We start from the raw sequence: 230,127 nt of genomic DNA, 5'->3' as shown, positions 1-230,127 counted from the left end.
AAAAAATGCCCCGCCGTGAAAACGGCGGGGCATTTTTTTGTGCAGGAAAGATCTTTCCATTTTGCGGTGTGCGAAGTTGCCGGACATCGAGACCAGTGCTAGGTTTAGCCCACAGCCCGTGTAGCTCAGCCGGTAGAGCAGCGCACTCGTAACGCGAAGGTCGCAGGTTCGATTCCTGTCTCGGGCACCATTTCCCCCCCCCCCCCCGCTTACTTCACCTTTCTGCTCAGCTCCTCGACGGTGCGCTTGAGCTGATCCGTCGCGCGATCCTGGTCGTTGATCTTCTGTTTCAGGCTGGAGATCTCGCTGTTGTTCGAGCTGGAGCTGGAACCGCTGTTGCGATTGAGCTCTTCCACTTGTTTGGTGAGAGTGTTCAGGTCGCGTTCCTGTTCATTGACCGTGCGCTTGAGATCATCAATCTCCTTGCTGCTGGAGCTGGTGCTGGAACCACTGTTGCGTTTGAGCTCTTCAATCTGACGGGCCTGTTCGCTGATGGTGCGCTTCTGGCTTTCCAGTTCGCTGGCATTGGCCTTCACGGTTTTTTGCAGGTTTTCCAGATCATCGATGCTGACACTGGTTCTGACGAGCGTGTCCTTGCCGTATGAATTGTGCAGGGCGGAGATTTTGTCGGAATACAGCGCAGGGTCAGAGGCGACTTCGACAGCCGCTTGAGCTGCGCTGGCCAATGCCAGGCTGCCGAGCAGCAGGGTAGCAGCGGCAAGACGGGTAGACGAAAGCTTCGAAAAACTGCGCATCACTGGGGTTCCTTGTGAAGTGCCTATATGGCACATCGCTATGACTTGGGATTTGAATTTATGTTCCCCGAGGTCTCCAGCATCTATTGCACACAGCTTTTTGCGGGATAGATGTAAAGAGCCGTGTAAATCGTCGGCAAAACGTCCTATATTCGTTGCCTGCATGAGCATCGCCCAGCAGTTTTCAGATGATCCCGAATGGTTCTGAAGGCCAGACAAACCGGGTTTCAAACGGTTTTTTTGCGTCAGAGAGATCCTTGATGATCCAGATCCATCTTCCATTCCCCAGATCAGCGAGAACGCCATGACCGTTAAAGAATTGACCCAAGAAGCCAGACACGAAGAAGCCCTGAAAAAGTACGTACTGGATGCACCCCAGTTACTGGAAGAGATCAAGGACTTGCCTGCCGACGATCAGAAGGACCAGATCCAGTGGGCGTTCGAGGATGAGGCAGAAGCCCAGGGTTTGCAGCCTTGGGAACTGACGCTCAAGTACACATCAAGCCCCGAAGAGTTCGAGGCCGCGCGCCTGGCACTGCACAAGGAGGCGGCCGAGGTGTTGGGCGTCGAGTGGGAAGAGTACTGCGAGATGAACAATCTGGTGGTCTGAAAAAAACGCCAGCCTTCATGAGGCTGGCGTTTTTCATTATCAGGGGTGTGATCAGAGACTCAGTCGCATCGACAGGTCTACGGCCTTCACATCCTTGGTCATCGCACCAATCGAAATGTAATCCACCCCGGTTTGCGCAATCGGCAGCAACGTACTTTCGTTGATGCCGCCACTGGCCTCCAGTTTTGCCTTGCCGGCGTTCAGGCGCACGGCTTCGCGCATGTCATCCAGGCTCAGTTCATCGAGCATGATGATGTCGGCTCCCGCTGCCAGGGCTTCTTTGAGCTCCGTCAGGTTCTCCACTTCGATCTCCACTGGTTTGCCCGGAGCGATCTTGTGCGCGGCAGCAATAGCCTCAGGGATGCCACCGCAGGCGGCGATATGGTTTTCCTTGATCAGGAAGGCGTCATACAGGCCGATGCGGTGGTTGTAGCAACCGCCGCAGGTCACGGCGTATTTCTGGGCCAGACGCAGCCCCGGCAGGGTTTTGCGGGTATCGAGCAACTTCACTTGGGTTTGGGCGACGAAATCCGCCAGGTACTGCGCGCGAGTGGCCACGCCCGAGAGCAGTTGCAGGAAGTTCAGTGCGCTGCGTTCGCCGGTGAGCAGCGAGCGTGCCGGGCCTTCGAGGTGGAACAGCGCCTGATTGGGTTTCACCCGTTCGCCATCGCTCACCTGCCAGTGCACGGCGACCCGCGGATCCAGCTGCCGAAACACGGCATCGACCCATGCAGTGCCGCTGATGACGGCAGCGTCGCGGGTGATGATGGTGGCTTTGGCCAGACGTTCGGCCGGGATCAGTTGCGCGGTGATGTCGCCGCTGCCGATGTCCTCGAGCAACGCACGGCGCACGTTGGCTTCGATTTCGGCGGTCAAATCGGCGAGACGTAGATTCGGCATAACGGGCTCCACAAACAAAGTGGCCCGATTATAGGGCCATGGCGCGAGGCAACCCAAGGCATCAACAACCATCCCGTCGTTCGCAAACCTGCATTTGGTCGATTCGCGTGAGCAATTGACTCTAAGCAAGGGTCTTTCATAAACGTCTGTTTCTTTGGGAGCGCAGAGTCTGCTGGCACAAGAGAGGTCTTTTGCAGATAATTCTGCCTTGCATTTGACGTCATAGCTTTGACGTACCTTTGGATTCCCGATTATTGAATGACAGCGGGTGTGCGATGTACTCCGCTGAACGCCGGCTGTGTGGCCAGCGTGCTCGATCTTTCTTACCGAACCGAAGAATCACCGTTTCAGGAGGCTTGGATGCACAACGACGGGAATGTAGTGCCTTTGCACAAGGCGACTACCGATCAGGCGACTCATTCGCTGCTCGCCCGCCTGCCCGTGATTCTGCTTCAGGTTCGCGACAAAGCTGCCCAACAGCTCAAGCAGGGTTTGCAGGAGCTGTTCGATAACGCCGACGACACCTTGTTCGAAATGGCCGACCGGGCCCGGAATGATGTCGAGCAAAACATCTTCTTCGAAGCTATGCGCGATTTGCGCCTCAAGCGCAAAAATATCGAGCGCGGTTTTCTCGAGCAGTTCGTCGAGGCTTTCCTCAGGCTCACGCAGTGCGACACCTCACAGGCTGCCTTGCCCCGGGCATTGGCTTTCGATACCTCGGTGTCGCTATCCCATGACGACATGGAGCGTAATGTGGCGGTGGAGGTTATGGTCGGCAAAGTGCTGAACCGCGATGGCTTCGCCCTCGACCAGCTCACCGCCCGACTGAGCACCTTGCTGGGCAAGAAACTGGTCGAACAGCACAACCCCTTGGGGCCGACGCTGCTCTGTGAGTATTTCCTGCAGGCGGGGCGCAACCTGGGGATGGAGATCAAGGTCAAGCTGATCATCCTCAAGCTGTTCGAGCGCTACGTGCTCAGCAACGCCGATCAGCTCTACGCCGAAGCCAATCAACTGCTGATCGCCACCGGTGTGCTGCCGGACCTCAAGCCCGCCCCGGCGCGACGTGCCACCGATCGAGCGGCTGCCAGTGCTCACGCCGACCCTGTCGAGGCAGGGAGTCGCAGCGGCAATCCACAGGTTGACGAGGGCGTTCAGGAAGTCTTCGCCGCCTTGCAGGAGTTGCTGCTCCATGTGCGCGGCAGCGTTGCGCCGACCCTGGAGGTCAGTGCCCGGACCCAGCCCATTTCTACCCGCGATCTGCTGCGACTGCTCTCGCACTTGCAGCAATATGTGCCGGCGCTGGCGGTTCAGGACGACTTCGACCTGCGCAACCAGCTCGAACTGCTGCTGACCCGGGTCAGCGTCAAAAGCGGCAGGTTGCGGGTGGTCGGAGTGGCCGATGAAGACGTGATCAACCTGATCGCCATGCTCTTCGAATGCATTCTCGATGACCGCAACCTGCCGGACTCCCTCAAGGCGCTGATTGGCCGCTTGCAGATTCCGATGCTGAAAGTCGCGGTGCTCGACAAGAGTTTTTTCAGCCGCAGCAGCCATCCCGCCCGGCGCTTGCTCAACGAAATCGCCGCGGCGGCCATGGGCTGGGGCGAGTGCGATGACCATCAGCGCGACAGTCTGTACCTGCGCATTGAGCAGGTGGTGCAACGCTTGTTGAACGACTTTGTCGATGATCCGGCGATCTTTTCCGAACTGCTGGCGGATTTCCTCGCCTTCACCAATGACGAGCGTCGTCGCAGTGAATTGCTGGAGCAGCGCACCCGAGACGCCGAAGAAGGCCGTGCCAGGACCGAACTGGCCCGTCAGCGCGTCGAGCAGGCGTTGAATCAGGTGTTGGTGGGCAAGGTTTTGCCGCACAGCGTGGTGGTGTTTGTTCAGGAGGCCTGGAGCAAAGTGCTGTTGCTGACCGGCCTCAAGCACGGTGATCAGTCCGCCGAATGGCACGCCGATGTGCAGACCATGGAGCAGTTGATCTGGAGCGTGCAACGCCATGACGAACCCGATGCGAGCCTGCGCTTGTTGGCGCTGGTGCCAGGGTTGCTCAAGTCGTTGCGCGATGGGCTGAACAGCTCGGCATTCGACCCGTTCGCTACCAGCGAGTTTTTCAGCGAGCTGGAAGGCCTGCACGTTCAACTGTTTGAACGTCCGAGCCAGAACAGCACGCCTGTCGAGGGGCCGATGATGGTCGAGGTGCAGGAGGAAATCGTGCTTCGCACTGCTGACGAAGGCCCGGTCGAAACGGCCTCGGTGCGTTTGCCGGAGGATGATGCCGCGCTACTGCAAGTCGATCAACTGCGCCCGGGGTGCTGGGTCGAGTTTCAGGAAGACGAGGAAAACACCCTGCGTTGTAAATTGACGGCAATCATTGAATCCACCGGCAAGTACATCTTTGTCGACCGTACCGGAATGAAAGTGCTGGAGCACAACCGTACCGGCCTGGCCCTGGAGTTTCGGCGTGGCGCGGTGCGCACGCTGGACGACACCTTGCTGTTCGATCGGGCGCTGGAATCGGTGCTGGGCAACCTGCGGCGTCTCAATCGCGGCAAGTGATCGCGCGCCGAGGGCCTATCGCGGCATACTGGGCGCCAACACAGTCGTCGTTGAAGGAGCCTGTATGCAGTTGGACCCCGCGAGTGGTTGGTGTCAGGGTGTGCGTTTATGCCCTTCGCCCAACTTCAATGCGCGCCCCGAGGGCGAGATTTCCCTGCTGGTGATCCACAACATCAGTCTGCCGCCCGCGCAGTTTCTGACCGGCAAGGTGCAGGAATTTTTCCAGAATCGTCTGGATGTCACGGAACATCCCTACTTTGCAGGGATCGCCGACCTGCGGGTGTCTGCGCACTTTCTGATTGAACGTGACGGCACCGTCACTCAGTTTGTCTCTTGTCTTGAGCGCGCCTGGCACGCCGGCGTTTCGTGTTTCGAGGGGCGGGAAACCTGTAACGATTTTTCCGTGGGCATCGAGCTTGAAGGCACGGATGATCTACCGTTTACCGATGCGCAATATCAGGCGTTGACGACTCTGACCCGACAGCTGCAAAGCGCCTTCACGGGTATCACCGCACAACGTATCTGCGGGCATAGCGACATTGCACCCGGGCGCAAGACTGATCCGGGACCGGCGTTTGACTGGGCACGCTATCGTGCGGCCCTGGCAAAAGCCGCTCAGGAAGAAGAGGAGCAACAATGAGTTTTCTGGTGCTGCTGTTAGCGGTATGGATCGAGAAATTCTCGGCCCTGCGCCATCGGGTTCAACGTGATGCGGGTTGGGTACGCGAGCTGAACAAGCTTGAAGTGAGCCCACGCATGACCAGCCGTCCGTGGCTGATACTGGTGGTGCTGGTGTTGTTGCCGGTGGCGCTGCTGGGGTTGCTGTTGGTGGTGCTGGACCCGGTGGCCTATGGCTTGCTGGCGTTGCCCGTGCACCTGTTGGTGGTGATTTACAGTCTGGGGCGTGGCGATCTGCTGGCCGGCCTGGGGCCGTTTCGCGATGCCTGGCGCCGGGAAGACCTGCAGGCTGCCGCCCATGTGGCCAAACGCGACCTGGATATCTGCGCCGACAGTGGCGAGCAACTGCTGGAGCGGGTGCAAGGGCATTTGCTGTGGGAGGCCTATCAGAGCTTTTTCGCGGTGATCTTCTGGTACTTCCTGCTGGGCCCGGTCGCGGCCCTGAGCTATCGACTGCTGGCGCTGGCCGAAGAGCATGGGCAAAACCCGGCCGTGGTCGAGCGCGCGACACAACTGCGCCACGCGTTCGATTGGGTGCCGGTGCGGTTGCTGGCAGCGAGCTTCGCGCTGGTCGGCAACTTTGTCGCGGTCAGCCGGGTGATGCTGCATGAGCTGCTGAACTGGAACATCAGCGCCGCCCAACTGATAGAGAAGGTCGGACTGGTTGCCGGTGAAATTCCGGCGCCGGTGGTCGGCCCGGATGGCATCAACAGCCTGGACCGGATCTGGGAACTGCTGCTGCGCGCGGCGGTGCTTTGGTATGCCGGTTTTGCGTTGTGGACTGTTTTGTCCTGACTCCACTCTACGGCGAACGCTTTTGTGGCGAGGGGGCTTGCCCCCGTTGGGTCGCGAAGCGTCCCCAGCGTCAGTCCAGACAATCGTGTTGTCTGGATTTACGACTGCTTCGCAGCCGAACGGGGGCAAGCCCCCTCGCCACAGGGATATCACTTGCCTGAAAGGGCATCTTCTGTCCGAAGAAAAGGCACCCCGCCGTTAACCTTAAGTTACAAAACCTCCCTCCGATTTAGGCTATACAGAGGCAGCGCCAATAGTGGCTATCTGCTGTCTCTGCGCGCCTGCCAATAAAAATAAGAAATCAAAGGGAGACTTCACAGTGAAGAGCTTGCTCTATCCCGCCGTCGCGCTGATGAACCGCTTGAGCTTCGGCATGAAGTTCAGCCTGATCAGCGTGCTGTTCCTCGTCCCGATGCTGGTGACCAACTTCTATCTGGTGCGCGACTCCTATCGCGAATTCCAGGGCACTCGAGTCGAACTGCAGAGCCTCGACCTGCTGGGCAGCGGCCTGAACCTGCGTCGGGACCTGGAGACCCTGAACAACCTGGTGCAGATCAACGTCATCCTCGGCCAGTCCGGCAAGGCCAATCATGTCGAATCGACGATCAGTGCCCTGGAGCAAAGCGTCCTGAGCCGTTTGCAAGGGCTGGCGGCGATGACCACTGACCCGGAACAAATCACGTTTTTCGACGGCAAGCGCGACGAGATGATTGCCGCGTTCAAGGCCCAGCAAGCGGAAAACTCCCTGCAAAGCAAAAGTGCGCTGATCGGCAAGTTGCTCGGTAACGCGCAGATTTTCAGCCAGATCATCGCCAGTCAGGCCGGCCTGAGCCGCGACAGCCAGAGCGACATGCGTCAGCTGAGCGAACTCATTACCAACGTCACGCCGGCCGTCACCCAGACACTCGGCGAGGGCCGGGCGATGGGGTCTTACTCGCTGGGGCAGGGTTTTCTCAATTCGGCCTCGAGTACCCGATTCGATGAGTTGCTGGCGCAGATCGAAAAACTTCAGGCCGAATACGGCCTGAAGTTGAAGGATGCACTGGGCTCCAGTAAAGCCGCGCACGAAACCCTGGCGGCTCAGGCAGAAAGCAGCAAGGCCTCCCTGAAAAAGGCCAGTGAGCTGTTCGAAGAACAGGTGGTGATGGCCGATACCCTCGATGCGCCGTGGCAGGCCTTTTTCGATCAGGTCGCGGGCCTGATGGACCAGACCTATCAACTCAACGAAGCCACCCTGAAGTTTCTCGGTACCCAGTTGCAGCAGCGGCTGGAGCAGCACCGTACCCACATGGTGTTGCAGGTGGTGGCGCTGGCACTGGTGTTCGTGTTGATTTTTTACCTCTATGGCGGGTTCTACGCCTCGACCCGCACCACCCTCAAGCGTCTGGGCGCAGTGATGGACAAGGTGGCGGCTGGTGACATGACCGTGACCTTCAGCGCCAACAGCCGCGACGAACTGGGCGAGTTGGGCGAGGTGTTCACCGGTACCGTGAAGAAAATCCATGACCTGATCGAGCGAGTGGGGCAGACCGTCAGCGAGGTCGAGCGCCAGGCCGGGCAGGTCGAACACGTGTCCGCCCAGAGCAACCAGGCGGTGGCGGGGCAGCGTACACAGATCGAACAGGTCGCCACCGCGATGAACCAGATGTCGGCCACTTCCCTGGAGGTGGCGCGCAGTGCCTCCGCGGCCGTCAGTAGTGCCCACAGCGTCAATGACGAGACCATCAGCGGTCGCGGATTGGTGGAGTCCCAGCAGGGCAGCATCGCGGCACTGGCCAGCGAGATCGATCAGTCGGTGCGGGTGATCAATCAACTGGCCAGCGACAGTCAGTCCATCAGCCGTGTGCTGGAAGTGATCAAAAGCATTGCCGAACAGACCAACCTGCTGGCCCTCAATGCTGCGATCGAAGCCGCGCGAGCGGGTGAGCAGGGCCGTGGTTTTGCGGTGGTGGCGGATGAGGTGCGGACCCTGGCCAAGCGCACCCAGCAATCGACCGAAGAAATCGAGCAGATGATCACCAAACTGCACAGCGGTGTCGGTGCGGCGGTCAAGGCAATGGGCACCAGCCATCAGATGGCCAACGGCACCGTCGGGCAGTCGGAAAAGGTTCAGCAGGCGCTGGAAAACATCCTCGGCGCCGTCGGCATGATCGTCGACCAGAATCAGCAGATCGCCGCTGCGGTAGAGCAGCAGACCGCTGTGGCTCACGACATCGACCAGAACATCGTCGAGATCAACCGCGCCGGGGAGCGGACCGCCGAAGGTGCGCACCAGACCGAGAATGCGAGCCGAGCACTGTCGGCGCAGGTGGTGGAGCTCAAGCAGTTGATCAGTGCGTTCCGGGTTTGATGCCACGAAGCAGTTCAAATGTGGGAATCAACGGATTACCAGTTGAACAACTCACAGGCATTGGCCGTGCTGGCAGCGGCCAGTTGTTCCGGGCTGATCGTCATGAGGGCGGCCAGTGCCTCACAGATCGCCGGCAAATGGGCCGGGCTGTTGCGTTGGCCGGGGAACATGGCGGGGGCCATGTCCGGTGAGTCGGTTTCCAGTACCACCGATTCAAGGGGCAAACCGGCAATCACCCGGTGCATGCGCAAGGCCTGCGGCCAGGTCGCGGCGCCGCCGAGGCCGAGTTTGAAACCGAGCTTGATGTATTCGCGAGCCTCTTCCTGACTGCCGGCGAAGGCATGAATGATCCCCGCCCGTTTCAAGCGAAACCGTTTGAGTGTGGCGATCACCGCTGCGTGGCTGCGTCGCACATGAATCAATGCTGGAAGATTGAAGTCCGCCGCCAGTTGCAGTTGGGCGTCGAACAGCGTTTGCTGACGTTCACGATCCAGAGTTTCGATGAAGTAATCCAGACCGATCTCGCCCACCGCGCATAGCTGGCGATGGCCCGCTAACCTCGTCAGCCAGTCACCGAGCTCGGTCAAATCTTCAGGGCGATGCTCATCCAGATACACCGGGTGCAAACCAAACGCCGCGTGCAGATCGGGATCGCTTTGCACCAGCTCCCAGACCCGCTGCCAATTGGCCTGATACACCCCCAGCACCACCATCCGCCGCACGCCGAGGGCGCGGCTCTCGGCCAGCAGCGCCTGACGATCCGGGTCGAAGTCCGGAAAGTCCAGGTGAGTGTGGGTGTCGATCAGTTCCATGGTTCAGTCCTGAAGAATACGCTGCTTGAACGTCCGCGCGATGGCCTGCACGCCGGGCTGGTAATCGGCCTGTTCGATGGCGGTCACTGCCAGTTCCAGGGCTTTGTCGGCGATCAGTTGATGCTGCTGGGCCATGGCGTTGACCGGCAGCGGCAGGAAGTCCAGCAACTGCGTATCACCAAAGGTGCCCAGGCGCAGCGGGCGGCTTTTCAGCGGGAAATCGTGCAAGGCATCGAACACGCCCTGAAGCAGCACGTAGGAGGTGGTCACCAGCGCATCCGGCAAATGGCCCAGGCGTTGGATCAATTCTTCCATCAGTTGTTTGCCGCACTCACGGCTGAACGACTCGCCGTGCTCGATCAGCGCCTCGCCTTTGAAACCGTTCAGCGCCTCCTTGAAGCCCGCTGCCCGCTCCTGGCTGATACTCAATTCGGGGCGTGCGCCGAGCAGCGCGATCTGTTTTGGCAGCGGGGTCAGCAGGCTGCGGGTCAGGTGCAGGCTGGCTTCGCGATCATCGCTGATCACCGAGCAGAAATGCTCGGGCTCCATCACCCGGTCGATGGCGATGATCGGAATGCCTTTGGCCTGTAACTGGCGATAGCTGTCGTCACCGGCCGGCAGGCAACTGGCGACGATCAGCGCATCGCAGCGGCGGGCGCGGAACAGTTGCAGCAATTGCCGTTCGCTGTCCGGCGCATCGTCGGAGCTGGCGATCAGCAGCTGATAGCCGCGCGCCCGGGCGCCTTGTTCCAGCAGTTTGGCGATTCGCGCGTAACTGGGGTTTTCCAGGTCCGGCAGAATGAAGCCCAGGGTGCGGGTGTGCCGACTGCGCAGCCCGGCGGCCTGTGGGTTGGGCGTGAAGCCATGTTGTTCGACCACTGCCCGCACGCGCTCGACAGTGGCGCTGCTGATGCGTTGCTGTTCGGCCTTGCCATTGATGACGTAACTGGCGGTGGTCACGGAGACACCGGCCAATTGTGCAATATCACTGAGTTTCAACCCGGTATTCCTTGTTTTTAGAGCGTGCCCCGACATTTTCGCCAATCCTACCCGATTGAGGCAGGCGACCATTGTCGCAGCACATCCGATAATTGGACTTCAAGGATGAGACATTATCGAGTAACGTGCCTAAGATTCTAGATTAAACGTTTCAGCAGGCGTATTTTCTACGTTATAGGTCGCTTTGGCCGGTTCTGCCGCGAAACCGCCAAAACTGCGTCTGAAAAGGTGTTCTCAAAACGCCTAAGCTGAATCAATCAAAACAATACCTGGCGTCACACGGCGCCAAAAAGGAGAAAGCATGCTCGAGCTCACCATAGAGCAGATATCCATGGGCCAGTCGGCTGTGGATAAAGCCACCGCCTTGCAATTGCTCGCTGACCGACTCGTGACCGATGGCCTGGTGGCCGACGGTTACCTCGCAGGCTTGCAGGCCCGGGAAGCCCAGGGCTCGACCTTTCTCGGCCAAGGTATTGCCATCCCCCATGGCACTCCCGAAACCCGCGATCAGGTATTCGCCACTGGCGTGCGGCTGATGCAGTTTCCTGACGGCGTGGACTGGGGCAATGGCCAGATCGTTTATCTGGCCATTGGTATCGCCGCCAAATCCGATGAACACCTGCGCCTGCTGCAACTGCTGACCCGTGCCCTCGGTGAAACCGACCTGGGCCAGGCCCTGCGTCGCGCCAGTTCCGCCGAAGCCTTGTTGAAATTGCTGCAAGGCGCGCCACAAGAGCTGGCACTGGACGCACAGATGATCGGCCTCGGTGTGTCCGCCGATGACTTCGAAGAGCTGGTTTGGCGCGGTGCCCGTTTGCTGCGTCAGGCCGATTGCGTGAGCAATGGTTTTGCCGGCGTCTTGCAGCAGGTCGAAGCGTTGCCGCTGGGCGATGGCTTGTGGTGGCTGCACAGCGAACAAACAGTGAAGCGTCCCGGCCTGGCGTTCGTTACCCCGGACAAACCCATCCGCTACCTCGGTCAGCCGCTGAGCGGGCTGTTCTGCCTGGCCAGCCTCGGTGAAGCCCATCAGGCGCTGCTCGAACGTCTTTGCGCGTTGCTGATTGAAGGTCGCGGCCATGAATTGGGCCGTGCCACCAGTAGCCGCGCGGTGCTGGAAGTCCTTGGCGGTGAAGTGCCGGCGGACTGGCCGAGCGCACGCATTGCCCTGGCCAACGCCCACGGTTTGCATGCGCGCCCGGCGAAGATCCTCGCGCAACTGGCGAAAAGTTTTGAAGGCGAGATCCGTATACGCATCGTCGATGGTCACGACAGCGCGGTGTCGGTGAAGAGTTTGAGCAAACTGCTCAGCCTTGGCGCCCGTCGCGGTCAGGTGCTGGAACTGATCGCCGAACCGGTCATCGCCGCCGACGCCTTGCCGGCCTTGCTGGCGGCCATCGAAGAAGGCCTCGGTGAAGAAGTCGAGCCGCTGCCCGTGGTGAGCCAGCAGCGCGAAGTGCTCGTTGAGGTGGAGGTCGCCGAAACACTGCTCGCGCCAGAGTCCGGCAGCCTGATTCAGGCGATTGCCGCGGCACCGGGGATCGCCATCGGCCCGGCGCATATTCAAGTGCTGCAAGTCATCGATTACCCGCTGCGCGGTGAGTCTGCGGCCATCGAGCGCGAGCGTCTCAAGCAAGCGCTGGCCGATGTGCGTCGTGACATCGAAGGCCTGATCGAGCGCAGCAAGGCCAAAGCGATTCGCGAGATTTTCATCACCCATCAGGAAATGCTCGACGACCCGGAATTGACCGACGAAGTCGAAACCCGCCTCAAGCAAGGTGAAAGCGCCGAAGCGGCGTGGATGACGGTGATCGAAGCCGCCGCCAAACAACAGGAAGCGCTGCAGGACGCGTTGCTCGCCGAACGTGCCGCCGACTTGCGCGACATTGGCCGTCGGGTGCTGGCGCATTTGTGTGGCGTCGAAACGCCTGCGGAGCCTGCGCAACCGTACATTCTGGTGATGGACGAAGTCGGCCCGTCGGATGTGGCGCGTCTTGATCCGACGCGCGTCGCCGGCATTCTCACCGCTCGCGGTGGTGCCACGGCCCACAGTGCGATTGTCGCCCGGGCCCTGGGTATTCCAGCACTGGTGGGCGCCGGCGCCGCCGTGTTGCTGCTGAAACCGGGCACGCCGCTGTTGATCGATGGCCAACGCGGCCGCCTGCACGTGGACGCCGATGCCGCGACCTTGCAGCGCGCCACCGAAGAGCGCGACACCCGCGAACTGCGCCTCAAAGCCGCCGCCGAACAACGCCATCAACCGGCGCTGACCACCGACGGCCACCCCGTGGAAGTGTTCGCCAATATCGGTGAAAGCGCTGGCGTCACCAGCGCGGTGGAGCAGGGCGCCGAAGGCATTGGCCTGTTGCGCACCGAACTGATTTTCATGGCTCATTCACAAGCACCGGACGAGGCCACCCAGGAAGTCGAATACCGTCGTGTACTCGATGGCCTGGCCGGGCGACCGCTGGTGGTGCGCACCCTCGACGTCGGTGGCGACAAACCGCTGCCGTACTGGCCGATCGCCAAAGAAGAGAACCCGTTCCTCGGTGTGCGTGGCATTCGCCTGACCCTGCAACGTCCGCAGGTCATGGAAGCGCAATTGCGCGCCTTGCTGCGTGCGGCGGATAACCGTCCCTTGCGGATCATGTTCCCGATGGTCGGCAGCGTCGATGAGTGGCGCCAGGCTCGGGACATGACCGAACGTCTGCGTCTGGAAATCCCGGTCGCCGATCTGCAACTGGGGATCATGATCGAAGTGCCGTCGGCCGCCTTGCTGGCGCCGGTATTGGCCAAGGAAGTGGACTTCTTCAGCGTCGGCACCAACGACCTGACCCAGTACACCCTGGCCATCGACCGTGGTCACCCGACTTTGTCGGCCCAGGCTGACGGCTTGCACCCGGCGGTGCTGCAACTGATCGACATCACCGTGCGTGCGGCTCATGCTCATGGCAAGTGGGTCGGCGTGTGCGGTGAACTGGCGGCCGATCCGCTGGCGGTGCCGGTGCTGGTGGGCCTGGGTGTGGATGAGTTGAGCGTGTCGGGCCGCAGCATTGCCGAGGTCAAGGCGCGCATTCGCGAACTCAGCCTGACCCAGACTCAAACCCTTGCCCAACAGGCCCTGGCCGTGGGCAGCGCGAACGAAGTCCGCGCATTAGTGGAGGCGCTGTAATGGCCAAGATCTTAACCCTGACCCTCAACCCGGCGCTGGACCTTACCGTTCAATTGCCGATGCTTGTGCCCGGTCAGGTCAATCGCAGCGACGAAATGCACACCCACGCCGCCGGCAAAGGGGTGAACGTGGCGCAGGTGCTGGCCGACCTCGGGCATCAGCTGACCGTCAGCGGATTTCTCGGGGAAGACAACCTTCAGGCGTTCGAAACCCTGTTCGCCAAACGCGGCTTCACCGACGCGTTTATCCGCGTCCCCGGTGAGACCCGCAGCAATATCAAGCTGGCGGAAAACGATGGGCGCATCACCGACATCAACGGCCCGGGGCCGCGGGTCAGTGAAGCGGCGCAGCAGGCTTTGCTCGATCGGCTCGACCAGATTGCACCAGGGCATGACGCCGTCGTGGTGGCCGGTAGTTTGCCCCGTGGCGTGAGTGCCCAATGGTTGCGAGAGTTGATCCAGCGCTTGAAAAAACGCGGCTTGAACGTTGCGCTCGACACCAGCGGTGAAGCCTTGCGCGTCTGCCTGTCGGCTGGCCCGTGGCTGATCAAGCCCAACACCGAAGAGCTGGCTGAAGCACTGGATTGCGAAGTGGTTTCCGTGGGCGCCCAAGCCGAGGCCGCGAGCCGTTTGCATGCTCATGGCATCGAGCACGTGGTGATTTCCCACGGTGCCGACGGGGTGAACTGGTTCAGTGTCGGCTCGGCGATGCATGCCACACCGCCCAAGGTCAGCGTGGTCAGCACCGTCGGTGCGGGGGATTCGCTGCTGGCGGGCATGCTGCACGGTTTGCTCAGTGCCGATACGCCTGAACAGACCTTGCGCACCGCCACCGCGATTGCCGCCATGGCCGTCACCCAGATCGGTTTTGGCATCGGCGACGCCGCGCAACTGGCGCAGCTCGAACAGGGCGTGCGCGTGCGCCCCCTGACAGAACAATAAGAGGGTTTGCAATGAAATTAGCCATTGTTACGGCCTGCCCGAACGGCATGGTCACCAGTGTGCTGTGCGCTCGTCTGCTCGATGCAGCGGCCCAGCGTCAGGGCTGGAGCACCAGTGTCGAAGTCGTGGATGCAGCCCATCCGGAACGTCAATTGTCGGCGGCGATCATCGAGGCTGCCGAGTGGGTGTTGCTGGTCACCAGCGCGCCGGTGGATATGTCGCGCTTTGTCGGTAAACGTGTGTTCCAGAGCACCCCGGCCCAGGCCCTGCAAGATGTCGAAGCGGTGCTGCGCCGTGGGGTAGAGGAAGCCGAGGTTTACGTAGCGCCCGCAGCCACCGCTGAACCTGCCGCGGTTGCTAAACAGGCGCCACGCCTGGTGGCTGTCACCGCGTGCCCGACCGGCGTCGCCCACACCTTCATGGCCGCCGAAGCCTTGCAGCAAGCGGCCAAGCGCCTGGGTTACGACCTGCAAGTGGAAACCCAAGGCTCGGTCGGCGCACGAAATCCACTCAGCGCAGCGGCGATTGCCGATGCTGATGTGGTGCTGCTGGCGGCCGACATCGAAGTCGCCACCGAGCGTTTCGCCGGCAAGAAAATCTACCGCTGCGGCACAGGCATCGCCCTGAAACAGGCCGAAGCGACGCTGAACAAAGCCCTGGCCGAAGGCAAGCAGGAAAGCGCTGCGACCGGCGCCAAAGGCCCGGCCAAGCAAGAGAAGACGGGTATCTACAAACACCTGCTGACCGGTGTCTCGTACATGTTGCCGATGGTGGTGGCGGGCGGTCTGATGATTGCCTTGTCCTTCGTGTTCGGCATCACCGCGTTCAAGGAGCAAGGCACGCTCGCAGCGGCGCTGATGCAGATCGGCGGCGAGAGCGCGTTCAAACTGATGGTGCCGCTGCTGGCGGGTTACATCGCCTACTCGATCGCTGACCGTCCGGGCCTGGCGCCGGGGATGATCGGTGGTTTGCTGGCGAGCACGCTCGGTGCCGGTTTCATCGGCGGTATCATCGCCGGTTTCATCGCTGGCTATGCGGCCCAGGCGATCAACCGTTATGCGCGCTTGCCGCAAAGTCTTGAGGCGCTGAAACCGATCCTGATCATTCCGTTGCTGGCGAGCCTGTTCACCGGTCTGGTGATGATCTACGTGGTTGGCAAACCGGTGGCCGGGATGCTCGCGGGGCTCACCCACTTCCTCGACAGCATGGGCACCACCAACGCGATACTGCTCGGTGTGCTGCTGGGCGGGATGATGTGCGTCGACCTCGGTGGGCCAATCAACAAGGCGGCTTACGCGTTTTCGGTGGGGTTGCTGGCATCGCAGAGTTATGCACCGATGGCCGCGACCATGGCCGCCGGCATGGTGCCGCCGATTGGCCTGGGCATCGCCACGTTGATTGCCCGGCGCAAGTTCGCCCAGACGGAACGCGAGGCCGGTAAAGCGGCGCTGGTGCTGGGGCTGTGCTTTATCTCCGAAGGGGCGATTCCGTTCGCGGCCAAAGATCCGCTGCGGGTGATTCCGGCGAGCATCGCCGGCGGCGCGCTGACCGGCGCGTTGTCGATGTACTTCGGCTGCAAACTCATGGCGCCGCACGGTGGATTGTTCGTGATGCTGATTCCGAATGCGATCAACCATGCGCTGTTGTATCTGCTGGCGATTGTGGCAGGGAGTCTGCTGACGGCGGTGGTGTATTCGGTGCTCAAGCGACCGGAAACAGTGGAACTGGCGCTGGAGCCGGCTAACGCTTAACAGCCAAAGATCGCAGCCTTTGGCAGCTCCGCTCAGAACAGTGTTCGACCGCGATATGGCGGCGTACATCGAGCCTGGAGCTGCTGGAGGCTCGGGCCGCGTTCGGACGATCTTTTCTGTGTCATACCTGATTCATGCGGCCATGCTTTAGTTTTCCTTTTTCAGGGAGAGCACCATGAGCGAATTCGACCTCGGCCGCCGTCGTGTCATACAAGCTGTCGGAGCCGGGCTGTTGCTGCCCGGCCTGGCGCCAGCGGTGATTGCATCGGTCAAGGATCGGCCGCAACTCACCGATGGTGTGCAGTCCGGCGACCTGTTGGGCGACCGGGCGATGATCTGGAGCCGTAGCGATCGTGCGGCGCGGATGGTGGTGGAATGGGACACGCGCAGCCTGTTCAGCAACCCTCGTCGATTCGTCTCGCCATTGGCCGATGCCGGCACCGATTTCACCGCTCGGGTCGAACTCACCGGCCTGCCTGCCGATCAGGCAATTTTCTACCGCGTGACGTTCGAAGACGCCCAGAGCGGTGTCGCCAGCGAACCCTGGTTCGGCCATCTGCGCAGTGTGCCCAGCGCTCGGCGGAATATTCGCTTCGTCTGGAGCGGCGACACGGTTGGCCAAGGCTTCGGCATCAACCCGGACATCGGCGGCATGCGCATCTACGAAGCCATGCGTTTGCGCCTGCCGGACTTTTTTATCCACAGCGGCGACACCATCTACGCCGACGGCCCGGTGCCGGTGCAACTGACCACCGAAAGCGGCCGGGTGTGGCGCAACATCACCAGCGAAGCCAAGAGCAAAGTCGCCGAAACCCTCGACGAGTATCGCGGCAACTACCGCTACAACCTGATGGACGAAAACGTCCGTCGCTTCAACGCCGAAGTGCCGCAGATCTGGCAGTGGGACGACCACGAAGTGGTGAACAACTGGTCGCCGGGCAAGCAACTGGATGATCGCTACAAGAGCAAAGATATCCACAGCCTGGTGGGCCGCGCACGGCAGGCCTGGCTGGAATATGCGCCGATGCGTTTGCAGAGCGCCGACGGTGGCGGGCGGATTTATCGCAAGCTGAGTTATGGGCCGATGCTCGATGTGTTCGTGCTCGACATGCGCAGCTACCGGGGTGCCAATGACGACAACCTCGGTGCCGCCAAACCGTTCCTCGGTCGAGAGCAATTGGATTGGCTCAAACGTGAATTGAAAGGCTCCCAGGCTCAATGGAAAGTCATCGCCGCCGACATGCCCATCGGCCTCGGCGTCCCGGACGGCGAAGTCAGCCCCGGTGTGGCGCGTTGGGAAGCAGTGGCCAACGGTGATCCAGGCCCGGCTCAGGGTCGTGAACTGGAGATCGCTGAATTGCTCGGTTTTCTGCGGGCGCAGCAGGTGCGCAATTTTGTCTGGCTGACGGCGGATGTGCATTATTGCGCGGCGCACCATTACCATCCTGATCGCGCGGCGTTCCAGGACTTCGAACCGTTCTGGGAATTTGTCGCGGGGCCGCTGAATGCGGGCAGCTTCGGGCCGAATGCGCTGGATAAAACCTTCGGCCCCGAGGTGGTGTTCCAGAAGGCTCCAGCGGCGCAGAACACCTCGCCGTTTGCCGGGTTTCAGTTTTTTGGCGAGGTGAACATCGATGGGCAGTCGGGGGAGTTGAGTGTCGTGCTGCGGGATCTGGATGGGGTGGGGGTGTTTGAGCGCACGTTGCAGCCGGTTTGAGCGCCTGATCGATACGAAATCCTGTCGATGCGACCTGTGGCGAGGGGGCTTGTCGGAACGCCGCACCGTCCCGTTTGAGTGCGTAGCACTCACAAGATCGTTGATACATCAGAGATTTTGGGGCCGCTTCGCAGCCCAACGGGGGCAAGCCCCCTCGCCACAGGTCCTGCAGGGATCAACGGTGTCAGTAAACGTCGCGGCGGTAGCGGCCTTGTTCGATCAGGCGCTCGACTTCATCCGCGCCGAGGACTTCATTGAGCACTTGGTCCACTCCAGAAGCCATCCCCTGCAAACTGCCGCAGATGTAAATCACGGCGCCATCGGCCAACCATTTCTTCAGCTCGCCGGCAGACTCGCGCAGGCGATCCTGCACATAGATTTTCTCGGCCTGATCTCGGGAAAACGCCAGGTCCAGACGTGCCAGATCACCATTGATCAACCACTCTTCCAACTCAGCACGGCACAGAAAATCGTGCTCGCGATTACGCTCGCCAAACAGCAACCAGTGACGCTGCTGTCCGTCGGCAATCCGTGCCTTGAGCAAGCTGCGCAACCCGGCCAACCCGGTGCCGTTGCCCAGCAAGATCATCGGTACCGCCTCGTTCGGCAGATGGAAACCACTGTTGCGCCGCACCCGCAGGCTGATGTGGCCACCCACAGGGACGTGTTCGGTCAACCAGCCGGAACCGATGCCCAGGCTGCCGTTTGGGTGCAGTTCCTGACGCACGATCAATTCCAGCACGCCGTCGGCGGCGATCGAGGCGATGGAGTATTCGCGCAGGGCCAGTGGCACCAACGCATTCACCAGCGCTTGCGCATGCAGGCCGACCAGATGAGCGCGGTTCTCGGGCAGTTGGCGGCTGGCCAGGGCTTGTTCCAGAGACTGCGCCAGGCCATCGAGTTCAACCGCGGCCCGACCGTCAATTCCCAGGCCATCGAGGAAATGCTCGATCGCCCACGCACCATTGCGCGGCAGCACTTCCACCAGATCACCGGCCAGCCAACTGCTGGTGCTGGGAGCGGTGAGGCCGAGCAAGTACACGGGAGCACCGCTGCTGTCCGGGTTCATCAGCTCACGACGGGTCAGGGTCCAGTTGTCGTAGCTGGGCGCTTGCCAGGTGTCGACCGGCGCCTGACCCGTCAGCAGGCCGAGTTGCTGTTGCCAGTGACGCAGGGCGTAAGGGTCGCCACCGTCGACTTCAACCGGGGCGAACAAGGTCTTGCCGCCGTGCTCGCCCAGCCAGGTGTGCAAGCGACGGGCGAAGCCGCAGAAGTGTTGATACTGGCGGTCACCGAGGCCGAGCACGGCATAGTTCAGGCTTTCGAGGCTCGGTGCACGCCCCAGTACTTTGCGTTCGAAACCGCGGGCGCTGTCCGGCGCTTCGCCGTCGCCGAAGGTGCTGACCACAAACAGTGCGTTGCTGGAATCTCGCAGGTCCTGTTCGCTGACATCGGCCAACGGTTGAACCTTCACCGGTAATCCGGCGGCCTGCAATTGCCCGGCAGTCTGCCAGGCGAGCTGCTCGGCAAACCCGCTCTGGCTGGCGAAGCCGATCAGCCATGCTGGTGCGTCGCTACCCGGTTGCTCAAGGCCTTTACGGGCATCCTTGATCTGACGTTTCTTGCGTCGACGGTCCAGGTATAGCAACCAGCCTGTGACGAAAAACAGCGGCATGCTCAGCGCGGCGATGGTCAGGATGATCCGCCCGAGCAACCCGAAATAACTGCCGACGTGCAGTGCATAAATACTGGTCAGCAACTGCGCCTTGAGGCTCTTGTCGCTGTAACGGTCATGACGGCTGACGGCGCCGGTCACCGGATCGAGGGTGATCTGGTTCCGTGCCTGGTCGTGGGGTGAATCCTTCAGCAGGTAGAACACGGTTGCCGGTTGCCCGGCCACGGGCGGCATTCGAACGTTATAGGACGAAAGACCAGGACCGGCGGCGCTGTAGATGCTGCTCCACATCGCGGCGTAATCGGCGGTGGGGGCCGGGCCGCTTGGCGCAGGGCCGCGACCACTGCGAACCCGCTCGTTTTGCGGCGAGTCAGACAGCAGCCTGGTCAGCCCTTTGTTGTACCACTCGTACGACCAGGACAACCCGGTCAGTGCCGCCAAAAGGTAGAACACCAGGCACCAGGTACCGGCCACCGAGTGCAGGTCCCAGTTGAAGCTGCGACCCTTCTTCTTCCAGTCCAGCGTCAGCCAGGCGCGCCAGCTTTTCCACTGGCGCGGCCAGCGCAGGTACAGGCCGGACAGACAGAAGAACACCAGAATCAGCGTGCAGGCGCCGGTGATCTGCCGGCCGGTATCACCCATGGCGAGGAAGCGGTGCAGTTGCAGCATCAGACCGAAGAAGTCCTGGCCGGTGACGTCGCCCATGAACTCGGCGGTGTACGGGTCGAAATAACGCATCTGCCCGCGACGTTCGCCGGGCGGCGCTGTGAAGATCACCCGCGCAGCATTGCCGCTGTCGGTCTCGACCCAGAGCATCGAGACGATCTTGCCCGAAGCGCTTTCGATTTTCTCCACCAGTTCGGCCGGTGGCAGCACGCCGGCGATCTGCTTCTCGACGTGCAGCACAGAGGGGTTCAGCGTTCGCAGGATTTCATCCTGAAACGAGACTGCCGCCCCGGTAATGCCCATCAGGGCCAGGACCAGTCCGGCGCTGATGCCGAAAAACCAGTGCAACTGGAACAGGGATTTCTTCAACACGTCACTCGCCTTGTTCGTTCAAAAGTCATCATCACGGCGCGCATTATGCCGTGAGTTGTCGAGAAGCATTCTTTTTTACACGCAAAAGCCCCGTTCACTTTGATGAACGGGGCTTTTGCCTGAGCGCTTTGGTCTTCACGCTTCTGTTATCAGAAGTGGAAGTTGGCACTCAGCAGGGCAGTGCGGCCCGCCGCCACGTGGGCGTAGTGCGTCTGGAATACCTGGTCGAAGTAACGCTTGTCGGCCAGGTTTTGTACGTTGAGTTGCAGGTCGACGTTCTTGGTCAGGCGGTAGCTGGCCATCGCGTCGTAACGCCAATAGGACGGAATCTCCACCGAGTTGGCGACGTTGCCGAACTGGGAATCGACGAAGGTCGCACCGGCACCGACGGTCAACTTGTCCGGCACCAGGTCGTAGGTCGACCAGAACGTGAAGTTGTTCCGTGGGGTGCTTGGCATGCGGTTGCCTTCATCGGCGGCGAGGGTGGTTTTGACCACTTCGCTGTCCATGTAGGTGTAGCCGCCGAAGACTCGCCAGTTACGGGTCAGCTTGCCGGTGTAGGTCAGTTCCAGGCCATTGACCTGCTGTTCGCCGTCCAGCACTTGGGTGGTGCCGCCGTCCGGATCGTTGATACGCGCGTTGGTTTTCTCGGTGCGGAACAGCGCGGCGGTCAGCGACAGGTCGTCACCGAAGAAGTCCCATTTGGTGCCGATCTCGTAGTTGCGGTTCTTTTCCGGGTCCAGACTGCTGTTGTTCGCCGCCAGTTCCAGGCCACCGTTGCCGCTGGTTTCGCCGGCCGGGTTGCTGGACGTCGAGTAGGCGGCATAGAGGCTGCCGTTTGGCAGCGGGTTGTAGACCACGCCGATCTGGTAGTTCACCAGGTCGCTGGTGTTCTGACGGGAGAAACTGCCCGCTGGTGCCGTGCTGCTGGCGTTGGCGAAGCCGCTGGATTCGACCTGGTAGTTGTCATAACGCAGGCCCAGGTTCAGGGACCATTGCTCGTTGAACTTCAGGGTGTCGAACACATAGGCCGCGGCGGTCTTGGTGTCGGTGTCGGTGAAGGCTTTGCTGTCGGTGATCGTGCCGTTCCAGTTATCCCCAGGCGTCGGGTTATACAGGCTGGTGCAGTCGCCGGAGTTGAACAGGGCACGGTTGCACCGGGTGCCGCTGGCGCTGGAGGTCAGGAGGTACGGGCGGTTGTGGGTGTCCTGATAGGAAAACTCCAGACCGCTCACCAGGCTGTGCTCGATGGCGCCGGTGTTGAATTTGGCACTCAGGTCGGTCTGGTTGATCCAGCCGCTGGACGTCGAGTTACGGCTCTTCGCGCCACGGTAGACACTGCCGTTGGCCACGTTGCCCTTGCTGTCGTCAGGGTTGGTGACGATGTAGTCCAGGGTCGAACGGGACATGCGAAAGCTGTTCGACACAGTCAGGCTATCGTTCAGATCGTGCTCGAGCTTGATCGTGCCGCTGTCGTTGCTGGTCTGGCGATAGTCGCGACCGGTGAGGCCGTAGAAGTTGTCCCGGTTGACGTTGGCCGGCTTGTCGACGTTGTACTTGCTGCGGTTGGGGCTCAAGGTCAGCGGGATACCGTAGTCGGGCATGTCGTCGGTTTCGACGTGGTAGTAGCCGACGGTCAAGCGGGTGTCGGTGCCCAGGCCGAAGGCGAAGGACGGTGCCACGCCCCAGCGACTGACGTCCACGGCATCACGCCCGGCGACGTTGGCTTCGTGTTTCATCAGGTTCAGCCGGAACGCCGAGGTGTCGGTCATTTGCTGGTTCAGGTCGAGGGTGGTGCGCTTGGTCTGGTCCGAGCCCCAGGTGAAGCCGCCGTTGTAGGCATTGCCCAGCTTGGCGGTCTTGCTCACCAGGTTCAGGCTGCCACCGGTGGAACCGGCGCCGGTGAAGGCTGACCCCGGGCCTTTACTGACCTCGATCGACTCAACGTTGAAGATCTCGCGGCTCTGGGACGCCACGTCGCGCATGCCGTCGATGAACACATCGCTTTCGGCGTTGAAGCCGCGAATGATCGGACGATCGCCCGCCGGATTACCGCCCTCACCAGCACCAAAGGTGATGCCCGGGGTGGTGCGCAGGGCATCGACCAGGCTAGTGGCGCCGGTGTCGCGTATCACTTGTTGCGGGATCACGGTGACGCTTTTCGGCGTCTCGCGCAGTGGCGCGGTGTACTTCTTGGAGGCCGAGGTATCGGTCTTGTAGGAGGTGTCATCCTGCTCGCCTACAACGCTGGTGGCGTCCAGGGATATCGCATTGCCGGGTGCTTTTTCGTCGGTCTTCTCGGCCGCGAAAACCATGTGGCCCGCAGAGCCGGCGGTGATCGCCACGCCAATTGCAGACGCGAGCAAACGCGGTGAACTGACCGTTGATTGTGGTTGTTGGCGTGACATGTGAATTCCCCTCCCCAAGGATTTGAGGTCGCGGAATGTAGAGTAAATACGTATCTGTATCAATTGCGAAGTATTGCTATTCGCGGCAAATTTACATTCTTTACAATTTGCCTTTACGGTTTTTGCGGGTTCATACGTCTCTTGGATTTTACATGTGTAATAAGAATCAATACTATTAACACCCCTTTGCTTTCAGGTGTCTTTCCATGTTGTTGCACATTCCCGGCGTGTTCGCGAAAGAAGAAGTGCAGCGCATTCGCGAGGCCCTGGCGCAGGCGGATTGGGCCGATGGAAAAATTACCGCCGGTTATCAGTCGGCGAAGGCCAAGCACAATCTGCAACTGCCTGAAGGACATCCGTTGACCAAGGAAATCGGTGCGGCGATGCTCGAACGGTTGTGGAAAAATCCGCAGTTCATGTCAGCGGCATTACCGCACAAGGTCTTCCCTCCGTTACTGAACTGTTACACGGCCGGTGGCAGTTTCGACTTCCACATCGACAACGCCGTGCGTCAGCCCAAGGGCAGCATCGATCGGGTGCGCACCGACCTGTCGGCGACGCTGTTCTTCAGTGACCCGGAGGATTACGACGGCGGCGAACTGGAAATCCAGGACACCTTCGGCACTCAGCGCGTGAAATTGCCGGCCGGCGATATGGTCCTGTATCCCGGCACCAGCCTGCACAAGGTCAACGCCGTCACGCGTGGAACCCGTTACGCATCGTTTTTCTGGACGCAAAGCCTGGTGCGTGAAGACAACCAGCGCGCTTTGCTGTTCGAGATGGACGGGGCGATTCAGCAGCTGACCCAGGACTTGCCCGACCATCCTTCATTGATCCGCCTGACCGGTACTTACCACAACCTGTTGCGTCGCTGGGTCGAGGTATGAGTTATCAATTGCGCCGCGAGGAAGTCCTCGACGGTGATCGCCTCAAGGCCATGCTGGAGGAAAGCCCGGCGCGCGCAGCCCAGGCGATTCTGATCGCCGCCCGTGAAGGTGTGCTGGATGCCCAGGCCTTGCTGGGACAGATTTTGCTGGACGGGCGGGGTATCGAGCGGGATCAGCCGCTGGCGCGGCGCTGGTTCGAGATTGCGGCTCAGCGCGGGCACTTGATGGCGCGCAATATGCTCGGTCGTTGTCATGAGCATGGTTGGGGCTGTGTTGCCGATGCCTCGATAGCCGCGCGATATTATTGGATCGCAGCCGAAGCCGGGCTGGATTGGGCGATGTACAACTACGCCAACCTGCTGGCGACGGGGCGTGGGGTGATGGAAGATCAGTTGCAAGCGCTGAGGCTGTATCGGCAGGCGGCCGAACTGGGTCACGCGAAGTCTATGAATTTACTCGGCCGTTATTTGGAAGAAGGGCAGTTTTGTGAGGCCAGCCTTGTCGATGCTTTCGATTGGTATCGTCGTTCCGCAGAAGGTGGCGACTTCCGTGGACAATTCAGCTATGGCACTTGTTTGGTCGAAAGGGGGCAAATCGACCAAGCCTTGGTCTGGTTATATAAGGCGATATTGGCGGGTAATCCGAGCTTTCTACGAGGCGCAGCACAAACGTTGCGACAGTTCGGATTAACTGAACTGGCTGCAGCTTATCTGGACAAGTCCGAGAGTTTGAGCGACGGCTGTTGATCCAGAGTCTTTAAATCAAGGCAGTGTTTTCCGAGTTTGGTTCAACCCTCACGGCGCTTCGGCGTGTGAGGCTTTTGTCGTTTTTTCTAATAAGCTGTTATTGGGTTGTGCTGGATTTGTAAACTCTGATTGGTATTGTTTTTAATTGGTTTGCTGATGTGAATATTTTGACAGTCGTTCGGTAGTTGAATTAGTCTTTTTTCAGGCCATTGGAAGGCCTGATGTCAGGTGCATGTCACGTGTAAGTGAGTGCGTAGCTAGTGATCAAAGGAATGAATTCATGAGTTATGAGAAGTTACGAGATGAAGCGTTAAAAAAAGCCGACTATGAAAAAGTTTCCGAGTTGGCTGTAGCGTTACCGAAAGCGTTCGCACTTGCCTCGAAAGGGGGAGTGGATAATATGACTCGCAGTACCGGTTTGATATTAACCAAAGAGCAAATTATCAGCCTTAAAGAATACGTAGCCATCGGGTTGGCGTTTCCGGAAACCCTGGATGCTGTTATCGATTATCTGAATTATGGGCCTAACGATGATGGGGGGCGTGGGCTGAAGGCACAGGATTTTCTGTTGACGTTCCAGAATATACGCAGGCATGCCAGTTCATGGACACCACTGCGGCATCGAATCATGCTAACAGGCGAAGACCTGAAAAAGTTTGGCTCCAATATGCAGAGCTGGCGCAGCGGCATGGAGGCCGAGTGCAATAATGAGGCCGCCGTAAAATTGATTAAGGAGAACAATGTTAAAACGCTGGAGGATTTGAATAAGTTGAAACTTGGTTGGAAGGGTGTCTTTCCTGGTATTGAATTGGACCCGGGTACTGTCTCGGAGCTGGGTGAGTACCTGAAAGACATTCGTGACAGGATTGACGCTTATAAGAAGACAGCCAATGATATTAAGGCTGATTTGGATACCTTTGGCGATCAGCTTGAAAGTGTAGTGATTCCTGAAGTCAAGCGGAAACTGGTGTTGATCGGAAACAATCAGTACACCGGTGAGGTTGAAGCGCTTAATAAAAAAATTACCGAACGAGCACTGCGCATCGACGAGTTGGACTCCCAATATAAGGCGTTGGTGGTCAAATCCCTGGAGGCTGCGGCCGGCTTGAACATTTTTGGTCTGGGTATGGCCATCTATCACGGTGTGGAAGCTGAGAACATAAGGGCTACAAGACGTGCGAAAAATGAAGCACAAGATGCTGACCTTTTCAGTCTCAATAGCAAGGACAGAACGCTGGCTTCGTTGAAAGAGGTCGAGAAGGACTTACAGAATACCAAGCTGGTTGCTATTGATGCCGAAGTAGCAACTAATAATCTGAGGTATGTGTGGAACGTCATCGATTCGTACGTCAATGATTCCGAAGAAACCATGTCTGGAATAAAAGATGCCTTACGACTTGCGAGATTTATGACGAAGTTTGGACAGGTAGCCGATTCCTGGAAAGAAGTGGAGAGTGTGGCGGGCCAGCTGATTGATGTATTCGATCAAGCGGACAAGGAGTATCAGGCGAAATATGGAGTGAAAGTTATGGCTCGAAGGGTTGAGAGTTTTGCAGGTGTGTTTGAGCGTTATCCGCTCATCGATCTTAAGTTGTTGTCGCAGACCAAGAGCCAAATGCGTGACGATCGTGCGATTGCTGATGCCTTGTTTATTGTTTGGCAGTACCTTCCTAATGTGCATAAAAGTTTCGCGAGTTTGGTCGATAACGTGTTTATCAGTGCGCGTACGTTACAATCATCGGCGTTCAATAGTAAGAATGAACTTGAGAAAGCCCGTAAGACGCTGAGCGAGCTAAAATCCGAGTTAGAAGGCGAAGTCAGTGATGGGGGGGATCAAGAGACGATTAATTCCATCATGGAAGAGATTGACGGAACGATGAAAGAGGCGTCTGAGTCAGTCAAGAAAAACGCCAATAAGAGCAAAGACAGTCTCCGTAATATCTCGATTGTTTTTGATAGGCGCGTGATGCTCGATTTTGTTTCTGGTCTAAATAAGGACATTCAAACTGCCGAGCAGCGCCAGACAGATCTGCAGGTGGAACTGGCCAAGCGACGTGCTGACCTGAAAGTCGTCTCTGACGCTATTAGCGCAATCGAAAAAAACGGACTGGATGATCTGAGTAAAAATATCAATCTGACGATCGATAAACTGAAAGCTCTGGGCATGGCGCCTTCGGAAATTCAATTGGTCATGTTTGCCGTCGAGCAGTTACAAAAGTCTATCGGTGATATTGCTAAAGGCATCAGCTTTTCTTTTATGCTGGCGGAGAGCAAGAAGCTAAGCGCGAAAATTGCGGAGGTACTCGGCAAGATTGCTATTGAAGTTACGCTTATTGAAGCGTCGAAAAAGAATGTTGAATTCATCGAAACTGTCAATTTAATTGATGATCAGAACAAGCTGTACTGTGCTGAATATGAGAAGGCGGTGGTGGCGTTTGATAAGTTCAATGCGGCGGTCGATAACAACTCTATTCCTGCTGATGAGCGCGTGTTGCAGTTTTTAGACGAGGTTAAAGCCTTCACGCTATTTCTTGCTCCGCTTTGCGAACCTAATCCTTGAATCAACCGGCCACAATGATAACGCCAAGCTATCGTTGATTGAAGTTCGGCTGTGTGATGTTGGCAAGCCGCGGCTTGCTGGCATCTTTATTTAATGTATTAAGGATTTTTTTTCGGTGCGCGATTATCTGTTGGAAGAGAGGAACTTTACCGCTCTCAAAGAGTACATAGATTTTTTAGACAATCTCCCGCCAGTGCTAAGGGAAATTCAAGGCTTTACCGAATCTTACAGTCGGCAGCATGCGATATTGACACCGCCCAATTCCAGGATGCTGATACAAACAGCCAAGGGGAATACGAATGCCTGGCAGGGCATTAGAATCGCGATACCGACGATGGGTGAGGTGAGTGGGAAGGCGGTACTCGATACTCGGACGTTTATTGAGGAGTTTCACAGCTTGAGCAAAACCTTCGTGGATCGTCGACTCAAGATCAATTCACTCGATATCAAAGGGTTCAGTCTGACCCGTTCCTCGGGGTGGGGGAATGCACCTCCCAAGGACGTGATTGACCTGATGCGTGAACTCTGGAATCGGCTGAATCAATGTGAAAGCGCAATCATGAGGTTTAGGAGTGCGGTCACAGCAATTGGTGAAACATTGCACAGCATTTTTGTTCGGTTTATCGAGTCCTTGACGTTGGCCTTGTGCAGTTGTGACGCTCCGATACCGAAAATCGAGGCGTATTACACGATTCGAAAGTTAGGGCTGCCAGGCATGCAATACGATCCTGAACTTGGACATTCTGAACAGGCGCGGCTAGAGCAAGCGCGCGACCACGTTACTCGATTGAAGAACATGCGTATCAGAGCTAACAGTGCCGTGGATAATCTCACTGACTTTTGCTATCGACTTCAATATTTTCTCGCCGACGCGCGATCCGAGTTACAGGCTAACCACCCTGCGCGGTCCCTTTCTCGTTCAGGGACGGGGCTGACAATGACTGACAGGTCGCTTGTGGAGGTCAAGGAGATGTCTGGACAGCTAATGAAGATGTCGCGCAAGCTCAACCAATAAAAAAAAGCCCATGACTCGTCATGGGCTTTTTAGTTGTCACGCTGGCAGGTTAAATCCTGCAAAGGCCTTTAAACGTAAAACGACTTCAGCGGCGGGAAGCCATTGAACTCAACGGCGCTGTAGCTGGTGGTGTACGCGCCGGTCGACAGCCAGTACAAACGATCACCGATCGCCAGGTTCAGCGGCAAACCGTACTTGTAGTTTTCGTACATGATGTCGGCGCTGTCGCAGGTCGGGCCGGCGATGACCACTTCTTCCATCTCGCCTTTCTTCTCGGTCCAGATCGGGAACTTGATGGCTTCGTCCATGGTTTCGATCAGGCCGGAGAACTTGCCCACATCCGTGTACACCCAACGCTCTACAGCGGTACGGGATTTACGCGCCACCAGTACCACTTCGCTGACCAGAATGCCGGCGTTGGCAATCAGCGAACGGCCCGGCTCCAGGATGATTTCCGGCAGGTCGTCGCCGAAGTCTTCCTTCAGGAAACGGATGATTTCTTCAGCGTAGGTTTCCAGGCTGTTGGTACGGGTGATGTAGTTGGCCGGGAAGCCGCCACCCATGTTGATCAGCTTCAGGTGGATGCCGTCTTCTTCTTTCAGACGTTCGAAGATCACTTTGACCTTGGCGATTGCCGCGTCCCAGACGCTGATGTCGCGCTGCTGCGAACCGACGTGGAACGAGATGCCGTATGGCACCAGGCCCAGGTCACGAGCGAGGATCAGCAGGTCCATGGCCATGTCGGTCTGGCAGCCGAACTTGCGCGACAAAGGCCAGTCGGCAGTGGTCGAGCCTTCAGTCAGGATACGCACGTAGACTTTCGAGCCCGGAGCGGCCTTGGCGATGTTGCGCAGGTCGGCTTCGGAGTCGGTGGCGTACAGGCGAACGCCTTTTTCGTAGAAGTAACGAATGTCTTTGGATTTCTTGATGGTGTTGCCGTAGCTGATCTGGTCGGCGCTGACGCCACGGCTCAGCACTTTGTCCAGCTCATAGATCGAGGCGATGTCGAAGCTCGAGCCTTTCTCTTTGAGCAGGTCGATGATTTCCACGGCCGGGTTGGCCTTGACCGCGTAGTAGACCTTGGCAAATTCGAAACCGGCACGCAGGTCGTCATAAGCCTGGGCGATCATCGCGGTGTCGATCACCACGAACGGGGTTTCTTGTTTGTCGGCGAAGGCCTTCATTTTCTGGAAGGTTTCGCGCGCGAAATAGTCTTCGACGTTGATCGACATGCTGGGAACTCCTACTGGCAAACTGAAATTATCAATGGGTGCAAATGAACGCCCTCCGTATCCCCACTTTGGTTCGCCTACTTCCCAAGGCATGTCGCCGAAAGCAAAAAGGCCATGGGAGGCGGTGCTTCCCTTGGCCTTGCTGTCTCGTCGTCAGTACTTGAGCCGGATGGATCGTTTCCAGCATGGACGTTCGGCGCGAACTTTAGGGCGTGAGGGGCTTGAGATCAACAAAAAATGTCGCGTTTTTGCACGCTTCCGTCGTGCGGTCCCTGACAGCTACTGATGTAACCGACCTGCGTGACAGTGTGATGTTCCCCGAATGAGGAGTTTTGGAGGGATTTGCATTGCCTTTGTGGCGAGGGGGCTTGCCCCCGTTCGGCTGCGTAGCAGTCGTAGAACCAAAGTACTCGGTATATCAGAACAATTATGTTCTCTGGTTTCAGGGCCGCTTCGCGGCCCAACGGGGGCAAGCCCCCTCGCCACAGGGTCAGATCAGGCGACAGCAGTCTCGGCCGGTGAAACAATGCTGGTCTTGCCCCCACGGGACTTGCCGGAGCTCAAATATTCCGCAATCGATTCCTGAGTCACTTCCCCCAGAAACACCCGCTCCGCATCCATTACCGGCAGCCACGAGCGGTTGAACTCGTACATGCGTGACAGCAGGATGCGCAAATGCTCGTCGTACGCCGCGGTGGCGTTGAACTCGCGCAGGTATTGCGCGCAGGTGCCTGTCTGGCGATGCAGGTCGCGACGGCGCACGTAGCCCAAGGCCTTGTTCTCGGCACAGGTCACCACTACGTAGCGCCGGTCCAGTTCGTCCATCAATTCCAAGGCTTCGGCCACCGGGGTTTCCGGGCTCACCGACGGCGCGTTGTCCGCCGCATCTTCAGCCTTCACCAGCAGCAAGCGTTTGAGCGTGCTGTCCTGGCCGACGAAGTTGCTGACAAAATCGTCCGCCGGATGCGCGAGCAAGGTGTCCGGGTGGTCGATCTGCAACAGCTTGCCGGCGCGGAAAATCGCGATTTTGTCACCGAGCTTGATGGCTTCGTCGATGTCATGGCTGACCATGATCACGGTCTTGTTCAGCGCCCGTTGCATTTCGAAGAACTCGTTCTGGATCATTTCGCGGTTGATCGGGTCGACCGCGCCGAACGGTTCGTCCATCAACAACAGCGGCGCATCCGCCGCTAGCGCTCGAATCACACCGATCCGCTGTTGTTGGCCGCCGGACAATTCACGGGGGTAGCGAGTCAGGTATTGCTTGGGTTCAAGCTTGATCATGCTCATCAACTCGCGGGCGCGGTCGTGGCATTTCTGTTTGTCCCAGCCGAGCAGGCGCGGAACGATGGTGATGTTTTCCTCGATGGTCATGTTCGGGAACAGACCGATCTGCTGGATCACATAACCGATGTTGCGGCGCAGGGTCACTTCGTCGAGGTCGGTGGTGTCTTCGCCGTTGATCAGGATCTTGCCCGAAGTCGGTTTGATCAACCGGTTGATCATTTTCAGCGTGGTGCTCTTGCCGCAGCCCGATGGCCCGAGGAACACGCAGATCTCGCCTTCATTGACGGTCAGACTCACCGAGTCCACGGCTTTCACATCTTTGCCGTTGCTTTGGAAGGTCTTGCTGAGGTTTTGAAGCTCGATCATTTCAAGAGTCCTTTTGGGGTCAGCGTGCGTTGCAGCCATTGCAGAAGCAGGTCGGCGAAGATGGCCAGGAGACTGACCAGCACCGCGCCGACGATCAGCATCGACATGTCGCTGCGGCTGATGGAAGCGAGGATGAGTACACCGAGGCCACCGGCGCCGATGGTGGCGGCGATGGTCATCACGCCGATGTTCATTACTACGGCGGTGCGGACACCGGCGAGGATCACCGGCACGGCAATCGGCAGTTCGACCATGCGCAGGCGCTGACCGAAGGTCATGCCGATACCCCGGGCGGCTTCGCGAATGCCGGGTTCCACGCCGGTCAGCGCCAGGTAGGTGTTACGCATGATCGGCAGCAGCGAATAGAGAAACACGGCGGTGATTGCCGGCATCGGGCCCAGGCCCTGGCCGAACCTGGAATAGAACGGCAACAGCAGGCCGAATAGCGCAATCGACGGCACGGTCAGCAAAACCGTGGCGCTGGCTTGCAACGGGCCGGCCAATGTCGGGAAGCGGGTCATCAAGATGCCCAGCGGCACGCCGACCAGAATCGCCAGCGTTACCGCGATGCCAACCAGGGTGATGTGCTGCCAAGTCAGGTGCAGCACTAGCGGCCAATCGAGATGGGAAAAGGCGTTGAGAAATTCCATGTCTTTTTCTCCTCTGCCTTATTGAACAGACAGCAGTGGATGCTGGCGCAGGAAATCGGCGGCAACGGATGAAGGGCTTTCGTGATCGACATCGACCCGTGCGTTGAGCTGGCGCATGGTGGTGTCGTCGAACAGTTCGGCCAGTGGCTTGAGCTCTTCGGCGAGTTTCGGGTGGGCATCGAGGTAGGCCTGGCGCACCACCGGCGCGGCGGTGTAATCGGGGAAGTAATGCTTGTCGTCGTCGAGCAACTTGAGTTTGAAGGCGTTCAAGCGACCGTCGGTGGTGTAGACCAGGCCGGCGAACACCTGGCCGTTGCGCAGGGCGGTGTAGACCAGCCCGGCATCCATCTGGCGAATGTTATTGCGGGTCAGGTTCATGCCATAGAGATCAACCATGCCGCCCAGACCGTCGGAACGGTTGGCGAATTCGGTGTCCAAAGCGACGAGGTGATTAGTCTTCGCCTCGGCTTGCAACACCTCGTTCAACTGGCTGATGGTGTTGATCTGCGGGTAAGCCTTCGCGGTTTTTTCCGGCAGGGCCAGGGCGTAGGTGTTGCTGAATTTCGACGGAGTCAGCCAGATCAGGCCTTTTTTCTCGTCGAGTTCTTTCACCCGGGCGTAGGACTGCGCGCTGTCGAGTTTTTCAGTGACATGGTTGTAAGCCACCAGCGAGACGCCGGTGTATTCCCAGAGCATGTCCAGTTGGCCGCTTTCGTGAGCACTGCGGGCCAGATTGCTGCCCAGGCCGCCGGTCACCTGGGTGTCGTAACCCTTGGTGCGCAGGTATTGGGAGGTGATTTCCGCGAGCAGGGTTTGTTCGGTGAACACCCGGGCGCCGATGCGGATCAGTGGTTTTTCAGTGGCTTGGGCGATTCCTGCGAACAGCAGAACGCAGCCTAGTAAAAAGCTACTGCCTTTTGTAAAAAGAGCTTTCATGAGAATTCCTTTGCAGGCTTAAGACGGGCGCAGGCCGCGTTCGAGCCAGAGGCGGCTGGCGAGTGTCACCAGACCGTCGAGCAGCAGGGCCAGCAGGGCGGTGCAGGCCGCGCCGAGCAGCAGTTGCGGCTGATTGTTCAGGGCGATACCGGGGAAAATCAGGCTGCCCAGACTGTTGGCGCCGATCAGGAACGCCAGCGGCGCGGTCCCGACGTTGATCGCCAGCGCCACGCGAACGCCACCGATGATGATTGGCACGGCATTCGGCAATTCGACCCGACACAGCACCTGAGTCGGGGTCATGCCGATGCCGACGGCGGCTTCCTTGAGCGAGCCCTGGACGTTTTTCAGTCCTTCATAGGTGTTGCGCACGATCGGCAACAGCGAAGCCAGGAACAGAGCGAAGATCGCCGGGCCGCTGCCGATGCCGAGGATGCCCAGGGCGATGGCCAGTACGGCGAGCGGCGGCACGGTGTTGCCGATGTTGAAGATCTGCATGAAGCGTTCGGCGCGTCCCACCAGGGGCGGGCGGCTTAAAACGATGCCAGCGGGGATGCCCACAACGAGGGCGGCCAGCATGGAAGCGAGGACAAGAATCAGATGAGCTTGCAGGTAAAACAGCAAATCGTCGCGGTACTGTTCGATGGTGTTGATGCCAATCCAGTGGACCAGCAGGGCCAGAAGGGCGACGACAACCGCACCTCCTATCAGCCCTTTGCCATAGCGGATAGCCACAGGCGGACTCCTTTTTTCAGTCGGCGAACGCAGTCCCGTGTGGCATGCCATTCCTGGCTGCCGGGAAAACAACGTTCGCGAGAAGCAGCTCTACATGCTGATAAAACCGCATGAAATCGAGCCATAAGCGCAGCCTCGTCAGGCTAACTTGCTGATTTTTCAGCCCCTGACGATGGGTCGTAACAGGGGAGTGGACGTCTCCAGCTTTTAAAAGGTTCCATAATCAGCAGCATTTAGCCACCAAGAAGGAGCTGCCCGCGCTGATGACGGCCATCGGCAGCTCCTGTGCGTGGTGGTCCGTAGATCACTTTTTAAGCTATACTCGCCGCCCTTTTTTGAATCACCGCCAGGCGATTTCCCATGACCAAACAGGCCGCCGAAGTCGCGAAACGCCGCACTTTCGCCATTATTTCCCACCCCGATGCCGGTAAGACCACCATCACCGAGAAGCTCTTGCTGATGGGCAAGGCGATTGCGGTTGCCGGCACGGTGAAATCTCGCAAGTCCGACCGCCATGCCACCTCCGACTGGATGGAAATGGAAAAACAACGGGGTATCTCCATTACCACGTCGGTCATGCAGTTCCCGTATCGCGAGCACATGATCAACCTGCTCGACACCCCGGGCCACGAAGACTTCTCCGAAGATACTTACCGCACCCTGACTGCGGTGGACTCGGCATTGATGGTCCTCGACGGCGGTAAGGGTGTAGAACCACGGACCATCGCCCTGATGGACGTCTGCCGTCTGCGTGACACGCCGATCGTCAGCTTCATCAACAAACTTGACCGTGACATCCGCGACCCGATCGAACTGCTCGACGAAATCGAAGCGGTCCTGAAGATCAAGGCCGCGCCGATCACCTGGCCGATCGGTTGCTACCGCGACTTCAAGGGTGTTTATCACCTCGCCGACGACTACATCATCGTCTACACCGCCGGCCACGGTCATGAGCGCACCGAAACCAAAATCATCGAGAAGCTCGATTCCGATGAAGCGCGCGCGCATTTGGGTGACGAGTACGAGCGTTTCATCGAGCAGCTGGAACTGGTGCAGGGCGCCTGCCACGAATTCAATCAACAGGAATTCCTCGACGGCCAACTGACCCCGGTGTTCTTCGGTACCGCGCTGGGCAACTTCGGTGTCGATCACGTGCTCGACGCTGTGGTCGACTGGGCGCCGCAACCGCTGGCCCGTGTCGCCAACGAGCGCACCGTCGAGCCGGTGGAAGAGAAGTTCAGTGGTTTCGTGTTCAAGATCCAGGCGAACATGGACCCCAAACACCGCGACCGCATTGCCTTCATGCGCATTTGCTCCGGCAAATACGAAAAAGGCATGAAGATGCGCCATGTGCGCACCGGCAAGGACGTGCGGATCGGCGACGCGCTGACCTTCTTCTCCTCCGAGCGTGAGCAACTGGAAGAAGCGTTCGCCGGCGATATCATCGGCCTGCACAACCACGGCACCATCCAGATCGGCGACACCTTCACCGAAGGCGAAGCCCTGGGTTTCACCGGCATCCCGCACTTCGCCCCGGAACTGTTCCGCCGCGTACGCCTGCGCGATCCACTGAAATCCAAGCAACTGCGCCAGGGCTTGCAGCAACTGGCCGAAGAAGGCGCCACCCAGGTGTTCTTCCCCGAGCGCAGCAACGACATCATTCTCGGCGCCGTCGGCGTGCTGCAGTTCGATGTGGTCGCCAGCCGCTTGAAAGAGGAATACAAGGTCGAGTGCTCCTACGAGCCGATCACCGTGTATTCCGCGCGCTGGATCGAGTCCGGCGACAAGAAGAAGCTTGAGGAATTCACCAACAAGGCCGTGGAAAACCTCGCCCTCGACGGCGGCGGTCACCTGACCTACCTGGCCCCGACCCGGGTCAACCTGGCGCTGATGGAAGAACGCTGGCCGGACGTGAAATTCCGTGCGACGCGTGAGCATCACTAAGCGCTGAGTTACAAACCCCAAAGCCCCGATGCGCGAGTCTCGGGGCTTTTTATTGGCCGGGCTGTGTGCTGCACCGAAGCGACTCGGTTGTCCGGGCGCAACAGGGTTCTTCCTTCCGGGCTCGGCGAGCCCGCATCACTTAGTTGATCTGGTTATAGGCATTATTCGAAACCAATCTCCCTTCTCACGGCATTTCCCGACCTTCGTTAGCGTCCTATCTGGAGAATCGCGCTAAATTTCTCTCTGCGCCATTCCGGCACCCATGCTTCACCCAAGAAAGGATGGAATCGGCTATGAGCATTATTCAACGCATTGTGTTGCTGCTGAAGGTTTTGGTGATGCTATCCCTCGGCACGTCAGCGGCGTGGGCGGAGTGCACGAATCATGATGAGCAGGCCTGGAGCGGGCAAGGCGTGCACAGCGAGCTGATGCTCGCCGCATCGGAGTCGGGTAGCTCGGAGGATGACGACTCTACCACCGACGACCCAGACACTGATAATCCGGATGATGGCGACAGTCAGACGTAAGGCGTAAAGAGTAAAGAGTAAAGAGTCTCCCTTCTTCCGCGCCTAAGGTTCAATCGAAGGAGGGGGACGACCACGTACTCAAATGAAAGGGCTTATGGCCCATCAGCACTGGCAAAATCCTTCGTTGCCAGAAATTCCTGTAAGCTTTTTTTCCTTGTATCGTAGTTCCAGTCCTCTTCTGTTTTTCTCGTTCTTTTTGCCCTCGACAATGAAAGCGCGTGCGACTAGTTTTAGGGGGTGAGTCGCAAATAATGAGAGCAGTCGTACATTGCGTATTGATGCGAATTAGACTTGCGAAACCTTCAAAATCACCTGGCAATAGCAATGAATAGCCAGTGGGGCGAATTGAAAAATTAAATGTGCAGTGGTGTTTCTTGACGGCATAGAGCGGTGCGTGATATCAAAGCGCACGTTGAGACGATATGCGCAATGGATAGCTCATTTTTTTCAGGGTCTGATAAGCAATGGATTGCATAAGTGTTAAGAGTTTGTCGAAGACTTACCGAATCAAAGAGCGCTCTGAGGGGGCTTTCGGTTGGCTGACAAATCTTGTTTCTCCCCGGTCTTCCGAGAAGACTGCCGTTGACGATGTTTCATTTACCGTCGGTCAAGGTGAAGTAGTAGGATTTCTTGGTCCCAATGGTGCGGGGAAAACAACTACCCTGAAAATGCTTTCGGGCTTGCTCTATCCGACGGCTGGACAAATATCGGTATTGGGCTATACGCCTCAACTGCGTAATAAAGAATTCCTCAAATCAATTTCGCTGATCATGGGGCAGCGTCAGCAATTGATTTGGGATCTGCCGGCAATGGAAACATTTCGGCTGAATCAGAAGATATTTGAAATCCCCGATGAGCAGTTCAAACAGGTCTATGGCTATCTGGATGAATTGTTGCAAGTCTCCAAGCTGGTCAAGGCACCAGTGCGTACGCTCTCCCTTGGCGAGAAGATGAAGTGCGAGCTGGTTGCCTCGTTGCTTCATGACCCGAAAGTTTTATTTCTGGATGAGCCAACTATCGGGCTTGATGTGGGGGTCCAGAAAATAGTCCGCTCCTTCATTAAAGACTACAGTCGCGAGAGAAATGTAAGCGTACTTCTGACGTCGCATTACATGCAGGACATCGAAGCGTTATGTGAGCGGGTCATTGTCGTGTCGGACGGCAGGGTTTCGTTTGACAATACCCTGGAGTCTTTGCGCAAACGTATGTCCAATCACCGCATTATCACGGTGGAACTGTCCGAAGCAGCCATGGCTTCGGCGCTCGGCAAATACGGGCTGGTCCGTTCCGGCGACGGCTTTGTGCATGAGCTCATGGTCCCGGCGTCGGACGTGGTTTCCGTCTGCTCGCGGGTGCTGGCGGAGCAGTCTGTGTTAGACATTTCCATCAGTGATCCGCCTATCGAAGAGGCCCTTCTGAAGCTGTTCATGGACTCACAGGCAGAAGCCGCTATGCGGGCTGAGGGTGCGTCCGGGAAGTGCGTCGCATGAGCCGGTTCGTAATGAAAGTCGCGGGCGTTGCCCGTACAGCCATTCGCCGTAAAGTTGCACATCGCGCGGAGCTGTTCGTACTGGTGCTGGCCTCGTTAGTACCGTTATTTATGATGATTATCTGGATGGGTATCGCGAAGGATGCCGCGCTGGATGGTTTTACTCCCGCCAAGTTTGCTGCTTACTTTGCACTTGTTTTCCTGGTCGGTGAAATAGTGTCAAGCACGGCGGCAGAAGAGGTCGAGAGTGATATTCACTCGGGTGATATCGGAAGCTTTCTTTTAAAACCATTCAATATTGGTCTCTACTACTTTTTGAGTGAGCTCGCTTCCGCGCTTGTCAGAGTGATTCCAATATTTTTCCTGGTGGCCGGGGTCTTCGTTTTTTCGGAGGCGGGTTCCTATTTGAATATGGCTTACCTGCTTCCTGCCTTACTGGGAGTTATCCTGGGTTTTGCAATCAACTATTTACTCTATTTCATTGGCGGGCTTGCGGCATTCTGGTCGGATCAGGCAAGTGCGTTCGATTTGGTGTTGACCTATATGCTGACTTTGTTTGGCGGAGTTCTGGCGCCGTTGTCACTTTATCCCGGGTGGATGCAATCGATTCTGGAGTGGTCACCGTTTCCCTATATTATTAACTTTCCTATTCGAATCATTATGGGTGAGCTGAATGCCGAACAATTAATGAGCGGGCTATTGTTTCAGATTGTTCTGGTGGCCGCTCTGTCCCTGTTGGCCCGTTTTATTTGGGCTGCGGGTATCAAGCGCTATTCGGTATTCGGCTAATGAAAACGGTAAGCGCTGTTAGAGCGCTCTTGTTAGCCAGGCTGAAAGCAAACTTGAAAGATCGCGTTCCGGTATTTGTAAGTCTGTTGAGTACAGCTCTTCTTGGTTTGTCTGTCTATGTAGTGGTCGAGATATTTTTTGGTAATGTCGACAAAATTGGCGGGTGGAACAAAGAACAGTCAATCGTACTGTACGGCGCGTTCATCTTGATTCGATCTTTTGTACAAATGGTTGTCTTGCCCAACTGTGAGGCCGCCTCACGGTTAATTATCAGTAAGTCCATCGATACCTATTTATCAAAGCCAATTGATATCCAAACCATTCTGGCCTTTGGGCAGTTGCGTCTTTGGCATGTTTTCGGCGTGCTGCTGGGATTGGGGTTGATGCTTGGCGGCAGTTATGCACAAGGACAACTGACTGCGAAGACGCTGGGGGCTTTCTGCATTTTCATAACGCTGGCCTGTGCGTTGGCCTATGCGGTCTGGTTCAGCATCGCGAGCCTGGCATTCTGGACGAAGAAAACCAGCAACGTTTCTCATCTGCTGTTCATGTTCCTGACTACCGGACGTTTTCCATCCGGTGCTTACCCGGAGTGGATTCAGGTGGTGATCATGACGGTGGTGCCTGTCTTTTTCATCATGGAAGTGCCCGCGCAATCCGCGATGGGGATGACCACGGGCGGTTCCTTGCTGGGGGCGTTGCTGGCGACTGTCGGATTCGCGCTGTTGTCTCGATTACTTTGGCATTTGGGGGTGAAGAAATACCTTCGGGAAGGATCCTGAAAGACACAAACACCGAAATTTAAACCATAAGACATGGATGATATGGAAAATTTTCTGGATTTATTCACCGATCAAGTTCGGCGGTTTCCCCACGCCACCGCAGCCTCCGATGGCCATGACCGCCTGAGCTATCGCGAACTTGATCAGATCTCTGACAGCTTTGCCCGCAAGCTCAATGCGGCCTCGGTGGCACGCGGCGATATCGTAGCCATTGGGCTGGAACGTGGGCTGGGGTTCCTGGTATCGATGATCGGCCTTTTCAAGGTCGGGGCTGCCTATCTGCCACTCGATCGCACACTTCCGCGGGACCGACGCGCTTACATGCTCGAGCAATGCGGTTGCAAGTGGTTGATCGCCGAGGATGACACGCAGACGCTGTTCGACGGCGTTGGTCTGTTGGTGATGCCGGAGCGGTTTGAGGGTATGACGGGCGGTACAACCTTTGAACGGTGCGCCCTGACAGACGATAGCCTCGCTTATGTCATCTTCACCTCGGGTTCGACCGGGATGCCCAAGGGCGCGATGGTCCATCATGGGGGCATGGTCAATCATCTGCTGGCCAAAGTTGATGATCTGGGGATGCACAAGGCGCCCAATGTCGCGCAAACGGCGCCACAGAGTTTCGATATTTCTGTATGGCAATTTCTCGCTCCGCTGATCTGCGCAGGGCGGACAGCTATCCTGACTCGATCAGAGTTTCTGGACCTGGATCGTCTGGGTGCGCGAATCGTGCAGGACGAGATTGATATCTTGCAGGTAGTGCCCAGCCATCTGTTGGCCATTCTCGATGCAATCATCGTGGACGCGGACAATGCACGTTTTGATCGGTTGACCTGCCTGGTCGCCACGGGCGAAGTGCTTCCGGTTTCCCTGGCTCGCCGATGGTTGTCGACCAAACCCCATGTTCCCTTGATCAACGCCTATGGCCCGACCGAGTGCAGTGACGATGTCACACATCAAATCATAACCGAGATGCCCTCAGCCGATCAGGCCATTCCCATTGGTCGCGCTGTTCGTGGGGTTAACCTGACCGTGCGCGATACCGATCTGGTGGAGCTGCCCGTCGGTGAAGTGGGGGAGCTTTACGTCGAAGGGGTTGCGGTGGGGCTGGGTTACATCGGTCGCCCGGACCTGACTCTCAAGGCATTTGTCACTGTCGACGGGCGGCGAGCATACAAAACCGGCGATCTGGTTAGTTGTGACAGTGAGGGTGTTTATCACTACCACGGTCGGACCGATGATCAAGTTAAGGTACGTGGTCACCGTATCGAGTTGAGTGAGGTCGAGTTCGGCATCCTGCGGCTTGTACAGATCAAACAGGCTGCGGTCGTACTCAACACGTCCAACACGCGCGCCTTTCTCACGGCGTTCATAGTGGAGCAGGAGGGCGCCGAGACTGACCTCGAAAGCCTGCGACTCCAACTGCGTGATCACTTACCGGAGCATATGATCCCGTCCGAGTTTCGTATTCAGTCGTCTCTGCCCGAGACACCCAACGGCAAGATTGACAAGAAAAAACTCACGGCCATCGCCAATGAAACGTCACTGTCTGCCGGTACGCCAGGCGCTGGCGCGGGGACAGCAAAGGGCGGTCAGGATTTTCTTGAGATGTGGCGTGATCTACTCCGCAATCCGGCTTTGCAACCCACGGATGATTTTTTCAGGCAGGGTGCCGATTCCATTCTCGCTTTGCAGTTTATTGCGCGGGCAAAGACCTTGGGGCATGCCTTCACTCTCGGGGATGTTTTTCGTAACCCGACCACGTTGGGACTGCTCAAGGTCTCCCGCACAAAAAGTGCCGTGGCAAATACGCAGAGCACCACAAGCGCAAAAGACCAGTCGCTGCCAGGACGTGAACCGCTGGCGGACGACTCGTTATCTTTTTTGCCGATGTCACCCGCTCAAAGGGGGATTTTTGTTCAGTCCCTACGCTCGCGGCATCGCAACACTTACATCCTTCAGTATTCGTTCCGCATGACGATGCCGGATGATGGTGTGGCGTTCGAAGCGGGTTGGCGCAAGGCGCATGAGCGCCACGAACTGTTGCGCAGTGCATTCATTCTCGACTCGTCAAGCCAGCCGGTCCGGGTAGTTGCCGAAAATGCTCCGTTGAGGTGGATGAGAACCGATCTTTCGCACCTGAACGACGGGCAGCAACGAACTTTTCTGGAAACGTTTCTTCACGAGGATAAGCAGGCGGGTTTCGTTCTGGAGCAGTCAGCACTCTATCGATTGCACCTGTTCCACCTGGGACGCTCCGATTATCAGTTCGTCTTGAGTGCACACCATCTGATTGTTGATGGCGCGTCGATCTTTCCACTGATGACCGAAGTTTTCGGAGGACGGCCTGCTCCGCACGATGTGTATTCAACCTACATCGCCGGCCAGGAAAAATTTCGCCTGGAGACGCCAGACCAATTGCTCTGGGCCGAGCTCCTCGAGCCTTTTGAGTTTCCAGTCTGTGTATCCGACAGTTCGGGTGAGCCCACCCTGTCTTCGGTGCAGCATGCGTGTCTGCAGAAGCGCCTTCCCGCTGACCTCGAACAAGCTATCGGGGGTATTTGCGTTCGCGCCGGGATCACGATCTCCGCTGTCGCGGCCACGGCCTGGGCCATGGCGCTGAATGCCGTATGCGGTGGGCAACATCAGTTGTTCGGCATGATCGTATCGGGGAGGGCGGAGACAGGCGTCGGGCTGGATGATTTCGGCATGTATGCCAATACGCTGCCGATTCCCGTTGCGCTATATCCGTCTGAGCGACCTGATGTCAGCCTGCAGGAAGTCAGCCGACGCATTGCCGAGTTGTTGCGATTCGAATCGGTATCGATGAATGAGGCGCTTGTCAGCACCCGTTCGCGTTTTGCCAACGAGGCTTTTGATACGGTTCTGAACGTCGAGACACTCGCGGATTGGGCTTCGCTTGAAAGCGCCGGTAACAGCGTTGAGCTCACTCACGTGACGGACCTCACCGAGTTTCCGTTTGCCGTCGAGGTACTCAGCAGTAGCGATGCTATCACCGTGGATTTCATCTGGGATCCTGAGCGCGTCTCCCAAGAGCGAGCAGCCGGGTTGTCCGAGCAGTTCCTGAGCGCGCTGGCCTACATCTGCGATGCCAATGGCCCGCTGCAAGCGTGGCAAAGCTGGAACGGTGTGCCGACGGGCGTGAGCGGAACAGACATTACGAAAAATCCGCCAGTGTTGCCTTCGATGCATTCATCCTTTGACACCGTTGTTCTTGCTGTCGCGCGCGAGATCTTGGGTGATGACACGTTGGCGCTGCACCATAACTTCTTTTCCTCGGGTGGGGATTCGATCAGCGCGCTTCAATTGATCGCGCGCCTGAGACGGGACGCCATGGAGATTGACCTTGATCGCATCTTTGCCAGTCGATCAATCTCTGAAATTGCCCTCGCTGTGCGGTATCTGGACAGCACCGTCTGCGGAAAAAGCTATCCGCCAATCGGCCCGACTTCTCTGGTGCCTGTGCAGCGATGGTTCGCGCAACAGTCACTGGTGAATGCGGACCATTGGTGCCTGGGGACGGCCATCGAGATCCACCGGCCTGTCCCGGCGGATGCCCTGGTCCTGGCGACTAAAAAAATACTCGAGCACTATCCGGTACTGAGTGCACAGTTCAAAGTCGGCGCCGAAGGCTATTCCCAGACCATTCCTGCTCGGCCTGTCGATGGGCAGATGAGCTGCAGGATCGTGCAGTTGAACGGTCCGATCGATCAAGCACTGGATGACATCCGGGACATGCTGAGCGGCTTCCAGGAAAGCCTGGATCTGGCCGGGGGCAATCTGTTTCGCGTGGTGCTCTTCCGTACCCCGGATACCGACGCCGATCTCTTGGTGATGCTGGCCCACCACCTCGTGGTGGATGCTGTGTCCCTGCGTGTTCTGGTCGAGGATTTTCTGCGCTTGTGTGCAGGTACCACCATTGCTGCGGAAGTCACACCGTTTCGCAGTTGGGCACAGCAGCTTACGAGCGATGGGCACGCCTTCAAGAGCGATGTTCTATCGCAGACGGCTTACTGGTCAAAGGTGGTCGACAGGATTCCCGCATCGGTGCCTTTTGGCCCGGACAGGCAACCGTCAAGGCGCGCCAGAATAGTCTCCAGGGGGTTGAGTGTTGCCCAGACCACCGCGTTGGTGCGTGATGTACCGGCGGCCTATAACACTCGCATCAACGACATCCTGATTTCAGCGCTGGTACGGGCTTTTTCTGGCTGGCGGGGGAAAAACGAGATCGCCATCAACCTCGAAGGGCATGGGCGTGAGAACGTCCTGGATGGCGTTGATATATCCCGTACGGTGGGTTGGTTTACTTCAGTATTCCCTGTCTGTCTTCAGGATCCTCAGGGTGGCTTGGCCAATTTGATCCAGCAGACAAAGCGTACGCTGGCGGATATCCCGCAACGGGGTATTGGCTATGGATTGCTGCGTTATCTGTTCAATGTGTCCGCGGTTATTCCGGACGCCGAACCGATGGTGCAGTTCAACTATCTGGGGCAATGGGACAACGTGTCATTTGATGACCCGGATGTGTCGATGCCATCTGCCCAGATCCTGAGTCTTGTCGACCAGGTGTCGGTTGATCCGCGTAATGGACGTCAGCACGCGCTTGAAATTGAAGCGCGCATTGCCCAAGGACGTTTCGAGATCGACTGGTACTTCGACGACGCCATCCTGTCTTCACGGGAGGCGGAGGATATTGCGACACGCTACTGCGCAGCACTGGGCGAGATCATTGCTCACTGTTCCTGCGCAACCCTGGTGCGCGTGCCATCCGACTACCCGGACGCCGATCTGACCGACGATGAGCTGCGGGCTCTGATCAACAAGGCGGGAGCCGTACCCGCGGATATCTACCCTTTGTCCCCGACACAAAAGGGAATCCTGTTTCAGCACTTGATGAGCGATGACGATACTTACATCCTGCAATATGTCCTGGACATCAATGGCGAGATCGACATCAGTGTGCTGGAGGACGCATGGCGTTTGATGGCTGAACGTCACCCTGTCCTGCGTAGCGGATTCTACTGGGACGCGGTGGCCGGGCCGGTGCAGTATGTTTCGCAAGAGCAACGATGCACCTGGTCGGTCGTGGCGGGCGGTGATGATCCGATGTTGTTCGAGCGCGTGATGGAAAACGACCGCTCCCACGGATTCGATCTTGAAACACCTGCGCTGACACGCTTCACGTTGCTGTCCCATGGCCCGCATGTACACAAGCTGATCTGGACGTACCATCACATTCTGCTGGATGGCTGGTGCGTGGCCAGAGTCATCAGAGAACTCTTTGACCTCTATGATCATCTGATCCGCGGAGATCAGCCAGCCCCGGCATTCGGCCGGGTCTATCGCGACTACATCGAGTGGCTGGCTCATCAGGAGGCGCGAGAAAACCGTCCGTTCTGGGGCAACTATCTGTCGGGCATCAGCCCCTGTGTCTTCACCAGCCCGGTTGCTTACGAGCCCGTCTCACACGCAGATCATAGTGTCTATCGCTTTACGCTGGGTCATGACCTGTCGCGCTCCATCGAGAAGTTCTGTGTGGACCATGGCGTGACCGTTGCCGTTGTCTTTCAACGCATGTGGGCTCAGATCCTTGCGCAAAACACAGGCAACGACACACCTGTTTTCGGCTGGGCAATATCGGGAAGGCCTGCCGACCTTGATGGAGCTGAAGACATCATTGGTCTGATGACTTCAATCGTGCCTTGCAAGGTTGACGTGGCTGGCGCATCGACTGTGTCGGGCGTTCGGGAGTTACAGCGTCGCAACGCAGTTCTTCAGGACGAAGGACATGTCTCCATGAGCCATTTCAAGAGTGTCTCGGGATTAGGTCAGGAAGAGGAGCTTTTCAACACCGTTCTGGTGATCGAGAACTTCGAACTTCAGGACAACCTGCCGGCCGGCGATCGCTACCGTCTCAGCAATCTGCAATGGATCGAGCGTTCGGAGTTTCCTCTGGTTCTCGGTCTGGTTCCGGCAGAAGATTTTTTGATCGAACTCAACTTTAACCGCGAAAAGTTCTGCATAGCGCAAATGGCCGATCTTCAAGAAAGGATTGTTCTTGAACTGGCTCAACTGTCCTCTCTTGGAAATGGAAACCTTGAGCATGATGCAAGTTTACAGTGCGAATCAATTTCATAAGCTGGATAACTTTATTGGTGATGTGCCGGTATACCTGAAGATCGAAGGATTGAATCCTGCCGGCTCCATAAAGCTCAAGACAGCCATCTCGTTGATCGATGAAAGTGAAAGGTTGGGGCATCTTTCTCCCGGGCGTAAAGTCATCGAGTCCAGCTCGGGGAACCTAGGTGTTGCGCTGTCGATAATCTGTGCGCAACGAGGCTATCCGTTCACCTGCGTAACTGACCCTAATGTCAATCAGGTCAGCATCAACCTGATGAAAGCGTATGGCGCGGAGGTGATTGTCTGTGACACCCGTGACGGCAATGGTGGTTTCCTCGGGGCGCGTATTGCTTTGATTCAGGAAATGATTCGTAAGGACCCGAGATATTTCTGGACCAACCAGTATGCGAATCCGGCCAACCCCCTGGCGCATTACAACCGCACCGCGCCCGAAATACTTCAGCAGCACCCGAACTGCAAATGGCTGTTTGTCGGTGCTGGTACGACCGGAACCCTCATAGGTTGTGCGCGTTATCTGCGAGACAAGGCTCCAGGCGTGAAACTGATCGCCGTCGATACCGTTGGCTCGATCAACTTTCAGGAAGTGGCAAAGAAACGGCTGATTCCTGGTCTGGGGACGAGCCGGCGCCCCGAGATTCTCGACCGTGACTTGATCGAGCATATTGAGTTTATCGACGAAGTCGAGACGATCCGCATGTGCCGCAGCATTGCGCTGGACTATGGCCTGCTTGTCGGTGGCTCCACGGGGACCGTGCTGGCCGCAGTAAAACGCTTGCGAAATCAAATTCCAGCGGGTGACGAAGTGGTCGTGATCAGCCCCGATATGGGGGAGCGCTATCTCGAGACGATCTATTCGGACAAATGGTGTGATGCCAACTTTGGCAGCCAGTTGTACCAGCACGCTCTGGTTGGCTGATGTGTATTGGCTGTGCCAGACGCTCTTCTCTTTGATTGGAAGGAACCTATCTTGTCAGAACTTCTATTCCCTCCCGACAGTACTACCGAGACGCAGGTCTTTCTCGATCTGTGGCGCCAATCCAGTCATGACTACAGGAATGCACCTGCGATAGACAGTGGCGGAATCCTTTATAGCTATGTGGACATTGACGCGCAAAGCAACCAGGTTGCGGCTTACCTGGTTCAAAACGGCATCGGTGCCGGCGCAATTGTTGCTGTGGGCTGTCCGCGGGGCAAAGACCTTCTCGTTGCCATGCTGGGGGTCATGAAGAGTGGTGCGACCTTTTTCCTGTTTGAGCTGGATGCCGCCCCCGCTCGGCTGTCTGTGCAGTTTGAAATGGCCAGGCCAGTCCGGGTTCTGGTATCGGACGCAGATGCTTTGACGGCTAACGCCGTGTTCGCCGGTGTGGATGTGGTCACGCTTGGCAAGGTTCTGGGATCTGCGCAACCTTTGCACTTCTCAGCGCCCGGAGTATCCCCTGACGATCTTGCCTATATCATCTTTACCTCCGGCTCGACCGGGCAACCCAAAGGGGTTCTGGTGCCCCACCGGGGCATTCCGAATCTGGCGCGTCATGCGCTGACCTACGGAATCTCGAAAGGCAGTCGGGTACTGATGTTTTCCCCAGTCTGCTTTGACGCGATTATCGCCGAAATCGCGATGACGCTGTTTGCGGGCGGTTGCCTGGTGGCTGTGGCGGATCATGAACTTCGGGATTTTGACAGTCTTCAGAACCTGCTGTGCCACCGTCAAATTGACGTAGTCACACTGCCTCCTTCATTGGTGTCGCTGTTGCCGATCGATCTTCCAATCAGCCTGTCGACGTTGGTGGTTGCGGGTGAACGATGCAGCAAGGAAGTGATTGCCAACTGGGCAAGCAAAACCCGGTTGCTCAATGCTTACGGCCCTTCCGAGGCAACGGTCGCGACAACCGTGAAATTGTGTTGCGCCGAGACCTCGCCGGCCAATATTGGTCGGGCACTCTCCAATGTGACAGTGCATATCCTGAACGAGCAGATGGAGGAAGCTGGCGACGGGGAAGTGGGTGAAATCTATATTTCGGGGGGGAGTGTTGCTCGCGGCTATCTGGGGCTTGCGGACTTGAGCGAAGCTCGTTTTGTCGGGGGGCTGGAGGGTGTGCCCGGGCGTGCTTTTCGAACGGGTGATTTCGCCAGGCGCAATGCCGATGGAGACATCCTGTTCGAAGGACGCAAGGACGACCTGGTCAAGATAAACGGTAACCGGGTCGAGCTTGCCGAAATTGAAGCTTGTGCCATGGCTTCATCGCTTGTTCAAAGTTGCCATGCCTGCAGCGCCGACGCTGGTGCATCGGGGGTGAGAATCGCGCTTTTTGTCGTGCCTTCAATCGAGACAGAGGCCGTCGCGATTGAATCTGCCCTGAGAGAAAAGATCGCCCGTGACCTTCCCAATTACTTCATGCCTGCCCGCATCCTTGTGCTTGATGAGCTGCCTCGAAATCCGGCGGGCAAGATCGATAGAACCGCGCTGGTGGCCCAATTGGATGCCCGGCAGGAAAGTACCGCACCTGCGGGCGCAATGACCCGCCAGGAGGAAACACTGGCGCTGATCTGGGCGCAGATTCTGGGCCGACCGGTTGAAGACCGTGAAGCGAATTTTTTTGCACTCGGCGGGAATTCCCTTTTGGCGATGCGGCTTGTCGCGCTCATGAAGCGCCACAACATCCAGATTCCTCTGAAACGTGTGTTTGGTGCGCCTACCTTGTCGCAAATGGCTTGTCTGATAGGGGAATGAAAGATGGCGGGCAAAGGACTGAACCCATATCAACAATATTACTGGAACGCGTCGAGCGCTTACGATCTCCCCGAGACCGCTTGCGTGAGCATTGGCTTTGTCCTTGAGGGGGCGGTAAACATCCCCTTGTTCAGTCGTGCGGTTGATGCAGTGGTCAATCGTCACGAGCAGCTAAGGTCGAATTTCCGGGAAACTGCGGAGGGCGTGCGACGCTTTCCTCGAGCCGCTGCACGCGATGTACTACAGGTGGGGAGCGAACCGTTCGAGATGTCTCGGCTTGATGCGAGCATTGAGGCGTTGTGCCAGGTTCCGCTTGATCTGAAAGTCGATATACCCTTCAGGGCTTACTTGAATCCCATTGATCATGAGCGATATCTGCTGGCACTGATTATTCACCACATCGTGGTCGACTCATGGTCGTTGGAAGTGATCCTGGATGACCTGGCGACTGCCTACAATCGAGCGATGTCCGGAGCCGGGGAACCGTTGCTTTCTCCCCTGACCTTCGACTACGAAATCCTTGCACAGCCTTTGGAGCCAGATGAGCGTCAAAGACAAGCGCAGTTCTGGCGGGACTACCTGAAGGGCGCAAAAATCCCGGCCATTCCAGGCTTGGGCGTCGGGGAGAGCGCACAAGCGAAATCGACATTCGATGTGATCACTCCCCCGCAAGAGGTTCACAAGGCGATCAATCAGCTTTGCAATGCATTGGATGTAACGCCCTTTGTGGTTTACACCGCTGCTGCGTCTATCGCACTGGCCCGGTTTTGCGCCTCGGATGACCTGTTGATCCAGACCAATGTGACGCCACGCTGGATGGAAGGCACACAAACAGTCGTTTCGTATTTGTCTGCACGGATTCCACTGCGGGTACATATCGACTCAACGCTGGCGCTGCAGACTCATATCTTGAATGTGGCGGACTCCCTCTACGAGACCTTTGAGAACGTCAGTCTGTCCATCGGCGAAATGATGGCCGAGTCCGAGATCAAGCAAAGCTTACCCATCCATATCGGCGCTGAAAGTCCATTTGAAAGCTGGCATCTGGAAAACGTTGCCGTGTCCCAGGTCCAGTTACCGGACTATCAGCCCTGGCCCCTGTTCTTGTGGGTTCCTGTCTCAAGTGAACATTCGTTTGTCAAGTTGCAGTATCAGGCCGACAGGATTTCCGCTGAAGACATGCTGACGCTGAAGCATCTGCTGAACGAAACGTTAGAGCGATTCAGGCTCCTGAGTGAGGGGGAAAGCTCCAGTGAACCCGACGCTTTCAGCCACGCCACTATTAAATAAGTCTCTCCATGGAAGGTTCGTAGAATGTCATCCCATCCCTTGACCATTGTTTCCGGTTCTCAAATTGCCACGTTAATGCCTTCGTTGCGCAGGGATATCCTGAAGCTGGTTGAAACGACCTATCTGCAACACGATGCCGGTCTGACCAACAATCCCGACAGCTATTTTCTGCGATTTGCCGATCGTCAGTCGGATCGGATCATTGCCCTGCCGGCAGCCATTTCCAACGACTCACCCATTTCTGGCATCAAGTGGATCGCCAGTTATCCAAAGAACATTGAGCGCAATCTGCAGCGGGCTTCCGCTGTGCTGTTGTTGAATGATTACGAAACGGGGTATCCGGTAGCGTGCCTGGAAGCCTCGCAAATCAGTGCAGCCCGGACCGCGGCTTCTGCGGTCGTCGCGGCCAGGGCTCTGACGGCTGATCCCAAGGCGCCTGTAAAGATCACATTTGTGGGGGCGGGCGTTATTTCGCGGGCGATCTTCGACTTCTTCAAGGCTGACGGCTGGACGTTCGAGCAGATCACCGTGTGCGATCTTGATGCAGGGTCGGCCAATGAGCTTTGTCGCCATGTTCAGGCGGATGGTTGCCAGAACGTCCGGTTTGTCGAAGATGTGAAATCCGCAATCAACTCGGCCGAAATTGTTGTTTTCGCCACCAATGCGGGTGAACCCTATGTTTCGGGCGGCGATGTCTTTGCGCCGGGGCAGATCATTCTGAATGTCTCGCTGCGTGATATCAGTCCCGACATTATCTGGCAGGCCTTCAACATATTTGACGATGTTGAACACTGCATGAAAGCCAATACATCACCTCATCTGGCCGAGCAGAAGTACGGTGATCGTTCGTTTGTAAATGGAACACTCGCCAGCGTTCTGACCCATCCGGAACAGATCGATCGTTCGCGCCCATTGATTTTTTCACCTTTCGGGCTGGGTGTTCTGGATCTCGTGGTGGGCAAGTTGTTCGTCGAAAGGTGTCTGGAAACGGGGGGCTATACCAACATCCCAGACTTCATTCCCGATACGCGGCGTTGGGTGGCTTCCAACGGCTGAGTAATCACTCGCAGGGTCAGCGAGCCTTCGTCATTCATTTCAGGGAGGAGTGACCGGTGCAAAATAAAAAGTGCATGATCATCGGCTTCAACGATTTCTCGTTTGAAGATTACTGTCAGATGCTTGATCAACTTGGGCCGCAAGCTGCGGCAAAGCGCGATTTACGTTTGGCGTTTGTGAATTACGAAGGCTCACGCTGCCATGCTTTGGGCGTCCTTAACAAGACCCGCAAGATGGAAGGCCTGACAGACTTGAACCTTAACAACGCCGATTTTCTTTGGCCCGTTGTGATGGTGTTAGGCTCCTATCTCGAAAAGCACGGTATTGCCTTTGACTACGTGAATCTTTTTCAGAGCGAAAAAGAAGTCCTGGCGCAAAAGTTGGCTTCCGGTGTCATCAATACCGTGGTCATCACGACGACCCTTTATGTCATGCCGCACCCTGTGCAGGAAATCGTCGACTTTGTGAGAGCACATGCACCCGATGTGCAGATCATCATCGGCGGGCCTTATATCAGTGGTCTTTTCAAGGCCCATGAGCGCGACATGCTGGGTGACTATCTCAGTGTCCTTGGCGGCGATATTTACATCAACAGCAATGAAGGTGAGGACACGCTTCGGCAAGTGCTTGAGGCGATCAACGCTAACCGCTCGGTGACTGGACTAAGTCGCACGGCGGTACTGGACGGCGAGGACTGGGTGTTCGGTACGGATGAGCCGGAATACAACGAACTGAAAGAAAACTTCGTCAACTACACGCTATTCCAGCCTCGCGGTATCGGGCGTTTTCTGTCAACGCGTACGGCCAAGTCCTGCCCTTACTCCTGCGCTTTCTGCGGATTTCCTCAGCGGGCCGGTAAATACCGCTATCTGTCCACCAGCGATGTAGAACGTGAACTTGACGCGATCAAGGCAATCGGCACCGTCGATACGCTGACTTTCCTGGATGACACATTCAATGTGCCCAAGCAGCGGTTCCGGGAAATCATGCAGATGATGATCGACAACAAATACAACTTTAAATGGAATTCGTTTTACCGCTCTGATCAGGGTGATCCGGAGACCATTGAGCTCATGGCCCGGGCAGGGTGCGAAGGGGTGTTTCTCGGAATCGAGTCAGCCTCCGACAAGATGCTCGCGCTGATGCGCAAGACGTCTCGCAGAAAGAACTATGAGCAGGCCATCACTTCATTCAGGTCTGTGGGCATAGCGACTCACGCGTCCTTCATTATCGGGTTTCCAGGGGAAACCTTTGAGACGGTGCAGGAGAGCCTGGATTTCATTGAGGTATTTGCGCCGGACACCTTCCGTGCTCAGGTGTGGTACTGCGATCCCCTGACACCTATCTGGAATGATCGGGAAAAGTACGGGATCACAGGGTCGGGTTTTGACTGGTCTCACGATACGATGAACAGCGAGTTGGCTGCCTCCATCACCGAACGGTTCTTCCTCACGGCTGAAAAGTCGACATGGCTACCGCAATTCGGTTTTGAGCAGTGGAGTCTGTTTTATCTGCGACGACTGGGGATGGAACAGGGCAACATTCTCGGTTATCTGGATGGCTTCAATGCTGCGGTGAAACATCAACTGTTGCATGGGGACGAGGCGGCTCTGCCCCATTCGATCAGAGACCGTTTCAATTTCAGTGCCGCACTGCCGACGCAGAGCCCGCCGGTCGCAATGCCCAATCTATCTGTGGAGTCGGCCGCGCACTTCAAGGTTGCCGAGGTGAGTCTGCGGGCCGCCGCTGCATGGCTGGACTCTGATAATAGTGGCCCTATGTCTGTGCAGACAGGCGAACAGACCCAGACACCTCTGAAACCAGCCGTGAGTATCGTCAGCAGCCCTCATCAGGAAAATGCCTGGATCGTGCCGTTTCTGAAGCATGCGTCAAAGGTTCTGGGCGGCGGACGTTTTCTTTTGCAGTACGTTGCCAAAGAAGGAGCGAAGCTGATTGCGATTGACGATATGGCGGGATGCAGCGACGAAGCTCTTTATGAGAGGACAGTGACCTCGCTTGCTCAATCGCCATTGCTCGACAGTTACGAAAACTATCTGCTCTCACGCAATTCGCGGCTTTGTGCCGCGGGCATCGAAATGCGTCAGCCTGTCCTCAGGGTTTTCGCCCGTGAGGTGCCTGATATCCATTACTCGGACACCGGTCTTTATATGCATCTGGTGCTGGCAAGCTCCGAACATGGGGGGGCAAGCTCCCGGGTGCTTACCAATTTCATCCGGTGGACCGCGGATCTCTCTGTGGACAGTGCCGGGAGAAAACGGCAGGGCGCTGAACAGGCAGTGTTCATCAGAGTGCAATAGGGCGCGAGCACAAACGCTTCCTTTCCTGGGAGGAGTGCCCATTTCACTCGGGCATTCCCCCGTTCCGTTGAAAAAATGTCAGGTCAGCCAAGCAGCGCTGCTTTCTTTCGCTCTTCGCGGTCGCGGGCAGCCAGCAGCAGTTGTTCGGCAATACGGGCTTCAATGCGTTCTTCGATGAGCCGAATGAACAAGGCACTGTCTGCCAGGGCTGGTTCGAGTTGGTAACCACGACCGTCCGGGTCTCGCACCCAGTAGCGGGCGTCGATCAAAGTGCGTCGCAGCTCGACGACATCACTACGCAGCATCGGCGCGAACTGTGTTCTCCAATGATCCAGCGCTGCGGTCGCTTCACGTTCGTCGTAACGTTTGCCAGGTGTCAGAGCGGTGCTGACGTAAAGCAGCATGACGGCAAGCTCCTGACGGTTGAGTCGCCCCAGGGTCAGGCCGTTTTTCTTGCTCAAACGCGTCAGCGTCTCGACATACTGATCGAAATCGGTTGGAAGTTCCTTGTCCAATGTCTTGCTCCTCTGGTCTGAATGTTCACGCAGCTTATCGTGATGACATGCGGCGAGATTGCACCGGTATGGCCGGTGTTGGTTTGATGCTGTCAGCGCTCCGTTGTCTTACGGTAATAGAAAACGATGTACTGATAAAAGTAACCCCTCCACTCGACTGATGCGCAATCGAGGTAGAGGGATTGGTCAACGCTTCAAGGATCCAGGCAACACAACTCATGTGCGGGCGAGCAAGCCTGCCCGCACACGTTTTATGCCGCGCCGTCCAGGAACTGCTCGGCGTAGTGGCAAGCCACCTGGCGTGTGTCGAGCAGGCGCAGGAGCGGTTCTTCGATGGCACAGCGCTCGGTCGCGTACGGGCAACGCTTGTGGAAGGCGCAGCCGGACGGCGGGTTCAACGGGTTTGGCAGTTCGCCGACGATCTTGATTTTCGGCTTGTCCGGATCCGGGTGAATGGTCGGCGTCGCCGACAACAGCGCCTGGGTGTATGGGTGCAGGGGACGGGTGTAGATGTCCTCTTTCGGGCCCATTTCCACCGGACGGCCGAGGTACATCACCATCACGTGATCGGCAACGTGGCGTACCACCGCCAGGTTGTGGGAGATGAACACGTAGGCGGTGTTGAACTCTTGCTGCAAATCCATGAACAGGTTGAGTACCTGCGCCTGAATCGACACGTCCAGCGCCGAGGTCGGTTCGTCCGCCACCAGCACTTTCGGCTGCAACATCATCGCGCGGGCCAGGGCGATCCGCTGGCGCTGACCGCCGGAGAACATGTGCGGATAGCGCTGGTAGTGCTCGGGACGCAAGCCCACCTGCTTCATCATCGCCTGGACTTTCTCGCGACGTTCGGCGGCGGAAAGGTTGGTGTTGATCAATAGCGGTTCAGCCAGTTGATCACCGATTTTCTGCCGTGGATTCAACGACGCGTACGGGCTCTGGAACACCATCTGCACATCTTTGCGCAGTTGCTTGCGCTGAGCCTTGTCGGCGCCGGCGACTTCCTGCCCGGCGATTTTCAATGAGCCGGAGGATGGCTCTTCGATCAACGTCAGGGCACGGGCCAGGGTGGATTTGCCGCAACCGGACTCACCCACGACAGCGAGGGTCTTGCCGGCTTCCAGTTCGAACGACACACCGTTGAGGGCGCGCACGGTCGCATGGCCCTTGAACAGGCCGCGAGACACTTCGTAGTGACGGGTCAGGTTGCGGGCGGTAAGTACGACGGCCATTACGCCACCTCCTGGTTCAACGGGTAGAAGCAGCGGGCGAGGCTGTTGCTTTTCTGGTCAAGGGCTGGACGCTGGGTGCGGCAATTTTCTTGCACGTACGGGCAGCGCGGCGACAGCAGGCAACCTTGCGGACGGTCGTAACGACCGGGAACGATGCCCGGTAGCGTCGACAAGCGCGCAGCACCCAGGCTGTGTTCTGGAATGGCCTTGAGCAGCGCTTCGCTGTACGGGTGCGCCGGAATGTCGAACAGTTGTGGCACCTGACCGACTTCAACCGCTTGGCCGGCGTACATCACGCACACGCGCTGGGCGGTTTCGGCCACGACCGCGAGGTCGTGAGTAATCAGCACCAGGCCCATGTTCTGCTCTTTCTGCAGGGCCAGCAGCAGGTCCATGATCTGCGCCTGAATCGTTACGTCGAGCGCGGTGGTCGGTTCGTCGGCGATCAGCAGTTTCGGTTCGCCGGCAATCGCCATGGCGATTGCAACACGCTGGCTCATACCGCCGGAGAGTTGATGCGGGTAGGCATCCATACGGCTGGCGGCGCCTGGGATTTCCACTTTTTCCAGCAGTTCGATGGCGCGAGCGCGGGCTTGCTTGCCGGACATTTTCAGGTGCAGGCGCAGCACTTCTTCGATCTGGAAGCCCACGGTGTAGCTCGGGTTCAGCGCGGTCATCGGGTCCTGGAAGACCATGGCCAGGTCTTTGCCGACGATTTGCCGACGCTGACGGTTGCTGAGCGCGAGCATGTTCTTGCCGTCGAAATTCAGGGCGTCAGCGGTGACGATCCCCGGATGCTCGATCAGGCCCATCAGCGCCATCATGGTCACGGACTTGCCGGAACCCGACTCGCCAACGATGGCCAGCACTTCGCCCTTTTCCACGGTAATGTCGAGACCATCGACCACCGGAACGGCATTGGCGTCGCCGAAGCGAACGTTGAGATTCTTGATTTCTAACAGTGACATTTGAATCTCCTCAGGCGGCGTTCTTGAGTTTCGGGTCCAGCGCATCGCGCAGGCCGTCGCCCATCAAGTTGATTGCCAGCACGCTGAGCAAAATGGTCAAACCAGGCAAGCTCACCACCCACCAGGCGCGTTCGATGTAGTCGCGAGCCGAAGCCAGCATGGTGCCCCATTCAGGGGTTGGCGGTTGTACGCCAAGGCCGAGGAAGCCCAGTGCCGCGGCATCGAGAATCGCCGAGGAGAAACTCAAGGTGGCCTGAACAATCAGCGGCGCCATGCAGTTGGGCAGCACGGTGACGAACATCAGGCGAGGCAGACCGGCACCGGCCAGGCGCGCGGCGGTCACGTAGTCGCGGTTCAATTCGCCCATCACCGCGGCGCGGGTCAGACGAACATAGGACGGCAACGAAACCACGGCGATGGCAATAATGGTGTTGATCAGGCCAGGGCCGAGGATGGCGACAATTGCCACCGCCAGCAGCAGGGACGGCAGGGCCAGCATGATGTCCATCAGACGCATGATGGTCGGGCCGAGCACGCGCGGAAAGAACCCGGCGAACAGTCCCATCAGGATGCCTGGAATCAGCGACATCACCACCGATGACAAGCCGATCAGCAGGGACAGGCGCGAGCCGTGAATCAAACGCGACAGCAGGTCACGACCGAGTTCATCGGTACCCAGCAGGAACTGGATATGCCCGCTTTCCAGCCAGGAGGGCGGGGTCAGCAGGAAGTCGCGGTACTGTTCGCTCGGGTTATGCGGTGCGACCCATGGGGCGAAGATCGCGCAGAAAATCACCAGCAGCATGAACAACAGGCCGGCGACAGCGCCTTTGTTCCTGGAGAACGCATGCCAGAATTCTTTGTAGGGCGACGGATACAGCAGGCTTTGATCGACTGCTACCGGTGTAGTGAGAGTGGTCATGGTCATTGATCTCAGCGCTGATGACGGATGCGTGGGTTGGCAAAGCCGTAGAGGATGTCCACTACGAAGTTGACCAGAATCACCAGGCAGGCGATTAACAGGATGCCGTTTTGCACCACGGGATAGTCCCGTGCGCCAATGGCTTCGATCAGCCATTTGCCGATGCCGGGCCAGGAGAAGATGGTTTCGGTCAGGACCGCGCCGGCCAGCAGCGTGCCGACTTGCAGGCCGACCACGGTCAGTACCGGAATCAGCGCATTGCGCAGACCGTGCACGAATACCACGCGCGATGGCGACAGGCCTTTGGCACGGGCGGTACGGATGTAGTCTTCACGCAGCACTTCGAGCATCGACGAACGGGTCATCCGCGCAATCACCGCCAGCGGGATGGTGCCGAGCACGATGGCTGGCAGGATCAGGTGATGCAGAGCATCGAAGAACGCTCCGACGTCATCGGCCAGCAACGTATCGATGAGCATGAAGCCGGTGCGTGGCTCGATGTCGTAGAGCAGGTCGATCCGCCCGGATACCGGGGTCCAGCCCAGGCTCACCGAGAAGAACATGATCAGGATCAGGCCCCACCAGAAGATCGGCATCGAGTATCCCGCCAGGGAGACACCCATTACCCCATGGTCGAACAGGGACCCTCGCTTGAGTGCCGCGATCACCCCGGCCAGAAGGCCCAGGATGCCGGCGAACAACATGGCGGCCGAGGCCAGTTCCAGGGTCGCGGGGAATAGAGAGCTGAACTCGGTCCAGACGCTTTCACGGGTACGCAGGGATTCGCCGAGATCGCCGTGGGCCAGTTTGCCAATGTAATCCAGGTATTGGGCATACAGCGGTTTGTTCAGACCTAGGCGTTCCATTGCCTGAGCATGCATTTCGGGGTCGACCCGACGTTCGCCCATCATCACTTCCACGGGGTCGCCAGGAATCATGCGGATCAACGCGAAAGTCAGCAAGGTGATGCCGAAGAACGTGGGGATCAGTAACCCCAATCGGCGGGCAATAAAACTAAACATCTTGTGTGGTACCTCATCAGCCGGTTAGGCGTGCCCAGCCTCGCTGGGGTCAGCGAGGCTGGGCGTTTCTTATCTACTTCACCTGGGTGGTGGCGAAGTTGTTAGTGGTGAGGGGGCTAATGTGATAGCCCTCTACGTTGGTGCGCATTGCAGTGAACATGCGGGTGTGCGCCATGCTGATCCATGGCTGGTCCTGATTGAAAACGTCCTGGGCCTGTTCGTAGAGCGCCGTGCGTTCAGCCGGGTTCACTTTGGCCCGTGCTTCGTCGATCAGCGCCTGGAACTTTTCATTGCACCAGCGAGCGTAGTTTTCGCCGTTCTTGGCGGCCTCACAACTGAGCATAGGCGTCAGGAAGTTATCCGGGTCGCCGTTATCGCCTGCCCAACCGGCGGACACCATATCGTGCTCGCCGTTCTTCGCGCGCTTGAGCATTTCGCCCCATTCCATGACACGAATATCGACCTTGATGCCGACCTTGGCCAGATCTGCCTGCATCATTTGTGCGCCGAGCATCGGATTAGGGTTGGTCGGGCCACCGCCGTTACGGGTGAACAGGGTGAACACGGTGCCATCCGGCACACCGGCTTCCTTGAGCAGGGCACGAGCCTTGTCGAGGTCGCGAGGCGGGTTGGTCAGTTTATGGTTGTAGCCCAGCAGGGTCTGCGGGTACGGGTTGACCGCTACTGTGGCATTACCTTTACCAAACAGGGCGGCGACGTAGGCTTCCTTGTCGAACGCGATATCGATGGCTTTGCGTACCCGCACATCGCTCATGTATTTGTGCTGGGTATTCATGGCGATGTAGGACACGGTCATCGCATCCAGTTCTGCGACCTTCAGATTGGTGTCTTTCTTGATGCTCGGAATGTCATCCGGCTTCGGATACAGAGCGATCTGGCACTCGTTGGCCTTGAGCTTTTGCTGGCGTACGTTGTTGTCGGTGGCAATCGCCAGGACCAGCGCATCAGCCGGTGGCTTGCCAAGGAAGTAGTCCGGGTTGGCCTTGAAGCGAACCTGGGCGTCCTTGGCGTAACGCTGGAAGATGAACGGGCCGGTGCCAACCGGCTTGTTGTTCAGGTCGCCGGTTTTGTCGGCCTTGAGCAATTGATCGGCGTACTCGGCGGAGTAGATCGAGGAGAAGGCCATGGCGATGTCGGCCAGGAACGGCGCTTCACGGCGGGTCAGGGTGAATTTGACCGTATTGTCGTCGACCTTCTCGACGCTTTTGAGCAGTTCCTTGAAGCCCATGCTTTCAAAGTACGGGAAGCCTACGCTCGATTTCTTGTGCCACGGATGGTTCGGGTCCAGCTGCCGCTGGAAGCTCCAGACCACGTCGTCGGCATTCATGTCGCGGGTCGGCTTGAAGTAATCGGTGGTGTGAAACTTGACGCCTTTTCGCAGGTGGAACGTGTAGGTCAGGCCGTCTTCACTGATGTCCCAGGAGTCGGCCAGCGAGGGAATCACTTCGGTGGTGCCAGGCTTGAAGCCCACCAGACGATTGAAGATGGTTTCGGACACTGCATCGCCTGTGACAGCAGTCGTGTACTGGGCCATATCGAAGCCTTCCGGGCTGGCTTCGGTACAGACCACCAAGGGTTTGGCCGAGACGCCAACAGCGACACTCAGCAACGCGGCAGCGATGGCCGCTCGTAGGGGAAGCATTTTCATCAAGAACCCTCTGCAATCGGTTGAACAGGAAAAAACCGAACGGCCGACTCGTCATGAGTCAGCCGCCGGCGTGCGTTTTACAAAATGTTGAACGGGATGGTGGTCACGAGACGGAACTCGTTGATGCTGCCATCCGCCTGGTTTTCGCTGGCACGGTGCGCGGTGTAGGTTGCGCGAACAGTGGTGGCCTTGAGCGGGCCGCTCTGTACCGCATACGAAGTACCAATGCCGTATTCGTAATGGTGCTCGCCGTCCATCGATTGAACGCTGGAGTAGGCGCCGCCTTTATTGTGAGTACCGTCGATGCCCCAGCCGCGAGCCTGATAGATGTTGAATTTCAGGCCTGGCACACCGTATTCGGCCATGTTCAGGCCGTAGGCGATCTGGAAGGACTTCTCGTTCGGGCCGTTGAAGTCCGAGAGCAGGGAGTTGGCCAGATAGATGCCGTTGGTTTCGTGCAGGTAGTCGAAGTACTCGTTACCGTTCACTTCCTGGTACGAGAAAGTCACGCTGTGGGCCTGGTGGGTCAGGCCGAACGACAGGGAGTAGGTGTCGTTGTCGATTTCGCCGAGCTTGGCTTTACCTTCGTCCACGGTTTTGTAGTAGTTCAGGCCGGTGGTCAGGCTCAGTACCGAGCTGTCGCCCAAGACGTGGCTGGCGCCGAAGTAGTACTGGTTCCACAAGTCTTCAGCCTGGGTGCCCCACAGGCTGGTGGTCAGGCTGGCGAACGGCTGGTAAGTGATACCTGCGGTGTTCACGTGATCGGCTTCCACGACGGTGTCAGCGTATTCGGACCGGAATTTGCGCTGGCTTTCTTCTGTACGCGGCGAGTTGCGATCGAACGTGGCCACGTCGAACGACAGGTTCTCCAGCTCCTCGCTGTGCAGGCTCACACCTTCGAAGCTTGAGGGCAGGGCACGGTTACCGATGACATCGACCATCGGGCTGCTGAAGTTTTGCCGGCCGGCAGTCAGCGTGGTGTTGGAGAAACGTGCCTTGACGTTAGCCAGTCCCAATTTGCTCCACTGACCCTCGGCGTCGCCGCCGTTTTTGGTCAGGGTACGGTTGTTGCCAAGGCCGCCAACGCCATTCAATGGTGCACCACCATTGGCAGACGCAAGGTCCTTACGGTCACGTTCCAACGCGATGGCGTTGTAAGCCGCAACTTCAGTGCTGAAACCGACAGTACCCTCTGTGAAGCCCGAGTTGTACTTGAGGATTGTGCCCTGGACCCAGTTGATACGACGATCAGTGTTGGTCGGTACACCGTTTTTGTTGTACTTGAAATGAGCACCACGTTTGAGTTGCTCATTGGCATACCAGTTACGCGTGCTGCCGGTGATCGATTGGCCTTCGACAAAGCCAGTGGCTTCACTCTGAGCACTTTTCTCTTTAACGGTAACCGGCGTGAACGCCTGGCTCTGGGATTCTGCGTAAGCCGTGGCGGTCACGCTGCTGATGGCCAAGGCCAATAACGCGGTGCTGCTCAGTTTCATGTGTGAAGCTCCTTACTTTCTTTTTTTAATGCCGGTCTTTTTTGGTGATCCGGCTATTTGGTTTAGAACTCATTCAGGCTTCGCAAACGTTTGCTGCAGGCCGATTTGACGAATTACGGCAATACGCTTGCGTGAGGGCGGAATCCGCCCCCCAGCGTTTCTGGCTAATTGGTTATTGGTCGATACTGACGCCCGAGAACACGTTGCGACCGAAGGGGCTGACCTTGAACCCTTCGACTTTGGCGCTCAACGGCTGGTTGACCGTCGAGTGGGCGACCGGCGTGATCGGCACCTGCTGCTTGAGGTACTGCTGCGCCTGTTTGTAGAGCACGGTGCGCTGGTCGCGATCGGTGACGACCTTGGCCTGCTTGATCAGCTTGTCGTAAGCCGGATCGCACCACATGGAGTAGTTGTTGCCGCCAATGGCGTCGCAGCTGTACAGCGTGCCGAGCCAGTTGTCCGGGTCGCCGTTGTCACCGGTCCAGCCGATCAGGCTGATGTCGTGCTCGCCGTTCTTGGTGCGCTTGATGTACTCGCCCCATTCGTAGCTGACGATCTTGACCTTGAGGCCGATCTTCGCCCAGTCCGCCTGGAGCATTTCGGCCATCAGTTTGGCGTTGGGGTTGTACGGACGCTGGACCGGCATCGCCCAGAGGGTGATTTCGGTGCCTTCCTTCACGCCGGCGGCCTTGAGCAGTTCCTTGGCTTTTTCCGGGTTGTAGGAGGCGTCCTTTATGGTGTCGTCATAGGACCACTGGGTCGGTGGCATGGCATTGACCGCCAGTTGACCGGCACCTTGATAGACGGCATTGAGAATGCCTTGCTTGTTCACCGCCATGTCCAGCGCCTGGCGCACTTCGAGCTGGTCGAAAGGCTTGTGCCGAACGTTATAGGCGATGTAGCCGAGGTTGAAGCCGGGTTTCTCGATCAGTTGCAGTTTCGGATCATTCTTCAGGGCGGTTACGTCGGCGGGGCGCGGGTGCAGGGTGATCTGGCATTCGTTGGCCTTGAGCTTCTGCACGCGCACCGAGGCGTCGGTGTTGATGGCAAAAATCAGGTTATCGAGCTTGACCCGGCTCGGGTCCCAGTACTGCTTGTTGCCGCTGTAACGGATGTTGGAATCTTTCTGGTAGCTCTTGAACACGAACGGCCCGGTGCCGATCGGCTTCTGGTTGATCTCGCTCGGCTTGCCGGCCGCCAGCAACTGGTCGGCGTATTCGGCCGAAAGGATGGCGGCGAAGCTCATGGCGATGTTCTGGATGAACGCGGCATCGACGTTGTTGAGCGTCATCACCACGGTCAGCGGCCCGGTCTTTTCGACCTTGGCAATATTCTTGTTCAGGCTCATCCCGTTGAAATACGGGAACTCGGTCGGATAAGCCTTACGGAACGGGTGCTGCGGATCGAGCATGCGATTAAACGTGAACAGCACGTCGTCGGCGTTGAAATCGCGGGTCGGCGTGAAGTATTTGGTCGTGTGAAATTTCACCCCCTCGCGCAGATGGAACGTGTACTTGAGGCCGTCCTCGGAAATATCCCAGCGGGTTGCCAGGCCTGGCACGACATTGGTGGCGCCTTTTTCAAACTCTGCCAAACGGTTGTACAGCGGCTCGGCGGCGTCGTTATCGGTCGCAGTGGTGTACTGCGCGGTGTCGAAACCGGCGGGGCTGCCTTCGGAGCAGAACACCAGGCTGTTATTGGCGGCCTGGCTGATGGAAGTGGCGGCCAGCAGGCCGGTGCCCAGCAATGCGGATAAAACCAAGGTATGGCGCATGACGCTCCCTCACTTTTTAGTGTTATTCAATGCGCCGCGATCCCGTCCGGGGACGTTGTGGCTGCATTGAGCTCAAACCAATACGGGCAACAAACCGATAGCCCACACAGTCACTGGTCAGAACCCGACGGTAGGTGCCGTGGGTCTGGCAGTAAATGCGCTGAGTCCTAAAGACTCGTAGGAAAAGGCAACGCGTCCTAACCCCTGGCTGCGTCAGACAGCGGATTTGGATGTAGGCAAATTCCTAACTTCTCGGCAGAAAAAAGCAGCGGCGACACTGAAAACGTCGCCGCTGCCTTTTCTTATTTGCTGACGCTGACGCCGTAGAAGGAGTTCAAGCCAAATGGGCTGATCTTGAAGTCCTGCACGTTGGCGCGCATGGGTTGGAACACCGTCGAGTGAGCGATAGGTGTCATTGGAACAGCATCTTTGAGGACGTGTTGCGCCTGTTTGTACAGTTCGGTGCGCTTGGCCTGATCGGTGGTGCGTTTGGCTTCCTTGACGAGGCCATCGAATTTCTTGTCGCACCATTTGGAGAAGTTGTTGCCACTCAGCGAGTCGCAGCCGAACAGCACGTTGAGCCAGTTGTCCGGGTCACCGTTGTCGCCGCTCCAGCCGATGATCATCGCCTGGTTCTCGCCGCCTTTGGAGCGTTTGATGTACTCGCCCCATTCGTAGCTGGTGATCTTCACGTTCAGGCCGATCTTCTTCCAGTCGGACTGCAGCATTTCAGCCATCAGCTTGGCGTTCGGGTTGTACGGACGTTGTACCGGCATCGCCCACAGAACGATTTCGGTGCCTTCCTTGACGCCGGCTTCCTTGAGCAGCTGCTTGGCTTTCTCAGGATCGTACTTGGCATCCTTGATGGTGGTGTCGTAGGACCATTGGGTCGGCGGCATGGCGTTGACGGCCAGTTGGCCTGCGCCCTGATAAACCGAGTCGATGATCTGCGGCTTGTTGACGGCCATGTCCAGCGCCTGACGAACGCGCAGGTCGGCCAGCGGGTTCGGCTCGTTGCTGCCCTTGACCTTGTCCATCACGTTGTAGGCGATGTAGCCCAGGTTGAAACCAGCCTGCTCAGGCATCTTCAAAGTTTTATCTTCTTTGAGCGCCTTCAGGTCGGCTGGACGCGGGAACAGAGTGATCTGGCACTCGTTCTTCTTCAGCTTCTGGATGCGTACCGACGGGTCGGTGGTGATGGCGAAGATCAGGTTGTCGATCTTCACGTCATCAGGCTTCCAGTAGTCCTTGTTCCCGGTGTAGCGGATGTTGGAGTCTTTCTGGTAGCTCTTGAACACGAACGGGCCGGTGCCGATCGGTTTCTGGTTGATGTCGGCAGCCTTGCCTTCCTTGAGCAGCTGGGCAGCGTACTCGGCGGACTGGATCGAGGCGAAGCTCATGGCCATGTTCTGGATGAACGCGGCGTCTACGTCTTTGAGGGTGAACTTGACGGTGTGGTCGTCGACTTTATCGATCTTGGTGATGTTGGTGTCCATCCCCATGTCGGTGAAGTACGGGAACTCGGTCGGGTATGCCTTACGGAACGGGTCATCCTTGTTAATCATGCGATTGAAGGTGAACAGCACGTCGTCGGCGTTGAACTCACGCGTCGGCTTGAAATACGGGGTGGTGTGGAACTTGACGCCTTCACGCAGGTGGAAAGTGTAAGTCAGGCCGTCACTGGAAATATCCCACTTGGTCGCCAGGCCAGGAATCACGGCGGTGCCGCCGCGCTCGAACTGGGTCAGGCGGTTGAACATGGTTTCTGCAGAGGCGTCGAAGTCGGTTCCGGTGGTGTACTGACCTGGGTCGAAACCGGCCGGGCTTCCTTCGGAGCAGAACACCAGGTTAGACGCCGCTTGGGCGAAAGGTGCACTGGCTAACAGGCTTGCGCCGACTAAAAACGGAATGACCGCGTGTTTAAGCATGGTGGCCTCATGATTTGTTGTCATTTTTGGAATTAGAGGACGACCTCGTGAGTCGACCTGCGGATACTTATGCAGGGGCCGTACCCAATGCAAGATCCTGAATGGCCACAAGTCCTAAAGAGTGGCACGAACGTACCTTAATGTCGCATATGTATAAATAGTGACGTATTTGACCGTTTGCGCAGGTTTTTTACGGTGCAAAACGTGCACCGATAAGGGGCGACCTGGGCGTTTGACGCACCCGGTTGGAGCCCGGTGTTACTTATTTATACCTACGCCATAGAACGGTGTGAGGCCAAACGGACTGATCTTGAAGTCGGTGACTTCCTTGCGCAGTGGCTGGAACACCGTCGAGTTGGCAATCGGTGTGATAGGTACTTGTTGTTTAAGGATTTGCTGTGCCTGTTGGTACAGTTTGACCCGCTGTTGTTTGTCCGTGGACACCTTGGCTTGCTGCACCAGTTTGTCGTAGGCCGGGTCACACCATTTGGCGTAGTTGCTACCTTTCACCGCAGCGCAGCTGTAGAGCACGCCGAGCCAGTTATCCGGGTCACCGTTGTCGCCGGTCCAGCCGTAGATCATTGCGTCATGCTCACCGTTCTTGGCGCGCTTGATGTATTCGCCCCATTCATAGCTGACGATGTTGGCCTTGATCCCGACTTTCTCCCAATCCTGCTGGATCATCTGTGCCGACATCCGCGCATTGGGGTTGGAGGCGCGCTGCACGGTCATGGCCCACAGATTAATTGTGGTGCCGGGGGCAACCCCTGCTTCTTTCAGTAGCGCGCGGGCTTTGGCCGGGTCGTGCGGGGCGTCCTTGATGCTCGGGTCATACGACCATTGCGCCGGTGGCAAGGCGTTTTGCGCCAGTTGCCCGGCACTCTGGTAAACAGCCTTGATGATCGCCGGCTTGTCGATGGCCATGTCCAGCGCCTGACGCACCTTGAGCTGGTCCAGCGGTGGGTGGGTCACGTTGTAGGCAAGGAAGCCGAGGTTGAAACCGGCTTGCTTGAGCACGGTCAGGTTCGGGTCTTTCTCCATCACTTCAATGTCTGCCGGGCGCGGGTAGCCGCTAACCTGGCACTCGCCGGCCTTGAGCTTCTGCAAGCGCACGGCGGCGTCCGGGGTGATCGAGAAAATCAGGTTGTCGAGTTTTACGTCCTCGGGTTTCCAGTAAGCCTTGTTGGCGGCGTAGCGGATTTGCGAGTCCTTTTGGTAGCGCTTGAACACGAACGGGCCGGTGCCGACCGGTTTCTGGTTGAGGTCGGCGGCTTTGCCTTCCTTTAACAGTTGGGCGGCGTATTCGGCGGACTGCACCGAGGCGAAGCTCATGGCGAGGTTTTGCACGAACGCGGCGTCGACGTTGTTCAGGCTGAAGCGCACGGTGTGGTCGTCGATCTTGTCGATGCTTTTGATCGTGGTGTTCAGGCCCATGTCGGTGAAGTACGGCGACTCGGCGGGGTAGGCCTTGCGGAAGGCGTTGTCCGGGTCGAGCAGGCGCTGGAAGGTGAACAGCACGTCGTCGGCGTTGAAATCGCGGGTGGGGGTGAAGTAGTCGGTGGTGTGGAATTTCACGCCGTTGCGCAGGTGGAAGGTGTAGGTGAGGCCGTCCTCGGACACGTCCCATTTTGTTGCCAGGCCGGGTTCGATTTCGGTGCCGCCGCGTTTGAATTGGGTGAGGCGGTTGAAGACGGTTTCGGCGGAGGCATCGAAGTCGGTGCCGCTGGTGTATTGGCTGGGGTCGAAGCCGGCGGGGCTGGCTTCGGAGCAGTAAACCAGGGTGGTGGCGGCTTGGGCGGTTTGTGCGAGTGATGCGGTTGTGGCGAGGGCGAGTGCGAGCAGAAGTGGTTTGACGGTGGTTCTTTCCATGGAGTCCCCGGGATTTGAGCAGCGATATTTTCCTGAGAGTAGCGTTGTTGGCGGGGAGGGTGGAAATATCGTTTTTTGAGGGGGACCCCTCTATCCGGGCATAGTCTGCCGGTCTTTGCGTTGATGGCGGACTGTAGGAGCTGCCGAAGGCTGTGATCTTTTGATCTTAAAAATCAACGTCAAAAGATCGCAGCCTTCGGCAGCTCCTACGCAAAGCGGTGTCAGGCGGGCGTTGTGGGTGAAGTTAATCCGTTTCACGTTGCTTGAATGAGCGCGTGGCTCACGCCGTATACCGGGCCCGACTAAAAAACAGCGCAGCCCCGAGGGCGATAGCATTGGTTGAAACGATGCCCAGATCGAAGCCGGCGATGAAAGGCGGCAGCATAAAAATACTCGAAAACCCCAGAGCGAACAGGGTGATGCCCAGCCATTTTCTGAGGCCATAGGATTTCAGATAGAAGAACAACAGCAGGAATACTGCATAAGCCACGGCGTACAGGCCATATTCGTTCATGATCTCACCCGCCTTGAGTCTTGATGATCATGGACGATCCTGAGTGCTGAGGGCCTATGCCACCGCTGACCTGTGCATCCAGGCTGACGATGACATCGCCGGCGTGATAAGTCGGCAATTTGCTCAGCGTGAACTCGCGGACTGCCCATCCCACCGGGATGGCCGCACCGGGCATGAATTTACCTGCCGCTGCCCCGAAAACACCACTGGTGAGGTTGGCGATACTTGTTCGTTGAGCATTGAGTAAATCCCCCTGTTGCCGGGTCAGGGGTTTGGAGATCCCGACCATCATTTGGCAAGGCAAATCCTTGGCGAGCATTTTGTCATAGAGCTCTACCACCAGATTGCTCACTTCATAGTGGGCGGCTTTCGCTTCACCAAAATGCAGTGTTCTGAGGCTACCCCGTTCACCGGCTGACAGGGTGAAGCGCGATACGTTGAAGACAATTCCATGGTTGCCGGAAAACTGATCCCTTTCAAACTTCAATGCTCGCGTCCTTATCGAGTCTGGAAAGGCAGGGAGTTTCTCTTAGCTCCTGGGCTTTCGCAAATGCAAAATCAAAAGCAGCTGAGGCGGCCTGTTTACTCGCGTGTACACCGCCCTGCCGTTTTCGTGCCCGGGTTATCGCATCAAGGCATCAACACTTCAATCGCCCCATCCGCTGTCATGCTGACCTGGCTGGTGCCGGCTTCAACTTCTGGCGTCACCGGTGCCGAATCCATGCCGGCGGCGGCTTTCATCATCATCGGCCCGCGCATGTACGGTTGTGGATAGCCGTTGCTGTTGAGGTTCAGGTTGACGATTTTGTAGCTCTTGCCGCCCAGGGCGTCGGTGGCCAGTTGGGCGCGGGACTTGAAGGCAGTCACGGCTTCTTTGAGCAGGGCGTCTTCGCTGGCTTTGCGGGTTGGCGTCGCGATGGCGAAGTCCATGCCGCCCATTTTCAGGTCGGTGAGCAATTCGCCGGTGAGTTTGGAGAGGGCGGCGAAGTCCGAGCTTTCCAGGCGCAGTTCGGCGCGTTCACGCCAGCCGGTGATTTTCTGGCCTTTGGTGTCGTAGATCGGGTAGCTGTTGCGGCTGCCCTGACGCAAAGTGATGTCCTTGACCTGTTTGGCCTGGGCCAGTGCCTTGTTCATGGTGGTGCTGACGTCGGCGGCGAGTTTGGCCGGGTCGGTGTTTTGTTCTTCGGTGTAGAGGGTCACGATCATCAGGTCGCGGGCCACTTCCTGGCTGACTTCGGCGCGCAGGGAGATCTGGTTGTAATGCAGTTCGTCGACGGCCAGGGCCGGGAGGCTGGCGGCGGTGCCAATGCTTAAGGCAAGAAGGGCGGCGCTGCGGCGCAATGTGTGCATGAAAAGCTCCTTGGACGATGCGCAGGGGTTAGGGTCCGAACCTGCGTGAAACCATCAGACTCTAGCTTCAATGGTCCGTTTCGCACAGTTACAACTTCTATACAGATGGAATGCTGGTGATCCTGTGGCGAGGGGGCTTGCCCCCGTTCGGCTGCGCAGCAGTCGCCATTCGGCAGATACAGTATGCAGGATCAAAACGCGGTGGCAGGTTTGGGACTGCTTCGCAGTCCAACGGGGGCAAGCCCCCTCGCCACAGGGGCACTCGTCACAAAAGAGCCTGTGGTCGTTTGCCGCACTTTCGCCTCTCATGCCCGTGGCTTGGTTATACTCCGTGCGATCCGCCTGGAGCGCTCATCAGGAGAGCTCATGCTCGCCCCCGTACAATTGACTTCCGCCACTCGCCAGAACCTCTGGCGGCTGACTTTCATCCGGATTCTGGTGCTCGCCGCCCAGGCCGGCTCCGTGGGCCTGGCCTACTGGCTCCAACTGCTGCCGTTGCCGTGGGTGCCACTGGCGATGACCCTGGGCTGTTCGACGCTGTTGTGTGTGTTCACCGCTGTGCGCCTGCGCACTTCGTGGCCGGTTACCGAGCTTGAATACGCCCTGCAACTGGCCTGCGACCTGTTTATCCACAGTGCCTTGTTGTATTTCTCCGGTGGTTCGACCAACCCGTTCGTCTCTTATTACCTGGTGCCGCTGACCATCGCCGCCGTGACGCTGCCGTGGCGCTATTCGGTGATTCTGTCCGGCATCGCTTTGGCGCTGTATACGTTGCTGCTGGCGCGGTTCTATCCGCTGGAAACCTTCCCGATCGCCCGGGAGAACCTGCAGATCTATGGCATGTGGCTGAGCTTCGCCTTGGCTGCCGCCGTCATCACCTTCTTTGCTGCACGCATGGCGGAAGAGCTGCGTCGGCAGGAAGAGCTGCGCGCGATCCGTCGCGAAGAAGGCCTGCGCGATCAGCAATTACTGGCCGTCGCGACTCAGGCTGCCGGTGCCGCCCATGAACTGGGTACGCCGCTGGCGACCATGAGCGTGTTGCTCAAAGAGATGCAGCAGGATCACCCCGATCCGATGTTGCAGGACGATCTGAAGGTTTTGCAGGATCAGGTCAAGTTGTGCAAGGAAACCTTGCAGCAACTGGTGCGCGCCGCCGAGGCCAACCGTCGTATGGCGGTGGAGATGCAGGATGTCACCGACTGGCTCGACGAAGCGCTCAACCGCTGGCACCTGATGCGTCCTGAGGCCAGTTATCGCTTCCAGCGTCTGGGCCAGGGCACGGTGCCGCGTATGGCGCCGCCGCCGGATTTGACTCAAGCGCTGTTGAACCTGCTGAACAACGCCGCCGATGCCTGCCCTGAAGGCTTGCAAGTGACCCTGGACTGGACCGCCGAAGACCTGACCATCAGCATTCGCGACCATGGCGCCGGTGTGCCGCTGGCTATCGCCGAGCAGATCGGCAAACCGTTTTTTACCACCAAGGGCAAAGGTTTCGGCCTGGGCCTGTTTTTGAGCAAGGCCAGCGTGACACGCGCCGGCGGCTCAGTGAAACTCTACAGTCATGAGGAAGGTGGCACGCTCACCGAGCTGCGCCTGCCCCGTGTCGCCCGAGGAGACGAACATGAGTGACGAGATCCAAGTTGAAGGCGAAGAACTGCCGCATTTGCTGCTGGTAGACGATGATGCAACCTTCACCCGCGTGATGGCCCGCGCCATGGCCCGCCGTGGTTTTCGCGTCAGCACCGCAGGTTCCGCCGAAGAGGGCCTGACCATCGCCCAGGCCGATATACCTGATTACGCCGCGCTGGACCTGAAAATGGACGGCGATTCGGGCCTGGTGTTACTGCCCAAGCTGCTCGAACTCGACCCGGAGATGCGCGTGGTGATCCTCACCGGTTACTCGAGCATTGCCACCGCCGTCGAGGCGATCAAGCGCGGCGCCTGCAATTACCTGTGCAAACCGGCGGATGCCGATGATGTGCTGGCCGCGCTGCTCTCCGAGCACGCCGACCTCGACAGCCTGGTGCCGGAAAACCCGATGTCCGTGGACCGTCTCCAGTGGGAGCACATCCAGCGCGTCCTGACCGAGCACGAAGGCAACATCTCCGCCACCGCCCGTGCCCTGGGCATGCACCGCCGCACGCTGCAGCGCAAACTGCAGAAGCGCCCGGTCCGTCGCTGAACGAGCGCTGAACGGTTATCGCCAGCCCTCGCGATCACACGAGCCGATCATTTATGATCGGTTCTTGTGTGTTCTTTTCTTTATTGAGCCTTATTCATGAATCAGAGCGCTGAATATTCCGCGGTCAACGATGCTGTGCGCGGGCAGTTTTTTCGCAAAGTGTGGGCGATGACCACGCCTTACTGGCACAGCGAAGAGAAGGGCAAGGCCTGGACGCTGTTGATTGCCGTGATCGCGCTGTCGCTGTTCAGCGTGGGGCTTTCGGTGTGGTTCAACACTTGGTACAAGGATTTTTACAACGCCCTGCAACAAAAGGATGAAGCGGCGTTCTGGCGGCTGATTCTGTATTTTTGCGGGATCGCGGCGGTGGCGATTGTCGGCGCAGTGTACCGGCTCTATCTGACCCAGATGCTGACCATTCGCTGGCGGGCCTGGCTCACCGAAAAGCACTTCGCCCGTTGGCTCGAAAACAAGAATTACTACCAGCTGGAGCAGGGCGGTTACACCGATAACCCGGACCAGCGGATTTCCGAAGACCTCAATAAATTCACCACTAACACGTTGGGCCTGGGCCTGGGCTTGATCCGTAACGTCGTCAGCCTGGTGTCGTTCTCGATCATTTTGTGGGGCGTGTCGGGCAGCATCGAAGTATTGGGCTTCACGATTCCCGGCTACATGTTCTGGTGCGCGCTGGTTTATGCCGCCGTCGGCAGCTGGCTGACGCATGTGATTGGTCGTCGCTTGATCGGCCTCAACAACAACCAGCAACGTTTCGAAGCCGACTTGCGTTTCTCCATGGTGCGGGTCCGCGAAAATGCCGAAAGCATTGCGCTGTACAACGGCGAACCCAACGAGAACCGTCGTCTGAGCAGCCGTTTCGGCCTGGTCTGGCATAACTTTTGGGACATCATGAAAGTGTCCAAGCGCCTGACTTTTTTCACCTCCGGTTATGCCCAAATCGCAATCATTTTCCCGTTCATGGTCGCGGCACCGCGCTATTTCGCCGGCAAGATCGAGCTCGGTGAACTGATGCAAATCAATTCGGCATTCGGCAACGTGCAGGAGAGTTTCAGCTGGTTCATCACTGCATACCAGGACCTCGCCGAGTGGCGCGCCACCTGTGATCGTCTGCTGAGTTTCCGTCAGGCCATGACCGACAACGAAGAGCGCGCGCCGGCCATCGATGTGCAGAATCAGGGTTCGGCACTACGGGTGCATAACCTTGGTCTTGACCTCGCTGACGGTCGTCATTTGCTGACCAATGCCGAGATGACCGTGGAGGAGGGCGAGCGCGTCATGCTCAGCGGTCGTTCCGGCAGCGGCAAATCGACCTTGCTGCGAGCCATGGGGCACCTTTGGCCTACTGGCCACGGCAGCATCCGCCTGCCGACGGCGCATTGTCTGTTCCTGCCGCAAAAGCCCTATCTGCCGATTGGCAGCCTGCGCGAGGCGTTGAGTTATCCACAGCCGGGCGACACCTACCCGCACGAGCGCTACGTCCACGTGCTGGAAACCTGCCGCTTGCCGCACCTGGTTTCGCGTCTGGATGAAGCCAATCACTGGCAGCGCATGCTTTCGCCGGGTGAACAGCAACGCCTGGCCTTCGCCCGTGCGCTGCTGTATGCGCCGCAATGGCTGTACATGGACGAAGCCACTTCGGCGATGGATGAAGAGGATGAAGCATCGCTGTATCAGGCGTTGATCGATGAGTTGCCGGGCTTGAGCATTGTCAGCGTCGGCCATCGCAGCAGCCTGAAACGTTTCCATCCACGGCATGTGCGCATCGAGAATGGACACCTCGTGGACCAGGCCGTCACTGCCTGAACACCACTAACCCCTGTGGGGGCGTGGCTTGCCCGCGATGAACGATAATGCGGTCCTTAATCGGAACCGCGTGATGGCCATCGCGGGCAAGCCATGCGCCCACAGGTCACCGGTGATCGTACAACCCGCATGCGCTATGATGCGGTTTCAGCCGTTTTTTCGAGACAGATGTTCACCATGGAAAACCCGATCGACGCACCTCGCCTCCCTCGCAAGCGCCGCAGCCTCGCACAGGAGTTGGTCACGGTGTTGTCCGAGCAGATCCGCGACGGTCAGCTCAAGCGTGGCGACAAGTTGCCCACCGAGTCGGCGATCATGAATGCCCATGGCGTCAGCCGCACCGTGGTGCGTGAAGCGATCTCCCGTTTGCAGGCCGCAGGACAAGTGGAAACCCGTCACGGCATCGGCACCTTCGTGCTCGACACCCCGAGCCCGAGCGGTTTTCGCATCGACCCGGCGACCGTGGTGACCTTGCGCGATGTATTGGCGATTCTGGAACTGCGCATCAGCCTGGAAGTGGAGTCCGCCGGCCTTGCCGCGCAACGTCGCAGCCCGGAGCAGTTAGCGGCGATGCGTGAGGCGCTGGACGCCTTAAACGAAAGTGCCGCCCACGCCGGCGATGCCGTGGCGTCGGACTTCCAGTTCCACCTGCAAATCGCCCTGGCCACCGGCAACCGCTACTTCACCGACATCATGACCCACCTGGGCACCAGCATCATTCCGCGCACACGCCTCAACTCCGCGCGCCTGGCCCATGACGACCAGCAGCACTACATGAGTCGCCTGAGCCGTGAACACGAAGAGATTTACGATGCGATTGCCCGCCAGGATTCCGATGCAGCGCGGGCGGCGATGCGCTTGCACCTGACCAATAGCCGTGAACGGCTGCGCCAGGCGCATGAAGAGGCGCAGGCGCAGCGCGGCTAGGCGTATGGATCTTCTACCTCGACCGTTTTGTAATCGACATACTCAACGGAGTTGTTCAGTAATACCTTGAATATCTTCAGGGTGATTTTCCAGTACTGACGGGGCAGTGTTTCAAACTCGACGATGTCGCCTTCGCTTACATGCAGGTCAAAATCTGATGACAGCTCTTGAGCTGCATGTTTGGTTTCGACAGGAAAGTAAAACCTGTGGATTGTGCTCATGAGGTATTCGCCTATGCAGTGATTGACTGCCCGATTAGGCCTCGGAGGCAGAAGGTTCGAAACTGTAAGAAATAACAGTACCGACGAGCGGATTGTCGGCATTCACCAATCTTCCGATGCGTAATCTGCGCTTAACCCTCTATGCGAAACAACAGTGGTTCCGAACACGGCTCCATACTGGACTCATCCGCGAACTTGTAACGTAATTCGACTTGTTTGTTCAGGTACTTTTTCAGCTCTGCCTTGGGGATCTGCAGTTCAATCCCCGTCAGTTTCACCGCATCGTCGCTGGCGTCGTCCCAGACGCCGGTGGGTTCTTCTGGACCTGTCCAGTCAGGGCTTTGCGCATCTACCCCGAGGATCAGATAGACATACCAGCTCGGGGGGATTTCGGCTGAATCCGGGATGCTGACGTTCAGTGTGTCGCTCACGCTCGATAACTTCACGGTTGCTTTTTCAGGTTCGTGAGTCAGGCGCTGAGGAAGAATGGGCGGGGCAAAAGTCATGAGGGTTCGCTCTCCGTGCGAGATTGGCCATGATTCATTCACGGCGATCCTTTCACTGTAGGAGCCTCTTGCGAGGTGTGTTGAAAACGATCATGACCAACCGTTTCCGGTTGTGACGGCTGACATTCCCACACCATGGCGCGGGAATGCCGGCTGTGGAGGGCTTAGCCTTTTGTCAGGATTGAGCGATCCACTCTCACCGCCAACTCAATGGCCCCCGGCCTCGCGTCGAACGTTACGTTCCCGCGCTCATCCGCAACCGCCCGGGAGATCGTTACGCCCTTCGATAGTAACTCCAGCGGTGCACCCTTGAGCGATTGGCCCGAGACCAGTTCCAGTTTCAATTTGATTGTCATCAGTGATGTCCTTATCTGTTATTGGCTGGCGAATTAACAGCGCCGGTCGGGTGATAGTCCTTGAGCAGCAGATACGTGCTCCAGCCCCACCAATCATCCACGGTGGCGGTGTCGTTCAGGTTGTTGACGTCCTTGCGCCGCAACACCTTGTTGCCCTCGACCCTGAACAGCGGCGAGAAATTGTCTGCCGGATTCAACACCGCTTGCAGGTCAGGCAGATTTTTCAAAGCAGCAAAGCTGCCGGGCGACGGCGCAACGCCACTTAGATACGCCGCGAACACCTCATCCGCAGACACTTGAACCGCTTGATTCACCTGCGTGCGGTTAGCACTGTCGATCGCATCGAAATAGCGCTTGTCGCCATAGGAGCGCCAGCGATCACCGTTGCCATTGCGCACATTAAGGCCGAACTTGCTGTCTTCGTCGTGCATGAAACGGGTGATCAACGAGCCCAGATCACTCGGCGTGACCGCCGCCGCCAACTGTTTGCGCGGTACTCGCAAATGCCCGGCGGAGAATAGGTCGGTGAGGGAATGATCGGCAAAAGCGTTCATCGCATAGGCCAGTTCCAGCTGCTTTTCATCGCCACTGTTGTGGGCCAGCACGGCTTGTTGCAACGCGGCCGTATGCCCGGCGACGTAAGCCAACAACGCCCATTCGCCAAAGTGGTCGGCATTGTTGGCGGCCAGTTTCAGGTAACGCCCCAAAGGGAACAGCGCCGAGACGAAACTGCCGCCGCCGGTGATCTTGTTCCACTCTTCCGACAACGTATCTCCGAGGGCCTCATAAGCCTCATGAGGCTGTTTACCGTCCTTGATCGCCTGATTGACCGCGGCGATTTCCTTTTGCATCACCCCGAGAATCAGCTTCGCCTCAGCGTTTGACGCCGGCAGCACCGCCAGAGAGTTGAAGGCGTTGGTAAAGCGCTGGATTCGCTCTTGGGCTGTTGCGCCTTCGTTGATCGGTTGCTCGGGAATTCCATAAAAATCACCCCCCAGCGCGATCACCTGACCATAGGTCAATGCCAGGCCATTGGGCAGATGCAATTCCACCTGCCAGGCCGGCAGCGCGGGTGCATCCTTGACGAAACGCAGCAGGGTGCTGTCGCCGATTGCAGTATGTTCTGCCCCCTCGAACCTCAACCGGGGCAGGTCTTTGCGTGGATCTTTCGGTGCTACGGGCAGCAGGCCACGGCGCTGATGTTTGGGGTGGTGATGACTTCCAGCGGTGAGTTTAAGCGCGTCGCCGTCACCGGAAATGGCGATACCGTGCGCGGTAAAAAGATCATCCAGATCGGCAATGACCTGTCGGGTATTTTCCTTCGGTTGTGCGTGTAGACCTGACATTTCTAGCTCCTTGATATGTCATGGGCAAAGTTCAATTTAACTGTATGTATATACAGTTGTCTGAATCATAGATGAGAAATTTCCTACGTCAAGGAATTACCTTTTCTGACTCAAATGCTGAGAGCGGCGATGAAATGCAGTTGACGGTTGTATTTTAAGTTGTACGATGACCTACAACTTCGGCGAAGGCTGAACGGTTTTCTCACACAACGTTGCTACCCAGGGTGTTCGAATAATGAATCCACAAGAACTGAAGTCCATCCTCTCTTCCGGCTTGCTGTCGTTCCCGGTCACCGACTTCAATGCTCAGGGCGATTTCCATCGCGCGGGCTACATCAAGCGTCTCGAGTGGCTGGCCCCATACGGCGCCTCGGCGTTGTTCGCCGCAGGCGGTACCGGTGAGTTCTTCTCTCTGGCGGCCAGCGAGTATTCGGAAATCATCAAGACTGCGGTCGACACCTGCGCCAGCAGCGTGCCAATCCTCGCCGGTGTCGGTGGTTCGACCCGCCAGGCTATCGAGTACGCTCAGGAAGCCGAGCGCCTGGGCGCCAAAGGCCTGTTGCTGCTGCCGCACTATCTGACCGAAGCCAGCCAGGACGGCGTTGCCGCCCACGTTGAAGCCGTGTGCAAATCGGTAAAAATCGGTGTGGTGGTCTACAACCGCAACGTCTGCCGCCTGACCGCGCCGCTGCTGGAACGACTGGCCGAGCGCTGCCCGAACCTGATCGGCTACAAGGATGGCCTGGGCGATATCGAGCTGATGGTGTCGATCCGTCGCCGCCTCGGCGATCGTTTCAGCTACTTGGGCGGCTTGCCGACTGCTGAAGTCTACGCCGCGGCCTACAAGGCTTTGGGCGTACCGGTTTATTCCTCGGCGGTGTTCAACTTCATCCCGAAAACCGCGATGGATTTCTACCACGCCATTGCTCGCGAAGATCACGCCACCGTCGGCAAGATCATCGATGACTTCTTCCTGCCGTACCTGGATATCCGCAACCGCAAGGCCGGATACGCGGTGAGCATCGTCAAGGCCGGGGCAAAAATCGCAGGCTTCGACGCAGGCCCGGTGCGTGCACCGCTGACCGATCTGACGGGCGAAGAATACGAAATGCTCGCCGCGCTGATCGACAAGCAGGGCGCGCAGTAACACCCGACAAACCCAAGGCCGCTGAGCAATCAGCGGCTTTTTGTGTGAGGACTTCTTTTAAAAGGTGCAAGCCGTGGCTGATTTGAAGCGTTACGACAATTACATCGGTGGCCAGTGGGTCGCCGGCGCCGACTATTCCAGCAACATCAACCCGTCGGAATTGACCGACACCATCGGTGACTACGCCAAGGCCGATCTGGCTCAGGTCAACGCCGCCATCGACGCCGCTCGCGCTGCGTTCCCGGCGTGGTCCACTTCCGGTATTCAGGCTCGCCATGACGCGCTGGATAAAGTCGGCAGCGAAATCCTCGCCCGTCGCGAAGAACTCGGCACGTTGCTGGCCCGGGAAGAGGGCAAGACCCTGCCCGAAGCCATCGGCGAAGTGACCCGCGCCGGCAACATTTTCAAGTTCTTCGCCGGTGAATGCCTGCGCCTGTCGGGTGACTACGTGCCGTCGGTGCGTCCGGGCGTCAATGTCGAAGTCACTCGCGAAGCGCTGGGCGTGGTCGGCCTGATCACGCCATGGAACTTCCCGATCGCGATCCCAGCGTGGAAAATCGCTCCGGCTTTGGCTTACGGCAACTGCGTGGTGCTGAAACCGGCGGATCTGGTGCCGGGCTGTGCCTGGGCACTGGCGGAAATCATCTCCCGCGCAGGTTTCCCGGCTGGCGTGTTCAACCTGGTGATGGGCAGCGGTCGAGTGGTCGGCGAGGCGCTGGTCAACAGCCCGAAAGTCGATGGCATCAGCTTCACCGGTTCGGTCGGCGTGGGCCGGCAGATCGCGGTCAATTGCGTGTCGCGCCAAGCCAAGGTGCAGCTGGAGATGGGCGGCAAGAACCCGCAGATCATTCTCGACGATGCCGACCTCAAGCAAGCGGTCGAACTGTCGGTGCAGAGTGCGTTCTACTCCACCGGTCAGCGTTGCACCGCGTCGAGCCGTCTCATCGTCACCGCCGGGATTCACGACAAATTCGTCGAAGCCATGGCCGAGCGCATGAAGTCGATCAAGGTCGGTCATGCGTTGAAGTCCGGCACCGACATCGGTCCAGTGGTCTCGCAAGCGCAGCTGGAACAGGACTTGAAGTACATCGACATCGGCCAGTCCGAAGGTGCGCGTCTGGTCAGCGGCGGTGGTCTGGTGACGTGCGACACCGAGGGCTACTTCCTCGCCCCGACGCTGTTTGCCGACAGCGAAGCTGCGATGCGCATCAGCCGCGAAGAGATCTTCGGCCCGGTGGCCAACATCGTTCGCGTAGCGGATTACGACGCTGCGCTGGAGATGGCCAACGACACCGAATTCGGTCTGTCGGCGGGCATCGCCACCACGTCGCTGAAGTATGCCAACCACTTCAAGCGCCATTCCCAGGCCGGGATGGTGATGGTCAACCTGCCGACCGCCGGCGTGGATTACCACGTTCCGTTCGGTGGGCGTAAAGGTTCATCCTATGGCTCACGTGAGCAAGGTCGCTATGCGCAAGAGTTCTACACGGTTGTAAAAACTGCCTACGTCGGTTCCTGATACACCGCAATACCTGTAGGCGCCGGCTCCCATAAAAGCCGGCGCCTGCAAATAAATCGTTATTACCCGCATAAAAATAATCAGTGGGAGTACATCTACAATGCAATCGACCAAGCCGACTCACGTCCGCTATTTGATCCTGCTCATGCTGTTTCTGGTGACCACGATCAACTACGCCGACCGGGCGACCATCGCGATCGCTGGCTCCAGCCTGCAAAAAGACCTCGGCATCGACGCGGTCACCCTCGGTTACATCTTCTCCGCATTCGGTTGGGCCTACGTGGCCGGGCAAATTCCCGGTGGCTGGCTGCTGGACCGGTTCGGTTCGAAAAAAGTCTATGCCCTGAGCATCTTCACTTGGTCGCTGTTCACCGTGCTGCAAGGCTATGTCGGTGAGTTCGGGCTTTCCACCGCCGTTGTCGCGCTGTTCATGCTGCGCTTTCTGGTGGGCCTGGCCGAAGCGCCATCCTTCCCCGGCAACGCACGCATCGTAGCGGCGTGGTTCCCGACCGCAGAGCGCGGCACCGCCTCGGCGATCTTCAACTCGGCCCAATACTTCGCCACCGTACTGTTTGCGCCGCTGATGGGCTGGATCGTCTACAGCTTCGGCTGGCAGCACGTGTTCATCGTCATGGGTGTGATCGGCATCATCTTCTCGGGGATCTGGCTGAAAGTTATCCACAGTCCGCGCCAGCACCCGATGATCAACGACGCCGAGTTCAAGCACATCGCCGACAACGGCGGCATGGTCGACATGGACCAGGACCAGGACAAGGGCAAAGGCAAAGGCAAAGGCAAAAAGGTCGACGGTCCGAAGTGGGACTACATCCGCCAGTTGCTGACCAACCGCATGATGCTCGGCGTGTACCTGGGCCAATACTGCATCAACGGCATCACCTACTTCTTCCTGACCTGGTTCCCGGTGTACCTGGTGCAAGAACGCGGCATGACCATCCTCAAGGCCGGTTTCATTGCCTCGCTGCCGGCGATCTGCGGGTTTATCGGTGGCGTGCTCGGCGGGGTGATTTCTGACTATCTACTGCGCAAGGGCCACTCGCTGACCTTCGCTCGCAAGGCGCCGATCATCGCCGGTCTGCTGGTTTCCAGCAGCATCGTGGCTTGCAACTACGTGGATGTTGAATGGATGGTGGTCGGCTTCATGGCCCTGGCCTTCTTCGGCAAAGGTGTGGGCGCATTGGGCTGGGCGGTGGTGTCCGATACCTCGCCGAAACAGATCGCCGGTTTGAGTGGTGGCCTGTTCAACACCTTCGGCAACATTGCGTCGATCACCACGCCGATCGTCATTGGCTACATCATCAGCTCCACCGGCTCGTTCAAGTGGGCGCTGGTGTTCGTCGGTTGCAACGCGTTGGTCGCGGTATTCAGCTACTTGGTGATCGTTGGCCCGATCAAACGCGTTGTGCTCAAAGAGCCGCCGGCCAGCGGTCCTGAAACGAACAGCAAGTTATCTGAAGCGCATTCCTGAGGAGCGGCGTCATGCAGTTGATTGAACATTCCGACTCGCCGCGCTACATCCGCCTGCACGAGCGGGACAACGTAGTGATCGTGGTCAATGACCAAGGCGTGCCGGCCGGTACCGAATTTCCGGACGGCCTGGTCACCGTGGACTTCGTGCCACAGAGCCACAAGGTCACCCTGGAAGACATTCCCGTGGGCGGCCAGGTGATTCGTTACGGCCAGACCATTGGCTACGCGTTGCAGCCGATACCGCGCGGCAGTTGGGTCAAGGAAGATCAACTGCGCATGCCTACCGCGCCACCGCTGGACAGCTTGCCGCTGTCCACCGAAGTGCCGGCTGCGCAGGCACCGCTGGAAGGCTTCACCTTCGAGGGCTATCGCAACGCCGACGGCACCGTCGGCACGCGCAACATTCTCGGCATCACCACCACCGTGCAGTGCGTCACCGGCGTGCTGGATCACGCGGTAAAACGCATCAAGGACGAGTTGCTGCCCAAGTACCCGAACGTCGATGACGTGGTGGCGTTGACCCACAGTTACGGCTGTGGCGTGGCGATCACCGCCACCGACGCGTACATCCCGATCCGCACCGTGCGCAACCTGGCGCGCAACCCGAACCTGGGGGGCGAGGCGCTGGTGATCAGTCTGGGCTGCGAGAAATTGCAGGCCGGGCAGGTGATGCATGAGAACGACAGCTCGGTGGATTTGAGCGAGCCGTGGTTGTATCGCTTGCAGGATTCAAGTCACGGTTTCACCGAGATGATCGAGCAGATCATGGCGCTTGCCGAAACCCGTTTGAAGAAGCTCGATCAGCGCCGCCGGGAAACCGTACCGGCGTCCGAGCTGATCCTCGGCATGCAGTGCGGTGGCAGCGATGCGTTCTCCGGGATCACTGCCAATCCGGCCTTGGGCTATGCTTCGGACCTGTTGCTGCGGGCCGGTGCGACAGTGATGTTTTCCGAAGTCACCGAAGTGCGCGATGCGATTTATCTACTGACGTCCCGGGCGGAAACCGAAGAAGTCGCTCAGGAACTGGTGCGGGAAATGGACTGGTACGACCGTTACCTGGCCAAGGGTGAAGCGGATCGCAGCGCCAACACCACGCCGGGGAACAAGAAGGGCGGGTTGTCGAACATTGTCGAGAAGTCCTTGGGCTCGATCGTCAAATCCGGCAGCAGTGCGATCAACGGGGTGCTTGGCCCTGGGGAACGGTTCAAGCGCAAAGGGCTGATTTTCTGTGCGACCCCGGCCAGTGATTTTGTCTGCGGGACGTTGCAGTTGGCGGCGGGGATGAACCTGCATGTGTTCACCACCGGCCGTGGTACGCCTTATGGATTGGCGATGGCGCCAGTGGTGAAGGTGTCGACTCGCACAGAACTGGCGCAGCGCTGGCCGGACCTGATCGACATTGATGCCGGGCGGATTGCCACCGGGCGGGCGTCGATCGAAGACCTCGGCTGGGAGTTGTTCCACTACTACCTGGACGTGGCCAGCGGCAAGAAACAGACGTGGGCGGAGCAGCACAAGCTGCATAACGACATCACCTTGTTCAACCCGGCGCCGATCACGTAAGGCCGCGTCCCGCGAAGGGGCCATGGAGCTCACCGAAGGTTTCAAGAATGTACCCATAAATAAAAAGGCCGCGATCCATATTGGATCGCGGCCTTTTTATTGGCTTCGATTCAGGCGTCAGACCGCATCCAGCTCCGGTTCGTCCGCCTGGATGTTAACGGTTGCTTTTACTTCATCGTGACGACGGATGAACTTCCAGTCCGCCTCGTCGATGTAGATACCGTTCGGGCCGCTGCCGCCTTCCAGGTCGATGGCGACGCTGGCGCAGACTTGCGGCTTCACACTCGCCAGGATCGGCACGAAGCCCAGTTGCAGGCTGGTTTCCAACAGCGCTGCCTGGTTCTTCTCGTCGATGTCCGCTGCTTCGTCGAGGTAGTACGGCAGGCGCACGCGACCAGCCTGGTCGCGGTCCATCAAGTGCAGCAACAAGTACATGTTGGTCAGCGCCTTGATGGTCATGGTGGTGCCGTTGGACGCCGCGCCGTCGATGTCGGTGTGGATCACCGGTTGGCCATTGACCTTGGTGATCTCGAACGCCAGCTCGAACAGATCCTTGAGACCGAGCTGGTTGTGGTTGGCCGCCACCAGCCGTGCCAGGTATTCCTTGGCTTCTTCGTTCTTGTTGTCCTGCTCGGCGCTTTGGCTCAAGTCGAAGACGGAGAGGGTTTCGCCTTCTTCGTACTGACCGGCGCTGTGGATGATCTGGTCAATGTGCTTGAGCGCTTCCTTGTTCGGCGCGAGCACGATACGGAAGCTCTGCAGGTTGGAGACCTGACGTTTGTTGATCTCGCGGTTGAACAGCGCCAGTTGATGTTCGAGGCTGTCGTAGTCACTGCGGATGTTGCGCAGGGTCCGGGCGATGTCGGTAACCGCCGCGCGGCGCGCCTTGCCGAGGGTCAGGGCTTCATCGGTGCGGTGTGCGTACGCGTTGATCAGCAGTTGCAGGCGACGCTCCATATCGTCTTCGCTGTCGAACTTGGCCACGCCCTTCAGGCGAACCTGCGCGTAGAGTGCGTCGATCTGCCCGTCAGCCCGCAGCAGGCCTTGCCAGCTGTCCTGATAGTCATTGAGCAATGGCAGCAGGTTGTCCATGGAGTCGTCGACCGGGTCCATGAACGGCGTGCCGAACGGCAGGTCGGCCGGCAGCAGCTGACGGCGGCGCAGTGCATCGTCGAGGGTGCGTTGCTTGGCTTCCATGTCGCCGATCTGCCGGCCAACCAATTGCAGCTTGGCCGACAGCTGCTGGACGCGTTCGGTGAAGGCATCGCTGGAGCGTTTCAACTCGTCCTGGGCGGCTTCCATCTGCGCCAGTTGCTCAAGCTTGTCGCCTTCCTCGGCGCTCAGGGTTTGCGCGCGGCGGAAGTCTTCCAGGGCTTTCTGCGCATCCAGCACCTGTTGGTACAGCGCCTCGGTCTGGGTCTTGCTCGCGGCACGGTCGGCGGCTACGGCTTGTTGGGTCTTCAGTTGCTTGAGTTCTTTGTCCAGACGCTCTTTCTGATCGCGCAGTGCCGCACGGTCGGCCAGGGCTTGCAGGGCCGGCGGCTCGATGTGCGACAGGTCGATGGACAGGCCCGGCACTTCGAAGCGCTCGCCTTTGAAGCCATCGAGGATCAGCTCCATGGATTTGACCCATTCACCGTCCTCATCCAGCGCGATGCCGTGTTCGCCCAATGGCAGGCTGAACAGCGCGCTGTTGAACAGCCGCATCAGGCGCTCGACGTCCTGCTGCGAGAACTCTTCGCGCAGACGGGCGTAGCTGTTGTTGTCGGCGTGATCGAGTTGTTGCTTCACCGATTTCAGGCGTTTTTCCAGATCCCGCAGACGCTCTTCCAGGTCTTCGGCCGAGAACTGCCGCGACTGGGCCAGCGCACCGGCCAGTTCATCGTGCGCGTCCTTGGCGGCGAGCAATTGCTGTTCGAGGACTTTGACGTCATCGACCAGGGCGAAGCGATGCTTGAGCACCGACAATTCGCCGAGCCAGCGCTGGATGCCGGTGATTTCCCGTTCCAGGCGCATCAGCTCTTGAGTGCCACCGCGTTGATCGTTTTGCAGGGCGTCCTGCTCGTTGCGGTAGTGCTCGGCCTGAATCGTCAGTTCTTCTTTGCGCGCACTGGCGTAGTCCGACCAGGTGCCGAGCAGGGAGTCGAGCAGCGGCGACAGGCGATGCAGTTTGCCGCGCAAGATATCCCGCTGTTTCACGCCGTTGGCCAAGGCCTCGACCAAGGGACCGGCCGCGACCAGCGAGTTGTAGTCCTGCTCCATGCGGCGGACATCGCGGAACGCTTCTTCGCACGCGGCGATGTAATCGACGCTGCCGGAACGCAGGCTGTGTTCGAAGGCATCGAGGAACAGCTGCTTGAGCTTGGCCGCGGTGATTTCACGCATGTGCAGCAAGTTGATGAACAGGGCGCGGAAGGTCTTCAGGCTCTGCTCACTGGTGGAACGCAGCGGGATCAGCGTCAGGTCGAGCGGAATCGAGGTGTGGCCGCCCACCAGCAAACGACGCAGTTCATCCGGCTTGAGTTCGTAGGCTTTCAGGCCTTCGCGCTCAAGATTGGTGAACAGCTCTTTCTGCCGCAGGCAGGTGTCGTCTTTCTGATAATGAGCCAGGTCGAGTTTGCCGGCGTAGGCGAAGAACTGGTGGCCGAAACCGCCGCCCGGGCCGCGACCGACCACGCCGATCACGTGCGGGCCGTGGGGCAGGGAGACTTCGACGAGGATGTAACTGGTGTCCGAGGCGAAGTAGAAACGCCGGGATTGTTCCAGGCTGTACTTGCCGAAACTCATGTCCGACATACGCGCCAGGATCGGGAACTGCAAGGCGTTGATCGAGGCGGACTTACCAAGGTTGTTCGCACCGTAGACCGACAGCGGCTCTTCCAGCGGGAACAGGCCGAGGCTGTAACCGGCGGTGTTCAAAAGGGCAAAGCGGCGAATGCCGTAGCGTTCCTTGCTCATGCGTCGGTCTCCTGTTCTTCGGCAATGGCGCGGGCCAGGGCGTCTTCTTCGCTTTCTTCTGCAAAGTCACTCAAGTCGAGCGGGTCGTCGGTCTGCAGCAGCTTCTCATCGCTGTCTTCGTCGATCAGCACCGGCGCTGGCAACGGCAGCACGCTGTGCAGGCTGGCGGCCAGGTCGCGGTCCTGCTGGACCGACAGGCAGACATCGAGGAAGCGGTGCATTGGCGGCAGGAAACGGTAGACACCGTTTTCTTCGCCGGCGAAACCGAGCTGAGTCATGCGGCGCATGATCTTTTCTTCGAGTTCTTCGACGGTCTGCACTTCGGCCTGAATAAACAGGTCGCGGTACTTCTCCAGCAGCGATGGCAATTCATCGCGACCGAGGCTGCCACCGTCGAGCACCGCGATCGGGTCGCGGCCCTGATCGGCCAGGTGTTCGACGAGGATGAAGGTGAACAGCGCCAGACGTTGCGCCGTCTTGTTTACCGCCGCCGCGGCCAGGTCCGGCACGAAGTAGTAGAAACCACGGGTATCGCAGACCAGTTCAAAGCCCAATGCCTTGAACAGCGTGCGGTACTGGTCCTGGAAGTTCGACAGTTGGGCGTACAGCTCCGGGTCGCGGCGGCTGACGTGGTAGCCCTTGAACAGCTCGCGAAAGATCGGCGCCAGCTGGGACAGTTCGGATAGATCAAGATGCATTTGGGATGCTCGCAGAATCCTCGGCGGCGGTGTCGCGGGCCGAGAGCAGGGCGAAGGAGCGCAGGCTGACCTGGTGCTCGTGAGTGTGGTAATCGCGGCGTTCCAGACGCTCGCGCTTGAAGCGTTTTTCCCGCGACAGGCGCGAGAACCAATAGAGCAATTCGTCGGTGGCGCCGTCCGGCTCCTGCTCCAGCAGCCAGCTCATCAGGTCCGGCATCGGCAGGGCATCTTCGCAACGTTCGAGCATTTCCCGAACCGTGCGTGGCGCGCGCGGGGCTTCGCCTTTCTGGGTCTTGTGGGCCTTGGGGAAACGCGCCGGTTTCGGCTCGAAACGGGCCAGGGCGTAGACATAGGCTTCGACCTGGCTGGCACTGCCGAGGAAGGTGCTTTGCGGGCGGGTGAACAGCGGCATCGCGGCTTGCGGCACCGCATCGATGCCTTTACGACGAATGGCCGACAACGCCAGGGCTGCGCCACGGGTCACGGCGTTATGCCGGCGTGCTTCTTCGCGCAGCGGCAGCAGCAGCTCGCGGGCGTGACGCAGGGTCAACTGGGCGCTGGTCTGCATTTCGAGGATGCGCGCGTGGGTGCGCAGCAGCATGTCGTCGTCGACCAGATGGCCGAGGCGCTGCTGTTCGGTGAGCATGCGCAACAACACGTTCTCAACCTTGCGCACGCCTTGTTCGAAGGCGCCGTCGGCATTCACCAGCTGAATCATCGGTTCGACGTATTCGTCCCAGGTCGCCAGCACTTCAGCATAACGCTGACGCAGCGGAATCTGCCGGTCGCTGGTCTTGGCCCGTTCGGCGACGGCCACCAAGGCCTGTTCGTCGTTGGCGAGTTTCTTCAGCACGTCCCGCACGCGCATGTCGAGCAGGCGCAACTGGCGCGCCAGATCGTTGCCGTCGCGAATGTCGAAGGCGTCCTGGATGTAACCGGCCAGGCGTTCGAGGTGGCGCAGATAGGCTTCGATTTCCAGGCACAGGCCCAGACGGTGCTCACGGCGCAGGTAAGCGAGGAAGTCATGGATCTGCGCGTTGAGCTCGAAACGGTTCGGGCTTTTCGCCACGGGAACCAGAATGTCGAGGCGAATCCACACGTCCAGCAGGCTGGTGATGTCCTGCGGTGTGCTGTCCAGTTGCTGGGCGGCCAACTGTGAACGCAGTTCGTTGAGGCTCAGGGTGCCTTGGTCGAAGTGCTCGCACAGTGGCTCCAGAAGTGCCCAGTGTTCAGCGAGGGCGCGCAAGACGCGCTTGGGTTCGATCATCGGAATGGCCGGCTGGTTGGCAATTAAAAGCCGCGATTGTACTTCATCGCAGCCGTGTCGATTCACTCTCGGGATGGGCTGTCGCTTCTTCTATCGGTGAAGTCTATCGATCAAGCGTGGGCGATCTTGAGCGAAGGGCGGTAGAATCACCGCACTTTAGTTATCCACAAGTGGCCGACCTTTGCTTATCGAGTCCCGTCGCCGCGCTTATTTGACCGCCATGCAGGTGGTCAACTGGCTGCCGCGCACCGAATTGCCCTTTGCTGCGCCATCGCGGCCCGAGCTGCTGGAGACGCCTGAACCGTTGGTCGTCGCCCCGGTGACGCCTGCTCCGGTAGCGCAAACGCCCGTGGAACCCGCGGCCAAACCGGCCGAGCGGGTGAAAATCGAGGTGCCACGGCCGACGCCATCGGCTGGAAAACCAGCAAGCAAAGCGACGCAAGAGAGCGAAGAGGCACCGCTCGTCGCCAAGGCTGCGCCAGTGCCGCCGCCGCGTTTCGCTCTGCAATTGCTGCGAGCCGGTCGCTGCCTGTTGCTGGTGGAGTTACCCACAGGCGAAACGTTCCAGACCCGCGATCCCGCTTATCTGTTGCTCAAAGACATGCTGCGCGCCGCCGGTCTGCCGGACAGCCCGCAGATCGTCGGCGAGCCGGTGCGCTGGCCGCTGCTGGCTCGCGGCACCATGGACCAAGGGCCGGAAGCGGCTCGGGATTTCGTACAAGGTTTTCTGTCGGCCCGCCTGGAAGACGCACCGTGCGTCTGCCTGTGGCTGATCGGCCTGCCGGCGGTGCGTTTTGCCGGTGAGGCCAACGCCGAATCCTTCAACCGTGAACTTCAGGTCGAAGGCCTGGGGTCGGTCTGGGCCTTGCCGGGCCTGGAGTTATTAATGGAAGAGCCACAGCGTAAGGCTGATGTCTGGCAAGCCATGCGTCGGCTGATGGCGCGTTGGAAAGAATCGAATGAGTGACGCTGTATCGTTCCGCCCGATGACCGAGGCGGACCTGGACGCTGTACTGAAAATCGAATACGCGGCCTACAGCCATCCCTGGACCCGCGGGATTTTTCTCGATGGCCTGGGCAAGTACCAGATCTGGCTGATGTTCGAAGGGCAGCAGCAGGTCGGTCATGGCGTAGTGCAGATCATCCTTGATGAGGCGCATCTGCTGAACATCACCGTCAAACCGGAAAATCAGGGCCGCGGCCTGGGCTTGACGCTGCTGGAGCATTTGATGTCGATTGCCTACAAGGCTGAGGCGCGGGAATGTTTCCTGGAAGTGCGCGACAGCAACCGGGCGGCGTTTCGGCTGTATGAGCGGTATGGGTTTAACGAGATCGGGCGTCGGCGGGATTACTACCCGGCGGTTGGCGGGCGAGAAGATGCCGTGGTGATGGCCTGCACCTTGGTCGATTGATCGTTTCTAAAGGCTTCGCGGGCAAGGCTCGCCCGCGAAGGCGTCTTCACGGACGTCAACGATCAAGGCTTGCCGTCCAATGGATCCTGCCGGGCCAGTTCGGCTTCATCCAGCCCATCGCCCCCACCGATGTCGTCCTCGTCGACAATGCGCAACTCCCAATCCGCCTGGCCGTCTTCACCCGCTTCGTGGGCATCCCGTGCGCCGTCTTCACGGATCAGGGTTTCCGGGCTCAAATCATCGTCGGTGACGTCATTGTCATTGGTCGCGCCGGTCATACCGGCTTTACGGGCGCGCTGGTCGGGAATCTTCTGCGCAAGTTCGTGTTCGGGGGTCAGGTCGCCGATTCTGGTGCCGGGTTCTTCCTCGTCGAAATCCAGCTCATGCACCGAGCCCATGCGGTCTTCATCGTCGTCGATGGGCTCGGGTTGCTCCTTATCGAACGGACGTCGTGAATCAGTCATGGCTATTCCTCATACTGTAGGCCCTACTACAATTGACCCACTGGGCTGCCGGGAATTCCCGCGGGCATGGAGCGCCGACTAATCGTTTATACCTCAGGGCGTCAGGGGGATCTGCATCGCGCGCGTGACCCCGACGGGCGGTTGTCTGTCAAAGCAGCGCATCATTCTCGAGGCTTCATTGCATGAACGACTTACAAGATCTGATTGATAACAACGAGCGCTGGGCCGATGCGATCACCCGCGAAGATCCTGATTTCTTCGCCAAGCTGGCCCGCCAGCAAACCCCGGAATACCTGTGGATCGGCTGTTCCGATGCCCGCGTACCAGCCAACGAAATCGTCGGCATGCTGCCGGGTGATCTGTTCGTGCACCGCAACGTGGCCAACGTGGTGCTGCACACCGACCTCAACTGCCTGTCGGTGATTCAGTATGCGGTGGATGTACTCAAGGTCAAACACATCCTGGTGACCGGCCACTATGGCTGCGGCGGTGTACGCGCCTCGATGCAGGATCGTCAGTTGGGCCTGATCGACGGTTGGCTGCGCTCGATTCGCGATCTCTACTATGAAAAACGCGACGAACTGGCCAAGTTGCCCACCGAAGAAGAGCGGGTCGACCGCCTCTGTGAGCTCAATGTGATCCAGCAGGTGGCCAACGTCGGTCACACCAGCATTGTGCAAAACGCCTGGCACCGCGGGCAGAGCCTGTCGATCCACGGCTGCATCTATGGCATCAAGGATGGTCGCTGGAAGAGTCTGAACGCCACCATCAGCGGTTTCGAGCAGTTGCCGCCGCAATACCGTTTGCGCCCGGTCGAGGTGTTGTAAAACCGCTCGAGACTCTGTTCAGCAGAGGCTGCGCCGATACCAGTGCTGAAAAAACAGCTGGCCGTCGGCGTTCGGCGACTCGTCGTAACCGGTGATCCAGCCGCGGCAGTCGACAGCACCGCAGCGGCAGGCGAACTGACGCCGCAGCCGGTTTTCAGTGGTGGCGTAATCCATCGTCAGATAATCGCCCTTGGCGATGTCCTTCAGCGCCCATACCCATAGTTCACTCATGTCGACGAAGACATTCGGGTCGCATGAGTGGCGCAGCAGCCCGCAAAAATACGGATCGTACATATGAATACCGGGCGCCAGCTGCAAGGTCTGCGTACTGCGGGCATGCAGCAGTTGCCCCGAGATCCGGCAGATCCGGCTGATGCGTGGGAAATCGCGCAGGGCAGCAATGTTCGTCCCGCAGCCTTTTGCGGTAATGACCGTGAATTGGGTTTTCGCGGGATAACCTTGGCCAGGCGATAAATCGTGAGAGGGATAAATACAGTCGGCCGGCAGAGCTCTGGCCGAATTCCGGTTATCGGTTTTCATAACGATCCTTGTCCGTTCCAGGCTGCGACTACCGGAAGCTGACGATCCTGTCAGCTCTGCAGCACGGCTTATGGCTCAAGACTCTACCAAAGCGGATCAAGGGTCTACTGTCAGATATGACAGGCGAAAAAAGCTCTTTCCCGCGTCAGCCATGGCTCACGCGGGAAAGACTTCCATCGTTTTACAAGTGTGGGGCAGATGCGGAGGTCACAAGGGCCGGAGTCTGCAGCTGTTTCAGCTCGGATTTGACCGGCGCTGTCGAGCATTTGGCCACCGCTTGCTCAGGCGTCAGGTTGCGAATCGAGGTGTAGAACAGTTCGCAGGTTTTTTCTTTCTGGGTCACTTGCCAGGTCTGAGTGCAGCTTTTCAGCTGAGCGGTTGGGTCAGTGCCCGGTTTGCTGCCCATTCCGGCCTGCCAGCACGCGGCACTCAAATCCTGCCCCATGACTTTCAGCCCCGCGGCGTCGGCCTTGGCCTGCGCATCGTCGCCGCTATAGGCTTCGGGGTCGGCGGCGTACCAGATGTAGCTCGGGTGGTTGGAACCCAATACGGGTACCGCCACACCCTTGCTCGGGATGATGGTTGCCAGGCCCAGCACGTCCACGGTCTGCCCGTATTGTTGCTTGATCCAGTTACGTACCGGTGAACCAAAGGCGACCATTGGCAATGCTGCACCTTTGGCATTCTGGCTGACTTCCTTGACCATGGTGGTCTGGTAGTCCGTGAAGTAGTTGTAGACGCCTTCCAGATCCTTGCCGGCGGTGGACGGTGCGGCAATCGGCGCGATGTCGATGATGGTCTGATAGGCCGGCGTCTGGTCGGCGGGAATGTTGTTGGCGGTCAGCAGCGCGGCCCAGCGGTCGGTGGTCTTGGACTCCAGATAGTCCTGGGCCTGGGTCAGGGAATAATCCGGCGGGAAGTGCAGCAGTTCGACGCTTTTGCGGTTTTCCAGCGCCATGCCCAGCGGCAGGAACAGGTACCAGTTATAGGTCCATTTGCCATCGGCACTCAGCTTGTTGGCGCCGTTGTAGGCCAAATCCCCAGCATTGAGCAGCGCGGTCAGTGGCTTGTCATAGCCTTTGGGCACACCGCTGATATGGGCGTGGAGCTGCTTGTTTTCGGTTTTGACCAGCACTTTTGCAGTTTTGTAACCATCGCGCTGTACGCTTTGGGTCAGGTAATGCTCGACGGTCTGCTCCAGTGTCCAGTTGCGGAAGCAGATGACATTACAGTTGTTGGGGTAGGCGAACAGCCGAGTGACGCGTTCGGTACTGCCCAGATTCAGATCGACATCGGCGTGAGCGGCGGCGCTCAGGGTGAGCGCGGCGAGGGTGAATCCTGCGAGTTTGAACATGCTCAGATCCTTTTCAGCGTGAGCCCTCGGAGGAGGGGTGGGTACATACTGGAACTAGTTGTGTCGAACGGTCTAGTACACAAGTGAAAAGATCGCCAGTCAGAGCCCCTTTTTCATCAGGCAAAGTGCAGTGTATTGCTCAAATCGCCCATGGGTTTCTGGCCACGGGCAATCATTGCATCGTCCCGCTGCCTGAGGCCATCGAGCTTTTCAAGCTGAAACACCCGGGTGATCAACCGCAGAATCGACCCAGTGTCATAGACCGTGTGATCCACCATGCCCTTGCGCGCAAACGGCGAAACCACCAGCGTCGGTACCCGCGAGCCCGGCCCCCAGCGGTCTCCCTTGGGCGGTGCGACGTGATCCCACCAACCGCCGTTCTCATCGACCGTGACCACGACCACCATGTTTTTCCACTGCGGGCTTTCCCGCAGCACTTTCAGTGCGCGGACGATGTGCCGGTCGCCGGACGCTACATCGGCGTAACCGGCGTGCATGTTCAGGTTGCCCTGGGGTTTATAGAAACTCACCGCGGGCAGCGTGCCCGCCTCGGCATCGGCAAAGAACTTGTTGGTATGCGACTCATCACCCAACCCCGCATCCCGTAGACGTTTACCGCGCTCCAGCGGGTTTTCCGGCCCCTGCTGCTTGAAGTAGTTGAACGGTTGGTGGTGGTACTGGAAGTTCGGGATTTTCGGAATGCCGCCAGAGTCCTTGTACTGATCCAGCGTCGCCTGCCAACCTCCGGCATACCAGGCCCAGTCGATGTTTTTCTTCGAGAGCTTGTCGCCTATGTGCTCGTGGGTCTGGGGGACCATGACGTTCGGCAGGTCTGGTTTTGCGTACGCCGGACGCTCGGGGTCGCGAATCCAGGTCGGCCAGTACGGCGGAGCGAGCGTGTTGACCCCATAGCCGTCCGGCGTCAGCGCGCTGGGGCCGAATTGGGGTGGGCCGGTCATGGCACTGGCCCGGGATTGTTCCAGAGGCTTGAGGCGTGGGTCGGCCGGATCATCGCTTTGCAGCGTGGCGATCTGTGTCTTGGCTACCGAGTTGACGGCGTCCGGATAGAACGGCGCGGTGGCGCTGATCAGGTACTGATGGTTGAGAAACGAGCCGCCGAAAGCCCCCTGGAAAAAGTTATCGCAGAGCACAAATTCTTGGGCAACGTCCCACAACCGCAGGGAGTATCGACTCTGGGCGTAATACCCCATGGGCAGGCCACCGGAGTCGGCCCAGGCGACAAAGCCGTCATTTTTGCCACCATTGATCTGCATCTGGTTCTGATAGAACGCATGCCACAGGTCGCGCGTCACCAGGCCGAACGGCAAGTCTTCTGCGTTCGGACCTTTGAGGGCAAAGGGCGCGTTAGGCAGGTGTTCCTGGAACTGGGTTGCGCTGGGGTAAGTCACGCCATCGAGGGTTTGCGGGCCGATCTGCAGCACGCCGCCCCAGACTGGCGGCAGGGTCTGCAACAGGCTGCCATCGCGATCGCGCTGCTGATATTCGACAGGTTTGAGGCCCGAGAGCGGTTTCTCGACGCCAGGGAAGTCGCCGAACAGGTTATTGAAACTACGGTTCTCGGCGTAGATCACCACTACGGTTTTCACTTGGTCGCGTAGGGCTTTGTCCAATTCGACAGGTGAAAGCAGGCGTTCGAGCGGTTTACCCGACTCATCGCCATGACTGCCACAAGCGCTGAGGGTCGCGCCGACACCGAGTACCGCCACGCCACCCAGGAAGCGACGGCGACTGGTGTCGGTGGGCGTATCAGTTTGCGGGGAGGAGGCGTCGTTGCGGTTTTCTTCATCGTTCATGGCGAGTTCCGTCTTGCTAAGTTGTTTCAATATGTTTCGGCGGGACGCTAGCAGCGAGGTGTGACAGAGGGGTTACGTTTGTGAAAACAATGAGTCGCCAGTGTGGAAGCAGCCCGCTTCCACACTGGATCGGTGGTGGATTGAAGGTCGGCGTCAAGGCATCACCGGCGCCATATACGTAAGCGTCGTCCCTAGCGCCCACAGCAGAAACAGCACCAGTGGCGTGTGCACCAGCAACTGCACGAACGAAAACCCGATCAGATCCCGGGCCTTCAACCCGAGCACGCCCAGTAGCGGCAGCATGTAGAACGGGTTGATCAGGTTCGGCAGGGCTTCGGCGGCGTTGTAGATCTGCACGGCCCAGCCCAGGTGATAGTTCAGGTCGTTGGCCACTTGCATGACATACGGCGCTTCAATGATCCATTTGCCACCACCGGACGGGATGAAGAAACCGAGGATGGCCGAGTACACGCCCATCAACAGGGCGTAGGTGTCGTGGGACGCAATTTGTACGAAAAAGGTCGAGATGTGGTGGGCCAATGATTGTCCGTCGGTGCCCTTGACCACCGTCATCAGGGCAGCGATCGAGCCGTACAGCGGGAACTGGATCAGCACGCCGGTGGTGGTCGGCACCGCACGGGCCACCGCATCGAGGAAGCTGCGCGGGCGCCAGTGCAGCAGCGCGCCGAGCATCAGGAACAGGAAGTTGTAGGTGTTCAGTCCGGAAATCGCGCTGATCGCCGGTTTGGTCGCAAACTCATGGAACAGCCATCCGGCCGCCAGCAATGCCAGCAGAATCGTCAGCAGCGGGCTGTATTCCAGCCATTCACCTGGACGGGTACGCGGTGCTGGCGCCGGCAGACTGAAACTCGGATCGATACCGCAGGCTTTGGCGTCACGGGCTGTCGCGGGGCCGGGCGCGGTGGCGTAAGCAACGATTAGCGAGACCACGGTCAGTGCCAGCAACAGCACACCCGACTGCCAGAGAAAGATCGTTTGAGTGAAGGGAATGACGCCCGTGATCGACAGAATCGATGGCGGCAAACTGGCGGGGTTGGCCTGCAATTGTGCCGCGGACGACGACAGACCCAAGGCCCAAACCGCGCCCAGACCAAGATAGGCGGCGGCACCGGCGGCTCGGTAATCCATTTTCAGATCGGTACGGCGGGCGAGGGCACGTACCAGCAGCCCGCCGAATACCAGTGACAGCCCCCAGTTCAGCAACGACGCGACCATGGAAATCAGCGCCACCCAGGCCACGGCGGAACGGCCGTTTTTCGGGATCCGTGCCAGGCGATCGATCAGTTTCACCGCCGGTGGCGAACTGGCGACCACGTAACCGCCGATCACCACGAATGCCATCTGCATGGTGAACGGAATCAGGCTCCAGAAACCGTCACCGAAGGCCATGGCGGCGTCGGTGGGTTTGGCGCCCATGGCCATGGTCGCCACAGCGACGATGATCACTGCCAGCGCGGCGAATACCCAGGAGTCGGGAAACCAGCGTTCGGCAAAATTTGAACAATGCAGGGCAAAGCGCGCATAGCGGCTATCTTCGATATCAGCGGCCACGGGAGTACCTCGTTTTTATGTTTATTGTGGGGTTCAGGGCGCAATGGCCCATCCGGTCGGTGCCAACAGTAAATCAATCGGTCCGTTGCGGGGACGCTGTTTGGGGCGTTTGGGACTATGGTCTAACGGGTTGTCCACAACCGCATTTGCGTAGACCATGGGCGCCTTGGTTTTTTGCCTGCCAGAGTTCTTTTACATGACTGCCAACATCAATGCGCGCCCGGCGCCCTTCACTCGCTCGGACTATAAGACCCTGGGGCTTGCGGCCTTGGGCGGTGCGCTGGAAATCTACGACTTCATTATTTTCGTATTCTTCGCGCTGACCCTCAGCCAGCTGTTCTTCCCGCCGGAAATGCCCGAGTGGCTGCGTCTGCTGCAAAGCTTCGGGATCTTCGTCACTGGCTACCTCGCGCGTCCGTTGGGCGGGATCCTGATGGCGCATTTCGCTGACCGGTTGGGACGCAAGAAGGTGTTCAGCCTGAGCATTCTGATGATGGCGTTGCCGTGCTTGCTGATCGGGATCATGCCGACCTACGCCCAGATCGGCTATTTCGCACCACTGCTGCTGTTGGTCCTGAGGGTCCTGCAAGGCGCGGCGGTGGGCGGTGAAGTGCCGAGCGCCTGGGTGTTCGTCGCTGAGCACGCGCCGGTCGGGCATCGCGGTTATGCCCTCGGTTTCCTGCAGGCGGGGCTGACCTTCGGTTACCTGATCGGCGCCTTGACGGCGACTTTTCTGGCTCAGGCGTTTACCCCGGAGCAAATCCTCGATTACGCCTGGCGTTACCCGTTTCTGCTGGGCGGTGTGTTTGGCGTGATCGGTGTCTGGCTGCGCCGCTGGCTCAGCGAAACCCCGGTGTTCATGGCGATGCAGGCCCAGCGCGAGGCCGCTGTCGAACTGCCGCTGCGCACGGTCCTGCGTGAACACCGTCTGGCGATGCTGCCGGCGATGATCCTCACCTGCGTGCTGACCTCGGCCGTGGTGGTGTTTGTGGTCATCACCCCGACCATGATGCAGAAAACCTTCGGCATGACCGCCAGCCATACCTTCGCGCTGAGTGCCTTGGGCATCGTCTTTCTGAATATTGGCTGTGTGCTCGCCGGGCTGCTCGTCGATCGTATCGGCGCCTGGCGCACGGTGATGCTGTATAGCCTGCTGCTGCCTCTGGGCATCGGCGTGCTCTATACCTGTCTGATCATTGAGGGCCAGTGGATCGGCCTGGCCTATGCGGTGGCCGGCCTTGGTTGTGGGGTGGTCGGCGCAGTGCCGTCAGTGATGGTCAGCCTGTTTCCGGCGCGGATTCGCGTCTCGGGGATTTCCTTCACCTACAACATTGCCTACGCCGCCTGGGCGAGTGTCACACCGCTGCTGTTGATCGGTCTGATGCCGTGGAGTCCGTGGATTTGTGTGATTTTCTGCGCGGTGATGGGGGCCGTGGGCATCAGCAGCGCGGTGTATTTCGGGGCGCGAATGCCGCGAGTCGGACGCTGTTCGGTGGCTGGCGCGGCATGAGGCTGTTTGTGCCGCGACTATTTTTGTAGGACAACCCTGCAACACTCTTCAGAAAATACCCGCAAAGCCGATGGCTAGGCTGTAAGCCGCTTTTTATCTCTGTCCATCGGTGCTTCCCATGTTCAATAAACGCTTGAAGCAGGAGCTCTCGGCTCTTCGCGAAGAACTCTCCAGCCTTCTGCAAATCAAGGAGAGTCTGGAAAGCGAGATGCTGGTCCTGACCCTCGACTCCGATGGGCGAATTCAATCGGTTAACCAAAACTTCGTCAGTGAGATGCTCTACAAAAGCAATGATCTGATCGGCCGGCACATCGAAGACCTTGTTCCGGTCCATGTGAAATCGGATGAATTCCATAACCGTTTCAAGGCCGCGCTGACCCGTGGCGAGCACTTTGCCGGCGCGGTCCGTTTGCTACGCGGCAACGGTGCCGAAGCCTGGTTGCGTTCGATCATGCAGCCGGTGCGGTCCTCGGATGGTCGTATCAAGAACTTCTCGATTTACTCCAGCGACCTGACCCGTACCATCGAGGCGTCCCGTGAGCATGAAAACCTGATTGGCGCGCTGGTGCGTTCGACGGCAGTGATCGAGTTCGACCTCAATGGCAACGTGCTGATGGCCAACGAGCGTTTCCTCAGCGGCATGGGTTACAGCCTGGCGCAGATCCAGGGTAAACATCATCGTATCTTCTGTGAGCCAGAGGAATACAACAGCGCCGAGTATCAGAACTTCTGGCGCCGTCTGAACGCTGGCGAGTTCGTCGCTGATCGTTTCAAGCGTGTCGATAGCCACGGTCGCGTGGTCTGGCTGGAGGCTTCCTACAACCCGGTGGTCGATGCCAACAACAAACTCTACAAAGTGGTGAAGTTCGCCACGGTGATTACCGATCAGGTCAATCAGGAGCAGGCTGTCGCCGAGGCGGCCAACATTGCCTACAGCACTTCTCAGCAAACCGATCAGAGTGCACAACGCGGAACTGCCGTGGTGACTCAAGCTGTAGACGTGATGCGTGACCTGGCCAAACACATGCAAACCGCAGGGGAAGGCATCGAAGCACTGAACGAGCAATCGCTGGTGATCGGCACCATCGTCAAAACCATCAGCGGTATCGCCGAGCAGACCAACCTGCTGGCGCTCAACGCGGCCATCGAAGCGGCTCGTGCCGGTGAACAGGGGCGCGGGTTTGCCGTGGTGGCGGACGAGGTTCGGCAATTGGCCTCGCGCACCAGCCAGGCGACCGATGAAATTGTCGGCGTCGTGCGTCAGAACCAGGACATGGCGCGCAACGCCGTGGCGCTGATGACTGACGGCAAGCTCCAGGCTGAACAAGGTCTGGCGCTGGCGGCGGAGGCGGGCACGGTGATCGTCGAGATCCAGGACGGTGCGCAGAAAGTGGTGAACGCGGTCGGGCAGTTTGCCAATCAATTATCGACTTGATGCTATCTATCCGGCGCGGGTAGTCCTCAAAAAGGCCTACCCCGCCCGGTAAGCCTTTCCTCATTCCTGCGTACGGCTCAATCCCCCAACGCTTCCCCCTCACGCCGTGGATCGGCCCCGCCGGCCAACGCGGCTTTCCCCTGCGCATCCTTGACCCGAACAATCGCCTGAGTCCCGCTGGTCATGTCGATCTCGCCCACGCTGTGCCCTTTGTCCTTCAGCGCCTGAATCAGTGCCGGGCTGAACTGACCCTGTTCCAGTTCGGTCGGGCCGTTGCGGCTGCCGAAGTTGGGCAGGTTGATGGCGGCCTGTGGGTCGAGGTTCCAGTCGAGCAGGCCAATGGTGGATTTGGCCACGTACTCGATGATCTGCGAGCCGCCGGGTGAGCCGACGGTGGCCAGGAACTCACCGCTCTGGCGGTCGAAGATCAGCGTTGGCGCCATGGACGAGCGCGGGCGTTTGCCGGGTTCGACGCGGTTGGCGACTTTTTGCCCTTGCTCTTCGGGGATGAACGAGAAGTCGGTCATCTGGTTGTTGAGCAGAAAGCCCTGGACCATCAAGTGTGAGCCGAATGCCGCTTCCACGGTGGTGGTCATGGACACGGCATCGCCCTCGTCATCGACTGCCACCACCTGCGAGGTGGAGATGCGCAGCGGCGAGCGGTCCGGCGCGTAGGCGACCTGAATGCCTGGCGGGGTGCCGGGTTTGGCCTGGCCCATGCTGCGCTCGCCAATCAAGGTTGCGCGGGTCGCCAGATAAGTCGGGTCGACCAACCCTTTGACCGGCACGGGTACGAAGTCGGTGTCGGCAACGTACTGCGCACGATCGGCATAAGCCAGGCGCTCGGCTTCGGCGATCAGGTGTACGGCTTCAGGGGCTGGCTCTATGCCCGCCGGTTTACTGGTCTTGACCGGTTTGAGTGGTGCCAGGGCAAAGCGTGGGTCGCGGGTTTCCAGGGCCTGCAAGGTGCCGAGGATTTGCGCCACGGCGATTCCGCCCGACGACGGTGGCGGCATGCCGCAGACCTGCCAGCGTTTATAGTCGGTGCACAGCGGCGCGCGTTCCTTGGCCTTGTAGCCCTGGAGATCGTTCAGCGACAGGCTGCCGGGGTTGGTGTGGCCCTGAACCTTGGCGACGATTTCTTTTGCGATCGGCCCTGTGTACAGCGCGTCGGGACCTTCCTTGGCGATGCGCTTGAACACCGCGGCGAGTGCCGGGTTTTTCAGCTGTGTACCGACGGCTTTCGGGTGACCATCGGCAGTCAGAAAGTAGGCGGCCATGTCTGGTGAGCGCTGGATAAACGCGTCGGCCGCGATCAACTGATGCAGTCGTGGCGAGATGGCGAAACCCTGCTCGGCGAGTTTGATGGCGGGTTCGAACAGCCTCGCCCACGGCAGGCGACCGTGCTTTTGATGGGCCAGCTCCAACGCCCGCAACACACCCGGCGTACCCACCGAGCGCCCGCCGATCTGCGCCTGAGTGAAAGGCATCGGTTTGCCGTCGGCTTGCAGGAACAGTTTCTCGGTGGCGCCAGCCGGTGCGGTTTCGCGACCGTCGTAGGTGCGCACGGCCTTGCCATCCCACAGCACAATCAACGCGCCACCGCCGATACCCGACGATTGCGGCTCGACCAGCGTCAACACTGCTTGCATGGCAATGGCCGCATCAATCGCCGAACCACCCTCTTGCAGCATCTCCCGCCCGGCTTCGGCCGCCAGCGGGTTGGCGGCTGCGGCCATGTGTCTGGAGGCGTGCCGCGTCTGCAGGTCGGTGCGATAACCGGAGGTGATTTCCGGCGCGACCGGCAAGGTCGAGACCGAAGGCGAAGAGGGCGGGGCGTTACACGCGGCGAGGGTTAAAGCGGTGGCGATCAGCGAAAAGGCTGACAGGCGATAGCGGTTCAAGTGGAAGGCTGAGAACACGCGAGGCACTCCGTCCATGGGATAAAAGGTCCAGGGACTTTATCCGGTCGAAGGAGTGCTACGCAAATCAGGGGTCGCCCGCCACTTTTCTCGAGGCATAAAAAAACGGCCTACCTTTCGGTAAGCCGTTTTAGTACTTGGTGGTACTTAGCCATTTTAGATCGACGGTTAATCTAATGATTTACAAAATGTTTCATGGGGTCGAAGGATCCCAAGCCGTGCACATAGGTATCAAGCTCATCCGGACGTATCCGGGGGATAATGTCGGCGGGAATTCTTGAGGAATTGGAAAGATTGTAGACGTGGAATTGATCACTGATTATTTTCCTCGCTACTATTTCGAACGACGGCAAAATCCTGGTGTGAAAATGCTGGTCCAGCCCACAAGGAGAAACTACGGTGCTTTTCTCTTCATAAAATCGGCTGATAGCTTGATTAAGATCAACCCCTACCATTACCACTTTATTGAAGCCCGCATGATAGGCGATTTGCAGAGCTAAATAGGCAACAGTGCGCGCATCGAAGAAGCCCCGTTTCAGGTTTTTACTGAAGCCGATGCGCCGATTGCGACGCTTGAGAAAATTACGATTTCTTATCAGCTCTTTATCTGCACCAACCAGCGCACCCCAGGAAAACTTTGGCGCCTTGTTCAGCAAAAATACCTTCCCTTTGGGCGTAATCGATAGATGCTGAACATGGTCCTCCCATAAGGCGACTCGCTCACTAAGAAGCATGGCTTGGGAGAACAATTCAGGTTGTTGCTTGGGAAAATCTTTATCGGTACAGGCATAGAAAAAAGGCTTCACGCCAGTCCCGATAAACTTTGAGATTGCCCCATTCATTGTAATCATAGGGATGTCAGCGAACTCCTCAGGATGAAAGTCTTTGGCAGACCCTCCCGAGGCGACGATAAAGACAGCGCCTTTATGAATATTGCGACACTCGTCCAAGTCACGAATATTAATTTTGGCACTCATTCCTAATTGCGTCCTGTTGTAATGATCATTTGATTTAGTTCGGCAGCAAATGATATTTCTGAAGCGTTCTGTGCGAGACAGATCGTCTCACCCTCCTTGGAATATGTTCGCCATCGATTGTACTAAGATCAATCTCTTCACGCTCACGGCCTTTAGCCTCCTGTGAGACTGCTCGAATCCAGTGTGCGCTGCATTTTATTCTGTATACCAGATTCAATTTTTTCTAGCATACAGGGTGGCGAAGACTGTCAGGGCATTCGGAGAAATGAAACGAATGCCCCAGACACAAGAAAGCCCGCACTAGGCGGGCTTCTTGAGGTTGTTTAGAGACTCATGGAGACATCTGTAAACAGGTACTTGGTGGCTACACAGGGACTTGAACCCCGGACCCCAGCATTATGAATGCTATGCTCTAACCAACTGAGCTATGTAGCCAAGTGGCGCGCATTATTCACCTGGAACGACGATGCGTCAAGCGTAAATTTAAAATATTTCTCCACACTTTCAACCGCTTATCCCGCTGACCCGAAAAATCGGGTCAGGGGAGGGCATCAATCGAGCTGAAATCTCCCGGTATTCGCACTCAAGGCCTTGCTGCCCTGGCTCAAGGTGTCCGCGGCGAGGTTCACCGCCCGCGCGCCTTCGAGCAAGCGTACCGCCGCCTGATCGACTTGCTGGATGTTGCCGCTGACTTCATCGGCGGTATTCGCTTGCTCTTCAACGGCAGTGGCGATTTGTGCCAGGGTGTCGGTGACGCTTTGCACCGCGCTGGCGATTTCCCCCAGGCGTTCGCCGAGACCGGTGACGGCTTGCGCATCCGATTGCGCCTGGCCGCAGGCGGCTTCCATCAGGCTTACCGCTTCGTTCACGGTGCTACGCAGGCTGTCGACGGTGCCGGCGATCTGCGCGGTGGAGGACTGGGTGCGTTGCGACAGGCTGCGCACTTCATCGGCCACCACCGCAAAGCCGCGACCTTGCTCGCCAGCCCGTGCGGCCTCAATGGCGGCGTTGAGGGCCAGCAGGTTAGTCTGCTCGGCCACGCCGCGAATGGTATCAACCACCAATTGAATCTGCTGCCCTTGCTCGCTGACCCGACCCAGTGCCGCCGCCGTTTCGTTCAACCGCTGATTGAGCTGCTGAATACTCGCTGTCGTGCGTTGGCTGTCGCGGCTGCTGTCGGCGGCGATGCGCTGGGTGTGCTGAGCGCTGCCAGACGCCTGTTCGCAACTCTGGGCAACCCCTTGTGAGGTGGCGGCCAATTGCGTGGCCGCTGCGGCGATCTGGCTGATTTGCAACTGCTGGGCTTCGACTTCGCCAAGGGCGCCGCTGGAGTGATCGTTGAGGGTGCGTACCGCGTTGCTTAACTGCAGGGTTTCGTGATCGACCCCCAGCAAACTGTTGCGCAGTTGTACCACCGCGACGTTAAGCGAGGTGCTGATCGCCGCCAGTTCGTCGCGGCCCTGTACCGGTACTTGCAGGCTCAGGTTGCCGTCGCGCAGTGCTTCGGCCAGCAGTGTGATGCCGCTGGCGCTGCGACGGATCGAGGCCTGCAAACAGATGAACAGGTACAGCGCAGCCAGCAGCAGGCAGCCAAAAATTGTCGCCACCAGGATGAACTGGCGGATGGCCGAGCCGTGGTAATAATCCAGCCGTTGATCCAGAGAAACCAACGATTGCTGGCGCAGCGAGGCAAGGTTACCGAGGAGGGCGTCGAGACTGCGTTCGAAGTCTTCGGGCTTTAGGTTGATGCTGCCACCGAAGACGCCGTCGTCCAGCACTTTCAAACCGGCATCCAGCTGCTTGAGGCTGTCATGGTATTGCCCGGCCCAGGTTTGCAGGGCGCTGGGCAGGCGCGCTTCCAGCAAGCTGCCAGTTTTCACCAGCTGTTCCCGAGCGTCGCCGATGCGGCTGCGCAAGTCGCGCAGTTGCAGGCGGCTTTGCAGCGTGAACTGCCCGGACACCACCGAAGCTTGACCAACCGCGGCGAGGCGACCGACCCGTTCGATCAGGTCCGGTGCGTGTTGAGTGGAGATCTGCGTCAGCAGATAAGTTTCCAGCCATGGCGCGAGGGTCAGGCGATTGTCCATGGCGATTTGTTCGCGCAAGGCTTGCAGGGCGCTCAAAGCATTGGTGAAGCGATCGTAGCCGTCCGGCCACCATCCAACGCTGCTCAGGCTTTTCGAATCCAGGCCGGTGAGGGCGCTTTGCAGGGCTTGATAGCGGGTGAGGGTCTCGCCCTCGGCGCCTTCGGTTTTCAGGGCATTGCCCAAGTCTGTGATTGCTTGGGTCACGGCCGGCTGAACCGTGTCGAACGCTGCCATCGCCGCGATAGTTGCAGGTGTCGGCTGGCGATTGGTTTCGGTGGCGCGCCAGCGCGCGGCGCGGTCACGCTGGGCGGCGAGCAAGTTGTCGAGCGCATCCAGGGCAATCAATTGCCGGACCCCGGCGCGTTCGCCGGCGATCAGGCTCAACTTGTCACGATAGTCCTGGCCGATCATCCACAAGCTGCCTGCCAGCGGCAGGATAAACAGCAAAAACAGCAGCTGAAATTTGCGCGCGAAGCCGAAACGCCCCAGCAGCCCGATCCCCGGTGATAAAAAAGCCTGCATGCCCCATGACTCCTCTGGACACCACGCACCATTGGCGTGCGTCGAGGCCATGGCGACCGCGACTGATGTCCTTCTAAAAGGCCTCGAAAGTTCACCTTGGTCCGCTCTGTAGGCCGACTCTGTAGCGAAACTTCCCATTCTCGGTCCCCTTTGTAAGGGGCCGCGTTGAAGCGGATAAGCAAGGCAAGATTCAGACCATGGCTTTGCGCTATCACCTTTTTTGAGGTCGTTAGCAAGCTAAGGGGATAGCGCGACTGCACCGAAAAATGGCACATTGACCGACCTGCCTGTGCGCACCCATCCGCAGTACGGAAACTCTCATGGCCATCAGCAACGTTCAGTCCGCCACGACATCGGCGTCCGCTCCTTCACAAAGCAGTCCGCTGGTCATGCGCATCATCGGCGCGGTGGCGCTGGCGCATTTGATCAACGACCTGATTCAGGCGGTGCTGCCGTCAATCTATCCGATGCTCAAGGCCAACTATGGCCTGACTTTCACTCAGGTCGGCCTGATTACCCTGACCTTTCAACTGACGGCCTCGCTGTTGCAGCCGTGGGTTGGTTACCACACCGACCGCCATCCCAAGCCCTGGCTGTTGCCGGCTGGCACCGTTTGCACATTGATCGGTATTTTGATGATGTCGGTGGTCGGCAGCTTCCCGATGATCCTGCTGGCGGCAGGATTGATCGGCATCGGCTCGTCGACTTTTCACCCGGAAGCTTCTCGCGTCGCGCGACTGGCCTCGGGCGGGCGCTTCGGCCTGGCGCAATCGACGTTTCAGGTCGGCGGTAATGCGGGCTCGGCCTTCGGGCCGTTGTTGGCGGCAGCGATCATCATTCCCTATGGTCAGGGCAATGTGGCCTGGTTCGGCTTGTTCGCGCTGTTTGCGTTGTTCGTGCTGTACCGGATCAGCCGCTGGTACACCAATCACTTGAACCTGTTCAAACTCAAACAAGGTCAGGCAGCGACGCACGGTTTATCAAAAGACCGGGTGATCAGTGCGTTGGTGGTGCTGGGGTTGCTGGTGTTCTCCAAGTATTTCTACATGGCCAGTCTCACCAGTTACTTCACGTTCTACCTGATCGAGAAGTTCGACCTGTCGGTGGCCAGCTCGCAGCTGCATCTGTTCCTGTTTCTCGGCGCGGTAGCGGCAGGGACCTTCTTCGGTGGGCCGATCGGCGACAGGATCGGGCGCAAGGCAGTGATCTGGTTCTCGATCCTCGGTGTGGCGCCGTTCACGCTGCTGCTGCCCCATGTGGATCTGTTTTGGACCAGTGTGTTGAGTGTGGTGATCGGTTTCATTCTGGCCTCGGCGTTCTCCGCTATCGTGGTGTATGCGCAAGAACTGGTGCCGGGAAATGTCGGGATGATTGCCGGGGTGTTCTTCGGCCTGATGTTCGGTTTCGGCGGGATTGGCGCGGCGTTGCTCGGGCATTTGGCGGATATTCGCGGCATCGAGTATGTGTACTTCCTGTGTTCGTTCTTGCCGCTGTTTGGGGTGTTGGCGATCTTTCTGCCTAGAACCAAAAAGGCCTGAACCCCGCAGCCCTGTAGGAGCGGGGGCTTGCCCGCGAAGGCCGTTACGCGGTTTGCCTGAATAACCAGTTATCGTTCTTTGTGGGCAAGCCTCGCTCCTGCAAGGGCAGTCGACAGACACAAAAAAGCCGCGTCTAGACGCGGCTTTTTCTTGGGCGGGTGCTTCTTCCTGAAAACTTAGACGTTGAAACGGAAGTGCATCACGTCGCCGTCTTTAACGATGTAGTCCTTGCCTTCCAGGCGCCATTTACCGGCTTCTTTGGTGCCGGCTTCGCCCTTGTACTGGATGAAGTCGTCATAGGCGATGACTTCGGCGCGGATGAAGCCTTTTTCGAAGTCGGTGTGGATCACGCCGGCGGCTTGCGGTGCGGTAGCACCGACGCGGACTGTCCAGGCACGGACTTCTTCGACACCGGCGGTGAAGTAGGTCTGCAGGTGCAGCATTTCGTAGCCGGCGCGGATTACGCGGTTCAGGCCGGGCTCTTCGAGGCCCAGGGCTTCGAGGAACATGTCTTTCTCTTCGCCGTCTTCCAGTTCGGCGATTTCGGCTTCGATCTTGTTGCAGACCGGAACCACCACGGCGCCTTCTTCTTCGGCGATGGCCTTGACCACGTCCAGCAGCGGGTTGTTCTCGAAACCGTCTTCAGCGACGTTGGCGATGTACATGACCGGCTTGGTGGTCAGCAGGTGGAAACCGCGAATCACCTGCTTCTCGTCGGTGCTCATGTTCTTCATCAGGCTGCGCGCAGGCTTGCCCAGGGTGAAGTGAGCGATCAACTGTTCCAGCAGGCCTTTCTGGACCACTGCGTCCTTGTCACCGCCCTTGGCGTTACGAGCGACTTTCTGCAGTTGCTTCTCGCAGCTGTCGAGGTCGGCGAAGATCAGTTCCAGGTCGATGATTTCGATGTCGCGTTTCGGGTCGACGCTATTGGAGACGTGAATCACGTTCTCGTCTTCGAAGCAGCGGACCACGTGGGCGATGGCATCGGTCTCGCGGATGTTGGCGAGGAACTTGTTGCCCAGGCCTTCACCTTTCGAGGCGCCGGCCACCAGGCCTGCGATGTCGACGAATTCCATGGTGGTCGGCAGGATGCGCTTGGGCTTGACGATGGCCGCCAGGGCTTCCAGACGCGGATCCGGCATCGGCACGATACCGCTGTTGGGCTCGATGGTGCAGAAGGGGAAGTTCTCGGCCGCGATCCCGGACTTGGTCAGGGCGTTGAACAGGGTGGACTTGCCGACGTTAGGCAGGCCGACGATGCCGCAATTGAATCCCATGGTGTTTCCCCTCGGATTAGAGTCAGGCCTTCTGGCTGTGCAGGTTTTTCATCGCGCGGTTCCATTCCCCGGCGAGGATATCCGGCAGCACGCCGAGGGCAAAGTCGATGCTGGCATCGAGTTTTTCCTGTTCGGCGCGTGGCGCACGACCCAGGACGAAATTTGAAACCATACTGGCGACGCCCGGGTGGCCGATGCCAAGCCGCAGGCGGTAGAACGTATTCTGATTGCCCAGTTGCGCGATGATGTCGCGCAACCCGTTGTGACCGCCATGGCCGCCGCCCTGCTTGAGCTTGGCGACGCCCGGAGGCAGGTCGAGTTCGTCATGCGCCACCAGAATCTCTTCCGGCTTTATGCGAAAGAAGCCGGCAAGTGCCGCTACGGCCTGGCCGCTGCGGTTCATGTAGGTGGTGGGAATCAGCAGACGAACATCCTGACCCTGATGCGAATAGCGCCCGGTCAGGCCGAAATATTTACGATCGGCCACAAGGTTGACACCCTGTGCCTGCGCGATGCGCTCAACAAAAAGGGCCCCTGCGTTATGCCGGGTCTGTTCGTATTCAGCGCCTGGATTTCCCAGGCCAACGATCAGTTTGATGGCAGTCACGATAGGGGCCCTTCCTTGAAGTGGTGGATAACATCGCCGCCATCAGGGAGTGCGGCGAAAGTGGACGACAAGTGCTCATTTACCATTATGTAAACTCCGCGTTCTCGCCCGCTTTCTCGCTACGCTCTAGTCCGCGATGTTACCGGTCACTCCGGCGTACAGAGTGAATTTACTCTGCAGCGCCTTCTGCAGCTTCTGGAGCAACACGTGGAGCGTGAACGTTGGCAACAGCCAGGTCGTTACCGTGAGCCAGAGCAACAAATTCAACGCCTTTAGGAGCGCTGATGTCGGACAGGTGAATGATCGAGCCGACTTCGGCGTTAGCCAGGTCAACTTCGATGAATTCAGGCAGGTCTTTCGGCAGGCAGGACACTTCGATTTCAGCAACAACGTGCGAAATCTCGCCGCCTTTCTTCACCGGAGCAGCTTCGTTGATGAAGTGCACTGGAACGATAGCGGTCAGCTTCTGGCCAGCAACTACGCGTACGAAGTCAGCGTGCATCACGTGGCCTTTGGCCGGGTGACGCTGCAGAGCCTTGATGATTACGTTTTGCTTGGTGCCGCCAACGTTCAGCTCGATGATGTGGCTGTAAGCCGCTTCGTTTTCGAGCAGTTTGGCAACTTCTTTAGCCAGCATGCTGATGGATTCAGGGGCTTTTTCGCCACCGTAAACTACAGCTGGAACCAGGCTTGCGAGACGACGCAGGCGGCGGCTCGCACCTTTCCCCAGGTCGGAACGCACTTCAGCATTCAGAGTAAAATCGTTCATGTTGTATCTCCAAAATAACCACATTCGCCCCAGCGTTTGCGACCAGCGCTAAAGGCGATATGGGCAAAAAAGCCCCGCCCCGACATGAATGCCGGGGCGGGGCGCTTTTCGTCAACAGGATGTAATGAAAAGGGCAGGGCCCTTAACGGAACATCGCGCTGATCGATTCTTCATTGCTGATGCGGCGGACCGCCTCGGCAACTACCGGTGCGATATCCAGTTGGCGGATACGCGCACAGGCTTGTGCTGCAGCGGACAGCGGGATGGTGTTCGTCACCACCAGCTCGTCCAGCACGGAATTTTCAATGTTTTCGATCGCCCGACCCGACAGCACAGGGTGCGTGCAGTAGGCGAAAACCTTGGCAGCGCCATGCTCTTTCAAGGCCTTGGCCGCGTGGCACAGAGTGCCGGCGGTATCGACCATGTCATCGACCAGAATACAGGTACGCCCTTCGACATCACCGATGATATGCATCACTTCAGAGTGATTGGCTTTCTCACGGCGTTTGTCGATGATCCCGAGATCCACGCCCAGGGATTTGGCAACAGCCCGTGCACGCACGACGCCGCCAATGTCCGGGGACACGATCATCAGGTTTTCGAAGCGCTGATCTTCAATGTCATCCACCAGTACCGGGGAGCCGTAGATGTTATCTACCGGAATATCGAAGAAACCCTGGATTTGGTCAGCATGCAGATCAACCGTGAGAACACGGTCGATGCCGACTACGGTAAGCATGTCAGCAACGACTTTCGCGCTGATAGCCACACGTGCGGAACGCGGACGGCGATCCTGACGGGCATAACCAAAGTAAGGAATAACAGCAGTGATACGAGTAGCCGAGGAGCGGCGGAAGGCATCAGCCATCACTACCAGTTCCATCAGGTTATCGTTGGTCGGAGCGCAAGTCGGCTGAATAATGAAGACATCTTTACCGCGGACGTTTTCATTGATCTCGGCTGTAATTTCGCCGTCGGAAAACTTACCGACAGAGATGTCACCGAGAGGGATATGCAGCTGACGTACAACACGCCGAGCCAGATCGGGGTTAGCGTTCCCCGTAAAGACCATCATCTTGGACACGCGCAGTACCTGAAGGCTGAGGGTAACCTGGATGAGTATAGGAAAATGGCAGGGGCGGCTGGATTCGAACCAACGCATGGCAGGATCAAAACCTGCTGCCTTACCGCTTGGCGACGCCCCTGTATCTGTTGCTACGAGTACCCAGTACCCGATTCCTTTTAGAGCAGACTTTGCAGCTTGCGATGCAACATCGAAACGTTGCTTCCTTTTGCCACAAACCCTGTAAGGGTCTCTGTAAGAAGGGCCGAGACTTTATCAGCTTCAGCTTTGCTTGGGAAGCCCCCAAACACACAACTTCCAGTTCCGGTGAGTTTTGCTTCGGTAAATTTACCTAACAAATTCAAGGCGTTACGTACCTCTGGATAACGTCTTGCTACCACCGGTAAGCAGTCATTTCGACTGTTTCCCTTGGGAACGGGGCGCACTTTAATGGGAGGAGTGTTACGTGTCAACAGCGGATCTGAAAAAATTTCTGCTGTACTTACAGATACTTGCGGCACAAGCACCAGATACCACGGTTCCTCGGGTTCTACAGGCGTGAGTTTCTCCCCCACGCCCTCGGCGAAAGCCGCGTGGCCACGCACGAAAACCGGGACGTCGGCGCCAAGCGTCAGACCCAGCGCGGCCAGCCTGTCTTCATCCCAGCCCAGTTGCCAAAGATGATTGAGGCCCAGCAACGTGGTCGCCGCATTTGAACTGCCGCCACCGATTCCACCGCCCATGGGCAGGATTTTTTCGATCCAGATGTCGATGCCCAACGAACAACCGGATTGCTCCTGGAGTTTTTTTGCGGCTTTGACGATCAGGTTGCTGTCGTGAGGGACGTCGGCGAATTCGGTGTGCAACCGAATCACACCATCGTCGCGAACGGCGAAGGTGATTTCATCGCCGTAATCGAGAAACTGAAAAATCGTCTGCAACTCGTGGTAACCGTCTTCACGGCGACCGAGGATGTGCAGCATCAGGTTGAGTTTGGCGGGCGAGGGCAGTGTCAGGCGTGGGGCAGTCATCTTCATTGCCCCAGTTTGCGCGGTTGCCAGTCCTTGATCACCAGCGTGACATCAAGGTCGGTGCCGTGCAGTTTGATCCGCTCGGGCAGCCAATAGCCGTTTTGCTCGGCATAACTGAGGTACTCGACCTGCCAGCCATCCTGTTCAAGATTGGCCAGGCGGCTGTCGACGTCCAGGGTCAGACGACTTTTGCTGTCCGGGGCCGGGAGACCGCGAACCCACCACGCCAGATGGGACACCGGCAATTTCCAGCCCAGTTGCTCTTCGACCAGGGCTTCCGGAGTCGACGCGTCATAACGGCCCTGATTGGCCACTTCCAGCGAGACTTTGCCGGGGCGCCCGGTCAAGCGGGCCGCGCCACGACCCAGCGGGCCGGAGAGGCGGATGTCGTAGTAATCCTGGCGTTGCAGCCAGAACAGGGTGCCGCTGCCCGAATCTTTTGGCGCGCGGATACCGATCTTGCCGTTGATCTGCCAGCCGTCGAGGTTGCTCAGTTGTTGTTTGTGCTCGCGCCATTGGGCCGGGTTGCCGTGCCCCCCGACCGATTCACGGGCGCTGAAGCCCGCGCAACCGGCGAGCAGGGCGATGAAGCTGAAAACGATGATGTGGCGCAAAAACATAATCTTAAAGAGTCTCTGATCCGGTCAGGCGCTTGATGGTGCTGCGCAGGGTAGGGCTGTCGGGCTGCTCCTTGAGGAACTTGCTCCAGACTTGTTTGGCTTCGCGTTGTTTGCCATTGGCCCACAGGACTTCGCCCAGATGAGCGGCAACTTCCTGATCAGGGAAGCGCTCCAGCGCCTGGCGCAAATAGCGCTCGGCTTCGTCGAGGTTGCCCAGGCGGAAATTCACCCAGCCGAGGCTGTCGAGAACGGCCGGGTCTTCCGGGTTCAACTGGTGCGCTTGTTCGATCAGGGCCTTGGCTTCGGCGTAGCGTGTGGTGCGGTCGGACAGGGTGTAGCCGAGGGCGTTCAACGCCATCGCATTGTCCGGGTCGCGTTTGATGATCAGTCGCAGGTCTTTTTCCATCTGCGCCAGGTCATTGCGTTTTTCCGCCTGCATGGCTCGGGTATACAGCAGATTCAAATCATCCGGGAATTTCTGCAGGGCCTGCTGCAAGACGTTCCAGGCCTTGTCGCCCTGTTTGTTGGCCGACAAGGTTTCGACTTCGATCAGGTACAACTGAATCGCGTAATCGGGTTGCTCGTCGCGCTGGGCCGCCAGACGGCTTTGGGCTTCGGCGGTCCTGCCGTTGTTCATCAGAATATCGGCCTGACGCAATTGCGCTGGCAGGTAATCGTTGCCCGGCCTGACCTGGGCGTACTCGATCAGCGCGCCCTGGGGGTCGTTACGCTCTTCAGCGATACGCCCAAGGTTCAGGTGAGCTGAGTCGACATGGCTTTCCCGGGCGATCAAGTCTTCCAGATAACCTTTTGCTTCGTTCCAGGCCTTGGCTTCCAGGCAGACCAGAGCCAACGAATAACGCAGTTCGTCGTCTTCCGGGTATTGCTGCACCAGGCTCGAGAACTCGACCTTGGCGTCGTCCATGCGGTCCTGTTCGACCAGCATGCGCGCGTAGGTCAGGCGCAGGCGTTTGTCGTCCGGGTATTTCTTGATGCTTTTTTGCAGCAACGGCAAGGCTTCACCGCCACGGCTGAGCCCTTGCAGCAGGCGTGCGCGCAGCAGAATCGGCGCTATTTCGCCTTCTTCCGGCGGGTTGTCTTCGAGCAGGGTCAGCGCGCCTTTGGCGTCGCCATCCTGTTGCAACAGCAAGGCCTTGCCGAAAATCAGCTGGTTGTTGTGCGGGTGGCGCTGCAACAAACGGTCAAAACCTTTCATCAGGCCGTTGCGGGTTTCCTGGTCGGTATCGGCCGCGGACAGGGCGAGGAAGTCGAAATGCGTGTCGCCTTTGCCCTGCAGGACTTTTTCCATATAAACCATGGATTCGTCGTAACGCCCGGCGCGGGCGAGTTGCACGGCCGCCGCCCGTTGCGCTTCGAGATCGTTCGGGGCGTTTTTTGCCCAGATCAGCGAAGTGTCGAGGGCCGCTTGATCGGCGCCCAGGTATTCGGCAATACGAAATGCCCGCTCGGAGATGCCCGGATCCTGGGTATTGATGGCCTGGGTCACGTAGTTGTCCAGGGCAATGTCGTAACGATTGCGCTGGCCAGCCAGTTCGGCGCTCAACAGGCTGAAGACTGTTTCTTCGCTGAACGAGCTGTAAACCTTGGGCTTTTCAGGCGCCGGAGTGCTGTCTTCGACCGGCGGCGTACCGTCCGACGAAACGGGTGCCAAGGCCTGGCAGCCGCTGAGGAAGACAAAAGCAAGGAGCAACGCGGAAGATCTATTCATATAGGGAAGAGGACGACTAACCTGCGGTCGGATCATCATGACACAAGCCTTCGGCCAAACATAACCGCCCGGCCAATTTACCCGCGCATGCAATCCCGGTAGGCCCGGCGCCAGTGTAAACGAGAACGGATCGCAGCTTCGGCCGCGTCAACCGGGACGATAGATATCGAGTGGTTGTTCTGGCTCTGTCGAAGTAGGACAATTGTCGGCTTCACGTCACCATCAGCGACCTTGAATGGCCTTCCTTGCACTCGGTATTAACCACAAGACTGCTTCAGTAGACGTCCGCGAGCGCGTGGCCTTTACCCCTGAGCAGCTGGTTGAGGCCTTGCAGCAGCTCTGCCGACTCACCGACAGCCGCGAAGCTGCGATCCTCTCCACCTGCAATCGCAGTGAACTGTATATAGAACAGGATCACCTTTCGGCTGACATCGTGCTGCGCTGGCTGGCCGATTATCATCATTTGAGCCTCGACGAGCTGCGTGCGAGCGCTTATGTGCATGAAGATGATGCGGCAGTTCGTCACATGATGCGGGTCGCTTCCGGGCTCGATTCGCTGGTGTTGGGCGAGCCGCAGATTCTCGGTCAGATGAAGTCGGCTTATGCTGTGGCTCGCGAAGCCGGCACCATCGGTCCGTTGCTCGGGCGGCTGTTCCAGGCCACGTTCAATGCGGCCAAACAGGTGCGAACCGATACCGCCATCGGCGAAAACCCGGTGTCCGTGGCGTTTGCCGCGGTCAGCCTGGCGAAACAGATTTTCAGTGATTTGCAACGCAGCCAGGCCTTGTTGATCGGCGCCGGCGAGACCATCACCCTGGTCGCCCGCCATCTGCATGAGCTGGGCGTGAAGCGAATCGTGGTCGCCAACCGCACCCTGGAGCGCGCAAGCACCCTGGCCGAGCAGTTTGGCGCCCACGCGGTGTTGCTCTCGGATATCCCGACAGAACTGGTGCGCAGCGACATCGTCATCAGTTCTACCGCCAGCCAGTTGCCTATTCTCGGTAAAGGCGCGGTGGAAAGCGCCTTGAAATTGCGTAAGCACAAGCCGATTTTCATGGTGGATATCGCAGTCCCTCGGGATATCGAGCCGGAAGTCGGCGAGTTGGATGACGTTTACCTATATAGCGTCGACGATCTCCACGAAGTGGTCGCCGAAAACCTCAAGAGCCGTCAGGGCGCTGCCCAGGCGGCCGAAGAGATGGTGTCGGTCGGTGCCGAAGATTTCATGGTTCGCCTGCGCGAACTGGCGGCGGTGGATGTGCTCAAGGCTTATCGTCAACAAAGCGAGCGCCTGCGCGACGAAGAGTTGCAGAAGGCCCAGCGCATGCTCGCCAACGGCAGCAGTGCCGAGGACGTGCTGGTGCAACTGGCCCGTGGCCTGACCAACAAACTCTTGCATGCCCCGAGCGTGCAATTGAAAAAGCTCTCTGCCGAAGGCCGCCTCGATGCGCTGGCCATGGCCCAGGAACTCTTTGCCCTCGGTGAGGGCTCATCGGATAGCTTTTCGGATAAGAAACCGCAATGAAAGCGTCACTGCTCAATAAGCTGGACATCCTCCAGGACCGTTTCGAGGAATTGACCGCCCTGCTTGGCGATGGCGAAGTCATTTCCGATCAGAACAAATTCCGCACCTATTCCAAGGAATACGCGGAGGTCGAGCCGATCGTCGACACCTATAAACAGCTGCTTAAAGTGCAGGGCGACCTCGAAGGCGCACAGGCACTGCTCAAGGACAGCGACCCGGACATGCGTGAAATGGCCGTGGAGGAAGTCCGCGAAGCCAAGGAGCGATTGATCGAACTCGAAGCCAGCCTGCAACGCATGCTGCTGCCCAAGGATCCAAACGACGGTCGTAACGTGTTCCTGGAAATCCGCGCGGGCACCGGCGGTGACGAAGCGGCGATTTTCTCCGGCGACTTGTTCCGCATGTATTCGCGCTATGCCGAGCGGCGTGGCTGGCGGGTAGAGATTCTCTCGGAGAACGAAGGCGAACACGGTGGCTATAAAGAAGTTATCGCCCGTGTCGAAGGCGAGAACGTCTACGGCAAACTGAAGTTCGAATCCGGTGCGCACCGTGTGCAGCGGGTTCCGGCCACTGAATCTCAAGGTCGCATCCACACCTCGGCCTGCACCGTGGCGGTATTGCCCGAGCCGGATGAGCAGGAAGCCATCGAGATCAACCCGGCGGATCTGCGGGTCGACACCTATCGCTCCTCCGGTGCCGGTGGTCAGCACGTCAACAAGACCGACTCGGCGATTCGTATCACGCACTTGCCGTCGGGTATTGTCGTCGAGTGCCAGGAAGAACGTTCCCAGCACAAGAACCGCGCCCGGGCGATGTCCTGGCTGTCGGCCAAGCTCAACGACCAGCAGACCAGTGCCGCGGCCAATGCCATCGCCAGCGAGCGTAAATTGCTGGTCGGTTCCGGTGACCGCTCCGAGCGGATTCGTACCTACAACTTCGCCCAGGGCCGGGTCACCGACCATCGGGTCAACCTGACGCTGTATTCGCTCGACGAAATTCTTGCGGGCGGCGTGGATGCGGTGATCGAACCGTTGCTGGCCGAGTACCAGGCCGATCAATTGGCAGCGATAGGTGAGTAAATGACGATCATTGCCAGTTTGCTGCGCGCCGCCGATTTGCCTGATTCGCCCACCGCGCGTCTGGATGCCGAATTGCTGCTGGCGGCGGCCTTGGGCAAGTCCCGCAGCTTTCTGCACACCTGGCCTGAGCGTATCGTCCCGAGTGAAGCGGCACTGAAGTTTGCCGAGTACTTGCAGCGCCGCCGCAGCGGTGAGCCAGTGGCCTATATTCTGGGTCAGCAAGGCTTCTGGAAGCTCGACCTGGAAGTCGCGCCCCACACGTTGATTCCGCGTCCCGACACTGAATTGCTGGTGGAAGCGGCGTTGGAACTGTTGCCGGCCACCCCAGCCAAGGTGCTCGATCTGGGCACCGGCAGTGGTGCCATCGCCCTGGCGCTGGCCAGCGAGCGTCCGGCCTGGAAGGTCACCGCCGTGGATCGCGTGCTGGAAGCCGTGGCCCTGGCCGAGCGCAATCGTCAGCGCTTGAACCTGAACAATGCCACGGTGTTGAGCAGTCATTGGTTCAGTGCCCTGGAGGGCCAGCGTTTTCAACTGATCATCAGCAATCCGCCCTACATCGCTTCGACCGATCCGCATCTGGTGGAGGGCGACGTACGCTTTGAGCCGGCCAGTGCCTTGGTGGCGGGTGTCGATGGGCTCGACGATTTGCGTCTGATCGTCGCCCAGGCACCGGATTATCTTGAAGCGGGTGGCTGGTTGATGCTCGAACACGGTTACGATCAAGCCTGCGCAGTGTGCGATTTGCTGCTGACCCGCGGCTTTGAAGAAGTCCATAGCCGCACCGATCTGGGCGGTCACCAACGCATCAGTCTGGGGCGCTTGCCGTGCTGAATGATCAGGAATTGCTGCGATACAGCCGGCAGATTCTGCTGCAACACGTCGACATCGACGGCCAGTTACGGCTCAAAGAAAGCCGTGTGTTGATTGTCGGTCTCGGTGGCCTCGGTTCGCCGGTTGCGCTGTACCTGGCCGCAGCTGGTGTCGGTGAGTTGCATCTGGCGGACTTCGACACGGTCGACCTGACCAATCTGCAACGCCAGATCGTTCACGACACCGACAGCGTCGGCCTGAGCAAGGTCGATTCGGCGATCCGTCGCCTGACCGCGATCAATCCAGAGATTCAGCTGATCGCCCATCGCACTGCATTGGACGAGGACTCACTGGCCGCCGCTGTTGCCGCGGTGGATCTGGTGCTGGACTGTTCCGACAATTTTTCCACCCGCGAGGCGGTCAACGCTGCGTGTGTGGCTGCGCGCAAGCCGCTGGTCAGCGGTGCGGCGATTCGCCTGGAAGGGCAATTGTCGGTGTTCGACCCGCGTCGTCCAGAGAGCCCGTGCTACCACTGTTTATACGGGCACGGCAGCGAGGCCGAGTTGACCTGCAGCGAGGCGGGCGTCGTCGGTCCTTTGGTCGGGTTGGTCGGCAGCCTCCAGGCACTGGAAGCGCTGAAACTGCTGGTGGGGTTCGGCGAGCCGCTGGTGGGGCGCCTGTTATTGATCGATGCCTTGGGCTCACGCTTCCGTGAATTGCGGGTCAAGCGTGATCCAGGCTGCAGCGTCTGCGGGTCGCGCCATGCGTGAAGCGCCGATTGCTGTGTTCGATTCCGGCGTCGGTGGACTCTCCGTGCTGGCCGAGATCCAGCAGTTGCTGCCAAACGAGTCTCTGTTGTACTTCGGCGATTGCGGGAATATTCCCTACGGCGAGAAAACCCCGGCATTCATCCGCCAGCGTTGCAGTGTCATGGCGCAGTTCTTTCAGCAGCAAGGCGCCAAGGCGCTGGTGCTGGCTTGCAACACCGCGACGGTGGCCGGCGTTGCGGACTTGCGGCGCGATTATCCCGAGTGGCCTATCGTCGGCATGGAGCCTGCGGTTAAACCGGCCGCTGCGGCAACGCGCAGCGGTGTGGTCGGCGTGCTCGCCACCACCGGTACTTTGCAGAGTGCCAAGTTTGCTGCCTTGCTCGATCGTTTCGCCACCGATGTACGGGTGATTACTCAGCCGTGCCCCGGGCTGGTGGAGCTGATTGAAAATGGCGATCTGCACAGCGAGACATTGCGTCAGTTGCTGCGAGGGTATGTCGAGCCGCTGCTGGCTGCAGGTGCAGATACGATCATTCTGGGCTGTACGCATTATCCCTTTTTAAAGCCGCTGCTAAAGCAGATGCTCCCGCAAAACATCAGCTTGATCGATACCGGTGCTGCTGTGGCGCGGCAGCTCCAGCGTCTGCTGGCCGAGCGAGAATTGCTGGCCGAGGGGCCTGCTCGCCCCGCACAGTTCTGGTCGAGTGCGGACCCAGAGCATTTCAGAAATATCTTGCCGATCCTGTGGAATATGTCTGGGGTTGTGCGAAGCTTCGAAAGATAGAGACGCGTAGCAAACGGATAATTGGGGTGAGCTTCTGATTAAACGGTGACTTCTATAGCTTTGTTTGTTGTGCAGCATAAAAACCATACTAAATTGTTCGGAAAAGGATGTTTCTAATGAAGCGACTATTCTGTTTGGCCGCGATTGCGACCGCATTGATGGGGCACAGTTTTACCGCGCAGGCGGCAGGGGTGGAGTTCGGGGTCGGCCAGACTAGCGATTCGACCATGACCTATCGACTGGGCATGCAGTTCGATTGGGACAAGAGCTGGTTGCAGAGTGATGTTGGCCGCTTGACCGGCTACTGGAGCGGCGCTTACACCTACTGGGATGGCGACAAAACGGCGAGCAATCACAGTTTGTCGTTCTCGCCGGTGCTGGTGTACGAGTTTGCCGGTCAGACCATCAAGCCCTACGTCGAAGCGGGTATCGGTATCGCGGTGTTTGCCAACACCGAATACGAAGATAACAAGCTCGGCAGTGCCTTTCAGTTCGAAGACCGTTTCGGATTTGGTCTGCGCTTTGCCGGCGGACATGAAGTCGGGATTCGCGCCACCCACTACTCCAATGCCGGGATCAGTACCCCGAACGACGGTGTAGAAAGCTACGCATTGCATTACACAATGCCGTTGTAAGCCTGCAATGTTTGGATGTGGGAGCTACCTGTAGCGGGGGCTCTCACATGGCATCGGGTGACTTCGATCTCAGCGATACGCCGTCGCAATCCCCTGGCGTTCGGTGATGCATTCCGGTGCGCCCATTTCGAACTCCCGGCAGATCAGCGGACGCTTTTCATAGATGGTGCACATCATGCTGTTGCGATCCAGTGCGGCGCACCAGCCGTCATCCAGTCGCAGCATGACTTCACCACCCCAATCATCGGTATCGATAAAACGTTCGGGCACGCCGGTGTCAGTGATCAACATCACTTCAAGCTGGCAGCAGCAGGCTGCGCAGGTCGAGCAGGTGACCGCAGGCTCGGTGACTTGCGTGTGGGGAATGGTTTTCATGGCGCGCAGTGTAAGGCAGTGGGCCCACGCTGTGTAAAAGGCCTGACAGACGCTCAGGCTTCACGGCATATCTTTGATCGGCGGCTTGTTTCGCGCTTGTTCGTCGATTGCCAGTCCCGCCCGGTCGGTTTGTTGCGGCAGGGGCCAAAGAACAGGCATGAGCAGCTCCGGCAAAGAGAATTCCAGTGGACGATTCTTGATCATGTCGAGGAGGTATCGCGCGGCTTGGCCTGCCGACCAGTCGAGATGTATCGGGACGCCGTCGTTCAGAGGCGTATCGATAAATCCTGGGCTGACCACGGTCATTTCGATGTTTTCCGGCGCCATGTCGATGCGCAACGACTCGAATAGATGACGTAACCCGGCCTTTGAATCGCCGTAGGATTCGGCCCGCGGCAGGGGTAACCAGGTCACCGAACTGGCAATGCCCACCAGATGCGGCGCAGTGCCCGCCTGCAGCAAGGGCCGGGCGGCTGCGATGCAATAACTGCTGGCAAGCAAGTTGGTACGCATGATGTGTTCGATGATTGACGAGTCGAGCTGATTGGCGTCGACGTATTCGCAGGTGCCTGCGTTAAGGATCATGGTGTCCAGAGAGCCCCATTCCTGCGCAATCTGCTCACCGATTTCGCGCACCCTTTGGCTGTTGGTCAAATCGCCTGCGACCACCAGCACTTGACCGGGATAGCGCTCAGACAGGGATATCAGTGATGCCACCGAGCGGGAACTGGCCGCCAGATGAGCCCCGGTTTTCAGTATTTCTTCAGCCAGCACAGCACCAATACCGTTGCTGGCGCCGGTCAACCAGTATCGCCTTGGAGGTGTACGACTCATCCCAATCCCCTTATTTACCCAATATTTCACTGGCTCAATTCCGTGTTCATGACGCAACGCTGCAGCATCAATTTAATGACGGTGGCGATAAACCCTGTCGTGATGGCAGGTTCTTGAACGCGGCAAGGGCCCGTTCACGGGAAGTGCTCAAATTGACGATAGGCGACGGATAGCCTCTCACACCGAACAATCCGCCGAGATTGGCCAGATTGTGCAGGTCTTTATTGTTCATTTCGTTGAGCTCCGGCAACCAGTGCTTGATGAACACCCCTTGTGCATCGAATTTTTCCGACTGGCTCAGCGGGTTGAAAATCCGGAAGTAGGGTGCCGAATCGGTGCCGGTGGACGAACTCCACTGCCAGCCACCATTGTTCGCCGCCAGGTCGCCATCAATCAGGTGCCGCATGAAGAAGCGCTCGCCTTCACGCCAGTCGATCAGCAGGTTCTTGGTCAGGAACATCGCCACCACCATGCGCAGGCGGTTGTGCATCCAGCCGGTTTCCAGCAACTGGCGCATGGCGGCATCGATGATCGGCAGGCCGGTGCGGCCTTGCTGCCAGGCCTTGAGTTCTTGCGGGGCGTCACGCCAGACCAGGGCTTCGGTTTCCGGCCGGAAGGCGCGGTGCCGGGATACACGGGGGTAGCCCACCAATATGTGTTTGTAGAACTCGCGCCACAGCAGCTCGTTGATCCAGGTGACGGCGCCGACCTTGCCGCTTTCGAACTCGCCCTGATTGCTTCGCAACGCGGCGTGCAGGCACTGACGAGGGGAAATCACCCCGGCGGTGAGATAGGCCGAGAGCTGGCTGGTGCCGGGTTTTGCCGGGAAGTCGCGTTCGCTGTGGTAATAGTCGATCTGGGCGTCGACAAAGGTGTCGAGGCGGCGCCGGGCTTCGGTTTCACCGGCCGGCCAGAGGGCACGCAAGCTGTCGTTGGGAGAATCGAAACCCTCGACACGGGAGGGCGGTTCGTCGCTGCTGATATGCAATGGAGCCTGAAGGGCGGGTGCAGCGACCAATCCGGGTAATGAAGCGTGCAGGCGTTCGTAGCAGACCTTGCGAAACTGGCTGAAGACCTGGAAGTAGGTTCCGGTTCTGGTGAGCACGGTACCTGGCTTGAACAGCAGTTGATCAAGGTAGCGGTGAAAGTCGATGTCTAGGGCTTGCAGCGCTTGGGCTACCGCTGCATCACGGCGGGTTTCATGAATGCCGTATTCCTCGTTGACGTGCACCGCGTCGATCTTCAACTGCTGGCACAGTTCGAGCAGAACCTTGGGCGCCTCATCCCAGCGGGGCGCCTGGCGAATCAGCAGCGGGATGTTCAGGGCGTCCAGCGCGCGACGTAATTCGCCGAGGTTGCGCAGCCAGAAATCCACTTTGCACGGCGCATCATCATGCGCAAGCCATTGCTGCGGGCTCAGCAAATACACCGCCACACTCGGGCCACGGGCTGCGGCGGCCGAGAGGGCGGTGTTGTCGTGTAGACGCAAGTCGCTGCGCAGCCAGATCAATTGCATGGTCGTATCCGTACGATTCATTAAATGAGCCCGCGCTGAATCAGGTCCAGATGGGCCGATAACGGGTTATCGGCCAGGATCAAATCAACAATGGCGGTGTTTTTTGCGGTCAAGTCGGCGTGGTGGATGCACACCGTTGGACCGGCGATCATTTTTGGGCAACTGACGCCATTCAAAAGTTTCGACAATTTTGCAAGATTCATGGCTTTGCTGGAATACAGCAGTACACCGCGGGCTTGCAGGTGATCGACCGCCAGCGTCAGTTCGCCCGCCGGGAGTGGCCAGTCGAAAACTTCCACCGGGCAATCGGTGCTGCTGATCAGCCAGGCGGTGAGCCATAGATGAGGCTCCAGAGGCAGGTCAGAGTGATTGATCAGCAGCAGCGGCGCGGTGCGCAACTGACGGTTGTTGTGATAGACCCTTGCGCCGAATTTACTGCGCAACCAGGAATAGACAAACACCCGCTCCATCTGCGCGCCGAACTGGCCTTGCCAGCGTTGTTCCAGTTCCGCCAGCAACGGCATCAACAGGTGTTCACACAAGGTGCGTGGCGGATACAGCGCCATCGCCTGGTTCACAGTGTCATCGAGGGTGCGTTCGGCCAGTTGGGTAACGGCTTGCAGCAGTGTCTGGCGCAACACCAGCCAATCGTTTCCGACGGGCTCGGCAAGTACCTGAGGCGTGTCGAGCAGTTGCTTGACCTGACCGACCGCCACGCCGCGATTGAGCCAGGTGAGGATCGTCAGGATGCGTTGAACGTGTTCGGCACAGAACAGCCGATGCCCCTTGGGAGTGCGCTGAGGCACGATCAGCCCATAGCGCCGTTCCCAGGCGCGCAAGGTGACGGCATTGACCCCGGTCTGCCGGGCCACTTCACGGATGGGCAGCCAGCCTGCGTCCAGGGCCTTTTTGAAGTCGGTGCCGAGGTCTTCGCTGGCGCTGGTGTCCGGTGGGGTTTTCATTAGATTGCGTTTCGCAGGCTGAGGTTTTCCGGGTGCGGTTGCAGGTAAACCTGTTGCGCAATGTATGGATCCGGGTGCTGGCGAAAGTAGTGTTTGAGCAACGTCAGCGGTACCACCAGCGGCACGATGCCGTGACGATACTGGCTGATCACATGCTGCACTTCCTGTTTGTCTTCAGTGCTGATGGCCTGTTTGAGATAGCCGCTGAGGTGTTGCAGGACGTTAGTGTGGGTGCGGCGCGTGGCGCATTTTTTCAAGGCCGCCATCAGCTCGCTGAAATAGCGCGGGCCGATGACTTCAGGGTCGGTCCGGCCCATGTTGCCGAGCAGGTTTCCCAGGGTTTTGTATTGCACCGGGTTGTGGGCCATTAACAGGTATTTGTAGCGCGAGTGAAAATCCGTGAGGCCGCGCCGGGTCAGGCCGGTTTGCAGCAACTGCTGCCAGGCGCTGTAGGCGAATATGCGGGTAAGGAAGTTTTCTCGCAGCACCGGATCGTTGAGCCGGCCTTCTTCCTCCACCGGCAAATCGGGATGCAGCGCGCAGAAGGTCCGGGCGTAAATGCCACGGCTACCGCCGTCCACCGGCGCGCCGTTGGCGTGGTAGACCTTGACCCGCTCCAGACCGCACGAAGGGGATTTCTGCATGAAGATATAGCCGCAGATGTCGCCCAGTTCCAAAGCCATTTTCCGAGCATATTCGGCCAGCGGCCGGGTGACGTTGTTTTCAGGGTTGACCGTGCCGACCGCCTGCGGATGTTCAGGGTTGCCGACCAGGCGGATCGGTTCGCGAGGGATACCCAGGCCGATGGCAACTTCCGGGCACACCGGGACGAAATCGAAATAATCGGAAAGGATGTGGCTGCACAGCCGTGACGTCTTGTGCCCGCCGTTGTAGCGCACCTCGGCCCCCATCAGGCAGGCGCTGATGGCGATTTTGGGTGGGGTCGTTGATTGTGCAGGCATCGGGGCACCTCGAATCCAGACCTGTACGGATTGTTAAATCTGTACAACATTCGTTCAGCATAGATTCAAAGGTGTACAAGTCAATTTTTTTGTATAGGTTTTTTCAGGGCTGCTGTCCGTGTCGACAGCAGCAATGTGCTCGAATCGAGGCGGTTCACTGCAGGTGTTCGTGCAGACGGCGGGCCGCTTCCTGGCCACTGAGCCAGGCGCCTTCGACACGGCCGGACAGGCACCAGTCACCGCATACATACAAGCCCAGATCAGCATCAGCCAGGGCACCCCACTCATGGCTGCTGGCCGGACGGGCGTAAAGCCAGCGGTGAGCGAGGCTGAAAGTCGGTGCAGGCATGGCGTCGTGCAGCAGTTCGGCAAAGGCACCATGCAATTGCTCGATCACCGCTTCCTTGGACAGATCGATATGCTGCCGGCTCCAGGCGCTGGTGGCGTGCAGCACCCACGTGTCGAGGGTGTTGTCGCGTCCCGGTTTGCTACGGTTGCGCGCCAGCCAATCGAGGGGGCTGTCCTGCACGAAGCAGCCTTCGATCGGGGTATCCAATGGTGTGTCGAAAGCCAGGGCGACCGCCCAGGTCGGCTCCATTTTTACCCCGGCGGCGGCCCCGGCGAGTTTCGGCGCGGCGGGCAGCAGCGCGGTCGCCTGAGGGGCTGGCGTGGCAATCACCACATGACTGAACGGCCCATGGGTGAAGCCTTCGGCGTCTTGCAGATGCCAGTGCTCTTCACCACGATAGACCTCGGTGATCCGGCAGCTGAACTGCACTTCCAGGTCGCCGAGCAGCGCACGGGTGATGGCGCTCATACGCGGCGTGCCGACCCAGCGTGTCTGTTCGTCCGGCGAGGGGCTGAGTTGGCCGCCGTGGTAGGTATAGAGCTGCGGTGTCCACACGGCGACCCAACCGTTGGCTTGCCAGCGCTGGACTTCGGTGACGAAGCGACGGTCGCGGGCAGTGAAATATTGCGCGCCCATGTCCAGAGCACCCGCATCGCTGCGCTTGCTTGACATGCGTCCGCCACTGCCGCGGCTTTTATCGAACAGATGAACGACATGCCCGGCCTCCGTAAGGGCCTGGGCGGCTGAGAGTCCGGCGATGCCGGTGCCGATGATTGCGATAGGTACAGTCATAGGGGCCTCGTTTGCCTTTCTGTACAGACTACGCCGTGGTTCAAACCTGTACAATATTGTTTTTTGGTATAACTTTTAGCGTTCTCGTTCTGAGAGCTTGGCCTATTGTTAAACACAGAACCTGCCCGATACCAAAGATCCCTGCTTATAAAAATAGACTAGTGATCCGGGTAAAACGCCACGCGAGGAAGATGTCATGCACATATTGCTGACCGGCGGTACTGGTTTGATAGGACGTCAGCTCTGCCGACACTGGTTGAGTCAGGGACATCACCTCACGGTCTGGAGTCGCACGCCCGCTAAAGTCGCCAAAATCTGCGGCACTCAGGTACGGGGAATCGCACGGCTTGAGGATTTTGGGCCAGAACCGGTGGATGCAATTGTCAACCTTGCGGGGGCGCCGATCGCCGATCGGCTCTGGACCCACAAACGCAAAGCGCTGTTGTGGAGCAGCCGGATCACCCTGACTGAAACCCTGTTGGCCTGGCTCGAAAGTCGAGAGCAGAAACCGCAGGTGCTGATCTCCGGTTCAGCGATCGGTTGGTACGGCGACGGCGGCGAGCGGGAGTTGACCGAGCAATCGCCACCAGTCATTGATGATTTCGCCAGCCAATTGTGCATTGCCTGGGAAGAAACCGCGCAGCGCGCCGAGGCCTTGGGCGTTCGCGTAATCCTCATTCGTACCGGGCTGGTGTTGTCCGCCGAGGGCGGCTTTTTGTCGCGGCTGTTGTTGCCGTTCAAACTGGGGCTGGGCGGGCCGATCGGCAGCGGTCGGCAGTGGATGTCGTGGATTCATATCGAAGATCAAATCGCCCTGATTGATTTTCTTCTGCATCGCAATGAGGCCAGCGGTCCCTATAATGCCTGCGCGCCGAAGCCGGTGCGCAATCGCGAATTCGCCAAAACGTTGGGTGACGTGTTGCATCGTCCTGCGTTCATGCCCATGCCGACTCTCGTCTTGAAGGTCGGACTGGGCGAGTTGTCATTGTTGTTGCTGGGGGGGCAGAAGGCGATGCCGGCTCGCTTGCTGGAAGCGGGTTTCACTTTCCGGTTCACTGATTTGCGCGCGGCATTGGACGATCTGTCCGGCCGCCTCTGAAATAGGACGTTGCATGACCGATCACGCATTGCTTCTGGTCAACCTGGGTTCACCTGCCTCCACCTCGGTGGCGGATGTGCGCAGTTACCTCAATCAATTTCTGATGGACCCGTATGTGATCGACCTGCCTTGGCCGGTGCGGCGTTTGCTGGTGTCGTTGATTCTGATCAAGCGCCCGGAACAATCGGCTCACGCTTACGCGTCGATCTGGTGGGAGGAGGGCTCACCACTGGTGGTGCTCAGCCGTCGCCTGCAACAGGCCATGACCCGGCAGTGGGCTCACGGGCCTGTTGAACTGGCGATGCGCTACGGCGAGCCGTCCATTGAGTCTGCGCTGGTGCGGTTGGCTGCCCAGGGGCATAAGAAAGTGACCCTGGCACCGCTTTATCCGCAATTCGCCGACAGCACCGTGACCACGGTGATCGAAGAAGCCAAGCGCGTGGTGCGCGATAAAAAGCTCGACGTGCAGTTCTCGGTTCTTCAGCCGTTCTACGATCAGCCGGAATACCTCGACGCGTTGGTGGCCAGTGTCAGGCCTTATCTGCAACAGGATTTCGATCATCTGCTGCTGAGCTTCCACGGTTTGCCGGAGCGTCACCTGAAAAAGCTCAATCCGGGGCACAGCTTCGAGGGTGGCGGCGATTGCTGCGCCGGTGCGCCACCGGAAGTGGTCGCGACCTGTTACCGCGGTCAGTGCCTGCGCACGGCCGCAGAGTTTGCCAAACGTGTGGGCATACCGGACGGCAAGTGGTCGGTATCGTTTCAGTCGCGTCTGGGCCGGGCCAAGTGGATAGAACCCTACACTGAAGCTCGCCTCGACGAGTTGGCCAAAAGCGGTGTGAAGAAAGTCCTGGTGATGTGCCCGGCGTTCGTTGCCGATTGCATCGAGACGCTGGAGGAGATCGGTGATCGCGGGAAGGAGCAATTCCGCGAGGCAGGAGGGGAGGAGTTGGTGCTGGTGCCTTGCCTCAACGATGAGCCACAGTGGGCGCGGGCGCTGAGCACCTTGTGCGAAAGGGCGCCATTGGCTTTGTAGGAACATACATTGAAGTGAAGGTGGGCTGGTTGTGGCGAGGGAGCTTGCTCCCGCTGGGTCGCGAAGCGGCCCCAAAATCTTTGCAGTCAATGAAGATTTTGTGAGTGCTGCGCACTGGTGCGCCAGCCCGGTCAAGCGGGAGCAAGCTCCCTCGCCACAGGGGATTGAGTCGCCTGCTTACAACAGCGGCTCATCCGCCTTCTTGTGCTTCCAGCTGTCATTGCCCGGCAGCAACAGGTTCAGCGCAATCGCCACCACCGCGCACAGCGCGATGCCTTTGAGGCCGAAATCGTTCTGGCCAGTACCGGTGCCGACCAGCATGCCGCCAATCCCGAACACCAGCGTCACCGAGACAATCACCAGGTTGCGTGCTTCGCCCAGGTCGATCTTGTGGCGGATCATGGTGTTCATGCCCACCGCGGCAATCGAACCGAACAACAGGCAGAGAATCCCGCCCATCACCGGCACCGGGATGCTTTGCAGCAGCGCGCCGAATTTGCCGATGAACGCCAGGCTGATCGCGAAGATCGCCGCCCAGGTCATGATTTTCGGGTTGTAGTTCTTGGTCAGCATCACCGCGCCAGTCACTTCGGCGTAAGTGGTGTTGGGTGGGCCGCCGAACAGACCGGCCGCGGTGGTGGCAATGCCGTCACCGAGCAAGGTGCGGTGCAGGCCGGGCTTTTTCAGGTAGTCGCGACCGGTCACGCTACCCACGGCAATCACGCCACCGATGTGCTCGATGGCCGGGGCCAGCGCCACCGGAACGATGAACAGAATCGCCTGCCAGTTGAATTCCGGCGCGGTGAAATGTGGAATCGCGAACCACGGTGCCACGGCAATCTTCGCGGTATCGACCACGCCGAAATAAAACGCCATGGCAAAACCCACCAGCACACCGGAGATAATCGGCACCAGGCGGAAAATACCTCTGCCGAACACCGCGACGATCAGGGTGGTCAGCAGCGCGGGCATCGAAATCATCATCGCCGTCTGGTAATGAATCAGCTCAGTGCCGTCACCCGCCTTGCCCATCGCCATGTTGGCGGCAATCGGCGCCATGGCCAGGCCGATGGAGATGATCACCGGGCCAATCACCACCGGAGGCAGCAAACGGTCGATAAACCCGGTGCCTTTGATCTTCACCGCAAGGCCGAGGAAGGTGTAGACGAAACCGGCCGCCATCACGCCGCCCATGGTCGCCGCCAGGCCGAACTGACCCTTGGCGAGAATGATCGGGGTGATGAAGGCGAAGCTCGACGCCAGGAATACCGGCACCTGACGCCCGGTGACGATCTGGAACAGGATCGTCCCTAAACCTGCGGTGAACAGCGCCACGTTAGGGTCGAGGCCGGTAATCAGCGGCATCAACACCAGGGCGCCGAAGGCCACGAACAGCATCTGCGCGCCGGACAGAACCGTGCGCCAGAGCGGATCGTTGAACTCTTGCTGCATGGTCACGCGTCCTTCTGCTTGGTGCCGAAGATCTTGTCACCGGCATCGCCCAAGCCTGGGATGATGTAACCGTGTTCGTTCAGTTTCTGGTCAATGGAAGCGGTGTAGATGGTCACGTCCGGGTGAGCCTTCTCCACAGCGGCGATACCTTCGGGAGCTGCCACCAGGACCATCGCGCGTATGTCCTTGCAGCCGGCCTTCTTCAGCAAATCGATGGTGGCGACCATCGAGCCGCCGGTGGCGAGCATCGGGTCGATGATCATCGCCAGGCGCTCGTCGATTTCCGGCACCAGTTTTTCCAGGTAGGTGTGGGCTTCGAGGGTTTCCTCGTTGCGGGCCACGCCTACCGCGCTGACCTTGGCGCCCGGGATCAGGCTCAGTACGCCTTCGAGCATGCCGATACCGGCACGCAGGATCGGCACCACGGTAATTTTCTTGCCGGCGATTTTCTCCACCGACACCGTGCCGCACCAGCCTTCGATGTCGTAGCTTTCCAGCGGCAGGTCTTTGGTGGCTTCATAGGTCAGCAGGGCGCCGACTTCCTGAGCGAGCTCACGGAAATTCTTCGTGCTGATGTCGGCGCGGCGCATAAGGCCAAGTTTATGACGGATCAGCGGATGGCGGATCTCACGGATGGGCATGGGGGAAGGCTCCGGCGGCGGGCAAAAAAACCGGCCTAGATTAATCTATCCGAGGGTGTTGTCCTATAGACATACAGTACGTTAGTCCACAAACGCTTGATCTGGCCGTGCGGGATGCGTACCTTTGCCCGCTTTTCCGAATCCGTCCCTCCCCCTCAAACCCCTTGGAGAGCGCCATGTCCGCTGATCTCGAGCATATCCGTCAAATCATGCGAGAGGCTGACTGCCTGTACACCGAAGCTGAAGTCGAGGCGGCCATCGCCCGCGTCGGTGCACATATCAACGAACAACTGGCTGAAAGCAATCCGGTGGTGTTCTGTGTGATGAACGGCGGCCTGATTTTCGCCGGCAAGCTGCTCACCCATCTGCAATTCCCGCTGGAAGCGTCGTACCTGCACGCCACCCGCTATCGCAACGAAACCAGCGGCGGCGAGCTGTTCTGGAAAGCCAAGCCGGAAGTTTCGTTCATCGACCGTGACGTACTGATCATCGACGACATCCTCGATGAAGGTCACACACTGGGCGCGATCATCGATTTCTGCAAACACGCCGGTGCCCGCAAAGTGCACACCGCCGTGCTGATCGACAAGGACCACGACCGCAAGGCTCGCCCGGACCTGAAGGCCGATTTCGTCGGCCTGCCGTGCATTGACCGTTACATCTTCGGTTATGGCATGGACTACAAAGGCTACTGGCGTAACGCGAACGGGATTTTTGCCGTTAAAGGCCTGTAAGCGGACCCGCCGTGCGCAGTTCACTTGAACTGCGCATTCAGTCCTGTCCGGCGAGCCAGCGTTCGCTTTTGCGTCGAGCCTGTTCCAGGTTGTTCACGTAAGCCAACTGACGCTGTTCCCGATGGATGCCCGCGCGCCTGAGTTTCAGGCGCACGCGCGCAGCCGTCCCGACCAGAATCAGGCCGATGCCGTCGGTGCGGTAATCCCTGAGGATATTGTCGAAGGCCGCCAGCGCCGTCATGTCCAGCATGGACACGGCACTCATCTCGACAATCACCACTTTGACCTCCGGGCTGAATTTGCGCAGCACGCCCAGGGCTTTTTCCGCCGCACCGAAAAACAGCGGCCCGCGTATCGCATAACAACGAACATGCTCCGGCAAATCCTGTAAGGCTTGATGGAACTCTCGAGGCAGTTCGGCGGTGTCCGTGAGGTCGCTCATGCGCTTGACGAACAACCCGGCGGCCAGCAACAGCCCAACGGCAACGGCCAGCACCATGTCGAACAGCACTGTCAGGCTCAGGCAGGTCAGCAAGACCAGCACATCGCTGCGTGGTGCAATGCGCAAGGTGTGCACGACATGCCGGGCCTCGCTCATGTTCCACGCCACCATCACAAGCAATGCCGCCAGCGCGGCCATTGGCAAGTAGCTGAACAGCGGGGCGAGGACGAGTATCGCCAGCAGCACCACCGCGCTGTGGATAATTGCCGCCAATGGCGAAAACGCCCCGCTGCGTACGTTGGTGGCGCTGCGGGCAATCGCCGCGGTGGCGGTAATACCGCCGAACAACGGTGCGACCAGATTACCAATGCCTTGACCCAGGAGTTCGGCGTTGGGGTCATGTTTGCTGCCCGTCATGCCATCGGCCACCACCGCGCACAACAGCGATTCGATGGCACCAAGCATGGCAATGGCGAACGCTGGCGCCATTAATTGGCGGATCAGGTCATAAGACAAATGCAGCGGCTGACCATTGGGCCCCGGCAAATTCCACGGCCAGTCGAAGCTCGGCAGAAACGGCGGAATACCGGGGTGGCTGACTCCATCGACGATATAGCTGAAGCGCTCGCCCAGCGTCGCAATCGGTAACCCGCCGCTTTCCAGCGCCAGCCCCAACATTGCGCCGACGGCCAGTGCCACCAGATGCCCCGGAACCCTTGGCACAAACCGCGGCCAGACGATCAGAACCACCAGGCACATAACACCGATGATCCCGTCCCCCAGACGGGCGCTGGGCAACGCCTGGAGCAGCGCACCTAATTGCTCGATGTAATGTTCGGCATGCCCGGTGGTACTCAGGCCCAGCAAATCCTTTAGTTGGAGTGTGGCGATGACAATGCCGATCCCGGCGGTAAAGCCCAGGGTCACCGGATAAGGAATGTACTGAATCAGCCGCCCGGCCCGAATCAGCCCCAAGGCAATCAGGATGGCCCCGGCGAGCATGGTGCAAAGCAGCAGGCCACCCAGGCCATATTGTTGGGTGATCGGCAGCAGTATCACCACGAACGCGGCTGTCGGCCCGCTGACATTGAAGCGCGAGCCTCCCGTCAGGGCGATCAGTGGGGCCGCGATCAGCACCGTATACAAACCTTGCTGGGGCGCTACTCCCACCGCAATCGCCAGGGCCATGGCCAGGGGAATGGCGATAATCCCTACCGTCACCCCGGCACTGATGTCGCCGCGCAAGCGTCTGAGGCTATAACCTGCACGCAGGGTTTGACGCCAGGCGGCGAATAACGGGGGGATGGAGAATGGCATAGGGACTCCACAGTAGACGGCACGCCGTCGAATTAGGGCTGAAGGCTCTTTCAGTATGCCCAGCCTTGTCTTCGAGAGTATTGATCTGGATCGGTTATTCGCCCGATTGATCATCATGCTAGAGTGCTCGGCCTCGTCCCTGGAGCCTGTCATGAGTCTTTTGATCCGCAGCTGCGCCGCCCTGATGTTGGTCTTCAGCCTACCCCTGGCCGCTGCCCCGGCACCGATGCATGTGCAGTTTTTGCCCCCGGACGACTTGACTCTGCGTGAAGCGGAACCCGAGCAGCAACAACTGTTGCAGGTCACCGAGTATTCAGTGGTCCTCGGCAGCCAACGTCAGTCCAACCAACAACCGATCCCGGTCACCTCACCGTTGCTGATCCGCCTCAAGGGCAAACCCTTGAATAAGGGCGCGACTATCAGCCAGGTGTTGGTCAACTTCGATGGCGAAAGCAAAAGCCTGAAAAAGCCGATCTACGACAACAAAAGCAAAACGCTAACGCTCTATTACCCGTTGGCCCAGTACCGGGTGGTGATCGACTTGTTGCGCAACGAAACGGTGTATTGCCAGTTTCTGAGTTACGCCAATGGCCATATCTGGGCCGATCTGCACACCGGTAGCGTTCGTCCGCGTTGAGCCCGGCATCAAGGCAGGGGTAAACTGCCCGCCCTGTGAAATGTCTGCGAGCTGGAGTCGGCAATGCGTAAAGATAAGAAGCAAGTGATTGGTGACGAGATCGGCGATGCGCAGATCAAACTGTTCCTCGATTTCGAGCCGGTCGACGCCACTTCACCGTCGCTGCACAAACTGATCAAGGCATACCGCGGCCTGCGCATCGATGACTTCGAGCGTTTTCTGACGTTCTTTGTCGAAGCCGGCTACGATCTGGACGGCAAGGATGAGCACGGCAATGACTTCGTGGCCCTGATCCAGGATCAACGTAACGCGGCCGAGTACATCGAGTTGATCGACAAGGCTCGCGGTTAACGTCAGGCACTGGAATTTGTGGCGAGGGAGTAAGCTCCCTCGCCACAAGATTGTTTCACCGCATATAAAAAAACGCCCCGCCCTCAATGAGGACGGGGCGTTTTTTATGCGGCTGAATCAAGCGTAGCTTTGGGTTTCGCTGCTTGCTTCAACCAGTTCCAGTGCGACGTTGTTCTGCGCATTGATCTTGCGATACAGCGCAGCGTCGGTTTCCAGGACTTTCTCCCGGGCCGGGAAGATTTCCGCCAGTTTGGCAGCCCACTCGCCCTTGGCCTTGTTCGGGAAGCACTTCTCGATCAATTCCAGCATGATCGACACGGTCACCGAGGCGCCTGGCGAGGCGCCGAGCAGAGCGGCAAGGGAACCGTCCTTGGCCGCGACCAGTTCGGTACCGAACTGCAGAACGCCGCCTTTCTTCGGGTCTTTCTTGATGATCTGCACCCGTTGGCCGGCCACTTCCAGGCGCCAGTCTTCGGCTTTCGCTTCAGGGTAGAAGCGACGCAGGGATTCCAGGCGCTGCTCCATCGACTGCATCACTTCGCTGACCAGATACTTGGTCAGGTCCATGTTGTTTTTGGCCACGGCCAGCATTGGGCCGATGTTACCGGCGCGGACCGACATCGGCAGGTCCATGAACGAACCGTGCTTGAGGAACTTGGTGGTGAAACCGGCATAAGGTCCGAACAGCAGGGACTTCTTGCCATCGACCACTCGGGTGTCCAGGTGCGGCACGGACATCGGTGGCGAACCGACCGCGGCCTGGCTGTAGACCTTGGCCTGGTGGTGTTTGACCACTTCCGGGTTGTCGCAACGCAGCCACTGGCCGCTGATCGGGAAGCCGCCGAAGCCTTTGCTTTCTTCGATGCCCGACGCTTGCAGCAGCGGCAGTGCCGCGCCGCCGGCGCCGAGGAAGACGAATTTGGCGTCGACTTCGCGGGTATTGCCGCTGTTGACGTCCTTGATGCTGACGGTCCAGCCGCCGTTGTTACGCTTCAGGCCGGTGACGCGCTTGCAGTACTTGACCTGGGCATCGGGCGCGCTGGTCAGGTGCTTGAGCAGTTGGTTGGTCAGGGCGCCGAAGTTGACGTCGGTGCCGTTCATCACGCGGGTGGCGGCGAGGACTTCGTCAGCCGGACGGCCCGGCATCATCAGCGGCATCCACTCGGCCATCTTGGCTTTGTCTTCGGTGTATTCCATGTCCGAGAAGGCATGGTGCTTGCTCAGGGTCTTGAAGCGTTCCTTGAGGAAGGACACGCCATTCTCACCCTGCACGAAGCTCAGGTGCGGCACCGGGCTGATGAACGATTTGCACGAACCGAAGGTGCCTTTCTTGGTCAGGTAGGACCAGAACTGCTTCGACACCTCGAACTGGGTGTTGATGTGCACGGCTTTCTTGATGTCGACGGTGCCGTCAGCGGCCTGCGGCGTGTAGTTCAGCTCACACAGCCCGGCGTGACCGGTACCGGCGTTGTTCCACGGATTGGAACTTTCCGCGGCACCGGAATCCATCAGCTCGACGACTTCCAGCTTGATCGCGGGGTCGAGCTCTTTAAGCAGTACAGCGAGGGTGGCACTCATGATGCCGGCCCCAACCAGTACTACGTCGACTGCTTCGTTATGCGCCATTTAACGCGTCTCCAAAATCTGCAGCACCAAATTGTCGGCATAGCTGCCAGGAGTGACGGGGCGTGTCAGTGATGCCCCAGGTACCCATGGCCAGGATCGCCATGTCCGAATCTTCGCAATTTTTCGCAACTTCGACGGATGCATGCGGCCTGGCTTCAAGAGTCACATGAACTCATTTCGGCACGCGGCTGGCAATTCGACTTATGGTCGAGACATCCGTTTGTGCAACCAAATCCGTAGCGGACAGGCTTCAGGCTCCGGTGTTCGAGGAGTACTCGGTCCTGTGTCGTTGGGCTGTTGTAGACGCTAATGGTGCATGTTCAGACGCAAAACTATTCATTTGCTCGCCACACTCTTGTGAAGTTGTGAAAACCCGTTTTTTTCACGCTCTTTTGAAGACGTGAACCTCAAAAAAGGGCTGTCCCAGCCTGGCACCGCGCCCGGATGGATTGCCGCCATGGGATGCATGGGCGGCAAAAACGGGCAAACAGCTCAGTGACCGAGCGTAATGACAGCTCTGCAGATTCGCGAAAAGTGGGGGGGTTGCTTGAGAAACAGCAAGCTCGCCAGCTTCACTCGATCTGTGTGGGCGGCTCTCTGTGGGCGGTTCGGGGGTGTCAATACCGAGGCATTAACGATGCTGCGAGGCCCGATCAGGAGACGTCCTTATAATCGGGGGGAGATTGTATCTAAGAAACGCAGGGAAATGGTCGTGTTTAATGACTTTTATTAGGTGTCCGGTCAGGTGGTCAGCAGTTGCTGCGCGCGTGCACGTGGCGGGTGCTGGCTGACACGGGCGCTGGCGGGCAGGGGATGGTGCAGCCAGTTGAGGCGAATTTCTTCGATTTCGACCCAGCCATCGCCCATGGGCTGGAGGCTGCACTGCTTGAAGGCCTGGCAGTGGCCATTGTGGTCGAGCAGAGCGAAACTGCGGTGCAGCGGGCGTGGCGCGAACAGGGAGATGAGAAAACGCATGGCAACGTACCTTTTGGGGTGACTGCCATAAAGGTTGCCAGCGGGCGGTGACAAAGGTGTGACAGGAACCGCGCTGCGCCGGGTTTGTCAGAGATTTCAGTAATCGTTGCGCGAAGCTAGTTCGCCGCAGTGGCGCACCGCTATACTGCGGGCATTGTCAGTTGCCTGATTCTGGAGAGAAGAGCATGTTGCAACGCCTGTTGTTCGGTTTGATCACTGTGACCAGTTTGACCCTCGTCGGCTGCGCCCACAGCCCGCAACAACTGAACCCGGAACCCAAGCTGACGGCTCAGTTGGCGCCGATCGGCCATGGTCAGCCGGTGGTGGTGCGTGTGGTGGACGGTCGTCCATCGCCAACCCTGGGGACCCGTGGCGGTCTGTACCCGGAGACCAGTGCGATCACGGTGCAGGGCGCGCAGATTCTGCCGAAGCTGCAGGCTCAGGCTGAGGCGGCCGTGCGGTTGCTGGGCTTCACGCCGACGGCCAATGCGCTCAATGCGCCGCAATTGACGGTGACCCTGGCCGAGCTGAAGTATCAGTCGCCCAAAGAAGGTTTGTATGTGACTGAAGCAACAATTGGCGCGACGTTCCGTTCCGATGTGCAGAATGCCAACCGTCGTTACAGCGGTCGCTACGGCGCGTCGCTGGATCAGCGTTTTGGCATGGCGCCGAATCAGGAAACCAATACCAAGCTGGTCAGTGATGTGCTGAGTGATGCGTTGACCCGCTTGTTCAAGGACCCGACGATTGGTCAGGTGCTTGGCGAGTAACGGTTTGCAGCTTGTTTAAAGAACCCGGTGCCAGCGATGGCGCCGGGTTTTTTGTGCCTGCCGCTCCAGCAAGGGAAATCAAGCCGCTTGCGAATAGAAGTCCAGAACACTCACCCCGGTCAGCAAATCCGTCTCCGGCAAATCCGCATGTTGATGCCCGCCCAACGCGCAATACACCAGCCAATGCCGGTCCTGTACGTTGAAGGCGAGGCTGCCGACTAAGGTTTGTTGTTCGTCGCTTTGGGCAATGAGGTAAAGACGATCCTGGTTTTCGGCGTGGAGCATGACGCGGTCCGTGTCGGTTTCGAAGGGCGACAGACTGGCGGATTCAGATGACGGCGCCGTGACACAGGACAGCTATCGGTCAAATGGTTTCGTTATTTGTCGGAAAGCCGGGGCAGGCCGGTGCGCTTTCGGTAGAATTCGCGCCGCGGTCGTCGGTTGGGCGTCTGCCACACTGGTTCTGCCTGAGGTTTGTGATGTCGCTGCAATTGATTTCGCTCTTTACCGCTCATCCCGCCAAATTGATCAACCTGCTGGCCTTGCTGTTCGCCTGCCCGGGCGGCTGGTTGCTGCACGCCACCCGTCGTCGTGAACAGCGCGCGATGGCTAGTATCGAAGCCCAGCGCCAGAGCAGGCCCAGCGAAGAGCCAACCCTCGATTGGGCGACCTTGCGCATGAACCGGTTTTTCTACCGCTTCGGTTTTGCCTGCCTTGGGATGGCGTTGCTGGTGTCGTGGGTCAGTACTCGCGTCTAATCGCGACGCGGTAACTTGTGGCGAGGGGGCTTGCCCCCGTTGGGCTGCACAGCAGCCCTGAAATGGCAATCGCTGGTCTTTCTGACATGCCCGCTGCCATCGGTTCTACGACTGCTGCGCAGCCGAACGGGGGCAAGCCCCCTCGCCACAAGGCGCCGTTGTCGTATCCAGCCATTACCCTAAAGAGGTAACCCGGCCTTGACCCGATACTGATTACGCACCGGCATCGCATATTGCAGCACCAGGAACGGACGATGATCCTCGGGGCAAGCTTCCAGTCGACGCTGCCATTCTTCCTGAGCCTTGGCCAGTTCATCTGCCGCAAACAGCTCGGCCGCTTTCGGCACCTGCAATTGCGGGTCGGCGTCTTTCCACTGCGCATACGCCAGGTAATGCACCGGGAATAACCGGTAACCGCCCAGAATCTGCCTGTCCATTTCGATCGCCAATTGCTTGGTGTCTTCGAACAGTTCGGTGATCGGCGCGGCGAAGTTCACGTGGACCCGGCCTTTGTAGCCGGTAATGCCCTTGGCGATGCTCACGTCATCCTCGCCCGGCGCCTTGGTGTAGGTGCCGGTGGTGGCGCGGATGTACAGCTCGCGGGCCTTGGCCTGGTCGCAGGGGTCGTATTCGTAGCTGATCGACACCGGGGTGAGGTTCAGCGAGCGGATGACTTCGCCGAACGGCTCGTCCTTGCGGCTCATGTGGAACATCTTGAGGATCGCCGACTCGGTGCGGTCGTCGCCGTCCTTGGCCCGGCCTTCAGCCTGAGCAATCCAGATCGAGGCGCAATCGTTGCGGATCGAGTGATTGATGTAGGCCGACAACAATTGATACGCCGCCATTTTCTCGCGTCGACCAGTGATCGAACGGTGCACGATGAAGCTCTTGTTCAGGCGCATCAGGTCGCTGACAAAAGGCTTCTGCAGCAGGTTGTCGCCAATGGCGATGCGTGGGGTCGGCAGGCCGGCGTGGTACACGGCGTAGTTGACGAAGGCCGGGTCCATCACGATGTCGCGGTGGTTGGCGATGAACAGGTAGGCACTGCCGGACTTGAATTGCTCCACGCCGGTGTAGGTCACCCCGTCCGTGGCGCGCTCGATGGTGTGGTCGACGTAAAACTCGACTTTGTCCTGCAACGTGGCCACCGACGTGACGTCGGCGAACTCACGGCGCAGCCGATGCGCTATAAGAGGTTTGAGCATCCAGCCGAAGGCACCGGCAAAGCGCGGGAAGCGGAAGTGGGTGAGGATATCTAGAAACGCCTTGTCGCCGAGCAGCCGTGCCAGCACCGCTGGGACTTCGCTGTCGTCGTAAGGTCGGATGGCATCGAATTCGCCCATCATGCTCTCTTGTTAGAAACGGCTAGGGTAAGTAAAGGTATTGATCGAAAACCAACGGGGCATGGTCTGAAAGGTAGTCAGACGAAAATAGCCCTGCAAATAGACCGGCGATTATACGCACAAGTCACCTGGGAGACCGCGATGCTGGAAACTGCGCAGTATGAATGTCCGTATTGCGGTGAAGAAGTCGAGGCTGTTCTGGATTTGTCTGGCGGTGATCAGACCTATATCGAGGATTGTCCGGTGTGTTGTCGTCCCATTACCTTTGTCTTGCAGGTTCACGGCGAGGAATGGCACCTCGACGTCTACAGCGAAAACGAATGAAGGGGGTCACCCATGCAGCGTATCTATGAGCCGGAAAATCTGATGGAAGGCGAATTGCTGCTAAGTATGCTGGCCAGTGAAGGTATCGAGGCGCATCTGGTGGGCCGGGATTTGATCGGCGGTACCGGGGAATTGCCGATATTCGGCCTGCTGGGTGTATCGGTCGATAACGACCAGGCGCAATACGCGCGGGAACTGATCGCCGCGTACAATGCCGCGCTGCCGCTGTCCGGCGATGAACCGGACAGCTTTCCCGGCACGCTGGTCTGTTAGGCTGACGTTCGTTTGATCAAGAGTCGTATTGCCCCATGTGTGGACGTTATGCCCTGTTTCGCTGGAACCCCGCCTTCGCGGCCCTGCCCGGATTTCCCGCCGATCAGCAGGCCCAGTGGAATATTTCTCCCAACGATTCGGTGTTGATGCTGCGTGCCGGTGCAGATGGGCAGCGTGAGTTGGCCCGCGCCCGCTGGGGCCTGACGCCGCCGTGGCTGACCGACCTGTCCCGCACGCCGGCCCATGCCCGTGCCGAAACCGTTGCCGAACAGCCGATGTTTCGCGAAGCCTTGCGCCTGCGCCGTTGTCTGCTGCCGGCCAATGGTTTTTACGAGTGGCGCGGCACTACGCGCAAACGTCCGTACTGGCTGACGCCGGGGGAGGGCTCGACGCTGTACTTCGCAGCGATCTGGGAGGCGTACCCAGTGCAAGAGCATGTATGGCTGAGTACGGCGGTGATCACCCAACCTGCTTCGAGTCAGCGTCGGCCGTTGATTCTCGATGCGGCGGGGCAGGAAGCCTGGCTCAATCCTGAAACCCCGCTACATGCCTTGCAAGCGCTGCTGGCCAGCGAACCCGCGGCGCTGCGCGAGCGGGTGCTGGCGAACATGGTGAATGATCCGAAGCTCAATGGGCCGGAGTGTTTGACCCCGGGCTGAGCGCGTAATGATCATTCCCATGCTCTGCGTGGGAACGATCATTGAACCCTAAACCTTGAACTGATTGATCAACCGGCGCTGCTGTTCCGCCAACTTGGTCAAATCCGCACTCGCTGCGCTCGATTCATCCGCGCCACCGGCCACTTCATTGGCTACTTGCCCGATGTTGATCACGTTGCGGTTAATGTCGTCGGCCACCGCGCTCTGTTCTTCGGCGGCGCTGGCGATCTGGGTGTTCATGTCGTTGATCACCGACACCGCTTGCGTAATGGTTTCCAGCGCTTCGGCCGCTTTCGCCGCGTGCTGCACGCTTTCATCGGTGCGGTTCTGACTGTCTTCCATGACCCGCACCACATCGCGGGTGCCTTGCTGCAGTTGCTGGATCATGGTCTGGATTTCTTCCGTGGCCTTCTGGGTTTTCTGCGCCAGGTTGCGTACTTCATCGGCCACCACCGCAAAACCCCGGCCCTGTTCACCGGCCCGCGCCGCTTCGATGGCCGCATTCAAGGCCAGCAGGTTGGTCTGCTCGGCGATGCCGCGAATGGCCGTCAGGATCGCATTGATGTTTTCGCTGTCCTTGGCCAGGGTCTGCACCACGCTGACGGCTTTGCCGATTTCGATGGCCAACACACCAATCGAATTCGACGTATCCCGGACGATTTGCATGCCTTGCGCCGCCGCCTGATCTGCATGACTGGCAGCTTGCGCGGCCTGGGTGGCGTTGCGCGCCACGTCCTGGGCGGTGGCGGTCATTTCGTGTACGGCGGTGGCGACCTGATCGATCTCGGCCATTTGTTTGTGCACACCGATGTTGGTGCGAATGGCAATGTCGGCGGTGTGTTCCGACGAATCGCTGACGCTCTGCACCGATGTCACCACTTGAGTAATCATCGCCTGCAACTTGGCCAGGAAGGTGTTGAAGCCCTTGGCGATCGAGCCCAGTTCGTCGCTGCGGTCGCTGGTCAGACGGCGGGTCAGGTCGCCTTCGCCCTGGGCGATGTCATCGAGCATGGTCACCATCTGCTTCAGCGGCCGGGCAATGCCGTGGCCCACCAGCCAGATCACCAACAAACCAATGCCGGCGATCAGCAAGCCGACCATGGCCATGCCAAAGGTGTCGGACTTGCGCTGTGCGTCCAGGTCACCTTGAAGTTTTTGCAGGTCGGCCATCACCGCGTTCAGCGGCAGTTGCAGCATCAAGGTCCAGCGGGCGTCGGTCTGGCCGATGCCGAAGGGCAGGTACAACTCGATCCGGCCCTGGGCCTTGTCGACGGTGTAAGTCACTTCGCCGCGCTTGAGATTGGCCATGTTGGCAATCTGTTTGCTGTCGAGGATGTCGCTGACTTTTTCGCCGAATTTGCTCGGGTCTTTGGTGTAGGCGACGATTCGGCCGTTACCGCCGATCAGGGCCATTTCCCCGGCGCCGCTGTACAGTTTCTGATTCGCCCCCAGGAGCATTTCCTGGATGAAGTTCACCGACAGGTCGGCGCCGACGATGCCCTGGAACGCGCCGTTGAGCATGATCGGTTCAATGAAGGATGCGAGCATGACGATCTTGTCGCCAACCTTGTAGGGCGCCGGATCGATCACGCAGGATTTTTTGGTTTCCTTGGAGCACAGGTAGTACTCGCTGGCGCGCACACCGGTGGACAGGGTTTTCTGGTCGTCGACGTCCACCAGTTTGTCCAGGCCCAGGCTGCCGTCTTCGTTACGGAACCACCATGGCAGGAAGCGCCCGTTGCTGGCGTCGATGCCGACTACTTTGGTGTCGACGTAGGCCGCATCGTTGTGGTCGAGGGCGTTTTTTTCCCACCCAATGTAGGTGCCGAGAATTTTCGGGTTCCGGGCGACGTTTTCCTTGATCAGGCTGATCAGTTGCTCACGGCTCAGGCTCAGTTGCGGCTGGCCGTCGGCGCCCGGTGTGCCGATCAATGCGTTGACCCGCACCAGACCGCCGGCAATCAGCAGCGGCGCTTCGAGTTCGCGCTGGATCTGGCTGACCTGGGTTTGCGCCAGCGACGTCAGGCGCTGTTCGATGACTTGCTCGAACTGCGCCTGAGTCCGTTGCTGGACCATGTCTTGGGTCCGGGCGCCGGAAAACAGCGCGTACAGCACCAGGGCTGCGACAACGCTGAGCACAATGGCGCCGGCCAGGGCGGCAACGGAAAACTGGATCGACTTGAATTTCATGGGTGCTCCGCACGCAAGAGGACGTCTGCAGAGCTGTATCGGCACTGGGGCGGTGGGGCATGAGCCAGGTGTAACGAATTGGCTGTTTTAGAGTGCTGGATGTCGTAAATGAATCATTGCTGGCCGTGATCAGCCGCGGCGGACGCTGTTGTGTGAATTTTTTCCTACGGTGATCGGGGCTTTGTCTGAAATGTACGTGCTACACGTCCGTTGTATCTAGCGCCGATACAAATCCCCACCTAGGATACGCGGCATGTTTCCAGGGAGCTTCTTGATGAGTAAGACATTGGTTTTGTGTGCACTGAGTGCAAGTCTGCTGCTTGCCGGTTGTCAGTCGGTCAACACCACCAACGGTGGCGCTGTGGGCGTTGAGCGCACGCAATACATGTTCAGTATGTTGTCGACCTCCGAGGTCAACCAGATGTACGCCCAGTCTTATCAACAGACCATCGGGGAGGCGAGCACCAAAGGCGTGCTGGATAAATCCAGTAACAATGCGAAGCGAGTCCAGGCGATCTCCAATCGCCTGATTGCCCAGGCACCGGTGTTTCGTCCGGATTCGGCCCAGTGGCAATGGGAAGTGAACCTGATCAAGAGCGACGAGCTGAATGCCTCCTGCGGGCCTGGCGGCAAGATCATTTTCTACAGCGGGCTGATCGACACCCTGCAACTCACTGATGACGAAATCGCCGCCATCATTGGCCATGAAATCGCTCACGCCTTGCGCGAGCACAGCCGTGAAGCGATGTCCAGGGCTTACGGTCTCGAAATGGCCAAGCAGGGCGCCGGTGCGTTGCTCGGTCTGGGGCAGGACAGCCTGGCCCTGGCAGACACCGTGGCCAAATACGGCATGACCTTGCCCAACAGTCGCGAGAACGAAAACGAAGCTGACTTGATCGGCCTCGAGCTGGCCGCCCGCGCCGGTTACAACCCGAACTCTGCGATCACCCTGTGGAACAAAATGAGCAAAGCCTCGGAAGGCGCGCCGCCAGAGTTCTTGAGCACTCACCCGGCGTCGGCCAGTCGGATTGCGTCGTTGCAGGCGGCGATTCCGAAAGTCATGCCGTTGTACGAGAGAGCCAGGAAATCCTGAGTAAGTGATCGTTCCCACGCAGAGCGTGGGAATGATCGGGTTGTCGTCTCAAACCCAGCCACTGCTCTGCATCGCCTTGTACACCGCGACGATCGCCAGGATGAAGAATGCCGACGCCGCCAGGCGACGGATCAAAGTCAGCGGCAGTTTTTCCGCCGCAAAGTTGCCCGCCAGTACCACCGGCACGTTGGCAATCAACATCCCGGCGGTGGTGCCGAGGATCACCAGCCACAGATCCGGGTATTGCGCGGCGAGCATCACGGTCGCGACCTGAGTCTTGTCGCCCATCTCCGCGAGGAAAAACGCAATCAGCGTGGTCAGGAACGGCCCGAACTTGCGGGCGGTGCTGGCTTCGTCTTCGTCCATCTTGTCCGGCACCAGGGTCCACAACGCGGTGGCGGCGAAGCTGGCGGCGAGGATCCAGTGAAGCGTCGCATTCGAGAAGAAACTGCCGAACCAGGCGCCTACCGCACCGGCCGCCGCGTGGTTGGCCAGGGTTGCGGCGATGATGCCGGCGATGATCGGCCAGGGTTTGCGAAAGCGGGCAGCGAGAATGAGCGCGAGCAGCTGCGTCTTGTCGCCGATTTCGGCCAAGGCAACGATTGCGGTGGGAACGAGTAGAGAGTCCAGCATCATCAGGGTTTTCCTAAGGGGCGGGTCGACACGGCTATGACACGTACAGCCTTCCCGCCCCGGGTAAGGTGTTCGTGTCATAGGTCTTGTCAAACCCTGCGATCCGTCTGATGCGGACGCGTGGGTCGCATACGCCATGGTCTGAGGACCAAGTATGTTGACGTATGCCGGACGAGCATGGCGCTCGTGGGAGACTACTCCCCTAGGACGGAGCGGATTCTGCCTAGGCAAATCCGATAGGGCAAGCCCTCTTTTGCAAAAGCGTTTTCAGCCACGCTTGGCCCGGTAGATTCTAAAACCCTGTCCTTCAGCCTTGATCGCACACGCGCCCAAGTGCTCTTCGATCAGCGGCTGATACTTCAGGAAACTGTTTGCTACCAAGCGCAATTCACCGCCGTTTTTCAGATGTTTAGCCGCTTTTCGCAGCAAGTTCTCTGTGGCGAAGTAGTCGGTGTGTACGCCGACATGGAACGGTGGATTACTCAGAATCGCGCTCAAGCCCATGGGCGCTGCGTCGATGCCGTCACCGGTCAGCACTTCCGCTTCCAGACCGTTGGCGGCCAGGGTCAGGCGACTGCTGGCGGCGGCAAACGCGTCGACATCGAGCAGGGTGACCTGGTTGTGCGGGTAACGTCGCTTGACCGCCGCCCCCAACACGCCTGCGCCGCAACCGAAGTCCAGCAAGTGGCCGCTAGGCAGTTTGTCCAGATGCTCCAGCAACAGGGCACTGCCGCGATCCAGTCGACCATGGCTGAACACGCCCGGCAGGCTGATGACTTTCAACGGCCCTTCGGCCAACGGCAGTTCATAGGTCTGGGCCAGGCTTTCCAGCGACTTGGCTTCTGGCGCATTGGCCACGGTGACCTGCCAGAGCTGGCAATGCCGCGCACTGTCGAGCTTGCGTGGTTTGCCGAAGGGGTTCAGCTGCTTGGCCGCGCCTTCGATGCCGCTGCGTTTTTCGCCGACCAGATACAACTCACGACCGGCCAGACGAGAGGCGAGGGCGTTGAGGATATAGTCGGTCAGGTCCTTGGACTTGGGCAGAAACACCACGGCGCTGTCGAATTCGCGCTCGGGCGCATTCACGCCAAAATGGCTGCGCTCGGCGAAACGGGCGTCCAGTGCTGCTTGATCGCCGGCGTGCCAGCACCAGCCGTGGGCATCGGGCAGGCGACCCAGCAAGTCGTCGGCGGGCAAACCGGCCAGCAGCACCGAACCCTGGAACAACTCGGCCTGACGAAGCAGTACTTCACTGCGCGGATCCATACTCTGCTCCTTGAAAAAAAGTGCCGCAGTTTATCAACTGACGACCCGCAGCGCTTTACCGCTGAAGTAAGCCTGAGCGTTTTCCGTCAACTGGCCAACGATTCGCTGCCGCGCCTCGCGGCTGCCCCAGGCGTTGTGCGGGGTGACGATCAGCCGTGGAATGTCCTGGGCCAGCAGCGGATTGCCCGCAGTCGGTGGTTCGACACTCAACACGTCGGTGGCCGCGCCGCCCAAGTGGCCGTTGCGCAGGGCGTCGGCCAATGCTTGTTCGTCGATCAAGCCACCGCGCGCGGTGTTGACCACGAAAGCACCGGGCTTCATCGAGGCCAGTTCACGGGCACCGATGAAGTGTCGGGTGTGTTCGTTGAGCGGGCAATGCAGGGTCAGGGCGTCGATTTGCGGCAGCAGTTCGTCCATCGGCAAGCGATCCGGGCGGGCAGGGCGGCCCGGAATCTGCCCCAGCAAGACGCGCATGCCGAACGCTTCTGCCAGCCGCGCGACGGCACCGCCCAGTTCACCGTGGCCGAGCAAACCGAGGGTTTTACCTTCGAGTTCGACGATCGGGTAATCCAGCAGGCAGAACTGTTTCGCCTGTTGCCAGCGACCTTCGGCGACAGCTTTTTGATAGTCGCCCAGGCGCGTCGCCAGGTTCAGCAACAACATGATTGTGTGCTGAGCCACCGACGGCGTGCCGTAACCCTGGCAATTGCAAACAGTGATTCCGTGGGCGCGGGCGGCGGCCAGATCGACGTTATTAGTGCCGGTGGCGGTGATCAGGATCAACTTCAACTCGGGGCTGGCCGCCATGGCCGCCGCATCAATCAGGATTTTATTGGTGATGGCGACAGTGGCGCCTTTGAGGCGTTCGATCACCTGCGCAGGCGTGGTCTGGGCGAACAGCTGCAAGTCGCTGAAGCACTCGCGTAGTGGGCTGAGGTCGAGATCGCCGAGGTCCAGGGACGGATGGTCGAGGAAAACGGCGCGGCGAGAGTTCGTCATCAACTGTACCTTTTGTGCATTGAACTGAAGGCGTAATCTGCCGAGCCTACCAGATGAAACAAACAGTTACGCTTGGCCAAAAGGAGCCCCCATGTACTGGACAGAGTTCTTGACCGTTGCCCTGATTCACCTGCTGGCTGTCGCCAGCCCCGGCCCGGATTTCGCCGTGGTGGTGCGTGAGAGCGTGACCCACGGGCGCCGTGCCGGGACCTGGACGGCGTTGGGCGTTGGCTCGGCGATTTTCCTGCACGTCGGTTATTCGCTGTTGGGGATCGGGCTGATCGTGTCCCAGTCGATCGTGCTGTTTAACGCCTTGAAATGGGCCGCTGCCGCGTACCTGTTGTACATCGGCTACAAGGCCCTGCGCGCGCAACCGGCCAAACCTGCGGCTGACGATCTGCACCAGGAAGCGGGTGAGCGCACCGCGCGGGGCGCCTTCACTGCGGGGTTCGTGACCAATGGCCTGAACCCGAAAGCCACGCTGTTTTTCCTGTCGCTGTTCACCGTGGTGATCAACCCGCACACGCCGCTGGCGGTACAGGCCGGTTACGGGATCTATCTGGCAGCGGCAACGGCGCTCTGGTTTTGCCTGGTGGCGATGTTGTTCAGTCAACAACGCGTGCGCGCCGGTTTCGCCCGCATGGGCCACTGGTTCGACCGGACGATGGGCGCGGTGCTGATCGCCATCGGCGTGAAACTCGCGTTCACCGAGATGCATTGACAGTGCTGAGCGTCTACGGGGGATTGAGTTCGCTCAATTTGTTCAGCGCGTTCAGGTACTCCCGAGGGTTTTCCCCGAGCAAACGGCGAAACATTGCGCTGAACGCCCGAGCACTGCCGTAGCCCAGATCGCGTGCCACGCTCTGCACGCTTTCCCCGGCGAGCAGACGCGGCAGGGCTTCCATCAGGCGCAGTTGCTGGCGCCAGGCATTGAAATTCATCTTCAGTTGCTGCTGGAACAGCCGCGCCAAAGTTCGAGAACTGGCGCCGACCTGCTGTGCCCAGTCTTCCAGGGTGTTGGAGTGCTCCGGTGCGCGCATCAGCGCCAGGCAGATGCCCAGCAGGCGTCGATCTTCGGGCATTGGAATGTGTAGCGGAAGGTTTTCCAGGCTGGCGATTTCTTCCAGCATCAGCCGCTGAATCAATGAGTTTTTCGCGTGTCGCGGACCTTGCACCGCGCGCAGGATCAGCTCGCGCAGCAGCGACGTGACGGCCAGCACGCAGCACTGTTGCAGCGTTGGCGGCGACAGTTCGGGGGCAATGAACAGCGAACGCATGCGCACCTCGCCCGACATGAAAATTTCATGCGCCACCAATGGTGGAATCCACACGGCTCGGGTTGGTGGAATGACCCAGGCACCTTGCGCAGTGACCACTCGCATGGTGCCGCAAACGGCGTACAGCAACTGAGCTTCGCGGTGTTGATGCAGTTCCTGGTGAGCACCGTCCACGTAATCTCGCGGATAGGCGCTGACCGGCCCGTGCAGGAAATGGCTGATTAACATGTCAGATCCAATGACTTTGTTGTCAGAATTACTCTTTTTCGCCAACTTAGCATAAGCCGCTCACTACAACGTAAGCGTGCCGCGATGAACCAGTCCAGAAATGTCCTCCGCTATATCAACGCAGCTCATGTGGTCGATCACATGTTCATGCTGATTTTCCCCGCCGCCGTTCTCGGCATGACCCAGGCCTTCGCGCAGGACTACGCCGCGCTGATCGGCCTGTCTCTCGGTGGTTTTATTGCCTTTGGCGCCTGTTCGCTGCCGGCCGGCTGGCTGGGGGATCGCTGGAGCCGACGGAAAATGATGCTGGTGTTTTTTTTCGGCATTGGCGCTTCGGCGATCTTTACCGGCGTGAGCAGCAGCGCACCGATGCTGGTACTCGGCCTGACGCTGATCGGTATTTTCGCCGCGATCTATCACCCGGTGGGCACCGCGATGCTGGTGGCTTACGCGCAGAACCGGGGCCGTGAAATCGGTATCAACGGCATGTGGGGCAACCTTGGCGTGGCGTTTTCGGCGCTGATCACCGGGTTGCTGGTGGCGCAACTCGGCTGGCGTTCGGCGTTCGTTTTGCCTGGCGTGGTGGCGATTGGGCTGGGCATCGGTTTCGCGTTTCAGGTGCGCGAAGAACCGATCCCCAAGCGTGCGCACACACCGCTCAAAGATGCGGCTGGCCAGCGGATTTCCATGGTCATGGTGTTCGGCGTACTGGCCTTGGCCACCGCGACCGGCGGTGTGGTGTTCAACGCCACGACCATGACCTATCCGAAATTGTTTCAGGAACGCCTGCACGATTTGTTTACTTCACCGCAAATCCTTGGCGTCGTAGTCAGCCTGGCGTATGCCTTCGGCGCCGTGGCGCAGTTGAGCATCGGCCGGGTCTTGCATCGTTTCAGTCTGAAATGGCCGTTCATAGTGTTGACGCTGTGCCAGGCGCCACTGTTGTTCGGGTTGGCCTATGTCGACGGCTGGGCCGTGATCGTGCTGGGTGCGGCGTTCATGTTCGTGGTGTTTGGCCAGGTCACGGTGAATGATGCGATGGTCGCCAACTTTGTCGCGCCGCAATGGCAATCCCGAGTCTTCGCGCTGCGTTACTGTTTATCGTTCGGTGCCAGTGCTACCGCGATTCCGCTGATTTCGTTCGTCGAACCGCGCCAAGGTTTTGTAGGCCTTTACCTGATATTGGCGAGTATTGCGGCGTTGACCTTCGTGGCTGCAATGGTTTTCCCCCGGACACCAGCCGAGGCTGCCGTAGGAAAAATGGCGTAACGGCTGACGAACTCTCGTAAATGCTGGCGCAAAGCTAGCATTTGTACGGCTCTGCAAATCATACCTTTGGCTGATTTGGCTGGCGTTCAAGGCCTCTAGAGTGCTTAGCTTTAGCAGCCAAGACTGTGCAGTCAAAAAGGGACTCTTATGTTGCAGACTCGCGTTATTCCTCCAGCCGAGGGCGCTTACCAGTATCCGTTGTTGATTAAACGGCTGCTGATGTCCGGCGCCCGTTACGAAAAAACTCGGGAGATCATCTATCGCGATCAGTTGCGCTACAGCTATCCGACCCTGATCGAGCGGGTCGCACGGCTCGCCAATGTGCTGACAGAAGCCGGCGTGAAGGCCGGGGATACCGTGGCGGTGATGGACTGGGACAGCCATCGCTACCTGGAGTGCATGTTTGCCATCCCGATGATCGGCGCGGTGATCCACACCATCAACGTGCGCCTTTCGCCGGAACAGATTCTCTACACCATGAACCATGCCGAGGACCGCTTCGTGCTGGTCAACAGCGAGTTCGTCGGTTTGTACAAGGCGATTGCCGGGCACCTGACCACGGTGGAGAAAACCCTGCTGCTGACCGATTTACCGGAAAAGACTGCCGAGCTGCCAAACCTTGTCGGCGAGTACGAGCAGTTGCTGGCCGCGGCGAGCCCGCAGTACGACTTCCAGGACTTCGACGAAAACTCGGTGGCCACCACGTTCTACACCACCGGCACCACCGGTAACCCCAAAGGCGTGTATTTCACCCATCGGCAACTGGTGCTGCATACCATGGGTGTGGCGACCATCATGGGCGCCATCGACAGCGTGCGGCTGTTGGGCACCAACGACGTGTACATGCCGATCACCCCGATGTTCCATGTGCATGCCTGGGGCTTGCCGTATGTGGCGACCATGCTCGGGCTCAAGCAGGTTTATCCGGGCCGTTACGACCCCGAGTATCTGGTGGAGCTGTGGCGCAAGGAGAAGGTGAGCTTTTCCCACTGCGTGCCGACCATTCTGCAAATGGTCCTCAATGCCAAGGCGGCGCAAAACGTCGATTTCGGTGGCTGGAAAATCGTCATCGGCGGCAGTGCGCTCAACCATGCGCTGTACGATGCCGCCAAGGCCAAGGGCATCCAATTGACCGCCGCTTATGGCATGTCGGAGACCGGGCCATTGGTATCATGCGCCCACCTCAACGATGAGCTGATGGCCGGCACCGAAGACGAACGCACCACCTACCGGATCAAGGCGGGTGTGCCGGGGCCGTTGGTTGAGGCGGCAATCGTCGACACCGAGGGCAACTTCCTGCCAGCCGATGGCGAAACCCAGGGCGAACTGGTGCTGCGTGCGCCGTGGCTCACCGAGGGGTACTTCAACGAGCCGCAAAAAGGCGCCGAGCTCTGGGCCGGGGGCTGGCTGCACACCGGCGATGTGGCAACCCTGGACAGCATGGGCGTGATCGACATCCGTGACCGGATCAAGGATGTGATCAAGACCGGTGGCGAGTGGATCTCTTCCCTGGACCTGGAAGACTTGATCAGTCGCCACCCTGCGGTACGCGAGGTAGCAGTGGTGGGCATCGCCGATCCACAGTGGGGCGAGCGCCCATTTGCGCTGCTGGTGGTTCGCGAAGGGCATCAGGTCGGGGCCAGGGAACTCAAGGAGCACCTCAAGCCGTACGTTGAACAGGGGCACCTGAGCAAGTGGGCTATCCCGAGTCAGATCGCCGTTGTTACTGAAATTCCCAAGACCAGCGTCGGCAAGCTTGACAAGAAGCGTATCCGCGTCGACATCACCGAATGGCAGGCCAACAACAGCACCTTCCTCTCGACGCTTTAAGCGTCATCTGGCGTGCCCAAAAGGGCACGCCAGAGCCACCAAGCAAGCGCTTGGCTTGTGAAATCCGAATTTTCAGCCATCCTTGCCGTGCCGACATGTGTCGGACTGGCGAAAGGACTGTTCCAGAGTGGCCGGCAGCGCAAATCACACTTTAGAGGGATCAAGCACTACTACCTGCTGGCTATAGTCCGCTCAAGGATTTTTAAGAACGGAGCTCACGCAATAAACGGGGCGATGCAACTTTGGAGTGACTTCGGACCGCTTGGCTTCCGGTTACCCACAGCGTTTTTAAAAGTACTAAGCCATAACAATAATGCACATGGAGTAGCGTCGATGACATCAGTAAACCAGTTCTGGCGCCGGGCGAAACTGCCCCTGGCGGTCAGTCTCGCCTCTTCGCTCGCCGGGCCCGCATTCGGCGTCAGTTTCAACGTTGGTGAAATCGAAGGTCAATTCGACTCATCCCTGTCGATCGGAGCCAGTTGGTCTACTCAGAGTCCCAACAAAAACCTGATCGGCGTCAATAACGGGGGCCATGGCCTGTCCCAGACGTCCGATGACGGTCACGCCAACTTCAAGAGTGGCGAAACCTTCTCGAAGATCTTCAAGGGTATTCATGACCTTGAATTGAAATACGGCGACACCGGTGTCTTCGTCCGAGGCAAATACTGGTACGACTTCGAACTCAAGGATGAAAGCCGCGAATTCAAGGACATCAGCGACAGCAACCGCAAGGAAGGCGCCAAATCCTCCGGCGGCGAGATCCTCGACGCCTTCGTCTACCACAACTACTCCATTGCCGATCAGCCGGGTTCCGTGCGTCTGGGCAAGCAGGTTGTGAGTTGGGGTGAAAGTACTTTCATCGGCGGCGGCATCAACTCGATCAACCCGATCGACGTCTCCGCGTTCCGTCGTCCCGGCGCCGAGGTCAAGGAAGGTCTGATCCCGGTCAACATGTTCTACGTGTCCCAGAGCCTCACCGACACCCTGTCGGCCGAAGCCTTCTATCAGCTGGAATGGGACCAGACCGTCGTCGATAACTGCGGCACTTTTTTCTCCCAGCCCGACATCATTGCCGACGGTTGCGACAACAACCTGCGCGTGCTGAACAAGCGTTCGACCATTCCGGCCGCCGCTCTGCCGACATTGACCAGGCTGGGCGTGGACGTCAACGAGGAAGGTGTGCTGGTGCGCCGTGGCGCGGATCGCGATGCGCGGGACAGCGGCCAGTGGGGCGCGTCCCTCAAATACATGTTTGAGCCGCTGGATACCGAGTTCGGCGCCTACTTCATGAACTATCACAGCCGTGCGCCGATTTTCAGCGCCACGGGTGCTCCAGCATCGGCCTATGCACGGGCAGCGGCCTTGCCGGGGGCGCTTCGGGCTCTGGCACCATTGGTGGTCGCGGGTAACTCGAACTACTTCGTCGAGTACCCGGAAGACATCCGCCTCTACGGCTTGAGCTTCTCCACTACCTTGCCTACCGGCACGGCGTGGAGCGGTGAGCTCAGCTATCGTCCGAACGCGCCGGTGCAGCTCAACTCCACCGACATTCTGTTCGCCGGCGTGCGTCCATTGGGCGGCGCCCTGACCAATGCTTCGCTGCTTAATGGTGTGCCGGGTCAGGACTTGCACGGCTATCGCCGCAAGGAAATCACCCAGTTCCAGACCACCCTGACGCACTTCTTCGATCAGGTCATGGGCGCCAGCCGTCTGACCCTGGTGGGCGAACTGGGCGTGACCCACGTCGGTGGCCTGGAAAGCACCTCTGACGTCCGTTATGGCCGTGACCCGGTCTACGGGCCTGGCGAACTGCCGTCCACCGGTGGTCTCGATACCTGCTCGGCGATCCTTAATACCAGCACCATCAACGGTGCCGGCCCAGGTGCCGCTACCAATAACCGCAGCCGCAATTGCAACGACGACGGCTTCACTACGGCCACTTCGTGGGGTTATCGCGCCCGGGCCATTTGGGAATACCCCGACGTATTCGCCGGTGTGAACCTCAAGCCGAACGTGGCCTGGTCCCACGACGTGAGCGGTTACTCGCCAGGCCCTGGCGGCAACTTCGAGGAAGGTCGTAAAGCGGTAAGCCTGGGGCTCGATGCCGAATACCAGAACACCTACACCGCGAGCCTGGCGTACACCAACTTCTTTGACGGCAAGTACACCACCGTAGATGACCGCGACTTCGTTGCGCTCAGCTTCGGCGTGAACTTCTAAGCACTGCATTTTCAGGACGAACACATTTATGAAAATAACAAAGAGTCTGTTCCATGTTGGTGTTCTGGGGCTTTCGCTGCTGGCGACCGCTGTCATGGCGGCGGTCCCTGCGGCCGAAGCGGACAAGCTGGGCAAGAGCCTGACCCCGATGGGGGCCGAGATGGCAGGCAACGCCGACGGCTCGATCCCGGCCTGGAAACCGATGCCAAAAAACGCCGGTAGCGTGGACAGCAAGGGTTTTCTGTCTGATCCGTTCGCGAGTGAAAAACCGCTGTTCACCATCACCGCGCAGAACGTCGACCAGTACAAGGACAAACTCGCGCCGGGCCAGTACGCGATGTTCAAGCGCTACCCGGAAACCTTCAAGATGCCGGTCTACCCGTCCCATCGCGGCGCCACTGTGCCGGATGAGGTGTTTGCCTCCATCAAGAAGAACGCTACCAACACTAATCTGGTGTCCGGTGGCAACGGTCTGGAGAACTTCGAAACCGCGATCCCGTTCCCGATTCCGAAAAGCGGCGTTGAAGTCATCTGGAACCATATCACCCGTTATCGCGGCGGCAGTGTGACCCGCCTGATAACCCAGGCCACGCCGCAGGCGAACGGCTCGTTCAGCCTGGTGTACTTCGAGGACCAGTTCGTGTTCCGCGACAGGATGAAGGATTACGACCCGAAGAACCCAGGCAACATTTTGTTCTACTTCAAGCAGAAAGTGACCGCGCCGGCTCGTCTGGCCGGTGGTGTGCTGCTGGTGCACGAAACCCTCGACCAGGTTAAAGAACCGCGTTCGGCGTGGGTCTACAACGCCGGGCAGCGTCGTGTGCGTCGTGCGCCGCAAGTGTCCTACGACGGGCCGGGTACCGCTGCCGATGGCCTGCGTACCTCCGACAACCTGGACATGTACAACGGTGCGCCGGATCGCTATGACTGGAAGCTCGAAGGCAAGAAAGAGATGTACATCGCCTCCGACAGCTACAAGCTCGATTCGCCACAGCTGAAGTACGCCGACATCATCAAGGCTGGTCACATCAACCAGGACCTGGCTCGCTATGAACTGCGCCGGGTCTGGCATGTGGTCGCGACACTGAAGGAAGGTCAGCGTCACATCTACGCCAAACGTGACTTCTATATCGACGAAGACACCTGGCAGGCGGCAGTGGTCGACCACTACGACGGTCGCGGGCAACTGTGGCGCGTCGCCGAGGCTCACTCCGAGAACTACTACGACAAGCAAGTGCCGTGGTACGCCCTCGAAACCTTGTACGACCTGCAATCGGGCCGCTACCTGGCACTGGGCATGAAGAACGAAGAGAAGTCGGCCTATAACTTCGGCTTCACCGCCAGCACCGCCGACTTCACTCCGGCCGCGTTGCGTCAGGAAGGCGTTCGCTAAAAACGTTGTAACCCGAGGCCGCATCCTCGAAAAAAACGCCCCGACTGGTTCGGGGCTTTTTTTTGGAAGTTCATAAAGAGCGTCGTAGCAGCTGTCCGGTATACCGACATTTTTGGTTGTAGTCTTTTTGTAGTCATTTGTAGCAATAACCTTCAATAGCTCTTCGTTTACCGCTAGGCTGCGGACATCTGTAACGCCGCCATCAGTATTTCAAACAAGAGCCGGCCATGACTGATCTGTCCCCACTTCCGGGTCCTGCAAGCGTTGCCGTCGCGGCACTGGACGGGCGCTTTTTCCGGCCTCCACTGCCCGACGGCCATGTGCTGCGGCCGCGTCTGTGCGAGCGCCTGAGTGCAGGTCTCGGTGGCAGGCTGTTGCTGGTCAGCGCGCCGGCAGGGTTCGGCAAGAGTTCATTGGCGGTGGAGTTTTGTCAGGGGTTGCCGGATCACTGGCAAAGCCTGTGGCTGGGCTTGAGTCTGCGGGACAGTGATCCCGGCCGTTTTCTTGAGCGCCTGCTCGAAGGTCTTCAGGACTACTTTCCACAACTGGGCAGCCAGGCGTTGGGGCTGCTGAAAATGCGCCAACGTCATCAACCGTTCGCCTTTGAAGAATGGCTGGACGGTTTGCTCGATGAACTGACCGTGCACCTCTCACCCAACACGCCGCTGCTGTTGGTACTTGATGACTATCATCTGGCCCAGGGCCCGGTGCTTGATCGTTGTCTGCAGTTTTTCCTCAATCATTTACCCGATGGCTTGTTGGTCATGGTCACCAGTCGGCAGCGTCCGGACTGGCATCTGGCACGCCTGCGGCTGTCGCGGCAACTGCTCGAGTTGCATGAGCAGGATCTTCGGTTGACCCATGATGAAGCCCTGAGCCTGCTTGATCGACACAGCATTTCATTGCGTGGCGAGGCGCTGGAGAATTTGATCCAGCGCAGCGAAGGCTGGGTGGCAGGGCTGCGCTTTTGGCTATTGGCGGCCTCCGAGGTGGGCAGTGAGGGCGCATTGCCCCAATCGTTGTACGGTGGGGAAGGGCTGATTCGCGATTACCTGCTCGAAGAAGTCATCGATTGCCTGCCCGCCGAGGTGCAGTCATTTCTGTACGACACCGCGCCCCAGGAGCGCTTTTGCAGTGAGCTGTGCGACGCTGTGCGCGAAGCCCATGACAGCGCCGAAATCCTGCGTTTCCTGCTGGCGCATCAGGTGTTTCTGGTGCCGTTGGACGAACACGGTCACTGGTATCGCTATCACCACCTTTTTTCCGATCTGTTGCGCAGCCGGCCCACCGCCCAGGCGATGGTGCCGACGGCCAGTTTGCACCTGCGCGCCTGCCGCTGGTTCAACGCCCAAGGGCTACTCGATGAGGCGGTGGAGCAGGCATTGCGCGCCGGGCATCTGGATGTCGCGGCGAATCTGGTGCAAAACCTTTCTGAAGAGCAACTGCTGGCCGAGCAGAACGTCGGCATGTTGCTGCGCTGGAAAATGGACTTGCCCGATAGCCTGTTAATCAGCACGCCACGGCTGATCGTGCTCTACAGCTGGGCATTGGGGCTGGCCTGTCAACTGGACGCCGCCGAGGAGCTGGCCAGTCACCTGAGCCGCTTCCTGCCGGCGCCGTCGGCTACTGCGCAAAAATCCATGCTGGCGCAATGGCTGGCCCTGAGCGGGATCATTGCCCGGGGGCGAGGCGATCGCGAGCTGACCATGCTCTATTGCACCGAAGCGCTGGAAAGCCTGCCGGCCAAACGGTATGGACAGCGACTGATGTGCCTGTCGACCTTGTCCAATCTGGCGATTGCCGATGGCGACTTGTGGCGTGCCCGGGGGTTGAATCGTGATTCGCTGGAGTTGGCACAGCGCGTTGGCAATCCGTTGTTCGAGGCCTTGGCTCATTACGACCGCGCCCGGGTATTGCAGGCGCGAGGGGAGATCCTGCGTTCACTGGATGAAGTCCGTCAGGGGCTGCAACGCCTGCAAGGTTTATCCCCACAACGGCTTTATGCGGTGCGCGCCCGCCTGACCTTGTACGAGGGTTTTTTGCTGGCGCTGCGCTTGCAACCCCAGGCCGCGCGGGCACGTTTACTCGCGGGGTTGGGTGAAGCCAGGGCCTGTCGTGACATCAGTGTACTGATCGGCCACTGTGTTATTGCCCGGCTGGACGGCAGCAGCGGCGAATTTGCAAAAGCCTTCGCCGAACTCGCTGAGGCCGAGCGGCTGATGCACATCTGGGACGTTCCGCCGATTTACTATCTGGCGATGATTACCCTGGTCAAATGCGAGCTGTGGCTAGCCCAGGGGCGCATCGATCTGGCCGAAGCCTGGCTCGCGCGATTGGGCCAGACTTACAACGGCGAGCACCGGGCGGCTCCTCCGGAATTTCATCCGCAATTACCGTTGCACATTGAACTGCAACAGGCGGTGCTGGACGTGATGAAGGGCCAGCCCATGCTCGCCGAAGGGCGCTTGAACGCGCTGCATGAGCACGGTCAGCGCAGTGGTCGGCAGATGCTCAGCGTGATGACGCTGAGTCAGAAAGTCATGCTGTTGCTGGTGAGTGGGCGTGAACCCGAGGCCCGCAAGGCGCTGTCCCAGGCTTTGGAGGCGGCCGCCGGAGGTGTCCTGCAACCGTTTGACCGATTACTGGCTGAGCACGCGGACTGGCTGCGCGGGCAACTTCAACTCTGTGCGCCGACGGCTGTTTCGCAGAGTCTCTTGGAAAAGCTTCCGGTCATGGCTTCCCGTTCGGTGGTGGAGTCATCGCCAGTCACCGAACAACTCAGTACACGTGAGTTGGCCGTTCTGCGACTGATCGCACTGGGGTGTTCGAATCAGGAAATCAGTGAGCAGTTGTTCATTTCGCTGCATACGGTGAAGACACATGCCAGTCATATCAACAGTAAGCTTGGGGTAGAACGCAGGACCCAAGCTGTGGCAAGGGCTAAAGAGTTGGGGGTGTTGGGGTAGCGCATTTTTACGACGCAAATAGGTGTAAATGGATTAATGCGATTTTGTGCCAGAATTGGCCATTCCTGTTTTCCGAGCGTGCCCGATGTCTCAGCAACCCACCCTCATTCGCGAAACCTTCCCCGTCGGCCCTTTGCAGTGCAACTGCACAATCATCGGCGACCCGATCAGCAAAAAGGCCATCGTGGTCGATCCGGGAGGTAATCACGAACTGATCCTCGCCCGTCTCGACGCCTTGGGCCTGAAGGTGGTCAGCATCATCCATACCCACGCACACCTAGATCACTTCCTGGCCTCGGGTCAGTTGAAGGAGAAAACCGGCGCGACGCTGCACCTGCATAAGGACGATCAGTTCCTCTGGGACAACCTGGAGATGCAGTGCCAGATGTTCGGTGTGCCTTACACCCCGGTGCCATCGCCGGATCGCTGGTTGGCCGACGAAGAAGAGCTGGCCTGCGGTTGTGGTGTTGCGTTGCACACGCCGGGTCATACGCCAGGTTCCATGAGCTTTTGGTTTTCAGAGGCTAAGCTGCTGATTGCCGGTGACACGCTGTTCAAGCGGGGGGTAGGGCGCACGGATTTGTGGGGCGGCGATCAGGCGACGCTCGTGCGGTCGATCAAGCAGCGGTTGTATACCCTCGACGAAGAGGCCACCGTAGTGGCCGGGCATGGTCCGGACACCTGTCTGGGCGATGAAATGCGCGGTAACCCCTTTGTGCGAGCCTGATGGCTCATGACGGAATTTTTGTCGTTGCCAGTGATCCAACGCCCGCAAAGGTTCATTGCTTAAGTCCGTTGCACCACAGAATGCAAAAAAAGTAGGAGCTCCTCCATGTTCACCTCGCGTCGTTTGATCGTTGTCGCTACTGCAGTGGCTCTGTTGTCCGGTTGCGCATCGCCGAACCCTTATGACAACCAGGGTCAGGCTGATGGCAGCTCCACGGGCATGAGCAAAACCGCCAAATACGGTGGCCTCGGCGCCCTGGCCGGTGCGCTGGCCGGTGCTGCCATCAGCCACGATAACCGTGGCAAGGGCGCGCTGATTGGCGCCGCCGTGGTGGGTGCTTCTGCCGCCGGTTACGGTTACTACGCCGACCAGCAAGAGAAAAAGCTGCGCGCCAGCATGGCCAACACCGGGGTTGAGGTGCAGCGCCAGGGCGATCAGATCAAGCTGATCATGCCGGGTAACATCACGTTCGCCACCGATTCGGCGAACATTGCCTCAAGCTTCTACCAGCCGCTGAACAACCTGGCGGGCTCGCTCAAGGAGTTCAACCAGAACCAGATCGAGATCGTCGGCTACACCGACAGCACCGGCAGCCGCCAGCACAACATGGACCTGTCCCAGCGTCGCGCCCAGAGCGTAGCGACTTACCTGACCTCACAGGGTGTCAGCGGCGCCAACCTGTCGGCACGTGGTGCCGGGCCGGATAACCCGATTGCCAGCAACGGTGATGCCAATGGCCGGGCACAGAACCGCCGCGTCGAGGTCAACCTGAAGGCGATTCCGGGCCAGCAATACGGCGGTCAGCAACAGCCAGGCACTGTTCAGCAGTACCCATAAGAGGCTGACCTCTTCCTGAAATGAAAATGCCCGATCCTTAAAGGATCGGGCTTTTTTTTGTGCCGCTTGTTCAGGCGATGAAAACTTCAGAATAAAAAAAAGCCCTCGGACAATCACTCGTCCGAGGGCTTTTTGTGTCGCGCGAAACCTGATTACTTCTTCAGGCCGTAATGCTCATCGAGCATGCCCGGCGCGTTCGGGGCTTTGGGAGCGTAATCGCGAGGCGGTTCCTGATCGCGCGGTGGCGTCAGGCGTTCCCGTGGAGCCTGCACCGCGTCAGCGTGCAGGGCAGCCAGCAAGCGTTGGCGAGTCTGCTCGTCCAGGGCCAGGCGGTTGGCACCCTCGGCGAGATGATCCTGCACTTCCTGATAGCTCTGAGTCAGTTTCTTGACCAGGGATGCAGTGCTGTTGAAGTGGGTGACCACTTCGTTCTGATACTTGTCAAAACGTTCCTGAATATCATCCAGCTGACGTTGCGTGCTGCTCGGAGCGGCATTCGGCACCAGGCGAGCGATCAGGAATCCAATGGCGACACCCACAACCAGGGCAAGAGTCGGCAACAACCAAACTAAGAGCGAGTGTTCCACGAGTCCTTCCTCTATAAACGGCTTTGCTTTACGTTAACGGCTCGAACCTGCGCTGTATACCGCGATTCACTCGCAATAGATTGGCACAGACAATTTGCTAGACGAGTCGACCCGATTCGAGGTCACGGAGTTCCTTCCTTGCTTATGCGCGAAACCCCTGTAGTGATTGATGGCCCGGTGGGTCAGTTGGAAGCCCTGTATCTGGAAAACATGAGCCCGGACAATGAGCAGCCCCGCGGCCTGGCGCTGATCTGCCATCCGAACCCGGTGCAGGGCGGCACGATGCTCAACAAAGTCGTCTCGACCCTGCAGCGCACCGCGCGGGACGCCGGTTTGATTACCTTGCGTTTCAACTACCGTGGCGTCGGTGCCAGTGAAGGCTCGCACGACATGGGCTCCGGCGAAGTCGACGATGCCCAGGCAGCGGCCGAGTGGCTGCGGGCCAAACATCCTGAATTACCTTTGACCCTGTTCGGTTTCTCCTTCGGCGGTTTTGTTGCAGCCAGTCTCGGCGGACGCCTGGAGGCCAAGGGTGAGCAGATCAAGCATCTGTTCATGGTCGCGCCTGCGGTCATGCGTCTGGGTGATCAGGATCAACTGCCGCACCAAGGTACATTGACCCTGATCCAGCCGGAAACCGACGAAGTGATCGATCCGCAACTCGTTTACGATTGGTCCGACGCACTCGATCGCCCCCATGAGCTGCTGAAAGTGGCAGAATGCGGACACTTTTTTCATGGCAAGCTGACCGATCTCAAGGATCTGATCCTGCCGCGTCTTTCGAATTGATTGCAGTCTGACAAGCGATTACCCATGACGACTCGTACCCGTATCCTCACCGGCATCACCACCACCGGCACGCCGCACCTGGGCAATTACGCGGGGGCTATCCGCCCGGCGATTCTTGCCAGCCGCGATAGCAATGCCGATTCGTTCTACTTCCTGGCCGACTACCACGCCCTGATCAAATGCGATGATCCGCTGCGCATCCAGCGCTCGCGTCTGGAAATCGCCGCGACCTGGCTGGCCGGTGGCCTGGACGTGGACCGGGTGACGTTCTATCGCCAGTCCGACATCCCGGAAATCCCGGAGCTGACCTGGCTGCTGACCTGCGTGGCCGCCAAGGGCTTGCTCAACCGCGCCCACGCCTACAAGGCGTCGGTGGACAAGAACGTCGAGAATGGCGAAGACCCGGATGCGGGCATCACCATGGGCCTGTACAGCTACCCGGTGCTGATGGCCGCGGACATCCTGATGTTCAACGCCCACAAGGTGCCGGTCGGTCGTGACCAGATCCAGCACGTGGAAATGGCCCGTGACATCGGCCAGCGCTTCAACCACTTGTTCGGCCAGGGCAAGGAGTTCTTCACCATGCCCGAGGCGCTGATCGAGGAAAGCGTCGCCACGCTGCCAGGCCTCGACGGTCGCAAGATGTCGAAGAGCTACGACAACACCATTCCGTTGTTCAGCAGCGCCAAAGAGATGAAAGACGCGATTTCGCGGATCGTGACCGACTCCCGTGCCCCGGGTGAAGCCAAAGATCCGGACAACTCGCACCTGTTCACCTTGTTCCAGGCTTTCGCTACACCGGCACAAGCCGACGAATTCCGCAGCGAATTGCTCCAGGGCCTGGGTTGGGGCGAGGCGAAGAATCGCCTGTTCCAGTTGCTGGACAACGAGTTGGGCGAGTCCCGCGAGCGTTATCAGCAGTTGATCGAGCGTCCGGCGGATCTGGAAGACATCCTGCAGGCCGGCGCCAAAAAGGCGCGTGCCGTGGCCACGCCGTTCCTCAACGAACTGCGTGAAGCGGTCGGCCTGCGCTCTTTCGTCGCCCAGACTCAAGTGGCTGCCACCACCAAGAAGAAAGCCGCGAAAGCCGCGCGCTTTGTCAGCTTCCGTGAAGACGATGGCAGTTTCCGCTTCCGTCTGCTGGCGGCCGATGGCGAGCAGCTGCTGCTGTCGCGCCACTTCGGCGATGGCAAAACCGCAGGTCAGGTGACCAAACAACTGCAATCCGGCCAGCCATTGGACGTGCGCAGTGAAGACCTGAGCTTCAGCGTCTGGCTGGAAGGCGAGTGCGTGGCCGACAGCCCGGCCTTCGCCGACATTGCTGCTCGCGATGCTGCCATCGGCGCATTGCGGGTTGCACTGACACCGGTTCAGGAATAAACAACGGTTCGGTCCGACCAAGGGCCGATTGCCATTCCCACGGGCCGTCGCTACAGTGACGGCCCGTTTTTGTTGCCTTGCTAACGAATTATGACGCCCCTAGAACGATACCAAGCTGATCTGAAACGCCCGGAATTCTTCCACGATGCTGCGCAGGAAACGGCAGTGCGTCATTTGCAGCGCCTGTACGACGATCTGGTCGCGGCCTCGCAGAACAAACCGGGCCTGCTCGGCAAACTGTTTGGCAAGAAGGACCAGGCGCCGGTCAAGGGCCTGTATTTCTGGGGCGGCGTGGGTCGCGGCAAGACTTACCTGGTCGACACCTTCTTCGAAGCGCTGCCGTTCAAGGAAAAGACCCGCACTCACTTCCACCGCTTCATGAAGCGCGTGCACGAAGAGATGAAGACTCTGGGCGGCGAGAAAAACCCGCTGACGATCATCGCCAAGCGCTTTTCCGACGAGACGCGAGTGATCTGTTTCGATGAATTCTTCGTCTCCGACATCACCGACGCCATGATCCTTGGCACGCTGATGGAAGAACTGTTCAAGAACGGCGTGACCCTGGTCGCGACCTCGAACATCGTGCCGGACGGTCTGTACAAGGACGGCCTGCAACGTGCGCGCTTCTTGCCGGCCATTGCGCTGATCAAGCAGAACACCGAGATCGTCAACGTCGACAGCGGCGTCGATTACCGTCTGCGTCACCTCGAGCAAGCGGAGCTGTTCCACTTCCCGCTGGACGAAGCCGCCCAGGAAAGCCTGCGCAAGAGTTTCCGGGCCCTGACGCCGGAATGCACGGCTGCCGTCGAGAACGACGTGCTGATGATCGAGAACCGTGAAATCCGCGCCGTGCGCACCTGCGATGACGTGGCCTGGTTCGACTTCCGCGAACTGTGCGACGGCCCGCGCAGCCAGAACGACTACATCGAACTGGGCAAGATCTTCCATGCCGTGTTGCTCAGCGGCGTCGAGCAGATGAGCGTCACCACCGACGACATCGCCCGACGTTTTATCAACATGGTCGACGAGTTCTACGACCGCAACGTGAAGCTGATCATCTCTGCCGAAGTCGAGCTTAAAGACCTCTACACCGGCGGTCGCCTGACCTTCGAGTTCCAGCGCACGCTTAGCCGCTTGCTGGAAATGCAGTCTCACGAATTCCTGTCCCGGGCGCACAAGCCGTAGGACATTTCGGAAAATAAAAAAGGGCCTGCATTGCAGGCCCTTTTTTATGCGCGCTGAAGAGCCAATCTGGATTGGTGTCTAGCTCTTAAGCTGCTTGTTGAAACTGCTGCCGATACTGATTCGGCGACAACTCCGTATGCTGGCGGAACAATCGGGCGAAGAAGCTCGCATCGTCGTATCCGACTTCATAGCTGATGGTCTTGATGCTCTTGCGGCTGCCGGACAACAAGCCCTTGGCGGTCTCGATGCGCAGGCGTTGCAGGTAATGCAGCGGTTTATCGCCGGTGGCGGTCTGGAAGCGTCGCATGAAGTTGCGGATGCTCATGCCGTGTTCGCGGGCCACGTCTTCGAAGCGGAATTTATCGGCGAAGTGTTCTTCGAGCCAATGCTGGATCTGCAGGATGATCACATCCTGGTGCAGTTTCTGCCCGCCGAAACCGATCCGCCCCGGCGCATAGCTGCGTTGTACTTCGTAGAGAATGTCGCGAGCCACGGCCTGGGCCACGTTGGCACCGCAAAAGCGCTCGATCAGGTAAATGTAGAGGTCGCAGGCTGAGGTGGTGCCGCCGGCGCAATACAGGTTGTCGGCGTCGGTCAGGTGTTTGTCCTGATTGAGATGAACCTGCGGGAAGCGCTCGGCGAAAGCATTGAAGAAGCGCCAGTACGTGGTCGCTTCCTTGCCGTTGAGCAGTCCGGCTTCGGCGAGCCAGAACACCCCCGTGGCCTCGCCACACAGCACTGCCCCGCGGGCGTGTTGTTCGCGCAGCCACGGCAGGACCTGTGGATAACGTTTGCAGAGTGTGTCGAAATCGTCCCAGAAGGCGGGGAGGATGATGACGTCGGCATTTTCCAGGCCGCCGTCCACCGGCATGATCACATCGCTGAAGCTGTTCACCGGTTTGCCGTCGGGGCTGACCAGCCGGGTTTCGAACGCCGGTGTCAGGCCGTGGCCCAGTTGTTTGCCATAGCGCAGGCTGGCCAGATGGAAGAAATCCTTGGCTTGCATGAGGGTGGAAGCGAAAACCCGGTCGATAGCCAGGATACTGACGCGCCGTAAGGGCTGTGAGGCTTGGTTAGACATAATTCAACTTTATTTTTATAGGGGAAAGTGGTCACCAGACGGCTGGATCGTCTTATTTTTTGTCGGATGTGTCCAGTGTCCTGTATCGGAAGCGAGGCTTAGTCTCTGAAGATCAATTCCGTCTGACAATAACGACAGGTGACGCATGATCCCCAGAACCTTGTTCAGCCCCGAGCACGAGCTTTTTCGCGACAGCGTGCGAACGTTCCTCGAAAAAGAGGCCGTGCCGTTCCATGGGCAATGGGAAAAACAAGGCTATATCGACCGCAATCTCTGGAACAAGGCGGGGGAGGCGGGGATGCTCTGTTCGCATCTGCCGGAAGAATACGGTGGGCTGGGGGCCGACTTTCTCTATAGCGCAGTGGTGATCGAGGAGGTCGGTCGTCTGGGGCTGACCGGGATCGGATTTTCTCTTCATTCGGACATTGTTGCGCCTTATATCCTGCATTACGGCAGTGAGGCGCTGAAACACAAATACCTGCCCAAGCTGGTGTCTGGCGAGATGGTCACTGCGATTGCCATGACCGAGCCGGGTGCTGGCTCCGACCTGCAAGGGGTGAAGACTACCGCGGTGCTGGAGGGCGACGAATACGTGATCAACGGTTCGAAGACTTTCATCACCAACGGCTTTCTGGCTGACCTGGTGATCGTCGTGGCCAAGACTGATCCGAAGGCGGGGGCGAAGGGCACCAGTCTGTTTCTGGTGGAGGCCAACACGCCGGGTTTCGCCAAGGGCAAGCGCCTGGAAAAGGTCGGCATGAAGGCTCAAGACACCTCGGAGCTGTTCTTCCAGGACGTTCGGGTGCCCAAGGAAAACCTGTTGGGCCAAGCGGGGATGGGCTTCGCTTACCTGATGCAGGAGTTACCGCAGGAGCGCTTGACGGTCGCGGTGGGAGGCTTGGCGTCAGCCGAAGCGGCGTTGCAGTGGACGCTGGATTACACCCGTGAACGCAAGGCTTTCGGCAAGGCCATCGCCGACTTCCAGAACACCCGCTTCAAGCTCGCTGAAATGGCGACCGAGATTCAGATCGGCCGGGTCTTCGTCGATCGCTGCCTGGAACTGCATCTGCAAGGCAAGCTCGACGTGCCGACGGCGGCGATGGCCAAGTACTGGGGCACCGACCTGCAATGCAAGGTGCTCGACGAATGCGTGCAGTTGCATGGCGGTTACGGATTCATGTGGGAATACCCGATTGCCCGGGCATGGGCGGATGCGCGGGTGCAGCGGATTTATGCCGGGACCAATGAAATCATGAAGGAGATTATTGCGCGGTCGCTGTAATGCAGCGTGATCGTTCCCATGCTCTGCGTGGGAACGATCGTCGACGTAAGTTACGGCGCAGGATTCGGCTGATCCTGGTGAATCGCCTCAATGCCTGCCAGCACTTCATCCGACAGCTTCAAATCGACACTGGCAATGTTGCTGTCCAGTTGCTCAAGCGTGGTGGCGCCAATGATGTTGCTGGTCACGAATGGCTGTTGTGTGACGAACGCCAGCGCCATCTGCGCCGGGTCCAGGCCGTGTTTACGGGCCAGTGCCACGTAACGACTGCACGCTGCTTCCGACTGTGGGTTGAAATAGCGGCTGAAGCGGCTGTAGAGGCTCAGGCGACCTTTGGGTGGGCGCGCGCCACCTTCGTACTTGCCCGACAGAAAGCCGAACGCCAGTGGCGAGTAGGCCAGCAAGCCGCACTGTTCGCGGATGGCAATTTCCGCCAGGCCGACTTCGAAGCTGCGATTGAGCAGGTTGTAAGGGTTCTGGATGGATACCGCGCGGGGCCAGCCACGGGCTTCGGCGAGGGCAAGGAAGCGCATGGTGCCCCACGGGGTTTCGTTGGACAGGCCGATGTGGCGGATCTTGCCGGCCTTGACCTGCTCGTCCAGCGCTTCGAGGGTGTCCTCCAGTGGCGTCAGATTGGCTTCTATCTTGTGCTTGTAGCCGAGCTGACCGAAGAAATTGGTGCTGCGTTCCGGCCAGTGCAACTGATACAGGTCGATGTAGTCGGTTTGCAGGCGCTTGAGGCTGGCGTCCACGGCTTCGCGGATGTGTTGGCGGTTGTGCCGCAGGTTTTTGTCGCGAATGTAGTCGATGGTGTTGCCGGGGCCGGCGATCTTGCTCGCCAGGATCCAGTCGGCGCGATCGCCGCGACTTTTGAAGTAGTTGCCGATGTAGCGCTCGGTGGTGGCGTAGGTGTCGGCCTTGGGCGGCACCGGGTACATCTCGGCGGTGTCGATGAAATTGATCCCGGCGCTCTTGGCGCGTTCGATCTGGGCGAAGGCTTCAGCCTCGCTGTTTTGCTCGCCCCAGGTCATGGTGCCGAGGCAGATGGCACTCACGTTCAGATCGGTACGGCCTAGCTGGCGATAGTCCATCGGGTGCTCCTTGGGCAAAACAATCATAAAAGCAGGTTGAAATATTTTTCGCAATCTGCATAATTGCGCACCTCTTTCTGCAGTGGAAGTGATGCGCCGCCGCCGAAGAATCTTGCCGTTGAACGGACGCGCCGACCCGAGCCCCCGAAAGCGTCTGTATCCGGCTGCCTTTGACTTGTCAAAGTACGCACTATTCAGTAAGATCCGCCGTCTAATTTACAGGGCGGCCCCTGAGGCTATAAAGAATGAAAACTTTTACTGCTAAACCGGAAACAGTAAAGCGCGACTGGTTTGTCGTCGACGCTGCTGGTCAGACCCTGGGTCGTCTGGCCACTGAAATCGCGAGCCGTCTGCGTGGCAAGCACAAGGCTGAGTACACTCCTCACGTTGACACCGGCGACTACATCGTCGTAATCAACGCTGAGCAAGTACGTGTTACTGGCGCTAAAACCACTGACAAAATGTACTACTCCCACTCCGGTTTCCCGGGCGGCATCAAGTCGATCAACTTCGAAAAGCTGATCGCTAAAGCCCCTGAGCGCGTGATCGAGACCGCGGTCAAAGGCATGCTGCCTAAGAACCCGCTGGGTCGCGACATGTATCGTAAGCTGAAAGTCTATGCGGGCGCTGCTCACCCTCATACTGCTCAGCAGCCCCAAGAACTGAAGTTTTAACGGAATAGTTCATTATGTCGGCGACTCAAAATTACGGCACTGGCCGTCGCAAGACTGCAACCGCACGCGTTTTCCTGCGTCCGGGCACTGGTAACATCTCCATCAACAACCGTTCGCTGGATAATTTCTTCGGCCGCGAAACTGCCCGCATGGTAGTTCGTCAGCCGCTGGAATTGACTGAGACTGTCGAGAAGTTCGACATCTACGTCACCGTGATCGGCGGTGGTGTAAGTGGTCAAGCTGGCGCAATCCGCCACGGTATCACTCGCGCTCTGATGGACTACGACGAAACTCTGCGCTCTGCTCTGCGCAAAGCTGGCTTCGTAACCCGCGATGCTCGTGAAGTTGAACGTAAGAAAGTCGGTCTGCGTAAAGCGCGTAAGCGTCCGCAGTACTCGAAGCGTTAATTCGCTTTCACGTTCAAAAAGAACGCCCAGTTTCCTTGCGAAGCTGGGCGTTTTTTTATGGGCGCTATTTATCAACGAATTGCGCTGTGACAACTTGCCACATCCGCAGAGGCCCTATACTACAAGGCTTGGCAGTGGAGCCCTTCGGTAATTACCTTGTCAGAATTGGGGCTTTTCATTACCATTCGGCAAAATTTTTATAAGTTCAGATTTTTACTTAGTAGACGCCTGATTTAACAGGCCACAAAGCTGATGGGAGAGGACTGAATGAGCAATGACGGCGTGAATGCAGGCCGGCGTCGCTTCTTGGTAGCAGCCACATCCGTGGTGGGTGCTGCAGGAGCGGTGGGGGCTGCGGTCCCGTTCGTGGGGTCATGGTTTCCCAGTGCCAAGGCGAAAGCCGCAGGTGCACCGGTGAAAGTGAATGTCAGCAAAATCGAGCCAGGCCAGCAAATGATTGCTGAGTGGCGCGGTCAGCCGGTGTTCATCGTCCGCCGTACCGAGGAAATCCTGGGGAATCTGAAAAAGATTGAGGGCCAGCTGTCTGACCCCGCCTCCAAGAACTCGACGCAACCGACCTATGTCGACCCGCAGACGCGTTCGATCAAGCCAGAAGTCCTGCTGCTGATCGGCATCTGCACTCACCTGGGTTGCTCACCGACCTTCCGTCCGGAAGTGGCACCTGCCGATCTGGGCAAGGATTGGGTCGGGGGCTACTTCTGCCCTTGCCACGGTTCCCACTACGATTTGGCTGGCCGCGTCTACAAGTCGCAACCCGCGCCTTTGAACCTGCCAGTTCCCCCGCATTCCTATGAGACCGATGACATCATTGTCGTTGGCGTCGATACGGAGAAAGCGTGATGAGCAAGTTCATGGATTGGGTTGATGCGCGCTTTCCCGCGACCAAAATGTGGGAAGACCATCTCAGCAAGTATTACGCCCCGAAGAACTTCAACTTCTTCTATTTCTTTGGCTCCCTGGCGCTGCTCGTTCTGGTCAACCAGATCGTTACCGGTGTCTGGCTGACCATGAGCTACACCCCGTCGGCGGAAGAAGCATTCGCTTCCGTCGAATACATCATGCGCGACGTCGAGTACGGCTCGATCCTGCGTCTGCTGCACTCCACTGGCGCTTCGGCGTTCTTCATCGTGGTTTATCTGCACATGTTCCGTGGCCTGCTCTACGGTTCGTACCAGAAGCCGCGTGAGCTGGTGTGGGTGTTCGGCATGCTGATCTACCTGGCGCTGATGGCTGAAGCCTTCATGGGTTACCTGCTGCCGTGGGGCCAGATGTCCTACTGGGGCGCCCAGGTGATCATCTCGCTGTTCGGTGCGATCCCGGTCATCGGTAACGACCTGACCCAGTGGATCCGTGGTGACTACCTGATTTCCGGTATTACCCTGAACCGTTTCTTCGCCTTGCATGTGGTTGCCTTGCCGATCGTGATCCTCGGCCTGGTAGTGCTGCACATTCTGGCGTTGCACGAAGTGGGTTCGAACAACCCGGACGGCGTGGACATCAAGAAACACAAAGACGAAAACGGCGTACCGCTGGACGGCATTGCCTTCCATCCGTACTACACCGTGAAAGATATCGTCGGCGTGGTGGTGTTCCTGTTCATCTTCTGCGCGATCGTGTTCTTCTTCCCGGAAATGGGCGGCTACTTCCTCGAGAAGCCGAACTTTGAAGTGGCGAACGCCTTCAAGACCCCTGAGCACATCGCTCCGGTCTGGTACTTCACGCCGTTCTACGCGATTCTGCGGGCGGTTCCGGACAAGCTCCTGGGTGTTGTTGCCATGGGTGCTTCGATTGCCTTGCTGTTCGTCCTGCCCTGGCTTGACCGTAGCCCGGTCAAGTCCATGCGCTACAAGGGTTGGCTGAGCAAGATCTGGCTCTGGGTATTCTGCATCTCCTTCGTGATTCTTGGCTGGCTGGGCGTGATGGCGCCTACCCCGGAACGTACGTTGCTGTCGCAGGTTTGTACCTTCCTGTACTTCGCCTACTTCATTCTGATGCCGTTCTACACCAGGCTCGAGAAGACCAAACCGGTTCCGGAAAGGGTGACTGGCTGATGAAAAAACTATTTGCTGTACTGATTCTTGCTGCTCTGCCAGCACTGTCCTTCGCGGCCGAGCACGGCGGCCCAGAGCTGGAAAAAGTCGACATCGACGTTTCCGACAAGGCTGCCATGCAGGATGGCGCACGTACGTTCGCCAACTATTGCATGGGCTGCCACAGTGCCAAGTTCCAGCGTTACGAGCGTGTCGCCGATGACCTGGGCATTCCTCACGAGCTGATGCTCGAGAAGCTGGTGTTCACTGGTGCCAAGATCGGCGACCACATGAGCATCGGCATGCAGCCGGCTGACGCCAAGACCTGGTTTGGTGCGGCGCCACCCGACCTGACACTGGTGGCTCGCGTTCGTGGCACAGATTGGCTCTATGGCTACCTGCGTTCGTTCTATGAAGACCCGTCGCGTCCATGGGGCGTGAACAACAAGGTGTTCCCGAACGTCGGCATGCCTAACGTTCTGGTCGGCTTGCAGGGTCGCCAGGTGGTAGGCTGTAAGCAGGTTCAAGTCGTCGATGACGGCAAGAAGCAATTCGATCCGCTGACCGGCACCGCTTTGACTCATGAAGCCTGCGATCAACTGACTGTATTGCCGAAAACCGGCACGCTGACCGAAGAGCAGTTCAACGAGAAGGTCAAGAATCTGGTGACCTTCCTGGCCTACTCGGCCAACCCGGTGAAGCTGCAGCATCAGCGCATCGGTACCTATGTGTTGCTGTACCTGGCGTTCTTCTTCGTATTCGCTTACTTGCTCAAGCGTGAATACTGGAAAGACGTCCATTGATAACGTTGTAAGCCATTGCTGTTAATCGCACGCGCCCAGGGGCGTCTCTGAAGGTGTAACGAGTCTGGTGATCCAGGCGTTACGGGAGGCGCCCTCTGGGCGCGCGTGTTTTTCCGTTTCCGATAATTTCAACAAGCGAGGAGGACCGCCATGGGCGTGACCAATCGGTTGGCCTGTTACTCCGACCCCGCCGACCACTATTCCCACCGAGTGCGCATCGTACTTGCAGAGAAGGGTGTCAGCGCCGAGATCATTTACGTGGAGGCTGGTCGTCAGCCGCCTAAACTGATTGAAGTGAACCCTTACGGAAGCCTGCCCACCCTGGTCGATCGTGACCTGGCGTTGTGGGAGTCGACCGTGGTGATGGAATATCTGGATGAGCGTTATCCGCATCCGCCACTACTGCCGGTTTATCCTGTGGCGCGTGCCAACAGTCGCCTGCTGATTCATCGCATTCAGCGTGACTGGTGTGGCCTGGTGGATCTGATTCTGGATTCGCGGACCAAGGAAGCAGCTCGCGTGGTGGCTCGTAAAGAGCTGCGCGAAAGCCTGACAGGCGTGTCGCCGCTATTCGCCGACAAGCCGTTTTTCCTCAGTGAGGAACAAAGTCTGGTGGATTGCTGCCTACTACCAATACTCTGGCGATTGCCGATTCTGGGTATAGAACTGCCGCGGCCTGCCAAGCCGCTGCTTGATTACATGGAGCGCCAGTTTGCGCGTGAGGCTTTCCAGGCGAGTCTGTCTGGTGTCGAACGCGACATGCGCTAAGGCTTAAGGAGCCGCTATGAACTCCAGTCGACCTTATCTGGTCCGCGCGCTCTACGAGTGGATTGTGGACAACGATTGCACCCCGCACATGCTGGTCAATTCCGAGTATCCGTCGGTACAGGTGCCTCAGGGTTTTGCCAGTGACGGGCAGATTGTCCTGAACGTATCCCCGGCAGCCGTGCGTCATTTGCACATGGATAACGAGGCGGTCAGTTTCGAAGGGCGCTTCGGTGGCGTGCCGCACACCCTGTATGTGCCTATCGCGTCGATCCTGGGCATTTACGCTCGGGAGAACGGCCAAGGCATGGTGTTCGATATGGAATCGCCTCTGGACGACGAGGAAGAGATCGAGCCGGATGATGATATCCCGCCACCCGACAGCGAGCCGCCGCGTCCCAGCGGTCGACCCAGTTTGAAAGTGGTGAAGTAATAAAAAAGGCGATCCGCAAGGATCGCCTTTTTTATTACTGTAGGAGCCAGGCTTGCCGGCGAAGGCGATCTCAAGGATGCCATCGCGTAAGCAAGTATCAGTCGATGTACTCAAACAGCTTCACAATCTTCTGCACGCCAGAAACGCCTTGCACCAGATTGGTCGCCTGCGCCGCTTCCTGCTTGGTCAGCAGGCCGAGCAGATAAACGATGCCGTTTTCGGTCACAACCTTGATGCGCGAGCCCGGGATGGAGGGATCGGTGAGCATCTGAGTCTTGATCTTGGTGGTCAGCCAGGTGTCGTTCTGGCGTGCCAGCAGCGAGGAGGGCTGCAGCACTTGCAGTTCGTTGTGCACCTTCTTCACGCGCTGAACGGAGGCGGCGACCTGTTCGGCCTTGGCCTTGAGGTCGGCGCGCGGGGTTTGCCCGGCCAGCAGCACCACGCCGTTGAAGCTGGTGACGACGATGTGCGAGTTGTTGTCCAGGTCCGGATCGGCCTTGGCGATGTTTACACCGGCCTTGGTTTCGATCAGGGAGTCGTCGATTTTGCTGCCGAAGGTGCGGGTGCCGCGATCATCGTCGATCGGCGCTTCACGGCTGGCGTTAACCACCGAGGTGCAGCCGCTGATGCCGAGGCACAGGGTCAAGGCCAGAAGGCCTAGGCGATTAGGGGTCATTCTTCACTCCCGAACAGTTGGCTGTCGATCAGATCGCAAAGGCAATGGATCGCCAGCAGGTGGACTTCCTGAATACGTGCAGTGACGTTGGCCGGCACGCGAATCTCGACGTCCTCCGGCAAAAGCAGTGACGCCATGCCGCCGCCATCACGACCCGTCAATGCTACGACAATCATTTCGCGATCATGTGCGGCCTGGATCGCTTGAATAATATTCGCCGAGTTGCCGCTGGTGGAAATGGCCAGCAATACGTCACCCGGTTGGCCGAGGGCGCGGATCTGTTTGGAGAAGATTTCGTTGTAGCTGTAGTCGTTGGCGATCGAGGTGATCGTCGAGCTGTCGGTGGTCAGCGCAATGGCCGGCAGGCTCGGGCGCTCGCGCTCGAAGCGGTTGAGCAGTTCGGACGAGAAGTGCTGTGCGTCACCGGCGGAACCGCCGTTGCCGCAGGACAGCATTTTGCCCTCGTTGAGCAGGGCGTTGACCATGACCTGGCTGGCTTGCTCGATGTGCGGTGCAAGTACGTCCATCGCCTGTTGCTTGGTGTCGATACTGGCCTGAAAAAGCTGGCGAATTCGCGATTGCATGTCCATCTGTGTGACCTTAATTAGCGCGGCTACTCGGCACATGAATGTGCAGCCCGCAAAGCAAAGAGCAAAAGTGTTGGGTGAAGGTGTCCGGTTCGGGGCGCAAGCGATCAGCTGTCGAAGGCATTCTGCAACCAGTTCAACTGATCAAGGTTGCTGTCGATGGCAACCACGTCGAAGCGGCAAGGGGAATTGGCCCAACGCGACTCGCGCTGAAGAAAGTACTGCGCGGCGAAAATCAGTTTCTGCCGTTTGCGCTCATCGATGCTATCGAGCGCGCCACCCCATTGGGTGTTTTTTCTGTATCGGACTTCGACGAATACTACTGTATCGCCATCAAGCATGACCAGATCAAGCTCGCCGCGTTTGCATAACCAGTTTTGCGCCAGCAGGCGCAGACCTTGTTGCTGAAGATGCTCGAGCGCATGGCGCTCGGCATCCTTGCCGCTCTGCTGGCGTGACCTGTCGGGCATCAGCGTGAGGTGTCCGGCAGGCGTTGAACCTGACCGCTGACGAACTGTGCCCATGGCAACTGACGCACTACCCGTTGATTCTGAGTCATGCCCAGGCTGCCCGATTGACCTTCGATGCGGCTGTCCGGCAAGGCCTTGAGTTGCCCCAGGCGTGGTGCCAGGCGATAGGCGTCAACGCCCATCGCGTATAGACGGCCCAGGCTGCCAGCGGCTTGTGGCCATTGTGCGGTGACTTGTTTGCGCAGCGGGTCGTTGGCATCCAGCAGCCATGGGGTTTCGCAGAAGCGAATACCGTTCATGTCGTTGTACTGGTTCTGGTCGCCGCTGGCGCTGAATACGTGGGAAGTGGCGTAAACCGGCACGTCACCCGCGTACTGGAAGTTCAGGGTCGGTTTGATCTGTTGAGCCTGTTGCGGCGTCGCGGCCAGGAAGATGAACTCGATGTCCTGACGACGCGAAGGCTGGGCGGCTACCTGCGAGCCAACGGTGTTTTGCAGGCTCTTGGCGCGGCCTTCGCTCTGACGCAGCTGGAACATGTCGGCAATTTGCTGGGCCAGTTGCACCGGTTGGTCGACGCGCTCGGTCGCGACAATGCTGCCGCCGTTGGCTTGCCAATCCTGGCTGAATGCTCTGAGTACGCGGTCACCCCATTCGCCTTTCGGCACCATGATGGCGGCGCGATGCAAGCCATCGGCGCGCGCACGACGGGATACTTCGCGGGCTTCGTCTTCAGCGGCAAGGCCGAATTGGAACAGCTGGGCCGGACCTTGTTCGCCTTCGCTGTAGTTCAGCGCCAGGGTGGTGATCGGCAGTTGCGGGCGAGCGCTGAGCTGTTTGACCAGCGGTTTTTCCAGCGGGCCGACCACCAATTGCACGCCGTCGGCCTGGGCCTTGCGATAGAACTCGTCGAGGGAGGTCAGGCGCGAGCTGTCATAGAACTCGATGGCTGGCGGCTTCTGCCCGGCTTGTTGCGCCTGATAGTGTGCGGCCATGAAACCTTCGCGCAATGCTTTGCCGACCGAAGCCAGCGGGCCGTCTTGCGGCAGCAGCAGGGCAATCTTGCTCAGGGGCTGGCTGGCCAGATCCTTGAGTTTGGTCAATGGCAGCGGCAGCTGGATGGCGGCCGGGTGCTTTGGATTGTTCGCGCGCCAGTTGTCGATCGCGGCTTGCTGCTGTTCCAGGGTGCCGGCTGTTTTCACTGCCCGGGCCAGGCTCAACCAGCCGCCGAGGTCGTCGTCGGTGGTCGGCTGCAATTGATCGGTCGGCAGCGAAGCGATCAGGGTCCAGATCGCTTCGTGGTTTTTGCTCGCAGCTTGATCGCTCAGCATGGGGGCGATGAAAATGCGCTCCCGTGCGGCGGCCAGGGTCTGGCCGTCGGCCTCAAGGGCGCGGGCATGGACGGTGCCGGTGCGAACCTGTTGTTCGGCTGGCAGTTCGCTCAGGCGTTGCAGGCTCGGATGGTTCAGGGCCGTCAGCGCCGCTTTGGGCTGATTGCGCACCATGGCCAATTCAGCCGCCAGGGTGCTGGCGAAGACCTGTTGGCCAGGCTTGAGTTGTTCCATCGGTACTTGTTGCAGGATTTGCGCGGATTGACCGGCATTGCCCTGACGATAAGCCAGGTCTGCCGCGCTCAAGCGCAGCAAGGCTGCCTTGTCCGGCGTTTTACTTTGAGTGGCCTGTTCGAGCAGTTGCTCGACACTGGCATCCGGGGTCCGTGGAAGTTCGCCAAGGCTGGAGGAGGGCGAGCTGGCGCAAGCCGCCAGCAAGGCAGCGAGGCAGAGGGCAGAGAACAGCCGCAGGCAAGCGATCATGTAAGTGTTCCTGATACTCGATCAAATAAGCGTGGAATTGTACCCAAGCGCTGGCCGGGGCGCGATGTTACTGGCGTGAATCGATCAATTTAGCTCATGCAAATGTTGCGACACTGCACAAAAGGCTGGAAAACCGAGGGTTGCTTGCAGGTATCGCGAATGTCGCTACGCGCTACAATGGCGGCTTTTACCGATCATGAGGTGTGCGCTTTGACTGCTCCAGGTGCTTTGAATTCCGCTGCTGGCTCGCTTTATGTGGTGGCGACGCCCATCGGCAACCTGGACGATATCAGTGCGCGTGCGCTGAAGATCCTGCGCGAGGTTTCGTTGATTGCTGCCGAAGACACTCGCCATTCCCAGCGATTGATGCAGCACTTCGGCATCCCCACGCCGCTGGCGGCCTGCCATGAACACAACGAGAGGGATGAAGGCAGCCGCTTTATCACTCGCTTGCTCGCTGGCGACGATGTGGCATTGATCTCCGATGCCGGGACGCCGCTGATTTCCGATCCGGGTTATCACCTGGTGCGTCAGGCCCGTGCCGCAGGGATCAATGTGGTGCCGGTTCCGGGGGCCTGTGCATTGATTGCGGCGCTCTCGGCGGCGGGGTTGCCATCGGACCGCTTCATCTTCGAAGGGTTTCTACCGGCCAAGGCTGTCGGCCGACGCGCTCGCCTGGAGCTGATAAAAGAAGAGCCGCGCACACTGATTTTTTATGAGGCTCCACACCGCATCCTTGAATGCCTGCAAGACATGGAGCTGGTGTTCGGCGCCGATCGTCCGGCATTGCTGGCGCGTGAGCTGACCAAGACCTTCGAAACCCTTAAAGGCTTGCCGCTGGCCGAGTTGCGCGAGTTCGTCGAATCGGACAGCAACCAGCAGCGCGGCGAGTGCGTAGTGCTGGTCGCTGGCTGGTCTGCTCCCGAGACTGAGGACGCTGTCAGCAGCGAAGCCATGCGTATTCTCAATCTGCTGCTTGAAGAAATGCCGCTCAAGCGTGCGGCGGCATTGGCGGCGCAAATTACTGGCGAGCGCAAGAATGTGCTCTATCAGGTTGCGCTGGATAAGCAGAAGGGCGAGTAAAAAAGCGACGCGCAGCGCCGGCCAGAGGCTTTTAGAGCTTGTTCTTCGACCGCTCTGCCGTTAATCTTCGCGGCGGAGAGTCGATCGGACAGTCGCTGCCCTCTATGAAAATTAGGGGGGGGAGGAAAGTCCGGGCTCCATAGGGCGAAGTGCCAGGTAATGCCTGGGAGGCGTGAGCCTACGGAAAGTGCCACAGAAAATAACCGCCTAAGCGCTTCGGCGCCGGTAAGGGTGAAAAGGTGCGGTAAGAGCGCACCGCACGTCTGGCAACAGTTCGTGGCTAGGTAAACCCCACTTGGAGCAAGACCAAATAGGGTCCCAAGGCGTGGCCCGCGCTGGGACCGGGTAGGTTGCTAAAGATGTCCAGTGATGGCCATCGTAGACGAATGACTGTTCAAGACAGAACCCGGCTTACAGATCGACTCTCCACCTTTTTTTCTCTCTGCTTCAATCATTGGCAGCGATATGTGTAATGGCAATTCCCCTCCCTGCTGAATCAATAGCAGAAGCGCTTTTGTAATACCGAAAAAATCTTACTCTTAACAAACTACTTTAACTTCTGAACGCAGCCTTCTGTGCTGATTCAAGTTATTGAACAAATTCATCCGCCAGATTCTCGTTTCCCCTCCTTTTGCACTCCTAAATCTCCGTTCTGTAAGGCTTTTCCTTCTATCCGCGCCTTGACGGTGTGGTGGGCGCATTCCTATAGTGTGCGCAAGTGGCGGAAAGTGGCATGAAGTGGGTTTTTTGAGCGCAAAACGCTAATATTTGGAGAAACGCTGACGTGTTTCGCGGAGCTAACGCTATCAGTCTCGATGCAAAGGGCCGTCTCGCCATGCCGAGCCGGTACCGTGACGAGCTCGTTTCGCGTAGTTCCGGTCAATTAATCGTCACCATCGATGCCGTTGATCCGTGTTTGTGTGTTTATCCCCTCGATGAGTGGGAAATTATCGAAACCAAACTGCGCGCACTGCCTTCGCTTCGCGAAGAAAACCGCCGCCTGCAACGTTTACTGATTGGTAATGCCGTCGACCTCGAGCTCGATGGCAGTGGTCGTTTTCTGGTCCCGCCGCGTCTTCGCGAATATGCCAAGTTGGATAAGCGCGCAATGTTGGTAGGCCAACTGAACAAGTTCCAATTGTGGGACGAGGATGCCTGGAATGCGGTTTCTGCCGCTGACCTGGCTGCTATTCAACAACCGGGCGCCATGCCTGATGAACTGCGTGATTTGATCCTGTGACTATTGATAGCGGCTTTAACCACATCACCGTACTGCTTGACGAAGCCGTCGAGGCTCTCGCCGTACGTCCTGATGGCTGCTATCTGGACGGCACGTTCGGACGCGGCGGACATAGCCGGTTGATTCTCAGCAAGCTCGGGCCCGATGGCCGGTTGCTCGGGTTCGACAAAGATCCTCAAGCGATTGCCACCGGGCAAACGCTAGCGGCCGAAGACGGCCGCTTTGTCGTTGTACAGCGCAGCTTTGCCGAGCTCGGTTCGGAAGTCGCCGAACGCGGTCTGGCCGGCAAGGTCAGCGGCGTTCTGCTTGACCTCGGCGTATCTTCGCCGCAGCTCGACGACCCTGAGCGCGGCTTCAGTTTTCTCAATGACGGCCCGTTGGACATGCGCATGGACCCGTCCCGTGGGATCAGCGCCGCCGAGTTCGTCAATACCGCGCCAGTGGAAGAAATCGCCCGGGTGTTCAAGGAGTACGGCGAAGAACGTTTCTCCGGCCGCATGGCGCGTGCCGTGGCCGAACGTCGTGACATCAAGCCGTTCGAGCGCACTGCCGATCTGGCAGAAGTGCTGAAAGTCGCCAACCCTGCATGGGAAAAGGGCAAGAACCCGGCCACCCGTGCATTCCAGGGGCTGCGTATTCACGTCAACAACGAACTGGGCGATCTGGAAACCGGTCTTGAAGCCGCGCTGGAGTGCCTGGAAGTCGGCGGTCGCCTGGTGGTGATCAGCTTCCACTCGCTGGAAGACCGCATCGTCAAACTGTTCATGCGCAAACTGGTGAAAGGCGAAGCCGACAACTTGCCGCGCAACTTGCCGGTCCGTCACGTCGCCTTCGAACCGAAAATCAAAGTCCATGGCAAAGCGCAGTCCGCCTCCGAGGCCGAACTCAAAGCCAACCCACGTTCCCGTAGCGCCATCATGCGCGTCGCGGAGAAACTGCGGTGAGCAAGCTTTTCGCCAAACCACTTCCCGGCGGAAGCTTTTTCATGCTGCTGCTGTTTATCGGTGTGCTCGTATCGGCCATCGGCGTGTCCTATAGCGCCCACTGGAACCGTCAGCTGTTGAATTCGCTGTACAACGAATTGAGCGTGCGCGACAAGGCGCAGGCGGAGTGGGGCCGGTTGATTCTCGAACAAAGCACCTGGACCGCCCACAGCCGTATCGAAGTGTTGGCGACCGAGCAACTGAAGATGCGTATTCCTGGCGCTGCTGAAGTGCAGATGGTGGCGCCATGATGAAACTCGAAGGCGCACTCTTCCCGTGGCGATTCCGTCTGGTGCTGGGCTTGCTCGGCATCATGGTGGCGGCGATTTCCTGGCGCATCATTGATCTGCAAGTGGTCGACCGTGACTTCCTTAAAGGTCAGGGCGACGCGCGCAGTGTCCGTCATATTCCAATTCCGGCTCACCGTGGTCTGATCACCGACCGTAACGGCGAGCCGTTGGCCGTGAGTACCCCGGTCACCACGCTGTGGGCCAACGCCAAGGAAATGCAACTGGCCAAAGAGAAATGGCCGGCACTGGCGGCTGCCCTGGGGCAGGATCCCAAAGCCCTGGCCGAACGTCTCGAAGCCCAGGCCAACAAAGAATTCATCTACCTGGTGCGCGGGCTGACTCCCGAGCAGGGCCAGGCTGTGCTCGATCTGAAAGTGCCGGGCGTTTATGGCATCGAAGAGTTCCGGCGTTTCTACCCCGCCGGTGAAGTCACTGCCCACATGGTCGGCTTTACCGACATCGACGATCACGGGCGCGAAGGCGTCGAGCTGGCCTACGACGAATGGCTGGCCGGGGTGCCCGGCAAGCGACAGGTCATCAAGGACCGGCGCGGCCGGCTGATCAAAGATGTCCAGGTCACCAAAAACGCCAAGGCCGGCAAGCCCTTGGCGTTGTCCATTGACCTGCGCCTGCAATACCTGGCCAACCGCGAGCTGCGCAACGCGATCATCGAGAACGGCGCCAAGGCCGGTAGCCTGGTGATCATGGACGTGAAGACCGGCGAGATTCTCGCCATGGTCAACCAGCCGACCTACAACCCGAACAACCGTCGCAACCTGCAACCGGCGATGATGCGCAACCGCGCAATGATCGACGTGTTCGAGCCGGGCTCGACCATGAAAGCGATCTCCATGAGCGCCGCGATCGAAACCGGGCGCTGGAAACCGAGCGACACCGTCGAGGTGTACCCGGGCAGCTTGCAGATTGGTAAATACACCATCAAGGACGTATCCAAGACCGAAGGTCCGGTGCTCGACCTGACCGGTATCCTGATCAATTCCAGTAACGTCGGCATGAGTAAGGTCGCGTTCGACATCGGCGGCGAAACGATTTTCCGTCTGGCACAGAAAGTTGGCCTCGGCCAGGACACCGGCTTGGGTTTCCCGGGTGAGCGCGTCGGCAACCTGCCGAACTACCGCGAATGGCGCAAGGCTGAAACCGCCACGCTGTCCTACGGCTACGGTATTTCCGTGACCGCGATCCAGTTGGTCCACGCCTTCTCGGCCCTGGCCAACAATGGTCGCCTCGCACCGTTGACCCTGATCAAAACCGACAAGGCGCCGCAAACCACTCAGGTGCTGCCGGAAGCCGTCGCGAAAACCATGCAAGGCATGCTGCAACAAGTGATCGAAGCCCCGCGCGGCGTATTCCGTGCGCAGGTGCCGGCGTATCACGTGGGCGGCAAGTCGGGTACTGCGCGTAAGACGTCGGTCGGAACCAAAGGCTACGCCGAGAACTCCTACCGCTCGCTGTTCGCCGGTTTCGGCCCGATGAGCGACCCGCGTTACGCGATCGTGGTGGTGATCGACGAACCGACCAAGGCCGGTTATTTCGGTGGTCTGGTATCGGCGCCGGTGTTCAGCAAAGTGATGTCCGGGACCTTGCGCCTGATGAACATCACCCCGGACAACCTGCCAGCCACTCAACAAGCGAACGCCGCACCGGTCGTTCCGCTGAAAGCTAATGGAGGGCGCGGCTGATGTCGCTGAGCCTGAACAAGATTTTCGCCCACGCCGGCCATGATCTATTGATCCGCGAATTGGCGCTGGACAGCCGTAACGTACGGGCAGGTGATTTGTTCCTTGCGGTCCCTGGTGGCAAATTCGACGGTCGTGCGCACATCGCCGACGCCTTGCAGCGCGGTGCTGCCGCCGTGGCTTATGAAGTCGAAGGCGCGACCGTGCTGCCGATTACCGACGTGCCGCTGATTCCGGTCAAAGGCCTGGCGGCGCAGCTGTCGGACATCGCCGGGCGCTTTTACGGCGACCCGAGCCGTCACATGAACCTGATCGGCGTGACCGGCACCAACGGTAAAACCAGCGTGACCCAATTGGTCGCGCAAGCCCTCGATTTGCTCGGTCAACACTGCGGTATCGTTGGCACTCTGGGCTCCGGTTTCTACGGCGCGCTGGAGAGCGGCCTGCACACCACGCCGAATCCGATTGCAGTGCAAGCGACCCTCGCCGACTTGAAAAAGGCCGGTGCCAAAGCCGTGGCCATGGAAGTCTCTTCCCATGGGCTGGATCAGGGCCGCGTAACCGCGCTGGCCTTCGATGTGGCGGTGATGACCAACCTGTCGCGTGATCATCTGGATTACCACGGCACCATGCAGGCCTATGGCGAAACCAAGGCCAAGTTGTTTGCCTGGAATGATCTGAAGTGCCGGGTGGTCAACCTCGACGACGATTTTGGCCGGCAACTGTCGGCTGATGAAGGTGAGTCGCGGCTGATCACTTACAGCCTGGAAGACTCCCGCGCTTACCTGTATTGCCGCGAAGCGCAGTTCAGTGACGAGGGCGTGCGCGCCACGCTGGTTACGCCGCAGGGCGAACACCATTTGCGCAGCACCTTGCTCGGCCGTTTCAACCTGAGCAACGTGTTGGCCGCGGTCGGTGCCTTGCTCGGTCTGGACTACGCGCTGGACGAAATCCTCAACGTGCTGCCGAAACTCGAAGGCCCGGCCGGTCGCATGCAGCGTCTGGGCGGCGGCACTCAGCCGTTGGTGGTGGTCGATTACGCCCACACACCGGATGCGCTGGAAAAAGTCTTGATGGCCCTGCGTCCTCACGCCAAAGGCCGGTTGCTGTGCCTGTTCGGTTGCGGCGGTGATCGCGATCGCGGCAAGCGTCCGCTGATGGCTGAAGTGGTCGAGCGTCTGGCTGATGGTGTGCTGGTCACCGACGACAACCCGCGCACCGAAGACCCCGCCGCGATTTTCGACGACATCCGCGCCGGTTTCACCGCTGTGGATAAAGTCACCTTCGTCGCCGGTCGTGGCCAGGCGATTGCCCAGTTGATCGCCAGCGCTTCGGCGGATGACGTGATTGTCCTGGCTGGTAAAGGTCATGAGGACTATCAGGAAATCAATGGCGAACGCCTCGCTTTCTCCGATCTGGTCGAGGCCGATCATGCCCTGACCGCGTGGGAGGTGGCCCATGCTTAAAGCCTTGAAACTGAGCGAGCTGACCGGCGCACTGAATGCCCGTCTGATCTCCGTCGATGCCAGCTTTGATGGTGTCAGCATCGACAGCCGCGCGATCAAGCCCGGCCAGCTGTTTATTGCTCTGGCCGGTCCACGTTTCGATGGCCATGACTACCTGAACGACGTCGCCGCCAAAGGCGCCGTGGGTGCGCTGGTCGAGCGCGAAGTGGCCGACAGCTCGCTGCCGCAACTGCTGGTCAAGGACACCCGCCAGGCCCTCGGCCAGTTGGGCGCGATCAACCGTGCCGCGTTCACTCAGCCGGTCGCGGCCGTTACCGGCTCCAGCGGCAAGACCACGGTCAAGGAAATGCTGGCAAGCATCCTGCGCACGCGCGGTCCGGTGCTGGCGACCCGTGGCAACCTGAACAATGACCTCGGCGCTCCGCTGACCCTGCTCGAACTGGCGCCGGAACACACCGCCGCCGTGATCGAACTCGGCGCTTCGCGCATTGGCGAGATTGCCTACACCGTCGCCATGACCAAACCCCACGTGGCCATCATCAACAACGCCGGGACTGCCCACGTTGGTGAGTTCGGCGGGCCGGAAAAAATCGTCGAAGCCAAGGGCGAGATTCTCGAAGGGCTGGATGCCGATGGCATCGCCGTGCTGAATCTCGACGACAAGGCCTTCGACATCTGGAAGACCCGTGCCGCCGGTCGAAAAGTGCTGACTTTTGCCCTGAGCAACGTCAACGCCGATTTCCATGCCAGCGACCTGGATCGCGATGCCCGCGGTTGCCCGGCGTTCAACCTGCACAGCCCTGAAGGTGTGGAGCGGGTTCAGCTGAATCTGCTCGGCACCCATAACGTCGCCAATGCCATGGCCGCTGCCGCTGCCGCGCATGCCTTGGGTGTGTCGCTGTTCGGCATCGCCACCGGCCTCGGCGCGGTGCAACCGGTCAAGGGCCGCACCGTCGCGCAACTGGCGCCTAACGGCATGCGCGTAATCGATGACACATACAACGCGAACCCCACCTCTATGTGCGCCGCCGTTGATATACTCGCCGGCTTTTCCGGCCGCACCGTTTTGGTGCTCGGGGATATCGGCGAGTTGGGCGCGTGGGCAGAGCAGGGGCACCGCGATGTGGGCGATTACGCCCGCGGCAAGGTTTCCGCGCTTTACGCCGTCGGGCCAATGATGGCTCACGCCGTGAACGCTTTCGGCGAGCAGGCCTTTCACTTCAGCACACAGGCTGAACTGATCAAGGCCCTGGAAGCCGAGCAGGACACAAACACTACCTTTTTGATCAAGGGCTCGCGCAGCGCTGCGATGGAAAACATCGTTGCCGCTTTGTGCGGGACCAGTCTGGAGAAACATTAATGCTGCTGCTGCTAGCGGAGTATCTGCAACAGTTCTACAAAGGCTTCGCGGTCTTTCAGTACCTGACCCTGCGCGGGATTCTCGGTGTACTGACCGCGCTGGTCTTGTCGCTGTGCTATGGCCCGTGGATGATCCGCACTCTGCAGAACCGTCAGATCGGTCAATCCGTTCGCAACGACGGCCCGCAATCGCACCTGTCGAAGTCGGGCACCCCGACCATGGGCGGCGCGCTGATTCTTTCCTCCATCGGCGTCAGCACCTTGCTTTGGGCTGACCTGACCAACCGTTACGTTTGGGTCGTGTTGTTGGTGACCCTGCTATTCGGCGCCATCGGCTGGGTTGACGACTATCGCAAAGTCATCGAGAAAAACTCCCGCGGCCTTCCGAGCCGCTGGAAGTATTTCTGGCAGTCGGTGTTCGGCCTGGGTGCGGCGATCTTCCTTTATATGACTGCCGCGACGCCGGTGGAAACCACCCTGATCCTGCCGATGCTCAAGGACTACAGCATTCCGCTGGGCGCAGGCTTCATCGTCCTGACCTATTTCGTGATTGTCGGCTCGAGCAACGCGGTCAACCTGACCGACGGCCTCGACGGTCTGGCGATCATGCCCACCGTGATGGTCGGCGGTGGCCTGGGGATCTTCTGCTACCTGTCGGGTAACGTGAAGTTCGCCGAATACCTGCTGATTCCTTACGTACCGGGCGCGGGTGAGCTGATTGTGTTCTGCGGCGCCTTGATCGGTGCGGGCCTGGGCTTCCTCTGGTTCAACACCTATCCGGCACAAGTCTTCATGGGCGATGTTGGCGCGCTGGCGCTGGGTGCGGCCCTGGGCACCATCGCAGTGATCGTCCGTCAGGAAATCGTCCTGTTCATCATGGGCGGTGTGTTCGTGATGGAGACCCTGTCAGTCGTCATTCAGGTCGCCTCCTTTAAGCTGACCGGTCGCCGTGTGTTCCGCATGGCACCGATTCACCACCACTTTGAACTCAAGGGCTGGCCCGAGCCGCGCGTGATCGTCCGTTTCTGGATCATCACCGTGATTCTCGTGTTGATCGGCCTTGCCACCCTGAAGCTGAGGTAGAACGAGTGTCTCTGATCGCTTCTGACCACTTCCGCATCGTTGTCGGCCTCGGCAAGAGCGGCATGTCCCTGGTTCGCTTCCTGGCGAACCGGGGCGTGTCGTTTGCTGTCGCCGATACGCGGGAAAATCCACCGGAACTGGCCACGCTCAAGCGTGACTATCCGCACGTGGAAGTGCGTTGTGGCGAGCTGGACGTCGAATTCCTGTGCCGTGCCGACGAGCTCTACGTGAGCCCCGGCCTGGCGCTGGCGACCCCGGCCCTGCAGGCTGCCGCCGCCCGTGGCGTGAAAATGTCCGGCGACATCGAGCTGTTCGCGCGTAACGCGAAAGCGCCGATTGTCGCCATTACCGGTTCCAACGCCAAAAGCACCGTCACCACCCTGGTCGGCGAGATGGCGGCTGCGGCCGGCAAGCGTGTTGCCGTTGGTGGCAACCTCGGCACACCGGCGCTGGATTTGCTCAGCGACGACATCGAACTGTACGTGATGGAACTGTCGAGCTTCCAGCTCGAAACCACCGATCAGCTCAACGCCGAAGTGGCGACCGTGCTCAACATCAGTGAAGACCACATGGACCGCTACAGCGGTCTGCCGGCCTATCACTTGGCCAAGCACCGGATCTTCCGGGGCGCCAGGCAGTTTGTGGTCAACCGTCAGGACGCCCTGAGCCGTCCGCTGATGGGTGAAGGTCAGCCGTGCTGGACCTTCGGTTTGAACAAACCCGACTTCAAGGCCTTCGGCATTCGAGAAGAGAACGGCGAGAAATACCTGGCCTTCGAATTCCAGAACCTGATGCCGGTGCGCGAGTTGAAAGTTCGTGGCGCGCATAACCAGTCCAATGCCCTGGCGGCCTTGGCGCTCGGCCACGCCGTGGGCCTGCCGTTCGACGCAATGCTTTCGGCCCTGCGTAATTTCGCCGGGCTCGAGCATCGCTGCCAGTGGGTCCGCGACCTTGATGGCGTGAGCTACTACAACGATTCCAAAGCCACCAACGTCGGCGCCGCCTTGGCGGCCATCGAAGGCCTGGGGGCGGACATCGACGGCAAGCTTGTGCTGATCGCCGGTGGCGATGGCAAGGGCGCCGAATTCAAGGATTTGCGTGATCCGGTGGCGGCCAACTGCCGCGCCGTCATTTTGATGGGCCGTGATTCCGACAAGATCGGTGAGGCCATCGGCGATGCCGTGCCACTGATTCGCGTTGGCTCGCTGATCGAAGCGGTCGAGCAATGCCGCGCCATCGCCGAAAAGGGCGACGCGGTGCTGCTGTCGCCGGCTTGCGCCAGCTTCGACATGTTCAAGAACTATGAAGACCGTGGTCACCAGTTCGTCCGCGCCGTGGAGGATCTGGCATGAGCTTGAAGAACATCATCAAGCCGTATCCATCGCCGCTGATCACCGGGCGCGGTATCGACCTCGATTTCCCGATGCTCGCCGGTTGCCTGGCACTGCTCGGCCTGGGGCTGATCATGATTGCCTCGGCATCGACCGAGGTGGGGGCGGTGCAGTCGGGCAGCGCCCTGTACTACATGATTCGCCACCTGATCTACGTTGTGCTGGGCCTGGGTGCCTGCATCGTCACCATGATGATTCCGATTGCCACCTGGCAACGCCTGGGCTGGCTGATGCTGCTTGGTGCGTTCGGCTTGCTGGTGATGGTGATCGTCCCGGGGATCGGTCGGGAAGTGAACGGTTCGATGCGCTGGATCGGCTTCAGTTTCTTCAACGTTCAGCCTTCCGAGATCGCCAAGGTGTTCGTGGTGATCTACCTCGCCGGTTATCTGGTGCGCCGTCAGAAAGAAGTGCGTGAAAGCTGGATGGGCTTCTTCAAGCCGTTCATCGTGCTGCTGCCGATGGCGGGGCTGTTGCTGATGGAGCCGGACTTCGGTGCCACCGTCGTTATGATGGGGGCGGCGGCGGCAATGCTGTTCCTCGGCGGAGTCGGTCTGTTCCGGTTTTCCCTGATGGTGGTCCTGGCTGTCGCGGCGGTGGTGTTGTTGATTCAGATGCAGCCGTATCGAATGGCGCGTCTGACCAACTTTGCCGATCCGTGGGCCGACCAGTTCGGTGCCGGCTATCAGCTCTCCCAGGCCTTGATCGCTTTCGGTCGCGGCGAATGGCTGGGCGTCGGCCTGGGTAACAGCGTGCAGAAACAGTTCTACTTGCCGGAAGCCCACACCGACTTCGTGTTTTCGGTGCTGGCTGAAGAACTCGGGGCCGTGGGTTCCTTGTGCACGGTGGCGCTGTTCGTCTTCGTGTGTATTCGTGGCATGTACATCGGCCTGTGGGCCGAGAAAGCCAAACAGTTTTTTGCCGCCTACGTTGCTTACGGCTTGTCGTTCCTGTGGATCGGCCAGTTCCTGATCAACATCGGCGTGAACGTCGGCCTGCTGCCGACCAAAGGTCTGACCCTGCCATTCCTCAGTTATGGCGGCAGTTCGTTGGTGATCTGCTGTGCCTGTCTTGGCTTGTTGCTGCGCATCGAGTGGGAGAGTCGAACCCATTTGGGCAGCGAAGAAATGGAATTCCATGAGAGCGACTTCGCCGAGGAGCCGAACCATGGGCGCTAACGTACTGATCATGGCTGGCGGCACCGGGGGCCATGTGTTCCCGGCACTTTCCTGTGCGCGTGAGTTCCAGGCCCGCGGCTACACCGTGCACTGGCTCGGCACGCCCCGCGGGATCGAAAACGATCTGGTGCCGGCGGCCGGTATTGAATTGCATCGGATCCACGCCAGCGGTTTGCGCGGCAAAGGCAAATTGTCCCTGCTCAAGGCGCCGGTCATGTTACTCAAGTCGATCTGGCAGGCGCGGGCGATCATTCGTCAGCTGCGGCCAGTCTGTGTGGTCGGCTTTGGTGGTTTTGTGACTGGTCCTGGCGGCGTTGCAGCCAGACTGGCCGGCGTGCCGGTCATCGTTCACGAGCAGAACGCCGTGGCCGGTACCGCCAATCGGTTGCTGGTGCCGTTGGCCGCCCGAGTCTGTGAAGCGTTCCCCGACACCTTTACCCTGTCGGACAGCCGTCGGACCACCGGTAACCCGGTGCGCACCGAGCTGTTCCTCGAAACACCGCGACCTGCCCTGGCCGGTCGCAAGGCGCGTTTGCTGATCCTGGGCGGAAGCCTGGGCGCAGAGCCGTTGAACAAGTTGCTGCCTGAAGCCCTGTCGCAAGTCGCCCCCGATCTGCGCCCGGACGTGTTTCATCAGGCCGGCAAAAACCACGATGAAGTGACTGCAGAGCGCTATCGCGCGGCTGGCGTCGAGGCGCAAGTGCAGCCTTTCATCAAAGACATGGCCCAAGCCTATGGCTGGGCCGACCTGGTGGTGTGCCGCGCAGGTGCGCTGACCATCAGTGAACTGGCGGCCGCCGGTCTGCCCTCGATGCTGGTGCCTTTGCCCCACGCGATCGACGATCACCAGACCCGCAACGCCGATTATTTGGCCCGTGAAGGCGCTGCCTTCCTGATGCCGCAAAGAACGACTGGCGCAGCGGACCTTGCCGCTCGCCTGACAGAGGTCTTGATGCAACCGCAACGACTCAACGACATGGCCAGCGCGGCACGCCGCCTGGCCAAACCCGATGCCACTCGTAACGTGGTCGATACTTGCCTTGAGGTGGCCCATGGTTGAGAACAAGAAAGCCATGCCACAACCGGAAATGCGCCGTATCCGTCGTATCCACTTCGTCGGAATCGGCGGCGTGGGTATGTGCGGTATCGCCGAAGTGTTGCTGAACCTGGGCTATCAAGTGTCCGGTTCCGACCTGAAAGCTTCGCCGGTGACCGAGCGCCTGGAATCTTTTGGTGCGCATATTTTCATCGGCCACCGTGCCGAGAACGCCGCAGCCGCCGACGTGCTGGTGGTGTCGAGCGCCGTCAACACGTCCAACCCGGAAGTCGCGACCGCGCTGGAACGCCGGATTCCGGTGGTGCCGCGTGCCGAGATGCTCGCCGAGCTGATGCGCTACCGCCACGGTATCGCCGTCGCCGGTACTCACGGCAAAACCACCACCACCAGCCTGATCGCTTCGGTGTTCGCCGCCGGTGGCCTGGACCCGACGTTCGTCATCGGTGGCCGTCTGAATGCCGCGGGCACCAATGCTCAGCTTGGCACCAGCCGCTACCTGATCGCGGAAGCCGACGAAAGCGATGCCAGCTTCCTGCACTTGCAGCCGCTGGTGGCCGTGGTCACCAACATTGACGCCGATCACATGGCGACCTACGACGGCGACTTCAACAAGCTGAAGAAAACCTTCGTCGAGTTCCTGCACAACCTGCCGTTCTACGGTTTGGCGGTGGTGTGCCTGGACGATCCAGTGGTGCGTGAAATCCTCCCGCTGGTGAAGCGTCCGACGGTCACTTACGGCTTCGGCGATGACGCTGACGTGCGCGCCATCAATGTGCGCCAGCAAGGTATGCAGACTTTCTTCACCGTGCTGCGCCCTGATCGCGAGCCACTGGATGTCTCGGTAAACATGCCGGGCAACCACAACGTGCTGAACGCGCTGGCGACCATTTGCATTGCCACTGATGAAGGCGTCAGCGATGAGGCCATCGTCCAGGGCCTGTCCGGGTTCCAGGGTGTTGGCCGTCGCTTCCAGGTGTACGGCGAATTGCCGGTCGAAGACGGCAACGTGATGCTGGTGGACGACTACGGTCACCACCCAACCGAAGTCGCGGCCGTGATCAAAGCCGTGCGCGGTGGCTGGCCGGAGCGCCGTCTGGTGATGGTCTACCAGCCGCACCGTTACAGCCGCACCCGCGACCTGTACGACGATTTCGTCAATGTGCTGGCCGACGCCAACGTGCTGCTGCTGATGGAAGTCTATCCGGCCGGCGAAGAGCCGATCCCGGGCGCCGACAGCCGCAAGCTGTGTAACAGCATCCGTCAGCGCGGTCAGCTCGACCCGATCTACATCGAGCGCGGTATCGATCTCGCGCCGATCGTCAAGCCGCTGCTGCGTGCCGGCGACATTCTGCTGTGTCAGGGCGCCGGTGATATCGGCGGTCTCGCACCCAAACTGTTGAACAGTCCGTTGTTCGCCGGGGCCGTTGCCGCACCGGTAGAGGGGAAGTTGAAATGACTGCTGCTTACGCCAACCTCGTCTCCACTGTCGCGCCGAAGGATTTCGGTCGCGTTGCCGTGCTGTTCGGCGGCAAGAGTGCTGAGCGTGAAGTGTCCTTGAAGTCGGGTAACGCGGTGCTCGAAGCACTGCAAAGCGCCGGCGTGGACGCGTTCGGTATTGATGTGGGCGATGACCTGCTGCAGCGCTTGCTGAACGAAAAAATCGACCGCGCCTTCATCATCCTCCACGGTCGTGGCGGTGAAGACGGCAGCATGCAGGGCCTGCTCGAATGCGCAGGAATTCCGTACACCGGCAGCGGCATTCTGGCCTCGGCACTGGCCATGGACAAACTGCGCACCAAGCAGGTCTGGCACAGCCTCGGCATTCCGACGCCACGCCACGCGGTACTGCGCTCCGAGGCCGATTGTATTTCGGCGGCCACGGAACTGGGCTTCCCGTTGATCGTCAAACCGGCCCATGAAGGCTCCAGTATCGGGATGGCCAAAGTGACTTCCGCGCCCGAGTTGATCGAGGCGTGGAAAGCGGCCGGTACCTACGATTCGCAAGTGTTGGTAGAGCAATGGATTCACGGTCCGGAGTTCACCATCGCCACCCTGCGTGACCAGGTGTTGCCACCGATTGCCTTGGGCACGACGCACAGTTTCTACGACTACGACGCCAAGTACATCGCCAACGATACCCAGTACCGCATTCCGTGCGGCCTGGACAGCGACAAAGAAAAGGAACTCATGGACCTCACGGCCAAAGCCTGTGAGGCGCTGGGTATCGCCGGTTGGGGCAGGGCGGACGTGATGCAGGACGCCGACGGGCAGTTCTGGTTCCTGGAAGTCAACACCGCACCGGGCATGACCGATCACAGTCTGGTGCCAATGGCGGCCCGTGCCGCTGGCCTGGATTTCCAGCAACTGGTTCTGGCGATTCTGGCCGCAAGCATTGAGCCACGAGGGTAAGACCATGCAAGGCGCACAGCTGAGACATCAGCCCTCCGCACCACCCGGCCGCAAGCCGGTGCCGCGGGGTGCCAGCCGAATGGTGGCCAAAGAGCCGATGTCCGTGCGCCTGCCGAAAGCCAACTTCGGTTTTCTGAAAAGCCTGTTCTGGCCCGTGCTGCTGGTGGCGTTGGGGTTCGGTACTTACGAAGGCGCACAGCGTTTGCTGCCGTACGCTGACCGGCCGATCACCAAAATCGCCGTGCAGGGCGACTTGAGTTACATCAGCCAGCAAGCGGTGCAGCAGCGGATCGCCCCGTACGTGGCGTCGAGCTTCTTCACCATCGACCTGGCGAGCATGCGCACCGAGCTTGAACAGATGCCATGGATTGCCCACGCCGAAGTGCGTCGGGTGTGGCCGGATCAGGTAGTGATTCGCCTGGAAGAACAACTGCCGGTGGCCCGTTGGGGCGATGAGTCGCTGTTGAACAACCAGGGACAGGCGTTCACCCCGCGCGAGCTGGCGAACTACGAACACTTGCCACAGCTGTTCGGCCCGCAGCGGGCCCAGCAACAAGTGATGCAGCAATACCAGGTGCTGAGCCAGATGCTCAGGCCATTGGGCTTCTCGATTGCACGCCTGGAGTTGCGTGAACGAGGCAGCTGGTTCCTGACCACCGGCGCAGGCAGCGCCGGTCCCGGAATCGAACTGCTGCTGGGACGCGGCAACTTGGTGGAAAAGATGCGCCGCTTCATTGCCATCTATGACAAGACGCTCAAAGAGCAGATTACGAACATTGCGCGCATCGATCTGCGCTACGCCAACGGCCTTGCCGTTGGCTGGCGGGAACCTGTAGCGCCGACGACAGCCCAACCCGCTGTCGCAAAGAATTAAGAAGAGGCAGGACCCATGGCAAACGTGCAAAGCGGCAAAATGATCGTCGGTCTCGATATCGGCACCTCCAAGGTGGTGGCGCTGGTCGGCGAGGTCGCGGACGACGGCACGCTCGAAATCGTCGGGATCGGTACACATCCGTCCCGCGGCCTGAAAAAAGGCGTAGTGGTGAACATCGAGTCCACCGTCCAGTCGATCCAGCGCGCTATCGAAGAAGCGCAGCTGATGGCCGGTTGCCGGATCCACTCGGCGTTCGTCGGCGTGGCCGGCAATCACATCCGCAGCCTGAACTCCCACGGCATCGTGGCGATTCGTGATCGCGAAGTCAGCTCCGCCGACCTTGAACGCGTCCTCGACGCCGCCCAGGCTGTGGCAATCCCGGCTGACCAGCGCGTGCTGCACACCCTGCCGCAGGATTATGTGATCGATAACCAGGAAGGCGTGCGCGAGCCGCTGGGTATGTCCGGCGTGCGTCTGGAAGCCAAGGTTCACGTGGTCACCTGCGCCGTCAACGCCGCACAGAACATTGAAAAATGCGTGCGCCGCTGCGGCCTGGAAATCGACGACATCATTCTCGAGCAGCTGGCTTCGGCGTATTCGGTGCTGACCGACGACGAGAAAGAACTGGGCGTGTGCCTGGTGGACATCGGCGGCGGCACCACCGACATCGCGATCTTCACCGAAGGCGCGATCCGCCACACCGCAGTGATCCCGATTGCGGGCGACCAGGTGACCAACGACATCGCGATGGCGTTGCGCACCCCGACCCAGTACGCCGAAGAAATCAAGATTCGCTATGCCTGCGCCCTGGCCAAACTGGCCGGTGCCGGCGAAACCATCAAGGTGCCGAGTGTCGGCGACCGTCCACCGCGCGAACTGTCCCGCCAGGCCCTGGCCGAAGTGGTCGAGCCGCGTTACGACGAGCTGTTCACCCTGATCCAGGCCGAACTGCGTCGCAGCGGCTATGAAGACCTGATCCCGGCCGGCATCGTGCTGACCGGCGGTACGTCGAAGATGGAAGGCGCGGTCGAACTGGCCGAAGAGATCTTCCACATGCCGGTTCGCCTGGGCGTGCCCCATGGCGTCAAGGGTCTGGACGACGTGGTCCGCAACCCGATCTATTCCACCGGCGTTGGCCTGTTGATGTACGGCCTGCAGAAGCAGTCCGACGGGATTTCGTTCTCGGGCATCGGCAGCCGCGACAGCTACAGCAATGACGAACCGAAAGCCGCTCTGCTCGATCGCATCAAGAGCTGGGTACAAGGCAATTTCTAAAGCTTTACCGCAACACCGCTTCAAAAGCAGTAGGCGAAAAAACTAGAGAATGTAAGGAGAGGGAAAATGTTCGAACTCGTAGACAACATCCCCGCAAGCCCGGTTATTAAAGTTATCGGTGTTGGCGGAGGCGGCGGCAACGCTGTCAATCACATGGTCAAGAGCAACATTGAAGGCGTTGAATTCATCTGCGCCAACACTGATGCCCAAGCGCTGAAAAGCATCAGCGCGCGCACCATTCTGCAACTGGGCACCAGCGTGACCAAAGGTCTGGGCGCCGGCGCCAACCCTGAAGTAGGTCGTCAGGCCGCTCTCGAAGACCGTGAGCGCATTGCCGAAGTCCTGCAGGGCACCAACATGGTGTTCATCACGACCGGCATGGGCGGCGGTACCGGTACCGGTGCAGCGCCAATCATTGCTGAAGTGGCCAAGGAAATGGGGATCCTCACCGTTGCGGTGGTGACCCGTCCGTTCCCGTTCGAAGGCCGCAAGCGCATGCAGCTCGCCGACGAAGGTATCCGTCTGCTGTCTGAAAGCGTCGACTCGTTGATCACCATTCCCAACGAGAAGCTGCTGACCATCCTCGGCAAAGACGCAAGCCTGCTGTCGGCTTTCGCCAAGGCCGACGATGTACTGGCCGGCGCCGTTCGCGGTATCTCCGACATCATCAAGCGTCCGGGCATGATCAACGTCGACTTCGCCGACGTGCGTACCGTGATGAGCGAAATGGGTATGGCGATGATGGGCACTGGCTGCGCCAGCGGTCCGAACCGTGCACGTGAGGCGACCGAAGCGGCCATTCGCAACCCGCTGCTCGAAGACGTGAACCTGCAAGGTGCACGCGGCATCCTGGTGAACATCACCGCCGGTCCTGACCTGTCGCTGGGTGAGTACTCCGACGTGGGTAGCATCATCGAAGCCTTCGCATCCGAGCACGCAATGGTCAAGGTCGGTACCGTTATCGATCCGGACATGCGCGACGAACTGCACGTGACTGTGGTTGCCACAGGTCTGGGCGCTAAAATCGAGAAGCCTGTGAAGGTCATCGACAACACCGTTCACACCTCGATGGCTTCCCAGCCACAACAACAAGCCCCTGTTCGTCAGGAACAGCCTGCGGTGAACTACCGTGACCTGGACCGTCCGACCGTCATGCGCAACCAGGCTCAGGCCGGTGCTGCGACTGCCGCGAAGATGAACCCGCAAGATGATCTGGACTACCTGGACATCCCGGCTTTCCTGCGTCGTCAGGCCGATTGATGAAATGTATCAGGGGTATTAGGGTGATTGGTGTTCAGCAAAGGTCTGGTCTGCTATCATCGCCAGCCTTTGTTGATACCAGTTCGCAATTTGCGCTGAAGCGGCCCATGCCATGATTAAACAACGCACCCTGAAGAATATTATCCGTGCCACAGGTGTCGGCCTGCACTCCGGGGAGAAGGTCTACCTGACCCTCAAGCCAGCGCCTGTCGACACCGGCATTGTGTTTTGTCGTGCTGACCTCGACCCTGTGGTGCAGATTCCTGCCCGCGCGGAAAACGTTGGCGAAACCACTATGTCGACCACGCTTGTTAACGGTGACGTCAAAGTGGACACGGTGGAGCACCTGCTCTCGGCCATGGCTGGCCTGGGCATCGATAACGCCTACGTCGAGCTCTCCGCGTCCGAAGTCCCGATCATGGATGGTAGCGCTGGACCCTTCGTATTCCTGATTCAATCGGCCGGCCTGGAAGAGCAGGACGCCGCCAAGAAGTTCATCCGGATCCTGCGGGAAGTGACAGTGGAAGACGGCGACAAGCGCGCCACTTTCGTCCCTTTCGAAGGTTTCAAAGTGAGCTTCGAGATCGATTTCGATCACCCGGTTTTCCGTGACCGCACACAAAGTGCAAGCGTGGATTTTTCCAGCACTTCGTTCGTAAAAGAAGTCAGCCGCGCACGTACCTTTGGTTTCATGAGTGATATCGAGTACCTGCGCAAGCACAACCTCGCACTCGGCGGCAGCGTTGAAAACGCAATTGTGGTCGACGCGGATGGTGTACTGAACGAAGACGGCCTTCGCTATGAAGACGAATTCGTGAAGCACAAAATCCTCGATGCGATTGGTGACCTCTACCTGCTGGGCAATAGCCTGATTGGTGAGTTCAAGGGCTTCAAGTCCGGACACGCATTGAACAACCAGCTGCTGCGCAAGTTGATTGAGCAGACAGATGCTTGGGAAGTCGTGACGTTCGAAGACGCCAGCACCGCACCGATCTCTTACATGCGTCCTGTTGCGGCCGTGTAAGCAAAAAACCTCTCTAGTTTTTTAAAGGCTACCTTCGGGTGGCCTTTTTTTATGCCAGCGGGAAAGATCAATCCGCAGCGACCACCCGGTTCCGCCCATTTTCCTTGGCCTGATACAGCGCCTTGTCCGCTGCAAACAGCAACTGTTCCAGGCTGATGTCGGTTGCTGTCGTCCAGGTACTGATACCAATACTGACAGTAATCGGTGACACATCACCTCCCACCAACGGCAATTGCTCCACCGCCATACGGATTTTTTCGGCAATCTGTCGGGCTCCGGCGCTGTCGGTTTCAGCCAGGATCACTGAAAACTCCTCGCCACCATACCGGGCGACCAGGTCCGCCGGCCGTCGAACATGAGTGTCGATCACCTTGGCCACCGAGCGCAAGGCATCGTCGCCCCCTCGGTGGCCGTGGCGATCATTGAACGCCTTGAAGTGATCGATATCGATCATCAACAGCGACAACGGCTGACCGGAACGCTGGGCACGAAACCATTCATGGTGCAGAGCCTGATCCAGGCTTCGGCGATTGGCCAGACCGGTCAAGGGGTCGGTGGCGGCCAGTTGTGCCAGTTCCTGCTCGGCGCTTTGGCGTCGACGCAGCTCCCGGCAGAGCAACCAGGTCAGCCACAGCAGGCTCACGCACAGGGCAACGGTCGCAGAAGTGACTACCACCGCGGTGCGCTTCCAGGCCGCAAAGACTTCATCGCTGGACAGCGCAACGATGACGATCAACGGCAAATTCCCGACCTTGGAGAAGGTGTACAAGCGCTCATCGTTGTATCGACTGGACATGCCGGTGAAGCTGCCGTTGCCTTCTTTGACGATGCGCTGGAAATTGGGGCGGTTGCTGAAATCCTTGCCGATCAGCTCTTCGGCCAGGTGGGGTTGGTGGGCCAGGAGAATCCCGTCCTTGCTGATCAGGCTGACCGTACTGTCGCGGCCGATGCTCAAGCTGTTGAACAACTGATCGAAGTAGCTCAAATGCATGGCGGCCTCGGCCACGCCGAGGAACTCACCCTGGGTGCCGTTCACCCGGCGGCTGAAACTGATCCGCCAATCCTGTTCCGGCGGCCGGGCCTTGAAAGGGCGACTGATGAACATGCCCGGGTCCGGATTGTTGATGTGGGCCTGGAAGTATTCGCGATCGGCAAAGTTGCCCTTTCTGGGCTCCACCGAGGCCGAGTCGGCGATCACATAGCCCTTGTTGTCGAGCAACAAGATGTTGCCCTTGTACGGCGCGGCAGTGGCGCGGTCGAAATAGGCCAGGTGACGAATGGCTGGGGAAACGCTCTTGAGGTCTTCCCGCTGGGAGGCAGCGATCAAACCCAGCAGGGACACGTCATAGAGTTCGACATTGCGCAGCACGTCGGCGTCGATCAATTGCACGATATTGTTGGCGGCGCGAGCGGCGGACAATTTGGCATTGGCGTGTTCGCGGATCAGCAGGAACGCGACGATGCTCAGTATTGCGATCACCAACAACACACTACTGAGAACCAGAAGCCGCTCCGAGCGTGTCGAACGGATCGGATCACCGGATTTCGCACTGTTCACACTCATGGTTCTGACTTCTGCAAATAAGGCGTTATGAAAGTGCTTTTACAAGAATCGGGCAGAGTCCCAGAAACCGGTTGCGTCCTGCGCGCCTATATAAATCCCGGATAAAAAAAAGGCCAGCAAAACATGCTGGCCTTTTGCTAATTGAAGCTTAGAAGACATTCACCGGGTAGTCGACAATTACCCGGTATTCATCCGTGTCCTGATCCAGCGCACCGTAACCGTTGCCGCCACGGTTAGACGCCCATTGCAGACGCATCGCCAGGTCTTTGGCCTTGCCACCCTGGACCACGTACTTGAGCTCGATGTCTCGTTCCCAATGCCTGGCGTTTCTGCCGTCGGCGCTGTACCACGAGGCGTAACCGCGACTGTCCGGATCGACCTTGGTCAGGTCCAGTTCACCCCGTGAGTAGGACACCGCCGAGGTCAGGCCGGGCATGTCGAGGCCAGCAAAGTCGTAGGCGTACTTGAGTTTCCACGAGCGCTCATTCGGACCGTTGAAGTCCGAATACTGCTGGGAGTTGTCGAGATAAATGCTGTCGCCCTGGCTGATGTAATCGAACGGCGTGTTGCCGTTGACCCGCTGGTAGGCGGCGGTGACGCTGTGATGGCCCACGTCGACGGTGAAATGCAGGCTGTAGGTGTTGTTGTCGATGTTGCCCAGCAGTGCATCGCCGGTGTCTTGCGTGTGATAGAAGTGCAGGCCCGGGTTGAGGCTGACCAAGTCATTCAGCGCATAGGTGTAATCCAGGTCGTAGTAGTACTGGTTCCAGATGTCCTTGAGTTCGGCCGCATACAGGCTGCTGGTCAAACCCGGCAGGCCGCTCCAGGCCACGCCGGCCCAATTCAAATGCCGGCTTTCATCGCCATCGGCCAGGCTGCCATAGGACGTGCCGATGCGGGTGTGGCCGCTTTGGTTGTAGAGTTTGGTGAAGCTGGCCTGACCGCCCTCGATCATCAACCCGTCGACACTGTGGTTGGTCAGGCTGACGCCGCGAAAGGTCTGCGGCAGCATGCGGGTTTCGCCACCGGCGATCACCGGGTTGGCAAGGAACAGGTCGCCGGCCTTCAATTCGGTATCGAAGGCCCGCATTTTCAGGGTGCCGCCAGCCGTGGAAAACGAGCCCGGTGCCTTGCCGTTGCCATCGCTGATCGGCAGGATGCTCGACCCGTCGGTGCCACCACCGCCGTCGAGCTTGAGCCCGAGCATCGCGTGGGCATCAACGCCGAAACCGATGGTGCCCTGGCTGAAGCCCGATTCGAAGCGGCCGAGAAAGCCCTGACCCCACTCGATGTTGTCATCGGCCTTTTGCAGGCGATTGCGGTTCATGTAGTAGTTGCGGGCATTGAGGTTGAGGCTCGACCCATCGACAAAGCCTTCGCGGCTGGATTCGTCGTCGGCCTGCGCGTTGTTGGCCATCGTTGCAGTGATTGCAATGAACAGCGGACTGAATCTGAGAGGGAAACGCACGTGCGGTAAAGCTCCTTGGGTCAACTAAGTACTTCATTGTTTTGAAGTGCGGATGTTTGTAGTCAGGGAAGGTGAACTGAAGGGGTTTAAAACCACCACGAAAAAAAGCCGCTGATAGCAGCGGCTTTGAAGACAATTTTTCAAAGGGAAGAGCCGATGAAAAGTGTCGAGGGAAACAGAGCGATACGTATGGATCAGCTGTCTTTCTCAGCCCGTGGCTGGGCTTGAGTGCTCGACGCTTGAGGGGTTTGCGCAGCCTCTTGGGCCTTGGCTGTCAGTTCGCTTTGATACTGTTCGTAGGCTTTGGCGCGTTCGGCATTTTGTGCGACGAATGTCTGCGACTCTTCAGCCATGGCGAACGGAGACAGGAACAAGGACGACAAAACGAAAGCGCTGGCAATACCCATACTGTTGGACATCTTTAAACCTTCTTGCTTGGCAAGTGCTGTTTGATGGGGCAACGATAAGGGGGATCAGGGATGGGAAAAAGAGTCGATCAGGATAAGGACTGTTGCCTGCACGGCAACAGTTACTGCGTTGGCAAGGAGGTGTAGGGGGGTAAGCAGAAAGTCACTGTTTCGTCGGGATCAGGCGGATATCAAAATTCCCTTCGAACTCATGCGTGCCCCCATCAACCTCCGCCCAGAACTTAAAAGTCCCCGATGCATAGCTTGTTTCATAATCGAATGATTTGAGTGTTAAATCGCCTGCTTGAGCCGTGTACTGAGTCCTGTGGGAGCCCTCTTGGCGAAAGTATGACAGTGTAATGACCTTTGGCCAGTTGCCTCCAACCGGCAAAGCTACCCCCACCTCAGCGTCTTTGAAAAACTCGATTTGAATACCCCTGGAGTTTTCAGCGTCGGTAAACATCTGCCCGTAAAGAGTTATGCCGTCTCTGGAGCCTTCTCTGTATGAAACGACACTCGCATTAATGGGGCCCTCATAGGATTTGGTCGCAATCAGTGTGCCTTTGGATTCTTGCACTACATTTTCGGTAGTCATGCCGAACTCCTGTTCGTGATGAAGAGAGGTCTTGCCGATATCTTGGGAGATGGCAAGGTTCTTCATTTGGGACCGTAAGCATCGAGCTGTCTACTGTCAGAAATAATAGGTTGAACGTGTTTTTTGCTTTCAGCAGACAGTCGCTACATATTTCGAAATCAAACCGGTAAATGAATCCCGAAGGTATTCATCCCATGATCACTGCGCACAAACACATCCCCGCCATGCATCAGCGCAATCGCCTTGACGATCGCCAACCCCAGGCCATGGTTGTTGCCACTGTTACTGCGTGACGCATCGACCCGGTAGAAACGTTCGAACAGGCGCGGCAGATGCTCATTGGCAATCGGCGACCCCGGGTTGGCGACGCCGATGCTCACTTGGTGCTCCTCGACTTCGATCCGCACCTGAATCACTTGCCCAGGCGCGGTGTGCTGCACCGCGTTGCTCAGCAAGTTGATCAACGCCCGGCGCAGATGTGCGATCTCGATTCGCACCTGCGCATCGCCACTGACCTCGACCTGAACCTGCGCATCCTCAAGAATGAAATCCAGATATTCCAGCGTCGTCGCCACTTCGTCGGCCAGTGAGGTGGACGTCAGTTGGGTGGCCTTGCTGCCTTGGTCGGCGCTGGCGAGGAACAGCATGTCGTTGATGATCGAGCGCAGCCGTTCAAGCTCTTCAAGGTTCGATTGCAGCACTTCGAAATAGTGTTCGGCTGAACGCCCGCGTGTCAGTGCAACCTGGGTCTGACCGATCAGGTTGGTCAGCGGCGAGCGCAGTTCATGGGCCACGTCGGCATTGAACGATTCCAGCCGCGAGTAGGCCTGTTCCACCCGTTCCAGGGTGGCGTTGAACGAACTGACGAACTGATCGAGCTCCGGGGGCAATGGCGACAGTTGCAGACGCCCGGACAGCCGTGGTGGCGCCAGGCGCTGGGCTTCCTGCGACAACTTGATCAGCGGCTTAAGGCCGATCCGCGCCACCCAATAACCGAGTAGCGAGGCCAGCAATACACCAATGATCGCCAGGCTGATCAGGGCGATCAGCAAGTGGTGCTGCGTCTCGTAAAAGGTTTCGGTGTCGATGCCTATCATGAAGCGCAGCGGTGGGCGCTGGTCCTTGGCTGGCAACTCGGTTAGCAGCACTTTCAGCGGGTACGGATGGTCGGGCAATGCCATGTCGCGCATGCCCAACGGGCCTTGTGCGAACGCGCGGATCGACGCGTCGGGTTGGCCGTATTCATAACCGGAATTACCGCTGACCACCCAAAAGCGAATGCGCTTGTCTTCTTCGCTCAGCAGTTTGAGCTTGGCGTTGATCTTCACCCAATGCTCGGGCGTGCCGTAACGGTTGAGCGCCGATTCGAGCACGCTGTAGCGGGCGTCGAGTTCGGCTTCGGGCAGCAGGCCCAAGCCCTTGTCGACCTGTTGATACAGCGCACCGCCGATCAACAGGAACACCAGCAACGCCACCAGCGTAAACATCCCGCTCAGGCGCAGCGCGATGGAGTTACTGGACACCACGGCTCTCCAGCACATAACCCATGCCACGAATGGTGTGCAGCAATTTCTCGTCGAACGGCCCGTCGAGCTTGGCCCGCAGGCGTTTGATCGCGACTTCGACCACGTTGGCGTCGCTGTCGAAATTAATGTCCCAGACCATCTCGGCGATGGCGGTTTTCGAGAGGATTTCACCCTGTCTGCGCGCCAACACACTCAACAGCGAAAACTCCTTGGCGGTCAGATCCAGGCGGGTGCCGGCGCGAGTGGCTTTACGGCTGATCAAATCTATCCACAGGTCGGCGATGCTCACTTGCACCGGCTCATGGCCACCGCTGCGCCGGGTCAGCGCTTGCAGGCGCGCCACCAGTTCGAGGAAGGAAAACGGTTTGCCGAGGTAATCGTCCGCGCCATCGCGCAGGCCTTTGATGCGGTCTTCCACCCGTTCGCGGGCGGTGAGCATGATCACCGGGGTTTGCTTGCGCGCACGCAATGCGCGCAGCACGCCGAAACCGTCGAGGCCCGGCAGCATGACGTCGAGGACAATCACCGCGTAGTCAGTTTCCAGCGCCAGGTGCAGGCCTTCGACGCCATCGCGGGCCACGTCCACGGTGTAACCCTGTTCCGTCAGACCGCGGTGCAGATAATCCGCGGTTTTTTCCTCGTCTTCGATAATCAGAACGCGCATGACCCCGCCTCAGTCTGTGGTCGCCAGCACCGGCTGCTGTGCTGGTGTGGGTCTATGGAATATCCGCTCAAGCCACAAGTATATGACTGGCGTAGTGAACAGCGTCAGCGCCTGGCTCACCAGCAAACCGCCGACCACCGCGATGCCCAATGGCTGGCGCAGTTCGGCGCCGGTGCCGTAGCCGATCATCAACGGCAAGGCACCGAGCAGGGCGGCAAGCGTGGTCATGATGATCGGCCGGAACCGTGTGAGGCAGGCCTCATGGATTGCCTCCAGCGGTGGCAGGCCACGGTTGCGCTGGGCATCCAGCGCGAAGTCGATCATCAGAATCCCGTTCTTCTTGACGATACCGATCAGCAGCACCAGCCCGATCAGCGCCATGATCGAAAAGTCCTGGCCGCAGATCCATAGCATGATCACTGCCCCGAGCCCCGCCGAGGGTAGGGTCGAGATGATTGTCAGCGGATGCACGAAGCTTTCGTACAGCACGCCGAGAATGATGTACACCGCCACCAACGCCGCCAGAATCAACCACGGCTGGCTGGCCAGCGAACTCTGGAACGCCTGGGCCGCGCCCTGGAAATTACCGCTGATGGCGGCCGGCATACCGATGTCAGCCTTGGCCTGGTTGAGCATGATCACCGCATCACCCAACGCCACGCCGGATGCCAGGTTGAATGACAGGTTGGCCGCCGGGAACATTCCGTCGTGAGCGATGGATAACGGGCCGATGGTCGGCGCATCGAATTTCGCCAGGGCCGACAGCGGCACCATTTCCCCACTCAGTGGCGAGCGCAGGTAGAAATAGTTGAGGCTTTCGGCCTTGCCGCGCTGTTTGGTGTCCAGTTCCAGAATCACGTTGTACTGGTTGGTCTGGGTCTGGAATTCATTGATCTGCCGCTGGCCGAAGGCGTCGTACAGCGCTTCGTCGACATCGCTGGCGGTCAGGCCGAAACGCGCCGCCGCGCTGCGGTCGATGCTGATGTGGGTGATGCTGCCGCCCAGTTGCAAGTCGTTGGAAATGTCGCGGAACGCCGGGTTGCTGCGAAGTTTTTCCGTCAAACGCTGGGTCCAGGTACTCAGGAGGGCGCCGTCATTGCTCTTGAGTACATATTGGTACTGGGCACGGCTCGGGCCGGAACTGAGGTTGATGTCCTGCCCGGCGCGCAGGTACAGCACGATGCCCGGGACTTTCATCAGTTGCGGGCGAATCCGGTCGATGAACTGGCTGGCGGACACATCGCGGTCGCCACGCTTTTTCAGCGAAATCCAGAAGCGGCCGTTGGCGATGGTCTGGTTGCTGCCTGAAACGCCGACCGAGTGCGAGAACGTCTCGACGGCGGGGTCGGCGGCGACGATTTCGGCCATCGCCAAGTGTTTTTTCACCATGTCGCCGTAGGAAATATCTGCAGCTGCTTCGGTGGTGCCGAGGACGAATCCGGTGTCCTGTACCGGGAAGAAGCCTTTGGGGATGAAAATGTAACCGGCAATGGCCAGCCCCAGCGACAGGCCGAACACACCGATCATCAATGTCTGATGGGCGAGGGCGCGGCGCAGGCCCTTATCGTACAGCGCCAGCAAGCGCTCGCCGAAACCCGGCTTGCTGTGGGCATGATGCGCCGGTGCGCGCATGAACAGCGCGGCCAGCGTCGGTGCCAGGGTCAGGGATACCACCACCGAAATCAGGATGGTCGAGGTCGCGGTCAAGGCGAACTCCTTGAACAGCCGCCCGACCACACCGCCCATGAACAGCAGCGGAATGAACGCCGCCACCAGCGAGAAACTGATCGAGACCACGGTAAAACCGATCTCGCCGGCGCCTTTGATCGCCGCCTCGCGCATGCCGTCGCCGGCCTCCAGGTGCCGGTGAATGTTTTCCACCACCACAATCGCATCGTCGACCACAAACCCGACGGACACCACGATCGCCACCAGCGTCAGGTTATTCAGGCTGAAGCCCATGATGTACATCAGGGCGAAACTGGCAGTCAGCGACACACCGAGCACCGCTGTCACGATCAGGGTCGCCGACAGTTGCCGCAGGAACAGCGCCATCACCGCCACCACCAGCAGGATCGCGATCAGCAGGGTGACTTCCACTTCATGCAGCGAGGCGCGGATGGTCTGGGTGCGGTCGATCAACACCTTGACCTGCACCGAGGCCGGCAACATGGCATTCAGCGTCGGCAGGGCCGCTTGAATACGATCAACGGTTTCGACAATGTTGGCGCTCGGTTGCCGGAAAATCACCAGGTTCACCCCCGGCTGGCCGTCAGCCCAGGCCTGGATGTAGGCATCTTCTGAACCGTTGACCACTTTGGCCACGTCCTTGAGATGAACTGGGGCACCGTTCTTGTAGGAAACGATGAGTTGGCTGTAATCCTCGGGGTGGAACAACTGGTCGTTGGTGGACAGGGTCGAAATGCTCGACTCGCCGTATAACGCACCTTTGGCCTGGTTGAGGCTGGTTTGCTGGATCGCCAGGCGAATGTCCGCCAGGGTCAGGCCAATGGCGGCGAGTTTGTCCGCCGAGGCCTGCACGCGAATCGCCGGACGTTGCTGACCAGTGATGTTCACTTGGCCTACACCGTCGATCTGACTGATCTGACGGGCGAGCAGGGTTTCTACCAGATCGCTGAGTTCGGTGCCGGGCATTTGCGGTGAATTGATGCTGAGAATCAGCACCGGGCTGTCAGCCGGGTTGACCTTGCGCCAGGTCGGCAGGTTGGGCATATCTTTGGGCAGTTTGCCGGCGGCGGTGTTGATCGCGGCCTGGACTTCCTGGGCGGCGGTGTCGATGCTTTTGTCGAGGGTGAATTGCAGGGTCAGGATGGTCGAGCCCAGGGCGCTGCTCGAGGTCATCTGGGTTACGCCGGGGATGGCGCTGAATTGCACTTCAAGCGGCGTGGCCACCGACGAGGCCATGGTCTCCGGGTTGGCGCCGGGCAGCTGCGCGGCCACCTGAATGGTCGGGAATTCCGCTTCCGGCAGTGGCGCAATCGACAGTCGCGGGAAGGCGATGACGCCGAGCAATATAAGGGCAAAGGTCAGCAGGACCGTCGCCACCGGATGATCGATGCACCACGCGGAAATGGAACCGTGGCCCTTCATGGTTTTGGCTCCGACTGGACCACTTGCGCTGGCTCGCTCAGTACCTGAACCGTCGAGCCGGGTTTGAGCCTCGATTGGCCGTCGCTGACCAGCACGTCGCCCGGTTTAACGCCTTTGATAATGTCCTGGCCGCTGCCTTGATAAACCATTTGCACCTGCACGGCTTCGACCTTGTCGCCGTTGACCCTGTACACGAAATGTTGATCGAGCCCGCGTTGTACGACCGTGGGCGGCACCACCAGCGCATTTTTATCCAGCGCTGTCTGAATCTTTACCGTCACCAGCAGGCCCGGCCAGAGCTTCTGTGCGGGGTTGGCGAATTCGGCCTTGGCGCGGATGGTGCCGGTGTTGGCGTTGATTTGGTTGTCGATCAGGGTCAGGTGACCTTCGCCCAGCAGGTTGCCGGTTTCACCGTCAGTGTCAGCGCCGATGTAAGCCTTGACCGGTGCTTGCTGTGGATCGTTGATCAGGCCTTGCAGGGTCGGCAGCATTTGCTGCGGCAGGGAAAACTCCACGGCGATCGGGTCGATCTGGGTCACCGTGAACAGACCTTGGGTGTCGGTCATGCGCAGGAAGTTGCCTTCATCGACTGTGCGAATACCAACGCGACCGGTGACTGGCGAGCGAATCTGTGTGTAGGACAGCTGCACCAGAGCGGCGTCGATTGAGGCCTGATTGCCTTGGGCGGTGGCTTTGAGTTGGTTGACCAGGGCTTGTTGCTGGTCGTAGGTCTGCTTGGACACGCCGTCGTCGACACTGAGCAGTTTGTAGCGCTTGAGGTTGACCTGGGCCACTTGCAGTTGCGCCTGGCTTTCGCCCAGTTGCGCCCGGGCCTGGTCGAGGCTGGCGCGGATCGAGCGGTCATCGAGGGTGGCCAGCAGGTCGCCCTGGTTCACCAGTTGGCCTTCCTTGACCAGCAGTTTGGTGAGGATGCCGTCGATTTGCGGGCGCACGACCACGCTGTGCAAGGACAACACCGAGCCGATGCCGCTGACGTAGCGGGGCACATCTTTTTCGACGACGCTGACCACCCGCACGGGAATGGCGGTGGGGGCGGCCAGTTTGGTGGCGGCGGGTTTGGTGGCGTACCAAACGCCCGTCGCTGCCAGGGCGATCAGAAGGGCGGCGAGCAGGGCGGTTTTTTTCTGAATTCGCATGCGAGTGGGGCGCCGGGATGAGTGGTCTGGTTTTGTCAGGTTTATACCTTCCTTTATAAACCTGTTCGCCGGTCAGGAGCGTGACTGGTAACTGACGGCTCTGTCAGTTTGGACCGGGATCTTGTTTTGATCTTGGCGGCCTTATAGCCGACCAGGTTCTTGCTGACTGAGTACATATCCATTTCTGCGGTAACGGCCACTTATGGTTCCGCTCTTACAGCGGGTCACTTTTGGCAAACGCCCCAAAAGTAACCAAAAGGTCACGCCGGTATGACTCACCCACATAGGTAACAAAACAGTTCAAGCACATAGGTAACAGTTTTTAACTGGCGCTGGCGATTCAACAGAGCATCATGCTGGCGGAGCTGGCGGTGAACCGGGCGCTGGATAACGTCGATCCGCAGACGTAGGCAGGCGTTCAGTCAGATTGACCGCGTTATCGTTCTTCGCGGGCAAGCCTCGCTCCTACAGAATTCGATGTGATCGACACATGACCTGTAGGAGCGAGGCTTGCCCGCGAAGGCGGCAGGTCCGTCAGCACAAAACCCGACGGACTCGCTCGCGGCTTGAAGCTTGCGGCCTCCGACACAGGTATACTGCCGCCTTTCGCGGCTCGCCTACCGGGCCCGACTCTTTAGCATCACCCGGAGCTTTCATGACTTCCCCGACACAACCGCCGGTTGCCGACGCTTTGCGCGACGACCAGGCAGACCTGCCCGACAGCGTCGACTCCAGCGCCGACAGCGAAACCAAAGCGGCGATCCCGGCGTTCAAGTTTCCGTTCAAGCCGGGGGAACTGGCCGGCGCGAAGAGCGCCAGCCAGCCTTGGTACAAGAATGGCGCCAAGAACGGCCACACCAAGACCCCGGGCGCAGCGCCTCCCGGCACTCGTCGTTCGATGGGTAAGCGCTGAGTTTTTACCTGCGCGGTGCGTGATCTGCCGTCATCGCGAGCCTGCTCGCGATGAGGCCATTAAATGCAACACACCCTCTGGCTCAGGCCGCCCGCAGCGAAATAAACGCATAGTTCAGCGGCGCTTCAGTCACCACCTGCGCCCCGGCCGCCAGCACTTGCCCGGCGATATCATCGCCAGACACATGAAACAGCCATTCTCCGCCCGACCCGGCCTGCGATTGCTGCGCCACCTGATCGATCACCATGGCAAACGCGGTCATGTCCGGCAGATATGCGGTAAACCCATCGCCTTTCAGCGCTGTCGTTCGAATCCCCAATAGCGCGCAAATCGCATCCTTGGCCTGAATCTCGTCGCGATCCGCCTGGCGGGAGCGCTGGATCAATCCTGCCAATTCCTGATCGACCAATTCACCGCCAACAATCAGATCCGGGCCTTTTTCCCATGACTCGGGCGGGCAATCCTTTGTTGCCGGGTTGAGCGGGATATGCGGATTGATTTCCATCGGATAGATGCGGCACACCAGCGGGCGGCGTTCGTAGATGCGGCAGAGGTTGTCTTCGTCAAGATTCCGGCAGGGGCCGACGTTGTAGGCGGCGAAGGTGATCGCCACGTGCGCTTCGCAGGTGCCGCTGCGAACCAGCGCCGAACGGCGTTCGGCGTGTTCGCGTTGTTGTGCTGGCAGGCCCAGGCCATTGGCGAGAAAGGCTTCCACCAGCACGATCACCTGGCCGCCATCGGCCGCCCACATGCGGGCTTCGGCCAGTGTCAGGGGAACATGGTGGTCGGTGCAGCATTTGCCACAACCGACGCAGGAAAACGGTGTATTCATTGAACGGCCAGTGACCTGTGAGGGCATGAAACGGCGACAGAAAGCCACCGCAAAGGCCTGTGCCAAAGCAAGTTATGCGCCATTCACTGCGCTTTTATGGTAGGACGGATGGAGTCCCATTCGGTGACGTAGGCGGTTTTGCTCTTCTTGTTGTAGAGGCACAGCTCGGTGCCTTGCTGGCCTTTCATGTGTTTTTGCGGGTACTGGCCTTGCAGCAGGAGTGCGGTATAACCGACCCGGTCATCGAACTGCGCGGTGTTTCCAACGGGTTGGGGGTTTTTCAGGCTGCTGGCCTTGGTGCAACTGGCGAGCACGGCTCTGTCGAAGGCGGCCCAGGCATCGGGGCTGGAGGCGTGGGCCTGGGCGGCGAGGGTGGTGAGACAGAGGAAGGTCAGGGTGGTGGCTTTCATGATCAGGCATCCTTGGCGTGTAGTGGTCAAGGTCGGAGTATGCCTGATGGTTTGCTCGCGAAAGCGGTGTGTCAGACAGGCACCGGCTCCCGCCGGACCACATACATCCCGGCACTTTCATACAAACCCCGCGCCCGAAGGTTGTCTTCCCGCACCTTCAAATCCACAAAACCTTCGCGGCGCTGCGCAAACACCTTGAAAGTATGGAGCAGCAGCGCACGGCCAAGTCCGAGGCCTCGAGCGCGCGGGTGCACCACCAAATCCTTGATGTAGGCACTGGTCCAGCACTGGGCGACGCCGACGATGCCTTCGGCATCCAGAGCGATGAAGCACAGGGTCGGATCGTATTCAGGATCGGCTTCAAACCGCTGTTGCCAGACTTCCAGCGCCGGTACGCGGCCGCCGCCATCCCGATAACCCAGTTCCATCAAGTGATGAACGGCTTCGGCAAGTTCGGGGCGGTACTCGGTCAGCTCAATGCCGTTTGGCCATGTGGCATGCGGCACATCCTCCGCGAGGTTGCGCCGCATCAGAAAACAAAAGTCCTCGGCCAACACTCAGTGACCTTGTTCGGCGACGACCCTGGCCGCCTCGATCAGGCACTTGGTCAGTTCTGGCGAGGAGAACTTGGTCAGCACCCCGTTGGCCCCGGCCAGTCGAGCCTTCTCGCTGTTCATCGCGCTGTCCAGCGAGGTGTGCAGCAACACGTAGAGGTGCGAGAAGTCCGGGGTTTCGCGCAAGGTGCGGGTGAAGGCATAGCCGTCCATCTCCGACATTTCGATGTCCGAGACGATCAGGTTGATCTGCTGGGCGGTGCCTTGCAGGTCCAGCAGGCAGTCGATGGCTTCCTTGGCGCTGCGGGCGGTGTGGCATTGCAGGCCGAGGTTGCGCAGGGTGTGCACCGATTGTTGCAGGGCGACCTGGCTGTCATCGACCACCAGAATCCGTGCATTGCCCAGTACTTCAGCCTCTTCCATGCTCAGTTCGGTCGGGGCCATTTCGATCTGCGCCGGCGCAATGCCGTGGATGACCTTTTCGATGTCCAGCACCTGCACCAGCGTACCGTCGACCGACGTCACGCCGGTGATGTACGAGCGCACGCCGCCAGAGCCGAAGGGTGGTGGACGGATGTCGGTGGTCAGGCAGTGGACGATCTTGCTCACCGCCTGAACGTGCAGGCCCTGCTTGGAGCGGCTGACGTCGGTGACGATCAGACAGCCACCGTTCGGGTCTTCCAGCGGTCGTTCGCCGATGGCGCGGCTCAGGTCGATCACCGACAACGACGCGCCGCGCAGGGTGGCGATGCCTTTGACGTGGGGATGCGACTCCGGCAGCTTGGTCAGCGGCGGGCAGGGGATGATTTCGCTGACTTTCAGCAGGTTGATCGCCATCAGCTTGCCGCTGCGCAAGGTAAACAGCAGAAGCGAAAGTGAATCTGCGCGGGCTTTGTTGGAAGACATAAAAACCTTCTGTGGAAAAGGTGAGGCGATTATGAGCATCGCCAACAGCTATCGATGCCGGGTTATCGACTTGTTGGGGGCTGGCTTTAGGGGAAATGCCCATTGCCAGCCAAACGGTGACCCTGTGGGAGGGAGCTTACCTGTGGCGAGGGGGCTTGCCCCCGTTCGACCGCGAAGCGGTCGTGAAACCAGCGATGAAGCTCTAGCTGGAAAAAGCGGGGAGCGCTTCGCACTCCAACGGGGGCAAGCCCCCTCGCCACAAATACCGCCCAACATAATAACCGCGTTATTTCATGCCCAACCGCTTGGCCATCCGCCCCAGGTTCGCCCGATCCAGACCCAGCTCCCGCGCCGCGCTGGCCCAGTTGTGCTGATGCCGTTCCAGGCAAGCGCTGATCAATTGGCGCTGATAGTGCTCGGTGGCTTCACGCAAATCCCCTGAAACCAATTCAGCTACCGGCGCAGCAACCACGGGTTCCGCTGCGTGTTCAACGCCGCCATTGGGCAAATCCAGATCCGCCGCGCTCAAGCTGAGAATCTTCGGCCGTTGCGTGCAATTACCCAGCGCCTTCAACGCGCTGCGGCCAATCAAGTGCTCCAGTTCCCGCACGTTCCCCGGCCAACCATACCCCAACAACGCCGCTTGGGCATCGCTGGTCAGGCGCAGGCTGTTGAGGCCCATGCGTGAGCGGTTTTGCTCCAGGAAGTAGCCGCTGAGCAACAGCACATCCCGACCGCGATCTCGCAATGCGGGCACCAGCAGCGGGTAAACGCTCAGGCGATGATAGAAGTCGGCGCGGTAGCGGCCGCTGCGTACTTCCTCGGCCAGGTCGCGGTTGGTCGCTGCGATCAGCCGCACGTCGACCTGATGTTCCTTGTCCGACCCCAGCCTCTGCAATTGCCCGCTCTGCAGCACCCTGAGCAATTTGGCCTGCACCGCCAGCGACAGTTCGCCCACTTCATCGAGGAACAACGTGCCGCCATTGGCCAGTTCGAACTTGCCGCGACGATCGTTCATCGCGCCGGTGAAGGCGCCACGCACATGGCCGAACAGTTCGCTTTCCACCAGGGTGTCCGGCAGGGCGGCGCAGTTGAGGCTGATGATCGGTTTGTCGGCCCGGGGCGACGCGGCGTGGATAGCCTGGGCCACCAGCTCTTTACCGACCCCGGTTTCCCCGGTGATCAATACAGTGAGATCGCTGCCGCCCACCAGATTGATCTCTTCCACCAGTCGCTTGTAAGTCTTGCTCTGGCCGATCATTTCACGGTTCTGCTGGCCGCTGGCCTGGCGGTAAACCTCGGCGCGCTGATGTTCGTCTTCGACGCGATTGGCCAGCCGTTCGATGCGCTCGGCGGCGTTTACGGTGGCGGCGGCGAGGCTGGCGAAGGCTTGCAGGGCATCCAGTTCGATCGGCTCGAAGCGCTCAGGGTCGAGGGCGTCGAGGGTCAGCAGGCCCCACGGGCGCTCGTCGATAAACAGCGGGCAGCCCATGCAGTCGTGGACTTCCAAATGCTCGTGCAGGCCATCGACCAGGCCGTCATAAGGATCGGGCAAGTCGCTGTCGGCGGCGAAGCGGGTCGGGCCGGGACTACTGAGCAGCACTTCGAAGCGCGGGTGTTCGCTGACCTTGAAGCGGCGGCCGAGGGTGTCGGTGCTCAACCCGTCCACGGCCAGCGGCACCAGCCATTCGCCGTCGAGTCGCAGCAGGGCGGCGGCATCGCAAGGGAGCAGGGCGCGCATGGCTTCGAGCAGGCGCCGATAGCGCTCGCCTTCGGGCAGCTCGCGGGACAGGTCGGAGACCAGGGGCAGCAGGGTCGTGAGCAGTAATTTTGCAGTCATAATGACTCCGTGTAGTCGCTATGACTATAAAGCGATGTGTGTCGATATGACTACTTTGTTTTTAACTGTTTGATTTATAAGGTTTTAATTGTTGGCATGGAAACTGATAAGCAAAGGGTATTCATATAAAGCCCAGGAGTTGCTCTTATGCTTAGCGTTCAAGACCGTGCCATCGTCAAGTCCACCGTACCGCTGCTGGAAAGCGGTGGCGAGGCATTGATCACTCACTTCTACCGCATGATGCTCTCCGAATACCCGGAAGTCCGCCCGCTGTTCAACCAGGCCCACCAGGCCAGCGGCGATCAGCCTCGCGCCTTGGCCAACGGTGTACTGATGTACGCGCGGCACATCGACCAGCTCGATCAGTTGGGCGACCTGGTGGCCAAGATCATCAACAAGCACGTGGCCCTGCAAATCCTCCCGGAACATTACCCGATCGTGGGCAGCTGCCTGTTGCGGGCAATCTCTGAAGTACTGGGCGACGAAATTGCCACGCCTGAAGTGATGAGCGCCTGGGGCGCGGCCTACAACCAACTGGCCGAAATCCTGATCGGTGCCGAAGCCAGTATCTACGACCAGAAAGCCCAGGCACCGGGGGGCTGGCGCGGCGCGCGGGAATTCATCGTGGCGGCCAAGGTTGAGGAAAGTTCGGAAATCACTTCGTTCTACTTCGAACCGGCGGATAAAGGGCCGATTCTCGCGGCCGAGCCCGGTCAGTACATCGGCATGAAACTGATCCTCGATGGTGAGGAAATCCGGCGTAACTATTCGCTGTCGGCGCTGGCGAACAAGGGCCAGTACCGCATCAGCGTCAAGCGCGAAACCGGCGGTCGTGCCTCCAACCATTTGCACGATCAACTGCACGTCGGCGCGAGCATCATGCTGTTTCCGCCAGCGGGCGATTTCACTCTGACCGCCAGCGACAAACCGCTGGTGCTGATCAGTGGCGGCGTTGGCATCACCCCGACGCTGGCAATGCTCGAAGCGGCGCTGGCGACCGAGCGGCCGGTGCATTTTATCCACTGCGCGCGCAACGGCAGCGTGCACGCCTTCCGCGACTGGATCGACGGGCTGGCCGAGCGTCATCCGCAGCTCAAGCGTTTCTATTGCTACGCCGAAGACGATGGCGTCAGCCCGGCGGCGGACAAGATTGGCCTGCTGAGCCAGGAGCAACTCGGCGAGTGGTTGCCGCAGCAGCGCGATGTAGATGCTTACTTCCTGGGGCCTAAAGGCTTCATGGCAGCGATCAAGCGTCACCTCAGGGCCCTGGGTGTGCCGGAGAAGCAAAGCCGCTACGAGTTCTTCGGGCCGGCTGCGGCGTTGGAGTAAGCGGTTGCGGCGACTCGGGAGACCGAGTCGCCTTCATCGCGGGCAAGCCTCGCTCCTACAGGTCACATGTCGATCACATCGAACTCTGTAGGAGCGAGGCTTGCCCGCGAAAGCTTCACCTCGGTCCCGATTCGTAAAAAACGCTTAAAGGTTAATCCGTTCTTAACCGGTTTATCGTTTATTCCCCGATGCTGATGATAGGCGCTCGTTCGTTTACATGATCAGGATCGCCCCATGACTCGCATCACTTTCTCCCGCCGTTCAACCCTGGCCGGCCTCGGCCTGACCGCTGCGCTGTTGGCGAGCCCCTTTGCTTGCGCCGAGCCGGCCTTGCTCCAGCCGCAATCCCTGATCGTCGATCAGAGCCTGCCCAAGGCGCAGCGCGATGCCATGGAATTGGCCGCCCGGCGTTATGGCAGCTTCTGGAACACCGGGGAGGAGGCGTTGGCCAAGGCTGCGTTGTCAGAGCAGTTCGTCGACAAGACCCCGCCCGAAGGCCGGGTTCAGGGGCCGACCGGGCCGCTGCTGGCGTCGAAGTTCTTTCGCACGGCGGTGCCGGACCTGAGCTGCGAGATCGAACAAATGATCATTGCCGGTGATCGGGTGGTGGTGCATTTGCACTTTCGCGGGCACTTCACCGGCCCGTTCAAGGCTCTCAAAGGTCAGGGCCAGCGTGTAGACTTCCGGGCAACCGATATCTATCAGATCGACAACGGTCGCATCGCGGCCAATTGGCATATCGAAGACAACATCAGCCTGTTGCAGCAGCTGCAAGCGCAGCCGCCGGCGAGCTGATCCACGGACACAGAAGGGAAACGCGATGAGCGAGGAAACAATGCGGTTGGGACGTGAACGGCGCTATCTGGTGTTGCTGGGCATCATCTGCCTGGCGCTGATCGGTGGCGCGCTGTACATGCAAGTGGTGCTGGGCGAGGCGCCGTGCCCGCTGTGCATCTTGCAGCGCTACGCATTGTTGCTGATCGCGCTCTTCGCGTTTATCGGCGCGGCGATGCGCACCCGCCGCAGCATCACGCTGTTCGAGGCGTTGGTGGTGATCAGCGCCATCGCAGGCGTCGGGGTGGCCGGGCATCACGTCTATACCCAGCTGTACCCGGAAGTCAGCTGCGGCATCGATGTGCTGCAACCGATCGTCGACGGCCTGCCGCTGGCGAAGATCTTCCCGCTGGGCTTCCAGGTCGACGGTTTCTGCTCCACACCGTACCCGCCGATCCTTGGTTTGTCCCTGGCACAGTGGGCGCTGACGGCGTTCGTGCTGGTCGTGGTGCTGGTGCCGCTGCTCACTTGGCGTAACCGCAAAGCGCTGCGCTGAGGCCATCCGCCACACCGTTGCAGGAAACAAAAAACGCCCCGGTCCTCGTTGAGAGGCCGGGGCGTTTTGCATGTTCAAAGCTCAAATGAAATGACCTTGATGCGCGACAATTATGGATGCGGCATGTGTGCGACATGTTGTCACAGCTCGAGTGTCGCAAGTCATTTCAAGACATGGAATCGGGACACCTTCAGGTACCTAAAACAGGCTCTGTAAGCCACTACCGCTTTCAGTGCCAATCAGCCGAAACAGGCAGTTTTAACAGGGGCTGGCGAATTGCCAAAGCCCTTGTCACATAGGGGGTAGAGCAGGGTCTGAGGCGAGCGCAGAGCCCAGGAAGCTGTCTGAACTTCGCGCGGTACACCTACATTTTTTGGTGTTTTTGTTGAGAATTAATTTCGATACCATGGCCCACTTTTGCAAAAACCGTGAATGATTGTTGCTGGAACGGATAAAAATTATTTCGGGATGAGACATGGTTTATGAATCGCTACATATCTACAATCGCCCGCACTGAATTCCCGGCACTGCTCATCCTGACTCAGGCTTATGAGTAGAACAGGGCGTCGAGAAGCCTGATGGCTTCATGCGACTCCCCATTGTCGGTGCCTTCCGACGATCCGCACCAAATGGAATTGGTCTGTAACAAGGCCCTTGACCACGAATTCGAATAAGAACACACCGCAGGCCCAGCAATTGTCGAACCGCGTCTGACGCGCGACGGGCAGGCCCTTATTCAATCCAAGAAAAATGCCAACCCTTGGCAGGGTGAAGTGTTGGCGATCAAAACCCAACTGCATTGCGCAAGCTGCTTTAGAGGTCGTGAGATGAGTAAAAACAGGTACCCCAGACTACTAGGCTTATTGCCGCTGCTCGGCACGTTGTTGCTGGGAGGCTGCAACATGACCTTGCTCGATCCCAAGGGCCAGGTCGGCCTGGATGAGCGAAACCTGATCATCACCGCAACGCTGCTGATGCTGTTGGTCGTCGTGCCGGTCATCGTCATGACGTTCCTGTTCGCCTGGAAATATCGCGCTTCCAACCAGGACGCCGTCTACACGCCAAAATGGTCCCACTCCACCAAGATCGAAATCGCGGTGTGGACTATTCCGGTACTGATCATCATTGCCCTGGGTTACGTCACCTACAAGTCGACCCACGCACTGGATCCTTACAAGCCGCTGGAATCCGACGTCAAGCCGGTCACCATTGAAGTGGTCGCGCTGGACTGGAAGTGGCTGTTCATCTACCCGGAACAAGGCATCGCCACGGTCAACAAGATCGTGTTCCCGGCGCACACCCCGATCAACTTCAAGATCACTTCCGACGCCGTGATGAACTCGTTCTTCATCCCTGCTCTGGGCGGTCAGATCTACGCGATGGCGGGCATGCAGACCAAACTGCACCTGATCGCCAACCAGAACGCTGAAATGGACGGTATCTCCGCCAACTACAGCGGCGCGGGTTTCACCGGCATGAAATTCAAAGCTATCGCCACTTCTCAGGAAGATTTCGACGCCTGGGTAAGCGAAGTCAAAAAGGCACCTAAACAGCTTGAACAAGCTGAATACGCAGCCCTGTCCAAACAAAGCCAGAACAACCCAGTCGAGCTTTACTCCTCGGTCACGCCGAACCTGTTCCAGATCATCGTCGACAAGTACGAAGGCATGAAACCGGGCAAGCCAGTGCACCACGAGAAGAAAGAGCACGAAGTGGCCGCCATGGAAGGAATGGACATGAGTTCGCATTCAGCTGCCGGGGCAGAGGAGTAAACGATGTTTGGTAAATTAAGTTGGGAAGCGGTCCCGTTCCACGAGCCGATCGTAATGGTGACCATCGCCATGATCGCGCTCGGCGGTCTGGCACTGTTCGCTGCAATCACCTACTTCAAGAAGTGGACCTATTTGTGGACCGAGTGGTTGACCTCGGTCGACCACAAGAAAATCGGCGTGATGTACATCGTCGTCGCCATGGTCATGCTGCTGCGTGGTTTTGCTGACGCCATCATGATGCGTACCCAGCTGGCCATGGCCACCGAGGGTTCGCCTGGCTACCTGCCACCTGAACACTATGACCAGATCTTCACCGCTCACGGTGTGATCATGATCATCTTCATGGCGATGCCATTCTTCACCGGCCTGATGAACCTTGCAGTGCCGCTGCAGATCGGCGCGCGTGACGTTGCCTACCCGTTCCTGAACTCCCTGAGCTTCTGGCTGCTGGTTTCCGGCGTGGTGCTGATCAACCTGTCCCTGGGCGTTGGCGAATTCGCCAAGACCGGTTGGGTTGCCTATCCGCCGCTGTCGGGCCTGCAATACAGCCCGGGCGTGGGGATGGATTACTACATCTGGGCGCTGCAGCTATCCGGGTTAGGTACGACGCTGACGGGGGTCAACTTCCTGGCCACCGTGCTGAAAATGCGTACCCCTGGCATGAAGCTGATGGACATGCCGATCTTCACCTGGACCTGCACCTGGGCCAACGTCCTGATTGTGGCTTCGTTCCCGATCCTGACCGCTACCCTGGCTTTGCTGACGCTTGACCGTTACATGGATTTCCACATTTTCACCAATGAACTTGGTGGCAATCCGATGATGTACGTCAACCTGTTCTGGGCTTGGGGTCACCCCGAGGTTTACATCCTGATTCTGCCAGCGTTCGGGATCTTCTCCGAAGTCATCTCGACCTTCACCGGCAAGCGTCTGTTCGGCCACCACTCGATGGTCTACGCATCGGGCGCGATCTCGATCCTGGGCTTCATGGTTTGGCTGCACCACTTCTTCACCATGGGTTCGGGTGCCAGCGTCAACGCCTTCTTCGGTCTGGCGACGATGCTGATTTCGATCCCGACGGGTGTGAAGCTATTCAACTGGCTGTTCACCATTTATCAAGGCCGTCTGCGTTTCACCAGCCAGGTTCTGTGGACCCTGGGCTTCATGGTGACCTTCGCTATCGGCGGCATGACCGGCGTACTGCTGGCCATCCCGGGTGCTGACTTCGTACTGCACAACAGCCTGTTCGTGATCGCGCACTTCCATAACGTGATCATCGGCGGCGCGGTATTCGGTTACATCGCAGGTTTCGGCTTCTACTTCCCGAAAGCGTTCGGCTTCAAGCTGCACGAAGGCTGGGGCAAGGCAGCATTCTGGTTCTGGATCTCCGGCTTCTTCGTCGCGTTCATGCCGCTCTATGTTCTGGGCTTCATGGGCATGACCCGTCGTCTGAACGCCACCACCAACCCTGAGTGGGTACCGTACCTGTACGTTGCCATGTTCGGTGCGGTGATGATCGCTGCGGGTATCGCCTGCCAGCTGATCCAGCTGTACGTGAGTATCCGTGACCGCAAGCTGCCGCAGAACATGTGCGAGCACGGCGACCCATGGAATGCCCACACCCTGGAATGGTCGACTTCCTCGCCACCACCGTTCTACAACTTTGCCGTGTTGCCAAAAGCAGAAGGCATCGACCCGTTCACCGAAGCCAAGGAAAACGGCACCGCGTACAAGGCTCCGGCCAAGTACGAGCCGATCCACATGCCAAACAACACCGCGACCGGTCTGGTCATGGGTGCTCTGTTGACCGTGTTCGGTTTCGCGATGATCTGGCACATCTGGTGGTTGGCCATCGTTGGTCTGGTTGGCACCGTGGGCTACTTCGTGATCCACGCTGCACGTGATGATCAAGGCTATATGGTGCCGGTCGACGTGATCGAGCGCATCGAAGCCGAGCAGCACAAGCGTCTGGTAGCGGCCGGGAAAATTCCAGCCACCACCACCCGTGTTGAAACCTCGTTGGAACAGGCTTAAACCATGTCGAACTTAGTGACCAATGCTGGACACACCCATGTCGATGGACATGGGCATGATGACCATCACCACGACTCGGGCGAGATGACCGTATTCGGTTTCTGGCTCTACCTGATGACCGACTGCATTCTGTTTGCGTCGATCTTCGCGGCGTACGCGGTACTGGTTAACAACGTAGCGGGTGGCCCGTCGGGCCACGACATCTTCGAGCTGCCATACGTACTGGGCGAAACCGCTCTGCTGCTGTTCAGTTCGATCACCTACGGCTTCGCCATGCTGGCGTTGTTCAAGGGCAAGAAGAACCAGGTCCTGGGCTGGCTGGCCCTGACCTTCCTGTTCGGCGCCGGCTTCATCGGCATGGAAGTCAACGAGTTCCACATGTTGATCTCCGAGGGCTTCGGTCCTAGCCGCAGCGGCTTCCTGTCCGGGTTCTTCACCCTGGTCGGCACCCACGGTCTGCACGTGACCAGCGGTCTGATCTGGATGGCGATCATGATGTATCAGGTGCAGAAAAACGGCCTGACGGCGACCAACAAGACCCGTCTGAGTTGCCTGAGCCTGTTCTGGCACTTCCTGGACGTGGTGTGGATCTGCGTATTCACCGTTGTTTATCTGATGGGGACTATGTAAATGGCTAACGCTCATTCCCACGATAGCCACGACGCCGGCCACGGCAGCGTCAAGTCCTACGCTATCGGTTTCATTCTGTCGGTGATCCTGACCGTCATTCCTTTTGGCCTGGTGATGTACCCGTCGCTGCCAAAAGCCCTGACCCTGTGGATCGTACTGGCCTTCGCAGTCATCCAGGTGCTGGTGCACCTGGTGTACTTCCTCCACCTGGACCGTTCGGCAGCGCAGCGTAACAACGTGATTGCGTTTGTTTTCGCCGCGATCGTAATCGTCCTGTTGGTAGGCCTGTCGCTGTGGATCATGTTCAGCATCCACACCAACATGATGGCGCACTGAGGTAAGTCCGGATGTCCTTTAAGCACTTTATCCAAATCACCAAACCGGGGATCATTTTCGGTAACGTGCTTTCTGTGGCAGGCGGATTCTTCCTGGCCTCCAAAGGGCATGTCGATCTGGCCATTTTCCTGGCCGCGATGATCGGCACCTCCCTGGTAGTAGCCTCCGGTTGCGTGTTCAACAACTGCATCGACCGCGACATCGACCTGAAGATGGAGCGCACCAAGAACCGGGTGCTGGTCCAGGGCTTGATCTCCCTGAAACTGGCCCTGGCTTATGCGACCGTCCTGGGTGTCGCCGGCGTTGCGTTGTTGTACAAGGTGGCCAACCCGTTGGCCGCGCTGTTCGCGGTGATCGGTTTTGTCATCTACGTCGGCTTCTACAGCCTGTACCTCAAGCGCAAGTCGGTTCACGGCACGCTGGTGGGCAGTCTGTCGGGGGCGATGCCGCCGGTGATCGGTTACGTCGCAGTCAGCAATAACTTCGACATGGCCGCGCTGACGTTGCTGGTGATGTTCAGCCTGTGGCAGATGCCGCATTCCTACGCCATCGCAATCTTCCGCTTCAACGATTACCTGGCCGCATCGATTCCGGTGCTGCCAGTGAAGCGCGGCATTGAAGTGGCCAAGAAACACATCCTGCTCTACATCCTGGCCTTCCTCGTGGCGACCTTGATGCTGACCTTCAGCGGCTACGCCGGCATGAGCTACCTCGCCGTCGCCGCGGCCATGGGCATGTACTGGCTGTACATGGCCTGGACCGGCTACAAGGCAGTGGATGACACGGTCTGGGCACGCAAGCTGTTCGTGTTCTCGATCTTCACCATTACTGCGTTGAGCGTGATGATGTCCCTGGACTTCAAAGTGCCGAGCGAGTTGCTGCTGACGTACGCGCCTTAAGCGTCGGATGCTGTAAAGAAAAGCCCCGCCCTTCGAGAGAATGGCGGGGCTTTTTGTTGGGGGCGATTCAGGTGGCTCTGAACTCGAGCCCCTTTTGCATAACTCTTGGTTGTGCGAAGGATCAGATTGTTTAGGAAAACGGAGTATGGCATTTAGGAAGTCTCCTAATGCCAGCACCTGCTTTGCTCGCTACGGTTCAGCTGGGCCGGGCAGGGATGAATGACCATCTCGGGTCAGGATTAGTATCGTGAAGGGAAATGGAATCAGAGGGCAAGGACGTGCAGGATTTTCAGCGATCTCTATTATTTTCAATCGTGTTGTCGATCACCTTTGGGCCGATTGCCTTGATTATATTGAGGCAGTCCATCTTGCATGGACGATTGAGCGCCGTACCAGGTGCGTTCGGAGCAGCCCTGGCGGATGCTCTGTATGCCGCAGTCGCGTTGATGGGGGTAGCGCTGATCAAAACCTTTGTATTGGGCTATCTGGATCTTCTGACAGTTGTCTCAATAGCCTATCTCTTCTATTTGGGTATAAGGATCACTGCGTCCTCTGATTCGACAATGAGCATCACACGCCAATCAGGCTTTTTCTCTGTGTTTGCGTTAACGCTGAGCAATCCGTTGACCATTGTGGCAATCACCTCTTATGTCATCGCTAATCACTCAGACGAAGCGACTGTTAACGTGCCTCTTTCGCTCGCTGGTTTTTTCGTCGGCAGTCTCGCCTGCCAGATGGTGTACGTAATGGGGGGCGATGTTATTGGAAGGGCATTGTCTGGAAGGAAAAGCACTCGCCTATTGAATTGGTCTAGTGGTCTTTGTCTGATCGTTTTCTCTTTATGGAAACTACAAGATTTCATCAGGGCTAAACCGTTTTTGTGGGCGGTTTGAGATGGCGTGCAGCACCTGAGCCGAGTGCCAATCTCGTGCGCGCAGGCAATAAAAATCCCCGCTCGATGGCGGGGATTTTTGTGTGCAGCGTTTAGCGTTACTGCGCGGCGATGCTGTAACCGTCGAACGCGGTCTGCTGCTGCAGCGCGGTGATGATGTTTTTTCGGTTGACCGGTTGTTCGGCCCCGGCATTGTCCAGGAACGTCTCGCTTTCCAGCTCCGCTTCTTCACCTTCGCCGACGAAAGTGAAGCCCAGGAATTCCAGCGCTTCACGGTCAACGTTCAGGCGCGAGCGCGGGGTGCGCAGGGGCAGGGTGACGCTGATGCCGTCCTTGCTGATGGTGAACACTTCGACTTCTTTTTTGGCGCGAGCCGCTTTGCTCTTGCCGCTGCTCGGGTTGCTGATGGCTTGGTGAGTCTGGTTCAGCACTTTCAGCGCCAGGCCATAAACGATTTCCTGGAACGCCGGGTCGTCCTTGAAGCTGGACAGAATGCGGCTGATCGGGAATTTGCTGCTCAGGTCTTCCAGGGCGGCAATATCGGCCGCTTCGGCGTCTTTCAATTGCTTGAGTTCGCCCATCAATTCGTAGGCTTTATCGTCATCGAAGCTGTCGTGAGCCTGGCGAATCGCGGCGCGCAGTTCGCGGATCTGGTCGCTTTCCCGGGTGGATTGAAAAGCGTCCAGAACCATCTCGCTGATGGTCTTGGCCTGAGGCACGTGTTGTGAAAGATTGATGGAGTTTTCGTATTCCGCTTTGGACGACAAGGTGACTACGGATTCAGCGGTATTGGAATCGGACATTGAAATTTCACTACTTCTTTAACTTGGATAGAGGCGAGAAAGCACAGGGCTTTTTCAGGCCGCCTAATCTATTGGACCCACGCTGCGTTGTCACGGATGAACAGGTGGCTGGTCAGTATTTTTGGTGAGAGCGCTTTTAACCGGCTGACATCTGCGGGCGTTTTGCCTGGAGTGTCAGCAGCACCCGATAAAATTTCAGCGCCCGCCCGCTGATCAATCCGCAGACAAAACCCGACGCCGTGGCCTTGAGCAGCACCATCTCAACCGTGACGGCGAACTCCGGATGCACCTCATCCTGATAGCCGAAGTAATAGTTCACGGCAAAAAACAGCAGGTAGAGCACCAGTGTTTTAGCCGTGCCCGGCACGATCAGCCCGGTTTCCGGATCATCCAGCTCAATACCTTTGCGCGCAAATACAACCAGTGCCGCGAGGCTGCCCAGAATGACGGCGGCCAACCAGCAGCCAATCGATATTTGAGGGCTCAGCGTCAGGTTCAGCGAGTACAGCGACCAGCCGAGCAAAAGCGGTGGAGTGACAAGCAACGACGTTTTGCTTTCATGGGTGGGGGATAAGGCTTTGACGCCGTAGTAACAGAGCAGCAGAAAGATCGCATAAACCCATAGCGGGGTGTTTTGCAGGGTGTTGAGCATTACGTAGCGTCCGTGCCGGGAATGAAGAGTCCGGATAATAGCTGCTGCCATGGCCGAGGCTATCGACTATTTCCCCGTCGAATTCATATTCATCGAACGAGTCATCCACTGCTCCGCCGTTTGCTCATCCACCGGCAAGGAGAAGCGAAAAGTCGCGCCGCGTCCCGGCACATCGATCAGCTCGATCTCGCGACCGTGCAATTGCAGGATCCGGTGCACGATCCGCAGCCCCAGCCCGCCATCGCGCCGTGCGCCGCCAATGTTGAATGGCCGCAGGAACAGACCTTCACGCAGTTGGGGGGCGATGCCGGGGCCGGTGTCGCTGACGGTCACTTCGATAAAAGCCCCTTGGGGGCGGAGGCTGAGTTCGATTTTTCCCCCTTGGGGCGTGTGGCGCAGGGCGTTATCGAACAAATTGGTCAGCACCCGCTCGATCAGCCCCAGGTCGGCGCAGGCCACGGCGACGTTGGGGGCGAAGGTGGCCTTGAGTTCAATCTGGCGCGCTTCGGCGCTGAGTTCGAACTTCTGAAAAATGTCCTGCACCAGATCAGTCAGGGAGAAACGCTCCAGCACCGGTTGCACGAAACCGTGTTCCAGCCGCACCAGTTCCAGCAACGATTGCGCCAGGCCGCCGACCTTGCGGCTTTGATCCAGGGCGATTCCCAGATAGCGACGGCGATCGGCGGGGGACAAGGTGGCGTCCTTGAGCGACAGGGTTTCCAGGTAACCGTGCAGCGAAGCCAGCGGCGTGCGCAGGTCGTGGGAGATGTTGGCCACCAGTTCGCGACGCTCCTGATCCTGACGGGTCAGCGAGCGCCATTGTTCACCGAGGCGCGCTTGCATCTGCCGAAAGGCCGCGTCGAGTACAGCTATTTCATCGTGGCTGGCGGCCTTTTCCATGGGCTCCGGCTCCGGCTCAGGTTCCGGCGAAGCGGTTGGAACGCCGTTGATATCGAACTGACTCACTTTCTCGGTCAAGCGACGCAATGGCCGGGTGATCAGGGCAAATGCCGTGAGGCCGGCAATCAGGCACAGCAACGCCACCAGTCCGATGGACAACAACGCGGTATTGAGCGCCGCGCTGGTGGCTCCGCGCTCGGCGAAGCGGTCGTGCGCTTCGCTGAGCAACACCACATACAAATAACCGGCCGGCTGACCGTTGACCCGCAAAGGCGCGGCGCTGAACACCTTGCGACCATCGACGCTGCGCGGATCGTCGCCGAGAATCGGCAATGCCTCGCCCTTGAGCAAGCGCTGGATTGGCACCAGATCGACCTGCTCCCGATGTATTCGGCCTTCAGGCGCGGCGCTGCCGACAATCCGGCCGCCGGTATCCAGCAGATAGACCTCGACACTGGGATTGACCAGCATCAGCTGGCTGAACAGTTCGCGCACGGCATTGGGCATCGGGCCATTGCGGTCCATCAGCACGGTGTCGTGGGCGATGTGTTGCGCCAGATCCCGCGACAAGCCTTGCACCACTTCCAGCTCATGCATCTGGTTGGAGCGTACCTGCATCCATACCGAGGTGCCGCTGCACACCAGCAACAGCACGGCGAACACCAGGGACAGGCGTTGGGTCAGGGTCAACCTCATGGCTGCTCTCCGCTTGCTGCGAATTTGTAGCCACGGCCCCACACCGTGAGGATGCGCGCCGGTTGTGCCGGATCGGCCTCGATCTTGGCCCGCAGGCGGTTGATATGAGTGTTGACTGTGTGTTCATAGCCTTCGTGGCTGTAGCCCCACACCGCATTGAGCAGGTCCATGCGCGAGAAGACTTTGCCAGGCTGACGGACAAAGAAGTACAGCAGGTCGAATTCCCGTGGCGTGAGGTCAAGACGACGGCCGTCGAGGGAGACTTCACGGGTGATCGGGTCGATGGACAGGCCATCGCTGATCAGACTGCCTGCATCCATTTTCAGATTGCGGGCCATGGCGTCGACCCGTCGCAGCAGTGCCTTGACCCGTGCCACCAGCTCGAGCATGGAAAAGGGTTTGGCCAGGTAATCGTCGGCGCCCAGCTCCAGTCCCAGAATCCGATGCACTTCGCTGGAGCGCGCACTGGTGATGATGATCGGTGTGTAGCGGGCCATGGCCCGGGCGCGGCGGCAGATTTCCAGGCCATCGACGCCGGGCAGCATCAGGTCGAGGATCAGTGCGTCCCAGCTTCCTTGCTGCAACAGACGCATGCCCTCGTCGCCGTCGGCGCAGTGCACTACCTCGAACTGCTCATCGCGCAGATGCAGGCAGATAAGGTCGGCGATGTGCAGGTCGTCCTCGACCACCAGGACGCGTTTGGTCTGTTCCATGGAGCTCAATCCTTTGTGACGCAATGAACACATTGTGCGGGTTTTCCTGAGGTTGAGTTATCACGAATTATTTAACTCCTCGTGAGGATTTGGCGATCAACTCAAGCCTAGGCTGTGTTCTATGCAAGGCACCTGGAATTTTGGAGAAGGCCATGTTTTCACGGCGACAGTTTCTGGTAGCGAGCGGCGGGCTGGGGGCTGCAGCCCTGGTGATCGGTGTATTGCCAAAATTTTCCACAAGCATTGCGCTGGTCGATGAAGTCCGCGCGCAGGAGGTTTTCGAGGTGACCCACAGCGACAGCGAATGGCGCGTCCGGCTCAGCGCCGAGCAGTACGAAATACTGCGCGAAGAGGGCACCGAACGGGCCTACAGCAGCCCGCTGAACAACGAGCACCGCAAGGGCGTTTTTGCCTGCGCCGGTTGTGATCTGTCGTTGTTTTCTTCCGACAGCAAGTTCGACAGTCGTACTGGCTGGCCGAGTTTCTGGGCGCCCCTGGACAACGCGGTGGCCACCCGACAGGACCGCTCCTTCGGTGTATTGCGCGAAGAGGTGCACTGTCGTCGTTGCGGCGGTCATCTGGGGCATGTCTTCGAGGATGGGCCAAAGCCCACCGGTCTGCGTTACTGCATGAACGGCCAGGCGCTGACCTTCAAGCCACAGGCGTGATCCATGGGCACTTCCTTTCACTCACTTCATGCAGGTCGACGTTATGTGGCTTCTGGCCCTCGCTTATCTCGGTGGTGTGCTGACGATTGTCAGCCCGTGCATTCTGCCGGTATTGCCCTTTGTCTTCGCTCGCACCGGGCAGCCGTTTATGAAAAGTGGCTTGCCGCTGCTGGCGGGGATGGCACTGACCTTCGCGCTCGTCGCCTCGTTGGCGGCGGTGGGCGGCGGTTGGGTGGTGCAAGTCAATCAGTACGGTCGCTGGCTCGCGTTGCTGTTCGTGGCACTGTTCGGGCTGACGCTGTTGCTGCCGCGGCTGGCCGAACGCCTGACGCGTCCACTGGTGGCGGCCGGCGGTCGGCTGTCGGAAGCCGCGGGCGTAGATTCCCGTCCGCGTCCCGGCGCTTCATTCCTGATCGGCGTCGCCACGGGCCTGCTCTGGGCACCCTGCGCCGGGCCGATTCTGGGTTTACTGCTGACCGGTGCGGCGCTGCAAGGGGCAAGCATCGCGACCACCCTGTTGCTATTGGCTTACGCGGCCGGTGCCGCCACTTCTCTCGCCGCGGCACTGCTGCTGGGCGGTAAAGTCTTCGCCGCAATGAAGCGCTCGATAGGCGCTGGCGAGTGGCTACGTCGTGGCCTGGGCGGCGCGATGCTGGTCGGTGTGGTGGCGATTGCCCTTGGGCTGGATACCGGGATTCTGGCGCGGGTTTCGACGGCGTCCACCGGCGGCATCGAGCAGGTGCTGGTTAACCGATTGGCCAGTAAGACACCGGCCAACAGCGGGACAATGATGGCGCAGATTCCACGGGCCGGCGATCAACCCGCTGGCAGCATGACGGCCGCTGGCGATGCGATGAAAGTGACCGCGAAGGCGCCGAGCGCGCTGCCGATTGAGGGCAGCCTTCCATCCCTGGACGGCGCAGTGCAATGGCTCAACTCGCCCCCACTCACCGCCCAGGCGTTGAAGGGCAAGGTCGTGCTGGTGGATTTCTGGACTTACTCCTGCATCAACTGCCTGCGCACCCTGCCGTATGTGAAGGCCTGGGCCGAGAAGTATCGCGATCAGGGTTTGGTGGTGATCGGTGTCCACGCGCCCGAGTTTGCTTTCGAACGGGATGTGGGCAATGTCACCAAAGCCATGAAGGACCTGGGCATCACCTACCCGGTGGCCATTGATAATGACTACAAGATCTGGCGCGCTTTCAACAACGAATACTGGCCGGCCCATTACTTTGTCGATGCTCAGGGACGCATTCGTTATCACCATTTTGGTGAAGGCAAGTACGCCGAATCCGAGCAAGTGATTCAGCAACTGTTGCGTGAGGCGGGGGCCGCGAAAGTCGCGCAGGGGCTGATCAATGCCAACGCCCAGGGTGTTCAACTCGCCCCGGACATGAATGAAGTGCAATCCCCCGAAACCTATGTCGGCTACCGGCGGATGGAGCATTTCGCCTCTGAAACCAGCCTGGTGCCGGACAAGGCGACTGCCTATAAGCCACCGTCACAACTGGCCCTCAATGACTGGAGCCTCGACGGTCAATGGGCTGTCGGTCCGGAGCGGGCCGTTTCAAACGCTGCGGCCAGTCGTATCGTCTATCGGTTTCACGCTCGCGATTTGCACTTGGTGTTGGGCCCCGGTGCTGACGGCAAACCGGTGCGTTTCAAAGTGTTGATCGACGGCAAGCCCCCAGGTGATGCCCACGGTATCGACGTCGCGCCTGATGGCAGCGGCAGCGTCACCGAGCAGCGGTTGTATCAACTGGTACGCCAGACCTCAGGCGTAAAGGACCGGACGTTCAGCATCGAGTTTCTCGATCAGGGTGTGTCGGCGTATGCGTTTACGTTTGGTTGACAGCCCCCATTCATTCAGGAGACAGCCCATGAAAAACCCATTCAACTGGCGTCGCACAATTCTGGGTTTGGCCGCCGCCACCGTTATCGGTCAGTGCTCTGCGTTCTCGTTCACGGGCGCCGAAGAGGCGGTCATCATCCCGGCGCCGACGCTTGACGAAACCACCCAGGCGCACAGCGAAACGGCGGTTTTTGCCGGCGGTTGCTTCTGGGGCGTCCAAGGCGTGTTTCAGCATGTCAAAGGGGTGAAAAATGCGGTTTCCGGTTATGCCGGTGGCGCAGCCAATACCGCTCAGTACGAGCGGGTCAGCGAGGGGGATACCGGCCATGCGGAGGCTGTCGAAGTGACCTTCGATCCCGCTCAGGTCAGTTACGGAACCCTGTTGCAGATCTATTTTTCGGTGGCTCACAACCCCACCGAACTCAACCGTCAGGGCCCGGACAGAGGCACCCAGTATCGGTCGGCGCTATTCCCGAAAAACACCGAACAGCAACGCGTCGCCCAGGCCTACATCACCCAGCTCGACGCTGCTCATTCATTCAACAAACCGATTGTCACCAAGCTGGAAAGCTACAACGGCTTCTACCCGGCGGAGGAGGAGCATCAGGACTTCCTGACCGAGCACCCGACGTACCCCTACATCGTGATCAATGACCTGCCGAAAGTGGCGCAGTTGAAGCAACTGTATCCGGATCGGTATCAGGAAAAACCAGTATTGGTAAAAGCGGGCATGTAGGCAGGCGGCTCAACCTGAAATCAGATTCTTGCCCGCGATTTTCGACCGATACAGCGCCTGATCGGCCCTGGCCAGCAACCCGGTCTGTTGTTCTTCTTCAAAGCGCTGCACCACGCCAAAACTCATGGTCACTTGATAGTCCCCGACCGGCAGCAGGCTCGCCAGGCCATGACGGATTCTTTCAGCGAGTGACCTGGCGTCGGCCAGCAAGGTATTGGGCAGGATCAGGATGAATTCGTCACCGCCCCAGCGCGCCAACAGATCACCTTTGCGCACGCAGTGCTTTACACTCTCGATCACTTGCACCAACGCTGCATCTCCCAGGGCGTGACCGTAGTGATCGTTGATGTTTTTGAAGTCATCGAGGTCCATGGCGATCAGCGACAGGGGTTCGCGGAAGCGTTGGGCACGGTCGCATTCCTTGGGCAGGGTTTTCTCCAGTCGATAGCGATTGGCGATGCCGGTCAGCACATCGGTTTCTGCCAATTTGCGATTTTCTTCGAGTTGAATCTGTAACTGCTGATTGACCCGGGACAACTCCCGAGTGCGTTCCTTGACGATGGCTTCAAGGGATTGATTACGCCGCTCCATTTCTTCGATCAGGCGTTTCTTGTCTTCGATGCTGCGGTGCGCGCCGATCATTCGCGCCACCGAGCCGTCGGCATTACGTGCCAGTACGTAGCCGCGATCCTCGATCCAGGTGTAAGTGCCATCGCGCATGCGGCAGCGATACTCGGCCTGATAACCGGGAGCGCGCTGATCCAGGTAGTCATCAAACAATGCCATGACCCGCGAATAATCGTCGGGGTGGATCACGTTTTCCCAGGTCAACACATTGTTGTCCAGGGAATGAGGCGTATAGCCGAGCATCTCGTACCACCCGGGGTTGCGATAGACGAACCCGGTGTTGGCGTTCCAGTCCCAGATGCCATCGCTGACCAGTTCCAGAACGGTGTGCAGCATGTCTTCGTTAAAATCTGACAGATCGAACTTCAACGGCTCGATTTTCGATGCATCACCCATCATCGGTCTCCCTGCCGTCCTGATATCAACGTGACTCGTCAGTCGAGGAGATTAATTCATGGCGTATTGCCCCGGCTAGTGTTTGCCCCACCACCGCAGTGCAAAGTCAACGAAGCTGCGCAATTTCGGCAAACGGTAGCGGTCCTGGGCGTACACCAGGTTCATCGGCCGACTTGGCAGTTGGTAATCCTGCATCAAGGCCACCAGTTTTCCGTCCCGAAGGTCTTGCTCCACCAGCGCATCGGGCACCATCACGATGCCCATGCCGGTTCGCGCCGCTTGATGCAGCCCCGCCGAGCTGTTGATCAACATCGGCCCGCTGACCGCCACCATGACTTCGCCTTCGGGCCCCTTCAGGCGCCATTGTTTGGCTACCGAGTGCCAGTCATCTCCGGCCGGGTAGGCGAAGGCCAGACAGTCATGGTGTTGCAGGTCGGCGGGTTTCTCCGGTGTGCCTCGACGCTCCAGATAATCCTTCGATGCGCACAGGGTCATCGTGTAGTCGATGAGCGGGCGAGAAATCATGTTGGACAGTTCGGTCGTGCCCAGACGAATCGCCACGTCGAAACCGTTGTCGAGCAAGTCCAGACGCTGGTTGGTCAAAACGACGTCGAGTTTGACTTGCGGGCAGCGCAGGGTGAACTCGCTCAGGGCCGGTGCGAGCCGTTCGGTGCCGAAGGTCAGCGGTGCGGTGATGCGCAGAGTGCCGCTCGGCTCGTCGAGGGTTTGTTCGGCCAGGCGCTCGGAATCAGCCACCAGCCCCAGCACTTCGAGACACCGCTGATAGTACGCCGTGCCGAATTCCGTCAAACGCTGACGCCGTGTCGTACGGTTGAGCAAGCGCACACCCAGGCGTTGCTCCAGAGCCCGCAGGTGATTACCGACCATGGTCGTGGACATTTCGCACTGCAAAGCGGCGGCGGTCATGCTGCCGGCTTCCACCACTCTTACGTAAACGGTCATTGCCTGGAATAAATCCATTATCAAGCCCAGCTTTAAAATGATTGAAGTATTTCAGTGTTTATCCAGCTCAGGTGGCTAACGATACTGCAAAAACACCGACTATTGATGGAGCTTGATGTCATGACCGCCACCTGCCTGATGAGCACTTACCAACCTTTGGCCCTGAGTTTCAGCAAAGGCCTGGGCACGCGACTGTGGGATCAAGCCGGTCGTGAATACCTGGACGCGGTGGCGGGCGTGGCGGTGACCAATGTCGGTCATTCCCATCCGCGAATCGTGTCGGCCATCAGCGAACAGGCCGGGTTGCTGTTGCACACATCCAACCTGTACAGCATCGACTGGCAACAGCGGCTGGCGCAGAAACTGGTTCGGCTATCGGGCATGGAGCGGGCGTTCTTCAATAACTCCGGTGCCGAAGCCAACGAAACTGCGCTGAAACTTGCGCGGCTTTACGGCTGGCACAAAGGCATCGAACAACCGCTGGTAGTGGTCATGGAGAATGCTTTCCACGGACGGACCCTCGGCACCTTGTCGGCCAGTGACGGCCCGGCGGTGCGCCTGGGGTATAACAAGTTGCCGGGGGACTTCATTAAAGTGCCATTCGGTGACCTCGCTGCCCTGGAAAAGGCGCAGAAAGCCCACGGCCCACGCATTGTGGCGATTCTGATGGAGCCGATTCAGGGCGAAAGTGGTGTGCAAGTGGCGCCGCCCGGTTATCTCAAAGCGGTGCGCGAGCTCTGTGACCGGCGCGCCTGGTTAATGATGCTCGACGAAATCCAGACCGGCATCGGCCGTACCGGCCAGTGGTTTGCGTTCCAGCACGAAGGCATCATCCCGGACGTCATGACCTTGGCCAAAGGCCTGGGTAACGGAGTGCCCATCGGTGCCTGCCTGGCTCGGGGCAGGGCTGCGGATTTGTTCACACCCGGCAGCCACGGCAGTACATTCGGCGGCAATCCGCTGGCGTGTCGGGTGGGTTGCACCGTGCTGGAGATCATCGAGGAACAAGGCCTGCTGGAAAACGCCAGACTTCAGGGCGAACGCCTGCTTGCCAGATTGCGCGTCGAACTGGCCGACGACCCGAACGTCCTGGTGATCCGTGGCCAGGGATTGATGATTGGCATCGAACTGGCCCAACCAATCCGCGACCTGACCTTGATTGCCGCGCGGGATCACGGTTTGCTGATCAACGTGACACGGGGCAAGACCATTCGCCTGCTGCCACCGCTGACGATCGATGAGCGGGAAGTGGAAATGATTGTCAGAGGGGTGGGGCGGGCGGTGAAAGCGGCCTGACACCTTCTGTGTATACACCGCTTCCCTTTGTAGGAGCAGCCTTCGGCAGCTCCTACAAAATCGGTGTCTCCCTCAGTGAAATAAGCCCCCAAGAAAATTGCGGGGGCTATCTTGCGGGGGCTATCAATTGGTTTGCTGCACCGTACTGACGAAAGCGGAGACTTCAGCCCGGTTCATCAGTTGAAGTTTTGAACTGCTAAACCCTTCAAACAAACGCTGATGCGCGGCAAATCCACTGGACCCTTGGCGAGTACGGTAGCTGCCGGCCCAATCGAGTAACGCAATCAGCAACTCTTCCTTCTCGTCCCGCCTCGCTTCTCGCTGGCGAATGTTGTTCACGCAATCTTCGTCCTCCAGACACAGCCAGATCAGCGCAGTGGCCTGCTTCACAAGTTCGCTAACCATCCAGCCGTAAACACCCTCGATAACCCAGCGCTCTTCACTCGCCGCCACCCGCGCCATTCCCAGTGCTTCGTTGCGGGGACGGGCGATGCTGTGTTCATCGGATACCCAGTGAATCAGGTCGAGATCGGTCCAGGGCACTTGCAGATGCTCGGCCATTCGTTTGGCCAGCCAGCTCTTGCCCGAGCCGGAGTTGCCGATGATCAGGGTTCGAGTGAGTTTTAGGGTGGCCGGGTAATGATTGCTCATGGTTATTCATGCAAAGTCAGTCGGCTGTTTCGGACACTTCTGGCGCAATCATTCGCGTCTTCGGCGATCCATCCGCATTGAATTGATAAATATCCTGTGGTTGACCCTTTTCATTGAAGAACACTTGACCAATTCCTGCCGAGTTCCACAGCCGTTCCCCAGCTTCGGCGTGTTCGGGAATGTGCGGAACAATGCGCATGCGTCGGCGTTTGGTCAGCCAGTTAAGGGGCGAGCGGGGCGAGTAGAGCCAACGGTTGAGGCGGTCGAACCATTCGAGCAAGGCGGGTGGGAATTCGTTTTTGATACCGCTGCTGGTGATCTGCCAGATACGCGGGCCGGCCTTGCGGTGTCGGATCAATACTTCATAGACGAAGGAATAATGCACATCACCGGACAGCACCACGTAGTTACCGGGTGTGCGGGAGTGTCGGAAAATGTTCAGGATCACTTGAGCCGCGCCGCGATGAGCCATCCAGTTTTCGGCGTCCACCAGCAGTGGATAACCGCACCAACTGAACACGCGCTGTACGGTTTCGATCAGTTTGACGCCGAAGATCGGCGCCGGTGAAACGATGATCGCCGAAGGATGATCGAGCAATTCCTGTTGCAGCTCACTGAGCGCTTCCCAGTCCAGCAGGCCCGACGGCTGTTTGAGGTTCATCTCGCTGCGCCAGCGCCGGGTGCGGGTGTCGAGCACCACCAGCGCCGGGCGAGTGGGCAGCACGTAATGCCACTGCTGAAAACTCAGCAGTTCATCGATCAATTCGTCCTGGACCTCGCTGTCGAGGTGATGGTCTTGCCCCGTGACGCTCAATAAGCGGGTTTTTTCCAGTACGCTGCCAAACGCATCCGGGTTGTTGCCCCAACCCTGACACAACATATAAGCAAACAGCGCGTTGCCGATGATGCGCTTGGAGAACGGATGGTTGTAGGCCGTTTCCTCCCATTGCGCAGAAAGATTCCAGTCATCGGTAATATCGTGGTCATCGAAAATCATCAGGCATGGCAAATGCGCCATCGCCCGCGCGACGCCACCCAGCCCCGCCTTGAACCCATCTATGCGCGTCTGCTCCAGGGCATAACGCTTGTGTCGTTCGGGCGTCAGTGTCGGTGGTTGCGGCGCGATCAGCGTCCAGGACGTTGGCGACCACACCAGCAGGTACATGGCCATGACTTCGGCGAAGGTCACCAAATGATTGTCGGCGCTGCTGCTGGTGAAAATCGGCTTACGCGCCCCACCGAAAAATCGCTCGCGCAGGGTTTCGTTGCTCTCAAGCGCCGGTAACAAATCCGCACGATGGTAGTAACTGGCCGGATGTTCGTAGAGTTTGGTGCTGTCGCTGACTACTGCGCCGTCGAGGTGTTCGTCGAACAACCCCAGATGTTCGATCAAGGCATGAATTGCACGCAGCATTGGTCCCGCGACATCATCCGCATACACCTGATCACCGCTCATCATTAATAGAGCCGGACGCTTGCTTGCGTCCGGCTCTGACGCGAGCAACCGGTCGACACACAGCAAGCCATCGGCCGCCGGATGGTGAGGTTTACGGCAGGAGCCATGCAGCAACTGATCGATCTGTGAGCGCAACACAAAGTTCGGGCAGCGCGCTTCGCCATATAGTAGGTGAGGTGCCCACTCGGCGGTGCCCGACGGAGCGCCACCCGCCTCGGTGATCAGCAGGTCGTACTCGATCAGCGTGTCGCAGGGCAGGGCGGTGTTCAGTGGTACATCTATTAGATGAATAAAGGCATGAGTGCCGACGGGAATGATCGTGCATTGATCCGCATCGAGGCGGATATCGATGCCTTGCAGGCGCAGCGTCAGCGCCAGCGCACGCGACCCGACCAGCCAGAGCACCAGCCGCGCAGGTTCCAGGCGCCGCAATAACGGGCCGACGAGTACGGGTGGTAGTGATTGATGAGCGTCAGCTAATGGCAAAGACATAGACATAGACATCCCGTTCAAGACTCTTGGCGCAGAGGGGCGCGATCATAGCGCAGCTGGTAAAGAGGGCGGGTTTGTCGACGGGTAATGCAAGCAAAGCCTGGACAGCTTATGAGGCAGAAGTCGGTACTCCGCCTAAGCCGCATGGATTAGGTGAAAATAATTACAACAGGTGGTTGACCACCAAATAAAACACTGTATTATTCGCCTCCCGCTAACGAGGAGTTTGAAACTGAGTTGGCGGCAAGTAGTTGAATTTCATGAAGAAAATTTGAAATTTAGTGCTTGACAGCAACAGAGGCTGCTGTAGAATGCGCGCCTCGGTTGAGACGAAAGATCTTAACCAANCGCTCTTTAACAACTGAATCAAGCAATTCGTGTGGGTGCTTGTGGAGTCAGACTGATAGTCAACAAGATTATCAGCATCACAAGTTACTCCGCGAGAAATCAAAGATGTAACCAACGATTGCTGAGCCAAGTTTAGGGTTTCTTAAAAACCCAAAGATGTTTGAACTGAAGAGTTTGATCATGGCTCAGATTGAACGCTGGCGGCAGGCCT

At 58.9% G+C, this 230,127-nt stretch carries 197 protein-coding genes, 3 tRNA genes, 1 other RNA gene, 3 pseudogenes and 1 riboswitch; of the genes and pseudogenes, 109 read left to right on the top strand and 95 right to left on the bottom strand.

Going from position 1 to position 230,127, the window contains the following annotated elements; translation table 11 throughout:
* Nucleotides 1-114: 114 nt before the first annotated feature.
* Nucleotides 115-190: transfer RNA gene (locus AF70_RS22335), tRNA-Thr, on the top strand.
* A gap of 19 nt (nt 191-209) precedes the next feature.
* On the opposite strand, the gene AF70_RS22330 is transcribed toward AF70_RS22335, so the two are convergent.
* Complete coding sequence (locus tag AF70_RS22330) at nt 210-755, bottom strand: hypothetical protein (protein ID WP_019582450.1); 546 nt, start codon at nt 753-755, stop codon at nt 210-212.
* Nucleotides 756-1,059: 304 nt separating this feature from the next.
* Here AF70_RS22330 and AF70_RS22325 point away from each other — a divergent pair, with 304 nt between their 5' ends.
* Complete coding sequence (locus tag AF70_RS22325; protein WP_019582449.1) at nt 1,060-1,365, top strand: DUF6388 family protein; 306 nt, start codon at nt 1,060-1,062, stop codon at nt 1,363-1,365.
* A gap of 51 nt (nt 1,366-1,416) precedes the next feature.
* On the opposite strand, the gene nadC is transcribed toward AF70_RS22325, so the two are convergent.
* On the bottom strand, nt 1,417-2,265 hold the full coding sequence (gene nadC / locus AF70_RS22320; RefSeq protein ID WP_019582448.1) for a carboxylating nicotinate-nucleotide diphosphorylase: 849 nt from the start codon (nt 2,263-2,265) through the stop codon (nt 1,417-1,419).
* A gap of 360 nt (nt 2,266-2,625) precedes the next feature.
* Between nadC and AF70_RS22315 the strand changes: the two genes are divergently transcribed.
* The 5 genes and pseudogenes from AF70_RS22315 to AF70_RS30105 all read left to right on the top strand — a co-directional run bounded on the left by AF70_RS22315 (nt 2,626) and on the right by AF70_RS30105 (nt 8,656).
* Nucleotides 2,626-4,833 (top strand): DUF1631 domain-containing protein, encoded by a 2,208-nt coding sequence (locus AF70_RS22315; RefSeq protein ID WP_028939913.1) that lies wholly within the window; start codon nt 2,626-2,628, stop codon nt 4,831-4,833.
* Between the two features lie 64 nt (nt 4,834-4,897).
* Nucleotides 4,898-5,473: a 1,6-anhydro-N-acetylmuramyl-L-alanine amidase AmpD gene (ampD, locus tag AF70_RS22310; RefSeq protein WP_028939912.1), complete on the top strand. Its 576-nt coding sequence runs from the start codon at nt 4,898-4,900 to the stop codon at nt 5,471-5,473.
* Nucleotides 5,470-6,306, top strand: a complete 837-nt coding sequence (gene ampE / locus AF70_RS22305; protein ID WP_028939911.1) for a regulatory signaling modulator protein AmpE — start codon at nt 5,470-5,472, stop codon at nt 6,304-6,306. Before ampD ends, ampE begins: the two co-directional genes overlap by 4 nt.
* Before the next feature lie 352 nt (nt 6,307-6,658).
* Nucleotides 6,659-7,750: pseudogene (locus AF70_RS30110) on the top strand (methyl-accepting chemotaxis protein); the annotation flags it as partial.
* Nucleotides 7,727-8,656, top strand: a complete 930-nt coding sequence (locus tag AF70_RS30105; RefSeq protein WP_371929211.1) for a methyl-accepting chemotaxis protein — start codon at nt 7,727-7,729, stop codon at nt 8,654-8,656. The pseudogene AF70_RS30110 and the gene AF70_RS30105, both read left to right, overlap by 24 nt.
* A 35-nt stretch (nt 8,657-8,691) precedes the next feature.
* On the opposite strand, the gene AF70_RS22295 is transcribed toward AF70_RS30105, so the two are convergent.
* Together AF70_RS22295 and cra are read right to left on the bottom strand one after the other, a co-directional pair.
* The gene (locus tag AF70_RS22295; RefSeq protein ID WP_028939909.1) at nt 8,692-9,468 is read right to left on the bottom strand and encodes a TatD family hydrolase; all 777 of its coding nucleotides are present in this window, start codon (nt 9,466-9,468) and stop codon (nt 8,692-8,694) included.
* 3 nt (nt 9,469-9,471) lie between these two features.
* Entirely contained in the window at nt 9,472-10,467 is a 996-nt protein-coding gene (gene cra / locus AF70_RS22290; protein WP_018929498.1) for a catabolite repressor/activator, read from the bottom strand.
* A gap of 301 nt (nt 10,468-10,768) precedes the next feature.
* Between cra and ptsP the strand changes: the two genes are divergently transcribed.
* The 4 genes from ptsP to AF70_RS22270 all read left to right on the top strand — a co-directional run bounded on the left by ptsP (nt 10,769) and on the right by AF70_RS22270 (nt 18,045).
* On the top strand, nt 10,769-13,636 hold the full coding sequence (gene ptsP / locus AF70_RS22285; RefSeq protein WP_028939908.1) for a phosphoenolpyruvate--protein phosphotransferase: 2,868 nt from the start codon (nt 10,769-10,771) through the stop codon (nt 13,634-13,636).
* Complete coding sequence (pfkB, locus tag AF70_RS22280; RefSeq protein ID WP_028939907.1) at nt 13,636-14,577, top strand: 1-phosphofructokinase; 942 nt, start codon at nt 13,636-13,638, stop codon at nt 14,575-14,577. The genes ptsP and pfkB overlap by 1 nt, the downstream gene beginning before the upstream one ends.
* A gap of 11 nt (nt 14,578-14,588) precedes the next feature.
* Nucleotides 14,589-16,328: a PTS fructose-like transporter subunit IIB gene (locus tag AF70_RS22275; protein WP_028939906.1), complete on the top strand. Its 1,740-nt coding sequence runs from the start codon at nt 14,589-14,591 to the stop codon at nt 16,326-16,328.
* A gap of 175 nt (nt 16,329-16,503) precedes the next feature.
* Nucleotides 16,504-18,045 (top strand): alkaline phosphatase, encoded by a 1,542-nt coding sequence (locus AF70_RS22270; RefSeq protein WP_028939905.1) that lies wholly within the window; start codon nt 16,504-16,506, stop codon nt 18,043-18,045.
* Nucleotides 18,046-18,229: 184 nt separating this feature from the next.
* Here AF70_RS22270 and AF70_RS22265 read toward each other — a convergent pair whose 3' ends face one another.
* Both AF70_RS22265 and AF70_RS22260 read right to left on the bottom strand, forming a co-directional pair.
* Nucleotides 18,230-20,758: a sulfite reductase flavoprotein subunit alpha gene (locus AF70_RS22265; protein WP_019582437.1), complete on the bottom strand. Its 2,529-nt coding sequence runs from the start codon at nt 20,756-20,758 to the stop codon at nt 18,230-18,232.
* 149 nt (nt 20,759-20,907) lie between these two features.
* On the bottom strand, nt 20,908-23,166 hold the full coding sequence (locus tag AF70_RS22260; protein ID WP_028939904.1) for a TonB-dependent siderophore receptor: 2,259 nt from the start codon (nt 23,164-23,166) through the stop codon (nt 20,908-20,910).
* A 206-nt stretch (nt 23,167-23,372) separates the two neighbouring features.
* On the opposite strand from AF70_RS22260, the gene AF70_RS22255 reads away from it, so the two are divergent.
* From AF70_RS22255 to AF70_RS22240, 4 genes are all read left to right on the top strand, one after another.
* The gene (locus AF70_RS22255; RefSeq protein ID WP_028939903.1) at nt 23,373-24,053 is read left to right on the top strand and encodes a Fe2+-dependent dioxygenase; all 681 of its coding nucleotides are present in this window, start codon (nt 23,373-23,375) and stop codon (nt 24,051-24,053) included.
* Nucleotides 24,050-24,799 carry a tetratricopeptide repeat protein gene (locus AF70_RS22250; RefSeq protein ID WP_028939902.1) on the top strand — a complete coding sequence of 250 codons (750 nt, stop codon included), beginning with the start codon at nt 24,050-24,052 and terminating at the stop codon, nt 24,797-24,799. Before AF70_RS22255 ends, AF70_RS22250 begins: the two co-directional genes overlap by 4 nt.
* Before the next feature lie 280 nt (nt 24,800-25,079).
* Nucleotides 25,080-27,359, top strand: a complete 2,280-nt coding sequence (locus AF70_RS22245; RefSeq protein ID WP_028939901.1) for an alpha-xenorhabdolysin family binary toxin subunit A — start codon at nt 25,080-25,082, stop codon at nt 27,357-27,359.
* Nucleotides 27,360-27,474: 115 nt separating this feature from the next.
* Nucleotides 27,475-28,374, top strand: coding sequence for a hypothetical protein (locus AF70_RS22240; protein WP_019582432.1), 900 nt, complete (start codon nt 27,475-27,477; stop codon nt 28,372-28,374).
* 68 nt (nt 28,375-28,442) lie between these two features.
* Here the strand turns inward: AF70_RS22240 and AF70_RS22235 are convergent, their stop codons facing one another.
* The 5 genes from AF70_RS22235 to AF70_RS22215 all read right to left on the bottom strand — a co-directional run bounded on the left by AF70_RS22235 (nt 28,443) and on the right by AF70_RS22215 (nt 33,580).
* Entirely contained in the window at nt 28,443-29,606 is a 1,164-nt protein-coding gene (locus AF70_RS22235; protein ID WP_019582431.1) for a type III PLP-dependent enzyme, read from the bottom strand.
* Between the two features lie 495 nt (nt 29,607-30,101).
* Nucleotides 30,102-31,259 carry a betaine/proline/choline family ABC transporter ATP-binding protein gene (locus tag AF70_RS22230; protein ID WP_019582430.1) on the bottom strand — a complete coding sequence of 386 codons (1,158 nt, stop codon included), beginning with the start codon at nt 31,257-31,259 and terminating at the stop codon, nt 30,102-30,104.
* A complete protein-coding gene (locus AF70_RS22225) occupies nt 31,256-31,909 on the bottom strand; it encodes an ABC transporter permease (protein ID WP_018929509.1) in 654 nt (217 codons plus the stop codon). The genes AF70_RS22230 and AF70_RS22225 overlap by 4 nt, the downstream gene beginning before the upstream one ends.
* Before the next feature lie 18 nt (nt 31,910-31,927).
* Nucleotides 31,928-32,845: a glycine betaine ABC transporter substrate-binding protein gene (locus tag AF70_RS22220; RefSeq protein WP_032831029.1), complete on the bottom strand. Its 918-nt coding sequence runs from the start codon at nt 32,843-32,845 to the stop codon at nt 31,928-31,930.
* 18 nt (nt 32,846-32,863) lie between these two features.
* Complete coding sequence (locus AF70_RS22215; protein WP_028939899.1) at nt 32,864-33,580, bottom strand: ABC transporter permease; 717 nt, start codon at nt 33,578-33,580, stop codon at nt 32,864-32,866.
* Nucleotides 33,581-33,940: 360 nt separating this feature from the next.
* Here AF70_RS22215 and AF70_RS22210 point away from each other — a divergent pair, with 360 nt between their 5' ends.
* The 11 genes from AF70_RS22210 (at nt 33,941) to AF70_RS22160 (ending at nt 52,668) form a co-directional block, all read left to right on the top strand.
* Entirely contained in the window at nt 33,941-35,524 is a 1,584-nt protein-coding gene (locus tag AF70_RS22210) for a peptide chain release factor 3 (RefSeq protein WP_028939898.1), read from the top strand.
* Between the two features lie 293 nt (nt 35,525-35,817).
* On the top strand, nt 35,818-36,051 hold the full coding sequence (locus AF70_RS22205) for a hypothetical protein (protein WP_028939897.1): 234 nt from the start codon (nt 35,818-35,820) through the stop codon (nt 36,049-36,051).
* A 488-nt stretch (nt 36,052-36,539) separates the two neighbouring features.
* The gene (locus AF70_RS22200) at nt 36,540-37,541 is read left to right on the top strand and encodes an ATP-binding cassette domain-containing protein (protein ID WP_231508968.1); all 1,002 of its coding nucleotides are present in this window, start codon (nt 36,540-36,542) and stop codon (nt 37,539-37,541) included.
* Entirely contained in the window at nt 37,538-38,329 is a 792-nt protein-coding gene (locus AF70_RS22195; RefSeq protein WP_028939895.1) for an ABC-2 family transporter protein, read from the top strand. Before AF70_RS22200 ends, AF70_RS22195 begins: the two co-directional genes overlap by 4 nt.
* Nucleotides 38,329-39,111 (top strand): ABC transporter permease, encoded by a 783-nt coding sequence (locus tag AF70_RS22190; RefSeq protein WP_028939894.1) that lies wholly within the window; start codon nt 38,329-38,331, stop codon nt 39,109-39,111. Before AF70_RS22195 ends, AF70_RS22190 begins: the two co-directional genes overlap by 1 nt.
* A 42-nt stretch (nt 39,112-39,153) precedes the next feature.
* Nucleotides 39,154-45,270: a non-ribosomal peptide synthetase gene (locus AF70_RS22185; RefSeq protein WP_028939893.1), complete on the top strand. Its 6,117-nt coding sequence runs from the start codon at nt 39,154-39,156 to the stop codon at nt 45,268-45,270.
* Nucleotides 45,236-46,189, top strand: a complete 954-nt coding sequence (gene sbnA, locus AF70_RS22180; RefSeq protein WP_028939892.1) for a 2,3-diaminopropionate biosynthesis protein SbnA — start codon at nt 45,236-45,238, stop codon at nt 46,187-46,189. The genes AF70_RS22185 and sbnA overlap by 35 nt, the downstream gene beginning before the upstream one ends.
* Nucleotides 46,190-46,240: 51 nt before the next feature.
* Nucleotides 46,241-48,004, top strand: a complete 1,764-nt coding sequence (locus AF70_RS22175) for a non-ribosomal peptide synthetase (RefSeq protein WP_028939891.1) — start codon at nt 46,241-46,243, stop codon at nt 48,002-48,004.
* A gap of 3 nt (nt 48,005-48,007) precedes the next feature.
* Nucleotides 48,008-49,294: a condensation domain-containing protein gene (locus tag AF70_RS22170; protein WP_028939890.1), complete on the top strand. Its 1,287-nt coding sequence runs from the start codon at nt 48,008-48,010 to the stop codon at nt 49,292-49,294.
* A gap of 24 nt (nt 49,295-49,318) precedes the next feature.
* A complete protein-coding gene (gene sbnB / locus AF70_RS22165) occupies nt 49,319-50,350 on the top strand; it encodes a 2,3-diaminopropionate biosynthesis protein SbnB (protein ID WP_028939889.1) in 1,032 nt (343 codons plus the stop codon).
* 56 nt (nt 50,351-50,406) lie between these two features.
* Entirely contained in the window at nt 50,407-52,668 is a 2,262-nt protein-coding gene (locus AF70_RS22160) for a PhpK family radical SAM P-methyltransferase (protein WP_050438301.1), read from the top strand.
* Between the two features lie 83 nt (nt 52,669-52,751).
* Here the strand turns inward: AF70_RS22160 and AF70_RS22155 are convergent, their stop codons facing one another.
* The 13 genes from AF70_RS22155 to AF70_RS22095 form a co-directional block, all read right to left on the bottom strand.
* Nucleotides 52,752-53,183, bottom strand: coding sequence for a DUF2087 domain-containing protein (locus tag AF70_RS22155; protein ID WP_028939888.1), 432 nt, complete (start codon nt 53,181-53,183; stop codon nt 52,752-52,754).
* A 251-nt stretch (nt 53,184-53,434) separates the two neighbouring features.
* Nucleotides 53,435-54,415 carry a peptide ABC transporter ATP-binding protein gene (locus AF70_RS22150; protein ID WP_018929514.1) on the bottom strand — a complete coding sequence of 327 codons (981 nt, stop codon included), beginning with the start codon at nt 54,413-54,415 and terminating at the stop codon, nt 53,435-53,437.
* Nucleotides 54,415-55,383 (bottom strand): ABC transporter ATP-binding protein, encoded by a 969-nt coding sequence (locus AF70_RS22145; protein WP_028939887.1) that lies wholly within the window; start codon nt 55,381-55,383, stop codon nt 54,415-54,417. Before AF70_RS22145 ends, AF70_RS22150 begins: the two co-directional genes overlap by 1 nt.
* Before the next feature lie 10 nt (nt 55,384-55,393).
* On the bottom strand, nt 55,394-56,305 hold the full coding sequence (locus tag AF70_RS22140; protein WP_028939886.1) for an ABC transporter permease subunit: 912 nt from the start codon (nt 56,303-56,305) through the stop codon (nt 55,394-55,396).
* Nucleotides 56,306-56,316: 11 nt separating this feature from the next.
* A complete protein-coding gene (locus AF70_RS22135) occupies nt 56,317-57,327 on the bottom strand; it encodes an ABC transporter permease subunit (RefSeq protein WP_018929516.1) in 1,011 nt (336 codons plus the stop codon).
* Nucleotides 57,328-57,400: 73 nt separating this feature from the next.
* Nucleotides 57,401-58,996, bottom strand: coding sequence for an ABC transporter substrate-binding protein (locus tag AF70_RS22130; RefSeq protein ID WP_028939885.1), 1,596 nt, complete (start codon nt 58,994-58,996; stop codon nt 57,401-57,403).
* A 77-nt stretch (nt 58,997-59,073) separates the two neighbouring features.
* On the bottom strand, nt 59,074-60,492 hold the full coding sequence (locus AF70_RS22125) for an OprD family porin (RefSeq protein ID WP_028939884.1): 1,419 nt from the start codon (nt 60,490-60,492) through the stop codon (nt 59,074-59,076).
* Nucleotides 60,493-60,664: 172 nt separating this feature from the next.
* A complete protein-coding gene (locus AF70_RS22120) occupies nt 60,665-62,266 on the bottom strand; it encodes an ABC transporter substrate-binding protein (RefSeq protein ID WP_019582422.1) in 1,602 nt (533 codons plus the stop codon).
* Between the two features lie 302 nt (nt 62,267-62,568).
* The gene (locus AF70_RS22115) at nt 62,569-64,194 is read right to left on the bottom strand and encodes an ABC transporter substrate-binding protein (RefSeq protein ID WP_018929520.1); all 1,626 of its coding nucleotides are present in this window, start codon (nt 64,192-64,194) and stop codon (nt 62,569-62,571) included.
* A gap of 258 nt (nt 64,195-64,452) precedes the next feature.
* Complete coding sequence (locus tag AF70_RS22110; RefSeq protein WP_028939883.1) at nt 64,453-66,063, bottom strand: ABC transporter substrate-binding protein; 1,611 nt, start codon at nt 66,061-66,063, stop codon at nt 64,453-64,455.
* 280 nt (nt 66,064-66,343) lie between these two features.
* Entirely contained in the window at nt 66,344-66,577 is a 234-nt protein-coding gene (locus AF70_RS22105) for a hypothetical protein (protein WP_018929522.1), read from the bottom strand.
* Nucleotides 66,578-66,581: 4 nt separating this feature from the next.
* Nucleotides 66,582-67,064, bottom strand: a complete 483-nt coding sequence (locus tag AF70_RS22100) for a hypothetical protein (RefSeq protein ID WP_019582420.1) — start codon at nt 67,062-67,064, stop codon at nt 66,582-66,584.
* Between the two features lie 143 nt (nt 67,065-67,207).
* Nucleotides 67,208-67,927, bottom strand: coding sequence for an SIMPL domain-containing protein (locus AF70_RS22095; RefSeq protein ID WP_028939882.1), 720 nt, complete (start codon nt 67,925-67,927; stop codon nt 67,208-67,210).
* Nucleotides 67,928-68,293: 366 nt separating this feature from the next.
* Here AF70_RS22095 and AF70_RS22090 point away from each other — a divergent pair, with 366 nt between their 5' ends.
* From AF70_RS22090 to AF70_RS22075, 4 genes are all read left to right on the top strand, one after another.
* Nucleotides 68,294-69,556: an ATP-binding protein gene (locus AF70_RS22090; protein WP_019582419.1), complete on the top strand. Its 1,263-nt coding sequence runs from the start codon at nt 68,294-68,296 to the stop codon at nt 69,554-69,556.
* Nucleotides 69,549-70,109 (top strand): response regulator transcription factor, encoded by a 561-nt coding sequence (locus AF70_RS22085; protein ID WP_018929526.1) that lies wholly within the window; start codon nt 69,549-69,551, stop codon nt 70,107-70,109. Before AF70_RS22090 ends, AF70_RS22085 begins: the two co-directional genes overlap by 8 nt.
* A gap of 96 nt (nt 70,110-70,205) precedes the next feature.
* Nucleotides 70,206-71,933, top strand: coding sequence for an ABC transporter ATP-binding protein/permease (locus AF70_RS22080; RefSeq protein ID WP_028939881.1), 1,728 nt, complete (start codon nt 70,206-70,208; stop codon nt 71,931-71,933).
* Between the two features lie 177 nt (nt 71,934-72,110).
* A complete protein-coding gene (locus tag AF70_RS22075) occupies nt 72,111-72,860 on the top strand; it encodes a FadR/GntR family transcriptional regulator (RefSeq protein ID WP_026346018.1) in 750 nt (249 codons plus the stop codon).
* Here the strand turns inward: AF70_RS22075 and AF70_RS22070 are convergent.
* The 4 genes from AF70_RS22070 to AF70_RS22055 form a co-directional block, all read right to left on the bottom strand.
* Entirely contained in the window at nt 72,857-73,081 is a 225-nt protein-coding gene (locus tag AF70_RS22070; protein ID WP_019582415.1) for a hypothetical protein, read from the bottom strand. The genes AF70_RS22075 and AF70_RS22070 overlap by 4 nt on opposite strands.
* A 131-nt stretch (nt 73,082-73,212) precedes the next feature.
* Nucleotides 73,213-73,587 carry a hypothetical protein gene (locus tag AF70_RS22065; RefSeq protein ID WP_028939880.1) on the bottom strand — a complete coding sequence of 125 codons (375 nt, stop codon included), beginning with the start codon at nt 73,585-73,587 and terminating at the stop codon, nt 73,213-73,215.
* Nucleotides 73,588-73,751: 164 nt separating this feature from the next.
* Nucleotides 73,752-73,943 (bottom strand): hypothetical protein, encoded by a 192-nt coding sequence (locus AF70_RS22060; RefSeq protein WP_019582413.1) that lies wholly within the window; start codon nt 73,941-73,943, stop codon nt 73,752-73,754.
* Between the two features lie 11 nt (nt 73,944-73,954).
* Nucleotides 73,955-75,289, bottom strand: coding sequence for a hypothetical protein (locus tag AF70_RS22055; RefSeq protein WP_028939879.1), 1,335 nt, complete (start codon nt 75,287-75,289; stop codon nt 73,955-73,957).
* 235 nt (nt 75,290-75,524) lie between these two features.
* Between AF70_RS22055 and kdgD the strand changes: the two genes are divergently transcribed.
* The 4 genes from kdgD (at nt 75,525) to garD (ending at nt 81,006) form a co-directional block, all read left to right on the top strand.
* On the top strand, nt 75,525-76,436 hold the full coding sequence (kdgD, locus tag AF70_RS22050) for a 5-dehydro-4-deoxyglucarate dehydratase (protein WP_019582411.1): 912 nt from the start codon (nt 75,525-75,527) through the stop codon (nt 76,434-76,436).
* 73 nt (nt 76,437-76,509) lie between these two features.
* Entirely contained in the window at nt 76,510-77,955 is a 1,446-nt protein-coding gene (locus tag AF70_RS22045; RefSeq protein ID WP_028939878.1) for an aldehyde dehydrogenase family protein, read from the top strand.
* Between the two features lie 100 nt (nt 77,956-78,055).
* Entirely contained in the window at nt 78,056-79,441 is a 1,386-nt protein-coding gene (locus tag AF70_RS22040; RefSeq protein ID WP_028939877.1) for an MFS transporter, read from the top strand.
* An 11-nt stretch (nt 79,442-79,452) separates the two neighbouring features.
* Nucleotides 79,453-81,006 carry a galactarate dehydratase gene (gene garD, locus AF70_RS22035; protein WP_028939876.1) on the top strand — a complete coding sequence of 518 codons (1,554 nt, stop codon included), beginning with the start codon at nt 79,453-79,455 and terminating at the stop codon, nt 81,004-81,006.
* A 117-nt stretch (nt 81,007-81,123) separates the two neighbouring features.
* On the opposite strand, the gene mksF is transcribed toward garD, so the two are convergent.
* From mksF to mksB, 3 genes are read right to left on the bottom strand one after another with little or no spacing between them, the layout of a single operon-like run.
* Nucleotides 81,124-83,964, bottom strand: a complete 2,841-nt coding sequence (gene mksF, locus AF70_RS22030) for an Mks condensin complex protein MksF (protein WP_018929533.1) — start codon at nt 83,962-83,964, stop codon at nt 81,124-81,126.
* Nucleotides 83,961-84,662: an Mks condensin complex protein MksE gene (mksE, locus tag AF70_RS22025; protein WP_019582408.1), complete on the bottom strand. Its 702-nt coding sequence runs from the start codon at nt 84,660-84,662 to the stop codon at nt 83,961-83,963. Before mksE ends, mksF begins: the two co-directional genes overlap by 4 nt.
* Nucleotides 84,652-85,929, bottom strand: coding sequence for an Mks condensin complex protein MksB (gene mksB, locus AF70_RS22020; RefSeq protein WP_007939726.1), 1,278 nt, complete (start codon nt 85,927-85,929; stop codon nt 84,652-84,654). The genes mksE and mksB overlap by 11 nt, the downstream gene beginning before the upstream one ends.
* A gap of 220 nt (nt 85,930-86,149) precedes the next feature.
* Between mksB and AF70_RS22015 the strand changes: the two genes are divergently transcribed.
* Nucleotides 86,150-86,896: a hypothetical protein gene (locus AF70_RS22015; RefSeq protein ID WP_028939875.1), complete on the top strand. Its 747-nt coding sequence runs from the start codon at nt 86,150-86,152 to the stop codon at nt 86,894-86,896.
* Nucleotides 86,889-87,341, top strand: a complete 453-nt coding sequence (rimI, locus tag AF70_RS22010; RefSeq protein WP_018929537.1) for a ribosomal protein S18-alanine N-acetyltransferase — start codon at nt 86,889-86,891, stop codon at nt 87,339-87,341. Before AF70_RS22015 ends, rimI begins: the two co-directional genes overlap by 8 nt.
* Before the next feature lie 62 nt (nt 87,342-87,403).
* On the opposite strand, the gene AF70_RS22005 is transcribed toward rimI, so the two are convergent.
* A complete protein-coding gene (locus AF70_RS22005; protein WP_028939874.1) occupies nt 87,404-87,805 on the bottom strand; it encodes a hypothetical protein in 402 nt (133 codons plus the stop codon).
* A 182-nt stretch (nt 87,806-87,987) separates the two neighbouring features.
* Here AF70_RS22005 and can point away from each other — a divergent pair, with 182 nt between their 5' ends.
* Nucleotides 87,988-88,632 (top strand): carbonate dehydratase, encoded by a 645-nt coding sequence (gene can / locus AF70_RS22000; RefSeq protein ID WP_028939873.1) that lies wholly within the window; start codon nt 87,988-87,990, stop codon nt 88,630-88,632.
* An 18-nt stretch (nt 88,633-88,650) separates the two neighbouring features.
* On the opposite strand, the gene AF70_RS21995 is transcribed toward can, so the two are convergent.
* From AF70_RS21995 to AF70_RS21980, 4 genes are all read right to left on the bottom strand, one after another.
* Nucleotides 88,651-89,172 (bottom strand): SET domain-containing protein-lysine N-methyltransferase, encoded by a 522-nt coding sequence (locus AF70_RS21995; RefSeq protein ID WP_019582405.1) that lies wholly within the window; start codon nt 89,170-89,172, stop codon nt 88,651-88,653.
* 181 nt (nt 89,173-89,353) lie between these two features.
* Nucleotides 89,354-90,526 (bottom strand): hypothetical protein, encoded by a 1,173-nt coding sequence (locus AF70_RS21990; RefSeq protein WP_028939872.1) that lies wholly within the window; start codon nt 90,524-90,526, stop codon nt 89,354-89,356.
* 116 nt (nt 90,527-90,642) lie between these two features.
* Nucleotides 90,643-92,340: an acid phosphatase gene (locus tag AF70_RS21985; RefSeq protein ID WP_028939871.1), complete on the bottom strand. Its 1,698-nt coding sequence runs from the start codon at nt 92,338-92,340 to the stop codon at nt 90,643-90,645.
* A gap of 153 nt (nt 92,341-92,493) precedes the next feature.
* Nucleotides 92,494-93,912, bottom strand: a complete 1,419-nt coding sequence (locus tag AF70_RS21980) for a short-chain fatty acid transporter (protein ID WP_028939870.1) — start codon at nt 93,910-93,912, stop codon at nt 92,494-92,496.
* A 196-nt stretch (nt 93,913-94,108) separates the two neighbouring features.
* Here AF70_RS21980 and AF70_RS21975 point away from each other — a divergent pair, with 196 nt between their 5' ends.
* The 3 genes and pseudogenes from AF70_RS21975 to AF70_RS30095 all read left to right on the top strand — a co-directional run bounded on the left by AF70_RS21975 (nt 94,109) and on the right by AF70_RS30095 (nt 96,857).
* Nucleotides 94,109-95,422, top strand: coding sequence for an MFS transporter (locus tag AF70_RS21975; protein ID WP_028939869.1), 1,314 nt, complete (start codon nt 94,109-94,111; stop codon nt 95,420-95,422).
* A gap of 118 nt (nt 95,423-95,540) precedes the next feature.
* Nucleotides 95,541-96,317 (top strand): annotated as a pseudogene (locus AF70_RS30100) (PAS domain-containing protein); the annotation flags it as partial.
* Nucleotides 96,297-96,857, top strand: coding sequence for a methyl-accepting chemotaxis protein (locus AF70_RS30095; RefSeq protein ID WP_371929210.1), 561 nt, complete (start codon nt 96,297-96,299; stop codon nt 96,855-96,857). The pseudogene AF70_RS30100 and the gene AF70_RS30095, both read left to right, overlap by 21 nt.
* A 77-nt stretch (nt 96,858-96,934) precedes the next feature.
* Here AF70_RS30095 and ggt read toward each other — a convergent pair whose 3' ends face one another.
* The 4 genes from ggt to AF70_RS21950 form a co-directional block, all read right to left on the bottom strand.
* Nucleotides 96,935-98,779 carry a gamma-glutamyltransferase gene (ggt, locus tag AF70_RS21965; RefSeq protein WP_028939867.1) on the bottom strand — a complete coding sequence of 615 codons (1,845 nt, stop codon included), beginning with the start codon at nt 98,777-98,779 and terminating at the stop codon, nt 96,935-96,937.
* A 173-nt stretch (nt 98,780-98,952) separates the two neighbouring features.
* Entirely contained in the window at nt 98,953-99,756 is an 804-nt protein-coding gene (locus AF70_RS21960) for an LPS biosynthesis protein (RefSeq protein WP_032831028.1), read from the bottom strand.
* Between the two features lie 358 nt (nt 99,757-100,114).
* Nucleotides 100,115-100,191, bottom strand: a tRNA-Met gene (locus AF70_RS21955).
* A 116-nt stretch (nt 100,192-100,307) separates the two neighbouring features.
* Nucleotides 100,308-102,365: a methyl-accepting chemotaxis protein gene (locus AF70_RS21950; protein WP_028939866.1), complete on the bottom strand. Its 2,058-nt coding sequence runs from the start codon at nt 102,363-102,365 to the stop codon at nt 100,308-100,310.
* Between the two features lie 320 nt (nt 102,366-102,685).
* Between AF70_RS21950 and AF70_RS21945 the strand changes: the two genes are divergently transcribed.
* Nucleotides 102,686-103,903 carry an MFS transporter gene (locus tag AF70_RS21945; protein WP_028939865.1) on the top strand — a complete coding sequence of 406 codons (1,218 nt, stop codon included), beginning with the start codon at nt 102,686-102,688 and terminating at the stop codon, nt 103,901-103,903.
* A 176-nt stretch (nt 103,904-104,079) separates the two neighbouring features.
* Here AF70_RS21945 and ychF read toward each other — a convergent pair whose 3' ends face one another.
* The 8 genes from ychF to AF70_RS21905 form a co-directional block, all read right to left on the bottom strand.
* On the bottom strand, nt 104,080-105,180 hold the full coding sequence (gene ychF / locus AF70_RS21940) for a redox-regulated ATPase YchF (RefSeq protein ID WP_018929566.1): 1,101 nt from the start codon (nt 105,178-105,180) through the stop codon (nt 104,080-104,082).
* A gap of 22 nt (nt 105,181-105,202) precedes the next feature.
* Entirely contained in the window at nt 105,203-105,787 is a 585-nt protein-coding gene (gene pth / locus AF70_RS21935) for an aminoacyl-tRNA hydrolase (RefSeq protein ID WP_019582395.1), read from the bottom strand.
* Nucleotides 105,788-105,956: 169 nt separating this feature from the next.
* Complete coding sequence (locus AF70_RS21930; protein ID WP_018929567.1) at nt 105,957-106,556, bottom strand: 50S ribosomal protein L25/general stress protein Ctc; 600 nt, start codon at nt 106,554-106,556, stop codon at nt 105,957-105,959.
* A 142-nt stretch (nt 106,557-106,698) separates the two neighbouring features.
* Entirely contained in the window at nt 106,699-107,640 is a 942-nt protein-coding gene (locus AF70_RS21925; protein ID WP_003171603.1) for a ribose-phosphate pyrophosphokinase, read from the bottom strand.
* Nucleotides 107,641-107,686: 46 nt separating this feature from the next.
* Nucleotides 107,687-107,761: transfer RNA gene (locus AF70_RS21920), tRNA-Gln, on the bottom strand.
* 37 nt (nt 107,762-107,798) lie between these two features.
* Nucleotides 107,799-108,650 carry a 4-(cytidine 5'-diphospho)-2-C-methyl-D-erythritol kinase gene (gene ispE, locus AF70_RS21915; protein WP_026331940.1) on the bottom strand — a complete coding sequence of 284 codons (852 nt, stop codon included), beginning with the start codon at nt 108,648-108,650 and terminating at the stop codon, nt 107,799-107,801.
* A 2-nt stretch (nt 108,651-108,652) separates the two neighbouring features.
* The gene (gene lolB, locus AF70_RS21910; RefSeq protein ID WP_019582393.1) at nt 108,653-109,270 is read right to left on the bottom strand and encodes a lipoprotein insertase outer membrane protein LolB; all 618 of its coding nucleotides are present in this window, start codon (nt 109,268-109,270) and stop codon (nt 108,653-108,655) included.
* A gap of 4 nt (nt 109,271-109,274) precedes the next feature.
* Complete coding sequence (locus AF70_RS21905; RefSeq protein WP_019582392.1) at nt 109,275-110,999, bottom strand: tetratricopeptide repeat protein; 1,725 nt, start codon at nt 110,997-110,999, stop codon at nt 109,275-109,277.
* Between the two features lie 235 nt (nt 111,000-111,234).
* Between AF70_RS21905 and hemA the strand changes: the two genes are divergently transcribed.
* The 6 genes from hemA (at nt 111,235) to AF70_RS21875 (ending at nt 116,602) form a co-directional block, all read left to right on the top strand.
* Nucleotides 111,235-112,524 carry a glutamyl-tRNA reductase gene (gene hemA, locus AF70_RS21900; protein ID WP_007939757.1) on the top strand — a complete coding sequence of 430 codons (1,290 nt, stop codon included), beginning with the start codon at nt 111,235-111,237 and terminating at the stop codon, nt 112,522-112,524.
* Nucleotides 112,521-113,603, top strand: a complete 1,083-nt coding sequence (prfA, locus tag AF70_RS21895; RefSeq protein ID WP_007939759.1) for a peptide chain release factor 1 — start codon at nt 112,521-112,523, stop codon at nt 113,601-113,603. Before hemA ends, prfA begins: the two co-directional genes overlap by 4 nt.
* Complete coding sequence (prmC, locus tag AF70_RS21890; RefSeq protein ID WP_028939864.1) at nt 113,604-114,434, top strand: peptide chain release factor N(5)-glutamine methyltransferase; 831 nt, start codon at nt 113,604-113,606, stop codon at nt 114,432-114,434.
* Nucleotides 114,428-115,183, top strand: a complete 756-nt coding sequence (locus AF70_RS21885) for a molybdopterin-synthase adenylyltransferase MoeB (RefSeq protein ID WP_028939863.1) — start codon at nt 114,428-114,430, stop codon at nt 115,181-115,183. Before prmC ends, AF70_RS21885 begins: the two co-directional genes overlap by 7 nt.
* The gene (murI, locus tag AF70_RS21880) at nt 115,176-115,967 is read left to right on the top strand and encodes a glutamate racemase (protein ID WP_019582389.1); all 792 of its coding nucleotides are present in this window, start codon (nt 115,176-115,178) and stop codon (nt 115,965-115,967) included. Before AF70_RS21885 ends, murI begins: the two co-directional genes overlap by 8 nt.
* A gap of 116 nt (nt 115,968-116,083) precedes the next feature.
* The gene (locus AF70_RS21875) at nt 116,084-116,602 is read left to right on the top strand and encodes an acyloxyacyl hydrolase (protein ID WP_019582388.1); all 519 of its coding nucleotides are present in this window, start codon (nt 116,084-116,086) and stop codon (nt 116,600-116,602) included.
* A gap of 69 nt (nt 116,603-116,671) precedes the next feature.
* On the opposite strand, the gene AF70_RS21870 is transcribed toward AF70_RS21875, so the two are convergent.
* From AF70_RS21870 to AF70_RS21845, 6 genes are all read right to left on the bottom strand, one after another.
* Entirely contained in the window at nt 116,672-116,977 is a 306-nt protein-coding gene (locus AF70_RS21870) for a YkgJ family cysteine cluster protein (RefSeq protein WP_019582387.1), read from the bottom strand.
* Between the two features lie 60 nt (nt 116,978-117,037).
* On the bottom strand, nt 117,038-117,811 hold the full coding sequence (locus AF70_RS21865) for an SDR family oxidoreductase (protein ID WP_019582386.1): 774 nt from the start codon (nt 117,809-117,811) through the stop codon (nt 117,038-117,040).
* A 67-nt stretch (nt 117,812-117,878) separates the two neighbouring features.
* Nucleotides 117,879-119,327, bottom strand: a complete 1,449-nt coding sequence (gene phrB, locus AF70_RS21860) for a deoxyribodipyrimidine photo-lyase (RefSeq protein WP_028939862.1) — start codon at nt 119,325-119,327, stop codon at nt 117,879-117,881.
* A 20-nt stretch (nt 119,328-119,347) separates the two neighbouring features.
* Nucleotides 119,348-120,289, bottom strand: a complete 942-nt coding sequence (locus tag AF70_RS21855; RefSeq protein WP_019582384.1) for a MerR family transcriptional regulator — start codon at nt 120,287-120,289, stop codon at nt 119,348-119,350.
* Nucleotides 120,289-121,251 carry a DUF523 and DUF1722 domain-containing protein gene (locus AF70_RS21850; RefSeq protein WP_028939861.1) on the bottom strand — a complete coding sequence of 321 codons (963 nt, stop codon included), beginning with the start codon at nt 121,249-121,251 and terminating at the stop codon, nt 120,289-120,291. The genes AF70_RS21855 and AF70_RS21850 overlap by 1 nt, the downstream gene beginning before the upstream one ends.
* A gap of 154 nt (nt 121,252-121,405) precedes the next feature.
* A complete protein-coding gene (locus tag AF70_RS21845; RefSeq protein WP_019582382.1) occupies nt 121,406-122,392 on the bottom strand; it encodes an NAD(P)/FAD-dependent oxidoreductase in 987 nt (328 codons plus the stop codon).
* Between the two features lie 196 nt (nt 122,393-122,588).
* On the opposite strand from AF70_RS21845, the gene AF70_RS21840 reads away from it, so the two are divergent.
* The gene (locus AF70_RS21840; protein WP_028939860.1) at nt 122,589-123,491 is read left to right on the top strand and encodes a TIGR01777 family oxidoreductase; all 903 of its coding nucleotides are present in this window, start codon (nt 122,589-122,591) and stop codon (nt 123,489-123,491) included.
* 13 nt (nt 123,492-123,504) lie between these two features.
* Complete coding sequence (hemH, locus tag AF70_RS21835) at nt 123,505-124,527, top strand: ferrochelatase (protein WP_019582380.1); 1,023 nt, start codon at nt 123,505-123,507, stop codon at nt 124,525-124,527.
* A 177-nt stretch (nt 124,528-124,704) separates the two neighbouring features.
* On the opposite strand, the gene AF70_RS21830 is transcribed toward hemH, so the two are convergent.
* Together AF70_RS21830 and upp are read right to left on the bottom strand one after the other, a co-directional pair.
* Nucleotides 124,705-125,979, bottom strand: coding sequence for a uracil-xanthine permease family protein (locus AF70_RS21830; RefSeq protein WP_018929585.1), 1,275 nt, complete (start codon nt 125,977-125,979; stop codon nt 124,705-124,707).
* Nucleotides 125,980-125,981: 2 nt separating this feature from the next.
* Nucleotides 125,982-126,620, bottom strand: a complete 639-nt coding sequence (gene upp, locus AF70_RS21825) for a uracil phosphoribosyltransferase (protein WP_007939777.1) — start codon at nt 126,618-126,620, stop codon at nt 125,982-125,984.
* 176 nt (nt 126,621-126,796) lie between these two features.
* Between upp and AF70_RS21820 the strand changes: the two genes are divergently transcribed.
* A complete protein-coding gene (locus AF70_RS21820) occupies nt 126,797-127,354 on the top strand; it encodes a hypoxanthine-guanine phosphoribosyltransferase (protein ID WP_007939779.1) in 558 nt (185 codons plus the stop codon).
* Nucleotides 127,355-127,391: 37 nt separating this feature from the next.
* Here AF70_RS21820 and dauA read toward each other — a convergent pair whose 3' ends face one another.
* The gene (gene dauA / locus AF70_RS21815; RefSeq protein WP_028939859.1) at nt 127,392-129,113 is read right to left on the bottom strand and encodes a C4-dicarboxylic acid transporter DauA; all 1,722 of its coding nucleotides are present in this window, start codon (nt 129,111-129,113) and stop codon (nt 127,392-127,394) included.
* Nucleotides 129,114-129,264: 151 nt separating this feature from the next.
* On the opposite strand from dauA, the gene AF70_RS21810 reads away from it, so the two are divergent.
* On the top strand, nt 129,265-129,750 hold the full coding sequence (locus AF70_RS21810) for a hypothetical protein (protein WP_019582378.1): 486 nt from the start codon (nt 129,265-129,267) through the stop codon (nt 129,748-129,750).
* A 63-nt stretch (nt 129,751-129,813) separates the two neighbouring features.
* On the top strand, nt 129,814-130,101 hold the full coding sequence (locus AF70_RS21805; RefSeq protein ID WP_018929588.1) for a PA4642 family protein: 288 nt from the start codon (nt 129,814-129,816) through the stop codon (nt 130,099-130,101).
* 117 nt (nt 130,102-130,218) lie between these two features.
* Here AF70_RS21805 and mqo read toward each other — a convergent pair whose 3' ends face one another.
* Together mqo and AF70_RS21795 are read right to left on the bottom strand one after the other, a co-directional pair.
* On the bottom strand, nt 130,219-131,727 hold the full coding sequence (gene mqo / locus AF70_RS21800; RefSeq protein ID WP_018929589.1) for a malate dehydrogenase (quinone): 1,509 nt from the start codon (nt 131,725-131,727) through the stop codon (nt 130,219-130,221).
* A 741-nt stretch (nt 131,728-132,468) separates the two neighbouring features.
* Nucleotides 132,469-132,702: a hypothetical protein gene (locus AF70_RS21795; protein WP_028939858.1), complete on the bottom strand. Its 234-nt coding sequence runs from the start codon at nt 132,700-132,702 to the stop codon at nt 132,469-132,471.
* 185 nt (nt 132,703-132,887) lie between these two features.
* Here AF70_RS21795 and AF70_RS21790 point away from each other — a divergent pair, with 185 nt between their 5' ends.
* Complete coding sequence (locus AF70_RS21790; RefSeq protein ID WP_007939787.1) at nt 132,888-133,472, top strand: YajG family lipoprotein; 585 nt, start codon at nt 132,888-132,890, stop codon at nt 133,470-133,472.
* 78 nt (nt 133,473-133,550) lie between these two features.
* On the opposite strand, the gene AF70_RS21785 is transcribed toward AF70_RS21790, so the two are convergent.
* Nucleotides 133,551-133,757: a hypothetical protein gene (locus AF70_RS21785; protein WP_018929592.1), complete on the bottom strand. Its 207-nt coding sequence runs from the start codon at nt 133,755-133,757 to the stop codon at nt 133,551-133,553.
* A 194-nt stretch (nt 133,758-133,951) separates the two neighbouring features.
* Here AF70_RS21785 and AF70_RS21780 point away from each other — a divergent pair, with 194 nt between their 5' ends.
* Nucleotides 133,952-134,230: a hypothetical protein gene (locus AF70_RS21780; RefSeq protein ID WP_007939791.1), complete on the top strand. Its 279-nt coding sequence runs from the start codon at nt 133,952-133,954 to the stop codon at nt 134,228-134,230.
* 179 nt (nt 134,231-134,409) lie between these two features.
* Here AF70_RS21780 and AF70_RS21775 read toward each other — a convergent pair whose 3' ends face one another.
* The gene (locus AF70_RS21775) at nt 134,410-135,576 is read right to left on the bottom strand and encodes a 1-acyl-sn-glycerol-3-phosphate acyltransferase (protein ID WP_032831027.1); all 1,167 of its coding nucleotides are present in this window, start codon (nt 135,574-135,576) and stop codon (nt 134,410-134,412) included.
* Nucleotides 135,577-135,714: 138 nt separating this feature from the next.
* Between AF70_RS21775 and AF70_RS21770 the strand changes: the two genes are divergently transcribed.
* The 3 genes from AF70_RS21770 to AF70_RS21760 are packed head-to-tail and all read left to right on the top strand — an operon-like array spanning nt 135,715 to nt 136,829.
* Nucleotides 135,715-135,897 carry a CPXCG motif-containing cysteine-rich protein gene (locus tag AF70_RS21770; protein WP_018929594.1) on the top strand — a complete coding sequence of 61 codons (183 nt, stop codon included), beginning with the start codon at nt 135,715-135,717 and terminating at the stop codon, nt 135,895-135,897.
* A 12-nt stretch (nt 135,898-135,909) separates the two neighbouring features.
* The gene (locus AF70_RS21765; RefSeq protein ID WP_007939795.1) at nt 135,910-136,170 is read left to right on the top strand and encodes a putative signal transducing protein; all 261 of its coding nucleotides are present in this window, start codon (nt 135,910-135,912) and stop codon (nt 136,168-136,170) included.
* Nucleotides 136,171-136,205: 35 nt separating this feature from the next.
* Nucleotides 136,206-136,829, top strand: coding sequence for an SOS response-associated peptidase (locus AF70_RS21760; RefSeq protein ID WP_028939856.1), 624 nt, complete (start codon nt 136,206-136,208; stop codon nt 136,827-136,829).
* A gap of 48 nt (nt 136,830-136,877) precedes the next feature.
* Here AF70_RS21760 and AF70_RS30090 read toward each other — a convergent pair whose 3' ends face one another.
* Together AF70_RS30090 and AF70_RS30085 are read right to left on the bottom strand one after the other, a co-directional pair.
* Nucleotides 136,878-137,621, bottom strand: coding sequence for a methyl-accepting chemotaxis protein (locus AF70_RS30090; RefSeq protein ID WP_371929209.1), 744 nt, complete (start codon nt 137,619-137,621; stop codon nt 136,878-136,880).
* 111 nt (nt 137,622-137,732) lie between these two features.
* Nucleotides 137,733-137,930: pseudogene (locus AF70_RS30085) on the bottom strand (HAMP domain-containing protein); the annotation flags it as partial.
* Between the two features lie 1,363 nt (nt 137,931-139,293).
* Here AF70_RS30085 and AF70_RS21750 point away from each other — a divergent pair.
* Entirely contained in the window at nt 139,294-140,112 is an 819-nt protein-coding gene (locus tag AF70_RS21750) for a M48 family metallopeptidase (protein WP_019582373.1), read from the top strand.
* A gap of 48 nt (nt 140,113-140,160) precedes the next feature.
* Here the strand turns inward: AF70_RS21750 and AF70_RS21745 are convergent, their stop codons facing one another.
* From AF70_RS21745 to AF70_RS21735, 3 genes are all read right to left on the bottom strand, one after another.
* Nucleotides 140,161-140,745: a TMEM165/GDT1 family protein gene (locus AF70_RS21745; protein WP_026331939.1), complete on the bottom strand. Its 585-nt coding sequence runs from the start codon at nt 140,743-140,745 to the stop codon at nt 140,161-140,163.
* 92 nt (nt 140,746-140,837) lie between these two features.
* A riboswitch (yybP-ykoY riboswitch) is annotated at nt 140,838-140,960 on the bottom strand.
* A 52-nt stretch (nt 140,961-141,012) separates the two neighbouring features.
* Nucleotides 141,013-142,011: a class I SAM-dependent methyltransferase gene (locus AF70_RS21740; protein WP_019582371.1), complete on the bottom strand. Its 999-nt coding sequence runs from the start codon at nt 142,009-142,011 to the stop codon at nt 141,013-141,015.
* A 33-nt stretch (nt 142,012-142,044) separates the two neighbouring features.
* Complete coding sequence (locus AF70_RS21735) at nt 142,045-143,010, bottom strand: 2-hydroxyacid dehydrogenase (protein WP_028939854.1); 966 nt, start codon at nt 143,008-143,010, stop codon at nt 142,045-142,047.
* Between the two features lie 91 nt (nt 143,011-143,101).
* On the opposite strand from AF70_RS21735, the gene AF70_RS21730 reads away from it, so the two are divergent.
* Nucleotides 143,102-143,731 (top strand): LysE family translocator, encoded by a 630-nt coding sequence (locus tag AF70_RS21730; protein WP_019582369.1) that lies wholly within the window; start codon nt 143,102-143,104, stop codon nt 143,729-143,731.
* Between the two features lie 13 nt (nt 143,732-143,744).
* Here the strand turns inward: AF70_RS21730 and AF70_RS21725 are convergent, their stop codons facing one another.
* Nucleotides 143,745-144,515: a helix-turn-helix domain-containing protein gene (locus AF70_RS21725; protein ID WP_028939853.1), complete on the bottom strand. Its 771-nt coding sequence runs from the start codon at nt 144,513-144,515 to the stop codon at nt 143,745-143,747.
* An 84-nt stretch (nt 144,516-144,599) separates the two neighbouring features.
* Between AF70_RS21725 and AF70_RS21720 the strand changes: the two genes are divergently transcribed.
* From AF70_RS21720 to AF70_RS21690, 7 genes are all read left to right on the top strand, one after another.
* Nucleotides 144,600-145,784 (top strand): MFS transporter, encoded by a 1,185-nt coding sequence (locus AF70_RS21720; RefSeq protein ID WP_028939852.1) that lies wholly within the window; start codon nt 144,600-144,602, stop codon nt 145,782-145,784.
* Between the two features lie 147 nt (nt 145,785-145,931).
* Nucleotides 145,932-147,614, top strand: coding sequence for a fatty acid--CoA ligase (locus AF70_RS21715; RefSeq protein WP_028939851.1), 1,683 nt, complete (start codon nt 145,932-145,934; stop codon nt 147,612-147,614).
* 333 nt (nt 147,615-147,947) lie between these two features.
* Nucleotides 147,948-149,837, top strand: a complete 1,890-nt coding sequence (locus AF70_RS21710; protein ID WP_019582366.1) for a DUF1302 domain-containing protein — start codon at nt 147,948-147,950, stop codon at nt 149,835-149,837.
* 28 nt (nt 149,838-149,865) lie between these two features.
* Complete coding sequence (locus AF70_RS21705) at nt 149,866-151,230, top strand: DUF1329 domain-containing protein (protein WP_018929604.1); 1,365 nt, start codon at nt 149,866-149,868, stop codon at nt 151,228-151,230.
* Nucleotides 151,231-151,457: 227 nt separating this feature from the next.
* A complete protein-coding gene (locus tag AF70_RS21700; protein WP_028939850.1) occupies nt 151,458-154,196 on the top strand; it encodes a LuxR C-terminal-related transcriptional regulator in 2,739 nt (912 codons plus the stop codon).
* An 85-nt stretch (nt 154,197-154,281) separates the two neighbouring features.
* On the top strand, nt 154,282-154,923 hold the full coding sequence (locus tag AF70_RS21695) for an MBL fold metallo-hydrolase (protein ID WP_019582364.1): 642 nt from the start codon (nt 154,282-154,284) through the stop codon (nt 154,921-154,923).
* A gap of 105 nt (nt 154,924-155,028) precedes the next feature.
* Nucleotides 155,029-155,760, top strand: coding sequence for an OmpA family lipoprotein (locus AF70_RS21690; protein WP_018930113.1), 732 nt, complete (start codon nt 155,029-155,031; stop codon nt 155,758-155,760).
* A 152-nt stretch (nt 155,761-155,912) separates the two neighbouring features.
* Here AF70_RS21690 and AF70_RS21685 read toward each other — a convergent pair whose 3' ends face one another.
* The gene (locus AF70_RS21685) at nt 155,913-156,347 is read right to left on the bottom strand and encodes a YhcB family protein (protein WP_018930114.1); all 435 of its coding nucleotides are present in this window, start codon (nt 156,345-156,347) and stop codon (nt 155,913-155,915) included.
* A 144-nt stretch (nt 156,348-156,491) separates the two neighbouring features.
* Here AF70_RS21685 and AF70_RS21680 point away from each other — a divergent pair, with 144 nt between their 5' ends.
* The 3 genes from AF70_RS21680 to zapE all read left to right on the top strand — a co-directional run bounded on the left by AF70_RS21680 (nt 156,492) and on the right by zapE (nt 159,701).
* Nucleotides 156,492-157,136, top strand: coding sequence for an alpha/beta hydrolase (locus AF70_RS21680; RefSeq protein ID WP_019582363.1), 645 nt, complete (start codon nt 156,492-156,494; stop codon nt 157,134-157,136).
* A gap of 24 nt (nt 157,137-157,160) precedes the next feature.
* Nucleotides 157,161-158,516, top strand: a complete 1,356-nt coding sequence (locus AF70_RS21675; protein WP_028939849.1) for a tryptophan--tRNA ligase — start codon at nt 157,161-157,163, stop codon at nt 158,514-158,516.
* A 90-nt stretch (nt 158,517-158,606) separates the two neighbouring features.
* The gene (gene zapE, locus AF70_RS21670) at nt 158,607-159,701 is read left to right on the top strand and encodes a cell division protein ZapE (RefSeq protein ID WP_019582361.1); all 1,095 of its coding nucleotides are present in this window, start codon (nt 158,607-158,609) and stop codon (nt 159,699-159,701) included.
* Between the two features lie 85 nt (nt 159,702-159,786).
* On the opposite strand, the gene AF70_RS21665 is transcribed toward zapE, so the two are convergent.
* A complete protein-coding gene (locus tag AF70_RS21665; protein WP_172901249.1) occupies nt 159,787-160,683 on the bottom strand; it encodes a GlxA family transcriptional regulator in 897 nt (298 codons plus the stop codon).
* 244 nt (nt 160,684-160,927) lie between these two features.
* On the opposite strand from AF70_RS21665, the gene AF70_RS21660 reads away from it, so the two are divergent.
* On the top strand, nt 160,928-162,064 hold the full coding sequence (locus AF70_RS21660) for an acyl-CoA dehydrogenase family protein (RefSeq protein WP_018930117.1): 1,137 nt from the start codon (nt 160,928-160,930) through the stop codon (nt 162,062-162,064).
* Nucleotides 162,065-162,114: 50 nt separating this feature from the next.
* On the opposite strand, the gene AF70_RS21655 is transcribed toward AF70_RS21660, so the two are convergent.
* Nucleotides 162,115-163,155 (bottom strand): NADP(H)-dependent aldo-keto reductase, encoded by a 1,041-nt coding sequence (locus AF70_RS21655; protein WP_019582359.1) that lies wholly within the window; start codon nt 163,153-163,155, stop codon nt 162,115-162,117.
* 245 nt (nt 163,156-163,400) lie between these two features.
* Here AF70_RS21655 and rplM point away from each other — a divergent pair, with 245 nt between their 5' ends.
* From rplM to AF70_RS21620, 7 genes are all read left to right on the top strand, one after another.
* On the top strand, nt 163,401-163,829 hold the full coding sequence (gene rplM, locus AF70_RS21650; RefSeq protein ID WP_007939824.1) for a 50S ribosomal protein L13: 429 nt from the start codon (nt 163,401-163,403) through the stop codon (nt 163,827-163,829).
* 14 nt (nt 163,830-163,843) lie between these two features.
* The gene (gene rpsI, locus AF70_RS21645) at nt 163,844-164,236 is read left to right on the top strand and encodes a 30S ribosomal protein S9 (protein WP_003228056.1); all 393 of its coding nucleotides are present in this window, start codon (nt 163,844-163,846) and stop codon (nt 164,234-164,236) included.
* A 267-nt stretch (nt 164,237-164,503) separates the two neighbouring features.
* Entirely contained in the window at nt 164,504-165,097 is a 594-nt protein-coding gene (petA, locus tag AF70_RS21640) for a ubiquinol-cytochrome c reductase iron-sulfur subunit (RefSeq protein ID WP_007939825.1), read from the top strand.
* The gene (locus AF70_RS21635; protein WP_018930119.1) at nt 165,097-166,308 is read left to right on the top strand and encodes a cytochrome bc complex cytochrome b subunit; all 1,212 of its coding nucleotides are present in this window, start codon (nt 165,097-165,099) and stop codon (nt 166,306-166,308) included. The genes petA and AF70_RS21635 overlap by 1 nt, the downstream gene beginning before the upstream one ends.
* Entirely contained in the window at nt 166,308-167,090 is a 783-nt protein-coding gene (locus AF70_RS21630) for a cytochrome c1 (RefSeq protein ID WP_018930120.1), read from the top strand. Before AF70_RS21635 ends, AF70_RS21630 begins: the two co-directional genes overlap by 1 nt.
* Before the next feature lie 150 nt (nt 167,091-167,240).
* Entirely contained in the window at nt 167,241-167,858 is a 618-nt protein-coding gene (locus tag AF70_RS21625; protein ID WP_007939828.1) for a glutathione S-transferase N-terminal domain-containing protein, read from the top strand.
* Between the two features lie 16 nt (nt 167,859-167,874).
* Nucleotides 167,875-168,288 carry a ClpXP protease specificity-enhancing factor gene (locus AF70_RS21620; RefSeq protein ID WP_007939829.1) on the top strand — a complete coding sequence of 138 codons (414 nt, stop codon included), beginning with the start codon at nt 167,875-167,877 and terminating at the stop codon, nt 168,286-168,288.
* A gap of 97 nt (nt 168,289-168,385) precedes the next feature.
* Here the strand turns inward: AF70_RS21620 and AF70_RS21615 are convergent, their stop codons facing one another.
* The 4 genes from AF70_RS21615 to AF70_RS21600 form a co-directional block, all read right to left on the bottom strand.
* Nucleotides 168,386-168,964, bottom strand: coding sequence for a BON domain-containing protein (locus tag AF70_RS21615; protein WP_019582358.1), 579 nt, complete (start codon nt 168,962-168,964; stop codon nt 168,386-168,388).
* Nucleotides 168,961-169,554 (bottom strand): phosphoheptose isomerase, encoded by a 594-nt coding sequence (locus AF70_RS21610; RefSeq protein ID WP_007904374.1) that lies wholly within the window; start codon nt 169,552-169,554, stop codon nt 168,961-168,963. The genes AF70_RS21615 and AF70_RS21610 overlap by 4 nt, the downstream gene beginning before the upstream one ends.
* A 104-nt stretch (nt 169,555-169,658) precedes the next feature.
* Nucleotides 169,659-170,021, bottom strand: a complete 363-nt coding sequence (locus tag AF70_RS21605) for a YraN family protein (RefSeq protein ID WP_019582357.1) — start codon at nt 170,019-170,021, stop codon at nt 169,659-169,661.
* Complete coding sequence (locus tag AF70_RS21600; protein ID WP_028939848.1) at nt 170,021-171,832, bottom strand: penicillin-binding protein activator; 1,812 nt, start codon at nt 171,830-171,832, stop codon at nt 170,021-170,023. Before AF70_RS21600 ends, AF70_RS21605 begins: the two co-directional genes overlap by 1 nt.
* Nucleotides 171,833-172,009: 177 nt before the next feature.
* Here AF70_RS21600 and rsmI point away from each other — a divergent pair, with 177 nt between their 5' ends.
* From rsmI to lpxC, 18 genes are all read left to right on the top strand, one after another.
* Complete coding sequence (gene rsmI, locus AF70_RS21595; protein ID WP_018930125.1) at nt 172,010-172,915, top strand: 16S rRNA (cytidine(1402)-2'-O)-methyltransferase; 906 nt, start codon at nt 172,010-172,012, stop codon at nt 172,913-172,915.
* A gap of 76 nt (nt 172,916-172,991) precedes the next feature.
* Nucleotides 172,992-173,345: RNase P RNA component class A (gene rnpB, locus AF70_RS21590), an RNA gene on the top strand.
* A 354-nt stretch (nt 173,346-173,699) separates the two neighbouring features.
* The gene (gene mraZ, locus AF70_RS21585; protein ID WP_003205355.1) at nt 173,700-174,155 is read left to right on the top strand and encodes a division/cell wall cluster transcriptional repressor MraZ; all 456 of its coding nucleotides are present in this window, start codon (nt 173,700-173,702) and stop codon (nt 174,153-174,155) included.
* The gene (gene rsmH / locus AF70_RS21580; RefSeq protein WP_007939834.1) at nt 174,152-175,099 is read left to right on the top strand and encodes a 16S rRNA (cytosine(1402)-N(4))-methyltransferase RsmH; all 948 of its coding nucleotides are present in this window, start codon (nt 174,152-174,154) and stop codon (nt 175,097-175,099) included. Before mraZ ends, rsmH begins: the two co-directional genes overlap by 4 nt.
* Complete coding sequence (ftsL, locus tag AF70_RS21575; protein WP_003205353.1) at nt 175,096-175,389, top strand: cell division protein FtsL; 294 nt, start codon at nt 175,096-175,098, stop codon at nt 175,387-175,389. The genes rsmH and ftsL overlap by 4 nt, the downstream gene beginning before the upstream one ends.
* Nucleotides 175,389-177,128 carry a penicillin-binding protein 2 gene (locus AF70_RS21570; RefSeq protein WP_019651807.1) on the top strand — a complete coding sequence of 580 codons (1,740 nt, stop codon included), beginning with the start codon at nt 175,389-175,391 and terminating at the stop codon, nt 177,126-177,128. The genes ftsL and AF70_RS21570 overlap by 1 nt, the downstream gene beginning before the upstream one ends.
* Nucleotides 177,128-178,591 carry a UDP-N-acetylmuramoyl-L-alanyl-D-glutamate--2,6-diaminopimelate ligase gene (locus tag AF70_RS21565; protein WP_028939847.1) on the top strand — a complete coding sequence of 488 codons (1,464 nt, stop codon included), beginning with the start codon at nt 177,128-177,130 and terminating at the stop codon, nt 178,589-178,591. Before AF70_RS21570 ends, AF70_RS21565 begins: the two co-directional genes overlap by 1 nt.
* Nucleotides 178,584-179,951, top strand: a complete 1,368-nt coding sequence (murF, locus tag AF70_RS21560) for a UDP-N-acetylmuramoyl-tripeptide--D-alanyl-D-alanine ligase (RefSeq protein WP_028939846.1) — start codon at nt 178,584-178,586, stop codon at nt 179,949-179,951. The genes AF70_RS21565 and murF overlap by 8 nt, the downstream gene beginning before the upstream one ends.
* A complete protein-coding gene (gene mraY, locus AF70_RS21555; protein ID WP_008016698.1) occupies nt 179,951-181,033 on the top strand; it encodes a phospho-N-acetylmuramoyl-pentapeptide-transferase in 1,083 nt (360 codons plus the stop codon). The genes murF and mraY overlap by 1 nt, the downstream gene beginning before the upstream one ends.
* Nucleotides 181,034-181,038: 5 nt before the next feature.
* Complete coding sequence (murD, locus tag AF70_RS21550) at nt 181,039-182,385, top strand: UDP-N-acetylmuramoyl-L-alanine--D-glutamate ligase (RefSeq protein ID WP_018930132.1); 1,347 nt, start codon at nt 181,039-181,041, stop codon at nt 182,383-182,385.
* Nucleotides 182,382-183,599 carry a putative lipid II flippase FtsW gene (gene ftsW, locus AF70_RS21545; protein WP_019582352.1) on the top strand — a complete coding sequence of 406 codons (1,218 nt, stop codon included), beginning with the start codon at nt 182,382-182,384 and terminating at the stop codon, nt 183,597-183,599. Before murD ends, ftsW begins: the two co-directional genes overlap by 4 nt.
* Nucleotides 183,589-184,659: an undecaprenyldiphospho-muramoylpentapeptide beta-N-acetylglucosaminyltransferase gene (gene murG / locus AF70_RS21540; RefSeq protein ID WP_018930134.1), complete on the top strand. Its 1,071-nt coding sequence runs from the start codon at nt 183,589-183,591 to the stop codon at nt 184,657-184,659. The genes ftsW and murG overlap by 11 nt, the downstream gene beginning before the upstream one ends.
* The gene (gene murC, locus AF70_RS21535) at nt 184,652-186,112 is read left to right on the top strand and encodes a UDP-N-acetylmuramate--L-alanine ligase (RefSeq protein ID WP_019582351.1); all 1,461 of its coding nucleotides are present in this window, start codon (nt 184,652-184,654) and stop codon (nt 186,110-186,112) included. Before murG ends, murC begins: the two co-directional genes overlap by 8 nt.
* Nucleotides 186,109-187,065, top strand: a complete 957-nt coding sequence (locus AF70_RS21530; protein ID WP_028939845.1) for a D-alanine--D-alanine ligase — start codon at nt 186,109-186,111, stop codon at nt 187,063-187,065. The genes murC and AF70_RS21530 overlap by 4 nt, the downstream gene beginning before the upstream one ends.
* 4 nt (nt 187,066-187,069) lie before the next feature.
* Complete coding sequence (locus AF70_RS21525; protein ID WP_007939848.1) at nt 187,070-187,939, top strand: cell division protein FtsQ/DivIB; 870 nt, start codon at nt 187,070-187,072, stop codon at nt 187,937-187,939.
* A 15-nt stretch (nt 187,940-187,954) separates the two neighbouring features.
* Complete coding sequence (gene ftsA, locus AF70_RS21520) at nt 187,955-189,214, top strand: cell division protein FtsA (protein WP_007939849.1); 1,260 nt, start codon at nt 187,955-187,957, stop codon at nt 189,212-189,214.
* A gap of 66 nt (nt 189,215-189,280) precedes the next feature.
* On the top strand, nt 189,281-190,474 hold the full coding sequence (gene ftsZ / locus AF70_RS21515; protein WP_007939850.1) for a cell division protein FtsZ: 1,194 nt from the start codon (nt 189,281-189,283) through the stop codon (nt 190,472-190,474).
* 112 nt (nt 190,475-190,586) lie between these two features.
* Entirely contained in the window at nt 190,587-191,498 is a 912-nt protein-coding gene (gene lpxC / locus AF70_RS21510; RefSeq protein WP_007939852.1) for a UDP-3-O-acyl-N-acetylglucosamine deacetylase, read from the top strand.
* Nucleotides 191,499-191,565: 67 nt separating this feature from the next.
* Here the strand turns inward: lpxC and AF70_RS21505 are convergent, their stop codons facing one another.
* The 8 genes from AF70_RS21505 to AF70_RS21470 form a co-directional block, all read right to left on the bottom strand.
* A complete protein-coding gene (locus tag AF70_RS21505) occupies nt 191,566-193,062 on the bottom strand; it encodes a sensor domain-containing diguanylate cyclase (RefSeq protein WP_028939844.1) in 1,497 nt (498 codons plus the stop codon).
* 148 nt (nt 193,063-193,210) lie between these two features.
* Nucleotides 193,211-194,530 carry an OprD family porin gene (locus tag AF70_RS21500; protein WP_028939843.1) on the bottom strand — a complete coding sequence of 440 codons (1,320 nt, stop codon included), beginning with the start codon at nt 194,528-194,530 and terminating at the stop codon, nt 193,211-193,213.
* 194 nt (nt 194,531-194,724) lie between these two features.
* Nucleotides 194,725-194,949, bottom strand: a complete 225-nt coding sequence (locus AF70_RS21495) for a hypothetical protein (protein WP_028939842.1) — start codon at nt 194,947-194,949, stop codon at nt 194,725-194,727.
* A gap of 151 nt (nt 194,950-195,100) precedes the next feature.
* On the bottom strand, nt 195,101-195,598 hold the full coding sequence (locus tag AF70_RS21490; RefSeq protein ID WP_019582346.1) for a hypothetical protein: 498 nt from the start codon (nt 195,596-195,598) through the stop codon (nt 195,101-195,103).
* A gap of 92 nt (nt 195,599-195,690) precedes the next feature.
* Nucleotides 195,691-197,055, bottom strand: coding sequence for a heavy metal sensor histidine kinase (locus AF70_RS21485; RefSeq protein ID WP_028939841.1), 1,365 nt, complete (start codon nt 197,053-197,055; stop codon nt 195,691-195,693).
* Nucleotides 197,045-197,722 carry a heavy metal response regulator transcription factor gene (locus tag AF70_RS21480; RefSeq protein WP_019582344.1) on the bottom strand — a complete coding sequence of 226 codons (678 nt, stop codon included), beginning with the start codon at nt 197,720-197,722 and terminating at the stop codon, nt 197,045-197,047. The genes AF70_RS21485 and AF70_RS21480 overlap by 11 nt, the downstream gene beginning before the upstream one ends.
* Before the next feature lie 9 nt (nt 197,723-197,731).
* Complete coding sequence (locus tag AF70_RS21475; RefSeq protein ID WP_028939840.1) at nt 197,732-200,833, bottom strand: multidrug efflux RND transporter permease subunit; 3,102 nt, start codon at nt 200,831-200,833, stop codon at nt 197,732-197,734.
* Complete coding sequence (locus tag AF70_RS21470) at nt 200,830-201,990, bottom strand: efflux RND transporter periplasmic adaptor subunit (RefSeq protein WP_028939839.1); 1,161 nt, start codon at nt 201,988-201,990, stop codon at nt 200,830-200,832. The genes AF70_RS21475 and AF70_RS21470 overlap by 4 nt, the downstream gene beginning before the upstream one ends.
* A 655-nt stretch (nt 201,991-202,645) precedes the next feature.
* Here AF70_RS21470 and AF70_RS21465 point away from each other — a divergent pair.
* Nucleotides 202,646-202,903: a hypothetical protein gene (locus AF70_RS21465; RefSeq protein WP_019582340.1), complete on the top strand. Its 258-nt coding sequence runs from the start codon at nt 202,646-202,648 to the stop codon at nt 202,901-202,903.
* Nucleotides 202,904-202,985: 82 nt separating this feature from the next.
* On the opposite strand, the gene AF70_RS21460 is transcribed toward AF70_RS21465, so the two are convergent.
* The 5 genes from AF70_RS21460 to norR all read right to left on the bottom strand — a co-directional run bounded on the left by AF70_RS21460 (nt 202,986) and on the right by norR (nt 207,445).
* Complete coding sequence (locus tag AF70_RS21460) at nt 202,986-203,735, bottom strand: YkgJ family cysteine cluster protein (RefSeq protein ID WP_028939838.1); 750 nt, start codon at nt 203,733-203,735, stop codon at nt 202,986-202,988.
* A gap of 83 nt (nt 203,736-203,818) precedes the next feature.
* Nucleotides 203,819-204,145 (bottom strand): hypothetical protein, encoded by a 327-nt coding sequence (locus AF70_RS21455; RefSeq protein ID WP_028939837.1) that lies wholly within the window; start codon nt 204,143-204,145, stop codon nt 203,819-203,821.
* Nucleotides 204,146-204,216: 71 nt separating this feature from the next.
* Nucleotides 204,217-204,675, bottom strand: coding sequence for a GNAT family N-acetyltransferase (locus AF70_RS21450; protein ID WP_028939836.1), 459 nt, complete (start codon nt 204,673-204,675; stop codon nt 204,217-204,219).
* Nucleotides 204,676-204,702: 27 nt separating this feature from the next.
* Entirely contained in the window at nt 204,703-205,605 is a 903-nt protein-coding gene (locus tag AF70_RS21445; protein WP_018930150.1) for a chemotaxis protein CheV, read from the bottom strand.
* Nucleotides 205,606-205,891: 286 nt separating this feature from the next.
* On the bottom strand, nt 205,892-207,445 hold the full coding sequence (gene norR / locus AF70_RS21440) for a nitric oxide reductase transcriptional regulator NorR (protein WP_028939835.1): 1,554 nt from the start codon (nt 207,443-207,445) through the stop codon (nt 205,892-205,894).
* A 147-nt stretch (nt 207,446-207,592) separates the two neighbouring features.
* Here norR and hmpA point away from each other — a divergent pair, with 147 nt between their 5' ends.
* The 9 genes from hmpA to AF70_RS21390 all read left to right on the top strand — a co-directional run bounded on the left by hmpA (nt 207,593) and on the right by AF70_RS21390 (nt 216,668).
* Nucleotides 207,593-208,774, top strand: a complete 1,182-nt coding sequence (hmpA, locus tag AF70_RS21435; protein WP_028939834.1) for an NO-inducible flavohemoprotein — start codon at nt 207,593-207,595, stop codon at nt 208,772-208,774.
* A 234-nt stretch (nt 208,775-209,008) separates the two neighbouring features.
* Nucleotides 209,009-209,569, top strand: coding sequence for an ester cyclase (locus tag AF70_RS21430; RefSeq protein WP_028939833.1), 561 nt, complete (start codon nt 209,009-209,011; stop codon nt 209,567-209,569).
* 25 nt (nt 209,570-209,594) lie between these two features.
* Complete coding sequence (locus tag AF70_RS21425; protein ID WP_019582334.1) at nt 209,595-210,104, top strand: disulfide bond formation protein B; 510 nt, start codon at nt 209,595-209,597, stop codon at nt 210,102-210,104.
* 827 nt (nt 210,105-210,931) lie between these two features.
* A complete protein-coding gene (cyoA, locus tag AF70_RS21415; protein WP_026286728.1) occupies nt 210,932-211,876 on the top strand; it encodes a ubiquinol oxidase subunit II in 945 nt (314 codons plus the stop codon).
* A gap of 3 nt (nt 211,877-211,879) precedes the next feature.
* Nucleotides 211,880-213,910 carry a cytochrome o ubiquinol oxidase subunit I gene (gene cyoB, locus AF70_RS21410; RefSeq protein WP_019582331.1) on the top strand — a complete coding sequence of 677 codons (2,031 nt, stop codon included), beginning with the start codon at nt 211,880-211,882 and terminating at the stop codon, nt 213,908-213,910.
* Nucleotides 213,911-213,913: 3 nt separating this feature from the next.
* Nucleotides 213,914-214,540, top strand: coding sequence for a cytochrome o ubiquinol oxidase subunit III (locus tag AF70_RS21405; protein WP_019582330.1), 627 nt, complete (start codon nt 213,914-213,916; stop codon nt 214,538-214,540).
* Nucleotides 214,541-214,876 carry a cytochrome o ubiquinol oxidase subunit IV gene (cyoD, locus tag AF70_RS21400; protein ID WP_008025399.1) on the top strand — a complete coding sequence of 112 codons (336 nt, stop codon included), beginning with the start codon at nt 214,541-214,543 and terminating at the stop codon, nt 214,874-214,876.
* A gap of 11 nt (nt 214,877-214,887) precedes the next feature.
* A complete protein-coding gene (gene cyoE / locus AF70_RS21395; RefSeq protein ID WP_007941628.1) occupies nt 214,888-215,775 on the top strand; it encodes a heme o synthase in 888 nt (295 codons plus the stop codon).
* Between the two features lie 257 nt (nt 215,776-216,032).
* Nucleotides 216,033-216,668, top strand: a complete 636-nt coding sequence (locus tag AF70_RS21390) for a LysE family translocator (RefSeq protein ID WP_019582328.1) — start codon at nt 216,033-216,035, stop codon at nt 216,666-216,668.
* A 97-nt stretch (nt 216,669-216,765) separates the two neighbouring features.
* Here the strand turns inward: AF70_RS21390 and AF70_RS21385 are convergent, their stop codons facing one another.
* The 4 genes from AF70_RS21385 to AF70_RS21370 form a co-directional block, all read right to left on the bottom strand.
* Nucleotides 216,766-217,470: a hypothetical protein gene (locus AF70_RS21385; protein WP_018930160.1), complete on the bottom strand. Its 705-nt coding sequence runs from the start codon at nt 217,468-217,470 to the stop codon at nt 216,766-216,768.
* A gap of 136 nt (nt 217,471-217,606) precedes the next feature.
* On the bottom strand, nt 217,607-218,122 hold the full coding sequence (locus AF70_RS21380) for a hypothetical protein (protein ID WP_028939832.1): 516 nt from the start codon (nt 218,120-218,122) through the stop codon (nt 217,607-217,609).
* Nucleotides 218,123-218,188: 66 nt separating this feature from the next.
* Nucleotides 218,189-219,718, bottom strand: coding sequence for a HAMP domain-containing sensor histidine kinase (locus tag AF70_RS21375; protein WP_028939831.1), 1,530 nt, complete (start codon nt 219,716-219,718; stop codon nt 218,189-218,191).
* The gene (locus AF70_RS21370) at nt 219,715-220,431 is read right to left on the bottom strand and encodes a response regulator transcription factor (RefSeq protein ID WP_018930163.1); all 717 of its coding nucleotides are present in this window, start codon (nt 220,429-220,431) and stop codon (nt 219,715-219,717) included. The genes AF70_RS21375 and AF70_RS21370 overlap by 4 nt, the downstream gene beginning before the upstream one ends.
* A gap of 152 nt (nt 220,432-220,583) precedes the next feature.
* On the opposite strand from AF70_RS21370, the gene msrB reads away from it, so the two are divergent.
* The 3 genes from msrB to msrA are packed head-to-tail and all read left to right on the top strand — an operon-like array spanning nt 220,584 to nt 223,687.
* Nucleotides 220,584-221,099 (top strand): peptide-methionine (R)-S-oxide reductase MsrB, encoded by a 516-nt coding sequence (msrB, locus tag AF70_RS21365; RefSeq protein WP_028939830.1) that lies wholly within the window; start codon nt 220,584-220,586, stop codon nt 221,097-221,099.
* 43 nt (nt 221,100-221,142) lie between these two features.
* A complete protein-coding gene (locus AF70_RS21360; protein WP_028939829.1) occupies nt 221,143-222,951 on the top strand; it encodes a cytochrome c biogenesis protein DipZ in 1,809 nt (602 codons plus the stop codon).
* Nucleotides 222,952-222,979: 28 nt separating this feature from the next.
* Nucleotides 222,980-223,687, top strand: a complete 708-nt coding sequence (msrA, locus tag AF70_RS21355; protein ID WP_019582324.1) for a peptide-methionine (S)-S-oxide reductase MsrA — start codon at nt 222,980-222,982, stop codon at nt 223,685-223,687.
* A gap of 9 nt (nt 223,688-223,696) precedes the next feature.
* Here msrA and AF70_RS21350 read toward each other — a convergent pair whose 3' ends face one another.
* Together AF70_RS21350 and AF70_RS21345 are read right to left on the bottom strand one after the other, a co-directional pair.
* Nucleotides 223,697-224,710, bottom strand: a complete 1,014-nt coding sequence (locus AF70_RS21350) for a sensor domain-containing diguanylate cyclase (RefSeq protein WP_019582323.1) — start codon at nt 224,708-224,710, stop codon at nt 223,697-223,699.
* A gap of 75 nt (nt 224,711-224,785) precedes the next feature.
* Nucleotides 224,786-225,691: a LysR family transcriptional regulator gene (locus tag AF70_RS21345; RefSeq protein ID WP_019582322.1), complete on the bottom strand. Its 906-nt coding sequence runs from the start codon at nt 225,689-225,691 to the stop codon at nt 224,786-224,788.
* Between the two features lie 102 nt (nt 225,692-225,793).
* Here AF70_RS21345 and AF70_RS21340 point away from each other — a divergent pair, with 102 nt between their 5' ends.
* Nucleotides 225,794-226,969 (top strand): aspartate aminotransferase family protein, encoded by a 1,176-nt coding sequence (locus AF70_RS21340; protein WP_018930169.1) that lies wholly within the window; start codon nt 225,794-225,796, stop codon nt 226,967-226,969.
* Nucleotides 226,970-227,092: 123 nt separating this feature from the next.
* Here AF70_RS21340 and AF70_RS21335 read toward each other — a convergent pair whose 3' ends face one another.
* Both AF70_RS21335 and AF70_RS21330 read right to left on the bottom strand, forming a co-directional pair.
* Nucleotides 227,093-227,620, bottom strand: coding sequence for an adenylate kinase (locus AF70_RS21335; RefSeq protein ID WP_019582321.1), 528 nt, complete (start codon nt 227,618-227,620; stop codon nt 227,093-227,095).
* Between the two features lie 16 nt (nt 227,621-227,636).
* Complete coding sequence (locus AF70_RS21330; protein WP_028939828.1) at nt 227,637-229,574, bottom strand: alkaline phosphatase D family protein; 1,938 nt, start codon at nt 229,572-229,574, stop codon at nt 227,637-227,639.
* Nucleotides 229,575-230,127: the final 553 nt, after the last annotated feature.

It is taken from the genome of Pseudomonas sp. KD5, assembly GCF_012932895.1.
Classification (GTDB): domain Bacteria; phylum Pseudomonadota; class Gammaproteobacteria; order Pseudomonadales; family Pseudomonadaceae; genus Aquipseudomonas.
This window is presented reverse-complemented; position numbering and strand designations above follow the sequence as displayed.

Excerpts from the sequence above, each read along its gene's own strand:
- msrB (WP_028939830.1), top strand. The coding sequence starts at position 220,584 with ATGTTTTCACGGCGACAGTTTCTGGTAGCGAGCGGCGGGCTGGGGGCT.
- AF70_RS21960 (WP_032831028.1), bottom strand. The coding sequence starts at position 99,756 with ATGAGTGCCAAAATTAATATTCGTGACTTGGACGAGTGTCGCAATATT.
- AF70_RS21360 (WP_028939829.1), top strand. The coding sequence starts at position 221,143 with ATGTGGCTTCTGGCCCTCGCTTATCTCGGTGGTGTGCTGACGATTGTC.
- AF70_RS21345 (WP_019582322.1), bottom strand. The coding sequence starts at position 225,691 with ATGGATTTATTCCAGGCAATGACCGTTTACGTAAGAGTGGTGGAAGCC.
- AF70_RS21715 (WP_028939851.1), top strand. The coding sequence starts at position 145,932 with ATGTTGCAGACTCGCGTTATTCCTCCAGCCGAGGGCGCTTACCAGTAT.
- AF70_RS21760 (WP_028939856.1), top strand. The coding sequence starts at position 136,206 with ATGTGTGGACGTTATGCCCTGTTTCGCTGGAACCCCGCCTTCGCGGCC.
- murC (WP_019582351.1), top strand. The coding sequence starts at position 184,652 with ATGGTTGAGAACAAGAAAGCCATGCCACAACCGGAAATGCGCCGTATC.
- AF70_RS22070 (WP_019582415.1), bottom strand. The coding sequence starts at position 73,081 with ATGAGCACAATCCACAGGTTTTACTTTCCTGTCGAAACCAAACATGCA.
- AF70_RS21855 (WP_019582384.1), bottom strand. The coding sequence starts at position 120,289 with ATGAAAACCCCACCGGACACCAGCGCCAGCGAAGACCTCGGCACCGAC.
- AF70_RS21340 (WP_018930169.1), top strand. The coding sequence starts at position 225,794 with ATGACCGCCACCTGCCTGATGAGCACTTACCAACCTTTGGCCCTGAGT.
- AF70_RS22315 (WP_028939913.1), top strand. The coding sequence starts at position 2,626 with ATGCACAACGACGGGAATGTAGTGCCTTTGCACAAGGCGACTACCGAT.
- kdgD (WP_019582411.1), top strand. The coding sequence starts at position 75,525 with ATGAATCCACAAGAACTGAAGTCCATCCTCTCTTCCGGCTTGCTGTCG.
- murI (WP_019582389.1), top strand. The coding sequence starts at position 115,176 with ATGCGTGAAGCGCCGATTGCTGTGTTCGATTCCGGCGTCGGTGGACTC.
- AF70_RS21330 (WP_028939828.1), bottom strand. The coding sequence starts at position 229,574 with ATGTCTATGTCTTTGCCATTAGCTGACGCTCATCAATCACTACCACCC.
- AF70_RS21375 (WP_028939831.1), bottom strand. The coding sequence starts at position 219,718 with ATGAGGTTGACCCTGACCCAACGCCTGTCCCTGGTGTTCGCCGTGCTG.
- AF70_RS22210 (WP_028939898.1), top strand. The coding sequence starts at position 33,941 with ATGACCAAACAGGCCGCCGAAGTCGCGAAACGCCGCACTTTCGCCATT.
- AF70_RS21445 (WP_018930150.1), bottom strand. The coding sequence starts at position 205,605 with ATGTCTTCCAACAAAGCCCGCGCAGATTCACTTTCGCTTCTGCTGTTT.
- AF70_RS22220 (WP_032831029.1), bottom strand. The coding sequence starts at position 32,845 with ATGAAAGCTCTTTTTACAAAAGGCAGTAGCTTTTTACTAGGCTGCGTT.
- AF70_RS21335 (WP_019582321.1), bottom strand. The coding sequence starts at position 227,620 with ATGAGCAATCATTACCCGGCCACCCTAAAACTCACTCGAACCCTGATC.
- AF70_RS22230 (WP_019582430.1), bottom strand. The coding sequence starts at position 31,259 with ATGATCGAGCTTCAAAACCTCAGCAAGACCTTCCAAAGCAACGGCAAA.
- AF70_RS22295 (WP_028939909.1), bottom strand. The coding sequence starts at position 9,468 with ATGGAACTGATCGACACCCACACTCACCTGGACTTTCCGGACTTCGAC.
- AF70_RS21565 (WP_028939847.1), top strand. The coding sequence starts at position 177,128 with ATGTCGCTGAGCCTGAACAAGATTTTCGCCCACGCCGGCCATGATCTA.
- AF70_RS22075 (WP_026346018.1), top strand. The coding sequence starts at position 72,111 with ATGGAAAACCCGATCGACGCACCTCGCCTCCCTCGCAAGCGCCGCAGC.
- AF70_RS22235 (WP_019582431.1), bottom strand. The coding sequence starts at position 29,606 with ATGTCGATCAACGTCGAAGACTATTTCGCGCGCGAAACCTTCCAGAAA.
- can (WP_028939873.1), top strand. The coding sequence starts at position 87,988 with ATGAACGACTTACAAGATCTGATTGATAACAACGAGCGCTGGGCCGAT.
- AF70_RS21785 (WP_018929592.1), bottom strand. The coding sequence starts at position 133,757 with ATGCTCCACGCCGAAAACCAGGATCGTCTTTACCTCATTGCCCAAAGC.
- rplM (WP_007939824.1), top strand. The coding sequence starts at position 163,401 with ATGAAAACTTTTACTGCTAAACCGGAAACAGTAAAGCGCGACTGGTTT.
- AF70_RS22225 (WP_018929509.1), bottom strand. The coding sequence starts at position 31,909 with ATGGAATTTCTCAACGCCTTTTCCCATCTCGATTGGCCGCTAGTGCTG.
- AF70_RS21455 (WP_028939837.1), bottom strand. The coding sequence starts at position 204,145 with ATGAAAGCCACCACCCTGACCTTCCTCTGTCTCACCACCCTCGCCGCC.
- AF70_RS21805 (WP_018929588.1), top strand. The coding sequence starts at position 129,814 with ATGCGTAAAGATAAGAAGCAAGTGATTGGTGACGAGATCGGCGATGCG.
- AF70_RS21660 (WP_018930117.1), top strand. The coding sequence starts at position 160,928 with ATGATCCCCAGAACCTTGTTCAGCCCCGAGCACGAGCTTTTTCGCGAC.
- AF70_RS21775 (WP_032831027.1), bottom strand. The coding sequence starts at position 135,576 with ATGATGGGCGAATTCGATGCCATCCGACCTTACGACGACAGCGAAGTC.
- ftsZ (WP_007939850.1), top strand. The coding sequence starts at position 189,281 with ATGTTCGAACTCGTAGACAACATCCCCGCAAGCCCGGTTATTAAAGTT.
- lolB (WP_019582393.1), bottom strand. The coding sequence starts at position 109,270 with ATGTTTTTGCGCCACATCATCGTTTTCAGCTTCATCGCCCTGCTCGCC.
- phrB (WP_028939862.1), bottom strand. The coding sequence starts at position 119,327 with ATGCAATTGATCTGGCTGCGCAGCGACTTGCGTCTACACGACAACACC.
- AF70_RS22125 (WP_028939884.1), bottom strand. The coding sequence starts at position 60,492 with ATGAAACTGAGCAGCACCGCGTTATTGGCCTTGGCCATCAGCAGCGTG.
- AF70_RS21845 (WP_019582382.1), bottom strand. The coding sequence starts at position 122,392 with ATGACTGTACCTATCGCAATCATCGGCACCGGCATCGCCGGACTCTCA.
- hemA (WP_007939757.1), top strand. The coding sequence starts at position 111,235 with ATGGCCTTCCTTGCACTCGGTATTAACCACAAGACTGCTTCAGTAGAC.
- mksE (WP_019582408.1), bottom strand. The coding sequence starts at position 84,662 with ATGCATCTTGATCTATCCGAACTGTCCCAGCTGGCGCCGATCTTTCGC.
- AF70_RS21615 (WP_019582358.1), bottom strand. The coding sequence starts at position 168,964 with ATGACCCCTAATCGCCTAGGCCTTCTGGCCTTGACCCTGTGCCTCGGC.
- AF70_RS21625 (WP_007939828.1), top strand. The coding sequence starts at position 167,241 with ATGGGCGTGACCAATCGGTTGGCCTGTTACTCCGACCCCGCCGACCAC.
- AF70_RS21505 (WP_028939844.1), bottom strand. The coding sequence starts at position 193,062 with ATGAGTGTGAACAGTGCGAAATCCGGTGATCCGATCCGTTCGACACGC.
- AF70_RS21905 (WP_019582392.1), bottom strand. The coding sequence starts at position 110,999 with ATGAATAGATCTTCCGCGTTGCTCCTTGCTTTTGTCTTCCTCAGCGGC.
- AF70_RS22325 (WP_019582449.1), top strand. The coding sequence starts at position 1,060 with ATGACCGTTAAAGAATTGACCCAAGAAGCCAGACACGAAGAAGCCCTG.
- AF70_RS21380 (WP_028939832.1), bottom strand. The coding sequence starts at position 218,122 with ATGCTCAACACCCTGCAAAACACCCCGCTATGGGTTTATGCGATCTTT.
- AF70_RS21710 (WP_019582366.1), top strand. The coding sequence starts at position 147,948 with ATGACATCAGTAAACCAGTTCTGGCGCCGGGCGAAACTGCCCCTGGCG.
- AF70_RS22275 (WP_028939906.1), top strand. The coding sequence starts at position 14,589 with ATGAAATTAGCCATTGTTACGGCCTGCCCGAACGGCATGGTCACCAGT.
- AF70_RS21605 (WP_019582357.1), bottom strand. The coding sequence starts at position 170,021 with ATGCCCGACAGGTCACGCCAGCAGAGCGGCAAGGATGCCGAGCGCCAT.
- pfkB (WP_028939907.1), top strand. The coding sequence starts at position 13,636 with ATGGCCAAGATCTTAACCCTGACCCTCAACCCGGCGCTGGACCTTACC.
- AF70_RS22085 (WP_018929526.1), top strand. The coding sequence starts at position 69,549 with ATGAGTGACGAGATCCAAGTTGAAGGCGAAGAACTGCCGCATTTGCTG.
- AF70_RS21525 (WP_007939848.1), top strand. The coding sequence starts at position 187,070 with ATGCAAGGCGCACAGCTGAGACATCAGCCCTCCGCACCACCCGGCCGC.
- rsmI (WP_018930125.1), top strand. The coding sequence starts at position 172,010 with ATGGCGGCTTTTACCGATCATGAGGTGTGCGCTTTGACTGCTCCAGGT.
- lpxC (WP_007939852.1), top strand. The coding sequence starts at position 190,587 with ATGATTAAACAACGCACCCTGAAGAATATTATCCGTGCCACAGGTGTC.
- AF70_RS21790 (WP_007939787.1), top strand. The coding sequence starts at position 132,888 with ATGTTGCAACGCCTGTTGTTCGGTTTGATCACTGTGACCAGTTTGACC.
- AF70_RS21705 (WP_018929604.1), top strand. The coding sequence starts at position 149,866 with ATGAAAATAACAAAGAGTCTGTTCCATGTTGGTGTTCTGGGGCTTTCG.
- ampE (WP_028939911.1), top strand. The coding sequence starts at position 5,470 with ATGAGTTTTCTGGTGCTGCTGTTAGCGGTATGGATCGAGAAATTCTCG.
- hmpA (WP_028939834.1), top strand. The coding sequence starts at position 207,593 with ATGCTTAGCGTTCAAGACCGTGCCATCGTCAAGTCCACCGTACCGCTG.
- AF70_RS21865 (WP_019582386.1), bottom strand. The coding sequence starts at position 117,811 with ATGAGTCGTACACCTCCAAGGCGATACTGGTTGACCGGCGCCAGCAAC.
- AF70_RS21405 (WP_019582330.1), top strand. The coding sequence starts at position 213,914 with ATGTCGAACTTAGTGACCAATGCTGGACACACCCATGTCGATGGACAT.
- AF70_RS22250 (WP_028939902.1), top strand. The coding sequence starts at position 24,050 with ATGAGTTATCAATTGCGCCGCGAGGAAGTCCTCGACGGTGATCGCCTC.
- AF70_RS22245 (WP_028939901.1), top strand. The coding sequence starts at position 25,080 with ATGAGTTATGAGAAGTTACGAGATGAAGCGTTAAAAAAAGCCGACTAT.
- AF70_RS21695 (WP_019582364.1), top strand. The coding sequence starts at position 154,282 with ATGTCTCAGCAACCCACCCTCATTCGCGAAACCTTCCCCGTCGGCCCT.
- AF70_RS21495 (WP_028939842.1), bottom strand. The coding sequence starts at position 194,949 with ATGTCCAACAGTATGGGTATTGCCAGCGCTTTCGTTTTGTCGTCCTTG.
- AF70_RS21730 (WP_019582369.1), top strand. The coding sequence starts at position 143,102 with ATGTACTGGACAGAGTTCTTGACCGTTGCCCTGATTCACCTGCTGGCT.
- AF70_RS21475 (WP_028939840.1), bottom strand. The coding sequence starts at position 200,833 with ATGAAGGGCCACGGTTCCATTTCCGCGTGGTGCATCGATCATCCGGTG.
- AF70_RS22120 (WP_019582422.1), bottom strand. The coding sequence starts at position 62,266 with ATGCGCCATACCTTGGTTTTATCCGCATTGCTGGGCACCGGCCTGCTG.
- AF70_RS22040 (WP_028939877.1), top strand. The coding sequence starts at position 78,056 with ATGCAATCGACCAAGCCGACTCACGTCCGCTATTTGATCCTGCTCATG.
- AF70_RS22150 (WP_018929514.1), bottom strand. The coding sequence starts at position 54,415 with ATGGCCGTCGTACTTACCGCCCGCAACCTGACCCGTCACTACGAAGTG.
- AF70_RS21745 (WP_026331939.1), bottom strand. The coding sequence starts at position 140,745 with ATGCTGGACTCTCTACTCGTTCCCACCGCAATCGTTGCCTTGGCCGAA.
- cyoE (WP_007941628.1), top strand. The coding sequence starts at position 214,888 with ATGTCCTTTAAGCACTTTATCCAAATCACCAAACCGGGGATCATTTTC.
- AF70_RS21465 (WP_019582340.1), top strand. The coding sequence starts at position 202,646 with ATGACTTCCCCGACACAACCGCCGGTTGCCGACGCTTTGCGCGACGAC.
- AF70_RS22135 (WP_018929516.1), bottom strand. The coding sequence starts at position 57,327 with ATGTTTAGTTTTATTGCCCGCCGATTGGGGTTACTGATCCCCACGTTC.
- AF70_RS21870 (WP_019582387.1), bottom strand. The coding sequence starts at position 116,977 with ATGAAAACCATTCCCCACACGCAAGTCACCGAGCCTGCGGTCACCTGC.
- AF70_RS22065 (WP_028939880.1), bottom strand. The coding sequence starts at position 73,587 with ATGACTTTTGCCCCGCCCATTCTTCCTCAGCGCCTGACTCACGAACCT.
- AF70_RS21610 (WP_007904374.1), bottom strand. The coding sequence starts at position 169,554 with ATGGACATGCAATCGCGAATTCGCCAGCTTTTTCAGGCCAGTATCGAC.
- AF70_RS22330 (WP_019582450.1), bottom strand. The coding sequence starts at position 755 with ATGCGCAGTTTTTCGAAGCTTTCGTCTACCCGTCTTGCCGCTGCTACC.
- AF70_RS21795 (WP_028939858.1), bottom strand. The coding sequence starts at position 132,702 with ATGCGTTTTCTCATCTCCCTGTTCGCGCCACGCCCGCTGCACCGCAGT.
- ispE (WP_026331940.1), bottom strand. The coding sequence starts at position 108,650 with ATGACTGCCCCACGCCTGACACTGCCCTCGCCCGCCAAACTCAACCTG.
- AF70_RS22080 (WP_028939881.1), top strand. The coding sequence starts at position 70,206 with ATGAATCAGAGCGCTGAATATTCCGCGGTCAACGATGCTGTGCGCGGG.
- AF70_RS21830 (WP_018929585.1), bottom strand. The coding sequence starts at position 125,979 with ATGCAGCAAGAGTTCAACGATCCGCTCTGGCGCACGGTTCTGTCCGGC.
- AF70_RS21740 (WP_019582371.1), bottom strand. The coding sequence starts at position 142,011 with ATGGATCCGCGCAGTGAAGTACTGCTTCGTCAGGCCGAGTTGTTCCAG.
- AF70_RS21725 (WP_028939853.1), bottom strand. The coding sequence starts at position 144,515 with ATGTTAATCAGCCATTTCCTGCACGGGCCGGTCAGCGCCTATCCGCGA.
- AF70_RS21850 (WP_028939861.1), bottom strand. The coding sequence starts at position 121,251 with ATGCCTGCACAATCAACGACCCCACCCAAAATCGCCATCAGCGCCTGC.
- AF70_RS22140 (WP_028939886.1), bottom strand. The coding sequence starts at position 56,305 with ATGACCACTCTCACTACACCGGTAGCAGTCGATCAAAGCCTGCTGTAT.
- murF (WP_028939846.1), top strand. The coding sequence starts at position 178,584 with ATGCTTAAAGCCTTGAAACTGAGCGAGCTGACCGGCGCACTGAATGCC.
- AF70_RS21770 (WP_018929594.1), top strand. The coding sequence starts at position 135,715 with ATGCTGGAAACTGCGCAGTATGAATGTCCGTATTGCGGTGAAGAAGTC.
- AF70_RS22105 (WP_018929522.1), bottom strand. The coding sequence starts at position 66,577 with ATGAACGAATATGGCCTGTACGCCGTGGCTTATGCAGTATTCCTGCTG.
- upp (WP_007939777.1), bottom strand. The coding sequence starts at position 126,620 with ATGCCCATCCGTGAGATCCGCCATCCGCTGATCCGTCATAAACTTGGC.
- mksB (WP_007939726.1), bottom strand. The coding sequence starts at position 85,929 with ATGATCGAACCCAAGCGCGTCTTGCGCGCCCTCGCTGAACACTGGGCA.
- AF70_RS22115 (WP_018929520.1), bottom strand. The coding sequence starts at position 64,194 with ATGCTTAAACACGCGGTCATTCCGTTTTTAGTCGGCGCAAGCCTGTTA.
- AF70_RS21390 (WP_019582328.1), top strand. The coding sequence starts at position 216,033 with ATGGAATCAGAGGGCAAGGACGTGCAGGATTTTCAGCGATCTCTATTA.
- mqo (WP_018929589.1), bottom strand. The coding sequence starts at position 131,727 with ATGGCGCATAACGAAGCAGTCGACGTAGTACTGGTTGGGGCCGGCATC.
- ychF (WP_018929566.1), bottom strand. The coding sequence starts at position 105,180 with ATGGGATTCAATTGCGGCATCGTCGGCCTGCCTAACGTCGGCAAGTCC.
- norR (WP_028939835.1), bottom strand. The coding sequence starts at position 207,445 with ATGACTGCAAAATTACTGCTCACGACCCTGCTGCCCCTGGTCTCCGAC.
- AF70_RS22205 (WP_028939897.1), top strand. The coding sequence starts at position 35,818 with ATGAGCATTATTCAACGCATTGTGTTGCTGCTGAAGGTTTTGGTGATG.
- cyoD (WP_008025399.1), top strand. The coding sequence starts at position 214,541 with ATGGCTAACGCTCATTCCCACGATAGCCACGACGCCGGCCACGGCAGC.
- AF70_RS22095 (WP_028939882.1), bottom strand. The coding sequence starts at position 67,927 with ATGCACACATTGCGCCGCAGCGCCGCCCTTCTTGCCTTAAGCATTGGC.
- AF70_RS21820 (WP_007939779.1), top strand. The coding sequence starts at position 126,797 with ATGTCCGCTGATCTCGAGCATATCCGTCAAATCATGCGAGAGGCTGAC.
- AF70_RS21430 (WP_028939833.1), top strand. The coding sequence starts at position 209,009 with ATGACTCGCATCACTTTCTCCCGCCGTTCAACCCTGGCCGGCCTCGGC.
- AF70_RS21700 (WP_028939850.1), top strand. The coding sequence starts at position 151,458 with ATGACTGATCTGTCCCCACTTCCGGGTCCTGCAAGCGTTGCCGTCGCG.
- hemH (WP_019582380.1), top strand. The coding sequence starts at position 123,505 with ATGACCGATCACGCATTGCTTCTGGTCAACCTGGGTTCACCTGCCTCC.
- AF70_RS21930 (WP_018929567.1), bottom strand. The coding sequence starts at position 106,556 with ATGAACGATTTTACTCTGAATGCTGAAGTGCGTTCCGACCTGGGGAAA.
- AF70_RS21630 (WP_018930120.1), top strand. The coding sequence starts at position 166,308 with ATGAAAAAACTATTTGCTGTACTGATTCTTGCTGCTCTGCCAGCACTG.
- AF70_RS21875 (WP_019582388.1), top strand. The coding sequence starts at position 116,084 with ATGAAGCGACTATTCTGTTTGGCCGCGATTGCGACCGCATTGATGGGG.
- AF70_RS21945 (WP_028939865.1), top strand. The coding sequence starts at position 102,686 with ATGGCCATCAGCAACGTTCAGTCCGCCACGACATCGGCGTCCGCTCCT.
- rimI (WP_018929537.1), top strand. The coding sequence starts at position 86,889 with ATGAGTGACGCTGTATCGTTCCGCCCGATGACCGAGGCGGACCTGGAC.
- AF70_RS21990 (WP_028939872.1), bottom strand. The coding sequence starts at position 90,526 with ATGTTCAAACTCGCAGGATTCACCCTCGCCGCGCTCACCCTGAGCGCC.
- AF70_RS21985 (WP_028939871.1), bottom strand. The coding sequence starts at position 92,340 with ATGAACGATGAAGAAAACCGCAACGACGCCTCCTCCCCGCAAACTGAT.
- AF70_RS22255 (WP_028939903.1), top strand. The coding sequence starts at position 23,373 with ATGTTGTTGCACATTCCCGGCGTGTTCGCGAAAGAAGAAGTGCAGCGC.
- AF70_RS22015 (WP_028939875.1), top strand. The coding sequence starts at position 86,150 with ATGCAGGTGGTCAACTGGCTGCCGCGCACCGAATTGCCCTTTGCTGCG.
- AF70_RS21750 (WP_019582373.1), top strand. The coding sequence starts at position 139,294 with ATGAGTAAGACATTGGTTTTGTGTGCACTGAGTGCAAGTCTGCTGCTT.
- AF70_RS22195 (WP_028939895.1), top strand. The coding sequence starts at position 37,538 with ATGAGCCGGTTCGTAATGAAAGTCGCGGGCGTTGCCCGTACAGCCATT.
- AF70_RS30105 (WP_371929211.1), top strand. The coding sequence starts at position 7,727 with ATGACCGTGACCTTCAGCGCCAACAGCCGCGACGAACTGGGCGAGTTG.
- AF70_RS21600 (WP_028939848.1), bottom strand. The coding sequence starts at position 171,832 with ATGATCGCTTGCCTGCGGCTGTTCTCTGCCCTCTGCCTCGCTGCCTTG.
- AF70_RS21620 (WP_007939829.1), top strand. The coding sequence starts at position 167,875 with ATGAACTCCAGTCGACCTTATCTGGTCCGCGCGCTCTACGAGTGGATT.
- garD (WP_028939876.1), top strand. The coding sequence starts at position 79,453 with ATGCAGTTGATTGAACATTCCGACTCGCCGCGCTACATCCGCCTGCAC.
- AF70_RS21470 (WP_028939839.1), bottom strand. The coding sequence starts at position 201,990 with ATGCGAATTCAGAAAAAAACCGCCCTGCTCGCCGCCCTTCTGATCGCC.
- prmC (WP_028939864.1), top strand. The coding sequence starts at position 113,604 with ATGACGATCATTGCCAGTTTGCTGCGCGCCGCCGATTTGCCTGATTCG.
- AF70_RS21810 (WP_019582378.1), top strand. The coding sequence starts at position 129,265 with ATGAGTCTTTTGATCCGCAGCTGCGCCGCCCTGATGTTGGTCTTCAGC.
- sbnA (WP_028939892.1), top strand. The coding sequence starts at position 45,236 with ATGATGCAAGTTTACAGTGCGAATCAATTTCATAAGCTGGATAACTTT.
- petA (WP_007939825.1), top strand. The coding sequence starts at position 164,504 with ATGAGCAATGACGGCGTGAATGCAGGCCGGCGTCGCTTCTTGGTAGCA.
- AF70_RS22190 (WP_028939894.1), top strand. The coding sequence starts at position 38,329 with ATGAAAACGGTAAGCGCTGTTAGAGCGCTCTTGTTAGCCAGGCTGAAA.
- nadC (WP_019582448.1), bottom strand. The coding sequence starts at position 2,265 with ATGCCGAATCTACGTCTCGCCGATTTGACCGCCGAAATCGAAGCCAAC.
- zapE (WP_019582361.1), top strand. The coding sequence starts at position 158,607 with ATGACGCCCCTAGAACGATACCAAGCTGATCTGAAACGCCCGGAATTC.
- cyoB (WP_019582331.1), top strand. The coding sequence starts at position 211,880 with ATGTTTGGTAAATTAAGTTGGGAAGCGGTCCCGTTCCACGAGCCGATC.
- mksF (WP_018929533.1), bottom strand. The coding sequence starts at position 83,964 with ATGAGCAAGGAACGCTACGGCATTCGCCGCTTTGCCCTTTTGAACACC.
- murG (WP_018930134.1), top strand. The coding sequence starts at position 183,589 with ATGGGCGCTAACGTACTGATCATGGCTGGCGGCACCGGGGGCCATGTG.
- AF70_RS21690 (WP_018930113.1), top strand. The coding sequence starts at position 155,029 with ATGTTCACCTCGCGTCGTTTGATCGTTGTCGCTACTGCAGTGGCTCTG.
- rpsI (WP_003228056.1), top strand. The coding sequence starts at position 163,844 with ATGTCGGCGACTCAAAATTACGGCACTGGCCGTCGCAAGACTGCAACC.
- AF70_RS30090 (WP_371929209.1), bottom strand. The coding sequence starts at position 137,621 with ATGGCCGAGATCGATCAGGTCGCCACCGCCGTACACGAAATGACCGCC.
- AF70_RS21780 (WP_007939791.1), top strand. The coding sequence starts at position 133,952 with ATGTCGCTGCAATTGATTTCGCTCTTTACCGCTCATCCCGCCAAATTG.
- AF70_RS21635 (WP_018930119.1), top strand. The coding sequence starts at position 165,097 with ATGAGCAAGTTCATGGATTGGGTTGATGCGCGCTTTCCCGCGACCAAA.
- AF70_RS21680 (WP_019582363.1), top strand. The coding sequence starts at position 156,492 with ATGCGCGAAACCCCTGTAGTGATTGATGGCCCGGTGGGTCAGTTGGAA.
- ftsW (WP_019582352.1), top strand. The coding sequence starts at position 182,382 with ATGAGCTTGAAGAACATCATCAAGCCGTATCCATCGCCGCTGATCACC.
- AF70_RS22005 (WP_028939874.1), bottom strand. The coding sequence starts at position 87,805 with ATGACTGATTCACGACGTCCGTTCGATAAGGAGCAACCCGAGCCCATC.
- sbnB (WP_028939889.1), top strand. The coding sequence starts at position 49,319 with ATGTCATCCCATCCCTTGACCATTGTTTCCGGTTCTCAAATTGCCACG.
- AF70_RS22270 (WP_028939905.1), top strand. The coding sequence starts at position 16,504 with ATGAGCGAATTCGACCTCGGCCGCCGTCGTGTCATACAAGCTGTCGGA.
- cyoA (WP_026286728.1), top strand. The coding sequence starts at position 210,932 with ATGAGTAAAAACAGGTACCCCAGACTACTAGGCTTATTGCCGCTGCTC.
- AF70_RS21950 (WP_028939866.1), bottom strand. The coding sequence starts at position 102,365 with ATGCAGGCTTTTTTATCACCGGGGATCGGGCTGCTGGGGCGTTTCGGC.
- ampD (WP_028939912.1), top strand. The coding sequence starts at position 4,898 with ATGCAGTTGGACCCCGCGAGTGGTTGGTGTCAGGGTGTGCGTTTATGC.
- mraY (WP_008016698.1), top strand. The coding sequence starts at position 179,951 with ATGCTGCTGCTGCTAGCGGAGTATCTGCAACAGTTCTACAAAGGCTTC.
- AF70_RS22090 (WP_019582419.1), top strand. The coding sequence starts at position 68,294 with ATGCTCGCCCCCGTACAATTGACTTCCGCCACTCGCCAGAACCTCTGG.
- dauA (WP_028939859.1), bottom strand. The coding sequence starts at position 129,113 with ATGCCATTCTCCATCCCCCCGTTATTCGCCGCCTGGCGTCAAACCCTG.
- AF70_RS22145 (WP_028939887.1), bottom strand. The coding sequence starts at position 55,383 with ATGTCACTGTTAGAAATCAAGAATCTCAACGTTCGCTTCGGCGACGCC.
- AF70_RS21490 (WP_019582346.1), bottom strand. The coding sequence starts at position 195,598 with ATGAAGAACCTTGCCATCTCCCAAGATATCGGCAAGACCTCTCTTCAT.
- AF70_RS21385 (WP_018930160.1), bottom strand. The coding sequence starts at position 217,470 with ATGTCCGATTCCAATACCGCTGAATCCGTAGTCACCTTGTCGTCCAAA.
- AF70_RS21350 (WP_019582323.1), bottom strand. The coding sequence starts at position 224,710 with ATGGGTGATGCATCGAAAATCGAGCCGTTGAAGTTCGATCTGTCAGAT.
- AF70_RS21480 (WP_019582344.1), bottom strand. The coding sequence starts at position 197,722 with ATGCGCGTTCTGATTATCGAAGACGAGGAAAAAACCGCGGATTATCTG.
- AF70_RS21530 (WP_028939845.1), top strand. The coding sequence starts at position 186,109 with ATGACTGCTGCTTACGCCAACCTCGTCTCCACTGTCGCGCCGAAGGAT.
- ftsA (WP_007939849.1), top strand. The coding sequence starts at position 187,955 with ATGGCAAACGTGCAAAGCGGCAAAATGATCGTCGGTCTCGATATCGGC.
- AF70_RS21460 (WP_028939838.1), bottom strand. The coding sequence starts at position 203,735 with ATGAATACACCGTTTTCCTGCGTCGGTTGTGGCAAATGCTGCACCGAC.
- AF70_RS21425 (WP_019582334.1), top strand. The coding sequence starts at position 209,595 with ATGAGCGAGGAAACAATGCGGTTGGGACGTGAACGGCGCTATCTGGTG.
- AF70_RS21675 (WP_028939849.1), top strand. The coding sequence starts at position 157,161 with ATGACGACTCGTACCCGTATCCTCACCGGCATCACCACCACCGGCACG.
- AF70_RS22055 (WP_028939879.1), bottom strand. The coding sequence starts at position 75,289 with ATGTCAGGTCTACACGCACAACCGAAGGAAAATACCCGACAGGTCATT.
- AF70_RS21975 (WP_028939869.1), top strand. The coding sequence starts at position 94,109 with ATGACTGCCAACATCAATGCGCGCCCGGCGCCCTTCACTCGCTCGGAC.
- AF70_RS21720 (WP_028939852.1), top strand. The coding sequence starts at position 144,600 with ATGAACCAGTCCAGAAATGTCCTCCGCTATATCAACGCAGCTCATGTG.
- AF70_RS21840 (WP_028939860.1), top strand. The coding sequence starts at position 122,589 with ATGCACATATTGCTGACCGGCGGTACTGGTTTGATAGGACGTCAGCTC.
- AF70_RS22260 (WP_028939904.1), bottom strand. The coding sequence starts at position 23,166 with ATGTCACGCCAACAACCACAATCAACGGTCAGTTCACCGCGTTTGCTC.
- AF70_RS21655 (WP_019582359.1), bottom strand. The coding sequence starts at position 163,155 with ATGGACTATCGCCAGCTAGGCCGTACCGATCTGAACGTGAGTGCCATC.
- AF70_RS22130 (WP_028939885.1), bottom strand. The coding sequence starts at position 58,996 with ATGAAAATGCTTCCCCTACGAGCGGCCATCGCTGCCGCGTTGCTGAGT.
- AF70_RS21765 (WP_007939795.1), top strand. The coding sequence starts at position 135,910 with ATGCAGCGTATCTATGAGCCGGAAAATCTGATGGAAGGCGAATTGCTG.
- AF70_RS22170 (WP_028939890.1), top strand. The coding sequence starts at position 48,008 with ATGGCGGGCAAAGGACTGAACCCATATCAACAATATTACTGGAACGCG.
- AF70_RS22110 (WP_028939883.1), bottom strand. The coding sequence starts at position 66,063 with ATGGAAAGAACCACCGTCAAACCACTTCTGCTCGCACTCGCCCTCGCC.
- AF70_RS22185 (WP_028939893.1), top strand. The coding sequence starts at position 39,154 with ATGGAAAATTTTCTGGATTTATTCACCGATCAAGTTCGGCGGTTTCCC.
- AF70_RS21995 (WP_019582405.1), bottom strand. The coding sequence starts at position 89,172 with ATGAAAACCGATAACCGGAATTCGGCCAGAGCTCTGCCGGCCGACTGT.
- AF70_RS21735 (WP_028939854.1), bottom strand. The coding sequence starts at position 143,010 with ATGACGAACTCTCGCCGCGCCGTTTTCCTCGACCATCCGTCCCTGGAC.
- ptsP (WP_028939908.1), top strand. The coding sequence starts at position 10,769 with ATGCTCGAGCTCACCATAGAGCAGATATCCATGGGCCAGTCGGCTGTG.
- msrA (WP_019582324.1), top strand. The coding sequence starts at position 222,980 with ATGAAAAACCCATTCAACTGGCGTCGCACAATTCTGGGTTTGGCCGCC.
- AF70_RS21570 (WP_019651807.1), top strand. The coding sequence starts at position 175,389 with ATGAAACTCGAAGGCGCACTCTTCCCGTGGCGATTCCGTCTGGTGCTG.
- prfA (WP_007939759.1), top strand. The coding sequence starts at position 112,521 with ATGAAAGCGTCACTGCTCAATAAGCTGGACATCCTCCAGGACCGTTTC.
- AF70_RS21370 (WP_018930163.1), bottom strand. The coding sequence starts at position 220,431 with ATGGAACAGACCAAACGCGTCCTGGTGGTCGAGGACGACCTGCACATC.
- AF70_RS22060 (WP_019582413.1), bottom strand. The coding sequence starts at position 73,943 with ATGACAATCAAATTGAAACTGGAACTGGTCTCGGGCCAATCGCTCAAG.
- AF70_RS21450 (WP_028939836.1), bottom strand. The coding sequence starts at position 204,675 with ATGCGGCGCAACCTCGCGGAGGATGTGCCGCATGCCACATGGCCAAAC.